This is a genomic window from Peribacillus sp. NPDC101481, from assembly GCF_044767165.1.
Classification (GTDB): Bacteria; Bacillota; Bacilli; order Bacillales; family DSM-1321; genus Peribacillus.
Map to the genome: position 1 here is coordinate 1 of NZ_JBIWNJ010000001.1, position 230686 is coordinate 230686.

Below are 230686 nucleotides of genomic sequence, written 5' to 3' on the forward strand. Positions count from 1 at the left end.
GCCTCCAACGCGATAACGGCAGCTGATATGGCGCTTGCAGGCATTACGAGCCGCATTCCATGTGACGAAGTTATCGATGCCATGTATAAAATAGGCTTGACCATGCCGGTTGCACTTCGTGAAACGGCAGAAGGCGGCCTGGCTGCGACTCCGACCGGACGTAAATTGGCAGAGGATATATTCGGTTCCTTTAAATAAACCTACATCGCTCAAATATGAAATAATTGTCCTCATAAGTTTGCTCTGTATTGCAATAGCAAAACAAAGTCACTTCTAGTTATAAATTTGAACCCGTTCAGGAGATCAGAGATATAAGGCGAACCCACGCTACATTACGGAACTTCTGGTTTCAGAGGAATTAGTTAAGTTATCCATTGTAGGTTTGAATCCCATTGATTATTAATCCTCGATGACAGATGCTGATTTTTTATGAATTTAAGTTTACCATTGATTTTATTAACGTGGCTGCACAGTCACGGTTATTGTTAAAACATCACCCTTTTAATTGATGGGGCGTAAATAATAAAATGCGCTCCATAATATTTCTTATTAAACATAGTATGTTGATAAACGGTATCCAATATATCCAAGACTGTCTTTTCTGCACATTAAGGTAAAAAGGCAAAGTAGCATTTTTGCCGATTTTTAGTTTTTTTGTATATGTAAAGAATGAAGAATGTGAACGTGTCTTATGGGATATCTTTCATTGCCGTATAGTCAGCCTTTGGCTTGAAACTTACTCGTCCTTTAACCGAAATTCACTTTTTTTTGGCCAGCTGTTGGAGAGTCTTGTAGGGACAAAAATCGTTATAATTCCTAAAAAAGAGAGTATGTTCTTTTGGAATCTCGCTACACAAAAAACATCCTATTACTGCTCTAAGGTACGAAGGGGAATTTGCAACAATAAGACTACATTGTCTCCAAGCCCCTTTACAGTTTTGAATATCATCAATATTAAAAAAGATAATTTTCTTCCATATGGCAGGAATCTTGATTGACGATAACCTCAATTTCTCCTCGAATAACGAAAAGAATTTCAATTCATCAAACACCAGCCGAATATAGTGGTCTTCATATAAAAGAATCCTCTATTTACAAAAAGGAAATAATAATAACGAACAATATACTTTGGTGAAATCACCACACATTTTATTATATTTTGCCAAAGCACCGCAGTGTTACGGTGAAAGAACCGAAAGTTTCAGCGGTACATATTAACCTGACGCAAGAATATGTTCTTGTTCGGGCTAAAGTCCCGCGAATGCTTGTTATTGCACAGCTGGAATAGATTATTTTGGATTGATTTTTCTCTAAGTGGGAATGTACTATTATCCGTGTATTTCTTCATATTTTTAGATCAGAACAGGTTTTATAAAGGTAAACTGCGAGCTGTACTTTTAAGTAATTTTCAAAATGGCTAAAGTCCATTTTAAGAATATCTTCAATTTTTTTTATACGGTGATAAAGAGTATTTGCATGGATATGAAGATCTTTTGCCGTGGCAGACATGGAACGATTATTTTGTACATAGGTGATAAGAGTATGCAGAAGTTCACAGTGTTTCTCCTGATCTATCCATAACAAGGAAAACGTCTCAGAGAGGAATAAGTTAATTTCTTCAGGTGGATGGTGTAAAAAAAGGCGGCTGATTCCAATATCCCGGTAATGGACCATACCCTTTTCCTTTTGTTTTTTTAAGTGAAGCAGTGCTTTCTCAGCCTTCGTATGATTTTCTTCTGCTTGGCCAGGATTGTAATGTCCGGTACTAATCCCGGCTCGGGCTATGACTTTAAATCGTTCGTTCCACCATTTTATGCTGCTTTGGATCATTTCTGTAAAATAGACTTCACGGTCAGCATTTTGGGCAGAAGAAAACAAGGTGATTTTATTGTTATAACTAAAAAGAAGACAGTTCTTATCTGGAATTTTCTCCTTAAGGTGCGTGAGTAGAACCAGTGCATCGTTTTCCAGAGAATGTAAATCGGCATTGCCCTCTAATTCGATTAAGGCGGTTATATAATAGTGATGATAAATACCTAAATCCTTTGCAGCCACTTCAGCTTGATGAGGATTTTTTATTTTCAAAAACTGTTGATAGGCTTCATAGATCTTCTTATACATGATTTCAGTCTGTGATCTAAGTTTCATAATTTCAAGCGAGAGAAACGGAGCTCCCTGTTCAATTATTAGGCAATCGAGCTCTGACAAAGGAGAGTTCCCTTCTGCAATCAAACATCCTAAAAAGATCGATCCAGATCTAATCGGATAAATATAACGATCAGTATGGGTGTTATTATAGTGTGATCCGTAAGCTGGCTCTGTTTTATTCATATAGAGAAGAAATAGATCATCAAGATTTCCGACCCAATGCGCTCCGTGTACTGGATAGAGCTTTCCTTCCAGGTAATCTGCATAGACCAGTCTTTTTTCCATCAGTTTGTTCAATTCGTTGATAATGACATCCAGCCCTTTATTCTGTGTCGACAACCGAGTGAGAAGATTGTGGATATCCGTCCTCTTTGCTAACAGTGTATTCGCTTTTTGGAGCTGTTTGGTTAAATGAGTGAATTCATCAAGGTTTTTCTGCACTTCAGTGTGGAGCTGTGCATTATGTATGGCAATAGAGGCCTGAGCTGCAAAGCTTTGTAAAAGAAGGAGATCCGTTTGGCTGAGACCATCTTCTATATCAAAGCAATGAAGGGTCATCACTCCTATTCGTTTCGTTCCAAATGATACGGGCACAGATAATATAGACTGAATATTCCGATTTTTGAATTGAGCCCTTTCGATCGTGTCCATATTTTCAATACTTAAGTCAGCCATGCTGTCATAAATGGCTTTTGTTGTATGAATCAGGCTTACGTTGCCATCTCTGAAAACTTTTCCTGTAATGGACTCGCCTACTTTTACCTTAAAGTTGATTATATAATCTTCAAATCCAATATATTCCTTAATGATCAGTTTATTCGAATGCTCTTCATACAGTTGGATATATCCCGCCTTAGCAGATTTTACAATATTTAAAGCATAATGCATGATTTTCTTCAGCACTTCACCTATTGCAAGAGTCGAGCTAATGGCTTGGAAGCTTTCCATTAAATTCATCATGTCATATTGTGCCTTTTGATTTTCTAACTTCAACTGATGAAGAGAGACATCTTTGCTATTCAAGTTTTCCCACCTCCAATGTTGAAACCAACACGAATATCGTTCAAAAATTGTTTAATGCCACATTGTCCAGTTATCTGATATTTTATAATATTTAGTAAATAATGAAAAGAGATTAAACTCTTTTCTGATGATTGAGAGATTTCAAAATTGAAAGGGGGAAGAAAGTGGTGGAAAGCGTTGCATATATAGAACTGGAAAGTAAGTTTGAAGATCTTGTTAACATTAGACGGGATTTGCATATGTACCCGGAATTGTCATTTAAAGAAGAAAGAACGCCGATGATCATTGCGAACTTTTTAAGTGAGTGTGGTTTGGAAGTAAGAACGGGAGTAGGTGGAAAAGGCGTTACGGCATTGTTAAGGGGAGAAAAGCCTGGAAAAACAGTTGCGCTTCGTGCTGATTTTGATGCACTTCCGATCCAAGATGAAAAGGCTGTTCCCTATAAATCAAAAATTCCAGGCATCATGCATGCATGCGGCCACGATATTCATACGGCCTCTCTACTCGGAACCGCTTATGCGCTAAGTAAAGTAAAGGAGCATCTTCATGGGAATGTGCTGTTTATTCACCAGTTTGCTGAAGAGGTGATTCCAGGAGGCGCAAAAGCGATGATTGCGGATGGATGCCTGAATGATGTTGATGTCATCTATGGTGCTCATGTTTCATCGGCGCTTCCGGTAGGACAGGTTCACTTTAAAGAAAAATTCATGATGGCAGCCGGGGATAAATTTAAAATCCTGATTAAGGGAAAAGGGGGGCACGGATCGATGCCTCATCTTGCAGTGGATCCTGTATTTATAGGGAGCCAGATTGTGATGAATATCCAACAAATCACGTCCAGTCGTATCAATACAACTGATCCAACTGTCATAACAGTCTGTTCGTTTGAGGGAAGCAGCAGCTATAATATCATACCTGATCAAGTGATTTTATCCGGGACAGTTCGAACGTTTTCCGAGGAAGCGAGAGATCTTGCCAAAAAGCATATTAGTAAGATCGCAGAGGCGGTCTGTAGTAGTGCCGAAGCCGTATGCGAGATGACGTATGAATACGGCTATCCTTCTGTATGGAATAATCCGGAGGAGGCAAATCGAGTTAAACGTATAGCTGAAATGGTTGTAGGGAAAGAAAATGTGTCGGAGGGCCCTTTACTGATGGCAATGGAGGATTTTTCCTACTATTTAAAAGAAAAGCCTGGTGCATTTTTTAATGTAGGAGGAATGAATTCTGACATTCAAGCTGTCTACCCTCATCATCATCCGAAATTTGATGTGGATGAGTTGTCCATTCTTCTGACTGGGAAAATGTTCATTTCGCTCGTGTTTAATTACTTTAACAGTCAAGATCCGAAAATTGGAGACTAGTCAATTTATTAACTGTGATTGCAATGTTAATTGAGAAGGGGGAAAAGGCTTATGCAAAGCAGTCCAGTAAAAAATAAAAAGAGACATATGATCCTTGCACTGCTGTTTTTAGGTTGGTGTTTATCTTATCTTGATAGAATGGCCATGAATGTAGGGATTGTTGAAATCGCAAAGGACTACAATCTTAGCCCGTCGGTGATGGGGGTAGTGCTAAGTAGTTTTTTTGCTGGATACGCTTTAATGCAGGTACCTGGGGGATGGCTTGCCGACAAGTTTGGTTCTAGAAAAGTCATCGTTGTTGCTATTTTGTTTTGGTCATTGTTTACCGTTTTTACAGGGATGGCTTGGTCCCTAATGTCCATGATTATCATTCGCTTTATGTTCGGCCTAGGAGAAGGTGGGTATCCGGCAGCAAGTTCCAAGGCGATTGCAGATGTTTTTCCCAAGGAAGAACGACCAAGTGCACAGACGACAATGATGTCATCCAATTCACTTGGAGGCGTAATAGCACCGCTAATTGCCACACCATTACTTGTCTTGATAGGTTGGAAAAATCTTTTTATTGTCATTGGTATAGTGGGTGTGTTAGTGGCAGCGTTGTTATGGTATTACTTAAAGCCGGAAAATATGCAGGGTGACAGTTCGGAAAAGGAGACTTTAGAAAAAACATCTTTTAAAGATTTAATAAAGTTTCCAATTGTATGGCAATTATCTATAATGTGGTTCGGGATGAGTACGCTTATATGGGGACTTACTTCATGGATGCCTCCTTATCTAGTAAGAGAAAGGGGTCTTGACCTCCTGTCCATGGGTATGCTTACCTCCATTCCAGCACTCACTGGCGCGATCGGTATTATAATAGGCGGTAAACTCGTCCAATCCTACTTGAGTGGAAAGGAAAAGTATCTGGCTATTGTAAGTTCTATCTTAGTCATTTTGTTTCTGTATTTAATAATCACCGCACCATCCGTTACTCTTGTCATTACTTTTCAGTCTTTGTGTACAATTTTTCACGGCCTCGTTTTTGCCACTATTTTTGCCTTGCCGCATAAAGTATTTTCAAAGAATAATATTGGATTGGCAATCGGGGTTATTAACCTTGGCGGGATGATCGGCGCATTTCTAGCACCGATGGTAATGGGTTATTTAATTGAAACATTCAACGGATCCTATACATCAGCTTTCGTTTATTTAATCCTTTGCGCTGTTTTGACCATCATTGCAGCAGTGGGACTTAATATGAAAAAAGGTCTTTCCGTCATCAACGATCCAATGATAATGAGCAGCGGAAAATAAACGTGATGTCAAGGACAACATCCACTCGAATCCATATATAATGTGAACTGGCTCAGGTGCACTACTATATATAGAGGTACTTTTCTAAATGAGTATGAGTTGAACTATAACGCAGAACGCACGCGCTTTTTTAATATAACGAAGTCTTAGTTCCATTTTATCTAACCTGACCTTGCCTAAGCTGTAAGCCTTCAGGCAGGGTAAACAGGTTTCTTATATATTGCTGTTATTACGCTAGGCATAGAAACGTACGAAAAGGCCAAGGCTTTTTTGAAAAGCACTTGGCTGCTTGTTTATCTCTTGATTTACTTCCTTGGAGGAAATACTTTGCTGTAAAGAATAGAGATTCTCAAACGAGTGATTGATATTTATTAAAAAAACGAGACAAAACGAGACAGCAATCTCATTTTGTCTCGTTTTGTTTCGACTGAAAATAGATAAAGTCCCAATTTTACCGCCCCACATTTTGGCACGGCAATTGCAATATATTAAATTGACTCATTATTAATGATTGGGGGCTGAAAAATGGAAACGATTCAATCGAATGAAATAAAGTTATCTCAGGACAAGGCTTATTGGATGTACAAAAAAATGCTGGAAATCAGAAAATTTGAAGACCAGGTTCATGAATCTTTTGCAAAGGGGATATTGCCAGGGTTTGTCCATTTGTATGCTGGGGAAGAAGCGGTAGCTGTCGGAGTATGTGCTCACCTATCAGAAAAGGACAGCATTACAAGCACTCACAGGGGGCATGGTCATTGTATAGCAAAAGAATGTGATCTTAACGGGATGATGGCTGAAATCTATGGGAAAGTGACAGGGCTTTGCAAGGGAAAAGGCGGTTCCATGCATATTGCCGATTTGGATAAAGGGATGTTAGGCGCGAACGGGATAGTCGGTGGTGGCTTTCCGCTCGCATGCGGTGCAGCATTAACTGCCAAATATAAAAAGACCGATCATGTTAGTGTTTGTTTTTTTGGTGATGGTGCCAACAATCATGGAACATTCCATGAAGGGATAAATCTGGCGGCAATCTGGAAGCTGCCCGTTATATTCATCGCTGAAAATAATGGATACGGGGAAGCCACGCCTTTCAACTATGCTTCAAGCTGCAAAACGATAGCCGATCGGGCGATAAGCTACAATATCCCGGGTGTCCGGGTGGATGGGAAAGATGTATTGGCTGTGTATAAGGCTGCTGAAGAAGCCGTTCAGAGAGCTCGCAGGGGAGAAGGCCCATCATTGATCGAATGTGTTACTTATCGTAATTATGGCCACTTCGAGGGAGATGCACAGAAGTATAAAAAAGAACAAGACAAAAAAGAGCATAAACAAGAGAAAGATGCGATTGCCCTATTTAGGAATTACTTGCTGAATCAGAATCTGCTGGCGGAAAAAGAACTGATTTCTCTTGAGAATGCCGTTGAGGAATCTATTAAACAAGCTGTCAAGTTCAGTGAAGATAGCCCGTATCCAGAGGCATCCGATTTATTAAAAGATGTTTATGTATCCTATTAAACTATAAAAGGAGGAATTGAGATGAGTAGAAAAATCAGTATGTCACAAGCAATAAATGAAGCAATGGCCATTGCAATGAGAAAAGATGAAAATGTCATCCTTATGGGAGAAGATGTAGCCGGCGGTGCAGAAGTTGATCATTTGCAGGATGACGAAGCATGGGGTGGTGTCTTAGGTGTCACAAAAGGATTGGTTCAAGAGTTTGGCCGGGATAGAATTCTTGATACACCCATTGCGGAAGCAGGATATATGGGAGCGGCAATGGCAGCCGCTTCGACAGGCTTACGACCGATTGCCGAGTTAATGTTCAACGATTTCATTGGCAGCTGTTTGGATGAAGTATTGAATCAAGGTGCAAAGTTCCGCTATATGTTTGGCGGTAAAGCACAGGTTCCCGTGACGATCCGTACGATGCATGGTGCAGGGTTCAGGGCTGCAGCTCAGCATTCACAAAGTCTCTATGCCTTGTTCACTAGCATTCCAGGATTGAAGGTCGTCGTTCCCTCTTCCCCCTATGACGCAAAAGGGCTCTTACTTTCAGCCATTGAAGATAATGACCCTGTCATCTTTTTTGAAGATAAAACGCTATACAACATGGTAGGGGAGGTTCCGGAAGGCTACTATACAATCCCAATCGGCAAAGCTGAAATTAAAAGGAAAGGCTCGGATTTGACGGTCGTTGCCATCGGTAAACAAGTTCACACCGCGATGGAGGCTGCTGAAAAACTCACAGCGAAAGGCATTGAAGTTGAGATTGTTGACCCGAGGAGCTTGTCACCACTGGATGAAGAATCGATTCTCTCCTCTGTGGCAAAAACAAATCGTTTGATCGTGATCGATGAAGCGAACCCAAGATGCAGCGTCGCAACGGATATTGCCGCACTGGTGGCGGATAAGGGATTTGACACGCTCGATGCGCCAATTAAGAGGATTACGGCACCACATACACCTGTACCTTTTTCTCCACCGCTTGAAGATATTTACCTTCCTACATCAGAAAAAGTGATACAAGTCGTTTCAGAATTATTGGGGGAGCCTTCCATCCTAGGGGTGTAAATAAATCCATATGATGCATGCTCCAGCTTTTATAGAACTGAAAAAGTTGGAGCAACAAAACCAATGATGGACAAACAAACCATTCTGAAGGGAGAAATAAGATATGGCTGTCGAAGTGGTAATGCCGAAATTGGGCATGGCAATGAAAGAAGGTACTGTTTCATTATGGAGTAAGGCTGTTGGGGATGCAGTCGAAAAAGGTGAAGCAATAGCCAGCATCAATTCAGAGAAAATAGAAATGGAAATTGAATCTCCAGCTGAAGGTACGATTTTGAATATAGCTGTTCAAGAAGGACAAGGAGTACCTCCAGGAACCGTTATCTGTCATATTGGAAATCCGAATGAAAAAATAAAGATCGATGAACCTGTTGCTGAAGAAACACAGTCGAAAATTGCTGTACAAGAAAAGCCGAAAACAATAGAGTCACCCATTTTGCCAATGGGAGATCGATTGATGATCACCCCGGTTGCACGAAAAATGGCACAGGCAGCGAATCTTGACATCGAGACGATACAAGGTACCGGGCCAGGCGGAAGAATCACAAAAGAAGATGTACAGAAAGTAATCGAGAAAAGGGATTTGATGCCGGTAAATACAGAAAAAAGCATAGTTCCCCCACCCCAACCTACTTTAGAGAGACCGCAGCAGATTCCTGTGACCGGAATGAGGAACATCATCGCTAAACGTATGAAGGAGAGCTTGCAAAGCAGTGCCCAATTAACTATAACGATGAAAGCTGATGTCACTGATCTGGTCATTTTGCAAAAACAGGCTGCTGAAACACTGCAAAAACATGAATCAACTAAATTGACTATAACGGACTTTGTTGCGAAGGCTGTCGTGCTTTCACTTAAAGAGCATCCTAAAATGAATAGTGCTTATATTGAAGATAACATCATTTTTTATGAGCATATCCATCTTGGATTAGCGGTGGCCTTGGAGAATGGACTTGTTGTTCCCGTCATAAAAAATGCCGAAAATTATACCTTAAGACAGTTATCGAATAAGGGGAAGGAATTGGCGCGATGTGCACGTGACTCTCAATTGCCTATTGAAGACATGCAAGGGTCCACTTTTACTATCAGTAACCTCGGGGCATATGGAGTTGAGCACTTCACACCTATTCTCAATACACCGGAAACGGGGATACTCGGAATTGGCTCTGCTTACGATACCCCGCTTTATATTGGCGAAGATTTGGAGAAGAGAACGATCCTGCCACTCAGTTTAACTTTTGATCACCGTGTACTCGACGGGGCACCCGCGGCTGCCTTTTTACAAACACTAAAACGGTATTTAGAAGAGCCGATCACCGTGATTTTATAGAAAAGGAGTGAAACTCTTGAATCGTATAGCAATTATAGGCGGAGGTCCTGCAGGGTATGTAGCGGCAATCACTGCTGCCCAGCAGGATAACGAAGTCATATTGGTAGTGGATGGGCCATTGGGGGGCACCTGTTTAAATGAAGGCTGCATGCCAACGAAGTCATTATTGAAAAGTGCCGATACGTATGACTTGGTGAAAAATGCCGGGCAAATGGGAATTCGCCTTCCCTCCAATTCGATTGAAGTAGATTGGGATACCGTACAGGAACGAAAGAGAGAGGTCATATCTAAACTAGTGAACGGCATTCGATATTTAATGAGTAAGAATAAAATAAAAGTCATTCAGGGAAGGGCTTCCATCCTTTCAAGTAATCGACTGCTGATCGAGAACGGAAATAAAAATGAAGTAATCGAGGCAAGTAAGATCATCATTTCAACGGGGTCAGAACCGATTCCACTACCTTTTGCGCCGTTTGATGGTGAATGGATCATCCACAGCGGCCATGCCATGTCACTTCCTGCCATTCCCGATTCGCTGATAATTGTCGGAGGCGGTGTCATTGGATGTGAATTTGCCAGTATTTATAGCAGGATGGGCACCAAGGTCACCGTTATCGAAATGGGGGAAAAGCTGCTTCCAGGGGAAGATGATGATATCACAAGGATTCTGCATGACGAATTGAAAAACCAAGGCGTTACAGTCCATACCTCCACATCTGTCAAAAACATCAATGCAACCAGTAAGACGGTATATATAGAGAATAGCGATGGCAAATTGGATGAAATGCATGCTGATTACGTACTCGTATCAATAGGGAGAAAACCAAGAGTGAACGGAATGGGCTTAGAGGGAAACGATATTGATTTTTCCCGACTTGGCATCTCGGTGGATGATCGAATGCAAACAAGCAATCCATCGATTTATGCCTGTGGTGATGTGATAGGGGGCATACAACTTGCCCATGTAGCTTTTCATGAAGGACGGGTGGCGGCTCTGAATGCCTGCGGTCAATTTGCACAAGTGAATTACCGGGCAATTCCTCGCTGCATTTATACCTCCCCGGAGATTGCCAGTGTAGGCTTGACCGAAAAAGAAGCGCGTAATAAATATGGAGAGATTAAGGTTGGTGAATTCGCTTTTTCTGCAAACGGGAAAGCGGTCCTTTCCAATAAACCGGTAGGAAAGGTCAAAGTCCTTGTGAACCCACAATATAATGAAATTTTAGGTTTTTCCATTGTTGGTCAGCATGCAACAGAATTGATTGGTCAAGGAACGGTCATGCTGCATGCAGAAATAACGGCAGATATGATAGAAGATTTAGTAGCAGGACATCCAACCTTGTCGGAATCCATACATGAAGCTCTTTTAAATGTTGTAGGTCAAGCTGTGCATTGCTAAAACTGAAGGGGGAATTTGTATGGCTAGCGGTCAACGGGTGGCGATAGTCACTGGTGCAGGTCGTGGTATCGGACGTGCCATTGCAATAAGATTAGCTCAAGATGGGTTGAATGTGGTCATTAATGACGTCAATCTGGATACGGCTGAATCGGTCGTGAATGAGATTAGGGAACTTGGACGTGAAAGCTTTGCCGTTAAAGCGGATGTAAGCAATAGACGGGAAGTATTTGAAATGGTGAAGCAAGTTGTGGAACGTTTTGGACAACTGGATGTTATGGTTTCAAATGCAGGAATTGCACAAATAAAGCCTCTATTGGAAGTAACTCAAGAGGATCTTGAACAGATTTTCAATATAAATGTAAATGGTGTCCTCTTTTGTCTGCAAGCCGCGGCTGAACAAATGAAAAAGCAAGAAGGCGGGAAAATCATAAATGCTGCCAGCATCGCCAGTTATAAAGGATTTAGCTTACTAGGTACATACTCGGCCACGAAATTTGCCGTAAGAGGAATTACACAAGCGGCAGCACAGGAATTAGCCCAGTTTGGCATTACGGTGAATGCATACTGTCCAGGAATTGTCGGGACGCAAATGTGGGATTTAATCGATGAAAAAATGGGTCAATATATGAATCTTGCTAAAGGGGAAACATTTAAAAAGTTTACAGATTCCATAACCTTAGGACGCTCCGAAACCCCAGAAGATGTGGCGAAATTCGTCTCTTATCTTGCATCACCGGATTCGGATTATATGACAGGGCAATCCATCATGATTGATGGAGGAGTTATTTTCTCATAAACTATATTGTTCAATGGAGAAGCATCATGTGAATGATCACATGATGCTTTTTTTGCAAACTCAATCTATATATTGTAAGCGGATACATAATCTACTATAATTAAAAAGACCTCGATTAACATCCTATTTTATACTCCATGGTATTTTTCCTCTAGATAGACTGGTCAAGTGAAGGTTTAAACCAAATGATTAGAGGAGGATTATATGCTATCCACTAGTTGTTATCTACGTACATGGGAACGCTTTGTCAGTGAAGGTGTTCTCGATTCAAATCGTCTGAACAAGCGAATAATGGAATCCTGGCATCGCTGCAAAAAAGATCAAGTCAATCCATACCTTAATAAAGGCAAACATATTTTGACGAATGAATTATTGGACATTCAAAGAGAAAAAAACTCGTTTCTATTAGAAGTGGCATCCCCCCAATTATCCAGGATGAATCAATCGATAAAAGAATCGGGAATGATGGCTTTATTGGTCGATCCGGATGGATATGTCCTTTCACTTTCCGGAAACGAGAAAATACTCGATGAGGCAGGCAAAATAAATTTTGTGGAGGGCGTATGCTGGACGGAGGGTGAAGTCGGAACGAACGCAATTGGAACAGCGTTGAAAACGGGTGAAGCCGTAATGATTCAAGGGACCGAGCATTATTCAATTGCCTCACACAAATGGAGTTGCTCTGCGATGCCTATTTTAAATGATGACGGTAAGATATTGGGAGTTTTGGATATATCATGTCCAGTAGAATATTTCCATCCATCCATGCTGGGTATGGTAGCCAATTTGGCTTATACGATCGAACAGGAAATGGGGGTCCGTTCCTATAAAAAGGAGCTGGCACTGACACAGCGCTCGATAGAACTTGCAGAAACCTATCCAGATCTGCCTTTTATCGTCTGTAATCACAAAGAAATGATTATCTCCGCCAGTAAACAGGTTCGCAAAAAAATTCCTCAATCCATTGGTATGGCATTGGTCGATCTGTTAAATCATGGATATCGAATCGTAAAGGAGAATCCGCTTCTATCCAAAGAGGATAATAGGATTTACGGTAAGTGTTTATTCTTATCAGAGAATTATGGTCATGAAACCAATAGGCTTTTTCCTGCTTCAATGCCTTTAGAAGGGTTTGCCTTCAAAGGGGAAAGAGGGATTAGTGAGTCCTTTCATAACACATTAAATAAAGTGAAGCTTGTTGCACCGACAGAAGCAAATGTGTATATATCCGGTGAAACAGGGGTCGGGAAAGAGCTTATTGCCAAGGCTATTCATGAAAATGGCATGCGCAAAAAAGGACCATTCGTCACGATAAATTGCGGAGCCATACCTAAAGATTTAATGGAAAGTGAATTATTCGGGTATGTTGATGGCGCTTTTACTGGGGCTAAACGGCAAGGGCACAAAGGGAAGTTCGAGCAGGCAAATGGAGGGACCATTTTTCTCGATGAAATCGGTGAAATCCCTTCAGCGATGCAGGTTGCCTTACTGCGTGTTCTTCAGGAAAGAAAAATCGTTCCGATCGGCGGCACAAAAAGCATTTCATTGGATATTCGCATTATCACTGCAACACACCGTAATCTTGAAGAGCTTGTCAATGAAGGGTCCTTTCGTAAGGATTTATACTATCGGCTGAACGTTTACCCCATTCATGTACCTCCCTTAAGGGAAAGGGTTGAAGACATTCCTTATTTAGTCAACTACTTGTGTTCGAAGAATAATTGGAATATTCCATTAACTGAAGAATTATTGAACCGTTTAAAGGAGTACAATTGGCCAGGCAATATTAGAGAGCTGCAGAATGTACTTCAGCGATTGACCATCTTACTTGCAGAAGGACCTCTTGATTATGTTAAAGTGTTGAATTCCATGCATTCCCAGCCCGTTACACGGCATGATGATTTTCCTGCATGGGAAGAACCGGGTAAAAATGGCATCAAGGGAAATGAACTGACGATCCGTGAAAAAATTCAACGTGATCTGATGATAGAGGCATTACAAAAATCAAGAGGGAATGTCACTGCTGCAGCAAAGCTTATGGATATACCAAGAAGTACATTTTACAAGCGGCTCCATAAGTATGGTATTTAGATATGCGTGTGTACATTATGTAAGAAAAGCAGACTTATAGAAATCCTTGAAAAATGAAAGGGGTATGGCAAATGAAAACGAGAATTACTGAATTATTGGGGATTGAATATCCGATTATATGCGGCGGGATGTTTCAAGTTGGCCGAGCCCCGCTCGCAGCCGCTGTTTCAGAAGCGGGGGGACTCGGCATCATCACTTCAAAAACACAGGTGACACCAGAAGGTCTCCGTGATGAAATAAGGAAAGTGAAAACTTTGACCAAGAAACCCTTTGCTGTCAACCTGAACCTGTTCCCAAGTCAAACGGCAACCCCTAATGATGAGTTCATCGATATTTTAATTGACGAAGATGTAAAAATTGTTGAAACGAGTGGCCGAAGCCCAGAAAGTTTAATGCCCAGACTTAAAGAGCACGGCTTTACCGTGATACATAAGGTAGCGAACGTCAAAAACGCAATGTCGGCAGAGAAATTAGGGGTCGATGCCATTATTATTGTAGGGAATGAAACAGGCGGACATCCCGGCATGGGTGATGTAGGAACACTTGTCATGCTCCCTCGAGCGGTTGACTCCGTTACTATACCAGTAATAGCAGGCGGGGGATTTTCGGATGGCAGAGGCCTTATCAGTGCCTTATCACTCGGTGCTGAAGGTATCGTCATGGGTACTCGCTTTATGGCAACGCAAGAAGCGCCGATTCATGATAATGTGAAGCATTGGATGGTATCGGCCAATGAAACGGATACTGTCGTCATCCAACGCAATATAGGCAGTCCGTCGCGTGTAGCATTAAATGCCGTCAGTACAGAAGTGGATAAACTTGAAAATGAAGGTGCCACTATAGAGGAATTGATTCCGCTAATTACGGGACAAAGGAGCAAGAAAGTATACTTTGAAGGAAATTTAGACGGAGGCATCTGGTCATGCGGTCAATCCGTAGGACTGATAAAAGAAATATTGACCGTCAATGAATTAATAAACCAAATCGTCCAAGAAGCAAAAACCTCGTTCGAATTCATCCAAAGCCGTATCGAATCCATTCGAACATAAATAGCCTAACTGGAACATGCGATCAATAGTGATTTCGTGTTCCTTTTTTTATCTATTAGAAATAAAGTTCCATAGGTGGTCAAGAATAGACTTTATCAAAAATGCATGACCGTTATTTATAACAGAAGAATGATTTATAACTCTAACGCGAAAGGCCAATTCAATAGAAAAAAGCTACATAGCCCATCAATTACTTGCTAGCTAACTTTCAGCGACTTCTTAATAAAGACATTCACATGTTAAAAAACAAAGAAAAAGGTAATTAACATTTCGTGAGTGTTTACATAACATTTTTATTCAGCTAAATCAAACAAAACTTGAGATCTTAAAACCATTCAAATTTCTTCTGGAATTTTTGATTCCTGAAACTTTTAAATCATGTAAAAATCGATTTTTACGATCTTATTTCACTCATGATAAACAAGAACTGATTGCTGAAAGTAGGTGTGGCTCTATACAAATTTAATTTGAAGGTTTGCCTTATAACCCTTGGCAGCTTCCTATTGATTCACTGCTTGTTTGCACATATGAAAGCGGTCAATGCTTGTTATTTTACATCAAAACTCAATGGCGGTTTGAGCATCATTAAGTTTAAAACATTTTTTAAAGGTTATTCATGCTAAAGGCTGCTATGAGGTTAATTAAGAAAGCTTATATTGTAATTATGTGGCTAAATGGAGGAGCTATCATCAATTTCAGGTAGAAAGCGGAACTTGCTTGATAAAAAACCTTTTGAATTGTCATTGAGGTAAATTATACTTATATAACTTTTCATAAGTGTTAACCCGTGATTTTTCTCATTTGGCCATTTAATTTATATATAAGAATAATAAAAATGTTAAATAATGTTAAAAAACCGGGATATTTAGATTGCTACAGGTTATTAGATAACTATTCTTTGAATAGGTCTTTAGGAAAGGAAAGGGGAAGCAATATGAAAAAAAAGATTAGTTGTGCACTTACCCTAGCTGCTTTTTTAATAGGAGGGGCAATCATTTATTACTCAATTTCTATTTCTTTATACACAGCTACAGAAGATTTAAATGAATTCCCTGTACCTAAAAATGCTGAATTGGTTCAGTTAAATGAACAAGGGAATAGATATGAATGGTCAAGGGCTTCTGAAGAAGACGGCATTCCCTATGGATATGCAATGGCCCTTAAAGCGAATGGATGGAAAAAGGGGAAAAGTGAGGGAGCTTCCGTTTTATACATGAAGGGAAATAATAAAATAGATTTGATCACCACAACCAAGCAATTAGAGATCCTTAGAGTGAAATGACTAAGGATGATAAATACTAATTGAATAATCCGATCTATAGCATAAAAATGATTGAAAACGAAATATGTTAACAATTAGCAGATAAATTAAAATTCAATATATAAATCAAGAAAATTTTAATGAACGTAACTGATGTGAAATTAGCTTAAATCCAAGAAATCTTATTGCGAATTTAGACCGAATTTTTAATTGAAGATCAATCATTTTAATTGGAACAATATTTATTTAAGTTTTAAAGTATAAGTTAACAATGACGACTAATTAATAAAAAAATTATAGATAAATAATGGCAATGAATTTAAATATAAAAAATCCGTATCACGTCTCACTAAGTTAAGTATTCTTAAGATATGAGACGAAATTAACATTAAAAATATAACTTCCTATAATATATATTATGTAAACTAGAATAAAGAATTATACAAAATGATCACAGCTTCATATTCCTCTTTTGTACACAGACACAAAGTTTAATACATTCATTTGGGTCATTAATTTGAGTACATAGTGTTATTAATCCACTTAAAACCTCACTACTTCACTATATCTGTTTTGATATACAAATTCGAGTACATTATAAACAATACAATCAATTTAACTGTAAACACACATACCACCGTTCATAAATTAATGAACGGTGGTATGTGTGTTGCCCTTTCAACCTATACCTCCTCGCTGGATAAAAATTTCCATTCTAGGTAAACGATATAAAGTTCAGAGGGGCGGTCTTTTCTAGGGTTTTAAACCCTTCCATTGATGATTCATGTTCTATCTTGCTGGATCGAAAAAGCTGGTTGAATGAATTGAGAACAGATCTGTCAGTCCTGATAGTTGTTTGTTGCCTTTACTCCTCTTCATAGAGCGTAAGAAAGGAATCCGGCTCGGCACGTCCCTCTGCGATCGCGTTTACACTGTCGACGAATTCCGGTAGAATCAGATGACGCAGAGGCTGGTCTACTTGATTCAATCGTTTGAATGCCTCCCGAGCCAAATCATCCCATTCCTTGTAGCGATGCAGATAATCATCCGGCATCACTACGGTGCTAGACGTCCCTTCCTCCGGTTCACACTCAAACGGTTCGTCTAACCCGAGTGTAGCATAGTCGCATGTGATTTGCTCTCCGGGGAGAATATCCCTCGACGCTAATTCAATCTCATAGACAGTCGATACCACATTTGGACTGAAGCTGTGATTTAAGTATCTGGCATGATCCCAGCACAGCACGTAGCGATCGTCATCGTTGAGGTAGGCATATTTATAGACGATTTCCCTTCTCATTAGCTCAAGCGATTCAATCTCATCTTCCTCGAGGATGATGTCCAAATCATCCAATGCCCATATGATTGTTCCTTTGGGAATCATTTTTGTGGCAAAAACGCCCACACCAATCTTTTCATTGACAAACCGAATCTCAGTATCTGGATGTATCATTGATTCTATTCACCCTTTCTCAAAACTTACTATTACAATATATAGCAGATTCGTTTAATTGACTGTTCATTCGTGTATTTTCTCCAAGTTCAATCAGCGGAATTTTCTCCTAGAAAAATGAAATTGGGGTCGCTTTATTGGAAAAACTACAGAAATTTAGAAATAAACAGAAAAGAAGATGCATGATAACTTTCATCAAAACTTCACCGGAAAATATTGATCTTCATAGAATAAGTGAAGAGTATAATTATTAATGAAGGTGCTTACGGAAACAAAAGAATTACTAGCTATATTACTTGATAGGTGAAGTTCTATTGAAATTCATCATCATAGATCATCTTTTGAAAAATTCGAGGATAAAAAGTTTGCAGTAAGCATCGACAAAAAAAGATGGTACTTAAATCTTAATAAGGAGAATTCTCTAATTTGGTGACCTTACAGGAGCTTACAAATTAATACCTAAATATGATCCGACGCCAATAACTAGTGAATTAATGATGGGGAAAGTTAATTTAGCAAATCAAACGATTTTAGATCGAGGAAAAAGAGAAAAGAACGCTTCCCTCCCCTTCATCCCATTGTCTTTCCGTTAATTCAAGACTATTAAGCAATTCTTTAGAGCAGCAAAAACATACAGTAATCCGCTTTTATAATTTAAAAAATCCGCTCTCCGTTGTTCTTCAATATCAACAGGATCTACACTTTCTAAAAGTTTAGTCCAGCGTTTATACAAAGCTACAGGCTTAATATCAATGTACAATCAGAAAGTCCCCCACAAATCCCTTTGTCAAAAGCTCGATTACATGATTTTCTGCTGATATAGCCAGATTAACACTAACATAGACATTCATATGATTACTATCCGAATGATGAAGCTAATATTACAAACAGTCCACGCTCCTGAACGATTAGCTGTTCATTAATTAAGTCTTACAGTATCTCGGAATTGGATTCAGAAAGAGTAAAATAAATTTTTCTTTGGTGTACATAATATAGGGAATAACCAATGATAGTAAAAGTGTTATGAAAAGGGTGAACAAATGGAAAGAAATAGCGCGATTGACTTTATTAAATTTTTTGCAATTTTTTCTGTTGTAGTCATTCATGTATTCCCAAGGGATAGCCAAATTGGTCTATTTATTCTCGATAACATCTCAAGGTTTGCGGTGCCATTCTTCTTTACTGCCTCTGGTTATTTGTTCGGTAAAAAGATGATACACACAAGGGATTCCATTGATTATTTTAAAAGGTACATTATAAAAATCTTAAAACTGTATTTGTGCTGGCTCTTCTTTTATATGATGTATGATGTTCTTATTCTTTATAAAGCTGCTGCCGATGTCCCAAAGGAATTTGGGCAATACATTAATCAATTTTCATTTCTTGACCTTATATATTACGGAACTGGGACTAGCGGATACCAATTGTGGTTTTTAACCGCATTAATTTGGAGTGTTATCATTATATTCGGTTTTTTTAAGTTAAATAAAGCAAGGCTACTTTTAACCATTAGCCTAATATTCAACTTGTTAGGTCTTTTCGGACAATCGTACACGGTGATCTATGATCTTCCTCTAAGTACACGGGATGCTTTATTCATTGGTCTTTTTTATACAACTTTGGGATTCTTCTTTGCGTATGATAAATTCTTTGAAAAGTCAAGAGCAATAACAGCCAAAACCAATTTATTATTAATTTTTATCTTCTTTACTATCCAAGTGGTAGAAGGATACTTATTAGAAAAGATATTATCAGGAAGTCATGGGGAATATTTTATTTCTACCATCTTTTTAACTGCATTTCTTTTTTTATTTGCATTAAATAATAAAACATTGGGGAAGGATTTGTTCATTACTAAAGTAGGAGGAAGAGCCCTGGGTATATACATTGTTCATGTAGTCTTCATCGATATTTTTGATTTAATTATATCGGCAGCAAAAATGGATCATATATCCGACAATTTATTGTTAAAACTATTTGAGACACTCCTTATAATTTCTATGTCGTACATATCTTATGACCTACTTCAATATTTCAAAAGGAGTTTAAGCAAATTGATAACAACCAGATAGTGAAAAGTTACAACGATAAAGGAGCATTAGTCCTGAAGTCCCGATGCTTCTTCGTAATATTTACGCTTGAAAAACCATAGGTCCACGCTTTCTTAATACGAGTATACTTACGCGTTGGCTTATAAAAAAAGCACCCTTTTTGACGCTTGTTCTTTGGAAGTATACTAACAACACTGCCGTTTTAGTCCTGGATGAAATTTTACTGAATTAACATACCCGTTTGTTCAAAAAAATGATCCTTTGCAACCCCTATTTTATTATTTGTTTTCCTTCTACTCCACTAAAGACAGATTATCGTAAACGCTAGTATACGATCCATCTAATAGATATTGTTTAGTTGATATGCATAGGATACTATCCCATACATATCAACTATGCGATATTTGCTTGAACCAGTTATATAAACAAAAGTAAATGCCTCTCATGATGAAAAATCCTCCAACAGAATGCTGGAGGATTCTTAAGATTATCATTTAAACTTATCCGGAAACTGCTTTACAACTCCCGCAGAGATAGTATCCGCCATTAGGATTATATGTGTGACCCCTTCGTCAATTGAAACGATTCTTCCGTTCCAATTTTTTGCTAAGCTTGCAGTTAAATCATTTGTCACTAATTTCAAATGCATATAAAGCAAATTTTTTAGATCTTCATTTTTCAAATAGGGGTTGGCACCGCTAAGGAAAGCTGCTATTTCATCAGCATTTCTATACCATTCTTTATTTAGCTGTTTCACCAAGACCTCATTTCCGCTTTTAGCCGCATCTACAATCTTTCCCGCAATAACAATATGCTCCTTAAGCAAATCCGTAAGTTTGTTCCCAGCTTTCTCTCCGTATACTGGCTTTATAGCATTTCCAATATCCTCCTGATTTTTCAGAAGCCTGGCCAATACCTGTTTTTGATCCTCCGCTCCAGCTGTCGTTGCACTTGTAATGTAATTACTTGTCCACAATACATGATCAATCCAAAGTTTCCTGAATTCATTTGCGAACTTTACCTCAGATTGACTAACACTTTGCACCTGCGGTTTAGCGTATGCACTGGTTGTTCCAGACACCATGTTTAGAGGAAATAAAAAAATGAAACCCATCAACAATAATTTTTTCATAACACCATCTCCTTCCAAAGTTTAAAAACACCTTTTTATTATTGATATATGGGATTTTAATATTCATGATAATGATTCTACTTACCCTATTAAACGGTAAATTGGACTTGGATGAGCTCACATCGTCCTATGTAAGCTGTTTTTCTATAAAAGTATTAATACACGGACACTACAACGTCGCAATTTGCACTTAAAATATGATGAATTAATGTTTAAATTAATTGAAACTTCAAGAATAAGGTGCCAAGAAATAGTGGATTTAATATGGGAGCAAGTTAATATAGAAAATCAAACGAATTTTATTTAGAGTAAAAGGGGAATTAGACTCCCCCTTCTTCTCAATATCTTAATGTCTTTTTGATTGATTCTGTCACTTGGAACTTCCTATAAAAGATAATTTTGTTCTAGTACTTCATTAATTTTTTCTTTATTGATATTTGTAATCTGCCTGTTAAAGCTATTTACTACATGCTTGATATAGGAGAGTTTGAACAGAATGGCTCTCTTATTCATTGATGAATTCTAGAATTCATTCATGGTTTTTTGCCCCTCGACATGCCTTCCTGGACAAAATTGCAGCAGCAAAAAAAATCCCAGCTGGAAGCATAGGATCTTTTTTAACTTAAATATAATTAAAGTTTGTTCTCTACCGGATGAACTGGCGCTTCCTCTATACTACTGTCGTCAGCAGACTTTTTAGACCAGTAAGTCGCGAGAATTGGTCCGGATATGTTGTGCCATGCAGCAGCCAGGACACTTGGAAGTGCCGCCAGAGGACCGAAATGTGCAGTAGCAAGCGCAACGCCCAACCCTGAGTTCTGCATGCCTACCTCAATCGAAATTGCTCTTCTATTCACTTCATCAAGTCCAAGCACTTTCGCTGCTAAGTAACCGAACAGCAGCCCAAATCCGTTGTGAAGCATTACGGCAGTGAAAATCAGGAACCCGGATGCAGCAATGCTAGTTGCATTGCCTGAGACTACTGCACTTACAATCGTAATGATAGCTGCTACCGAAATAAGCGGTAAAACGGTTAAGCTTTTTTCAACTATTACAGGGAAAAACCGCTTAATGGCCAAACCTAAAACAATCGGAAGAAGGATGACTTGGATAATGGACTTAAACATATCAAAAAAATCAACAGGCATCCATTGTCCTGCGAGCAAAAGCAGAAGCAGTGGCGTCATGATTGGAGCCAGTAAAGTTGATACCGAAGTCATAGCTATCGACAAAGGTACATTGCCTTTTGCCAGATAAACCATAACGTTAGAGGCTGTTCCGCCTGGTACACAGCCGAGCAAAACCAGTCCTGCAGCTAATTCTGCTGGTAAATTCATGAGTTTCGCAATAAGGAATGCCACAGATGGCATGATGATAAACTGGGCGCAAACCCCAATTATCACGGGCAGTGGTTTAGTAATGATGATTTTAAAATCAACGGCCTTCAATGTAAGCCCCATACCAAACATTACAACGCCAAGCAATATTGTAATATATCCCCCCAATCCCAAAAATGGCCCTGGAAAAATAAAGGCAATGACGGAAATTAAGATAACCCAGACAGCAAAATATTTGCCTGCTAATGCACTGAATGCTTCCAATACTTTCATTTCATCACACTCTTTCTTGCATGAATATTTTACTAGGATTTAATAAATTATCTGGATCAAGGGCTTCTTTAATTTTTTCCATCACAAACAGAGAGTTCCCATGTTCTTTTTCCTGATATTTTTGTTTACCGACCCCAACTCCATGTTCACCAGTGCATGTTCCCTTACGCTCAAGGGCATATAGGACAATTTGTTCATTTAGCTGTTCAGCTCTTTTAAATTCTTCCTGATTTTTGTTATCGATCATTAAGAGCACGTGATAGTTCCCATCGCCTACATGGCCGACGATCCCACCGGTAAGGCCTAGTAAATCAACAGCTTCCCTTGCATGGTGAATTGCACCAGATAGCTCTGAAATCGGAAGGCAGACATCAGTCACCATCAGTTTCTTTCCAGGATTGCCTTGAATATAAGCATAGGCAAGATTATGGCGAGCTTCCCATAGGCGGTTCCTGGCAGCATTATCTGTCTCAAATTCAATATCGAGACAATTATGTTCTGCTACTATTTCTTTAGTGAACTCTACATCTTGCTTCAAACCTGCTTCATTACCATGAAACTCCAAAAATAGTGTAGGCGCTTCGTTATAGCTTGTATCACTATAGAGGTTAACCTGCTTCATTGATGGTTCATCGACAAGCTCCACCCTTGCGATTGGAACACCTGACTGCAAAATGGAAACAACAGCTTCTACCGCATTGGTCAATTCCGGAAATGATGCTCTTGCCGCCATAACGTGTTCAGGAATTCCGTAAACTCTCAACGTCAATTCCGTAAAGCAGCCTAGCGTTCCCTCAGATCCAACAAAAAGACCGTTTAGATGGTAACCAGATGACGATTTAGCGGCCAAATTGCCAGTATGAATAATGGAACCATCTGCAAGAACCACTTCAAGATCGCGGACTTGGTCACGCATCACACCATATTTAACTGATGTCGTTCCACTGGCATTTGTTGCAGCCATTCCGCCAAGAGTTGCATCAGCACCCGGATCCACTGAAAAAAACAAACCGTATTTTTTCAGTTCTTTGTTTAGTTGCGATCGCGTTACGCCAGGCTGAACCTTAACGAGAAAATCGTTTTCACGCACTTCAAGGATTTTATTCATTAGTGAAAAATCAATGGTTATGCCTTGATGGTAAGGTATGACATGCCCCTCGAGGCTTGATCCCAAACCAAAAGGAACCATCGGGATTTTGAACATATTTGCTAATTTCACTATTTCACTTACTTGCTGTGTTGTTTCTGGAAATACAACAATATCAGGAAGACTTACAGCATGATATGACTCATCTCTTCCGTGTAATTCTCTCACAGTCTGGTTTTCTGTCACTTGATTTTCCGAAAGAACTTCCTTTAAAGCTTTTATCAAATTTACACTAGCCGCTTCCATTCAATTCTCCTTCTTTCTGCTATAACCTCTATTTTTGTCCTATCAAAAGTTTTGGTCGCTCCATACCAAGAATTAGTATTGTATTAATAAATGGTTTCCCCCTCCTTACTAACTTAAATTGATATCGCTTCCATTTATGAATGGTTCGACATGGACCATTCTTTATCATTACATAATTGGTCTAACCAATTTTCATTATACTAAATTTTTTGACTTTTTCAACAATTATCCTTTTATTAGAATTCTCCATGCACAAATGCTTATAATGTTAGTGATTATAGATGGTTCCCCACCCGTATTAGCAAAATGAAATCACCTGGAATTGCCAAATGAACGAGAATGACTGAAACTATATCTATTATTGGTCTAACCAATTTTAATGTTTGATTTTTTAAAATAATTATTTGTTTTGTTATAAAATTGCGCTTCCCCTTGATTCATAAAAGAATGCTTGTTAAAATTATTCGACTATTAGTCGTACCAACATGATTTTAGGGTTGATGTTGAAGGATGTGAAGGAAGTAATGGATTCTATACCAGTTAAATCCCCAAAAGTGTACGAAATCATCTTCAATCAAATTAGGGAATCTTTTATTAGCGGTGAATTGAAACCAGGAGATAAATTACCCCCTGAACGGGAGTTGTCCAACCGTTTTAAAGTGAGTCGAACATCAATCAGAGAGGCCCTTCGAGTATTGGAAATTAACGGAGTCATTGAGGTCAGACCAGGTGATGGGACATTCATCAGAAAATCTGATGTTCAGTCACTGATCGAACAGCTATCCACCTCAATCATCAAAGCTGAAGACAACATGGTCTATGAAATGCTTGAAGTCCGTCGAGTAATTGAAACCGAATGTGCTTTTCTTGCTGCACAGAGAGCAAACTCTCTTGATTTACAAAATATCCTTAAAGCTCTAGAAGAAATGGCACGGTCGGAACATGATGAAGAATTAGGTTTGCGAGCAGATTTACATTTCCACTATAGTATCGCACAAGCCACAAACAATTCCATATTTGCTGGATTGGTCCATACCCTTAGTGATCAAATGAAAGATACTATCCGTGCCACCAGGCGACATCGTTTCGCAAAACCGGGTCATTTTCAAGAAACGCTTCAAGAACATAAAGAAATCTACCATTCTATCGCACTAAAAGAAGCGGACAAAGCCAAGCAATTAATGGATGCCCATATCCTTCGCATTAGAGAACAGATGGCCACGGCTACACTTGAAAGCATTGGAGATGACGCCAAAATTGCTGCTTATCAAAATGAAAAAGACCATCAACGTAATGCTGAAGGTGATAAATAAGCGTCCGCTCGCGATATAACTAACCAGAACATGGAGGTATACCTGATCTTTTTAGGTGACCAATTAAATTTGACATTAAAAAAGCGCCTTTCTCAGAGGGCGCTAAGCTGGTTTTATTATAGTTAAAAAATTGATCCCCTATATAAGTAAATGTTGTTTTTATCCTTTTGACATAGTGTAGTAATCAACGTTACATTCTTTTAGTGCATCATCAATCAATATAAGCTGATCATTAATCATTGATAAGTAGGAAATATGATACTCATTAATTTGTTCCTTTAACTCCAACAGCAGCGTTTTGTCCCTAAGTACAAGGTAAATCTCGTCTGGATGTAACATATCACTTCTCCTTTTAGTCAAGATATTACCTTTTACCCAAATTATTACAAACATTAACTTTTAGATGTTTTGTACCATATTTAACAAAGGATATTTAGCTGGAGTTGGGCAATAAGTTTTTTATTGGAAACCTGTCGTATATTAGTCTTTAACGTCGAATATGCCCCCTTCTTACTTTATTGTGTTAGACTTAATAGATAAAACCATATTTTCTTGGGTTTAATTGACTTTTCTTAGTCACACATGTATTAGGAAAGGAGTGCATTAAATGGAGAAAATCAGCGTTTTTCTGGATGACTATCGGAAAGCACCCGATGGCTATGTGTTAGTCGAGACTATTGACGAATGTATAGAGCTATTGCAAAACTTTGAAATTGAACATCTCTCTTTGGACCATGACTTATTAAATAAAACCAGGAATGGTTTTATGCTTGTTCAAAAGATGGTCAAAGAAAAACTATTTGCCAATCGCATTACTATTCACTCTGCCAATTCAGTTGGCGGTAAAGCAATGTACAACTGTTTAAAGCAAGCACAACTGAATTTAACTATGCCCCCTGCCATTATTGTATCCTTACGACCATTGCCCCTCAAATTCTTCCCGTCAAAGGTACTGCAGCATTATATAGATATACGATAAACTCTTCTAAAACTCAATCTCAATGTTTCATATTGATTTTATTAAATCTGTCAGTAGGGGTAGGTAAGCTTTCCAAATAACAATATCTTAGAAGGAATGCCAAGTCCTCCCTAATAAAATAAGACCTTTAATGGCAGCAACTTTATTTTATAAGTTGTTGCTATTTATCATGATGGAGTTCACTCTAGTAGATAGATTACTAGTACATGCATACAACAAGTTTCCTGCAGTTTACGCCTATCGCCGCAAACATTTTTATGTATTTGGGAAAGGGAAAAACATTCACCCTCTCCCCTCGCTTGAAATAATCACAACAAGGGATTCGTTATAATCCGTTCCAACACTAATATTACTTTTGAGCTGGTGAGGTTTTTCACAGTTTGTGACTAGTTTTTTTCATTTCGGATTATGCGGACAGACTGCTCTGCCATATACTCCGCTCCTCTGGAAACATTATATACGACTGCGTATTCAGCACCTAAATATTGTAGAATATTTTGTATCTCATGAAATGGATTCTTTTTTCCGCAAGTATAAATATCAATGGCAGCATAATTCTTCTCTGGCCATGTATGAATGGACATATGTGAGGTGGATAGTATTAGCGTTCCTGTAACACCATATGGTTCAAATTTATGAAAGCTGCGATTCAAGACAATCATTTCCAATCGCTCTGCTGTATGATTCAATTGTTTTTCTAGTTCCTTTGCGTCATCAAGAATACTAGATTTACAGTTAAACGCATCAATAATGACATGGAATCCTTTAGTTTCCAATGTTTGTTCCCCCTTCTCTATCAATCAATGGGCCCAAATCACTTAAATCCATAAGTGTGGCACACTCCATTACTATTTAATAATTACAGTTTATGCATGTATGAGTGATTGCGATTGGACAACCTTTTTAAAAATCCGCAAAATCACAAATAATTAAGTCATTTATTTACTTACGGGAGTATGTATAACATTTGGAGATATCTTTAAAATTATACAAAAATATCGCCAACATAATAAATAAAAGTTGGCGAATCCCTAAAATAGATTTCAATAATCCATTTCCTGCTGATAAAAGCGATGAAGTGTGAGTTGATCAAGTGTATTTACTTCGGCATTGATACGCCCATAAAGGTGATAATTCTTAAATTGAAACAAAGAAGATAAATCTTTTGGAAGAGTTCCATAGGGGACATTAATTGATAGTTTATCCATGCGTTTCGTCCTGAATTCCTTTGCAGCTATATGAAAGCCCCAGTCACCAAAAGATGGAACGATTGTGTGGTAACTCATGACATCGAACCCAACACTCCCGATTGTCTGTCCTATACTCCAATAAACGAGCGGGGCATCATCCGGTGAATTGGATTGACAGACGAGTACGCCTTCATCTGCAAGGAAACTGTATAGATGGCTAAAAAGCTCTTTTGTGTATAATTTGGCTAAGATTTCATTTGCTGGGTCCGGGAAATCCACAATGATCACATTATATTTGCGAGTATTTGACGAAACGTATTTCTGGGCGTCCTGGATATGAACTTTTACACGTTTATCAAGGAATGATCCCTCGTTAAGCTTTACAATCTTGCGAACACTCTTTGCCACTTTAATGATTTCCGAATCGATATCAACAAGATCAACACGTTTGACATCACTGTACTTGAGGACTTCTCGAAGGGCTAGTCCATCTCCTCCCCCTAAAATTAAGACGCGTTTCCGTTTTTTAGACAGAGCCATCGCAGGATGAACGAGTGCCTCATGATAGATGCGTTCATCCAATGATGAGAACTGCAGTTGTTCATTGAGATACATTCTTATATCTTTAGCTTCCACTACATTGATATCCTGATATTTGCTAATCCTTTCATGAAGGACTTTATGCTTGAGTGCCTTAATTTCCCTGAGACCAATTTGGTCCCAGATATCTCCGCCGTTAAACGTTCGGCTTTCGTCTTGCATCCCATTCTTATTATTCATTTTAATCTCCTCTTTATCTTTGATGTAATGTCTCCGTTAAGGCTAGTATATGAAGGCCCTTGCTAGAACGTTTGCACAATTGTCCCATTAATTTTATTGGGAGAAAGTTACTGTTCATGAATCTTAATATAATGACTCACTTGGGATATCAGTAGTGCAGATAGAAGGAATCCTTAATAAAATAGATCACTACCGGTTCAGAATCTAACAGGGAGTGATCTATTTTGGTCCAAAAGCCATAAGTGTTGATTTAAGTCATGATTTCACTTCATTAAAATTTCAGCAGGTCTCCTTTATGCGCTTCGAGCATTTCATCCAGTATTTTTTGGCAATGGTGTCTGATGGTACTATAGGATTTATGGTCATCGCCACTAAAGCTTTATGATAATCTCCTGTGACAGCTTCAGCAGCGATCCTTTCAAAAGAATTAATTTGCTGGACCAATCTTGGACTGCTACTGGCAGATCGCCAATGCTGATTTGTCTTGGCCCTTCTTTGGTGACCAGATTCATTGGCTGATTCATCTGGAATACTCGCTATCGCCCCGTAATTGCGTATATTGACTGGCTGAATACCCGCTTATCATTGTAAATCGAATTGATGAGACTGCAGGCCGCTTCGCTGTAATACGCTCCACCGCGCTTTTCTAGTTGAGCCGGTTTAACATTAAGTTCAGGATCTCTATACAATTCAAATAGGTCCATTTTCAGTTGTTGAATGACCTCAGTCTGCGTCCCATTTATTGCTGAAGATTCCTTTTCTTCGATAACGGCCTTTGAATAGCCAAATGTTGCGTAATACTCGTAAAATACAAAAAAAGCAATTCACATGAAGTGTAATTGCTTTTTTTAGAAATATATGTTCGTGCTTCATCCACTCACACGGTGGATTATTAATTTTTTTCGCTTAGTTTAATCAGATCTGACATTACTTGTTTTTTACGATGGATAAAATCGTAATGGTGCTAATAATGCAAAGCGTGCCAAGCCACTCGGCAAAGCCGAAGGTTACATTCAGCCAGAAAACGGATATTAAGGTTGCGGATAATGGTTCAACCGAAGCAAATAAACTTACCTCAGCAGCCGAGATGAATTTGGTACTTTCCAAATAAAAATAAAAAGCAATGATCGTACCAAAAATGATGATGAATAAAACCGCTGAAAATGAAGGTAACGTCCAATTGCCTTCAAATGCCCATGGGGGATGGATGATGCTAAAGCATATGCCTCCAATCAACATGCCCCATCCCACAACAATCATCGCTCCCCATCTAGAAAGGAGTTTATAAGGCTGCAATGTATAGAATGCCAATGCAAAGGCTGATGTTACTCCCCAAAATACTGCCCACCCGGAAATGGATAATGTACGTATGCTTCCTCCCGTCACAAGCAAAAAGGTGCCTAAAATCGCTATGATCACAGCTACACTCACTGTAATGCTTGGAAAACGTTTGGAGCGAATGGCTAAATAACAAGTGATCAGGGCCGGTGCCAAATATTGAAGGACAGTGGCAGTGGCTGCGTTGCCATGTTCAATCGCTGCAAAATATGTGTATTGAACAGCGAGCATTCCCAGAATAGCAAAAAGGATAATATGAAGCGCCTCTTTTTTGGTTTTCCAAATCTCAAAAACTTTCAGCCTTTCATTCTTATAAGCGACACCCAATAAGATGATTCCAGATAGCAACAAGCGTACAACAGTGAGCCACTCAGGACTGAAACCTTGCTGCTGAAACAGATATTGAGCTGCCGTCCCTGATACTCCCCATAACGCAGCGCCAGTCAGTACTAGTGCAATCCCTTTGTTTCTTGAAGGTGATATAGCAACTAAAGTATCATTACTCATTTTTTTCTACCCCGCTTTTTACACGTTCCGTATGGGCTTGAATTCTTAAATAACTTTCTTTCCAATTCTTTTCTATCACCTTAAGCACCATAGTGAGATTTCCATTCCTTAATGCCTGTATAATCTGATCATGCTCATCAACGGAAAGGTGAACATCACTTACCTGATTGAAATAAAAAAGTTCCATTCGTATAAGTTTTTGTTTAAGTCCCGATAGAATCCGCTTCAATTCATCATTTGTAGAAAGATTGATGTAAATGGAATGAAAGTCATTATCTTTCTGAACGGCGACTATTTGATTTCCTTCGTCGATTGCTTTTTTCACTTCATGATTGATGGCTTCCATTTCTATTAAGTGTTTTTCTTCAATGAAATCAAAAGCCTGTTCCATAGCCAGCTTTTCCAGTGTCCAAACAATGGAGTATATGTCTAATACCCCATCGAATCTAATAGGGGAAACAATAGTTGAACGGCTCGGCTTGGTCTCGACAAATCCCTCATCCTCAAGCCTTAATAGTGCTTCTCTTATTGGGGTTCTGCTTACTCCCAGCTGCTCGGCTAATTCTTTATCGCGTAATTGCTGGCCTGGCGTTAGGATTCCCTGCACAATCCAATCCCGCAAGATCATGTATGCTTCTTCACGTACAGAAGTACGTTTTATTTTTTGAGATGAATTTGTATGCTTCAACGGCTATACCTCCTTAAAATACAGATATATAATATGCAATATATCACATATTGCGTGCCGTAGAAAGAAATTATAAGAAATTTGAATCTTTGATCCTTTCTTAAAACATCAAGCACATTTTCACATGATAAAAGGGAATCCTTCCATAGTAAAAACATTTCTTTTGGAATGATGAAAGTAATCCTTCTACCATGAGCCCTCGAGCTTTAAGATTTACAACGATTCACTGAAAAATAGTTCTATTTTTCTGTATATCCATAATATGTATTTTTAAATTCTTAGAACACTAGACTGAGACTTACGGCATTTTAGTTTAATGCTCCTGGAACTCACAAAGATTAGATAGTTATCGCAAATGAAATGGATACTTCTTCAACTTACTGACCATGTCATGTGAAATTCGGTGTTTCTAAAAAAATGTCTTGAAAATGTCTTGGTGTTGACCGCACTCATTACATGAATATTCTATTTCCAATGCATCTTCAGTTACTGTATGAACTGTCTCTTTTTTACAAGTTTCACAAAATCTCTTTTCGGATATTTCTTTCATTTATCATTCACACTCCGTTTTATCATCAATTTTTGTAGCCTTGTTAATATTATTTTGCGAATATATAACAGAAAAAATACCTTTTTCCTGAAGTACCTCACAAAAGGAGGTAAAGAACTCAGTGAAAAAGGTACTCAAATTGTTAATTTAACCTTGGATTCCAATACATCAAAGCTGCATGAAACGGATATTCGTATTCGAAAACTCCCTCTTTTTCCACCACATATTTATTTAGGACCGTTTTTACTTCATCATAAGAAAAATGATCATCAAGAATTTTTGTTGTATTATCTCGGATCACTTCTTCAAAGGTGGAATAGATTTTTTTACTTTTCAATTTAACGATCTTACAGTCCGCCAGTATTCCAAGTTGATACAAAACATTCAAGATGTGTATGTAATCCCGTTTTCTTAAATTGATCGTATATCCTCGTTGCTTCAATTCCATATAATGAGGTTTTTCTGGTCCGGTTGTCATACCTACTATCACTAATCGAGCTGCAGAATCATTCATTTTTAATAAGGTTTGACCGATTTCTGTCATACGGTAATAACAGTTAAAACCAAATACAACATCATATTTGACCTTTTTGGTCTCACTTTCCCACTTATCATGAATCAACTCCATGTTTTCGAAACCTTTTTCGTTCGCCTGGGATTCCAAAAAATTAATAATGCTTTTGGAACTATCTATACAAGTTAGCGTCCTGACTTCTTTTGCAATTTCAAATGTATAATTACCCCATCCAGATCCGATTTCCAATACATGATCATCCTGTTTTAATAATGCCAATAACTCTTGCTGCACAAGTTTTGCATAAGGGTCCGCTTTATGTTGTTTTTTCGCTGCAACCTTGGAAGCCCAAAAAGCTTCTTCTGCAGCATCATCCTTTAGCCTGTTAGGTATGTTTCCTGTATGATCCGCCATCGCCTGTTTCCAAAGTTCAATATAATCTGTCATCTTTTCTCCCCTGAATTCGTATGATTTATCGGTTTTCAAATTAAAGCAAACAGCCAAATACTTCCTCTTTTAAATATATTAGCATACTATAGCTAAAACTTTGTTTTACACATAAGAAAAAGGAGCAAAAACTTTGCTTCCTTTTTCAATAATTGCTTATTTGTTTATACTTTTATCTTTTCGATAAAGCTGACCACGTATTTTCAAGCCATTTATCAAAGTCAGCTCCTTTTTCACCCTCATATGTATCATATATATCCATTCTCATCTTCTGGAGTTTCTCTTTGAATTCAGTATATGTGTGATTTTCTGGTAAACTCTTCTTGATCCTGACTAAGATTTTGGTCAAACCTTTAACCAACTCGCCTTTTTTCCTTGCTGGCAATTGAACATTTTCACCTAAACTTTTCAATTGACGGTAGGCGGCCTCTTGAACTTTATATACAGAATCATTACTCATGATATTTGTGAGAATGTCGATTACTTGTTTATTTTTTGACTGACCTAATTCTTCGATCGCATCTAAACGTTCTCTCCAATTAGATTTGCGATTGGCAGATTTTTTTAATTCCTCATAGTTGGCAGGTAACTCGATACCCTTTGTTTCTTTGTTGTTCAAATGAATCATTTCTCCTTCTGTCTTAGTAATCCGGATATCAAAAATGTTAATCCGATACTACAATAATCCCATTACCAGGAATGGTTTATTACATTCCTTATTATACCCTTTTCTATATTTTAATATAGTTAAATTTGTTATTCATCTGTTGTAACCTCAATCAGTCGGGTGCCGGGGGTGTGATGCTTTGCTTCTACAAACTTACCTGCACCTATAGCTCAATAAGTAGCTTCAACAGTAAAAGGCATAAATCCTACCTGGATTCATGCCCCTATAGTTGACTATGAAGTATGCAGATATTAAAAGCACAAATCTAGTCCACGTAATGTTTTTTATAATCTGGATGGATAGAAAACTTTTTACGTAAATCGGCGAGGTTTTCACCAAAACTTTCTTCTAATAGTTCTCTATGCTTCTCCATGATTTCCATCAGATACAAATCATGGATCATAACTTCTGTAATGGGCATCACTAATCCTACATGCATGGTCCATGCTGCACGGCTATCTTTGCCAAGCGAAACAATGCCTGCTACTACTTCTGAGTCATCTCCACTGATAACAAGCCATCGTCCGCCATACTCTTCTGTAATTGCATAGCCCATATAATGGAGGTAAACATTAGCAAAATCACAGACGATTTCCCCATAGGCAATAATTGTTACATTGACTCCTTTATTTGCTGCCTGTCTCAGTTCATACTCTAATTCTTCGAATTCATCTTCCCATATCTCTAAAAGTATTCTTTTTTTAGCAGATAATATACAAGCTTTTACCTTATCGAGTATTTCATTGCGTCCCATGATATTCCATATATTTTCACGGTCATTTGCAGAACGTTCAAACTCCGCTAATGATTTTTCTGCCCGTTCAAAATTCTCTTCTGCTTTTATCCGACGGTTTTTTATTAGCTCCTTTGCAGGTACAGGCGTATATTGAGGTGTGTTTCCAGGACTAACCAGAATATCTCCTCTTATTGCAAGACTGTCCAGAATTTCATATATTCTTGAACGTGGTACACCGGAGTTTTTTGCGACTGCATAGCCTGTTAATGGCGATTCTTCCAATAAGGTAAGATATGCTTTCGCTTCATATTCGGTAAAATTTAGATTTTTTAATGTTTCTAAAATGTTTTCTTTCATAATCCCTCCAAAACAACCTTAGTCGCTACCTTTGTAACTAATATTTTAACAAAATCTGTTGACGCTTTCCATTTTCATCTAATATACTTACATAAGTAGTTACTTAAGTAGCAACTAATAAGAAGTAAGGGAGAAATAGTATGGATAGCTTACTTACATACATATCAATTGTTGCAATGATGGTTATTATACCAGGAGCAGATACTATGCTCTTAGTGAAAAACACGCTTAGCCATGGTACCAAAGCGGGACGGTATACGGTTCTCGGAATGGCAACGGGACTTTCTTTTTGGACGCTTATTGCAATTCTTGGACTATCTGTTGTGATTGCAAAGTCTGTGATTCTTTTCAGTGCAATCAAATATTTGGGAGCTGCCTATTTAATTTATTTAGGAATAAAAAGTTTTTTTGCTAAAAGCGTCTTTTCTTTAAAGGAAATTCAAGCACAAGCAAATACACCTGCAAAGCATTCAAATCGACATAATAAAGATTCCTTTATGCAAGCTTTACTTAATAATATTCTTAATCCAAAGACCGTTTTAGTTTATATTACAATCATGCCGCAATTTATCAATTTGAATGGAAATGTAAACCAGCAATTGATTATATTAGCTTTCATATTAACCTTACTCGCTGTATTGTGGTTTCTATTTCTTGTTTATCTAATTGATTATGCAAAAAAATGGATGAACAACTCCAAATTCCAAAAAGCATTCCAAAAATCAACAGGCTTAATATTAATTGGTTTTGGTATAAAAACAGGAATTTAATTTCATTTACCAACACATCTTCTTTGATTCCATCCGTTCAGAAAATTGAACGGTTTTTTTATAAGTATGTAACGTACAGCTAACATACTGTAAACTAACCTGCACCGATAGTTTTAAAGAAAAAGCTTCCTTAAAATCCTCCATCCGTATATATGGCGCTGCAATATTGATCTGCAAAGATATTTTTCGCCTTACATCATCAATGGAGAATGATCAAGTTCCTAACATAAAAACGTCAGTATTTTCTCATAAGAGAAGAAAATACTGACGGGTAATCCCTACTATGAAGTTTAAGCATCCTGTCAATCCAAGCCACAAGCCTTGGCAAGTATTTCAACAAGGTGCATACTTTTCATTTGGTTCGCCGCTCCCTCCCTCTGGATGCCAATGCTCATTTGCATTTGGCATCCAGGATTAACCGTCACTACGGTTGTTGCTTTGGTTTCTTTTAAGTTCTTCATTTTCTCATCAAGAATTTTCATGGATTCATCAAAGTGGAGAAGATTGTAAATACCTCCTGATGCACAGCAGCGGTCAAACCCTTCCATTTCCACATAGGAAACCCTTGGTATGGATTGCAATAATAAACGAGGTTCCTTTTGGACCTTTTGAACATTGCGTAAATGACATGAATCTTGATAAGATACGATGCCTTGCCATTCTTCAGTAAAGGGAAGCGGCCCCAATTGATGAAGAACTTGACTGATATCTTTTGATTTTTCCGAAAAAGCCCTTGCCGCCCCAGCCCATTCGTGATCATCTGACAATAGATGTCCATATTCAAGAAGCGAGGCGCCGCAGCCTCCTGCGTTATTTACAATGACATCCGCATCTGTTTTCATGAAGGCCTGGATATTCCTCTTTGCCAACGCTTTCGCTTGTTTTATTTCACCTTGATGGGAATGCAGGGCTCCGCAGCAATTCTGATTTTCAGGGAGAATGACCTCACAACCCACTAAGGTGAGCAACTCAATGGTAAGGCGGTTTATTCGTGACATCATGGAATCCATGATACACCCATTAAAAAAAGCCACCTTTAATTTCGTTTCCCCTTTTGCTGGCATTATCATACCTGTCCGGATTCGTTTGGAGGACGGCTCGATGGCTGGAAGTGCTTGTTCTAAATGTGCAAGGGCAGGGGAAACCTTTTGCAGTACATTTGTTGAACGGATAAGCTTGGATAAGCCTGTTTTTTGATAGAGATGTACTGCACTTCCAATCCTATTCATTCGTTTTGGATATGGAAAAAGATGAACCAATGCCATTTTTTTGATCTTGGTCATATTATTTTTTTGGTTTGCTGATGGGGAGTTTTCAATGGCTTCTTTTGCCGCTTCCAGTATATGTCCGTATGGCACTCCGACAGGACATGCTGTTTCACAAGCACGACAGCCCAAGCATAGGTCGATCGGTTCAGCTAAATCTTTTTGGAAATCTATTTTTCCTTCGGCTGCCATTTTCACTAGATTGATTCGACCGCGTGGAGAGGCGGATTCAACACCCATTGATTCATATGTAGGACATGCTGGTAAACAGTAACCGCATTTAACGCATTGGTTTGTCCAATCATAGGCATTAGAATATAAATTTTGGAGCGCTGCATTTGTCTCGTTCGCTTTGACAGGTAGATTCATGTAACCAACACGACCCTTGTCTGGCCTTTATCAGGAAAAATCTTACCTGGATTCAGGATATTATTGGGATCCCATGCTTCTTTTATTTTTTTCATCATATTCACCCCTGTTATTCCTAATTCCATTTCCATATATGGTGACTTTAAAGTACCGATGCCATGTTCCCCGGAAAGGGTTCCGCCTAGTTCGATTGCTGCTTCAAAAATTTCACTGACTGCAAGCTCCACTTTTTTCATTTCCGTAATATTTCGTTTATCAGTAATGATGTTAGGATGTAAATTGCCATCCCCTGCATGGCCGAATACAACCAAGTTCAACCCGTATTTCTCCCGGATCTTGTTTAATCTCTCCATCATCGCCGGTATTTGACTGCGTGGAACGGTCGCGTCTTCAGAAATTTTTGTAGGACCCATTTGTGTAATGGCCGGGGAGACCAATTTACGCGCACTCCAAATCGTTTGTCGTTCCTCCTCTGTCTCCGCTATCTTGACATAGGAAGCACCTTCCGCCCTGCATATATTGGCGCATTTATTGATTTCTTCCTCAATCGCCAATGGGTGACCATCTATTTCTATGATCAAAATGGCTTCTGCCTGAAGAGGCAAACCGGAAGGCCGATAGCTTTCAACTGCACGGATGCAAGCATTATCCATCAATTCCAGTGCAGATGGTAGAATTCCTGACGATAAAATGCTGGTAATGGCATGGCCAGAGTCTATCAAATGATTGAAATGGGCGACAAATGTTTGTTTAGATTGAGGTTTTGGTATTAAGCGGATGATTGCCTCAGTAACGATGCCCAAAGTACCTTCCGATCCCACGATCAATCGGGTCAAATCATACCCTGTTACATTTTTTACGGTCTTTCCGCCAGTACGAATGATTTCTCCCGTCGGGGTTACCACCTCCAGGCCTATCACATATTCTTTTGTCGTTCCGTATTTCAATCCCTTTGGCCCGCTGGAGTTTTCTAATAGATTCCCGCCTATAGTGGCTACATTGGAGCTGCTTGGATCCGGCGGGTAGAACAAGCCGGCTTCTTCAGCCTTTTTATGAATATTTGCCGTAATTACACCTGGAGAGACAATGGCAAGCATATTTTCCCGATCAATGATCAATTTATCCCGTAAAAGGGTCATATCAAGAACCATCCCCCCTTTAACAGGTAAAGGGCCGCCACTTAGCGAAGTTCCAGATCCTCTAGGGTAAACAGGTATTTTGTGAGTATTAGCCAATTTAACCACTTTACTGATTTCCTCCGCATTTTTTGGCTGTATAACGATTTCAGGTAAATATTCCCCAAAAGAAGCGTCATAGCTATAACAATACCTTACTGCCAAATCAAGGAACATTCTGTCACCTGGTATTACCTGACTAAGATCGTCCAAGGCTTCTTTCTCCATGCTTTTCACTTCCTTTCTTAATACTAAGTTGGAAAAGAACTATTTATATGTAATATAATGGGATTTTATGATCCTGCTAGATATAATGATGAAAAAAGGAGGTTATTTTTTTGAAAATTGCATTGATTCACGCAACCACAACTGCACTAAAACCAATTGAAGTGGCCTTTCGGACAGTTGCTCCGAACATTGAACTCCTTCATTTCATGGACACGGGTCTTCTCCCCTTGATGGAAAAGAGCGGCAAGTTAACTCCGGAAATCACCCGCCGCTTTTCTTCATTAGTGAATATAGCCTATGGGTCTGACGTTTCATGCATCCAACTTACTTGCTCCGCCTTTAATGACATCACTGCAATTTTACAACCTCTATATCCTGTAAAGTTATTTCGTTCAGATGAAGCCATGCTTGATGAAGCACTTCGCTACACTAGCATCGGCCTGGTTTCAACCGTAAAAGAAACACCGATTGCCCTTCAAAATTACTTATTAAATAAGAATCCGGACTGTATGATCGAGTCATTGGTCGATCCAGGGATCATCCATTTATTATCACAAGGAAAAAGAAAGGAACATGACGATCGGGTTAAAAAGATGGTGGAACAATTGGATGGAAAGACAGAAGTGATTTTGCTTTCACAATATAGTATGGAACATATTGCAAAGCAGGTTAATCCTTCTGTTCCTGTCCTAACGGCCCCTCTATTGGCTGCCAAAAGGTGTTTCGATCATTTGAATGGAACGTACAGTTGAGTTTTCTTCGAAAAAAATCAGAGCTTAGCAAGCATGATCGTTTGTCACATCTTATATATCGTTTTTAACCGTTTGTATGATGGGAACCGCCAAAAACTTTCCCGACACCTTGAATTTTTTCAAGAATTACGATTAGAAGGACTGATATGAAAATAACCACGCTTGACACGGATGCAACGATTGGATTGTAGGCATCCTGCATTTGCGAGAAAATCTCGATCGGCAGCGTTCTCATTTCCGGTGATACCATAAAGAGAGAGACCGTTACATTATCAAATGATGTCAAAAATGCGAATAATCCCCCTGAGATGGCCGCGGATCCAATTAGCGGCAGAGTCACTTTCATGAATACTGTTAATGGATTCGCTCCTAGAATGGCAGCAGCCCGTTCGAGATTGTAATCAAATCCACTTAAACCGGTTAAGACGAGCCGCATAACATAAGGTATGCAAATGACGATATGGGCAATTAAAAATCCCGTAGACGTACCGGCAAGCATCATTGGTGTAAAGTACATTAAAAGTGCAATCCCTAAGACTAATTGCGGCACACTTAATGGTGAAGTTAATAGGGCCGTAATATACGATTTTCCAGGTATATCATACTTTGCGATGCCAAGGGCACCCAAAGTGCCGAATATGACGGAGAAAAGGGCAGCTAATGCTGCGAACTTCGCACTGTTCAAAAATGCTTCCAAAAATTCAGGACGCTCCAAGATCTTGGCATACCATTGAAGTGAGAAGCCTTCAGCCGGAAAACTTGGATAATTGGCACTTGTAAAAGAAGCGGGAATAACGACAATGAGCGGTATCAAGATATAGATAATGGCCAACACGGCAACAGCAATCCGCAGGCCGCCAAACGTTTTCATCATCGGAATACCTCCTTGAATTTCCCTTTTTCAAACGCTCTGGTAAAGACCGCTACTGATATGACAGTGGTTGCTAATAGAATATAAGAAAGTGCAGATCCGAAAGTCCAATGCAGCAGGTTATTTATTTGATCATAGATGACAACAGGCATCACTGGCACATTGGCTCCCCCCATCAGTGCAGGGGTTACATAAGCACTCATTGACAAACTGAATACGAGAATGCAGCCAGATACGATACCAGGGATACTTAGCGGCAATGTAATCGAAAAGAACCTTCTGAATGGGCTTGCCCCAAGTATGGCTCCTGCCTTATCGAGAGAAGGATCGATATTATAAAGACTCGCAACGATGGATAAGATCATGAAAGGAAGATATGCATTGGAAAGCCCGATCACAACTCCGATTTCCGAAAACAATAGTTTCAATGGTGCATCTATTATGCCAAGGGCCATCAAGGTTTGATTAATCGTTCCGTTAGGCAATAGCAGGAGGTACCAGCCAAAATTACGGACAACAATACTTACCAAGAGCGGTGACACGATCAAGAGAGTGATATACCCTCTGACCCGCGCTGAACTTTTGGCCATCGTCAAGGCTACCGGATATCCAAGAAATAAAGCAACCAAGACCGAATATAAACTGATCTTCACTGTCAGCCATAAAGAAGATAAGTAATAGCTATCGGAAAATAATTGTGTATAGTTTTTCAGGCTATAAACTGCCTCCGCTCCTCCCAGATTATCTGTGGATATGAAGCTTAAATATAAAATGTATAACATCGGGATGACAAAGAAACCGAATATGAAAAGTAGAATAGGCGTTAAAAGGAGTAATCCTGGCACCCATACTTTCCTTTTCTTGATTTTAGGTTTCTTTTGCGGCTCAATAGGATTCGTATCCTTTTCTATTTCTTGACTAGCATAACTTCTGATGGGCTCCATCCAATCAACACCTCACTTCCATTTTGCCATGATGAATCGAAAGCGGAAGCTAATACTTGAATACTTTTCCCCTGTAATAGAACATTGATTTCCCATGAGGTACCAAGATAATTAATTTGGCTGATCTTAGCACGATGGAAATCCAAAGGAGATGTAGATTTTTCATCAAGAGAAACAATTTGCAGTTTTTCTGGTCTAATATAAAGCTTCACCTCATCCCCGGTTTTCAAATCACTATCATTTCCCATGATGTTATTTGCATCAACATGAGTGATATCAGGCCCTATCTTGACTGAAACTTTCCGCTTATCCACAGCAGACACATTCCCTTCAAAACAATTCGATTTCCCGATGAATTGAAAGACGAATTCTGTCTTAGGATGATTGTAAATCTCAGTCGGTGTACTGATTTGTTCAATTTTCCCTGCATTCATGACCACGACCCGATCAGACATGGAAAGAGCTTCTTCTTGATCATGAGTCACAAAAATGGTCGTTACGCCAATTTCCTTTTGTAAACGCTTTATCTCGGCCCTGAGTTCATGGCGCAGCTTTGCATCAAGGTTTGAAAGCGGTTCGTCAAGCAAAAGGAGCTCCGGTTCCACTACAAGTGCCCTGGATATCGCAACACGCTGACGCTGCCCTCCAGATAATTCCCGTGGATAACGATTTTCCAATCCTGACATTTTCACTAATTCAAGCGCTTTACTTATTTTCTTTTTTTGTTCAGCTTTACCGACCTTGCGCAGCTTCAAGCCAAAACTAAGATTTTCATAGACAGTCATATGAGGAAAAAGCGAATAAGTTTGAAAAACCATTCCTAAATCTCGCTTATAAGGCGGAACCTTCGTAACATTATTGCCCTTAATATGAACCTCGCCCCGATCTGCATCGAGGAACCCTGCAATGAGGTTCAAGGTTGTTGACTTTCCGCAACCGGAAGGCCCAAGAAGAGTGAGTAACTCTCCTTGTTTCACCTCCAGGTCAATGCCATTTAGGACAACATTCGCTCCAAATTGTTTAAACGCGCCTTTTATCTCTACATCATTTTTATTTGAACCGAACCCCTGAACTGCCTCCAGGTGCTGCCTATTAATTTCCACATCTTTTTTTAATACTTCCATGTGATCAACACGCTCCTTTTATTTGAGTTTTTTCCCTAATTCAGGAGTAACCTCTTTCGCCCATCTGTCTGACACCTCGGCACGGATTTCGGCAAATTTGGCGAAATCAGGTTTGAATGTTTTATCACTTGCTTCAAGACCGATTGACTCTTCATATTTCTCTGGGATTTTCATGCCTTCTACCGTCGGATAAAATCCTTTTTCGGAAATTAATGCTTGAGCTTCTTCACTGATTACATAGTTGATGAATTCAAGGGCTTCTTTGCTATTAGGCGTATTTTTCACTAGACCTGCGCTGAAGGCTTGAAGCGGCACGCCTTCTTTAGGCACGGCCATCTTAATCGGAATGCCTGAAACGGCTAGTTCACCTATGGAATAACTTCCCATGACCGTTACGTCAGCAGCTCCTTGTTGGATTGCTGGCATCATTTGCGTTGAGTTTTTATAAAATGTATTGGAATACGCTGCAAGATCTTTAGCCTTTTCTAGACCTGGCTCCATATCTTCCGTACTGCCGCCGTTTGATATCGCCAGACCATTAAGGGTATTGAAGCCCCAATCATTCGTAATATCTGAAAATGCCGTTTTACCCTCGTACTCAGGAGAGACAAGATCATTCCAGGATTCAATTGATTTTAACCCTTTCTTTTTGAAGGTTTCCGTATTATAAGCTGGTGCAATGACTAAACCGAATGCTGGCGCGGCCGCCTTTTCAACCGGAATGAAACGCGGGTCCACCGATTTCATATTGGGAACATTGGACTCATCAATTGGTACGATCAGTTCCTTCTCCTGAGCGCGAATTACATCAACCGGTACAAAAAGGGCAACATCTATTTGCGGAGCGTTTTTCTGTAATTCCACTTTGGATAGGATTTCACCTGATAAACCGGAAATATAATTAACAGTGATTCCCGTTTCTTCTTTGAACTTTGGTGCAATCACATCTCGGATGGCACTTTCAATGACACCGCCATTACCGGCTATCGTAATTTTCTTCTCTCCTTTTTCCCCTGCACTTGTTTGTACGGATTCCCCCGGTTTTTGAGGAGTGGGGTTACCACAACCCGCAAGAGCGATCAATACTATTATCGATAATAGACTCATCAGTTTTTTCATTGTCATTACCTCCCGTTTTTCATTGATTTTCAATAATTCCTTGTTCGGTAAAATAATTCATGGCTCCAGGATGAAAATCGAGTGGAACTTGTTTGGTTGCTTCCTCTATTGAAATATCAGAAGCAGCCGGATGTGTATGCTGCAGTTCAGGCAGATGTTCATATAATGTTTTCACAAGATTGTATGCATGAGGGTCAGACATTTCCTTGTAGGTTACCAAGACGTTTTTAATTGAAATAGTTTGGACATTTTTCTTCATTCCCCTGTATGTATCTCTAGGAATTTCATCATGAGTATAAACTCCATATTGTTTCTGAAGACGTTCAATGATGTCTCCTGGTATTGGAATGAAAGATAGCTCCATTTGTTTGGATATGAAAGCGATTTCATTATTCGGAATTCCCGAAGAAAAGAAAGCTGCATCAATGGTACCATTTCGTAATGCTTCTGCGGATTGTGAAAAAGAAAGATAAGATAAATTCAATTGATCAGTCGGTAAATCAGATTCTAACAATACCCGCTCTGCAATAAGTCTTGTACCGCTTCCTGCCGTTCCCACACTAATGCGTTTACCAACTAAATCTTCTAAGGAATCCATATCATTTTGTTTAGCAGTAACAATTTGAACATAATTGGAATATAGGGCCGTTAAAGCTCTTAACTTGGATTTATCCGTCTCTGGCAAATCCAGTACATCCACTGTGGTAAAACCAATTTCTGCCCGATGGCGGCTAACCAATTCAGTATTTTCGATGGAAGCATCGGTTACCTGGGTTCCTGACACAGCTCCATTATATTTTTCATACATATTTGATAATCTTTGTCCTAATGAAAAATAAACACCAGTCATATCTCCAGTCCCAATGATTAGCATCCTATTATTTAAATCCTGTCCTTCAGAAGTTAGTTGACTCTGAATCAAGGTAGAAGCAGGTTTAGAAATTTCCTGCTGCTCATTCATAAAAGAACATCCTGTCATGAAACAAAATAACAAAGCGACTTTTATAAAGAGTGCTCCATTCTTCATCTTGGCCCTCCTTTCTTAATGAATTTAGATGCAAATATCATGCCAAGTCGATTTTCTGCTTTAATACGCAAATCCTGCCGATTTTTTGGGTGTTACTCAAGTATAAACCGGCAATTTTTTCCGGTTACACAGAAAAAAATGCCGGTTAACACGATAATCCTGTTATTCTCCTTTTGAAATGAGCTTGATTTTATCACGAAGGCTTCTTTCAGAAATTTTTAAGATTTGAGCTGTTTTTTGTCGATGGTTTTTACAATATTGAAGAGTCGCCGTTATGACCTTTTCTTCTATCTCTTTCATGGAAATGCCAATGGGAATCCTAAAACTGTTAAAATCGTCGTCATTGCCATCCGGCTGGAGAATGAACTTCTGTTCTTGTACATATTGCGGCAAATCGGTTTCTTCCATTCTTTTCGAGTTTGATAGGGCCACAGCATATTCTATAATGTTACCAAGCTCACGGACATTCCCAGGGTAATGATAATCCAGTAAAATTCGACGTGCGGTTGCCGAGAATGTCTTTTCTTCACGTTTCATATCCTTAGCGTGCTTTTTTAAAAAATAATCCATAAGGATCGGTAAATCTTCTTTTCTATCTCTTAAAGGCGGCATCGAGATGGGAATGACATTTAGCCTGAAATACAAATCCTCCCTAAATTCCCCCTCCATCACCATTTGCTCCAGGTTTTTATTGGCTGCACTTATAATCCGGACATCCAATGAGATTTTTGTATTGGATCCCAGTGGCGTCACTTCCCGTTCCTGCAATACCCTTAATAATTTAGCTTGAAGAGGAAGGGGCATTTCACTAATCTCATCCAGAAAAAGGATGCCTCCATTAGCAGCAACGAATTTCCCTTCCTTCCTCTGAGTTGCACCGGAAAATGCTCCCTTCTCGTAACCGAATAATTCAGATTCCAGCAGCATCTCAGGAATTGCTGCACAATTGACAATCTGCATGGGATTGTTTTTCCTTCTTCCCAGCGTATGGATGTTTCGGGCTACAAGCTCCTTACCAGTACCACTCTCACCCGTGATAAGAACACTGGAATCAATATCTTTCACTCTTTCTATCATTGAGAAAATACGTTGCATCGCCTTGCTGTTACCAAGGAAGTTACCAAATCTCTTTTGAATCTCTAATTCTTCATGCAATGTCTCCAATTGATTGGAAATCTGTTTGAATTCGGCTGCCCTCATCAAGAGCAAAGAAAGCTCTTCTATATTAATTGGCTTTTCAATATAGTAGTAGGCTCCTTTTTTTATAGCCTCGATGGAAGTTTCAATGGATGAATAGGCAGTCATCATGATGACTGTCACGTTAGGTGCTATTTGTTTGGTTTTCTGTAGGACATCAAGTCCACTTTTATTCCCTATTCTCAAATCAAGTAACACAATATCAAAGTGCTGATTCTCGATCTTTCGAAGACCCTCATCGGGGTCAGTAGTTGTTACGACTTGATAGGAATCTTCCAATGCAAAGCTAAGAGCGGTGCAAATAGCAGGTTCATCGTCAATCACCAATACATGCATTTTCATATTACTCCTCCTCTTTCCAGGCTTCTATTCGATATATAAAGGTAGTAAAATGGTGAATTTCGTTCCTGAATTAGGATAACTCTTCACATGGATATCTCCGTTATTCTCTTTAATTAGCCTATACGATAACGTAAGTCCCAAACCGACTCCCTTTTCTTTATTTGTGAAAAAAGGTTCGAAAATATGGTACAGTTCCTCCTGTTTCATCCCTTTTCCTGTATCGGATATGGTAATCCGCCCTGTCTTTTCGTTCTCTTTATCAATGGTGATATTAATGGTCTTTTCTTTTGTTTCTTCAACGGCATGAATCGAATTCAACACCAAGTTAAGAAGTACTTGTTGAATTTGTTGTAAATCTATATAAAAAATAAGGTCCTCCTCAATCGTCTGCTCGAAATTTATTTGGTTTTTTTCCATTGTCACCTTATGAAAAGCAAGTAATGATATAAGTTCATGAGCGTGACAATTGGTAATATTTGGAGGTTTCGGACGTGCATATTCAATTAAATCGGTAACAATCGCATTCAAACGATTAACTTCTGTAGGCAAGTGTTCCATTAGAACTTGTCGGAATTGAGGATTATCATATTTACTCGGAAGTAAATCAATGAATGTTTTTATCGATGTCAAAGGATTCCTTATTTCATGTGCGACGCCTGCAACGAGTTGACCAAGAGCGTGCAGCTTTTCTTGTGTGACCAATTTTTTCTCCAATGTTTTCTTTTCCGTCTCATCACTCATGGAAAGCAAATATCCGGTTTGTATATCTTCAGAATTGAACATCTTATGCATCGAATATGAAATCATCTTCTGTTCATTTTCCTCATTAAGTACCAAGGTCCGAAAAGAACCCGTGCGATTATTCTCCCTTTGTTCTTGATGTAAAGCTTCGAAATTCTTCATTAATTGTGAATGATTCATAAGATTCAGAATCATTTCCTTGGAAATGTTGAGAATGTCCGATGCCTTTGCATTGCAGCTGGTAATCACGAAATCGAGATCGAATGTGATGATTCCATTATTGATATTGTTTAAGATTTGATCTTTGAATGCTTCAGCGTTAGCGATGTTTTGCCTTTGTTTCTCTAAATCCTTATTTAATAAATGTAATTTTAACGTCTGGTTATGAACGGATTTTTTTAGCTTTTGATTCCATATGTAAATGAATAGAAGGATAAGGGCTACTGCAGTTAAGCTGATAATCAACCAGAATATGAATTGCTCCAGCCTAGCAATTTTTTGATTGGATTGTGGCATGACCCATTTATCAATTATCCCATTGATATTCCGGTTTGCTTTAAGTTCTGTCAGTGTATTATCCATCATGAAAAGAAGCGATTGATTCCCTTTTTTTACTGCAATCGTATAATCCGCCGGTTCAATGACTTCATCAAGAATGATGTAATTCTTTTCTTGGCGGAATTTTTTCAAATAGAAATCAGCAGTCCATTTGTTTCCGATGAATACATCTGCACGGTTGTTCAATAATGTTAAAATACCCGAGTATTGATTCGAAACGGTCGTTAAATTTGTATTCCTCATATTGAGAAAAGTACTGATTACTGGAGTGTTATGGTCAAGGACAACATGTGAATCACGTAGATCCGTTAACGTATGAATTTCCTGTTTCCTTTTACTAGGAATGATTATTGATTGGGACATTGTAAAATATGATTGAGTGAAATCAAGTCGGTTATCTTTTTCGGTATTATAGGTACTTCCAACAATGGCATCAATTGTTCCGTTACTCAAGGCTTTTTCGGCTTCTTCCATCCTCATCGGAATATATTTGAAATCTACGCCATTATATTTTGCTATTTCCTCCATTAAATCAATATTGATGCCTGTCAGCTCACCAGCTTCATTTTCAAATGAAAATGGAGGAAGAGCACTTTCTCCAGCAATTATAAAAGTCTTTTGTTCAGCAAAAACAGCGAGAGACCAAAGCGTTTGAACATAGACTATCATGCAAAATATACTTAGTTTAAACAGCTGCTTTTTAATTAAGAGCCCTCCTTCTGTGTCAACATCCTTGCAGTCATTGTTTCTCGGCTAAAACTAAAACACCATGATAATATACTTCTCCAATAAGGGCTTGAACCCTTTAAAATGCAAAGAATTCTTGACACAATCTAACAATTTCCTACAAAAAGTTGTGTAATTCTGTCTTAACAAATAAATTTAACCCCAGCAACCTTTGCTGGGGTTTAGGTTAGAGATAGACTTCTTATTTTAAATTAGAAGAAGAGCCAGTTTGCTTTTTTAAAAAATCCAGTTGATTTCAGAATTTCGCTCCCTTTCCGCCGCCTGTCTGCCAAGCCTCCTCGAAGCAAGCGTCTGTTTAGACTCTGCTAGCCAGTTATTCGGGCAGGAGTGTCGCATATTTCTTCAATCTAATGTGGGTTTCATTCTAAAAAAATGAAGGATAAGCATGTCTTTCTTTAAAATCATGGTTGGCATTGAGACACTTCGGAACATATAGATGCATTGGCATTTTTATGTTAAAGTAATTTCAATTTCAAGGCTTATTAACATTTGCCGTAACGCTCCAAGATGATAAGCTGAGTGGGCAGTGGTCGCATTTTCATTTGTCAGCCATTTTCCTAAATCGGAATTTCAAAAAAAGCCCAATTTCCCAGTATTAAATTGAGAAATTGGGCTTTTTTGTTACTCGATAAAAGCACCCTATAATGGAATAACACATTATTTTCATTACTTAGCTTCTTTAAGGATCATTACTTTTTTTCTTATCGAATATACTAATCCTTTAATCCCTTTCCATTGAGAATATTCTGCATGCATTTTTCAACTCTTGACTCTCGAGTTTTAGATTGTTTCGGTTGAGAAAAATGAAGAATGTATGCTCTTTGCCGTCCCGGGGTCAATGCTTCAAAAGCCGTTTTCAAGGCAGGGATTTCATCGAATTTGTTTTGAAGCTCATCAGGAATTATGAATTCTTCGTTCTTTTTAAAATTCACTTGCAAACCGGCTTTTTCAACTTCAATGGCCTCATGAATATAGGCTTTCAGAATGGTTTCCGTTGCAACTATTTCTTGAAGATTGGTGAACCGAATCTGGCGCGCCCCCTGTACATTCTCCGTTTGTTGGATTAGAATCCCATGGGTATCCTTTAACAAGGCACCTTTGTGAAACAGAAGCGCACAATATTCTTTAAATCCATGTATTAAAACGATGTTTTTTTTCTCAAACGTGTAACAAGGATGCATCCACTTAAATTCTTCGGTCAGCCCACAGTCAAGAACGATATTTCTCAGAGTCTCATATTCTTCCTTCCACTTTTTAGCTTTACCTAAAAATTCATCAACCTTAGGATTCATTCTACTATTTGTCATAACGAAACACTCCTCTTTCCGAGCAGTTTGCTTTTCTTATGCGTTAGCTAAAAACTAAAAAACAGGTTCAGAGATTTGATCTTACATTTCCTCTAACAATTTATTAAGATCTTCGCCCATTTTCGCCCAACCATATTTCGCACCATTGAACGCTTGATCTTCTTTTTCGAATCCTGATTGTTCAAGATGTAAATAGGTTGTTCCATCCTCGTGCTTTAATGTCCATGTGACTGTAGTGTTTATCCCACCACCTACCCAAGTGTAAGATAACTTATAAGGCTCCTCCACCTCAAGAACTTCGGAATCGATAACTAAATTCCACTGTTCATTCCGGAACTGAAATTTATGTCCGACGACAGGTCTAATATCATTAGCCATTACCCACTTCGCAAGAGTATTTGCATCCGTTAAGGCGAGCCATACCTTCTCGATTGGGCTCTTAAAATTAAAATCTTGTGATACTGTTAAATTCATCTTTTGTTCCTCCTCTAATATTTGGTTTAAAAGCAGCATTCTTTCACTCCAGAATTTCCTGTAAAACGATACCCAATCCTCAATTTCCCTCAACGGGGCAGCATTCAGCCGATAACGCGTTTCCCTGCCGATCTTTCTGCTGATTACGAGACCAGCCTCTTTAAGGATTGTCAAATGCTTTGAAACCGCAGTACGGCCCATTTCAAAATGTATAGTCAACTCATTGAGTGGCAATTCTTCCACGTCCGCCAACAAACGTAGCAATTTACGTCTTGTTGGGTCAGCGATGGCTGCATAAATATCACGCTCTTGATTTTTCCCGTTCAAAATCACCCCCCCTTTTACACCGATTGGTGTCTTTTATTATATGACACCAATCGGTGTCCTGTCAATTTTAGTATTGACACATGGTATTTGTTTTATTCTCCTATCATCAAGTATATAGGTTCCTTATTTTCTAGTTGTTCAAAAGATTAAGCTTCAACCTTATTAGATCCTTTTACAACTAAATTTCCCTGTTTGATACAGTACATTTGTTAAGAAACTAACACTTATACATAAATAACCAATTGTTAGCCGCTTTTTTTTGCAAAAGATCAGAATCGAATCGGGCATCCTAAAAAACTTCGTAATCTTGGAATTAAGCAGCGATATATCCTCATTGATAAGCAAAGTGGAAAGAATTTAACCGGCCTCAATATCAGGCAATGCTCTTAAACATTCGCGAGGGCGGAGATTTATTATTCCTTGATTCACTAGACAAATTGCAGAGATTATGATCGTATCATTCGAGAAAGGAAGTATATCCCCCGATATCCTAAAGCAGATATGAGACACATTTGATAGGAGGAAATCCAGAGGGTGAGGGTGATACGGGGGAATAATAGTGAACAAATTTTAAATTCTGCTTTCAAGTTGATTGGATCGGGTGTTCGAGACTCCTGCGGGAAAAGCGTGTCCAAGGAGACCCCGTAGGCGCAAGAGCGCCGAGGAGGCTCCCGGACCGCCCGCGGAAAGCGAGTGCCTGAAGAGGAAATCAATTACAAACCCTCGATATAATAAATTATTTGTCTATTTCAAGATTTTTTAACATTTGACGTAATGCTCCAAGATGATAAGCTGAGTGGGCAATGGTCGCATTTACATTTGTCAGCCATTTTCCTAAATCGATTGTATCGATTTCTTTGAAAAGAGTTACATATTCCTTATGTAATCCCTCCCTTATTTCCGCCCATTTCACCTCATCAACTTGAGCAATGGTCCAGCTTGCGTCCCAGTCTTTTTCAAAGTCTGTGCCACTAATCATTGTTCGGATTACCCATAAATAATACCGTGTGTGGTCTGAGTGAGCAGCAATTGTTGATCCATTTATGGAACGTGAAGCGTCTTCTGCGGTTAAACCATCAAGTGTCCCAAAAATCCCTGTATTCGGTCTTGAATCTGTATAATAGCTCCCATCATTTCCCGGTCCTTCAAACGTTTCTTTCAAAAGAATTTTTATCGAACTTTTCAACATCTCGCTCATCTCAAATCCCCCCAATTAATTTAATCGACTTCATTACTTTATAATACACTAAGACAAATCTATAATCGTTTATATTTTGTTAAATTAATCCAGAATTCCAAAAATTAAAGATTCACTCTAGGTATGGATTTTCCTTTTACTTTTAGTGCAGTTATGAACCTTAAATGGAATTTAACTTTGCTCTAAACGTGATAAAAAAAATAAAAAGGAAGGGCCTTCAGTTTATAGACAAAAGGACTTCGGAATTAATAAATTCAAAAAGAAGTCACTGGCAGCCTCAATTTTACGAACTAAATGGTTAGCTGGCATCAGTTGATATAAAGTAATCATTTCCAGTTGACTAGCTGAATGGAAAAATGTTTAGAAAGCATCCTCATTACCTCAAGTATTAGTAATTCCATTTTTAACAATGCAGACTTTAGGCAAAATGGTTCTATCTAAAAGTTTAAAACAAAGTTGATTGGAGCGGGTGTGCGAGACTTCTGCGGGAAAAGCTAGTCCAGGGGAGATCCCTTAGGCGCAAAGGCGCCGAGAAAGCTCCCGGACCGCCCGCGGAAAGCGAGTGCCTGGAGAGGAAATCAGCGTTCAAATTGTAAAAACCGTAAAAAAACTGTCGACAAAATCGATTTTTATCGAGTTTGTCGACAGTTTGAAGGCCATTCCTTAAATAAAAAGGAACGGCCTAAAATATTTATCTGTCTGAAAATGCTAAGTCTAAAGTTTTAGTAGCTTTTCAATCGCTCCTCCAGGGACACAATTCTAAACTTTAACTCTTGATTCGAGTCTAAGCCCCCTATTACAATTTGATTATCTTCCGTAATGGTGACATATCTGAAGGTTTCTTCGCCGTGAATCTTTATTTTTGTCTCCAATGTCGTTTCCATTTTTGCAAAAACTTGATCTGTGTATGTAAGCGGAAGAAGATCATCTAATCCTTCTTCGGGGCTGCCGAGCCACTTAAACATGAAATCTTTCAATGAATATTGTTCAATCATCGATAAATGATTTTTAAAAATTAATTTGTCAATTGTTATCTCTTTCAACTTAACCACTCCTCAATAGTATCTAAAGTTTATATGGATAAACTCATAACATCAAGGGCATTCCAATGACAAACCATTACATTTTGATTACTTGCTGACTAAATAAACCCTTTCCTTTGAAAAAATGGAGTTATGTTACCTTGAAAATAAATTGGAGAATGATTTTTTTAAAAAATACGACTAGGATTAACGTGTAGAGGGATTATTTTCTGAGATTTGCACGTTTTGGTATAGATGATTATCCGTGAAACAAGGATGTTCATTTCAGTCGAAAACAGCCTCCATTTGATTATGAAATGAAGGCTGTTTTTCTTATATGAAAAATGAATAAACTACTTTCAGTTAAAGCCATTAAATTATAATTCTTGTTTTCCTTTAACACCATTTATCGAATAGCTGATTTTAATGTTGGCATTTAATGAGTGATATACTGAACAGTACGTATTTTTGGATAATTGAATTGCACGGACCACTTTATCTTCAGGCAGATCACCCTCTAATAAATAGTGAATATGAAAATCGGTAAACCGTTTAGGATGATTTTCCGATCGTGCCCCTTCTATTTCTATTTGAAAGGCCTTTGTTTCAAATCGCATTTTTTTTAATATCATTACAATATCAATACCTGTGCACCCAGCAAGAGAATGTAAAAGTAACTCCGTGGGTCTGGCTCCGCTATTTTTTCCTCCTGCTTCTTCGGCAGCATCCATCTTAATTTCATGTCCCGACGGAGTTGTGCCAGAAAATGCCAGTTCCCCTGTCCATGTAATCATTGTCTTCATATATTTCAATTCCTCCCTTTCTTATTGTTTTGTTCTGTGAAAAATATTTCCCCAATGGGGTCAGTGCGTAAATATACAGTGCACTGGGCTTCTGGATTTCTTATACTCTAACTTTTGATGACTTTCCATACCTTATATTCTTCCCACAATACCTAATTAGTTAGTCATACTGTAGAATTTGAACATTGCCTTAAGGCACTCGCTTTCCATGGGTGGTCTTGCGCCCAGTGCGCCTCTGGACGCGCCCTTCCCGCAGGAGTCTAGAACACTTGTTCCAATCGACTTTGTATTAAATTTTAGATTGAAACACTCAAAAAAACATTCCAGGTGATTTCAGAAATCCGCTACCTTTCCGCTGACTGCCTGCCAAGCCTTCTCGACGCAAGCGTCTGTGGGGTCTCGGCTAGCCAGCTTTTCGGCAGGAGTGTCGCAAATTTCTTCAATCTATTCAGGGGTTCATCCATATATTTATGTGTAAAAACAAGATGGATAACTAAGTTTACCTATAGAACATGGTTGTGAGAGCTTTTCGAACCGCCATTTTTGGATATAATGGTTTTAAAATTTCGATAGAAACAGTTTAAGCTTGCAAAATGAAAGACATCATTTCTTCAATTACCAAGCAGTTTTATAGTTTCCTTCTCCACTCAAAGGAGTTTTATAACTATTATTTTCCCCATCTTGCCATGTGATATTGCCATTTTCATCTTTTAGGACGAACTTGAATTCATAAAATCGATTTTCGGCTAATAGAAATGTTCCACTCCAGCTGCCTTCTGTGCTTTGAGTGAGTTTATATTCGTAATCCTCAGGATTCCATCTGCCTATTTCTCCTCTATCCCCAATTAAGTAAACTCCATGTGTGGCAGGTACATTTTCAACTGTGAATGTAACTGGAATGGACATGCCTTTCAATTTATCAGCCATCATCCTGAACTCATTTGTTGGATTTCCTTCATCGTCGAATAAATAGGACATCCTTAGCAAGGTAAATCCCTCAAAATCATGGTTAAAAACCATTTCTGCTATATTGTCAAAGCCCGCTTCATTGTTGATCAGCGGGAGTGCATTTTCCCCGTTTAATGAAATTCCTTTTTCATTAGCCAAAGAAGCAATATGGGTCACCAACGTCTTAGGAGCGCTATATGAAGGCGCAGTATGTGCATCTTGATCTCCCATTTCCAAACAGGTGAACGTGAGGGCCATCTTCGATTTTTTAAATTGATTCAATAATTGGGAGTAGTTATAATACCCTGCACTATACTCTGCTGAATGCGGCAGTACTGGATCATTCATTTTCCAATGGACGCCTGAGATTTTAGCTCCAATTGGAACGCCAAAGACTTCATCAAAATGTTTATGGGCAAATTTAGAGATTTTTGCAAGATGCTTTTCGAGTGCACCTTGATACCATTGCATAAAGTCGTATCCAAATTGAGTGTCGATTGCTCCGCCCCTGGTGAAAAATTCATCCCCATTTCCTGGCGGCTGAACCTCTTTCCAGTTTTTATACGTTTTGCCCCAGGCAGCATTTAATTTTTTTATTGTTGAATATTTTTCTCTCATGTTAAGCCTGAAATCACGTTTCGCTCCTTCTGTATAAGCTTGGAGCTGTCCCCTTTCAGGATATTCCCAGCCATCAGCATTTTGATAGGAGGGGTATCTTAGTTCCCCAGCTGGCCCTGCACTTAAATATATTTTAGCTATTAAATCCTTCTTATCAGCAAAGTTCACTGCAAAGGATTTATACAATTCGTTGTACTGATCGGCTGTACCTTCCCACCATGGAGCAAGTACTTCCTTATTCCAGAAACCACTTTCACTTTTGAATGCCATGTTTTCTAGAGTGTCTTTATTCCAGAGCCAACTCGGGATGGGATAGTTGCAATCGTCCCCCACATTACCGCCGCATTGATGTGTAGACAAAATGGGCACCCATTTTAAACCAGAAGCTTTTACGGTATCAGCGTATTTTTTATAATAAGACCAATCAAACTGATTATCTTTTTTACTCTCGACTAATCCCCACCAAATATCTGTCGTTATTGCATATACTCCATTTTCCTTCAACTGGGTTAACTGTGCTTCAAATGCCTCCCAATCTGTTATTTCACCCAATGGGGCCATTACATAAAGCTTGTAATCTGGTTTTACTTCTGCTATTCCAGGTGTATTTGATAAAGGAACAAAATACAGCATAAAGGTAAAAACGCCAACAGATAATTTGTTCATAAAAACGCCAACCTTCCCCTATAACTTTATTCATTCGTTCATCGAAATCGCTTACATTCATTCGTTTTAATAAAGGAATTCCTATACTAGAAAGTATATTGCCTTTGGAAATATTTATCAATTATTCTGCCAGGGAAATTTAGTTCAAAACACAGCAAAGAAAAATGGATAGTCTAAGAGACTATCCAGCAGACTGTAGACAAACTCAATGAAAATCGAGTCTGTCTTTAGTTTTTTATGGTTTGTGCAATGAATGTTGCCTCCAGGCACTCGCTTTCTGTGGGCGGTCCGGGAGCCTCCTCGGCGCCTTTGCGCGGGGTCTCCCCTGGACGTGCTTTTCCCGCAGGAGTCTCGAACACCCGATCCAATCAACTTGTTTTAACTTTTAGATAGAACCCTTTTGTCTACAAGATGGATAGTCTAAGAGACTATCCAGAGCAGCTGGTTATAAAACGATATAAACATTATCATCTTCTATTTCAACATTGAATGTCCTAACGCAACCATTATCAGGTTTTTGGACTTCTCCATTCTTGACACTGATTTTCCAGTCATGCATCGGGCAAAAGACGTGATCACCACTTACAATACCTTCCACTAGAACCCCACCTTTATGTGGGCAACGATTTTCAATGGCCCGGAATTCACCATTTGCCAAATGAAAAAGAGCAATTTCATGAGAGCCTATGGTTACTGTTTTCCCCAGGTTTTTTGGCATCTCATTTACTGTTGAAACCTTTATCTTTTGAAGAGTTTTCCCCATTTAGGCTGCCCCCATATTCATTTATTTGATATAGCTGGAATTTTCACTTTTTGGAATAAACCGGTTTGGATTGCATTGCTCTCAATGATTTCTTTCCACGGTTCTTGCAATACGGATAAGGCCTCATCCAAGCGTTGATTAAGCTCCATCCTTTTTTGCTTATCACCAATAATCGCCTTAATGGTATCGAACCCTACACGCTCAACCCAGACAGATGTTCTTTCTAAATAATTGGCAGTCTCTCGATAATGTTGGATGTATGCACCCGTAATTTCAATTACCTCATCACTTGTTTTCACTTTGCATAATAATTCAGCAGCTCTTAAATGGGTTCCGCCGTTGCCGCCAATATAAATTTCCCATGCACCGTCCACTCCGACAACACCAAGATCTTTGATACCGGATTCAGCACAATTACGAGGACATGCCGACACAGCCATCTTAACCTTATGCGGTGTTCCTACACGTTCAAATTTCTTCTCCAGGGCAACGCCCAGCCCAATTGAATCTTGGGTGCCAAAGCGGCAAAAGTTTTCACCGACGCATGTTTTCACAGTTCGAAGGGTTTTTCCATAAGCATATCCAGAAGGCATATCCAGGTCAGCCCATACTTTTGGAAGGTCTTCTTTTTCAACGCCGAACAAATCTATTCTTTGCCCGCCTGTAACCTTAAGTAACTTAACATTATACTTATCGGCAACATTTGCTATTTTCCGTAATTGATCAGGGTTAGTGACACCTCCATACATTCTTGGCACAACGGAAAATGTACCATCCTTTTGAATATTTGCATGTAGCCTTTCATTGACATAGCGGGATTCTTTTTCATCTTCATATTCAACAGGATGGATCATGCCTAAGTAATAGTTCAGTGCCGGTTTACACTTCGAGCAACCATCACTTGTATTCCAGCCGAGAACATTCATGACTTCCCGAGTATGGGTCAGATTTTTTTCGCGTATTTCAGCAACAACCTCATCTCTGGATAATGTGGTGCACGTGCATATGGATTCCTTCTGGTTTGACTTACTGAATTCAGCGCCTAATGTCAGCTCGAGAATATCGCCGACTAACGGCTTACACCCTCCGCATGATCTCGAAGCACTTGTGCAGCCTTTTACTTCCTCAATACTTGTTAACCCATTAGATTCGATAGCCGTCATAATATCGCCCTTGGTTACTCCATTACAACCACAGATGATTTCCTCATTTGACATCGCAGTGACAAGACTAACACTAGTTTCACTCGTTCCAGCGTTTAAATATTCGGAAACCTCGGCATTTTTATTGATCATGCTCAATAGGTTATTGCTTTCCTTTGTATCCCCGAATAATACCGCACCAGAAATTTTTCCATTTCGAATCATTACTTTTTTGTAAGTGCCATTCCATTCATTAAATTCCTTGATTGATTTAGCTTGTTCATCCTCGAAAATTTCTCCAGCCGAAAATACATCAACACCAGATATTTTTAACTTAGTAGACAGCACTGAACCCTCGTAAGCTTTGTCTTCGAGGCCGCAAATCCTTTTGGCCAATACTTTGCCCTGTTCATATAGGGGAGCGACCAAACCATATACCATTTCACGGTGTTCCGCACATTCACCGACTGCAAAAATATTCGGGATTCTTGTCTCCATATAATCGTTCACGATAATTCCTCGATTGACAGGGATGCCGCAATCTTGGGCCATAGTAACATTTGGCTTAATCCCAACGGCCATGACCACTAAATCGGCGCTGATTTCCTCGCCATCACTAAAGCGCAATCCTTTGACATCAATTTCACCTAAAACCTCCTGAGTCTGTTTCCCAAGATAAAAATTCATCCCCTGGCTTTCAAGTTCCCTTTGCAGCATTTTTCCTGCTGCTGGATCTAACTGTCTATCCATCAAATATTCCGAAAGGTGAATAACATCTACCTGCATACCTAGATTCAAAAGACCCCTGGCTGCTTCAAGACCCAGTAATCCTCCACCAATGACAGCAGCCTTTTTGTTGTTTTTTGAATATTCGATCATTTTTTTACAGTCTTCAATATTTCGAAATGCTGTCACTCCTTTTTTATCAGCTCCGTTTATCGGTAAAATGAATGGGATTGATCCGGTAGCTAAAATTAATCGATCATATGCGACTTCACGATTTGCATCTGAATATATGATTTGCTTAGTGGTGTCGATGTTCGTGACAGTTTCACCTGAAAAAAGTGTAATATTGTTTTCTTTGTACCAGTTCCAATCATTTATTGTTATATCATCTATCGTCGTAGCCCCTTGCAATACATTCGATAGTTGGATTCGATCATAATTCGGATGCGGCTCACTTCCGAAGACAGTCACCTCAAACCTTTCCGGTTGAATTTTCAAAATTTCTTCTATACATCTTACTCCAGCCATACCATTCCCAATGAGTGCCAATTTCTGCTTAGCCATGTTTTGTCCTCCAATAAGATTTTTTTGAAAGGATGATATGATTGATTATAGGTGACGTCACTTTTTATTGCCACAAGTGTGTAATAAAATCTTACATAGTTTTTAAAAATTAATAATTAATGTTAGTTTTTATTACAAATATTCAGAAAATTAGGATATAATATCCTTATTGATCTAGCATAAATCCAAAATGAGGTGATTTTCATCGTCCAGCAAAAAGAAACTTATTTAGACAGAAAAGTAATTTCCATAGGGGTGGTCAGAGAATTAACCGGACTATCTGATAGACAAATCCGTTACTATGAAGAAAGAAAACTCGTTTTCCCCGAAAGATCTAAGGGGGGTAACCGTAAATACTCTTTTTCCGACGTTAAGGCATTAGTGGAAATTGCCGATAAAATAGAGGATGGAGTGCAAACCAATGAAATTAGGCAGGAAAAATTAAAAGAGAACAGAAAAATTGAACAGGAAAAAATGCGAAAAAAAATGCTGCAGGGCCAATTAAATGCACACTTTGGCCTACGCAATTGATTTTCGCTAAGCAACCGCAATTATAAGCCGATTCACTACATACCGTAACTATGCATATTTCAAACTTCGATTAGCCAGGTAACAAATTCACTTTACATCTATAAAAACTGGACATGATGACTTTCATGTCCAGTTTTCATTTTCATTACAGTAAAAGTTTTTTGGCTAATCATTCCTCTTCTAAGCGAACTCCTTATCTTTTGTCTTCTCTGAAAACCATGATAGCTTCTCGGATAATTTCACCACTTCTCCTATTACAATCATTGCGGGATTGGCAACCTGCTCTCTTGTAATAATCCCCACTATTGAGTCGATTGTTCCTGTAAAAGTTCGTTGAAAACCTGTCGTTCCTTGTTCAATGACAGCGATGGCGGTTTCAGGCTTCTTTCCGCAGGATTGTAATTGTTTACAGATATATGGCAGGTTTTTAATACCCATATAAATTGCAATGGTGTCAACACCATGTGCCAAATGATGCCAATTGATGTTATCAGGTTTGCCGGTCACGCAGTGTCCCGTGACAATTGCGAAGGAACTCCCCCATTCCCTGTGAGTCAAGGGAATTCCAGCATAAGCTGGCGCAGCGATTCCAGACGTGATTCCAGGAACTATTTCAAATTGAATTCCGTGCTTTACTAGTACTTCTGCTTCCTCACCGCCTCGTCCAAAGATGAAAGGATCTCCCCCTTTTAGACGAACAATCGTTTTTCCCTCCATTGATTTACTAATTAACAATTGGTGAATGTCCTCTTGAGGGACATAATGTTTACCAGGCGCTTTACCGCAATAAATATATTCAGCTTCAGGTTTACCGTATAAAAGCAATTCACGATTTACCAATCGATCATACAAGATGACATCCGCTTCCGCGATGCATTTGATTGCCTTGACAGTAATTAAGTCCGGATCACCAGGTCCGGCACCAACAATATAGACCTTACCTTTTTGCATCCTTTTTCCCCTTTTGTTGTTTAGTCATGAAAGCCCTGTGTAATTAGGCTCTGCTGTTCAATTATGATAAAACCAAAAATACATTATGATGAACGGGAAGAAAACCTCCCTTAATGAGACGTTAACTCAACTATTGGATGTACTTTTACAGCATTGACTTTAAAGCCAGGCATTTTGCATGTCGGGTCTAAATCCTGTGAAACGAGGCGATTGACATTTTGTGAGTCTGCCCAATGAAAAGGAACGAAAATTGTATCATGGCGAATGGTTGCTGACCATTTGCTTCTTACAACAATACTTCCCCGCCTTGATTCGATTTTCACCAATGTATTGTCTGGAATATGATATTTCTTTGCTGTTTCCGGATGGATTTCCATATATGATTCGAAATTTCTTGCGGCTAATGATGAGCTTTTTCTCGTTTGTACTCCTGTTAAATAATGTGACATGATTCTCCCTGTTGTTAAATAAAGGGGAAAATCCGTACATGGCTGTTCTTTTGGAACAAGAGGCACATTATTAACCACAACCATGGCCGCTTTTCCATCCGGATGGGCAAAGGACTTTTCGAATAACCTTTTTGTCCCTTTATGGTCAATGGTTGGGCATGGCCACAATATGCCTCCTTCTTTTCTTAATCGATCATATGTTATACCATAATAATCAGCGGTCCCCCCGCGGCTTGCCACTCTCAATTCTTCGAAAATCTCTTTCGCAGATTGAAAGGGGAAATACTCCTCTTTTCCAAGAGCTTTTGCTATATCACAAATGATTTGCCAATCATGCTTCACTTCCCCAGGGGAGGAAAAACTGGCTTCCCGCAAGGTCACCCGTCCTTCTAAATTTGTCATCGTTCCTTCATCCTCTAAATAAGACGAAGTAGGTAAAATTAAATCTGCCAATCTAGCAGTTTCAGAAACGAACATGTCTACTGCGACAAGAAACTTTAATTTTTTCAAAGCCTTTTTGACAAAGTTAGCATTGGGATTTGAAACAATTGGATTGGAACACATTAAAAACATACCTGTAATTTCACCTTCATTTATCTTCTCTATCAATTCGTATGCCGATACGCCTTTACGCGGCAAATCGGCTTCATCAATTCCCCATATTCTTGCAATATGTAATCTATGTTCCTCATTTTCAATCATACGATACCCCGGCAGCTGGTCAGCCTTTTGGCCATGTTCTCTTGCTCCCTGCCCATTTCCCTGTCCAGTGATAGCTCCATAACCCGAATTCATTTTTCCTATTTTCCCTGTAGCAATAAGAATATTAAGAAAATTACGAACGGCGGCCGAACCATCTGTTTGCTGTTCAACTCCCCTTGCTGTAAAAATCATTCCTGATTCTTCTTTACCGAACATTGTAGCCGCTTTTTGAATTTGGTCGCTAGGCACCCCTGTCATTTCTGCAATTTCCTCCAACTTTAAAGATGTAACATACTCTTTAACTTCGTTGTAGCCATTTGCACGGTCCCGGATAAATGCTTCATCAGTAAAACCTTCTTCAATGATCACTTTCAATAATCCGTTTGCCAAGGCGGCATCCATCCCTGGTTTTACTTTTAGATGTAAGTCGGCCATTTTCGTTGTTGCTGTTTCTCTTGGATCTACAGCAATGATATATGCCCCATTTTGTTTCGCTTTTTCGAAGTATGGCATGATTGTCGGCTGGCATTCCGCAATATTCGTGCCCGCCAAGATAATGCACTTTGTGAACGGAACCTCTGATAAGCTGTTGGTTAGGCCCCTGTCCATACCAAACGTTTGGCTTGCTGCCGAAGCAGCTGCGGACATGCACAATCGGCCATTATAATCTATATACTTTGTTTTTAAAGCTACTCTTGCAAATTTTCCAAGCAAATATGCTTCTTCATTTGAAATGGATGCACTCCCATATACAGATAAGGCATTTACACCATCTTCCGCTTGAATTCTTGTGAAATTCTCCTTAATGTGATTTAATGCCTCCTCCCAAGATATTCGAATAAATTCACCATTTTTTTTAAGTAATGGGTATTTGATTCGGTCGTTATGCAATGCATGTTGGTGTGCATTCATTCCTTTAATGCATAAGCGCCCCTCTGAGGTTGGATTATCTTTTCCAATCGTCATATACTTTTTTCTTGTCACTATTGTTTGTTCCAACAGCTGCATCTTACATTGCATACTGCAAAATGGACATTGTGTTTCATATCGTTTTTCTGATTGGACCTCTTGTTGCTTCGTGCGGAAATATTTTAATAATAATTCAGTCAAGGCTGCTCACCCTCTACTCTTTGATTTCTTCTGATACAAACATTATCCGTTTATCTAAAGGTATTTCCACTTAGTTCATTCACTCATCTACGCCATTTCCAATCGTTGAGATAGTTGCTGGCTAAGTTCATTATCAAACAAAACTTCTCTAACATGAATTAAACCCACTCGTTCAATCCATTGCCAAGTCCGTTCTAAGTAATTGGCTGTTTCACGATAATATTGAATAAAGCCGATGATGATTTCAATTGCTTCATCATTTGTCCCGGCTATACATAACAGTTCACCGGCACGAATATTACGTCCGCTGCTTCCGCCCACATATATTTCCCAGCCCCTGTCAACGCCCATGACACCTATATCTTTCGTTGTTGATCCTGCACCGTTATGCATACAAGCAGATATGCCCATCTTAATACGATAAGGTGTTGATACATGCTCCAATCTTTTTTCCAAATCTACAGCAAGTAAAAGGGATTGCTGTTTTTCACAAGAGCAAACATTCTCACCGATACATGTTTTGACGTTTTGAACGGTGTTACCATATTTCGAACTTAACGGCATGTCTAAATCAGCCCACACACCTGGAAGGTCTTCTTTTTTCACACCCATTAAATGAATCCTTTGTTCACTTGTTACCGCCACATGAGATATATCATATTTATCTGCAACATTTGCAATTTTTCGCAAGTCTTTCGCATTCGTCATCCCGCCGTACATTTGCGGGATGATAGAGTATCGATTATCACTTTGAACTGTTGCATTCTTTTTTTCATTTATGAATAGGGTTTGCTGCCTGATCTCGTATTCTGGGTGAATCATCCCTAAATAATAGCTAAGGGCCGGCCGGCAAGTTGAACAGCCTCCGTCATTTCCCCATTGAAGAACATCCATTGCTTCTTCGACAGTTTTTAAGTCTTGGAGCTGCATTTTATACACGACTTCATCTTCCGTTAATGTAGTACATGAGCAAAACGCAGTTTGTTTCTCATCCTGAGTAGAGAGATTACTTTGAATATAGGTCAAAAGCTCGGTGACTGCCGGCTTACATCCACCGCAAGAACCGGTAGCCTTTGTGCATTGTTTAACTTGTTCCACTGTTGTTAATCCCTTTTTTTGAACCGCTTCAATGATTGCACCTTTTGAAACAGCATTACAATTGCACATGATTTCATAGTTTGCCATCGAAGCGATTATTCCCTCACCCGTACTTGGTGATTGGAACAGTGCACGCTTTTCCTCTGATGATACTAATTGGCGCTTTAAAATCATATCGAGTAATCGCGAGCTGATGTTTGTATCTCCATACAGCACAGCACCTATTATTTTTTTCCCTTGAAAAACCACCTTTTTATAAACACCATCTAATTCATCAATAGTTGTGATTGATTTCGTTGTTACATCACCAAGGAAATCTCCAACAGAGAATAACTCAACTCCTGATATTTTCAACTGGGTTGACAGGACCGAGCCTTGGTATCCGTTGCATTTCATCTCACAAATATGCTTTGCCAGCACTTCACCCTGTTCATATAGAGGTTTCACCAGTCCATAAACAATGCCTTGATGTTCAGCACATTCACCAACCGCATAAATATTTGGGATGCTGGTTTCTAAATAATCGTTTACAATAATGGCACGATTTGTATCAATTCCGCTTTCTTTGGCCAACTGAATATTCGGTCTGACTCCCACAGCCATAACGACCAAATCTGCTTCCAGCTCCGTTCCGTCTTTAAAACGGACGCGCTCTACACGTTCGTTGCCGATTAACTCCTGTGTTTCCTTTTTCAAAAGAAAATTCATTCCCTGGTTTTCCAACTCTTTTTGCAGCAAAAGTGATGCCTTTGAATCAAGCTGCCTTTCCATTAAATGGTCAGCAATATGAACGACATGCACTTCCATACCAAGGTTTAACAGCCCTCTCGCTGCTTCTAAACCTAATAAACCACCTCCGATAACGACAGCTTTTTTATATTTGCGTGAAGTTTCAATCATCTTTTGGCAATCTTCAATCGTCCGAAATGCTATGACGCCTTCTTTATCAACACCGGTAACAGGAAGAATAAACGGGACAGAACCTGTGGCAATTATCAGCTTATCGTAGTAAACTTCCCGTGCTTTGTCCGTTTTTAACTTCCGAGTCTCTTTATCAATTTTTACAACCGTTTCCCCTGTGAACAATTGGATATTGTTCTTCGTATACCAGTTTCGATCATTTATCGTAATATCTTCAAAAGAAGTGTTGCCTTGGAGCACAGTCGACAATAAGATTCGGTTATAGTTGACGTGTGGTTCACTGCCGAAAACAGTAATCTCAAAAGCAGCCGGATCATTCCTGATAATTGATTCAACACAGCGTAATCCCGCCATTCCGTTGCCTATAAGGACCAGTTTTTGTTTAAACATTTTATCCCCCCAATTAAGTACTGAAACAAGCCGATATAATTTGTAAACAAAATTCTAAATCTTAACTGAATTCTTTCCGAGTACCCACGTTTTTTTCCATGAAAGCTGAGCTAGACCCAGGATAAGCAACGCCGCGATTCCAACTGCGGAAAATACTAAAAATCCTGTAGCATATGTGCCAGTAATCTGTTTTAACGTTCCTAGTATGTTTGGAACCAAGAATCCGCCAACACCTCCGGCAGCTCCTACAATTCCTGTGATAAAACCAATTTCTTTAGAAAACCGCTGTGGAACTAACTGAAAGACAGCCCCGTTGCCCATACCGAGAAATAGCATTCCGATGAACAACAGAATCGTAACGACAGTAAGGGAATAAAGAAAACTAATCCCAAACATACATAATGTGAGTCCAATAAATAAAAACATAAGCAGCTTAACTCCACCTATTTTATCGGCAATATATCCTCCGACGGGACGAAAGAAGCTTCCGGCGATGACACATAATGTAACAAATTCCCCAGCCCTAATTCGTGTTAGCCCATACTCATCAACAAAAAAGATGCTTAAAAAGCTGGTAAACCCGACAAAGCCCCCAAAAGTCACACTGTAAAGAATACAGAAATACCAGGTATCCCTTATTTTAAATACATTGAAATATTCCTTGAGCGGTTTTGCAGGCGGTTGAGATGGTGCGTCTTTTGCGATTAAAATATAAATGACAAACACGATGGTTAAAGGAATCAAAGCTAATCCCATAACATTATGCCAGCCAAGAGACTCTGCAATACGCGGTCCAAACAATGTCGCAAAAAGAGTTCCGCTGTTACCGGCTCCCGCAATGCCCATCGCTAGACCCTGCAAATGCGGAGGGTACCAGCGGCTGGCCATTGGAAGTGCTGCAGCAAAACTTGCACCTGCCACTCCGAGCAAAATCCCAATTATATAAAGCTCGGCTAAACTTTCTCCGAATAACCAACCCCAAAAAAGCGGAATCATCGTAACAAGCATCCCGCCGATCGCTGTTTTCCGCGGGCCGATGCGATCAGTCAAAAAACCTAGGACGATTCGAAAAAACGAGCCTCCCAAAATCGGAATAGCCACAATCAAGCCTTTTTCAGCTGGGGAAAGCCCGAAATCCCTTGTAATATAGACACCAAGTGCACCTAATAATACCCAAATCATAAAACTGATATCAAAATAAAGGAATGAAGCTAATAATGACGGAGCATGACCGCTTTTTTTCAATTCAGATATTTTCACTTTTCATCTCTCCAATACTTTATTAATTGAATATTCGTTTATTTTACTCTTATAAAAGCAAGATTTCTTTGTTTATGTCAGAAAACATTACACACTTTTTTTATGAGTTATAAAATGTGAATACTTTGAAGTCGTTATTGGTTAAAATTTAATAATTTCATTTCGTTTTTCCTATATAAATCGAATGATAATGTGGTTTACTTAGGTGAGGTGTAGTCCCAAGCTTGTTTAACTTTTCAGTTATGGCAGGAGATATACCAAAGGTACCTCCAATAACTTTTCAATTATCTCCATACAAAAAAAGAGAAGCCTAATGCTTAAGCTTCTCTTCCAGACTGTAGATCAACACGACTATTTAATTGAGTTTGTTTACAGTTTTAATATTTGTCCGTTAATTTCCACTCCAGGCACACACTTTTCCCGCAGGGGTCTCGAACACACGCTCCAATCAACTTTGTTATAACTATTATGATAGAACTCCTTTTGCCTACAGTCTTTTTGTTTAAAATAGAAGAAATAAAACTAGAGGTGATATCTATTCAGCGAGATTAGCTTTAAATGATGATTGAATCTTCATTAGAAGGCGGGTTCTTCACACAGCACGAAATAAGGAACTTTTTCATATGATGTATTATGAGCGGCATGAGATTTAATAATCTGATTATATCCGGGGAAAGGTTGGGTGCAATAATATGAAGCAATATCCATTTCATAACATCCCATTTCAAAATCTTCAGAAAAAAGACATGTCATTTGAAGAGGTATTCGTTCATATTGTTGAGTTCATGAAATTGAACCCTTCCGGTAACTATCGATTAATGGTCGGTACAGATTCGCAAGTACATAAAAAACATACTGTTTTCATTACGGGCATCGTAATACGGCAGGTCGGAAAAGGTGTATGGGGTTGTATAAGAAAAGTGATGATTCCTAGAAGGATGCTGCATTTACATGAACGTATTTCCCAAGAATTGTCGTTAACGGAGGAGATCGTGTCACTGTTTACAGAAGAAAGAAAAAACCAATTAATCGATATTGTCCTGCCTGCTGTATACCAAGGGGCAACGTTCACGATGGAGGGGCATATTGATATCGGGATTGGAAAGCGGAACAAAACCAGTGAGTTTGTAAAAGAAATGGTAGCCAGGATGGAATCCATGGGCGTGGAACCGAAAATCAAACCCAATGCTTTCGTCGCTTCAAGTTATGCCAACCGATATACAAAACAAGAGTAAATGTCTTTAGAAAATGTAATATTCCAAATCAACCTACACTGAATTTGTAAAGGGCTGTGAAAATAAATCAAGACAATTCTTATTGTACGGAAACAGCAAAAAACCGGCCTCAGACCGAGACCGGCTTCAACATTTAAAGATATAAGCCGCCATTGCCGTATTCAGTAAGAAAGTTTTAAACCACCACTCCTCAAAGTGGGTGTTTGCAGAAATAATCCTGTTGTCGAAGTCAGTGACGAGGCATAACATTCCTGTTTCAATATAAAACTCCCTATTACAGCTTAAAGGTTAAAACTTTATTATCATTACGAACAGTGCAGCTTGTATTGTTATAATACTTGAATTCCTCATATGTTACAATGTTAATTATCACCATATTAATAACCTATGGCTGACTAAGGGAATGGACGTCGTATTAGCCCTTTATAATAGCATTCGTTACAATCAAACTATTGATCAAAATAACCGATAAAATCCCCTTCGTCTTTATTTTGCAGATATAATACCGTTTCTTTGTCAGAAATAGTAGGCAGTCCAAAATTTTGTTCATACCTCTCAATTCCTTTACCTGTAATTATAATCCAATCCCCTTCCTTTCCAGCTTGTATCGCCTCCTGTATAGCAAGTGTTCTATCAGGAATAACCTTCCCATTTCCAGCAGAGTAATCGCTTTTCAGTTTATTTAGTGACGATTCCATCCCCTCCATTCCCTCCGAATTCAGATCATCCATCGTCAAAATGGAAACATCACTATGTTCCGATGATACTTTAACCATTTCAGCCCTTTTGGTTGTATCTCGTCCACCTCGGAAACCAAAGATATGATAAATTTTTTTGGCCCCGCATTCTTTGGCAGTTTGAAGCATGTGATGTATGGCATCTGCAGTATGTGCATAATCGATGACGATTGTCGGTCCATATTCTTTCTTATACATTTCAAACCTTCCAGGCACACCGGAAAATTGTTTCAATGAAGTGAGAATTTCTTCTTTTGAAATTGGAAACATCTTCGCTACGGAATAGGCGGCAGTCGCGTTATATAAATTATGAAGTCCAGGTAAAGGTAACTCAATTTTCACAAAGTCATGATTCTCATTCAATAAAATAAAGGGATTTGTTGCAGTATTATAATTGGTGATGGTTAAATCGAAGCGATTGGATTTTCCAAAGACAAAGGCACTGACGTTCTTTTTCCGTAAGTATTCTTGTAGTCTTTCTCCCCAGAAATCATCCCCATTGATGATCGCAAGACCATTAGGTTTCAATTTTTCAAATAGAAGTAATTTTGCCAGGAAATAATCCTCCATCGTACCGTGGAAGTCGAGATGGTCATGATACAAATTCGTGAAGACACAGAAATCAAATTCAATTCCTTCTAAACGGTATTGAGCTAATCCATGTGAAGACACTTCCATTATGACAACCATGTCCCTACTTGCAGCCAGTAAGGAATTCAACTCCATGCTACCTGGAGTCGTATTATGGGAATCGACTTTGTTTCCATTGATAATATGCTGTATCGTACCAATGACGGAACAGGTTACCCCATTTTCTTTCAATATTTGCTGAAGCATATAACTCGTTGTGGTTTTTCCGTTGGTACCTGTAATTCCTATCATTATTTTTTGCTTGCTTGGATCTCCATAAAACCTTTTGGCGATTAGCCCTAATGCTTTACGGCTGTTCTCCACTCGTAAATAAGGAATTTCCAAACCCTTAATATCGCGATCGCCAATCACAGCTGATGCCCCTAAACGAATTGCATCTTTAATGTAATTATGGCCATCTGACTTATATCCGGTTACGGCAACAAAAAGGTATCCCTTTTTTATTTCTTTAGAGTTATCGGTTACACCTGCGATGGATATATGTTCAACGTCCTTTGGCAAATCCCAGTTGATCGCATCTTTCAATATGTCTTTAAGGATCATTAACTTTTCTCCTTTTTCATTTAAGCTATTCACCTAACTTTTTTTGAAAATGAAATGCATAGGTTCCAACATGCCATTTTTAGTATTTACCAGTACTCTAAAAATAATTGTTAAACCAGAATTTGTTAGTTGAACAGTAAAAAGAAAAGCAGCCGATAAGGCTGCTTTTCTTGGCTATTACTGTATAGAGGTGTGGGCACACCGTAGGATACTTACGATTGGATTTCCAGTGGTTTGGATTCGGCCTTTTGATTGTACAATGGCAAAATGAAAAACATTCCTATAATAAAAAAGAAAGAGGCGGTTTCAAATATGGCGACGAGTGAAAATTGCTCTTTCAGCACGCCTGCCGCACTCATGGTCAAAACCATCGATCCAGTGAATAATGGGCTTAAAATTCCATTGACCCTTCCGATGAACTCGCCTTCGGTCCTCTGCAATATCAATGTATTGATACCGATTTGGATACAAGGCAGCATTAGTCCATTAAAGAACTCGGCAGTAAGTGTAATCCAAAGATTTGTCGAAAGTCCCATTACCGCTAATCCAATGGCATTCACAAGCATTCCGAATGCTAATAATCTCTGAGGTGCCACTTTTTTGGCAAAAATCATCACCCCAGCTCCGCCTAAAATCATACCAAACCCATTCACCATAAATAACCATTGCAAATTTTCCTTAGGAAGTTCCAGTTGTTCGGTAACGAGAAATATAGAAAGTGGCTGAATGAAGCCCAGTCCAAGCCCGGCTGCCAGAAAACATAATCCAAGCAAACTTAGTTCTTTTTTTCGCAACACATAGCTCACTCCGCTTTTCATTTCTTGCCATAACGTTGTTTTTGCTGTCTCTTCATTCAGTTTACGATCTTTTGGAAGAAAGGCGAGTGCTCCTGCTGAAAGTAAAAACGCCAGGCCAGTAATCGCAATCGAGATGTTTATCCCGAATGATTGGAAGGCAAATGTACCGAGAATCGGACCTAAAACCATAAATACTGCGAAGACGGTCTGATAAACGGACATCCCTGTCTGAATTTGACTTTCAGGCAAATGCATCTTAAATAGCTTCATGCCTGATGGCTGAGAAAATTGAGAAAGTATCGCCGAAATCAAAGTTGCGAAGAATACCATTTTCCAACTGCCAAAGATAAGCGAGATTAGCACAGCAAATACAGATATTGCACTTAATATATCACACCAAACCATCGTTTTTTTCGGACTCCAGCGGTCCGCAAACGTCCCTCCAATGAATGAAAAAATAAAGATGGGAGCAAATTCCGCTACTGATATCATGGAAATGGCAAAAGCATCCCCGTTTGTCTTTTCCATGACGAATAACAAAACTGCAAAATTCCGTACCCATATCCCTATTTGTAAAAACAGGCCAGAAAAGATAATGGCCCGGAATACACGATTTTTAAAAATGTTAGGTTCCTTATTACTTAATGTTACGGATGTGTTTTTTTCCATATAAAAACCTCCTGTGAGATTTCTGGACAAGAGGCAGTACAATACAAAATTAACAAACTAAAAGATCCCTAATGGACGGAACACAATGATCTTTGTTTGTATTTTAGTACAGACTAATCCTATCCAGAAAAAAAGTTCGTATTTAGCACGCATTTTTTCTCTTAAAGAATAGGATTAAATGATCATTGTTTAAAGGTCACCCTTCCATTTTATGCTAATTCGATAATAATCTATTTAATCTGATAAATCAAGGTGAAATTTATAAATAAAATTTTTTTCAGAAAAGTTTGTGCAATTCCCCGCATAAAAAAAGGCTCCCTTTAAAAGAAAGCCACAGATCGGAGACAACTCGAAAAAAGCAAGATTGCCTTCAGATTTTTTATTTAAAAACGTTCCAGTTTATTGATCGGGAGTTCGAGACTCCTGTGGGGAAAGCGGTGCAAAGGAGACCTCACAGGCGCAAAGGGCGGACCGCCCGCGGAAAGCGATTGCTATACGGTCCAATCAACGTTCGAATACTTTCTTTATAAGAAGGCGTTTAATATCCTTAAGTTCCCGGGTACTGTCACTAATTTCGGTCCTTTCTTACACTCACCATCATTAGTTCATGATAATTCCCGGAATACCTCAGGCAATTGTGTTTCTTCTTTTAGTTCTCCAGTATACGTTCTTGTTTAGGACTTCCCTGTACAAGTAAATGGGAAGATGGCATTAGAATTTTATGCTCATGAAGAGCAGTCATCATTTCAAACCTCACCCTCCTTGATGTTTCAAAGTAATCATCAGGTTTCACAAGTCCCACAATGCATAGTTCATATCCAACATATTTAAGATTCGGATTTAAATCCGTAATGCCGATGTATCTAAAATCCTCTTCAGGTGTACCATCCTCTAGCCTTAGAAGGGTTTCACCATACTTCTCATTACAGATAAGGCATATATCCTCCAACAGCCGTTTTACCTTTTCTGGACTTTCTTGGTAGCTTACAGTGATACGCTCAATGATTCGCATTCTCCCTTTATTAAAATTTTGAATTGTCCTGATTTCACTGTGAGGGATTGTCAGCAATTTTCCTGACCATTCCCTGATCTGCATGAACCGGATACCTATTTCTTCAATTGTCCCTGAACTTGTCCCATTGAATGTAACGAAATTCCCCACCCGGAATTCATTATCTGAAAGCCTTACAAATCCCAATAAGATATCCTTAAGCATTTGCTGAGCCGCAAATCCGATAACGACCCCTACAATTCCAGCTCCAGCCATGATTCCCTTTATGTCTATAAACTGTCCAATCAGATAAATGAGGAAAAGTCCTGCTATGCCGTATCTAAGAGCAGACCGGGTAACTCCCTGTATCGTTCTTTCCACTTCTTCCACAAAAAAATTAGATCTTTTAAAGAACCATTCAACCATTTTATTCAAAATATAATAAACGGCCAATAAAAGTAAAGCCAATATAAAAAGCCTCAATAACAAAAATTCTTGCAAATAATCCATAGCCCGCTCTGTAAATTTCAAGACATTCATGTTCCCAACTCCAATTTCACTTTTATTCAGAATCAATTAAAATCCAGTCATCATCCTTGCCTATTATCCCTTTATCAAGGATAAGTCTTGATTTAAGACGGTAGGAAACCCCTCGTTTATATGGCTCCTTCAATATAGGAAGACAAAAGTTAAAAGGAATTTCATTGCTTTCCCCTGAATTTATCTCCCTTGAAGACAAAATGGTGCTCGTTTTAAGGATCTCTTCCAATCCTGTAGAATGAGTATCCATGATCAAATCACATTCGATCCTCCTTATTCTTTGCGCAAGGGTACCACCCTTAATCAAGAAATATCCATTTATGCATTCACCAGATTTATACGTATTTTTCGGAAGGATTAAATCTATTTGTGCAGAACCTATCCCTAAAAGTAACAAAGATTTTCTCAGTATCAACTAATACACTCCATTTATATTTATTTGTTTTTCTACTAAACCCTCATGTTTATACATTTCCGTAAGGACAGCCTGATCTGGACTACAAAAAAACCTTTACCATTTTGGTAAAGGTTTACTAAAAGAAAATAGACCTTTACCAATAGGTAAGGTCTGGCTAACAACAATATGCTGCCAACAACACCGAGAGCAAAGAGCCCCGTAATGACGACGTTGTTGTAAAAGCTACTCCCCTTTGGAGAATGTATTCAAGTATATAATTTATAATACGGTAGGATTAGAAAGTTTGTCAAACCTTTATATTTTATTTTTTTTAGGCGCTTCCCGGGAAATTCGAATTATTTGTACATATCTTGATATTAATGAAAATATAATGAATCAACTTGTCCCGTTATTGAAAAAGAATGAACTTCTGGGTTTTAAATAGGCCAGTTCGTGGAATATGAAGTATGTAACAGCAGTGACCTTCTATTTAAAACGCCGCTTTCAAAAAGAATAAAATGAACAAACTATGTATATTTAATGGAAAACTAAAATTATATTTAAAAATTAACAAGATTTCTCTTTTACTTGCGCCAATCATGTTGTAATATAAATGTAACAATTGTAATATTTATTAAACTTTCGTTACATAAGTATCCTATTAGGGATTGGGGAGATTAATTATGAAAAAATTTTTAGGTATGCTATTATCCATTATTTTATTTTTCACTCTAAGTGGTCAGGTTACCGCAAAAACGACATCACAGAATTTGTCTGATGCAAATGCATTAAAGATAGCCGATAATGCCAGCAAACATTTTTGGAATGCTTTACATGGATATAAAACCCGTTCATGTTCACAAAAAACTTTCAATTATAAAGGGACAGAGTATTCATACCTTTGCCAAGAGTTTAATACAAAAGATAAATTGACTACCTACTTAGCAGAGACATTTACTAACAATGCAGTTGAAAAGGGTCTGACCAAATATAATTACATTACCCATAAAGGGAAATTAGCCCGTCCAATCGGAGACGGCTTCAGCATGTTGGAGTGGAGAAAAGCAAAAATTAAATTGGTTTATCAAAAACTGAACGTTAGGTCCTACAACTTAACTGTACCTACAGTCGACGGTGAGTCAGTAAAAAGAACGGTTACCTTTTATAAATCCGGATCCACTTGGAAAGTCAATCAGTTCGATGCAGTTCAATAAAAAGTTGGTTTAAATGTAACGCCTCATATGCTGTATAGTTGGTTAAAAACTATATTTCATATGAGGCGTTTTTCTGTTTTCCCTTTTATCTTGAGAAATCTTTTCACATCATGGAACTTTAAAAACAAAAAAACACAGCTAGGTTGCTGTGCCTTAACGGATTTTTGCCTTTCGAAAGCCTTGATAGGAATCATAGGCGGCAAAAAAGATTGTGATGAGTATGAGACCCCAGTAAATCGAGGTTTTCCAATCATCGATTGAGAATAGTGTTTTTTGGTATGCAATGAATTCGGGGTTCAATAAATTAGGATTACTAATGATGATGATGAAGGTCAGAGTGGACAACAGCTGGTATATAGCATGGAATAAAGCTAATTTCAGGGTCCATTGTCTTAAAAATAATTTATAAATCGCCAAGAGAACCCCAATGATAACGACGCAAGATACCGGCAGCCAATAGGTATTCAATACCTCTTGATTAAAAGAAGGTGTTACGAAAATGAGACTGTCATTTCTTTTTTCATAGACGCCTAACAGGTTTGCTGCATTGAAATAAAGGGCCGCGAATACAGAAAGACCTAACAAACTTGCAAATATTTCGATCATGGAAATCGCTTTTTGCTTTGAAATGTTCGGAATATCTTTTAGGTTTTCCGGTATCCATGGTTTCAAGTCTTTGGTTAAAGGGGACTGATCTTTTGAAGTATCCATGCGTTCTAAAATGACAAATGAGAGCGTCAGCCAGAAAAACACTTGGATACCTGTACTGATGATACCTGATATCGCTTTCCCGATTATGGTGAAAACCGCATCCATAACCGTATTATCACCCATTACCCGAAACGGATTATCCCCTACTAATCCAAAAAGTGAAATGACTGCAGCAATTGGTAAAATCATTTTCAACAGACTGATATAAAAATCATAATAACGCGGTCCAATCAGATGCATCGGCCGATCGCGATAACCACTTGCCAGTGTAACCGGATCTCCTAATTTTAATAGAACCGCTTTCACGTCTTGCTCCGTGTGATCCTCCGGAAGCATATCTGCGATTGTAGATTGAAGCTCAAGCCCAATATCCTCCCGGTTTTTTTCAGGCAGCCTGCGGGTCACTTCCTGAATATAAAGTTCAATCAGCTCCATCTTCTCCCTCTCCTTTTAATAATATATAAAGCTCTTGAGAAGTTTTTTCCCATTCTTCCTTTAACTGAGTGAAGATTTCTCCCCCATAATCACTTAAAGAATAGTACTTGCGCGGTCTACTTTCAGAAGTATCCCAGCTGCTGGTCACCAATTCTTGTTTTTCCAGGCGTCGAAGTAAAGGATATAAAGTACTTTGATCAATGGTAATTCCCGACTTCTCTAAACGCTGGACAAGCGAGTACCCATACTGAGGGGTTTTGAGCTGACTCAGAACAGCTAACGTCAAAGTGCCTCTGCGCAGCTCAGTGGTTAATGAATTCAGTAAAGTGCTCATCCAATCACCTCTTCCCTATACTATGTGACGTACACCATACCTTATACTATGCATCATACACTATTTTAGTTCTTACAACACCATAAAAATTAAAATATATTTAATTTAAAGCATAAAAAAGAGAAGCGTTTCACGCCTCTCCTTTTTCATTATAAATATCACACAAGAATGACCCTTAATATCATGTGATAAATTGGATACAGTGTAAGAACCCTGGGCTGTTTTCAATAAATTAGTCCCTTTGTTAAAAAGACGGAAAAATTTTGCAAGGCTTGATTCATCGTTAAGTAATTTCAGTATTCAGACGGATCCGTGCAACGGGAAGGTAACACTTTGACACAAACATACCGAGTTTGTTTTGGTAGGATGGGATTATCTCCAAAAGTAAATTCCGTTCCAAGGATATGATGGAAAACTTAAGAAGAAGTTGTCAAAACCCTACTCGGACAATAGATCACTAGTCCGTATCCAAGCTAATACGTTCTATCATTTACTAAATGCTACTGTGCAAATTTTAATGTTAACCTTTTTATGTGATAGCGCTATAAGACATCCATGTAAAGCTAAAGCTTTTCCCGGCTTGATCTTATTGCTTTATTAAATATTCTATTATCGCTTGAAAAGCATCTATTCCCTCTGAATCAGGAGAATGATAGGAAGATAATTTTACAATCACCGTATCAGCTTTTGGTGCAATGTGTATTCGCTGGTCAAACTTCCCTCTAGCTGAATATCCGCCGTATGGATCATGGCTAACCCACCATTTATTATGATAGGAGAATCCTGTAAGATAATGATGAGTACTTTCCGCAAAATATTTTTGATTCCCTCCTTTTTGAATTCCCCTTATCAAATGTTCCGGAATAATTTGTTGGCCATTGTAGTAACCATTGTTGCGCATCATTTCGCCAAATCGTGCCAAATCACGCAATGTTGCCCGCATACCGCCGCTGGCTATATCCGTACCGATTTTATCCAAGTGCATGAGCGCGTTTTCTTCTACCCCCAATTTGGACCAGATGAATTCTTGAATTAATTCTGCTAAGTTTTTCCCTGTCAAGCGTTTGACAATCCATCCCAATGTTTCTGATTGTCCGTTTTCATACTTAAATACAGTACCAGGCAATTTATCTTTTTTGCTCGATAACATAAATTCGTATAGGTTTTCAGGCCCATTATAGTTATCAGGTTTTGGTATTGAACCGGATGCAATGAAAATCGGTGTCCCACGGCCTATTCCCATTGGCGTGTCAACTTCCATATATTTCACAGGAACTTGCATATCAAGCAATTGCTGAACAGTTCCCTCACCAAGTCCTGTTCCTTCTAACTCAGGAATGTAGAAGGAAGCTTTTTTATTTAAATCCAATAATCCTTCATTAGCAAGCAAACTAACAATCAGGCCGACAAATGATTTTGTAACCGAGTTCAAAGCATGCGGCAGAAACGATTTATAGCCGTAAAAATAGTTCTCGTACAAAACTTTTCCTTTATGCATCACTAAAAAAGCATCAGTATTCGTTCTCTCGAGATACGCTAAAACACTTTCAGCATTAGTAACGTTTATTTTTGCTAAATCTAATGAATCTTTGGCATATGATAAAGGGGTGGGCCTATGGTTACCTCTCCAGATGATACGGCTGGGACTCAGTTCACCGATCTGACAATACCCTCGCAAATTTTTTTTTGAAGTAAACCAATTATCCTTAGTCACGATATCGTCTGAATTTGTCGGAAAAACCTTCATTTCATTCGTTGTAATGGACTTCATGACAATCCCTCCTGTTTTTTATTTCTTTAAAAAGATTGCTCTATAAGCACATCTTCTTTTGTTTCTTTAACTTTATTTTTAATCGTTAATGATGCAATTGCCCCTGCCAATGCAGCAGTGATTAAAAACCAGGAAGCGGCATTATATGAACCGTTGAAAAGAGTAAGGATAAACCCAATGACGACGGGCGAAATTCCTCCGGCAATTTGTCCGCCAAAACTGACAAGACCTGTTATAGACCCAGTTAATTCCTTTGATGAGTATTTAATGACAATCGTGTAAAGGGAGGTTCCGATAAACGCAATGGAAATTGCATTAAAGGTCATATAAACAATCCCTAGGGAAACAGACGTTGCATTAAACATCATAAAAAGAAAGAAACCAGAAGATATGGATCCTGCTATGGCCAAATATTTTTCTTTTCCCACCATATATTTATCTAATATCAATCCGCTGACATTAAACATAAGAAAGGAAGCAATATAAGGGATTGACATTAAAGCACTTGCTGACAACAAATCTAACCCTTTACTAACCCAATAGGACGGCATCCAGGAGATCATTCCCCAATTCACGATATTGGAAAAGAATTTTGCAATGAAGATTTGCCAAAAGTTATTGGTTTTAAATACCTTTTTATAAGAAGGTGCCTTCTTTGGAATCTGATCCTCGTTACAGATTTGTACCTCTACAGGAGTTTTTAGATGGACCCAAAGTGCCCATGCGATTAAAACGCCAATACACCCAATACTGACAAACATCGATCTCCATCCAATGGAAGCTATTAAAATTCCTATCATTACAGAACCGATCGCTCCGCCGAACGTTTGTCCAGAAAGAAAAAATGAACTTACTCTTCCTCTTTCATTTTCGGGGAAGTAATCAGAAATCGAACGCATACTGGCTGGAAATACACTTCCTTCCCCCATACCAAATAGGAAACGTAAAAAAAGTAGTGAGGCAAATGACCAAGCAAGACTCGTAAGTGCCGTAAAAAGCGAAAATGCTAAAACGGAAAAGACCAACACTTTTCGTGAACCGTACTTATCGGTAAGCCACCCTCCTATTGGATGCATCAAAGCGTAACTGAAAAAGAAGATACTTAAAACCAATCCTGATTCAAAAGAGTTAAGGTGCAGGGCTTTCTGAATGGGAATGATTGCTACATTTATCGACGCTTTATCAATATAACTTATTGCCATTCCGACAAATAGGAGAGTGATAATAATAGATTTACTCTTTTTATTGGTCGTATATGCTTGCATTCCATTCGCTCCTTTTTAAGGTATGGCTATGATTTGGACCTTTTGAGGTAATCATCACCACTGTTCGCCGTTATCATACCTATACTTATTCAATAATAAAACTTGAAATGGAAGGGCTTTCATTTTTTCTTGCAAAATATCTTATAAATAATAGACCAACCAAAGTTGGTAAAAGACATAATCGGTATGTCTACTGCATTTTATATTTACTAATTTACTAGACGTGCCGTTCCTTCCCAGAATACTCAAACAAAGTGAATTCACCTTCATTTCTTATTTTTTTAGCAATTCTATTGCAATCACCTTTTTTGGACTTCCGTTGTCCCCATTAAAATTCTAAACATTCTTATGTCTCTGTACATTTTCTCGACAGGATGTCCTTTCATTAGTCCATGCCCCCAAAAGATTTGTACAGCTTTGTCGGCAACTCGATTTGCGACCTCTGAGGAAAAAACTTTAACCATGGATGTAGCTCCTCTTACCTCTTCACCGTTATCAATCTTTTCTAACACATCGTAGAGCATGCAGCGCGCGGCGTATATTTCCGTTGCCATTTCCGGGCAGCATATGTTGAATCGCTTGAAATTCTCCAATCGGATGTCCGAACTGAATTTAATGTTCCGCCTATTTCCACTAATACGTGCCCCCATAAAGCCACACTTGATTTTGCCAATTCCTCTAAGACACATAGCCCTTTCAGTCTAAGTGCTTGCCCGCCTGACTCTTTCGGAAGGCTACTGCCGTAAAACCCCAGTTCCTACGACCGTTTTCTGACCCATTTAATTTGTTCCATTGAAATTTCTTTCTCTGCATCAATTTCGTGTTCCTTTTCAAACGGTAACAACTCATTGTGAATAAATTGAAGCAGACTTTTCCTTAATTCTTCGACATTTTCTATTTGTACTGCATCCTGCATCCTGTACTCCTTTCCAACTGGTACAAAAGAAGAAAATTCACTTTTTTAACGCAGTTTTAATATTTTCAATATTCTAAATTTTATTTTAAATATGATTGTAAATAAAGTAAAATAGCTATATATCATATATACTTGAATGGAATTCATATTAAGGAGGGATAATTGTGCATCTAGAACAATTAAAATATATTGTAGAAGTGGCTAAAACTCGTTCTATTTCCATCGCTGCACAAAATCTTCATGTTTCCCAATCCACCATTAGCAAGGCGATTACCCATTTGGAGCGAGAATTAAGCATAAATTTGTTTACACGTTCACGGTTAGGCGCCCTCCCGACAGCAGAAGGGAAAAACATCATTAAAAAAGCGTATGAGATTGTCATAAAGCTTGAAGAAATACAGGAAGAAGCACAAACGCAAACCTCCTTAATAAACGGAGAATTTAATTTATCGGCAAGCCCCAGCTTATTTATGCCGATTTTACTCAAAACGTTAGCAATCTTTAAAAAAGACTATCCTAATTTCAAGGTTATCATGACCGAAAAAAAATCACCCAATATTATGGAAGATCTTATTCAAGGGAAAATTGATATTGGATTAGCGATGATCGATGAAGTAGATTGGAATGCTCATGAAGAGCTGGTTTATGAAACCTTATTAGAAGGGAGGGTTATGGTATGTGTCAGCCAACATTCACCATTTGCGTTCAGTGATCATATCACTCCTGAGGAGCTAATCGATGAAACCATCGTGATGTATGATGAGGGAATATGGAAGGATTCCATTTCAGCATATATGAATAGATACGGACCGATGAATATTTTATTTGCTTCTAACAATACCGAAGTCATAAAAAAAGCCGTTTCAGAAGGATTGGCGATCAGCTTTTTGATGGATATCGCACTAAAGGATGATCATTATGTAAAAAGTGGAGAAATTATTCCAATCCCTTTAATCAATATTGAACCGAGCCTCAGATCCTTCGGATGGGTCCGGTCAAAGAATAAACACTTTTCTTTAGCAGCAAGAGAGTTTTTAAAATATCTCAAATTACATATCTCTAAATTAGAATGAGGTATTACTATTACTCGCAATCCTCTGTAGAAATTCAAAAAGTTTTAAGAATAACATGCTACTAAGTACTATTTTTCAAATGCGAATTAATCCATTTCTATAAAAATTAGGAAAAAGAGGATTCACGATTACAGTGTCCATGACCATTTGCTTTTAGAAGAATTATCCATGGTCAGAATGTTGGAACAATATGGCAGTGTACCTTTAATTCAGGTATGTAACATAATAAATCGGCATGCAGTTAAGGGGTGAGTCCGTTTATCCTTCAATTGAGGCTACTGTTCCACCAGTCGTAATCAACATTAATTTTTTCAATGATAATGATTCCCCTATCTATTTACTACAATATGTTTTCAAAGAAAGTATTCAATTCGCATACATTCCATGTTTTATATTAATAAATATAATAATTCAAGATTAAAATGCTTAATTTTTGTACATCATTCAATTTTTGAATCACAGAATGGTTTTTGCTTCCTGAATCTAAGCTGAGTTATGAATTTTTTCATTGAGATACTTAATTACAACATTGATGTTTAAGCGTAAAAACCCGTATTCATCAACGTATTTATATGTTTTTAAAGAGAATATTATAGTTTTGCTAATGTTTTTATATACGTGAATCATTTCGTGAAATAAAGTAGAATAATATTCTTCTGCAATTTTAAAATCTTTAATTGAAACAATTGATTTTATGCCATGTCGGAAAATATAACGCCTGTCCGGAATAAAAACATACAAAATCCTTAAAATTTATCAGGCAAAAAAAGCGATCCATCCAATCTAAGAACCGCATTATTCCATTTAACTTTTTCTTATTCAACTAAACTGTCCCTCAATAAAAAAACTGTCTTAAAGACAGTTCCGATCTCATGATACTAAAAAAATTTTCCATAACATCGTTATCGTAACAACTCCCTCTATAAGACACACTCTGTGTAATGCCATGCTCCTAGAGGATTTGTTCAATAGCAAGGCATCGTCACCAATTTTATAAAATGCCCACCGTTAACTAAATAGGAATTCTTATAAACCTTGAGGACTAATTTCTTAAGCTAATTATTTATTACGAATCCATTCAAAAATTATCCAATTGTTTCAAGCTCTCTTCATTTAGATCCCTTTCTTTATATCTTTAAGTTCTTTTAGATAACAATTAATTACCCCCTATTTTTGACTGCCCCAAAAAAGCCCGCATTACTTGTTCGGCTGAAACTTCCAACAATTCAGCACCTCTTTCCATGGCTTCCTCTAAAGTCATAGGAGCGTTCACCAAACTGTGAACACTAGTTATTCCATGGTCATATAAAACTTCAATACCTGTTCCTATCGATCCAGCCAAAACAAATACGGGAATACCATGCTTTTTAGCTTCTTGTGCAACTCCCATTGGTGTTTTGCCCGAAACAGTCTGGTAATCGATTTGACCCTCACCCGTAAAAACACAATCGGCATCGAACATTCTTTCACCCATTTTCGTGTACTCCATAACAATATCGATGCCCCTTTTTGTTTCTGCACGGAAAAAGGCTTGAAATGCACCACCAATTCCACCTGCAGCACCAGCACCAGCTTTATCATGCAAGTGTATGCCTGTCTTGATTTCCACCAAATCAGCCCAAGATGATAAAGCTTTATCAAGCAATTCAACCATGTCAGGAGTCGCCCCTTTTTGGGGTCCGAATACAATTGATGCCCCATCGGGACCGACTAATGGATTTTGGACATCCGAGGCAATCAAAAACTCGGAATCTGCTATTCTGGAATCAAATTCATCCGTATTAATTTCTGATATCCGCGATAATTCGGCACCCCCGAATCCCAGCGATTTACCATCTTCATCAAACACCTTGATTCCCAAAGCCTGGAGCATACCGACACCGCCATCATTGGTAGCGCTTCCACCTACTGCTAAAATAAACTTTCGACAGCCATCATTCAATGCCTTTTGAATAAGCTCCCCTGTTCCGTATGTAGTAGTGATCAATGGGTTCAACTCATCTGGATCGATTAGGCACAGACCTGATGCACTGGCCATTTCAATCACGCATGTTTCCTGATCGCCCAATATTCCATACGCTGCCTGAACGTCTTCAAGTAAAGGCCCCTTAACTGTCACTTCAACTTTTCGCCCATTCGTAGCTGCCACAAGACTATCCAGCGTACCTTCCCCGCCATCCGCTGCAGGAATCAATTCTGTCTTCGCATCCGGCAGTGCCTTCCTGACCCCTCGCTCGATTGCTTTGGAGGCTTCTAACGCTGACAAACTTCCTTTATAGGAATCTGGTGCAATTACAATTTTCATGCTCAATCCCCCTTGAATATATTTCAATTTAATTATAATCCTCGGAAATATTTTAATCATATACAAAAAATGATTTTATGGAAAGTTTTCTGTTATATTCCCAACTTCCAAAGTATAATGCTTAGGGCTTAAACTACCGCCCCCCTTTTCATGATAACTCATAGCAAGGACTGAAAACGGGAAAGCCTTTAGTCATTCACGAAAATGATCGTCATCAATGGGTGGGTGTCCTGCCAGGAATACGAATCGATTCGGGCATTGAAGAAAAGGTGTCATACATATTCCACTCTTTCCGGGAAGCTGAATCAGCTTTTACGATATAACTGAGGTGGAAAACAAAGACTCTGTTGGAAAGGATAGATGGGCGGACTAAACCGAAATTTCCAAGAAAGATTTGTAGGCAGTTTATCTGAAAAGTTGTTCAGGACACTGCAAAAATTAACTTAAATATCGGGAGTATATATCCAATAAAAATCAACTAATCCACGGTTGCTGCATGATCCCATAACGTTGCAGTTAGCCAGTTGGGTAAGCCAATCGAAAAGGAGAAGTTGAAAGAAATTGTGAGAACAATATTGCCTATTTAAATTATTTTCGTGCCATCCCTTTAAAAACCTTGCGTTGGAATTCTGTATAATTGATCGAATTACCGAGTAGATTAAAAATACATGATTTTTTTTGCATATCAGGAGGGATTGAATGAGTGGCATCGCAAATCTTTTAATTATCCTTGGATTTACCGTAGTTTTCATCATTATCATCGTTTTGGTCTTACTATTACTTTATATGATTTTCTTTGATCGCACGCAGAAGCATCATGCAATTTTAAGGAATTACCCCGTGCTTGGGAGAATGCGATACTTTCTGGAAAAAATCGGACCTGAGATGCGGCAATATTGGTTTAACAGTGATAACGAAGGAAAACCCTTTTCCCGCGATGACTATGAACATATGGTGAAAAGTTCAAAATATTTACGGGATGTCATAGGTTTTGGCTCAAAACGGGATTTTGATGAAGAAGGCTTCTTTGTTAAAAATAGCATGTTTCCAAAATTGGCCGAAGAAGAAAAATATGATCGTGAAACTAAAGTGACGACGAAAAGATACATTCTATTGAAAGACCCGCTTTTCTCACAACGGGAAGAAAAATGGGAAGATGAAGTATCCTCTGCATTCTTATTGGATGATGAGGACGCCGTGATCATCGGCCCAAACACTAAGAATCCCTTTCGACTAAAAGGTATTATCGGCATGTCCGCTATGAGTTATGGCTCTTTGGGTAAGAACGCAATCACTGCACTTTCTGAGGGATTGGCTGCAGCAAAAGGCACCTGGATGAATACAGGTGAAGGCGGACTATCTCCTTATCATCTAATCGGCGGTGTCGATATAATCATGCAAATCGGTCCAGCCATGTTTGGAGTTCGTGATAGTACCGGAGAAATGGATTGGGATGAGTTAAAAAGAAAAAGTGAAATACCCCAAATCAAAGCATTTGAAATCAAATTGGCTCAAGGTGCCAAAACTCGCGGAGGGCATATCGATGCTGAAAAAGTGAATCCGGAAATCGCTGAAATCCGTAAGGTCATTCCGTATAAAGCAATTGATAGTCCGAATCGGTTTCATCAATACCATGACGTAAAATCCATGTGCGATTTTATCGAAAAAATCAGGGAACATACAGGAATCCCGGTCGGCATCAAAATGGTCATCGGCGGCACTGACAGTGTTGAAGAGCTTGCTAGCTACATGAAAGAAACCGGGAAAGGTCCGGATTTCATTTCATTGGATGGCGGTGAAGGCGGCACGGGTGCATCTTATCAGGAATTGATCGATAGCGTAGGCTTGCCGATAAAATCCGCTTTGCCGATTTTAGTATCGACATTGGAAAAATACGGTGTACGCAATCGCGTTAAAATCATCGCCTCCGGTAAATTGTTCACGCCTGATAGAATTGCGATAGCCCTGGCCATGGGAGCAGACCTTGTAAACATAGCTCGAGGTTTCATGATTGCGATAGGATGTATACAGACGATGAAATGCCATTCCAATGCTTGTCCTGTCGGAGTAGCCACCACTGATCCGGAATTACAAAAAGCACTTGTCATCGATGAAAAGAAATACCGCGTTGTTAACTTTCTTGTAACCCTTAGAAAAGGACTATTTCGAATCTCAGCCGCTGCTGGTTTAGATTCGCCGATCCGTTTTCAACCTAAGCACATTAGCTATAAGGACGATAAAGGAATTGTCACATCCCTTGAAGATATTATGAATGAAGTTAAGGGACAAATAGGTGTCAGGCAATGAAAAATCCACCGCTCATGTTGATGGGCGGTGGATTTTTCTTGAAAACAATTCAATGAAGCCCATTATAGGCTGCAAAAATGTATCAGGCATGTAATGGGAATATCTCCACTTTTCCCTTCCCCATTAGCTCCCCATGGCGATAATAAACATCAGCTGCAGCAATTTAAGCAGTTTTAGATGACATGAGCTAAAATCAGTTTCGATACGTTATCATCTAAAATATCAAATGGATTGATAATACCATTTGCCATCACGTTTAAACTTTCTGCATTGGTCATTTAAAAGAAGGTATTCTAGGTGTGCCAATGTTTCACCAACAGCAAACCTGGTCTCGTGAATGGACAGATTTCTAAATAAGATCTGGCAAGCACTATTTACTGAAATCGGCTCTTTCATGTTTTCATGAATAACATGCAAACGGTCCTGATGGTGTTCCAACAATTCAAAAATTCTTTTATTGGCATTTTGAAACGGTTTCCCATGTGAAGGGATGACATATTCAACGTCCAGCTTTTGTATTTTTTTCAAAGAATTAAAAAACTCTTCCAATGGGTTGCTGAAACCTTTAAACCAATAAGAAATATTTGGAGATATCCTGGGCAATATATGATCTGTCGAAAAAAGGACACTTTTTTCCTTATTGTATAAGGATATCAAGCCATCAGAATGTCCCGGCGTGAAAATCACTTCATACTCATATTTGCCAAAGTGCAGTTTCATTCCTTCTTCAAGATGATGATTTACGGTAGGATAGGGTTTTACTTGTGGCATGAATCCTCTTTCGTCACTGGATAAGGCCACGGATAAATCGTCTTCCATACCACATGCTTTATAATTTTCTTTAAGCAGATTCAGCGAATCCGCTTCCCAATACGTAGTTCCCGCATGTTCATCCACTTGTGTCATCCAAACATCCGCACCGGTCAATTGTTGTAATGTCCCTGCATACCCGAAATGATCAGGGTGATAATGGGTGATTATAATATCGGTAATATCGTGTTTTTCGATAATCGGGTTCCATAAATCTCTTGTCGTTTTGTTATTTAATCCCGAATCAATGATTGTCCACCCTTTTTCACCTTCCGCTAGGAAACAATGGACATGATCCAACCTAAAAGGCAATGGAATGGTAACTTGAGTTACTTTCAGTTCATTCAGCAAGTATAACTTCCCCTTCCGATGTAACTTCATTTACATAAAACAAAAAATCGAAATTGCTAAAAACAAAACATTTAAGTTTATTAAATAAATGTATATCATTAATCAATTCGACGAATTTTTTCGATTTCCTGTTATCAATATCCAGAGCCAGCGATTAAAATCCAGAAGCAAAGCCTAGGGGCATTGGTTAAATCAAGAAATAAAAAAAACCGCCATTAAAATTTATGGCGGCACCTCGTTTTACATATTTTCCTCGATTGTTTGAACAAGGATAAAAAGAAAATGATAGATTAAATTAAAAGCTTCCTCTAATGTCATGTCTTCTCGGAATCCTTTTATGTTATCCAAGGCTAAATTCACATCCCATAGCCCGTCGCCCTGGTTAAACATTAAACTGAACGAACCTATTTCTGCTTGAAGTTCCTTAGTTAAATACGTTTTTAAAACTTCTCCCATTTTTTTCTGGAATTTCAATCCGAACATCGCGTTATACGTACCAAAAACATCATCGACTTCTAAAGAAAGTGCCTCAACACCGATTAATTCGAACCATTGTGATTCAAAGTAAAGGAACTCATCTTTGTTATTTTTCAAATACTCGATCGGTTGTGATAAAAATGCAGAGTTCTCTTCAGAGATTAACTCTTCGCTCTCTTTATTACTTCGCTCCATATAAGCATCTGTAAAACGGGATGCATTTTCTTTTTCCACTAAAATGATATCATCGGCGATTAATTTATGCTTTTCGACATAATCCTTTTCTTCTTTAAATAACTCAACCTTGTTTTCGATTACGGATTTTGATATGTATGATTCCATTTGTTTTTTTAGCATGATATGTCCTCCTAGTATCTTTTCAAGCTTTAGCAATATCAATCATAGCATATTCACTATAGATAAAATAACTTTGTGAAAGAAATTACAATATCAGTTGTGGCAATCATTTCGTGTCTTCGATATAGTAGTGGTAAGCGTTTATACATATGAGAGAAATGAGATGTTGAATCATGCAAAAAATCATTGTAGTTGGTGCAGGAATTTTGGGAGCTTCCACTGCCTATCAGTTGGCTAAAAATGGGGTTGAAGTGATCATTATTGACCGACAAGATATCGGTCAGGCAACATCTGCAGCTGCAGGAATCGTTTGCCCTTGGGTTTCGCAAAGACGCAACCAAGCTTGGTATCTCCTTGCCAAAAATGGTGCGGCTTTTTATCCGGGTTTAATTGAAGAACTTGAACGGGACGGGGAAACCGAGACTGGGTATGCCCAGGTCGGAGCTATAAGTTTACATACCGATGAAGATAAACTGAATGCCATGAAGAACCGGGCTGCAAAACGGAAAGAAGATGCACCGGAGATCGGGACGATCACAATACTTTCTGCAGAGGAAACACGTGCCTTATTTCCGCCTCTTTCCAGTGAATATGCAGCCGTTCACGTGAGTGGTGCCGCCCGGGTGGATGGACGCGCACTACGTGATTCCTTATTGCGGGCATCACAAAAAAATGGTGCAAAACTTATGTATGGTGAGGCCATACTTACATATAACGATGCACAAGTGACAGGTGTAACACTGGGAGATGAATTCATATCTGCCGATAAAGTGATTGTTTGTGCTGGCGCTTGGGCACCGCAAATACTGAAGCCACTCGGCGTGAATTTTCAAGTCACCTTCCAAAAGGCTCAAATCATTCATCTGGAAACGCCAAATGACAATACTAATGACTGGCCTGTAGTCATGCCTCCCAGTGATCAATATCTTTTGGCTTTCGATAATAATAAAATCGTTGCTGGGGCGACTCACGAAAATACGGAAGTTTTCGATACTCGAATGACCGCAGGAGGACTCCAGGAGGTTTTCGATAAAGCCTTGCAAACCGCTCCCGGTTTGACAGATAGTACGTTTGTTGAAGCAAGGGTCGGATTTCGTCCATTCACGCCGGGATTCCTTCCGGTCATTGGTCCTTTGCCTGACTGGGAAGGAATAATCGTAGCCAATGGTCTTGGAGCATCAGGTTTAACAATGGGCCCATATATAGGCTCACTATTGGCAAATCTCGCACTTGATAGAAAAATTGAAATCGATATAGAAAATTATGATGTCAGAGGTGCTCTATAAATTTAGCTTCCCATTACCTAACTTGCTGTATGAACTTCGACTGATCTGAAAATTACTAGATCAGTTTTTTTCAAATGGTCCTTTTCATAAGAAAAATCAAGGACCTTTAATGGGTCCTTGATTCAGACTGTAGACAAACTCGAGGAAAATCGAGTTTGTCTATTTTTTTATGGCTTGTACAATTTGGACGTTAATTTACACTCCAGGCACTCGCTTTCCGCGGGCGGTTGGGGAGCCTCCTCGGCTTTCGCCTGCGGTGTCTCCCCTAGACGCGCTTTTCCCGCAGGAGTCTCGTACCTTCCGTTCCAATCAACTTTGCTTTAACTCTTAGATAGAACACTTTTGCCTAGGGTCATTTTTTGTTTTAAAATAGAAGTATTAAAACTTGAGGTGATGAAGATGCGTTCTAAACATGATTCTATTCAGCGAGATCAACTTGAAATGATTACTTTAGATCGACTGGTGCCGGCGAACCATTTGGTTCGTAAAATGGAGGCTTCCATTGACTTCACTTTCATTTATGACTTGGTGAAAGATATGTATTCAAAGTTAGGACGCCCAAGTATTAATCCAGTATTTTAGTTGAATTGCCATTTATTCAATGTACATTCGGTATTCGTTCCCTGGGTAAACGATTAATATGGCTTACCGCTGGTTCTTAGGCTATGGTTTTCATGATAAAGTACCTCCTACTCCACGTTCGGAAAAAATCATGCTGTTCTTTGAAATGAAAAAATAAGAATCTTCAATTTCAATTTATTTCATTTATTTATTAATATCTGATTCACTTACTTCTTCATAAATAACTTTTAACTCTTCAATAGTAAGTGATTTTAAAAATTCCTCTAGTTCATCCATGTTAATGCCTCCTATAATAAAGAACATTTGTTCTTATTATAATCCCCAAAATATCACTAGTAAATAGTTAATTTTACCATTGAGCATACAGCCCCCTATTTAACCAACGGTCATTCCCTTTGAAAAATAGTGCTGTAACATCATTTTCATTTGCTCTTTATTTGCTGCAAATTGCTTATGACGATGACCATTTCCTCCAGATGGATGAGGAAATCCTAGAAGCATGTTGTTAGCATCAAAATAATTCTGACCTGCTAAATAATTTAAGACCTTGGAAACATTAACGCCTAAAGGAATAATAAGCGGGCTTTCAATCGTACCTATTTCGGCAGCAAAGCCCTCCATTATATTTTTTTTAAGCAACTCGGTCTTTAATATGTTCGGAGTTGTTCCACTGTAGTTTTTACCGTTATAAAAAACTGGATAGGTTAAAACAGAGGTAGTATGAACGAGGTGATTTGCTTCGTTAAAAAGATCTAGTGCGGACGATATGTTTAAGTATGTGTGTAATCCAAGCTCATCTAACATTTGAATCAAATTTTTTCTCATCGTTCCTTCAAAACTGGAATTCTTTTTTACTTCGTTCAGGATCTCTTCATCACTATGTATGTGCCCTTTTGCATTAATTACTGTAGAATAAGATTTTTTCATTTGATGTAATCCAGGAGTGATTCCGACAATCACCACTTTGGCCCGTTCATTTACATATTCAAAAGGTGCGTAATAGATTTCGAGCTTCTTCTTTTCATCTCTTTCAAGCAAAAATTGCTCGCTCAGTATCATTTCATCTGTATAGGCAACAGGTAAAGCATTAATTAAGTTTTTAAATTGCGTAAAATTAGAAAAATTAGCGATCCCCATAAAGTACTATCCCCTCTTTCTATATATTTTGGCCATATCAGTATATCAGAAATTCAGTTTCGCACCGAACATTGGAGCATTATGAATCTTTTTGAATCCGTATATTCCTTAACGGAAATTGAAAATACTAGTCGTTTATAAAGTGTTGTTTGATCTCTCCATCATGATAATAACGTAATGTAGTATACCTGATGGTACCGTACTTAAAAAGTTTTACTCAGACGAGATAAAGTTAAAAGAATGAACCTTTTCAAAAAAAAAAAGATAAATTGCTTCCAACCCTTGGGTTGAAAAGAATTTATCTTAAAAATGGTATTTGGGGATAAAAAAATTTGGGTTTACAAAATGAAACTATTGATTGAATCTTCCGCGCTGGCGAAGCAATTCACGATTCAGGTTCGGATCTTTTTCAAATGCAGCGCGGCCGTGAAGCCAAAATATATTGTTAACGACAACTAAATCTCCAACTGGCAGTTCCAGTTCAAGTACACTTTCATCGTTTTCTAATGAATTGGATAAATCGCGTAAGTATTTGGCTTGTTCAATCGAATCAGGATAAACAAATTGATCGATAAAACATATACCAGGTTTGTTATTATGATTGAAGAAGGTCAATCTTTCAATTTCCTGATCAATGTTCTTGCTTTTCGGTGCCTTATACGTGAATTTCTGGCTTGATAATGGATGATTTACATACATATCAAGCTCTTTCCAATCGTCTAGGTGCAATAAGCGTGATTCGCCACCGCGGGCATTTTGTTCGATCATCTTCATCATCAGTAACCAGTCCGTTGGTTCATCAACAAAGGTTCCGTCCGTATGAAGTGTAAATAAACGATAGGCCTGACGCAAATATGAATCACTGCTATCCGTGTCTTGAACACTAAAACGGGCATAATATTTTCCTGACATGGCATCATGGTTTGGAGTTCCGAGCAAGTATGAAATAGCCGTTGCAAAAATGACATATTCATCTGTATTCTCCGTGACACCCTCCAAGCCAAGGGTGAAGCCGCCGGATTCCCGATCATGAACGATGTTACGAAGCAATTCACCAAAGTCTTCCCCCACTTGATCCAAAAGATATGAAGCAATGATGAGTCGTGCATATGGCGTATATTCCAGATGTTGAACAGACTGATTATCCTTGGATACCGTTTCTAAAAAAGCAGCAATCGCCTCTTTTGAAATTTCAATATGATATAAACGGCTGGATTGAGGGTGAACTTTCACCTCGTATTTTTCTGTTTTCCTTTCAAACTTCGCTCTCTTTTTTTCTGCAATGTTCATGAATGATTCCTCCTGTTATTTGTAATATAGGTGACAAAGTTAACAGGAAATACAAAAAGCCAGTCGCACATGATCCCCAAATAAAATGGGAATCCAACTGTACAACTGGCTTATATTCACTTCACTGCTCTATGCAAATAGAGTCACAGCGAATATGCAGTTTATGTATGATTTATTTTTCCTGTTTCCAATCATTAAAATCTTTACACGATTCTGAAAAGGTATTTTCCAAAAGGTGTTAATGTCATAATATTGGCTTAATTACATTAAAACGTTTTTCCGTAAAAATGTCAACATCTTTTACAAATTATTCTGATAAATCATTTTACTAACTTGGTAGTTTCGTTTTTTCTGCCGCTTTAATTTGCTGAAAATGGAGATCCAGGTCCTTCAAGGCAGCAATCAATGCATTAGCCGCTTTCCCCCGATAATAAGATTTAATCGATTCTATCGCTTCATCAACACCATCATTTAAACTGATCCCTTTTAATAAACGCCCAATAAATTCCCGTCCATGCTCTGTTGCCAGTGTACAAGAAGCCTCCAGGACAACACCATATTTAGCATCGACTTCCGCGGTGATGGTCAATGTTTCAAAGACACTTTTCGCCGCCATCCCTTGAGGTAAACGTGCGTGACCTGCAATAAAAATTGTTTTACCATTGAACATGAGGCCTCTTCCTCTCTTTAACGAATATTATTTTGTCAATACAGCTTCCAATAAGTGTGATTGTTCCGGAATGCGGGTAACAACCTCTTTTCCAATTTCAATGGAGGCTGTTGCTGCAGGTGACGGTGCATTACAAACATGAATGGTCCGTTTCCCCATTATAATATGAAAATCATCCACCATATTACCATCATCCTGTAACGCCTGTGCCCGGACTCCGGCAGGTGCAGGGATTAAATCATCTTCTTGAATTTCCGGAATCAATTCCTGCAGGCTTTTCGTAAATTGCTTTTTACTAAAAGAACGGACATATTCATCCATCCCTTCCTTCATGAATTTACTGGCCAGTTTCCAAAAACCTTTATAGCTTAAAACTTCAGTTAAATCCTTCGCATTGAAGTCAGTTTTTTTATAACCTTCACGTTTGAAACTTAGTACAGCATTTGGGCCAGCATCTACTTCGCCGCTAATCATCCGTGTGAAATGAACTCCTAGAAATGGAAACTTAGGGTTAGGTACCGGATAAATTAAATGATTGACAAGAAAGCGCTTTTCGGGCTTCAATTTAAAATATTCACCGCGAAACGGGACAATTTTCATATCAGTTTTATACCCCGCGGCTGCTGCGATACGGTCACTGTGCAATCCAGCGCAATTAATGACTATCCTTGCTTTTATTGTCCCGTTGTTCGTAGCGATGATGACTTCATCAGAATCCTCGTCAATCTTCTCCACCTTTGTATTCAGCTTGATTTCACCGCCGTTGCCTCGGATGATATCCGCCATCTTTTCACTTACCTGACGATAATTGACGATGCCGGCTTGCGGGACGCGAATGGCACCAAGTCCATTAACATGTGGTTCAATTTCCTTTAACTCATCCACACCGATTCTTTGGATAGCTAGCTCATTTTGCAAACCGCGTGAAAATAAATCATCTAGAAGGGGCAACTCTTCTGGCTTTGTTGCAACAATGACCTTTCCGCAAATATCATGTTCAATTCCATGCATCCGGCAGAATTCCGTCATTGATTTGCTTCCTTGACGGGCAAACCGTGCCTTGAAACTGCCTGGTTTATAATAAATACCTGAATGGATGACACCGCTGTTATGCCCCGTTTGATGATCTGCAACAACAGCCTCTTTTTCAATGACTACCACTTTAGCATTAGGAAAACGCTGATAAAGTGCCATTCCCGTCGATAAACCTACAATTCCCCCGCCAACAATTGCGAAATCATACACAATTAACACTCCTTTTATTGATGATTTTTAGTATTCAGCAACTCCATATACGTAATTAAATTGTTCTTAGTCCGTAAGATGTGAAATTCTACTGCTGCCCTTAGTTCTGCAGGATCCCCTCTTAGTGCCGCTTCATAAATCATCCGGTGTTCCCGTTGCGTTTCTGGGTAATAATCAATCAGCAAATTCGGCGCAATGGGTGAGATACCCAACGTTTCTACCATTTTTTGAACTCTTGGCCACGGGCACCCTTTTCGGAGGGTTTCATGAAAAGCCGCATTCAAAAGGATATAATGTTCATTGGTTTCATCAGATAACTGAATCCCTTCCATTTCAATCAAAATTCCCTTTAATTTTTCTTTATCCTCCTTTGTTAAATAAGGAAGCGACTTTTCTACAGCAAGGCCTTCAAGCAGAGATCTGGTATGATAAATTTCTTCAATATCATCCCGGGTAATCGGTGTGACGATTGCTCCTTTATGAGGAACCATTTCCACCAACCCCTCCATTTGAAGTTGTGTAAGGGCTTCACGAATGGGCATTCTGCTTACTTCCAGGCGATCTGCCCACTCCTCTTGAATGAGTCGCTCCCCCTTTTTCAACGTCCCATTCAAAATCGCCTTCCTAAGACTTTTCGTTACATTTTTTACGATTGTAGATTTATCTCTTTTAGAATTAGCATTATCCAATTCAGCGTCCACCTTTCGATATTGGATACAATTTAAACTATATCAACTATATAAAGCGATTGCAATACTAAATTTTTAATATATTGTATCCAATCTAAATAACACTGGATACAATACACAGGGTAAAATAACTAATTTCCATCTGAATATAAATTGGTTCCTCCATTTATATTTAACTTCAATTCACAAAATCCAAACCAGGAACTAACGCCAAAACTTTCCAAAAAATCTCATCATTATGATATCATTATTGTGGTATTCAAATTTATTTAAATAAGGGGTTGCTAGTTAATGAGTAAAGAAGTCTACATGATTGGCGAAATAAGGACTAATAATTTCACCGATAAAAATCTTTTCGAGAAAATCGGATCCCTTTGGAGCAAAACAAATGATTATAATATTGAAAATGATATGAAATATGGGATATACCATCAGTACGAAAGTAACTATCGTGGAGATTATACATTAGCTATAGCCACCGAAACCCCCGTATCGAATGAAAATTTTGTCATTCCAGATCAAGAATACGCGGTGTTTGAGTGTTTACAAGATGAACATTCCATAGGTGAAACCTGGAAAAAGATATGGCAGCTGGAGGAAGAGAAAAAAATGAACAGGAAATATAGCCTGGATTTTGAAAAATATTACCCTGATGGAAAAGTGGAAATACATATTGCGGTTTTATAAAAAGAAGCTACTATGTGAAATAAACCCACAATAGCTATACAATTTAGCTAGCCTTAAGGGCATGAATCGGTCCCCCACCGAGACTCATGCCTTTTTATTTCAGCTTGTGCCCTAGGGATTAATCACGTTATATTGTTCAGTTCATTATAGAGTAGTTTTTTCGGGAAGAACTTCCCTTTAAATCAAGTTTTTTGTATCAGGATGCATTAATATCTTATCTGAAGGCTTCAACCGTGATAAAATCAAACAAATATAGTTATCATAATTCATATATAAAATAGGAAATTGGCAAAATGTCATTAGAATAAAGGGGAAAATATGAATGTCAGAATTAATCGATTGGAAAAATAGTGCTCGCGGTCATAAGTTCATAGCATCTTTTAGCGGAGGAAAGGATAGTGTCTTAGCCCTTTATAAAGCAATGAAGATTGGAGAAGCTGTAGGACTTATCGTCATGCTGGAGGAAGAAGGAAAACGTTCCAGATCCCATGGAATGCCTCCGGAACTCATACATGCCCAAGCTGAATCAATAGGATTGCCTGTATATACTGCAGCTGCCAGTTGGACTGATTATGAAAAAGTATTTATGCACCTTTTAGAAAATGCTAAAAATCAAGGAGCAGAAGTTTTAGTAACAGGAGACTTGGATATGCCTGCCCATGGCTGTTGGCATGATAAGGTTACGAAGAATGCCGGGTTGAAGCTTGGAATGCCTTTATGGGAAATGAATCATCGTGAAGCTGTCGAAGAGTTCATGAATCTAGGATTTGTAACGATCATCGTAACCGTTAATTTATCATTGGGAATGACAGAGGATGATTTAGGGCGAACGTTAACCCATGAATACGTGAAGGACCTTGAAGCTCGCGGTATTGACCCCTGCGGAGAAGGCGGAGAGTTCCATACGACCGTAATAGACGGCCCCATTTTTAAACAGCCAATTACCGTTCGTAAATGTGAGATAATCAAGGACGGAGAATATGCTTTTTTGCCTTTGGAGCTAGATAAGATGACGAATATGAGTACCTTATAACCGAACTAATTACCTATTTTAGTGGTAACCACTCCATACTGCACACCAATTATGAGATTTTCTATAACGATTGAGGTGCAGTTCGAGTCCTTTGACAGTAGGAGAATATCGAGTTTTAGTTAACATAATATTATTATAGTGACTCCATTATGCAGCAACCATTCATTTCTGATAACTTTCTGTTTCATTATTTTTTAAACAGGAAAATAACAGAATTTCAGAAAAGTAAATGTTTTTAATATACTAAATCGAGTGACTCTTTATAAAAATCAGTACGGTGGTATCAAGAAAAAAAGACTATGTATTCTAGTCTTTTTTGAGAAGTCATTCGGTTGATTTAAAACTCTGTCCATTACCTGGCCAAAACTCTTATAATTTTCAAAATCCTCGGTGAAGTAGATTTTCCTAGCAAAAGGCGCGTATCCCATTCCGAGTGCCCTTTCACCTCTCCACACCAATGATTCTAGTTTTATCTACCCATTCAGATATATCGAAATAATGTTTACTTTGAAATAACTCCCCATTGAAGGAATGTGATATCCATATAAAAATAATGAGTACTACAGGAGTTGTACTTCGTCCTTTTCAGTTAATAATAGAAATCCATTAATGTTTCGTCCATTAAATCCTGTGTGAGTCCTATGTAAATCATCGTATCTTTTGGATTGGAATGATTAAGGATTTGCTGCAGTAAAGCGATATCCTTGAATTTTTGGTAATGTAAGTAGCCGAAGGTTTTTCGAAGGGTATGTGTACCGACATCCGGAATGTCTGCCATTTCAGCCGCTTTGTTCAGAACCCGATAGGCCTGTACCCTGGTGATTGGACCATTACCCTTTCGACTTGGAAATAAATACTGATCATTTTTCAGGTTCGATTTCCGGACATACTTCCTAACTTCTTTACGAAGTTGAGGATTGACAAGGAACCGCTTAATTTTATCTGTTTTTTGCTCCACAATGACAATATGCGTACCGTCAAGAATGTCTTTCACTCTCAATTGTAAAAGATCCCCTATACGTAACCCGATGTTTATCCCGATTGAAAACATCATATAATCCCTGTAGCTGCAATATTTTAATAGTGACTTTTTCATTTTTTCAATGTGATCCAACCGGCGTATAGGCTGGACATTTTTAATTCTTTGAGAGGCTGATTGCATGAATGGTTCATTCTCCTTTCCCCTTCTTTCATTGTACGTGAACAGGTGAAAAAAAGGCAAGTTTTATAAATTTTGATTAGCTTATAAACCTTGATTTAATGCGTTTTTGAATGTATCAATAGAGGTCCTTTGTTACATTCAGAATATTCTTATAAAAACAAACCAGAAAGCACCTATAATCTACCAACCGCCATTAACCGGCTATATAGATTCATAGAGCCTTTTTAACTCCTTCTTGATTTATGACTCCAATAAAGTAAAACAACAGCTTTAAAAGCTAAATATGAAGCTCGTTTTTTATGACTTTTATTATATTTTTGTACATGCACTATTAAAAATAACTATTTTTCTAATTTTTAACATAGTCTGCAAAAAATTTCGATTTCACCATGCTATGGAATATTCGGCCTTGATTTCAATATATTCCTGTAAAAACAAATGAACCTTGGAGAGAGGCAGCGATTTCTTCCAAAGGAAAATGAAAGCTGCTCAAACAGACAACAGAACAACTATCGTATCCTCAATTATAAAAAAAATAGCCACTGCCCCCCTGCTAACCAGATTGTTAATGAAGAAGTTTTGCAATAACTTTTATGACTTTTTACCCCCTCGCTCTTTCTAAACAATTTTTCATTGATAACGGAATTCGAATACAGGATTAGCGACCAATCTATTAACGATAATAATGTTATGTAAACACTCAATATTTGATAAAGAGAATCTTATTTACTTCCCTTTGTCATATATTCCCCCAATCAATTAATGAATATAAAAACTGGCATTATCAATAATCTCTACGTCTTTGTGACTTTTCAGCTCATCCATCAACTGGAAAAGTGCTCCATCCTTCTGTTTTGCTTCAATCATGCAATCCAGCTGTGGTAAGCTTCCCTTTATTTGTTGCAAAAATTCCATGAACATTCCAGTATCCACAAAATCAGCATGTGCTCGAAATTCTTTATCGGACCTTGGACTTGAAATATGCATTTTAGGGGGTAGCTTGGAATTACTCCATGTATTCAATATTCGGTCCCAATGATCTTTCCAATCTTCATTTGGTAACTGATGTGCGAGGTAATGGTGATAATCAAAAACCATTGGTATGCCTAATTTTTCACATAAATAAAGTGTTTCCGACAAAGTATAGGTAGTATCATCATTCTCAAGAATGACCATTCTTTGAATCGATTCCGGAATCAAACCCCAATTATGGATAAACTGCTCTAATGCCTGTACATGCTCGCCATAACCGCCGCCAACATGCAAAACACAGCGGTGCTCGGGATCCACTCCCATTTTTTTTAATAAAGTAAAGTGCATCCTTAATGTTTTTAAGGATGTCTTCAGTATATCGATATTTGAGCTATTCAAGATGACAAAATGATCTGGGTGAAAATCTATCCTCATTTTTGGGTGATTCTTTATGAATGTTTTTAATTTAGCCAGTTCTTCTGAAATAGGATCTATGTAATCCCATTCTGGAATTTCTGGATGATTGGCTAAAGGGATAAGTTTTGAAGAAAGCCTGAAGAACTGAATATTATTAGCTTCGTTATGAATCAGTAAACGCCAGCAATTATGAAGATTGGATATTGAAATGCGTTCGAGCTTCCTTATCGCTGCATCTCTGTCCTTAATTTTAGAAAACTGAGCAAAAGTCATCGTTTGGGATGGTGAACAGTTTGGCACATGATTACTCATGGCTACATAACCAAGACGGATTAATGTCAAAGTGATAGCTCCTTTCACGTTGAATGTTTAATGGAAGTATTCCCCTATGAGACCAATATTATAAATGTGAAAGCATCCATGACTCCGAGAAATTAAAAAAACGGCCTTTTTCCGAATGAATATCGGGCAAAAGCCGTATTTTCCAAACACTCATTTTCGCTTGAATTTTTCATACTTTTTTTGTTGTACTTACACTTCAGGAGTAGGAGTTGGTTTGGCATATCCGCTTTTATATTTTTCATCGACTTTATTCCGGATCTCTTTGACGCTCATACCGTCATTCAAGTCCAATATGGATTGCGCAGCAATTTCTAAGCAAACTCCGCATCTTGTCCCGTGGTCATCCCAAACCACTTCACCATTTTTTTTATTCTCATGGATAAAACAATCGTAATTATTTTTATGGTTAGCTGACTCTCCGCAACCGCAGTAACAAGGTATTTTTTCTAGTAAATCTTTATTTTGTGCAACAGCTAAATAGATTGTCTTCATATCCTCCGGTTTTTCAGCTAAGAAATCCGGTGCTATTTCCTTACTGCTGGTCTCCTCCTGAAGGTCTCCAGATACCGTATGCTCTGAATGTCCTTCATGACTGCTTTCTTTTTTCACAACATTTCCCTCTTCACTTGAACAGCCTGAAAGTATTAATGAAGAACAGATTCCCAAAGTGACGGTCATTAATTTTAGCTTCATTTATACACTCCTTGGTCATTTTCATACTCCCATTTTATGGCACACAAAGGCTTATTACAAGCATAAGGTTCCTAAACATAAGGATTTAAAATGACACGACTTCGTGCATATTTTTAAAGTATTAACCACACACTTTAAGAAAAAAGAATGAGGTGATATTGTTGTGAGAGCGCCACTACCATCATTGTTAATTTTATTAGGCACATATTTCCTTATTATCCTCCTTGATAACCTACAGGGCTTGAATATATTGCACTCTTTCTATAGCATCAAACAATATTTGATAGTAGGTCGTGGAGAAGATTACTTTCTGCTCTTGTTATTCACCATAATCTTTTTATATTTGATCATAATCTCAGCCATCAAAAACCGGCAGCCTCCCTCTTCATGAAGCAGCTGGTTTAATTTTTTGTTTTATATATGCGGTTATCAATAATAAAATGGGGATTCCAATGAGTAAAGGTAGATGTAAAAGGGAAGGGACGACTTTTAACCCTTCATTTATATGAGCCTGATAGCTAGGAGCAATCATTATCGAAGAGATGAAAATAACACCGCCAACCAGATAAATGAATATAGGTGATGGTTTCATTTGAAATAAGTCCCCTGCGCCAATAATGGCACAAAAGAAAAAGATCGAAATTTTAATGAAGCCTAAAATGATCATTAAAACAAGAATAAAGGTATCCAGTCTCTCAATAAAATCAGCGATATTAATATAACTCACGGCTGTAAGAGCTGGGAAATTAGACCTTAATACCGCCTCGGGACCTAATACGGACAAGAGAATGAACGAATTAAGAGTTAAAGAAACCCCACCTATTATTATCGCAAAAAGGCCCACTTTAACGGCAGAACTCTTTTTATTCAAATACGGAAGGATCATCGTAAATGTAATCAATTCTCCAAAAGGCACGGTTATACCTGTAGGAATCAACTCTTTCCATACCATTCCCCATCCGTTGCCTAATACAGGCTGAAGGTTTTCCAATTTTGTATATCCTCCTAATATAAACATAAAGTTTAAAATCAAAAGGGTCACGATAATAATGGTAAAGCATAAGCATGCAACACGTGCAAATGCTTCCAATCCTAGATGAACTCCATAAATTAAAACAAGTATCATGCATATCCCCAGCGTTATAATGGAAGTGCGTCTATAAGTGGAGCTAATTAATAATTCTTCAAAATCGCGTAATACTCTTGAAGCAAGATAAACAAAATAGATGATATAGGAAAAACTCAATACGCTGCCGATATATTTACCCCAAATTTTCCGGACATAGCCGGTCATCGGTATGTCAGGATATTTTTTGAATAATGAAATATACACGAAATACAGTAAACATCCGAAAAGGGTTGATAAAAGGTTAACAATCCAGACATCCTGCTTGGCACCCTTTCCTATAATAAGCAGTAGATTACTGCCAAACATAAAAATGATCATCATACAAAATAACTGAAATCCATCAATTTTTATTTTAGGCAATGCATCCTCACCTCCCCATTCATTTATTTCGGCTCATAAGGTTCCATTAGCAATCCGGAATTGATAATCTCTACATGAACCTTCAATGATATCTGCGCATCTGAATATAGGTTATCCCAATTTTTTTTGTTTTGGCGCCAATAAACGGGATTTGTTCGGGACAGGGCATCACCAAAACCAAAAATATCTGACTTTTCTTTTTGAGTGATGCTAATCGTCTTTTTAATTTGCCTTTTTAATTCATTTTCCATTTTTTTTTCGAATTTTTTTAACACTCTCGGATCACTTAAATTAAGCTCACATGATGTTTCCAACAGTTCTCCCATCACGTTGATATCAGTATGAATGACAGGTTTTTCATGATGGATCTCAGTTAACATTTTACTTTTCACACCGATTGTGTTGATTGTTACATTTCCTCTTTCACAAGGTAACACAACGGAAGTATTTTTCACTTTAGATGTAACGAATTGAGCGGCTCGGGCCGTTTCTCCATCCAACCATCTCACCAATTTGCCTTTTCTGAAAACGGCTAATCCTTTAACCTTAATAGTAGTCGGGTTCGTCGTCTCTAAATTTCCTGTTTGCTTCCCCTTCTGGGAAGCATTGCTTATACTGATTCCCGGAAGTGATACATCTTTGCCTTCACTCAACAGTGAAGCAATGATTTCATAAGCTAACACCTCACTAGATGATCCATACGACTTTTGATTATTTTGTGTTGTACTGATGATATTTTTACCAGGAGTAATCTCAAGAGGTTCAATTACTCCAAGTACATCCTTCGCAGTCTTCCCGCGCGCAATAAAGATCGGGATACTTACCCGCGAATATTTACCTCTATCTAGACCATCGAATATTAAATCCAAATCATTTCGAGCTAACTTCTCGCCAATAATAATGAGCGAGAGATGTGTTGTGTTATTTTCCCTCGGAATAACGGAAGCTGACTTACCTAAAGCCTCCAAAAGCGTTTTTCCTGTTATCGTATAGTTGATGACAGCGAGACTTTGACCTCCTGATGTGTTGGTTTGGGATAGGCCGCTAGGATTTATGACTTGATATGTTACTCGGTATGGTTGTTTTGGATCGTCATTTTGGTCAACTCCCATAGCTATTATGACCCCAAGTTCGTTTAATTCCCGATAATTTGAACACCCTGAAAACAATAAGCAAATGGCTGCCATCCATAAAAGTGAAATATTAATTTTCATTTTTCGTTCCCCCGTATTTAGCCGAGTTTTATTTTCTTGATGGTTTTTTCAAAAGTGATGGTAGCGGGAAACGAAAAAAAACATCTTTTTGCTCCTTGAAACGAAATGGAGCAAATGGGGCAAAATAGGGTACACCAAAAGACCTCAGGCTGCTCATATGAAGCCAGATACATAAAGTGAAAAGCAATATGCCATATAAGCCTATAAATGCCGAGATCAAAATCAATATAAATCGAATTCCACGAGTTACATTGACTAGACTGGTATTTGGCAGTGTAAAACTGCTGATTGCAGAGATGGCTACAATGATGACAACTGCCGCTCCCACAAATCCCGCTTCAACAGCTGCCTGCCCTAAAATAAGTGCACCTACAATTGATACGGCTGGTCCGATCGCCCTTGGCATTCGAATTCCTGCCTCCCGTAATATCTCGAAGGCCATTTCCATTACCAGTATCTCGACAATCGCTGGAAAAGGAACATTTTCTCTTTGAGCCATTAAACTGACGAGTAAAGTAGTAGGAATAAGCCCCTGGTGATGAGTAATTAGTGCCAAATAAATAGAGGATGCATACATCGACAGAAAAAAGGCTCCAAATCTTAACATCCTTAAAAAAGAGCTGATATATTGATTTTGATAATAGTCCTCCGGAGATTGAAAAAATTGAGAAAAAATCGCCGGGACGATTAAAACAAATGGAGTTCCTTGAATAATGATGGCAATTCGCCCTTCCAACATATTTCCAACTACCGCATCTGGACGTTCTGTATTCAAAAGAAGGGGAAAAATCGTCGCTGAATCATCCCGGATTAATTCCTCAATGTAATTCGATTCAAGAACCCCATCAATATCAATGCCCTTTACTCGTTCTTTGACTTCCTTCACAATGCTCTCATCCGCAATTCCCTGAATGTACATGATTCCAATATCCGTTTGAGTGACACTTCCGACTTTCAAGCTTTCTAAGCGTACATCAGGATTTTGAACCCTAGCACGAATTAATGACGTATTGGTTCTTAAATTCTCAGTAAAACTATCTTTTGGTCCTCTAATGACAGTTTGGCTTGTCGGCTCGGTTATCGCACGGGATGGTTGACTTTTAGTACTGGCGATGAATGCTTTTGCACTGCCATTCAACAATACAACCGTATCTCCTGTCAAAACCGCTGATATGAATTCCTGCCAACTTTCTTTAACGGTTAATTGGGATACCGTTAGAATATGGCTTGCTCGTTCTTCTATCTCTGTAAATATTTGTTTATTTTCTTTAAACCAATCTATTAATGGTTCAATTATATTTTCATTAATGATGGTAGCATCAGCCAAACCGTCAAGGTGGATTACAGCTGCCTGTATCGATTTATCGTGTGGAGATTCAATCATTCGAACAGACAAATCTGAACTGTCCCCAAGCACGTTCTTCAATCTCTTTACATTTTCATTTACCTCGCAGGATAAGGTGCCATTGGTTGTAGATTTTTCTTTAGCTCTTTTAAGAGAACGTCCTATCCTCACTTTTCCGCCCCTTACTGATTAAGAGTGTGTATATGTTCGTTTCACTGATGATTGACTTTATTATTTGTATCTAATATAAATATATGTAATAAAAGGATGGTGAGAAAAATTTTGATATCACTTTCCATCGAAAAAAGCCGATTTTTCCTTATAAGGGAATCATCGGCTTTAATATTTTGGTGGGAATTATTCACCATCTCTCAAGTCAAAGTAAATTCGATTTTACGTCCGTTTCAATAATATTAACGAGCTACTTTATTTCTTACTTTTAGATAAGGCTAGCGGAATGGTTACCAGCGAAACCCCTGCTGCGACCCAAAGCCAGCTGGTGATTCGTTTTTTTTCGCTTCCGCTTTTACTGGGTATACTCGATCCGTATGATTTTCTGGAGGTCGGCCGTTCTATGTCCGCTGTTTCATTCGCTTTATGCAAATGCTGATTCTCTGGTAATTGGGTTGTTCTTTCCAAATCGCTTGTATCTTCTCCCATTCCTTTAAGAAAGGTCATCAGAAAAGTCATAGCTTGTTTGACTTCTTGGTCATTCAAGGAACGCAGCAATGATAGGTAGCTTGGCTTTTCCGGCATTTTATCAGACTCTGCCATACGGGCAATCCCTGAATTGATCTTGAGGATAAGCGGTTCAAGCTGCTGAACATTAAGTGTTCCTAACGTGCCAAGTATGAGAAGCAGATTTTTTAGCGTATTTGCCGTTTCTGGGGTGTCTGCTGTCTTGACAAGAATGTTCAGCACTTTGTCCCCTTCCTTCAACAAGCTGTTAACCATTGATAAAATCCCTCGATCCTGCATGCCCTTCATGACTTCAAACGTTTCTTTAATCACTTCTTTATTTTCCAAAAGGGTACGCTCGATATCCTCGAGTTCAATTCTTCTTCTTTCTTCATCGCTAATGGAGATTCGATTGATCACTTTTGTCGCTTTAGCCACGGTTCCTCTCCTCCTTTTTGATCTTCAAGAGGTCACCTGGGAATATATAATCTTCACGAGCCCATTTTTTTTGTACTTGTACACCTATCTGCGGTTGTGGATTACCATTACGATGGTTGATACTCGGCAATGGATTGTCTCCTTTAACCCTGAGCACTTCCATTTTTGCTTGAACTTCCTTATAGGCAGGAGTATCAGTATCTTTATCTGAATGGCTGCTTGTCAATTGGTTGATTGCCCCGTCACCTGAATCGTTCATTGGCAGATAAACTTCTTTACCTTTTACACGATCCGTAATCAGGCATTGCACTTTTGCATTTCCATATGGTGAAGTAAGCCGAACAAGAGTGCCATCCTCAAGCCCTCTATCTTTTGCCAATTCCCGGGATACCTCAAGGAAGACTTTTGGCGTTTTGGAAGTGATGCCTTTTGATTTATAGGTCATGTTTCCTTCATGGAAATGTTCCAATAAACGGCCATTATTCACATGGATATCGAACTCATCCCCAAAGTCAATCGGTTTGGTCCATTCGACTGGAAATAACCTTGCTTTTCCATCAGGGAAAGGAAAAGCTTCCGTGAATAACAGTGGCGTATCTTTACCATCTGGCGTCACTGGCCATTGAAGACTGTTATAACCCTCCAAGCGTTCATACCTTACTCCTGCATATAACGGTGATAGTTTAGCGGCTTCTTCCATAATTTCACTTGGATGCTCATAATTCCAGCCGGCTCCTAACGAATTAGCGACATTCATAATGATTTGCCAATCAGGCTTTGAGTCGCCAAGCGGTTCAAAGACTTGATAAAGACGTTGAATACGGCGTTCCGTATTCGTGAAAGTACCTTCTTTTTCAAAGCTTGGGCTTGCGGGAAGGACGACATCCGCGAATTCAGCCGTTCTTGATAAGAAGATATCTTGTACCACAAAGAAGTCCAGTTTTTCAAATGCTTTATGGACATGATTGATATTCGAATCGACCAGACCCATATCTTCACCCTTTAAGTACATTGCTTTGATGGTACCGGCATGTATCCCTTCGACCATTTCATGATTATTCAGGCCAGGGTTTTCTGGTATTTTTGCACCCCAGGTGTTTTCATATTTCAAGCGGACCTTTTCATCTGTTACTTTTTCATAACCTGGCAGGCGATCCGGCATACTGCCAAAATCGCTGGCTCCTTGAACATTATTATGGCCGCGTAATGGGTAAGTACCTGTTCCAGGTTTTCCGTAGTTGCCTGTTATTAGCATTAGATTGGAAATTGCAGTACTTGTATCGCTTCCTCCTCCATGCTGGGTAACTCCCATGGCCCAAAGCGTTGCAACACTTTCCGCATCATGAATGGCCTCTGCCAACGTAATTAAATCTTCCTTAGCTACACCTGTTACTTTTTCTGCATATTCCATTGTGTAAGGTTCCAAAGTCTTGATGTATTCTTCCATTCCATTTACACGATTTTTGATGAAGTCTGTATCTGCCCATCCTTTGTCGACGATATATTTAGACACGGCCGACAGCCAAATGATATCCGTTCCCGGAGCAGGCTGGATGAAGAGGTCGGAGCGTTCAGCCATTTCATGCTTTCTGATGTCCGCCACTATCAGCTTCTGTTTACCTAGTTTATGGGAACGTTTGATTCTTGTAGCCAACACGGGGTGTGATTCGGATGTATTGGAGCCTATGATCAATACAAGTTCGGACTTTTCGATATCCTTTATGCCCCCTGTATCTCCGCCATATCCAACCGTTCTGAATAGTCCTAAAGTAGCCGGCGTCTGACAATACCGGGAACAGTTATCCACATTATTGGTGCCAATGATTCCCCTAGCCAGCTTTTGCATTAAATAGGACTCTTCATTGGTGCATTTGGAAGACGTTATGAAAGCCATCGAATCCGGACCGTGAGAATCTTTGATTTCAGTGAATTTACGGGAAATCAATTCAAGGGCTTCTTCCCATTCAGCTTCCCTGAACGCATCCCCTTCCCTAATTAATGGTTTTGTGAGTCTTTCTTCACTATTCACGAAATCCCATCCGAATTTCCCTTTTACACAAGTCGAAATTCCATTTGCAGGTGCCTCCACTTGCGGTTCGATCTTAAGGATTTTACGATCTTTGGTCCAAACGTCAAAGCTGCATCCTACCCCACAGTATGTACAAACCGTTTTTGTCTTCTTGATCCTTGCATCCCTCATGGCGGATTCCATATCTGAAATCGCTAAAATCGAACCATAACCCGTTTCAACATTTTTCGTGATTTCTATCATTGGTCGAAGTGTTTGTTTGGCAATGCCGGTTAAAAATCCGGCTTCCCCTTCCATTCCCTTTTCCATCATTGCATTACACGGACATACAGTTGAACAGTGTCCACATGACACACATGAAGATTCATTGATCGGAACATTATCATCCCAAATGACACGCGGGCGTTTTGCTTCCCAATCAATGGTCAATGTTTCGGTGACCTGTACATCTTGACACGCTTCAACACAACGGCCGCAAAGGATGCATTGATCAGGATCATATCGATAGAATGGATTCGACCGATCCACATCATATGGTTTTTGATCAAAAGGAACACTTTGATGATTTACCTTCATTTCCTTAACCGTATTGTGTATTTCACAGCCGCCATTATTATAATCGCAAACCGTACAATAAAGCTCATGGTTATACAATATCTTGTCCATAGCCATGACCTGTGCTTCTTTTACATCAGGTGCAACTGTATCAATTACATCACCATCGTTGATCTTGGTTGAACAAGACCTTACAAGTTCTCCATTAACGCTCACTAAACATGTATCACATGTTTCGATAGGACCTAGGCTAGGATGGTAACAAACATTCGGGACTTCAATGGAGCTATCCGTCAGCATTTGTAATATTGTTTGATTACCTTCCAGACTGGTCTCTGCACCATTGATTTTTATATGCACTTTCTCTGGCAAACTAATCGCTCCCCTCTTACACAACGAAAAAATTCATCATTTTATATTTTCTACCCCCGCACATTTTTTCTCAAACTTGCGAAAGTAAAAAATGGAAGACTCCTTTTAACCAATTTCATATCAGAAATGAACAAAGTCGAAGTGAGACATAGTATTCACTCACTTCGACTTTATCGTCATTGGTTAGATTTTGCTTTCAATACAAAAGAACTTAAAGGGGCAACGGTTATCAGACTCCCTTTAATCCTTTCTATTTCTTCCAGGCCAGCCCGCTGTCCATCCACTAAAACGGTCCAATTATCTTCGTGGGGAAGAGAAATCGTAATCGCGTCCCAATTTGCATTATGAATCACTGCAATTGTTGAATCTTCAGTTATTAAAGAGAATGCAACCACATTTGGCGGAGCATCAAAGAATTGTAAATGCTTTTCTATTTCTTCGGGTGTGCTTAACCGAAAAACAGAATGATTTTTCCTGAGCGAAATTAGCCCTTTCATATACTCCACTTCCCGATTGAACTCCGCTCTTCTTTTCCAATCCAATCGGTTAATCCAATCAGAAGATTGATAGCTATTTTCATCTCCATCCTTCGTGCGCATGAACTCTTGTCCAGCATGTATCATTGGAATTCCCTGTGACAGTAAGACAATTGCCGAAGCTAATTTATGCATCTGTTTCCTTTTCTCTTCCGTCGCATCTGGATTAGTGATGAGAAGCTTATCCCATAGAGTATAATTATCATGTGCTTCAACATAATTGATCACTTGATCTGGTCTTTGATATGTTGCGATATCATCATCATATTTCAAACCACCAGCAATTCCTTTTTTGATAATATCTTCCATTCCTGGTTTTCCATTCACGAATCCTTTATCATGTTCATTCATTACAAACCCTTTTAAACCATCACGGATCGCATCATTAAAATGAGCGATTCCAGGCATTTTAAAAGCATTCTTTTGATTTGCTTTCAGCTCTTGGGCCAAGCGGGTATCCATATCCCAGCCTTCACCCAAAACAATGAGGGTCGGATCAATTTCTGCCAATGCCTTTTTCACTTCATTCATCGTTTCCACATCATGAATCCCCATTAAATCGAAACGGAAACCATCAAGGTTAAATTCCTTCGCCCAATAGGTTACGGATTCAACAATGAATTTGCGCATCATTTTACGTTCAGACGCGGTGTCATTTCCTACACCAGTTCCATTAGATAAGGAGCCGTCAGCGTTATAGCGAAAAAAGTAAGTGGGAACGAGTTTATGGAAGTTTGAGTGCTCCACAGAATAAACGTGATTATAGACAACATCCATGATCACTCGTAAACCGTGATCATGTAAACCTTGAATCATTTCCTTTAACTCACGAATCCTGACTTTTGGTTGATACGGATCAGACGAATAAGAGCCCTCGGGAGCGTTATAATTCTGTGGATCATATCCCCAGTTATATTGTGGTTCATTCAATTTCATTTCATTGACTGTGGCAAAGTCGAATATCGGGATAAACTGAACATGGGTAACGCCTAGATCTTTAATATGATCAAGACCCGTTTTCACTCCTTCTGGACCTTTGGTTCCGGCTTCAATCACTCCTAAGAATTTACCTTTATGATGGATTCCGCTTTCAGGATGAATAGATAAATCCCGTGTATGCAATTCATAAATGACTATGTCCTCAGCTTTTTCGAGAGGTGGTTTATCTCGTGTCCACCTTTCAGGGTTCGTATCTGTTATATCTATCACGACTCCTTTAATACCATTAACAGTAACTGCACGAACATATGGATCGACGGCTTCACTCCAGTTTTCTCCCACTCTCACTTTATATGTATAAATCAATCCATCCTGATCACCGTTCAACTCAATCGTCCAGGTACCTTTTTCCGAACGCACCATCGGAATCTCTATTCCATCTGAATCTTCCCAATGTTTATAAGTAACTAGCTTAGCTTCAGATGCAAGTGGTGCCCATAACCGGAATGCCGTTTTATCTTTAAGATAGGAATTTCCTAAATCTTTGCCTTCATAGAAATATAGTTCATCCAATTCCGACGGCTTTACTGGATTAATATTTGCAATCGGCAGGGATTCCAACTGATTTTCCGTTTCATTACCCGTAGGTTTTCGATTATTTTTATTTTCCTCTTCAAAATAAGAAAGTGAATCTTTAATAGGTCATTCCTCCATTGAAATTCCCATTTTAGAACAGGAATTATTAATTTTTATAATCATGAGCGAATTTTCCCTTATGTTATGATTCCACAGGCTTTACCCATCAAAACATTCGATCGGCAAATTATGTCGAAAATTCAGAAATCTATATTTTGAGCGAAAGCTGTAGGTCATTTTGCTGAACCTTACCTATCCTTTTATGAAAATGAAGCCAAAAAAGATAAAAAAATGCCTCCATAACAGTTTTACGGTCTTGGAGGCATTTCTAGTACTCTTTATGGTGTTTTAATAATTTTCACAGAGTTATCTTCAACAATTGCAGTGAAGTTCTTAATTTCAGGTTGCTCAAATATAAAGTCAGTGATGCCGTCTTCAAGCTGTTCTTGTAGAACACGGCGAAGCGGTCTCGCTCCGAAAGTTGGGTGATATCCGAGTTCAATTAGCCTTTGTTTCGCTTCATTAGTTACATCTAACGATAAACCATTTGCAGCAAGTGTTTCGTCAAGCTCGTGAATCATGATATCAACGATTTGCAGAAGATCTTCTTTCTTCAAAGCCGAGAATTCAATGATGCTATCGAATCGGTTCAGGAATTCCGGTTTGAAGAAGCTGCCTAAAGATTGTAGGATTGATGCTTCCTCCACAGCTGAACTTGTACCGAATCCCATTACTTTTTGTTTCTCACCGACTCCAGCATTACTCGTCATGATGATCACGGTATCTTTAAAAGTAACGGTCCGTCCTTGACTGTCGGTTAAGCGGCCATCTTCCATGATTTGCAGGAACATATGCATTACATCCGGATGTGCCTTTTCGATTTCATCCAATAAGATGATGCTGTAAGGCTTGCGGCGAACTTTTTCCGTCAATTGTCCAGCTTCCTCATGTCCTACATATCCAGGAGGAGAACCAATTAATTTAGAAACACTGTGTTTCTCCATGAATTCACTCATGTCAAGACGAATCATCGCTTCCTTGTCCCCGAATAACTCCTCAGCAAGAGTTTTTGCCAATTCGGTTTTACCTACTCCTGTCGGACCAACGAAAAGGAAAGAACCGGTAGGACGGTTTTTTGATTTTAACCCGGCACGACTTCTTCGAACGGCCTTGGAAACCTTTTTGACAGCCTCCTCCTGCCCGATTACTTTTTTCATAAGCTCCGCTTGGAGGTGAACCATCCTTTCTTGCTCATCTTCTTGGAGCTTACCTACAGGTATACCAGTCTTTTGTTCGATGATGTTTTGAATGTCTTCAACGGTAACGGTTGGCTTAATTGCATCTTCCCCAGCCTGCAATGACTTTTCCAGTTTTTCTTCTTCATCACGAAGAATAGCAGCTTTTTCATATGCTTCTTCTTTTAAGGCCATTTCTTTTTCTCTATAGATTTGAGCCAAACGTTCTTTCATGTTTTCTACTTGGCCGTCTTCGATGGTCAAGTTCAATTTTGAACCAGCTTCATCCATTAAGTCTATTGCCTTATCAGGCAGGAAGCGGTCTTGAATGTAGCGGTTAGAAAGTTCAACAGCAGCTTTAAGGGCTTCCTCACTATATGTCACACCATGATAAGATTCGTAACTATCCTTTAATCCCCTTAAGATGACAAGTGCCTCAGCCGTTGTCGGCTCATTAACGTGTACAGGCTGGAAGCGCCTTTCAAGGGCACCATCTTTTTCAATTTTCCTATATTCTGATAAAGTGGTTGCTCCGACAAGCTGAAGTTCGCCGCGTGCAAGTGCAGGCTTCAGGATATTTCCTGCATCCATTGATCCTTCTGCCGAACCAGCTCCCACAAGTTGATGAATTTCATCGATGAATAGTATGACATTTTTTCTTTCCTGTAATTCGCTGATCAATTGCTTCATACGTTCTTCGAATTGCCCTCTAATTCCAGTATTCGACACAAGGGACGCTACATCAAGCATATATACAAGCTTATTACGTAATTTAACTGGCACTGAACCTTCAACAATCGCTAAAGCAAGACCTTCAGCAATGGCTGTTTTACCGACACCAGGTTCACCGATTAAAACTGGATTATTTTTATTGCGTCTATTTAAAACTTCAATGACGCGTTTAATTTCTTCACTTCGTCCGATAACCGGATCTATAAGTCCTGCTTTAGCAGCATCGGTTAAATTTCGGCCATACTCCTCAAGCAATCCTCCGTCATCGCCATGTTCAGCTGAATCCGGTTTTGGTACACCATTATAATTAAATGGATTGAATGAATTTGGAGTTCCGTTAAATTGGAATTTCCCTATATCCATCCCGCCCATAGCTGCTCCAAGTTTGTTTCGCTCTTCTTTATAACAAGTGGAGCACAGTTTCACATCATGCTCCTGACCATTCATATTTAGGTGAACTTGAATATTAGCTTGGTTTACATGGCATTTTTCACAAAGCATGTAGTACTCCTCCTTTAAAAAATGAATTTAAAAAACTTTGACCTTCTTTGACTTTCTGACTTTATTATACATTGACCTTCTTTGACTTTCAATAATTTTGTTTGGGAATTTTTTTGATAAAAAAGAAATTGCCTTGAATTGGTTTGCTAAGCATATTAAACTATCGATTTCCAGTCAAATAAAAAGATTCTATGTATGCCCCTTAGAATATTCAATTAGTATTGATTACCCACTTCAGGACTCACCATAACCTTAAACTATTAACAAAACGCCAATTCTCTTGTCCATGTGCCTCATTCACTCTTATTTTTTAAAACAAAAAAAGACTTTATTAAGTCTCTTTAAGGTTTGTACAATTTTTAAACGTTGGATTTCCACTCCAGGTACTCGCTTTCCGCGGGCGGTCGTGGAGCCTCCTCGGCGTCTTCGCACCTGTAGGGTCTCCCCTTGACGCGCTTTTCCCGCAGGAGTCTCGCACCTTCCGTTCCAATCATCTTTGTTTTAATTTTAAGATAGAACACTTTTGCCTACAGTCTTTTTTGTTTTTAAGTAGTATTAATACTTGAGGTGATATCGATGCTTTCTTAAAAGTCCCCTCGTTGTTCAACCCATGGCATGCTTTCCTTTCCGCTATAGCTGCTTCAATTCCAATAAAAAATCAAAAAGGTTTCGGAATGAAACCTTCCGAAACCTTTTTGTCTACAAATTGAAAGAGACTTCATTAAGTCTCTTAGCTTTTTTATATTAAGATTGATTTTCTTCTATTATATACGTTTCGCACCAATATACTTTGGCTTCCAATAGGTATTATTGGTTTTAGCGTATGACACTCCTTTAGATGATGAAGAGTGAATGAATTCATTGTTTCCTATGTATATAGCCACATGTGTAGGTTTTTTCGCTTTATTTGGTGCAAAAAACATTAAGTCACCTTTTTGCAGGCTTTTAACTTTCTTACCTTTTTTATATATGTCAGCAGCAGTTCTTGGTAAATTCTTACCAGCTTTTTGATATGAATACTTCACTAAACCGGAACAATCAAAACCTGAAGAAGAAATGCCACCCATTTTATATTTAGTACCTAATTCACTTTTAGCCACTTTAATCGCTTTTGTATGATATGAAGCAGCTTCCACTTGGTCTCCAGCAAAGGATGCGGTTACAAGCGTAATAGCCAATGACAATCCGACGACAATTTTCTTAAACAAATTATTTTACCCCCTGATGTATTTGCTAAACCTAATATACTAGAAAAGGTATATCACTCGCATCACAGGATCTTTACAAATATGTTACATTTAGTAGATTCAGGAAGAATGACCATATAAAACATAAAAATTAGTCGAATGATGTGTCCATTTAGCTTCTCATAGAAAAAACAGTAGTTAGATAACCACTGTGCATTTATCGATAAAGGAAGATTAGGAATGCACTCACCCCGAACCATGATTTAAAAGAGAATATTAATATCATTCATGTTTTTTGTTTATACGAATGGATCCCGCTCTAGAATGAAGAAATTTGCGGCACTCCTGCAGCAAAACTGGCTAGCCGAGAACCCACAGCCGCTTGCTTTGATGGGCTTGGCAAATGGTCGTGGAAACGGAGTGGATTTCTGGTATCAACTAACTGCAGGCAAACTGGCCCTTCTCCAATTTGTCTACAGTCTGAACAGCGATAAAAAAAACACTGTTAAAATTCTTTTGAGAAAAATGGAAGAAATAATTTCACCCCACGTTTATTAAAAGGTAAACATTTCAAATCTGCAATTAAATGACTTATGTATCCTAATGAACAAGTGGCGAAAATTCCGTCAATCCCCATAAAGGCTTCGAATTGAAAGGCAATGATACCAAAGAAAGCGATACCGGCAATCGAATGGGTATAACTTCTATGTGGTGTAAAGGATGCCAGGATAATATAGACGCCTAACAGCCACAACCAGCTTTCCTGCAAAGATAAACCGCCACCTAAAACCGCTAATCCAGACAGGGTCAGCATATGCCTTTGTCTAATGAATGATGAAATAATGATGATTCCGATTCCTGCTCCTACACCGATCCACTTTTCCGTATTTGTGCCTTCCAATAGACTATAAATGATCATTAATATCCCAATCGTTTGTGCTATCGTTCGGATAAACTTATGTGAAAAAGTAATCCTATTACTTAACTTCCCATCAATATCCATATCGGGCATAAGGCCAGAAACACCCCCAATGCCAACCAAGAATAAAGTGGTGGTCGGATCTGTTTGAAGTGTGTTTGCCGTCAAGAATCCAACTGTGGCCCCTATAGCCATGTGTGCTGTACCGTTCACTGTCTCTCTCCTGTCCCTCAAAGAAGTAATTTGTTCCGAAGAAACGAATGTTTGTTCGAATCCCTACATTCTAACTATACAATATTTTGGGGGAAATTTCTTTAATTCTTGTAAAAAAGCCAGGATAACCAATAGTTATACATTAAAAACAATTCTTCTAAATTTCTATAATTGCTTTGTTTAGGTAATTTCCACACTTTAAATCCGCAAAATATTTTTCTCTAAATTGAGGTTTTTCATGAAATTTTATCCATCATATGAATATACTAATCTATAAGGGGAGTGATTCAGATAGCTTTTTTAAATGCCTTCAATAATTTTAAAAAAGGGAAAAAGTCTAAGAAAATAAAGAACATGGATTTTCGGGAACAGCATGTAAATAAATCGTCTGAGCTCATTGGGAACAATGAAATTGTCCAGAATATAATTAACAATCACCTTTCCAAAAAAAATAACCACTTGTAGGGTGGTTTTTTTAATTATTATGGGAAATGGTTTCATTCTTTTCCAACTTCTCGCTCGCTTCGTAAATATAGTTATATTGTAAATAGTAATCGTAAATGACGTTTTGCAGGATTTTAAGCAGGGATTTATCGAATGTATCGAATTCAGTTTGATAACTATTTAAGACAGTGACGAATTTCCCTTCCATGTTTTCGAAATAAAAGAGAAGGAAATTCTTGTAATATTCACTATCGCTGTTGCTTTTATTCGTAATGCACGGATCGCCGGTTTGAATGGACTTATCAAGCATCGCTTTGATGGATTTAGGCAGCTTTGCTTTTTTGAACTGGTTCAGGGTATAGATATCATAGGTAAAGGAAAGTCCTAATTGATTGGAATAAAAATCCACGGCACAGTCCAATGTATAGATTAATGGTGTTTTAAAGTCCTTGCTGTTGGCAATTTCCTCTGATATCTCCAATTGAAATTCCTCGGATGTTAAATAAGCAGCAAATTTCATCTTTGAACTGCTCATGCTGAATACTTCATAAACGGCTGCATCTTGTTTTTCAATTTCAATTTCGATATTAAAAAATTTAAAGTGTTTTAAACGGTAAAAAGCAATCGGTGCCAATAGGAAAAGCAATATCCAAACTAGGTAAAGAAATAACGTGTTAAAGATGATTTGATAAAATTCAGACGTTACGATCGGTTCGATGATTAACGATATCAATGTATGTTCAAAGCCCTGAGAAACAGGTGGCGCAGGTACAACGGTTTCCTCTGGCTTTTTCAAAGTTTGGATACCTAAATGAGCCATCGCAACTAGTGTATAAACAAAAATTAAAATTGTTCCAATCACATAAAATTTTGGCATGAATCCAATAATCCTGTCGAAAACAGAAACCCGTTTATCTTTCTGCTCCTCTATAGCCAATGTGGTTGCTCCTTTTAAGATTATTAATATCAGGAAAAGTCTACAGGGACTTAAAACTTCCTGGAGACTGCCTATTAAATTTATATGTTTGCTATTATGTTAAAATACGTAAAATTCGTTTAATCATTGACATATTCCAATTTACTTTCGACGTTTTCATTAAAATTAATAATATTTCGCCGTTAAAAATGCCCAACCTCTTCATTGAAAATGAAAAGTTGAGCAAATGTTTAGGGTTTTATTTAGGACGGCCCTTTATCGCAAATTCTTCGACCTTCCTTAAAAACAACTCCATGGCTTTTGATGCTTCGAAGTCCAACTTTTTCACGATCGAAAAAGGTCTTATAATGGGTTCATTTTTCAAATGAAAGGTTTTCAATTCATTGGACTTCAATTCTTTTTGTACAGTCAATCGGGATAGAAGGGCAATGCCAAGCCCAGCCATCACCGCTTCTTTCACTCCTTGAATACTGGTGAAAATAAAGGTTTTCTTTATGTTTAACTCCAGACTGCTTAGAAGTTTATCGGAATATGTACGGGTCCCCGATCCTTGCTCCCTAAGTACCCATGTTTGGTTTTGGAGCATATTGCCCTCGATGAGATCCATTTGTGAAAGTGGATGATCCGGGGGAACGACAACGATCATCTCGTCATTCATGAATGGCCTGACATCTATATCTTTATAATCCGTTTCACCTTCAATCAAGCCTATATCAAGCTTATTCGATCGTATTCCTTGAATGACATCATTTGAATTCGAGATGATGATTTGTATGTCCACCATCGGATATTGAGCCGCAAATTCTGCTAATACTTTTGGAAGGTAATATTCCCCTATCGTGAAGCTTGCTCCTATTTTCATCGTTCCGCTAACCACGTTATTAAATTCATTTATTTCTCTTTTTGCTGTCTCATAATGATTAAGCATTTGCTTTGCATGTCTATACAAAATTTTTCCCGGCTCTGTTATTTGAACTTGTTTGGGAGAACGATAAATTAATTTTGTTCCTAACTCATTTTCCAGATTCCTTATGTGAAGACTGACTCCTGGCTGCGACAGGTTCAGAATGTCCCCAGCCCTTGAAAAGTTTTTCTGTTCGATTACGGTTACGAATACTTTTAATGGATCCATGGTTACCTCCCTATATACCTATGCCTTTCATTTTATCATAAGTAGAAGTAATCATTGAAATAGCAAAAATATATTTCACTTATTTTTAATTTAGCTTTAAAGTTAAGCCATCAACATAGATGGAGTGATCACACTGGAACAAACAAACGTTGAAACTAAAAAACTCGGTTTTACAAAAGGGATAGCATTGACTTTGCTAATTGCCATTGCAGCAAAATACTTAGCGGAGCTTCCATTCCTTCATATAATGGGACAGTTAGTCATTGCGATACTGATTGGTGTTGTTTGGAAATCACTGATTGGCGTCCCAGCCTACGCCATTGCAGGAACAAATTATTCAAGTAAAGTCCTTTTGAGAGTGGGCATTATCTTATTGGGCATGCGCTTGAACCTAAAGGATATTTTTAATGCCGGTCCGAAAACATTTGCAGTTGGTGCCATTAGTCTGGTATTTGCTATATTAGTAGTTTATGGAATGACCCGCATATTTAAAGTCGAGAAAAAGCTAGGCATATTGACAGCTTGCGGTACGGGTATTTGCGGAGCTGCTGCCATCCTGGCAATTTCCTCCCAAATAAAAGCAAAGGAAAGAGATACAGCAATAGCTGTAGCGACGGTTGCTGTTTTAGGCACAACCTTCACTTTCGGATATACGATCCTATATCCATTATTGGAGTTATCCGATCAAGGATATGGTATTTTTTCAGGTGCGACACTTCATGAAATTGCTCATGTCATCGCTGCTGCAGCACCAGGGGGAAATGAGGCAGTCGACTTGGCAGTGGTGGTCAAATTGACAAGGGTGGCCCTGCTCATTCCCGTCGCCATTTTGATTGGGTTCATCATGAATTGGAAAGACCTATCAACTGTTACCGGAAAGAAATTTTCCTGGAAGTCCATTCAGATACCGTGGTTCATTTTTGGATTTTTATTAATGAGTGCCATTTACTCTACTGGTGCAGTTCCCGAACCTTTAGCTGATAAACTTGTTATGCTTTCCTATATCCTCATGGCTATGGCCATGGCAGGACTAGGATTGAATATTGACCTTGTAACTTTTAGAAAATATGGCGGTAAACCTTTTTTAGCTGGACTGATCGGCTCTATCTTATTGACATGCCTCGGGTATGTATTGGTGCAGGCATTCCATTTAAATTAACTTTTCAAAAAAACAAGCATCCCTTAATCGGCATGCTTGTTTTTTACTATTGGATGCGGAACATTGGCACCATAAAAAATTTCATCCATCTCCGTTTGAAGTCTTTCTATAATTTCTTGCCTTTCCTCTTTATTCAGCTTTTCCTCTGTATAACCGAATAAGTAATTATTAATATCGAACCTTTTCAGCTTACATTTTGTATGGAATATATTTTCCTGGTATACATTCACATCAATCATGTCATATAAACCCTTTACTTCATCAGGAATATAGTTTTGAATGGAATTAATATCATGGTCAATGAACAATTTTTGCCCATCTTTATCTCGCGTAAAGCCCCTCACTCGGTAATCGATCGTGATAATGTCGGTATCGAAGGAATGAATGAGATAATTAAGGGCTTTAAGTGGTGATATTTCCCCACAAGTAGAGACATCGATATCGGCTCTGAATGTGCTAATGCCTTCATTCGGATGGTATTCAGGGTATGTATGTACGGTAATATGGCTTTTATCCAGTTGCATGACCACATTATCAGGTAAAGGCCCTGGTGATTCCTCATAAGTCCCCATAGGTACCTCGACGACAGGACCTTCTGAAACAAGAATGGTTACACTGGCGCCTTGAGGGACATAATCCTGTTTGGCCGTATTTAAAACATGTGCCCCTATTAAATCAGAAACGTTGTGCAAGATCTTCGAAAGCCGCTCTGCATTATATTGTTCATCGATATAATCCAGGTAGGCCTCCCTCTCTTCCCTGGTTTTTGTGTAACAAATATCATACATATTAAAGCTTAAAGATTTCGTAAGATTATTAAATCCATGAAGTTCAATACGCTGCTCTGGTGTAAGTTTCATGATTGATTCCCCTTATATTTTTTTAGGACTATCCTTATAGTTACCCTTTTTCTGAAATAAAAAACTAAGTCTGCGAGCCTAAGCTTCTGCCTTTTTATCGATAAGCCAAGAAAAAGCCATTGCATTAACATGCAACGGCTTTTTTATTATCCTGAATTGTTCTATGCAGTATGAATTTTTTTCTTTTTTATCGGTGAAAGAATTCGTTCCAGCCATCCGAGTACAAGATCTGAGAGAATGGCCATCAATGCCGTCGGGATTGCTCCAGCAAGTATGATTGCCGTTCCATTTGAGGCATTCGTTCCCCTGACAATGATATCCCCCAGTCCGCCTGCCCCTACGAATGTACCGACAGCAGTTACTCCAATTGCAACGACAAGCGCTGTACGTAAGCCAGCCATGATGACAGACAGAGATAATGGCAGTTCGACCATTCTAAGTAACTGCAGCTTCGTCATCCCCATTGCCTTTCCAGATTCCAAATAAGCATGATCTATACTTGTAATACCGACATAAGTGTTCCTCAGGATCGGGAGTAAGGAATATAGAAACAATGATAAGATTACTGTATTTGTTCCTAACCCCATTACTAGCATCAAGAGTGCGAGCATAGCCAATGCTGGTGTGGTTTGTATGACATTCGTTATCGAAAATACCCAATTACTCAATTTCTTATGTTTTGCAATGAAAATGCCTATCGGGATGGCTACAATTGCTGCAAATAAAACCCCATAAGCTGACATTAAAAAATGGCGATAAAATTCAGTAAGTACATACATCCAATTCTGTGAATAATAAGTTCCCAGTTGTTGCAAGGTTTCCATAAGTTTGCACCTCCCATTTATTCAAAATATTTATGTGCTTTAAGGAATTCTGAAGCTACGACCGATGGCTCCTTCAAGTTCCCATCAACTTCATAGTTCAGTTCCTGCATGGTTTCAGTAGTGATTTCGCCAATTAACTTATTAACTTCATCTTCAATTTCAGGATATCGCTCCAATAATTCTTCGGTAACGACCGGTGAACAGTCATATGGCGGAAAATATTTTTTATCATCTTCTAAAAGCTTCAGATCATTAACCTTAATCCGTCCATCTGATGAGTATGCAAGAACAATATCCATCTGTCCATTTTTGACTGCATCGTATACCAGGCCAATCTGCATCGGATAAGTTTCTCCAAATTCCAATCCATATGTATCGACGAACCCTCTATAACCATCCCCTTTCCTTTTCAGCCAAGCACTATCTACACCTAACCTTAAATTATCTGCATCCTTTTCTAGGTCAGATATTTTCTGATACCCTTTTTCCTCAGCCAATTCATTTGAAATCGTAAAGGCATACGTGTTATCGAACCCATAGGAATCAAAAAATTTGAACCCATATTGTTCTTTGAATTCCCTTTGAACAATTTCCAACGCCTTTACTGGATCCTTTTCGATTTCCTGTCCCAGGACACTCGTTAAATCCGTCCCTGTATATCGAGTTGCTGCTATGTCTATATCACCGGTCTCCATCGCTTTTTGCTGAACGAAATTGGAACCTAGATTTTTGATGATTTTCGTATCAAGTTCCGTATTCCTTTCAAGGAGTTGAGCAATCATGTTCGCAAGAATTTCGGATTCGGTCATGCTTTGGGCACCGATCTTTACAGTAGTTTCTGAAGATGACCCTAAACCAGGCAAAGAACAGCCGGTGATCATTAATGAACAAACTAAAAGGGCCATTAAAATTGTACGTCTCATTTTTTTATACATGGTAATCCTCCTCAAGCAACTTCCTTCATACCTTTCAATCCTTTTGGAACGACTTTTCGTTCAATGATCGAGAATACATAATCCACAAGGATAGCCATGATGATTACCGGAACTGCACCTGCGATGATATATTCTGTTTGGTATAAATTCAAACCGATAAAAATGTAATCTCCAAGTCCTCCGCCTCCAATAAAGGAAGCCAAGGTGGCCCACCCGATCAAATAGACGGAAGCCGTACGGATACCAGCCATAATGACTGAAAGTGCCAGCGGGAATTCTACCAGACGAATCCTCTCCCAGCTTGTCATCCCGATGCCGCGGCCGGATTCAAGCAGATTTTCATTCACGCCTTTAATGCCTGTATATGTATTCCTGAGTATGGGTAAAACAGAGTAGAAAAATAACGCAATGATTGCGGGAGTTTTCCCAACGCCGAGGAAAGGAATGAAAAAGGCCAGGACTGCTAGGCTCGGCAGTGTCTGCATTATGTTTGCAATTCCGATTATTATCGAAGCGCTCCTTTTCATTCGGGTCAACATAATCCCTAGTGGCACGGCAACTATTATTCCAAGGAAAACAGCGATCATGGATATATATAAGTGCTCCCATGCCTTATAAATCAATTCTTGCCAGTTCGTTTGTAAAAAATTGAGCAAAGCTTCCATCTGATTCACCTCCTAAAACATTTCTGCCATTTCTGCCATTTCTGCCATTTGATTTTCTTCCTCTCCCCAGATGCTGTCATATACGATGTCGACCAATGTTGCCCTAGTGACAATTCCGACCAAATGTTTATTCTGGTCGACCACCGGCACATATTTGAACCCTCGCTTTAAAATCTTCTGAACGGAATCACGGATTAAAGTATCCTGTTTGACTGAGTAAACTTCAGTATTGATGACTTCACTGATAAATTTAGCTTTTTTTCGATATTCACTGATCGTTTCAACATCAACGAACCCTTTCAAAATATTTTGCTCATTAACCACAAGTAAAGAATCGACCCTTTTATCTCGCATTATTGTAATTGCATCGGTAAGGGATTTTTCTTCTGTAATGGATATTGGATTTCGACTCATGATTTGTTCGACCAACTCAACATTCGGTCTTGTTTGAAGCAAACGATCTTTTCCGATAAATTCTTCCACGAACTCATTGGCTGGGTTTCTGAGGATTTCATCCGGTGTTCCCACTTGGACGATTTCACCAGCCTTTAAGATGACGATCCGGTCGGCTAGCTTAATGGCTTCATCCATATCATGGGTAACAAAAACAATCGTTTTATCAAGTGTGCGCTGCAAATTTTTAAATTCCTCCTGAAGAGCATCGCGGGTGATTGGATCTAATGCGCCAAAAGGTTCATCCATTAATATGAGTGGAGGATTGGAAGCAAGTGCTCTGAGAACGCCTATCCTTTGTTGCTGCCCGCCGCTCAATTCGTAAGGATACCTTTCCAGGTATTCAGGCCCCATATCGACAAGCTTAAGCAATTCCAGTGCGCGTTCCTTTTTCTTCTGTTCATTCCATTTTAGAAGTTTTGGAACGAGGGTGATATTTTCAAGAATCGTCATGTGAGGGAAAAGTCCGATTTGCTGGATAACGTACCCAATCTGTCTTCTTAGCTCGACTGGATCTTTATCCATGATATTTTCACCATTAATAAGTATTTTGCCTTCCGATGGTTCGATAAGGCGGTTAATCATTTTCATTGTCGTTGTCTTACCACATCCACTCGGACCAATGAAGCAAATGAACTCCCCTTTTTTAATATCCAAAGATATATTCTTTACAGCTTTCTTTCCTCCCTTATAGATTTTCGATACATTTTCAATTTTTAACATAACAAGCACCTCCATCATTCGCATACAATTACAAATTTTACAAATATATTAATTTTTCATATGCACAGTCTTTTGTACCCATTAGATAAGCTGAATAAACCTTTTTATTTAAAAGACTAGTCATATGTAATTATATTGAAAAAATGTCATAAAAAAACTACCTCATATTAATTGAGGCAGTTGATTGATTTAAAGTATTAATAATGAATTAAAACCCGATATTTTTAGCAATCAGAATTTTTACGGTTTCATCTGTCCCTGTAAAGAATTTTGAAAAAGGATTGTCCCGGTGACGCCGGGTAATATTATCGTCTTCCATATGTCCGTATCCATCATGTAACTGCATGCACTTTTCAGATATTCGCTTAGACATCTCTGTTATCCAATATTTAGCCATCGATACTTCAGTTATGATATTCTCCCCAGTCATATGTTTACAGATCAACCCATCAACAAACGTCCTTCCCAGTTGAATATCGGTCGCTATTTCAGCAATGGTAAACTGTGCATTTTTAAATTTACTTATTTTCTTTTCAAATGCTTTTTGTCCTTTTATAAAATTCATCGTTAAGTGAAGCATGTCCTTCGCTGCTATTAAAGACCCAATCGCACACATTAGTTTTTCCTGTTGCAGTTTTTGCATGATATATGAAAGACCCTTCCCTTCCTCACCAAGGAGGTTGCCAACAGGTACTAAAGCATCATCGAAAAATAGCTCGGCTATGCCTGAACTTCCCTGTCCAGCATTACCAAGCTTTCTTCCTCGCGAAAATCCTGGCGTATCTTTATCAATGAGCAGCAAACTGATTCCGTCCTGAGAAGGAACAGCATTAAGATCAGTTTTGCATGCTACTATCATGAAATCAGCTGTAAAGCCATTTATGACAAACGTTTTAGCTCCATTAACATTATAATATCCATCTTTCTTGATGGCAGTGGTTTGAATATCCGCTATTTCCGAACCCATTCCCGGCTCTGTGAACGCAAAGGCGGAAATCATTTCTCCTGTAAAGAACTTTGGTAAATACCTTTGTTGTTGATCTATTGTTCCGAATGTAGCTATATAAGGGGCTACAACATCCGAATGAATGGATATTCCACCTAAAGCTGAACCAACCATTTCCAATTCCTCTGCCAGCACAACTGAATATCCAAAGTCCGCTCCTATTCCACCGAATTCCACATCAAGCCAGGGACATAAAAATCCATTATCTCCAATCTTTTTCCAAAAGGAGCGAGGTATTCCCCCCTCTTTTTCCCACTGATCATAAAAGGGGACAGCCTCCTTTGCGAGAAATTCACGAATTGATTGTTTAAATAATAAATGTTCTTCCGTTAGGAAGGAACGGGAATCATCTTTATTGATTGCCAGCGTGCTAACCATAGGTTAACCTCCATTCGCTAATGGTTTTATTAAATACATCAATGTCAAAATAACTTATAATCCCTTCCATGAAAATATGTTAAACGCCTTGATGTAAGCGATTACAATAACAAACATCAAACAGTAAAAATGTTCCTCAATATTCATGTTCAACAAAAGTATTGAATTCCCTTTAACAAATCTTTTTTTTACCATTTTAATTATGTATTACTTAACTGCTTTGAATATGGGTTTTCTATATATTCTACCGAGGTTATTTTTGGAATATTAATGGGATTACAATAACATCGACTTCTTTTGTAAAAATCAATTTCCCTTTTTTTCGACAAAATGTTCGTTTTAATTGACTCAATATGGAGGTTAGCAGAATAAGAAACAGTTATATAACAACGTTTATGGTATAATTAACAGAGAAAACGTTTACAAAGAAAGAGATACTAATTGTTCGGAAAATTCATTCTTCTAGGAGTCGATGAAAGTTGACAGTTAAAGAACAAACCATCTTTAATCATATTGGAAATAAAATTATAACAGAAGATCGAGAAATTAACGTAATTGCTAGATTAGAAGAACCTTTAATTGTAGTTTTAGGAAATGTTTTAAGTGACGATGAATGTGACGAACTTATTAGATTGTCAAAAGACAAAATGCACCGTTCCAAAATTGGAGTTACACACGAGGTAAATGAAATAAGAACAAGCAGTAGCATGTTTTTTCAAGAAAAAGAATATGACGTCATAACTAAAATTGAAAAAAGAATATCATCCATCATGAGTATCCCCATTGAACATGGAGATGGTATTCAAATTCTTAAATATACTCCTGGTCAAGAATATAAAGCTCATTTTGATTTTTTCACATCTACAAGTCTGGCAGCAAAAAATAATAGAATTAGCACAATCATCATGTATTTAAATGATGTGGAGCATGGAGGGGAAACTTTTTTTCCTAAGCTGAATTTTTCAGTGTCACCGCGAAAAGGAATGGCTGTATATTTCGAATATTTCTATAACGATAAAAACCTAAACGAACTAACTTTACACAGTGGAGCGCCAGTTATCACTGGTGAAAAATGGGTTGCAACACAATGGATGAGGCGACAAAAAAATAGTCTGCAGCTTGATAATGTAAACGCTGGACTATAAATACCTCAATTTTAGGTGCCAAATGATCTAAGGCACCTATTTGTTCATTTGGAAACTGTTTACTTAAAATGACCAAACGAATGGAATCAAAAAAATAATGTTCCCTTGAACTTCATAGCTTTCTTGATCCTAAACAATTGATTCGTTTCAAAACATACTTTTGCCCTGGAATTCTCGTTAAGTTTGATTTGATTATACTTTTTTTAAAAACGCTCTCATTTACCTTTGTTGCTCTTTCTAAAATTATCGTAATCAGTCTTAATGTAATGAAATACCTTCGCGTTGCCATTATGGTCAGGGTGAGTTATTTTTAATAACCCTTTATATTCTGCTAATACTTCTTTATTGCTCGCCATTTTAGAAAGCCCTAATTTTTTACTATAATCATTTGATTGAGCAGTGGAATCAATATTGTAATTATTTCTGATGTTTTCTTTTAATTTTATCAATTCATTACGTAATTCAATATTTTCTTTTAATAAATCCTTTGTTTCATTTTGTAATTCACTTTTCTCATTCTTTAGAATGGCAACTTCCTTTTTGAACATATCCCTTTGCTGAATCAATATTCTTTTTGCAGTTTCATGAAGTTCTTCGATTCCTTCTATATGCTTATCTTGAGTTTGTATTTTCAATTTTAATCGATGTATGATTTCGTCCTTATTTTGATCTATGAAATCATTTATGGCCAGCTTTGAAGCAGTTTCATCGCTTATGTATCCAGTGTTCCTCTTTCCGTTTCCCGCATTTTTAATTTTACCTTCACGAAGCCAGCGCCTAACAGTTTGTATGCTATTACTTTCTTTTATTCCTGCATCTTTTAACATTTCAAATGCTTGATCTGTGTCATCCAATATGTATCCAGTTTCTCTAATCCCGTTTCCTCCCTCATATTTAATCTTACCTTCACGGAGCCAGCGTCTAACAGTTTGTATACTGCTGCTTTCTGTTACTCCTGCGTCCTTTAACAGGTCGAAAGCTTGATCTGTGTTCACGTTGTTCCCCCTTCCCCCTTATTACGCAACGTAATATTACTTCGATTGCTATTAGCCTATTAAAAGGAATATATTTTGCAAACAATGCGGCTAATTTATATGCCAATGTTTTAAATGATAGCATAGCCATTTTCTAAACAAAGAACAAACAGATGAAGAATATATGACGAATATCACAGAGAGATAACGATAAGGTATCAAACTTAAAAGTGGGACCAGAACATGGCCCGTAAAATTGTAGATAAAGGGAAAATGACAGCAAGACCCCGTATGGCAGTGAAGAAAGCACGTGAATTGACCCGGAGGAAAAGTGTTTTATTTTTGAATCTTTCTGAAGGGGCGGAATGAACTTAGACAAAAGCGATAGGTATCATACCTATAATTCCATAAGGAGTACCGCAAGCAACACGTGGATTTACAATGTTAAGGATATGCCAATATTAAAAAGCCCAATCTCTCAGTGATATATAATTGAGAAATTGGGTTTGCAACTAAGTCACCAAAGCAGCTGCTATTAGTTAACTAGAGATTATTGTTTACCCTCTGTATACACTTGAAAGGTTACACCGAATTTGTCTGTTACAATTCCATATGCAGGGCTGAAAAAAGCTTCCTGCAGCGGCATTGTCACTTCTCCGCCTTGAGACAATGTTTCAAAGATTCTTTTTGATTTTTCAATATCGTTTATTGAAATACAGATCGTGACTTGATCTCCAGAGTGACTAGGTTGACCTGGAAACGTATCGGAAAACATGAGATCCGTTTCCCCAACCCTTAACATTGCGTGTGCCACAAGATTTTTTGCTTCTTCTGGCAGAGGAAATTCCGGGTTTTCAGGCATTTCTCCAAAAGTTTGATTAAAAAGGACTTTCGCATCAAGTGCTTTTTCGTAAAATTGAATCGCTTCTTTTGCATTTCCGTTCATCATTAAATAGGGGGACAGTCGCATGGTCATAAATAGCTCCTTTTGTTCTAATTTTTGTTAGAAAGCATGAGTAACTTCCAAGCCTCTTTTTGAAGTTGTGGACAATAACCATTATTACCCATGACTGTATTTTATAACAAAGAACGTGTGTTCGTCAACGAAAATCACTTGAATACTAACAATTTTTCAGGTGACAGACTGGTTTAAATAAAATATTAAATGATCATCCCACTATCTTAAAGTGTTTGTTTTGTTCATGACCACATTGTTACAAAAACTGAACCATTCACTTTGGAATTTTCTTCGATTAAACACCAACAGAAGCTTTTGCATTAAATTAATCTATTTTTTGTTTGTTATTCATAAAAGCTATAGAAGCAGGAGAAACCACGGTCCTTATCAAGCCTAATGATCATGACACCCAATTACGTTTAATATGGAAGTTCTTGAATCTCATTGCTGGACTAATAGAAAAATCCTTCAGTGTTTCTCTTTTAGCCTTACTTAACTAAAAAAGGAACCTGATGGATTGCATAGACCAATCAATTCTTTTTCTTCCGCAGCCGATTCGTCTTAAAATTCCCCGCCCGGTACATGGTAGATTTTCTCTCCTGCACTTTGCCTACCATATGCAGAGTACCAATAAAAAAATGTAGCGAACAAAAAGTAGCCCCGAAATACACCACTTATGTAGTATATTTTGGGGCTACTTGACGTTTACTTAAATACTGAGTAGCCAGTCATATATTCGGACTATCAGTTCTTTTCATTCCCAAATTTGAAAGTTTGTCTAGTCTTTTATCTTTTGTAGCTTAGAATCATGCTAATTTGCCTCTGGTTGATTAATGGCTCTCAGACTAAATTTGTATCCCACTATTATATAAGTTACCCATCTCGTTTAAATTCTCACGTTCTAAAAAAGATGGAAAATAGCTATAGAATGTTGATATAAGAGGTAATTAATCTTGAAAAAATAAGATATTTATTGTTTGTAGTACAGATTTAACTATATAACCGAAAAAAATTAACGTTTTTCTTCTAAAAATAATAGAAGAATTATAACCAATTTCACTTCCCAATAAACTATAAGTATTAAATTATTTCATGTACAATTCCTAAACTCAAACCTTCGTCATTTGCAAACATGTACCATTCTTCATCTTCCTTTTCAGCATACAATTCTTCTGAAATGTTGGTATTTTCCACAACAAACTTCTTAATACGATTATCTAAACGGTCATAGAAATTCATTGTATTTTTAGCCTTCTTAGAAGTTGATTGAACAGACATACTTCCATCATGAATAAGAATTATTGTATTGGGATATGCTTTTCTATAATGTCCACTAATCAACAGTAACGCACCCATAGAAACACAAGATCCTACACCAATGGTTTCAACTTTCGTTTTACTTGATTTAATTGCATCAATGGCAGAAAAACCAGCCACTACATCTCCACCATCAGATGTTATATAAATTTGTATTGTCTTTCTTTTATCTATTGGAATATTTAACTCTTCATCTTCTCGATTCCATTCTTGAATCCAATAAACAATTTTATTTACAATGGTTGTATCCACATCATAATTATAATAAATTTTCCGTTCTTTCAGTCCAAGGTAAAACTGATACTCCTCAAGAGAATCAGGTAAATTTCCTATTATTTCTAAATATTCATTATTGAATTCAACTTTTTTCATTATAAATCCTCCTTAATAATATGCTGTGTTATAGGAAGAAAAAGTGTAATACACAATCATATCTATTTATTAATTTATTCAGCAAGTACAATCTTCGCAACAGCATTCATCATCATTTTAAAGTCCATTATTTTTTAGAACATAGAAAAGTGAAATGAGAATGTAGAACCTTTTACAAAGGAAAAAACACAATAGCCCAATTTTGAAATTCCAAACCATTAAACCCTGACTCGATTTTCTTTATCGATTATTTGCATACAATAGTAGAAAAAATCAAAGGTTCTGGTGCATTTCAACAGAATATCGCTCCATCAAAAAAAAGGACCTAATCGATTAGGTCCTTTTTGACTTTAGTCTATTCGTTTCAATTTGGTGAGCTATAAACTTAACACTGTGATATTGTTTATTTTTATTAACTTGCTTTCATTTCTGAATCTTGTCCTCTTTTAAGATTAGGTAACTTAGAATCTATCGATAGGAATCGACTTCCATTTAAAACTAGATGAAGTGCAATAATCATAAGAACGAGATCCAGTTCGTACCCTGAAGCTTCTCCATTCCCCATAAAACCTGCAGGGAATTTCACATAAACAATTGCACCAGCCATGATGAATACAAGGAGGGCAGATATTATTCTTGTTCCAAGACCTAATATTAAAGCAATTCCTCCAAACAATTCAATAACACCGACTACATAGGCCATAAATCCCGGTATGCCTATACTTTGAAACCATCCTGATGTGTTCTCCAACCCACCTTGGAATTTTGACAATCCATGTAGCAAAAATGAAATTCCCAACATAACTCTTAATAAAAAGGTACCGATCTCTTGTTTATTCATGTCACATCTCCTTTTTTTATTTTACACTACAAAGTGTAGTGCAATGTGGTAAAAAAATCAAGTGAAAGTCATCAGACAATCACTATAGTCATTCCCAAAAGTATAAGCAAAACATAAATAGAAACAAAAATCGTAGTAGTTTCAGCCCTCAAAGGAATTTTTTTATGGGGATCGATTAATTGCTGAAGTCTATAGTTAACTGATTCATTGGAGAAGTGGACAAGGACGGGCGAGGATTTATCAGTGTAACCATGTTTAATTAACTTCAACAAAGCAGTACTTATGCCTAATTCAGTCCCCATTTTATTTATCGCATTTTCATCGGCTGATAATTCACATATTATTTTGTAATTTTTATGACACCATTTTGTAAGTGGGACAAACCATAAAGCATCTGATATCAACTGTAAAATAAATATTACCAGCGGATGATATTTTTTTTGGTGAAAGGCTTCATGCTCTACTACCGCTTCTAGCTCATCCTGGTCCAATAATTTAATTAAACCAGAACTAAACACAATGAATGGCCGACAAAAACCAAGCGTAAACGCAAGAGGCTGATCAGCATTCACAACTAAGATATCATTGTTTACCCGGTTGAATGTTTCATTTATAAACCTTGTCTTTTCAAAATTTTCGGAAAGAAAAAGCTTTTGTTTAAACCTTCTGGATAAGAAATATTGCTCTGCAATTTTGAAAAGGGTGCTCAATATGCTATAGGATATTATTATACTGAGCAGGGTGACGACTACAAAATAGTATACTGAATCTTCCTTGAATAGACTAAAGCAAAATTTAAAAAAGTTGGCTTTAATATTCACACCAAAAAAGATATGTACCAAAAACGCTCCCATTTGGCACCATACTACACAGGCAATTAAAAGACTCAGGCTTATCACAAAATAAGACTTACTCTTCCACATTATAATTTATCCTTTTTTAACGATTGAATTTTTTGTTCCAATTTTTCAATTAAACCTTGGTCAGCATCTTTCATGGCATCCAGCATATGGCTTATGACCGCTCCACCAAATTCATCGAGCAAATTCTCAGTCAGTTTCTTTGACTGCTCTTCTAAAAACTCCGCTTTGGATTGAACTGGGCGAAATAATGAGAGCCTTCCTTCAGACCTCTTTTCAAGAATGCCTTTTTCGACTAAACGATTCATGACGGTCATTACCGTGTTGAAATTGATAGGTTTGTCAAGTTCCAATGATTGCTGAACCGCTTTGATGCTCTGTTCATCTTTATCCCATAAATATTCCATGATATTTGCTTCCAATGGACCAAAGAAACGATTCAGTCCAACTTCATCATATTTAAAATTTTTAATATTCATCCTTTACCACCTCCCACTACAAATTGTAGTGGATATCACTGTTACAATCAAGTTTCATCTGGAAGATTTGAACGTTTATAAATAAAAACAGTAGGCAAACTGGTGTTTCTTCGAGTTTGACTACAGTCTGAAACGAGCCTTTTACAGGCACGTTTCAATAATTAATAGTAATCCTTTGTCCTCCATTTCCTCAAATTTTTTGACCTTGCTGTTTCTTCTGGTTAACCACCTCTATTACTCTCCACTACCTTTTTTCTGTAGCAATGTTCATCCGTTCGTTTTTCCTTTTAAGCGTTTTAGATTAAAAAACGAGCCTTTTGCAGGCTCGTTTCACTAGTTAACCCTTTGTGCAAGTTTCTCTATTTCATGAGAATCATAAAAATGATATCCTTTAGCCATCGTTTGGGCTGCAGCGTACATTGCAGCAGCTACTTTGTTTGCTTCTATTGCACGATATGGACGTAAAGGGCCAACAAAGACAAATTTCACAAAAGTACTTAGCAGCCCCGAAATCTTTTCACCTGCCCTGAATTCCTCGCGTTCTCCTAGAAGTAAGGAAGGGCGGAATATATGTACAGTATTCATTTCCAAGCGTTGTAGTGTTCCTTCCAGATCTCCCTTGACACGACTGTAAAAAAACTTTGATTTGGAATTGGCTCCCATGGCCGTAATGACGAGTAATTTTTCAACATTCGATGTCTTCGCCATTTTAGCTGCTTCGATTATATAGTCATAATCAACTTTACGAAAAGCTTCTTTCGATTTAGCCTTTTTGATCGTTGTACCCAAACAAATGAAAACATCGGTGACGTTGAATAAATAGGCATACTGGGACAAATTATCGAAATCCACAACATGTCCTGTGCACTTGGGCTCCGTGAATTTCATTTCCCTTCTTGTCAGCAAATGGATTTCACTATAGATTTTGCTGTTGCTTAGCTGTTTAACCAACTGGGTGCCTACCACACCTGTAGCGCCTAAAATCAATGCCGTCTTATTAATCATGATTTCCCACTTTCCGTCATTAGCTGCTGAATAATATAGGACTAAGATAAATGATGCACTTGATTGAAATCATCAATTATCCAAGAATCGACTTCAAATCTTATCGTACTCAAACACGCATTGAACAAGCGCATTTCATTTGATACGATTGACTCGTTTGACATCAAGCGTAAAATAAAATGAATGACTGCACCATGTGCAACAAGTATAACTTTTTTCTCAGGATACTCCTTCTGAATTCCCTGAAGCCCATTCATCAGCCTGTTTCGTAAAGATTCCTGATTTTCCTGACCAGGATATTCTTTATCAATGAATGCTGACGCCCTTTCAGCTGCTGTCATTCCTTCGGCAACGCCAAAGCTTTTTTCAATGAATTCCTTTTTTTCAATGACCGGGACTTCAATATAATGCGAAATGATATCTGCCGTTTCCCTTGCCCTTTTTAGAGGGCTCGAAATAATCACATCCCAAGAAGCTTCTTTTGACAAGAATTCACCACATTGCCGTGCCTGTATCTTTCCTAGTTCATTTAAAGGAATATCAGTCTGCCCCTGCAGTTTCCCTAGTGCATTCCAATCTGTTTGACCATGCCGCACTAAACAGATAGTAGTAATTGTCCTCAAACCCTTCTATGTAGAATGTTAATTTTTCACTTCTTCAATGATGGAGTGTCCTTCAGTCTGATCTAGATCTGACCATTTCCATTTTTCATGCAAGCGTATCCTGCCATCTGGCAATAATTCAGGAGTGGAAAGACAGCTGCCTCCTCTAATTTCACCTTTTTCATTGATATGATTATACCTGAATTCCAAGGAACCATCCATATTGACAAGCCCTATTAAAGTTCCTTTAACAATCTCACCACCATGATAACTTGCTGAAAGAATTGAGCCTTCTTGTGAATAGTGGAAGGAAGTATTTCCCGATACTTCTCCATTTTCAGAATTGACTAGAGCTTTGAAAATCCTACCATCATAATTAAACATCATCATTCCTCCATATGAATTAATAAGGATAATGATACCAAATTAATCAAAAAATGAATATTCAAAAATCTTATAGGATTGTTAATTCTGTGTCCAGAAAATGACAAAAAAAATACATAATATTCCCCATTGAATTCCCCTATTATGATGTGGTTAGATTATGGAAGATGTTACTTATGGAATGAACAATTCCCAAGGTGAAACGTCTAATCAAACTGGAAGATGTTGGTGAGGTGCTCAAGTGAAAGAAATACTTCTGATTCTACTATTACAACTTATTTATGTTCCGATTTATACGTTGCGAACCATTTTCTTAGTAAAAAATATTACCATACTTGCCTCGATACTGGGTATCGCAGAAATGTTAATATACGTTTTTGGATTATCCTTAGTATTTGGCGGTGACCAAAGCATACTCGCCATGGTTGTATATGCAGTCGGTTTTGGAATCGGAATAATTTTTGGTACGAAAATTGAGCAAAAACTTGCCATCGGTTTTATTAATGTAACCGTTAATACTCAAACCAAAAATGAACTTTTGGTAGATACATTGAGGAATAACGGATTTGGTGTAACTCTTTATACGGGCGAGGGCAGGGATAGCAACCGTTATCGGATGGAAATCTTGACAAAACGCAATCGGGAACAAGAATTGATAGCAACCGTTGAAAAGTTTGAACCTAAGGCTTTCATCATTTCATATGAACCACGTTATTTTAAAGGTGGTTTTTTATTGGACCGGTTGAAAAATAAAGCAAGCTGAACCGAAATGCAAAAGCCCATCTTGTTATGATGGGCTTTTGCATTATTTCGTTTTTGATTTTCTAATTCTCACTGCCCTCGTTACCGGCTGTTTTTTGATCCACTTTAAGTATTTTTTTAGTGCTTCATCATCTTTTAACAAAGGCACGGTATATAGTCGGATGGCCAGCTCTCGGTTTGAATACAGTGCGTGAATCTGTTTGTGACAAGATTTACAGAGATAGGCAATGGGTAAATGGCTGCCACCTAATTCTCTAGGTGTTAAATGATGGATGGTCAGTTCTATCTCACCCCTGTCACAAAGCTCACAAGTACCTTTCATCTCATTGATCGGCCGTTAAGGCTTAACGGATTTTCCTTCTTCAACAATATGAAACATCAAATGGGCAAGATGATGGATTGGTCCATACTCTTCATTGGCATCATCTTCTTCATCTTCCACTTCGACTTCATCCATGCCTTGTAAATAAAGTGCCATGAACTCATAAAAATCATTTTTAGTAAAAGAGTAACAATCACTTGGATCCTGATTATCTTCTTCATACTGTAAAACTAGATGAGATAAATCACCCTCATCATCTTCAGCATCAAAAAATACAAAATATCCGATATTTGTATCCAGTTCAAATAGTCTGCGAAAACCGCGTGATGTTGCTTTTTCAAACTCAGCCGCCGACAATTTTTGCACTTGCATGCTGTCTACATTATCTTCTTGATGAAAGCCCACGATAAATGTGTTCATAATCAAACCTCCTGTTGAATATGGATAACCATTAGTATCCCCATTTAACCGAATTTATTCCATTTATAGATTTGTTTCCAAGACGACCGGGCAATGATCGCTGCCCATGACATCGCAGTGAATATTAGCATCTATTAAAGATTCCGCCAGACGTTTTGAAACAATGAAATAATCGATTCTCCACCCTATATTCCGCTCCCTAACTTTTGCCATATATGACCACCAAGAGTAGGCCCCTTCCTGGTCTGGATAAAAATGGCGAAATGTATCGATAAACCCTGCATCAAGTAATTCAGTCATCTTTCCACGCTCTTCATTAGTGAAACCGGAATTTCCAATATTGGATTTTGGGTTTTTTAAGTCGATTTCCCGATGAGCAACATTGAGGTCCCCACAAAAGATAACCGGCTTCACCAAGTCCAGTTCACTAAGATAATCTATCATCCCATTTTCCCATTCGAGACGGTAATCAAGCCTTGATAAATCCCTTTTAGCATTTGGGGTATAAACGTTCACCATATAGAAATTTTCGAATTCAAGTGTTATGACCCTGCCTTCCGGCTCCTCGTCCAGCTCCCCAACACCATATTTCACGGAAAGCGGTTTTTCCTTCGTGAAAATGGCTGTACCTGAATACCCTTTTTTCAGTGCATAATTCCAATATTGATGGTACCCTTCCAACTCAAGTGTAATCTGTCCTTCTTGAAGCTTAGTTTCTTGCAGGCAAAAAATATCTGCATCCACATCTTTAAAGTAATCTAAAAATCCTTTTTTAACACAAGCTCTAATTCCATTCACATTCCAGGAAACCAATTTCATATTCTCTTAAATTCTCCTTATGGCCAATTAATTTCTTTACATTTCAACTATACTATTTATCTGCTATTTTTCCCATTAGAGTACATTCGAAAACAATCTGGCAAATGATTCTTTTGAACGTTCCAGCAACCCCCGATTGTTATACCTAATAGGATCTAGTTTGTCACTATCCATCATATCCTCTTTGTAGTGAGTGATGAGATCTTCAATGGAACGGCTGCCCATTAGAAAGACATTCACTTCAAAATTCAGATGAAAACTCCTCATATCCATGTTTGCCGTGCCTATGGAAGCCATATCACCATCTACGATAATAAGTTTTTGATGTAGAAATCCTTTTTTATAAGTGTATACCTCTACACCGAATTGAAGCAGCTCCCCGAAATAGGAGCGACTGCCGTATTGGGTTAAAAACCCATCATTTACTGCCGGAACCATAAGCCTAACTTGTATCCCCTTAATTGCGGCATGTTTAATTGCTGCTTTAATCGCTTGATTTGGTACGAAGTATGGACTTGCAATCCAGATTGATTTTGTGGCGCTAGTAATAAGTGAATAGTAAAAATCACTCATGATTCCCTGTTGTGTATCAGGTCCGCTTGCCACCACCTGGACAGCTCCATCCCCTTGTTCCACTGTATTGTTTAATTCTGGACGCTCTTCTAATACATCTTCCCCACTGACATATTCCCAATCCAAAAGGAAAACAGTATGAAGCATATATACCGCTTCACCTTTAAGGACCATATGTGTATCTCTCCAAAATCCGATCGTTTTATTTCGCCCTAAGTATTCCTCTCCTACGTTTAAACCTCCAACAAAACCAACTTCCCCATCAATGATGATTATTTTCCGGTGATTCCTAAAATTAAACTTTTGATTAAAAAAACCATGTTTCAATGGTGAAAAGGGATAAGCCTTTATCCCTGCATTTTTCATCCGTTTAACTTCATTATTTGAAAGGCTTAAACTACCGGCAGCATCAAAAATGAATAAAACTTCAACACCATTTTTTGCTTTTTCAATAAGGATATCTATAATTTCAGTACCAAGCCTGTCGGAACGAAAAATATAATATTCTATATGAATGAACTTTTCAGCTTTTTTTAATTGTTTAATGATTTCGGTGAACGTTTCGTTACCATTTTTCAACACTTCCGTTTGCGATGATGTACTAATGGTGGTCTCAGATGCATTTTTGGCAAAAGCTGCGAATGATTGCTGATGGTTATTCAAGAACGATAGATTTGGCGATGATACATGTGTAACAAGACTCTTCCATTCTTCGCGATCTTTTTTCCTTTTACTTCGAAATAAATACCCTTTTAAATAGAGCTGACCTGAAAATAGATAAAACACATATCCAAATACCGGGAAAAACAAAAGTACATACATCCATAAAAGGGTCTCGTGTGCAAATCTATTTTCCAGCATGAGTGAAAACATGGTAATAAACATGACAAAAATATACAATCCAATAAAAAATAGCTTCACGTCGAAGCTAACATGAGTGAACAGGATCATATAAACTGCAGCAATCAAAATAAATAAAAATACAAATTCCATTCTTCTTCTTTTCATCGTTTCATTCTCCTACACAGCAATATTTTATATATCTAAACATATACCCATATTTGATGGTAAAAGAAACAAAACACTTACGAAAACAATATTCGTAAGTGTTTTTTGTGTATTACCTATCCAATTATCACTTCATGACAGGAATCAAACTTTCATATAGCTCAATATACTTTCTGGAAGATGATGTCCAACTGAAGTCTAACTTCATTGCACTTTCGGCCATTTTCCTCCATCTTTTCGGCTGGAATTTGTACAGGCCAACAGATTGCTCAATTGTATGAAGCATATCGTGTGCATTATAATTCGTAAAACTGAAGCCATTGCCTTCACCAGTAAATTGATTATACGGGATGACCGTATCACGAAGTCCGCCAGTTTCCCTCACTAAAGGCAGGGTACCATAACGGAGTGCCAATAGCTGGCCGATGCCACATGGTTCGAATTGGGACGGCATCAGGAATATATCAGAACCTGCATATATCTGTCTTGCTAACCCCTCATCAAAATATGTATTGACTGATACCTGATTTGGATATTGGTCAGCTAAATGGCGAAATGCCGATTCATATTGCTCTTCACCCGTACCTAAAAGGATGAATTGAACTCCTTGATTCATTATTTCATGAAAAACATGGAGAATAAGATCTATTCCTTTTTGATCAACAAGCCTGGTCACCATGGATAGAACCGGGACCCCATCATTGACAGGAAGATCCAGTGTTTCCTGTAGCTGACGTTTATTCTCCATTTTATCGTCATAGGAATCGAACGGAACTGCAAGATGTTCATCTGCCGCAGGATTATATTCCTCATAATCGATTCCGTTTATGATCCCTTTAAGGTCACCATTTCTTTTGCGTAAAAACCCATCAAGGTTTTCCCCAAAATAAGGACTCTGAATTTCTTCCGCATAACTTGGGCTTACAGTTGTGACTATGTTAGAGAATGCAAGGCCGGCTTTCAAATAACTGACATTCCCATGGAATTCAAGACCATCGATATTAAAATATAACTCACTCAAATCGAGTAATTCAGCTAAAACAGCTTTAGGATAAACTCCTTGATAGCGTAAATTATGTATGGTAAATATCGTTTTAATATCCTGATAGAATGGATGGTTATGATAATGAGCTTTCAGCAAAACGCTGACAAGGCCCGTTTGCCAATCATGACAGTGTATGACATCCGGTTTTACTTCTAAATAAGGTAAAGCCTCTAAAACTGCACGGGAAAAGAAGGCGAACCTTTCGCCATCATCAAAGAAACCATAACTGCCATGTCTTTTGAAATAATATTCATTATCCAGAAAATAATATGTAATTCCGTTAGCAACAAGTTTTTCGATGCCACAAAATTGCTGGCGCCAACCGACAGGAACTTCAATACTCGTCATATGTTCCAATTCCTGTTTGAATCGGTTAGGTAGATCCCCGTATTTAGGAAGGATGACACTTACATGGACTCCCTGTTTTTTCAGCGCTTTCGGGAGCGCGCCTATAACGTCTCCGAGCCCTCCCGTTTTTATAAAAGGGGCGCATTCTGAAGCAGCAAATACAACATTCATTGCCGCACCTCCTCTATTAAATTACTTCCGCTTTTTTTATTACAGTAGGCTGTTTTAAACCAATAACTGATTTTTCACTAGTAATTCTCACTTCTTTATCAGTTATGGTATTTTCAACGATAGCTCCTTCTTCAATCACGCCTTTTTGCATGATGATGCTATTTCTTATAATGGCACCCTTTTTCACCTTTACCCCACGGAAAAGTATACTGTTTTCCACAGTCCCTTCAATATCACACCCGTTGGCTATCAATGAATTGGTAACCTTCGAAGAACTTGAATATTTGGTTGGTGCCTCATGTTTGATTTTTGTATAAACATCCCAAGTATCCCCGAAGAAAGAACGGATTACCGAAGGATTCAGGAAATTCATATTACTGGAATGAAAGCTTTCAATGGAATGGATGAATGGCATATCTCCAGTAAAATTGTAGCCTTTGACGGTAAAACGATGAAGATTGGCTTTCACTGCGTCTTTCAAAAAGTCATATTCTCCACTGGCAACACAGCTTTTGATCAAGTTCACCAATAGAGTTTTACTTATGATGAATGTTTCCAGGCAAACATGGTCACCAGGTCTAGGGATGGTATAAAAGCTAATGTCAGTAATGTCTTCATCCGAATCTACCGAGCAGGTGTGATAGATTGGTTTCTCAATCAATTCCCCTACATAATCCTTATATACGACCGTGATATCCGCTTTATGTTTTTTGTGATAATCAAGCACTTCATTAAAATCCAATTTGCATACATGGCTTCCAGGGGAGATGATGACAGTATCTGCCTGTGCACGTTCGAAAAAGCTGAGATGATCATAAAATTGCTTCATATCGCCCGTTACCGTTTCATCCGGATGGATAGGGGGCAAGATATATAAGCCTCCTGACCGCCGATCCAAGTTCCATTCTTTACCTGAGCCAAGATGATCCATAACTGAAAGATACTTTTCTTTTGGAAAAACGGCTACTTTTGATACATCTGCATTAATGAGATTCGACATCGTAAAGTCAATCAAACGGTAGCGTCCGCCAAATGGCACAGATGCTACATTACGGTGAGCAGTCAGATCTTTTAAATGTTGTCTTTCATTGATTAAATTAATAATACCCAACACATTTTCCATAGCCATCTTCCCCTTTTTCTAGTTAAGAGTAATCTTTTTTTTGTTTGGATTGATAATGGTCTGATTTTCACCAATTAAGGTAATATCTGATGTAACCGCTGAATTGCCAACTACGGCACCATCTTCAATAACACAATTGCTGGCTATGATGCTTCTTTCTATATGAACATTTTCACCAATCGTAACATTAGGCATGATGACTGAATCTTTTATGGTTGACCCATAGCCCACCTGTACATTATAGGATAAAACCGAATGTTCAATGTTCCCATGAATCATGCACCCTTCATTGATGAGCGACTGACTGACCTTGGCATCCGGTGATATATATTGCGGCGGGTGATTTGCATTTCGGGCAAAAATTTTCCATTGCTGATCATCCAACTGGAAATTTGGCGTATCCTCCAATAAGTCCATATGGGCCTGCCAAAGGCTTTCGACCGTTCCAACATCTTTCCAATAATCATTAAAACGATAGGCATATAGCTTTTTTCGGTCTTCAAGCATCTTTGGAATGATGTTGCTGCCGAAATCGTTGGAAGAATTTTTATCTTTTTCATCATTTATTAAATACCGTCTTAAGGTTTTCCAATTGAAAAGGTAAACTCCCATGGAAGCAAGATTACTCTTTGGATACTTTGGTTTTTCATCGAATTGAGTGACTTTATCATCATCATTGGTATTCATGATTCCGAAACGACTTGCTTCCTGCCACGGTACTTGAATGACAGCTATGGTCGCCTCGGCATTTTTTTCGATGTGATAATCCAGCATCTTACTGTAATCCATCTTGTAAATATGGTCACCAGAAAGAATCAATACATGTTCCGGATCATAGTTATCAATGTATTGGATATTTTGATAAACAGCATTTGCCGTCCCTTTATACCATTCACCGCCTTCTTTCCCTTGATAAGGAGGAAGTACGGAAACTCCGCCAACATCAAGATCAAGGTCCCAAACTTTCCCATTACCAACATAATCATTTAGAATCAATGGCTGGTATTGGGTTAGTACCCCAACCGTATCAATACCAGAATGAGTGCAGTTACTTAATGGAAAATCGATGATTCTATATTTACCGCCAAAGGGAACAGCTGGTTTTGCCAAACCGATTGTCAATTCACCTAACCTTGAACCCTGGCCTCCTGCCAATAACATTGCTATCCATTTTTTTGCTCCCATTATTCGTTCACTCTCCCCCGTCTTTTTTTTGTTTGCTTCATAAAAATAGAAATGCCTAATGGAGGTACAGTTATTTCCATGCTGTATGGTTGATTATGGTATGGTTCCTTTTTGACATTAATGGGTTCTTCATTGATTTGACCCGATCCTCCGAAAGCGGCTGAATCACTGCTGAAAACCTCTATATATTTGCCTTGGGATGGTACACCTATTAGATATTGAGCATGAGCCTGCGCAGAAAAATTACAGACAACGATGCAATAATCGCCTTTCCGTTTACCTTTTCTCATAAAGGTAATGACACTCTGATTACTATTGTTCGGATCTATCCATTCAAAACCCTCCGGGACATGATCCAATCTCCATAGTGAGGAAGTTTGCCGATAAAAATCCTGGAGAGTTCGGAAATAATGGGCCAGCTTGTCGTGTGATTCATATTCCAAAAGCAGCCAATCCAATTGTTCCTCATCTTTCCATTCTATGAATTGGCCAAATTCACTGCCCATAAATAGAAGCTTCTTGCCAGGATGCGTCATGAAATACCCAAAGAGTAACCGTAAATTTGCGAATTTCTGCCAGTAGTCACCTGGCATCTTATTCAGTAATGACTTCTTGCCATGAACCACTTCATCATGTGAAAAGGGCAAGACGAAATTTTCTGAAAAAGCATAGAAAAATGAAAATGTTAAGAGGTTATGATGATATGGCCTTTCATGTGTTTCAAGTTTCATATAACGAAGGATATCATTAGTCCATCCCATATTCCATTTGTAATTAAAGCCCAGTCCGCCTATATCGGTAGGAGAAGTTATGAGCGGCCGGTCTGTTGCTTCTTCAGCCATCATTAATGCATTTGGATATTTTTTGAAAACCACTTCGTTAAGTTTTTGTAAAAATTGTATGGCTTCCAGGTTTTCCTCACCGCCAAACTGGTTTTTCAGCTTGACCGGCAATGGATTATCATGATTTAAATAAACCATTGACGAAACCGCATCGACACGAACCCCATCAATATGGTATACATCCATCCAAAACATTACATTTGATATAAGGAAACTGACTACTTCCGGTTTGGTAAAGTCAAAATTGTATGTCCCCCATAACGGGCGATCTGCTCTAGTATGATCAATTGGTTCATAGAGAGGCGTACCATCGAAACGGGAAAGTCCATGCGCATCTTTACAAAAATGGGCGGGAACCCAGTCAAGGATTACTCCTATGCCCTTTTGGTGACAAAGGTTAATTAGATATTTAAAATCTTCCGGTGAACCGTAACGGCTGGTTACGGAATAATAGCCCGTGACCTGATATCCCCACGATTTATCAAATGGGTGTTCCATTATGGCCATGATTTCAATATGTGTAAAACTATTATCAATCACATAATCAACTAATCTATCAGCCAATTCACGGTACGAATAAAATTCGCCATCTTCTTTTTGTTTCCATGTTCCGGGGTGCACTTCATAAATGGACATGGGCTTATGATAAATATTTTCCTTTTTCCTATCGGCTATCCACTTCGAATCTTGCCATTCAAAATTATCCAGCCTTTTAATGACCGAGGCTGTATTTGGTCTGACTTCCGAATAAAAGGCATATGGATCGGCTTTTAGGATACGTTTATTTCCAGGTGTATGTATTTCGTATTTATAGAGTTCCCCTTCTTGTAGTCCTGGTACGAACAACACCCAGATACCTGAACGCTCGATCCGTTTCATCGCATGGTCTTTTCCGTCCCAATTATTAAAATTACCGACAACTGAAACTTGCTTGGCATGGGGGGCCCAAACGGTGAAGCGTACTCCTTCAATACCTAATGATGTTACAATGTGTGCCCCAAGCATTTTATAGCTTTCATAAAGGGTGCCTTCATGAAACAAATATAAATCGAAATCGCTTGGATAATTCTCTTGCAGCTGGTCCATAATTGTACTCAATAAAACCCCTCCATCAGTATTAACTCGATAGTATTTTACCCATCCTTCCCCAGTTATTATATATATTCGGTAAAAATGGTATTAATCCTTCAAATGGAGGTGAATATATTGTAATAAATGCCCGTTTTTTTAATAAATAAAACATCTTTTCGCGAAAAATAGCCATTTATTGTAAAAATATTATTATTTCAATAAAAGCTCTCCCCATTTTTGGGAAGAGCTTTATGTTATCATGTATGAATTCTTCATTTTATTTGTTCAGTTCGAATCATCTGAGTCTTCGTCAAGAATAAATAGGATAATGAGACTGACCATGCCAAAGGAGTATTCCTGTTTGGTATATTACTGCCTCCTATATATAACTCAGGAACTTCCCAATTTTCTGGAATGATCATTTTCGTTTTATCTATATATTCCTTAACTTTGTTCATCATGCCAAGTTCAAGGTAGCATAATCCCAGCCACGGAAGCCCGAAACACCATTCCGCTTCTTGACCGTCATTGTAATAAAGGTCATTCTCATATCTAATGCAACCTTTTGTTCTTTCTAGGCGCCCTGTGACATTCTTCAATATTTTAAGTGCTATTTCACGGTCTACCAGACGATAAGGATAAATTAAGGATAAAAGGGCTAAATCCGTCTCTTTTGAATAACTTTCCCTTGGAAGCAGGAAACGAAGAGCTTCTTCTCCCTTTTTAATGAGTCCTTCCTTGACGTTGACCAGCATTTTGACTGAATTCAAACCGGCAACACATGCCCCTATGCTTGAAGCATGGATTTCGATATTCTCTTCCCACATCCCGTTATCTTCCGCTTGCCAATATTGCAGGCATTCCAAGTAACTGACCAACTTTTGAACGATCTTTAAATCACGTTGATTTCTTATCACCTTTTTCCCATGCCTATATCCTTCACCGACACCCCATAAAAAGGCACCTATCGCATCATTTTGGGCATGGCCCCACTCATCTGGCAGTTCTTTAAGCTCAGTGGAATACCGTGCATGGATATGTTCAAATAGAAATTGGGGTTTCTGTTCCGTATGAATATCTATCTTCCACTCATAGGATTGAAATAAGTCGAATAAAGCATGATATGCTTTCTCGTACCGATTGGACGGATCATTTATAAAAGGTATTACTGTATAAACGACATCCCTTATCCAGACATAATTATAATCATCGGAAACACTTGCAGTATATGCGCCATTAGGAAGCCGCATGCGATCAAGAACCTCTAGGGCACCATTTACATTCATTAATTGAACACCTCCATAGTTATTTGCTTATTCCCATTGTTGACAGACTCCCATTTTCTAAACGTTGGTTGTTTCATTTTTCAATTAAAAGCGCTTTCAATTCAGCTAGCCATAACGACTTTTTCAGAAGTTCATTCACCACAGTTTATGTAATCACTGCCGTTTTTGATAATCAAGCTTCCAATGTTCAATAAAAAAGCGTCATTTGCCTACCCGTAATGAAGTTGCCGTTATGAAATATGTTCTTTGGAAAATAAAAAACCAGTAATGGCAATCCATTACTGGTTATATCGGCCTATCATTCAAATGTTTAGTAGTTATTAAAAGAATAATCGTATCATCAATGAAAGCATGCCAATCATTACCTTACTCCATAGACTTCTCGTAAACATGGCAACCAGGAAAGCTGGTAAAAGCTGAAGCCAATTTTAAAGCATTACCCTTAATTTAAAAAACCTGTTCCGATAATAGAAGTTCTTGAACCAATGACGCCTCCATTACGGCCACCGTACATGCTTTAGCCAATCTATGCCCTTGGAATCTGCATATTACTAATCAGCATCAAATGAACGATTCTAGGTATGAAAGTCACAATTGAAGCCCCAAGGATATACCTGCTTATTTCCATCTGTCAATCACCATCCCCTATCGCTGAAGCTATAACCGTTGCAACTATGACGCCAGTACTGCCAGGAAAGAAGAAACCCTAATGCAACAACGATTAATATGCTGCCAAAAAACGACTGCAAGATCTATAAAAAAGTCTTTTTTCACTCAATATTCAAAACTAAGAAGACCGGTAAACATGGCTGTCAGGGCAGAAACCGCTTTTGCTAGTGACCAATTTATATAGGCTTCAAGATTGTGACCAAGCATAATAAAATCAAACCGTTTCCTCTTCTGTGCCGTTGTGGCCGCCAACTCCAAATGTTTCATCCGTTAGTAAGGCTCCAGTTATCAGTTTTTGTTTTCCAACCTTGCTGCCTGAATTAAGGAGCTAATGCAGCAATAGATGACGACTGTTAACAAAAATATACGTAAAAATCATGGCCGAGACCGGATGACTTGAGGCCATAATCCATGCCGCCATGAATTGTCCAGACCCTGCATAGAGTAAAAGCGACATTAGTGCCACTTCAATCATACTTAATCATGACTTTCTTTCGCGACCCCTTCAGCAAAACCGATACTTAGGTATACAATCCTTTACTCCTTGCCAAAAGCCTTCCCCATCATCGGAAAAGTCATCGTTTTTCCAATCCACCCTTATATTAATAAGTGCCTTTAATTGCTTTTCAGCTTGCCAAGCAGAATTGGCAACTCACTATATATTTCGATGATCTCATCTATCGGCATTCTAACTAAGCCGCTGGAAGAAGGGGCAACGAATTCCATGGATTGATTCGATGAAGGTTCTTCTTGCAGCCCCCAAGAGATTTTTCGTAATTGACGGTATTCCTGATAAACACCCTTGCCTACAAAACAGACAAGTCTAGGTTCATACCTTTCAATTTTCCTTTTTAATTGCTGCCTTCCTATTATGTACTCTTCTTTAGTGATATCTTCCGCTCCTTTTGTAGGCCTGGAAACGATATTGGTAAAACCATAACCTAAATCCAGTAATGACGAGTCTTCGGTTGGAGCATATTTCCTTGGTGTCAGCCCGGACTCGAAGAGGATTTTCCAAAAGCGGTTGTTTGGATTCGCATAATGATGGCCAGTCTCGCCTGAACGGATGCTTGGATTGAAACCTACGAACAAAACATCCAAATTTTCCCTTAAATGATCAGAGATGCCTTCCATTTTAAAACTCCTTTTCAAATTCATATTTAATCATTGTACAAAACTGAAAAATAATTAACTACCTTTTCCGACATTTTCACAACATATATCCAAAATTTAAACACGTTTCTTGTAGAATGTGGGATGATTGTTTCAAATTAATAACTCTAATATTGATGACATATGATTCCGCTTTTAAATTACAAGCATTTTACACGTTCAAAAAGAAACAGCCACCTTATAGATGGCTGCTTCTTCATATATCTTATTGTGCGTGACTAACGCGAACAAAGCTTATTTCACTTAGTGGAATGGTTATGATATCAAGATTGCCTTCATAACCTGGAGAGGTTTCTGTTAATTGACAAATATCATCTGTTACTTCAAATAACACTCCCTCGAATAAATCACTGCTCGTTGCCACTTCGACCGTGTTCCCAATGTAATGTTTTAATTGTACATAAAAAATACTAGCTAACAATGCATTCTCCTCCTTATATAGGCTCTCTAACAGAATTGATGGAATTGAACGGAACAAATACTACAGTTCCCGCAGCTTCAGTAATTACGATATAATTAGTTTGAATTGAACTCAATATTCCCGTTACCGGGGCAAAATCAGTTGAAGCCGTTACCGTTCTTCCTAGTAATGCTGCTAAAGCACCTCTTAAATCAATGAATGGATCTCCTGAAGTGCCAGGTGTTCCTGGTCTTGGTTTACCATTTTCAACAAGCCATTTATAGTAGAGATAGTCGTAACTATTCTTTTTACATGGCTTCTCACTTTGCTTCTCACTTTGATTCTCACTTTGCTTCTCACTTTGCTTCTCAGTGCTCATTATTTTACCACCTTTATATTGTCTATTTTATTACCTTCGTCATGGTTCTCTTCTTTTTTCCTTCATCCCCATGCTCTCATTTCTTTACCTTCGCCTTTTTGAAACGGTCCCCCCTTCTTATCTTTCATGCAGCACTGAACTCGTTGTCGATCGATAATGTGAATCCTGGTATGGTTCAAACCGAAAATGAATTTTCGACCTTGCTAATATTTTTGCCTTGATTCGATTTCCCCTGAATTCATTGATCCACCAGATACATTTGATTCCTTTGAGGATCTTGACAATTTGCTGCTGCTTCTATATCGCTTCAAAAGTAGTATATTGATGACTGATGTTTTCGGCTTGGACTAATCAACCTTTTTTTAAATTACTTTACTTTTTTTTGAAGGTTTTACGAAATCATGTCCATTTCTCTAATGAATGAATATGATACGGTTGAGGTGATAACTATGACGAACAAACAAAAAAAGGATTACATAGGCATTGTAATCCCTTCATGTCACAAAAAGTCTGCATTAAAAGCAGAACGTATGGAACAAGCAAAATCCCCTTTTTTCAATTGTTCACTTCCTATTAATAAAGGTTTTTCTGAAGCGGACGATACTAATTGTTGTGCATCAATAAATGAGCCAGGTTCCCATATTAAATTGTTACTTTCACCATTAAATTCAAATAAAATTCATCATCATACAGTTACTGGATCTGATGAATTTTCCCAAAGAGGTAAGGCAGCATGAAATCAATAAGAGTCCTGATGGTGTTAGATACAATGGATGTAAGCGGAACGGAAACGCATGTATTGAGTCTTGTGAAGGAATTACAATCTAAAGGAATATATACAGCAGTTGTTACTGGAAAAGGCAGCATGATTAGCCGGTTACGAGAAACGGGATGTAAAGTTCACCAAATGAATTTCCCTAAAACATTAACGATTAACTCGAATGAGGAATCTCCATTATTGAATAGCTTGGTAGAATTGTTACGAAAAGAACAGATTACACTAGTGCACGGGCACCAAATTATATCCGGCTACCTCTCTGCAAAGGCAGCTAAGCTCTACAATATTCCCTTCGTCTTCACCCTGCATGGGACATACTTCCAGAAATCGGATATAAAAAGTGTGTTACAGTTTACAGATGCTGCGGTTGCAGTTAGTGAACCGGTAAAAGAACATATTCAGCCATTTTTCCCTAAGAATATTTCAGTCATTGCAAATGGAATTGATACAGCCGATTTTTCCCCTTCCCTTTCATTGGAATTAAGAAAAAAAATGAATATTCCCCTTGATGCAAAAGTAATTCTATACTGCAGCAGGATAACACGGCATAAAGCAAAAATCTGCATGCTTTTAATCAAAGCTTGCAGGGATTTAAAATTAAAGGATATCCCCAACCTTCATGTAATCATCATCGGTAACGGCAGCCAGCTCAAGGACATTAAGAATGTTGCTGCGAGCATCCAATCTTTATATAAAGAAGAGTTCATTCATTTCACTGGGGAACAAAAGAATGTGAGAGACTATTATGCACTTGCAGACTATGTTGTAGGTACAGGCAGGGTTGCTTTGGAGGCTATGGCATGTGAAAGACCCGTTATTTCATGTGGAAATCTAGGGTATTTTGGGGAAGTGAATAAGAAAAACTTTCAACAAGCCTGGGAATGCTACTTTGGGGATCACGCTGCAAAACAGACTTGCAGCCAAGCCATTCTTTATCGGGACTTACGCAACCTTCATCAATCAAACGCCGGGGTTCAAACAGGCAGGGATTTAAGGAAATTGGTATTGAAACAATTCGATAGTAAAAAAAATATATTACCGCTAATTGAATTATATGAAAGTACAATTCAATCATTTGAACAGCAGCAGGCCATAAATTAATGGTTCTGCTGCTATTCAATCTCTCACGATGGCCATCAAGGGTTCTATTAATTCTTTATTAGGGGAATAAACTACATAGAAATTGGAGGCATAGATCTCTCGATTAATAACAGCCAATAAATGATTCTAGAAAATGAATGAATCTATTAAATAGAGTTTAGAACCTTATAAAAATTTAAAGGCGCTCCCATTTAACAAATGGCTTAACTCGTAGGTATTTATGTACCTACGAGTTTTTATGTTACGTATCGCAAATTCGATTCTATCAAACTCGGGGTTCAGGAAACATTCTGCCGTTGTTCGATATGATCATGTTTTCTCGCATTGGACATCTTATTGATGGTAAGAAGTATTCCAGAAAGCCATATAATCACGATGCCGGTATAAATATATATGTGTGCTTCAATCGGAATCCATGTAGCTAATAATGTTCGTACATTAATCAAGATAATGAAACCACCGACTAAAACACCCATTAATTGAGCAGGAAGCATCCGGACTAACCAGGCTGCAATTGGTGCAGCAACCACCCCGCCAATTATCAACGCTACGACCCAAAGCCAATTGACTGCTTCCCATCCAAGCGAAATGATAAAACCAAGACTTCCGAAGAAAGCAATGGCAAATTCACTCGTATCAACTGTCCCTACGGCTTTTCTCGCTGTCATTCCTTTTTTTGACAATAAAACAGGCGTTGCAATAGGTCCCCAACCGCCTCCGCCTGTTGCATCACAAAAGCCTGCAAAAAGGCCTAACGGAATGGATTGTTTTGCGGTCAATGGCCTTACGGTTTCAGTGTCCTTTGACGGTTTAAAAATGAATAAAAAGCGGAATAAAACGTACACACCAAGGCCAAATAAAAATATGGCAATATACGGTTTAGCTAATTCGGCTGGCAGGTTGCTCAGGAAACATGCACCTACAAATGCACCAACTGAACCTGGAATGATCAAGCGATAGACCATATTTTTATCCACGTTCCCAAACTTTATATGTGAAGCTCCGGAAACTGCTGTGGTCACTACTTCCGATAAATGTACGGATGCTGATGCTACTGCAGGGGCAATTCCGAATGTCAACAATAAGGAGGTGGAACTCACTCCATACCCCATTCCAAGCGAACCATCGATTAATTGGGCTAAAAACCCGATAAAGGCTAAAACGATTAACTTTTTCATGACATTCCCCTTTTTCAACTAAAATAGAACCTAGATAACATCGACCACCGTTTGCCTGTATAGATCAGTTTGATCTTTAAGACACAAAGAGGCACCTAACCAAAATGAAATAACATGTTGGTTAGGTGCCTTCAGTTTTTCTGATCAGCCCATGATTTTTTTATTCAGCTTCTACTGGCATAAGCCTAGCTAAGAAACGATATCTTTCTTTTAGGGAATATTTATAAATATCCTCTATTGAATCTTTCAATAACTTAGATTTTTCTTCTTTTGAAAAGGAACCACTTTTAATGATCATCCTTGCTTCGAAAAGGAATTCAAGATAATCTTCATAAGATTCATCATATACTTTACCTAGGTCATTCCGAATTTTTTTAGCGAGAGTTGGACTTGCTCCATTGGTAGAAACACTAATGGAAAGCATGCCTCTTTTCAATGTGGCCGGTATATGAAAGTTACCCAGCTCATGATTGCTGATTACGTTCACCAGCTGACTTTGGGATGCATTCTCGTACACTCGTTCATTAACTTCCGTAGAATTCGTTGCAACAATGATTAAAAACGCATCTTTATAGTCAGTTTCTTCCACTTCTTTAAGTAAGACTCGAATCTTACCTTCTTTCTCCAACAGTCGAAAATCCGTGCATATCTCGGGGCTTACGACGGTCACTTCGGCACCAGCTTCCAATAAGGGGCCCGCTTTAAAGTAACCTATTTTACCACCGCCGATGATGACACACTTTCTGTTCTCAATATTAAGCGTAATTGGATACATAGGCTCCCTCCCCACTCACTTCTTGAATTCGTTCAGATATTGCTTGTTCGATCTTTGGATGATAACCTAGATATCGGCAAAGAATGATTTTTTGCTTCCCCTTTTTTTGGAGCTTTTTTATACTATTTTCAATCGACTGCATTAAGAGACCGGTAAACAATAGGTAAGGAATGATAAATACTTGGTTTGATCGAGATTCCCCTGCTAATTCCAATGCTTCTCCAAAGCTTGGAGTGGCAGCTGTCAAATAACATTCTTGCACTCGGATTTTAGGAAACCTGTTCCTTAGCAAATCGGCCAATCGAGACAAATCCCTTTTCACGTCGGGATCACTGCTGCCCCTTCCAACCAATAAAACCAAGGAATCCTCCGTAACACTTACATTTGTTTCCTCCAACCGTTCCACTAAAATGTCAACCATTTTATCACTGACACCAATCGGTCTTCCATATTTCAATTCAACGGCAGGGTACCGTTCTTTCATTATGTTCAGGATGACCGGAATATCATGTTTTGCATGTACAGCCGTTAGCAATAGAACTGGAATGGCAATGATTCTCGTCGCACCTTTTTGTACGCATCGGTCGTAGGCCTCTTCTATCGTAGGAGTTTCCAATTCCAGGAAGCAATACTCCTGAATGGAATTCGGCTGTGCTTGCATACAAACTTTAATAAAATCAATGGCTTGGGCTGAAGCTTCTTTAACGCGGCTTCCATGGCAAATATATAAAATGGCTTCCATTAAAAGGCCTCATTCGCCAACAAATTTTCGGTTTGTTTTCCTTCAAACCATTTGATTTTTTCCCGTAAATTAACGACATCGCCCACGACTATCATGCAAGGATTGGAAATCTGTTCGTTATTGGCGGTTTCCACTACATTAGCCAACGTACTGACAGCTGTTCTTTGTGTTTTTAATGTCCCCCAATGGATAAGGGCTACCGGAGTCTCTGGATTTTTTCCATGCTCCAAAAGTTTCCCTTGAATATAGGGCAGGTTTTTAACACCCATGTAAATGGCTAATGTATCGATTCCTTTTGCAAGGGATTCCCATTTGATATTATCCTCTTCATCCTTTTTCCGATGGCCGGTAACAATTGCAAAAGATGAAGCGTGGTCCCTGTGTGTAACTGGGATTCCCGCATAAGCTGTAGCGGCGATTCCAGCAGTAATTCCTGGAACGATTTCAAAGCTCACGCCACTTTTGGCAAGGGCTTCCGCTTCCTCCCCGCCTCTCCCAAAGACGAATGGATCTCCGCCTTTCAAACGGGTGACCACTTTTCCCTTTTTTGCATATTTGACCAGGAACCGATTGATGGTATCCTGCTGCAATAAATGATAATCCGGCAGTTTACCGCAATTAATCAGCTCTACACCATCTTTTGCATGATTCAAAAGTTCTTTATTGACAAGTCGATCATATAAAATGACATCAGCTTCTTGAATGCATTTTAATCCTTTTAATGTAATTAAATCTGGATCTCCGGGACCGGCTCCTACTAGATATACTTTCCCCATTTATGCAACCTGCCTTCCCTTAGAGAATCGTTTCGAATTCCGATAAAACGAAACCTGCTCCATTTTTAATTTTCCTTTTTTCATATAATGAGATGTCATCCACTTCAGGCATTTTCAAAAAATGTTTTTCCAGCTCGATATCAACAAGGTCAAACGCCTTTTCATCCGAATCGGCAACAATGATGACATGGATTGGTTTTTCCTTGATAGTGACTTCGAAACGGTATAGATTCATGGATTGCTTACCTTCCCCTATTAAACGGCCACTTCCGTTAATATATCATCTAGCTTACTTTGTAACTGGGATATCCCTACCCTTTCCACAAAATCAAGAAAGGTTTCGGATAGAAGTTTTGTTTGTTTGAAAAATAGGATCAGTTCTTTCAGAACATGATAGAGCTGTTCAGCTTCCACTTTCCCTTTAAGTTTTTCATTGAACTTACCGCCTTCATTCAGCGTTCCCCCGACGTATATCTCAAAAGCTTCGACCATCTTTTTATCCTGGTTTTTCATTTTTATGCCTTGCAGTCCAATTTCGGCGATGGCTCTTTGACCACAATTATTCGGACAACCCACCATATGCATCCTTACAGGAACATCGAGATCTATTTCCTTGTCCAATGATTCAGAAATGGTCCTCATTCGTTCTTTTGTTTCAACGAGTGCCAGGTTGCAATACTCGATGCCTGTACAAGAAACGGAATAACCAATGAATTTTTTTGGGTGGTATGGAAATCTTTCAAAGATGGATTCCTGTTTTATTTCCTCAAGTTTTGCATCCGGCACATTTGGAATGATAAGATTTTGAGAATTACAGTTGCGGATTTCACCATTTCCATATTTCTTCGCAAGTTCGGCAAACTCAATCACTTCGTCTGGATTTAGTCGACCAACTGGTATATTGACTCCAACATAGTTCAGACCATCTTGTTTTTGTTTATGGATGCCGTAGAAATAACCTGCATTCCATTCCTTCACCGCACTTTCACCCTTTTCAGGAAGCGGACCGGTGTACTCCAGCAATTTTTCCTTGAATTGTTCAGGACCCCAATCAGCTACAAGGAATTTCAAACGCGAGCGATGACGTTTTTCACGGTACCCAAAGTCACGGAATATCGTCGTGATGGCGGCCGCTACTTCGACTGTTTTTTCAGGTAAAATGAATAAGTCAAGTTCTTCTGCCAGCATCGGAACGGAGGATAGTCCACCGCCTACTTTTACGTGAAAACCAACTTCCGTTACTCCATCAATTACTTTAGTAGCCGGATTGAATGAAACACAGTTGATTTCAGCATTTGAAGCATTATGGATATTAGCACTTATGGACATTTTATATTTCCTCGGAAGGTTTGAATAGTCTTCGTTAAGACGGAAATACTCAAATACATCATAAAGTACCTCGCGTGTATCAAAAAGTTCGTCAGGATCGATGCCTGCCAATGCATTACCGATGATATTACGTGTGATATCACCACATGCACCGGCCGTAGTCATTCCGACCTTTTCCAAACGGTTTAATATATCCGGGACTTGTTCGATGGTCAGCCAGTGGAATTGAACGGCTTGACGGGTTGTAATGTCATATACACCCCTCCCATAATCTTTAGCGATGTTAGCAAGAGTTATCTGTTGATCATAGGTCAGGATACCTCCGGGAATAACGACACGCATCATCCAGTAACCTGCTTCTTTTGGCCGTTGCAGGTATAGACCTGCCCACTTGAACATATCCCAATTCTCTTTAGGGATGGAATCAAAACCATTTACAGCGTAATGTGGAATGTCATCGAATATCTTCAATCCATCTTTTTCCAATTTCCAGATTTCCGTTTTATTTTTAGCGATTAGTGGATTTTCCGACCAAAATTTCTCGTAAACCATTACATTTCCTCCTTGATTAGATCGCTTTCTTTGCTGTCAAATAGCCGATTACCTGTTCAACGCACTCTTCAATGCTGTATTGGTCGGATTCTAAAGTGATTTCCGGTTGTTCAGGTTCTTCGTATGGAGAGTCGATTCCGGTAAAATCTTTAATGATTCCTTTACGCGCCTTGTCATAAAGACCTTTTGGATCACGCACTTCGCACTCTTCGATCGGACACTTTATGTATACTTCAATAAACTCCCCTTCATCGAGTAAATCACGTACAATCTGCCGATCTGCCCTGAAAGGTGATATGAAGGCGGTCAATACGAACTGCCCACTATCCACGAATAACTTGGAAACCTCACCGATTCGTCTAATATTCTCGGTTCGATCTTCTTCAGAAAAACCTAAATCTTTATTTAATCCGTGGCGGATATTATCACCATCCAAAACATAACTTCGAATATTCCGATTATATAACTCTTTAGCGACCGCGTTCGCAATCGTTGATTTTCCGGAGCCCGAGAGACCAGTGAACCATAGAACTGTGCTTTCATGGCCGTTTTGCTTCCGGCGGAGCTCCTTGGTCAATGACGTTTCATGCCAAGTGACATTCGTACTTTTACTCATTAATAATCCCCCTCTTCATGTGGTCCTTCAATTTATGTCCGATCAGTTATAAACTTCATTCTTTTTTAGACCTTCGATCAATACCTCGATGACTTCTTTACGGCTAAAGGTAGCTGGAGGAATTTCTCCGTTACGCAGCATTTCCCTTACTTTCGTTCCAGACAGGATGACATGGTCTTCCTTGCCATGAGGACAAGTTTTAGCGGAAGCCATATTGCCACATTCTTTACAATAAAAACTATGTTCAAAGAATAATAGCGTGATCCCTAACTCATCTGCGTTGAAATTCCCAAAGATTTTTTGAGCATCATATGTGCCATAATAATCGCCCACACCCGCATGATCACGTCCGACGATAAAATGGGTGCAACCATAATTTTTACGGACCATGGCATGGAAAATGGCTTCTCTAGGTCCTGCATAACGCATGGCAGCAGGGAAAACTGCAAGGGAGACGCGATCCTTAGGATAATATTTTTCAAGCAGCACTTTATAGCTTTCCATTCTTACATCTGCCGGAATGTCATCTGATTTAGTGGCACCTACGAGAGGATTTAAGAATAAGCCGTCGACAATCTCCAATGCTGTCTTTTGAATGTATTCATGTGCACGGTGAACAGGGTTCCTGGTTTGGAAGCCGACAACCGTTTCCCAGCCCTTTTCAGCAAAAGCTTTCCTTGTCTCGACCGGGTCCAAATAATTAGCTTGAAACTGCGGACGCTCTATTCTCTTGATCAACTTTATTTCCCCGCCGGCATATACATCACCGCGGTTATATAAATTTTTCACTCCTGGATGCTTCTCATCATCCGTTTGATAAACTAATGTCGCTTCCAATTGCTTATCTGGTGTGTATATATCGGAAACGGAGAGAACCCCGTATGTTTCACCTTCATGAGTCAACGTTACTTCTTCACCTATAGTAAGGGTTTCGGCAGTTTCTTCGGTCAAAGGCAGCGTAATCGGGATGCTCCATACATGACCGCTGCTAAGCCTCATATCCTTGACCACTGTCTCATAGTCACTTTTTGTAAAGAATCCTTTAATTGGACTGTAGGCACCAGTGCCTATCAATTCAAGATCACTTAAAGCAATTTCATCGATTTCGATCGACTTTGTTATTTTACTAATATCATAATTTGGTTCCCAAAGATCGATTAGTGTTCCTCCGTGCGGTAAACTGATTGTCATGCTAATTTCCCCCTATGGTTTCTATTTATTTAAGATAAATGCAATCCGCATTCCGTTTTTTGAGCTCCTTGCCAACGGCCAGAGCGTAAATCATCTGCATTGAAGGCTGGTGCTGTACATGTTTTACATCCAATGCTCGGATATCCATTATCATGCAGGATATTATATGGAAGTCCGTTTTTATGGGCATAGCGCCAAACATCTTTCCATGTCCAATGTATGAGTGGACATATTTTAACTGACTTGAACTTATTATCCTTATTGATATACTCGGTCGAAGCCCTTGTCTCGGATTGCTCCCTCCGCAGTCCCGAAAGCCATGCTGTTGCCGTTGAAAGCACATCGGTAAGCGGAATGATTTTACGGATGTTACAGCACTTATTTGAATCTCTAACCCATAATTCATCCCCATATTCCGCTGCTTGTTCCTCAAGCGTCAAGGCAGGTTTCTTCATTTCTATCGAAAGCTTTGGATATCGCTTTTTCACTTGCTCGATCAATTGATAAGTTTCCTCAAAATGAACATCTGTATCAAGGAAAACTATTTTGGCAGAAGGATTGACCTTCGCCAATAAATCCGTAAGCACGATGCCTTCAATGCCAAAACTGCAAGCATAAATCAGTTCGTTTCCATAATGGTCATTCGCCCATTGCAGAACTTCCAAAGCACCTTTTGTCTCACTGTCTTCGGGAAATACAGGGAAATCCCCAGTGTTGAAATTTTCATAGTTTATTAATGCAGCCAACTTTGTAGCCCCCTCTAAAACTTGCTGTATCAGGTTAGAGTAACTGTTGATCAATACCCGTTGTAATCTTCTCCAGTTTATTTGACTCTAGGAAAAAAGAGACGAATCTAACCAATACTCTCTTTATATCAGTTAAACCCGCCTCTAGTTTTTCTAGTCAGCAGATACCTTATTTAATTCTTAATTTTTCATTTCTTTCCATTTGAATGATTTTACCATCCTGGACAATAAGTGTAATGGACCCATATTTCATAGAATTAAGCATTTCTTGAAGTCGTTCAAATATTTCTTCAAGCTGATTCTCTTTATCCAAGCCTGTTCCTCCTTTAAGAAAATCCGCGAATTTCTTATTTTCACCGCTGATCAAATGAATTTCTTAGATTTATATAATTCCAAACAACCTTACATTGTTATGGTTTGCCTACAACTTTCCAAAAAGCAAAAATCTTTCCATGATGGAAAGATCCCAAGGTAAATATCTTTACCTTATCTTCCAAAATGATCAACATTTTGTTGGAGGTAGCACCTTGCATCGACCATGCAGGTTGCTGGACTTCAAAGGGCCAATTCCCTCCGTCGCTCTGGATAAGTTTTATTATTTTAAATATTAACATATATTTAATCCTTGTCAATGGAGTTTTCTTATAAAATAACTTGGTTTAATATTATGGATGAACTGTTATTTTTATACACACTATTCCGATTATGATTTTATGTTCATGTAAATATGAAAATAGACTCGTCTTTTTAGATAAAGCCTCCAAAAAAATGAGTCTATTTTCATTAACAAGCCTATAATTGGCGCCTGTCATCTATCCGAAAAAATAATTTCTCGAATTCCAGTCCTTTTAAACGAAGGGATTACTCGAATTCATTAATTTCTTAACTGTATCGCTTCTACAAATTCTTGAACTTGACTCTGGACCCGATCAATTAAATGCAAATCATTTATCGGTTTTTCTGAATTCTGTTTATCTATTTCCTTATCAACAAAATAAATGCCCTGCAGCGGCTCGCCTTTTAATATTGAAATTAATGGTTTAAGTGCATAGTCAATCGCCAATAGATGCCTGTTACTTCCGCCAATCATGATTGGCAGTACTGGCTTACCCTTAAAAGCACCTTCTGGCAGCAAATCAATCAAGGCCTTCAATACACCTGTATAAGAAGCCTTATAAACCGGTGAACCAATAATGACACCTCTAGCTGCTTGAATTTTCTCTGAAAGCTTTAAGATATCTTCGCTATTATATTTGCCTTTGAATAAATCATCTGCTGAGAAATCCGTGATTGAGAAATAAGCTGTAGTAAATCCTTCGTTTTCGACTAATGATTGAATATGTTTTAGTGAAATGTCCGTTCTGGACGGAATAGCCGGACTTCCTGATAAAATTACGATATCGCTCATTTAATATACCCCTCCAATATTACATGATTGCCAGATAAAATCTTCGTAAAGCATTTCGTACAGTATGCATTTATCGTAATAGTCTGAAAAATATAAGTCAAATCTTACACTCTGGACATCTACTCTGAAGGAAAATAAAACGGTCATATTTGCGGCTTGATGCTAAAGCCCTTCAATATGACCGTTTCATTATGTATGTTTTTGTTTTCCATGAATACCATATACCAAAAGTTGAGCAATGCTCTTAATTCGTTCAGAAGTAAAATATGGCTCCTTTTTCTGCTGGTGGATCTCATAATGTGTAGATAATGCCAATGTGAATGAAATGATCCCTACATTAAATAGGATAATATCAGAGATATATTGTATCTCACCACTATCTATTCTCTTCTGTATTTCAATATGCCTGGCATTCGGCTTGAAAATCTGATCTACATATTGCTTCGAAATATCTTGATCGAATTGTGTTTCCCTGAATAGTATCGAAAATTGTTCTTTATTATCAAGAATTTTATTTATCATGGTGCAAACATGATTCTCCACTAGATCATCCGTGGATAGATGGCTAGTCCCATCTTCAGTTTCCTCTTTCTCATCAGGGGTAATTGTAGCTAATAGCAAATCTTTTTTGCTGTCAAAGTATTTGTAAATAGTAGCTTCGGAAACATTGCATGCAGAGGCAATTTCATTCGTTCTTGTCATGTCAAAACCTTTAGTGGCAAAAAGAGTCCGGGCTACATTTATGATTCGTTCTTTCGTTTGCTGCCCTTTTTTCAAAAATATCAACCTTCTTTTATGATGATAAGACCGGTGTCACCAATCTATTTAACATGATATCCCGATGGTATCAATCGGTCAATATTACCTTTGATTCATTAGAATTCAATATTCCCATATATCATAAATAGAAAACATCGTCTAAATTGGGACGAAGTTTTCTTTTACAGAAAATCACTTAAAGGATGCATAGCCATCATCGACCATGACTACACTTCCATTGATCGCATTGCTTCCTCTAACGATAATAGATAGACGGCATTTGCAACGGCTTCTGGCTTAATTAATTTACCGCGCATTTGACTTGCATTCAATTTATCGATGATTCCCATATCTTTATAGCCTTGAATGATAGGAGTGTCAACCCCGCCTGGCGCAATGCCCACTACCCGTATGCCATAAGCACCCAATTCCAAAGCGGCGGTCTGTGTCATAATTCTTACAGCTCCTTTAGTCGCCTGATAGGCAAAGGTTCCGTGGGAAGCTAAGTAGCCAAACACAGAAGCGGTATTAATAATGACCCCCTTGTTACCTAGCTCCTTCATTTTCCGTCCTGCTGCCATGATTCCAAAGGCAACTCCGTGCTGATTCACTCCAATCGTTTTGAAGTAACCCTCCATATCTTGATTGGGGATCATACCGCCTGCACCGATGCCGGCATTATTAAACATGATATCGATCCTTCCGAATCTTTCCGCTGCTTTTTTGATTAAGGATTCAACATCCTCCTGCTTAGAAACATCCGTTTTTACAAAAATGGCCTCTCCGCCATCCGCTGTTATCTGTTCAACGGTTTCCTGTCCCATTTCTTCATTAAAATCCGCAACAACGACCTTGTCCCCTTTTGCTGCGAATTTCAAACATGTGGCTCGGCCAATACCGCTTGCTCCTCCTGTACTCCAACTCTTGCTGTCATATACATTCCCCTTTCAACACCGAAATTTAGTGAGTGTTTACTTACCTTTTTTAATTACAAAAGTAAAGAATATTTAATTCAAGCAATATGTATTTATATAGGGTTTTGAGCTTTCAAAAGTAAAGCTGTCCTATTAATAGGACAGCTTCATTTTTTAACAGGTTTTCAATTCGGCCTTACTTATGGATGTCTTCACCATTTCAATGAAAAGCTGCATAAAACGATCATCACCTGTTAATTCTGGATGAAACGCACTAACGAGGACATGGTCTTGTCTCGCAGCCACTACATTCTCTTCATAAACAGCCAATACTTCTACACCTTCTCCAATTCCATCAGCAAATGGCGCCCGGATGAAAACTGCCTTATAAGGAGTTTCCATTCCTTTGATTGATAGTTCAGCCTCGAAACTATCCTTTTGACGTCCAAATCCGTTCCTTTTCACGGAAATGTCCATTAGTCCAAGATAGGCCTTCTCATCGCCAGTCAATTCATTGGCCGCCAATACCATCCCAGCACATGTACCGAAAATTGGCTTTTTATCTTCGAAGAAAGTTTTGACCGGTTCCATAAATCCATAACGATCCATTAGCTTCCTCATCGTCGTGCTTTCTCCGCCCGGAATGATCAAACCATCGATTTCAAGTAACTGCTCCGGCTTTTTTACTATAACTGCTTGTTCGCCGGCAGCTTTGATTTGATTCAAGTGTTCTTCAACCGCTCCCTGTAATCCCAAAACACCGATAGTTATCATATTACCATCCACGTTCCTGCATCCGTTCTGCCGGAGCTAGTTTGGAAATATCAATTCCTTTCATTGCACTTCCTAACTCTTTGGACAACCGGCCAATCAATTCATAATCCGTGAAATATGTAGTCGCTTGAACGATTGCGGAGGCGAATTTTTCTGGAGTTTCAGATTTAAAAATACCAGACCCAACGAAAACGCCATCTGCTCCCAATTCCATCATCAATGCAGCATCTGCTGGAGTGGCAATTCCGCCGGCTGCAAAGTTAACTACAGGCAATTTACCTGTGCGTTTGATTTCTCTTAAAATTTCATAAGGGGCTCCAAGATTTTTTGCCTCTGTCATTAATTCATCATCACTCATGATGCTCACTTTGCGAATTTGTGACTGTACCTTTCTCATATGACGCACAGCTTCCACAATATTACCTGTTCCTGGTTCTCCTTTTGTACGAAGCATTGATGCTCCTTCACCAATACGGCGCGCAGCTTCGCCTAAATCACGGCAGCCACAAACGAAAGGTACTGTGAAATCACTTTTTAGAATATGGTATTCTTCATCCGCAGGAGTCAGCACTTCACTTTCATCTATATAATCCACTCCCATTGATTCCAGGACCCTTGATTCAACGATATGGCCAATCCTTGCTTTAGCCATGACCGGGATGGACACTGCATTCATTACTTCCTCGACAATTCGCGGATCTGCCATTCTTGCTACGCCGCCAGCCGCACGGATGTCGGAAGGAACCCTTTCCAATGCCATGACAGCGACAGCACCAGATGCTTCTGCGATTTTTGCTTGTTCTGCGTTAATGACGTCCATGATCACGCCACCCTTTTGCATTTGTGCCATTCCTCTTTTTACTGTGTCAGTTCCTAATAATTTTTCCATTTTTTTCTTCCCCCTAATATTTGCATTTTTTAGATTTGTTAGGCTTAGTATAAAAAAGAGTTGACCGCATTGAAAGTGTCAGTTTTAATAAATTTAATGGGGTCAGTAAAAATTTATCAAAAAGGTGGCAACAAAATGAATATGCTTTCTTGCGATTTAAATCGGTTAAGTGAAGTACCTTTGTACGAACAATTATATTCATATATTAAAAAAGAAATCATTGAAGGCCGTCTTCTTTACGGCACAAAACTGCCTTCCAAACGGAAATTGGCAGAGTTCCTGCAAATAAGTCAAAATACTGTGGAGACTGCATATGAACAATTGACTGCTGAAGGATACGTTGAAGTCATACCAAGAAAAGGGTACTATATTCAAACATTCGAGGATTTAGAGTATACACAAACTAACGAAGTATCAGTGGAACAAATCAATCATAAAGAAGGGGAATTACTATATCATTTTCATCCCAGCCAAATTGACACGGAACATTTCCCATTTGAAAAATGGAGAAAATACATGAAAAGCAAAATCGATGAATCACATCAAGATCTTCTATTACTTGGGGATTCTCAAGGGGAATATGAATTACGATGTGAAATTGCCCATTATTTGTATCATGCACGTGGTGTACAATGTGTTCCAGAACAGATCATCATTGGTGCAGGAATGGAAATTTTATTACAGCAGCTTGTCCTGCTATTCGATAAAAATGCCATCTATGGTGTTGAAGATCCCGGGTATCACTTGATTCATCGGATTTTACGCAGCTACCCAAATGAAGTCCATCCACTGCAAATTGATGAAGAAGGCGTAAAGGTGAACCAAATTGAAGATTCAAACATCGACGTTGTATATGTCACTCCCTCACATCACTTCCCCAATGGGACAATCCTATCCGTTAACAGACGGACGCGATTGTTGAACTGGGCTCAAGGGGCAGCAAACCGCTATATTATCGAAGACGATTATGATAGTGAATTTCGTTATAGTGGAAAAACAATTCCTTCCTTACAAAGTATGGATGCTGGTGATAAGGTGATTTATTTAGGGTCATTTTCAAAATCATTGATGCCATCAATTCGGATCAGTTATATGGTTCTTCCCGCTCCATTGTTACAAATGCATCAACAGGAATTATCTTTTTACCATTCAACCGTTTCACGGATTGATCAGCATGTGTTGACACAGTTCATGAAGGAAGGGGATTTTGAAAAGCATTTAAATCGGATGAGGAAAGTGTACCGTCGGAAGTTGGAAAAAGTCATTGATCTATTTAAACCCCATCAACAAATAAAAATCATTGGAGAGCGGTCAGGATTGCATATAGTCCTCATCGTTAAGAACGGCATGGATGAACAGACACTTATTCAAAAGGCAAACGAAGACCATATTAAAATTTATGGATTATCAACATATTCAATCGAGAAAATTGACGAACATCCTCCAAAAATTATATTGGGCTTTGCAGGGATTCCTGAATCCGAATTGGAAAAAGCCATTCACCTTTTATTGAACTCATGGGGTTTATAAAGAAAAAAGAAGCTCACTTTCGTGAGCTTCTTTAAGCTTGTCGATAAAATGGGATTCGGAAAGGTCTCATTCTGGTTCCTTTCATGATTTTAAACAAGACTTTTATTTGGAATGAAACCATAATGGATTGAACACACTCTTGCCGAATGACTGGTTAGCCGCGAGGAGGCTGGGCAGGAAGGCTCGGGGACCGAAAAATGCGTTGACGGTCGAATAATGTGTAGTGTAGGTCGAATATATTGCGTGTAGGTCGAATAAAGCACGGTGTAGGTCGAATAATGCACGGTGTAGGTCGAATAAACTGCTTTGGCTAAAAAAACTGCAGGCAAACTCGCTTTTCTTCGTGTTTGTCTACAGTCTGATTAATTAACTCTAGTGAATCTTTAACTTTTAGATAAATACTGTTCCATCATATCCTTTGGTACCATGCTCCCGCCGGTCGCCCAGATGATATGTGTGGACTGGTTCATTTTATCCACCAGTTTTTGGTCCATGAGATATTTCTTTCCTTCTGCAGCTTTAAAAAGTTGTATCGGACCGAATGCTCCTGCGAGGGCAGATGGCTCTAAATAATGACCTTCCGTCTCTGCCATTCCCCTGAGCAGATCGAATAACCTTTTATCTTCTATGGTATAGCTACCGCTTAACATGGTCGTCATCATACGGGAAACCAATGCTGAAGGCCTTCCGACAGCAAGACCATCCGCTTCCGTCTTATTATCGATGCCAAAGTCCTGCACCGAGATTTTGTCATGAAGGCCTGTCATCAATCCGAGCGTCATGCTTGGTGAATGTGTCGGCTCTGCAAAAAAACAATGTACATTATCTTCAAAGGCTAGCTTGAGCCCATATGTAATACCACCGGGCCCGCCGCCGACTCCGCATGGCAAGTACACAAACAAAGGGTGATCTTCGTCTACTGGTATGGACATATCTTTCAGTTGTTTCTTCAGGCGCGTTGCAGCTGTTGCATAACCTAGCAGTAGATCCATTGAATTTTCATCATCAATAAAATGGCAATCGGGATCAAGTAATGCTTCATTACGGCCTTCTTCTACAGCTTTACTATAATCATCATCATATTCCTTTACAATGACTCCAAGACTTGTTAATTTATCCTTTTTCCACTGTTTGGCATCTGCCGACATATGGACCGTTACTTTGAATCCCAGCTTAGCGCTTATTATTCCAATACTCATTCCTAAATTGCCGGTTGAGCCGACTGCAATCGAATATTTTGAAAAAAGCTCTTTGTATTCATCACTTGCAAGTACCCCATAATTATCAGTCCGTTTTAATCCACCATGCTTCATTGCTATTTCCTCAGCACGTTTTAAGACCTCATAAATACCTCCGCGAGCCTTGATGGAACCTGATATTGGTAAATGACTGTCACATTTTAGCAAAAGATTCCCAGCCATTTTAGTTCCATAGGATTTTTCCAAGTTTTTTTGCATGGAAGGAATCTCGACTAGTGGTGATTCAATGATCCCCTCCAGTGGTTCGGTTTCTGGAAAGGCTTTAATTATATAATCGGCAAATCTATTTAATCTTTCTTCAGCAGATTTAACTTGTTCAGCTTGGACGATTGGGTTTTCTTGCTTGTTACCGTAATCTGGATTCGTCCAGAAGACTTCGTTCATCTTTATCACATTATTAAGTATAGGATCCTTCGCTTTCCAATCCATGATCGATAAGCCTGCGATTTTATGCATCTCCACAGCAGTCCCTCCCGGAAATGTAGTTTTCATCATCTACTATAACTCAACAAACAGCAATAAAGATTACAATTTTCACTTTTTTACGAATAATCAGCTTAGAAAGTCAAATTCACTTTTAATTTCCCACGCACACTATTAATAAACCAAATTTCCTCAGCGTTATTAAGGTCAGCTTTTGAAATGGGTTTTTCCTTGATCTCCTTCTTCCTGATCAGGTCTTGACGAAATGTTCCAGCAAGCAGACCTGCTTCCACCGGAGGGGTATAGAGGTCACCATTTATCTTCACCACTACATTTCCGTTCGTGAATTCCGTTATGAATCCTTCTTCATTCCAAAGCAAAACATCATGGAAGTCAGGATTATTCATTTGAAATCCTTCATATACATCACGATTGGTGGTCTTATGAAATAGAAATGGATTTGCGCTTGATATTGGAGTTTCAGCCAAGATTGCCGTAAATTCTGAATCAAGGGGCTTGATTGCTTGTCCAGAGACTTCAATTTCACCATTTTCATGAAGTAATACCCTCACCTTTTGTAACGTCCCTTGATTCATATCCGCATACTTTTGGAGTTGATCTCTAAGATTCAATTCAGGGAACCGGTAATCGAAGTAATCAGCGGATTGTTTCATCCGATCGATATGATCAGTCAACAAATAATATTCGCCATCGCTGAGCTTCATTGATTCCAATAGTTTGTAAGCTGGCCTTTCCACCGTCAATAATTTGGCTTTTAAAAAAGCTTCGTCATATTCTTCCGATAGCTCGGAATCCCAAGTGATTCCCCCGCCTACCCCATACTCGGCTTTCCCAGTTTCGTTATCGATCACGACCGTACGAATCGGCACATTAAAGATTGCTTCGGATTCAGGTGTGATGAACCCGATTGCACCGCAATAAACATCACGTGGTGAATTCTCGATATCAGCGATGATTTCCATCGTTTTAATTTTAGGTGCCCCTGTTATCGATCCACAAGGGAAAAGGGCCTTGAATATATCGATGATTGTTGTTCCTGGATTCGTATCGGCCGTAATCGTGGATGTCATTTGCCAAACAGTCGGATATTTTTCAATTGCCTTTAGCTGTGGAACCTTGACGCTTCCTGGTTCTGCAATCATTCCCAAATCATTTCTGAGCAGGTCAACAATCATGTAGTTTTCAGCTTGATTCTTTTCCGAGGCTGCTAACCAGTCTGCATTAAGCTGATCCATTTTCAGTGTCGTTCCCCGCTTTACCGTTCCCTTCATTGGCCGAGTAATCAGCTGACCATCTTCCCAACGGAAAAACAATTCGGGTGAAGCCGATAGGATTCGATGTGTCCCCACATTCAAATATGCACTATAGTTTGAGCGTTGAGCTCTCTTCAAACGATCAAAAAAAGCGAAGTCATCTCCTTCGAACCTGGATTGTAAACGCATCGTGTAATTGACTTGATATGTATTGCCTTTCTCGATTTCCGATTTTATCCTTTGAAACCCGGAATGATAGTTATGTGAGTCCGTTTCTGATTGCCATTCAGCTAAATTAAAAGCCCCTGTCATTTTTTCAGGTAATTCTTCTTCAGGTTTATCGAAAATCCCGAACCATAATAATGGCATTTTGGCTCCATCTTTTACTTTAAAAGATTTTTCAAAAGCAGGTGCCGCTTCATAGGAAACGTATCCCGCTGCATAATGCCCCTGTTCTATCGCTTCCTGGACTTTTTGGAATTGGGGAATGACATCCTCAATTGTATGGGCGGTGAACACTTTTTTCGGGTTCATAAAATATAGAGGCCTGCTGTCACCTTGTTTATCTGTGAAGTGAAATATTAAGGATAAAGGATCTTCTCGTTTCATTCTTCTCTCCTGACTTTGTTTATGAAGTAAATCGGTATGTATTTTATAAAAAAGCTTGCAGACACGGAATCTGCAAGCTCATTCTTTGACACTTATTTCATTCCAGTAACTTCTGCAATGATTTCATAAGAACGAAGGCGTGCATCCTGATCATAAATGGCAGAGTTTATAATCATTTCGTCCGCCTGTGTTTCATTTAAAAATGCCTGCAACTGCTCTTTTACCTCTTTTGGATTTCCTATGATGGAAGCGTTCAGCTGCTTCATGACAATGGCCTTTTCATATTCTGTCCAAAGGCCTTCCATTGTATCAACTGGAGGAGCAAGTTGACCGGGCGTGTTACGTATTAAATTCAAGAACTGCTGTTGATAAGAAGTAGCAATCCTTTGCGCTTCTTCTGTAGTATCAGCTGCAAATACATTGACACCAACCATGACATAAGGTTTATCAAGAACGTCGGATGGCTGGAAATTATTGCGGTAACGGGCTAAAGCCGGTTGAGTATTTTCAGGGGAAAAATGGCTTGCAAATGAAAATGGCAATCCCAGCTGTGCTGATAATGCTGCACTGAAGCCGCTTGAACCAAGCAGCCAAATCGGAATATCCTGTCCTTCGCCAGGGATGGCGCGAACACGGTTATGTTTGGAATCCGCATCTAAATAACTACGGAGCTGCGCCAATTGTTCAGGAAAATCCTGACCGTTATTACGTACATCACCCCTGAGTGCCATGGCTGTATATTGGTCGCTTCCCGGTGCACGGCCCAGTCCTAAATCTATTCTACCAGGATACATTGCTTCCAATGTACCAAATTGTTCTGCGATAACGAGCGGTGCATGATTCGGCAGCATAATGCCTCCAGAACCGACACGAATTCTTTCCGTCTTTCCTGCCACATAGCCTATAAGCACTGACGTTGCAGAGCTTGCGATTCCTGGCATGCTATGGTGTTCTGCAACCCAGAAGCGATTATAATTCCATTGCTCCACATGCTTGGCTAATTCTACTGTATTTTTAAAAGCTCCCGAAACTGTACCACCTTCAACAATAGAAGCTAGGTCCAGAACGGAAAAAGAAATGTCGCTAAGTTTTTTTGCATGTTGATCAGCATTCATATCTTCATCTTCTTTCTTTCAATTATGATAAATTGGACGCAAAGCCATCATATAGAAAATGCACACAAAATGCACACAAAATGCTCGAAGGAGTTAACTGTTAAGAATTTCCTTGGCAATCAAACGAAACGAATTAAGCCTATCCTCCAACTTATGAGTGATGGTTATCAGCATGATTTCATCTGCTTGGTATTTCTCCTGAATCTCCAAAAGACGATACCTTACTTGTGAAGGGGTACCAAAAATCAGTTTTTCATGCATGGTTTTCATCAATGCTTTTTCTTTTTCAGTCCAATCATGGTTCCTTACCTCTTCTATGCTTGGAACCTGCTTTCTTTCACCATGTCCACTTTGAATTTTCCATAGTATGTTGCTAAGGGCGATTTCTTTCGCATGTTCCTCCGTTTCTGCGCAAATGGCCGAAACTGTAACAATAGTTTTAGGTTCTTTAACAAACCCTTTTGTTTGAAAGTGTTCACGGTACTGATGAAAGCTTTGAACTCCATCATTTTCACTCATGAACTCACCAAATGCGTATGCAGTTCCATTTTCAGCCGCAAGTTTTGCACTTTTCCCGCTTGTTCCCAAAATCCATGGTTCAGGCGGCACCTTTGGGATAGGAGCAGCAGAGACATTTGAAAATGGATGTTCATTCGGAAATTCATCTTTTAGAAAATTCAACAGTTCTTGAACTAGTTCAGGCATTTTGTAAACATTCTGCAGAAAATTATCGGATAATGCCATCGTTGCTTCGGCAGATCCACCAGGAGCACGCCCGATTCCCATATCAATCCGGCCAGGAAAAAGAGTAGCTAGCATATTATAAGTCTCTGCTATACGGTATGGCTTATAATGTGGAAGCAGCACTGCCCCTGAACCAATCCGGATATTTTTTGTTTGTGCACCAATATAGCTTATCAAAACCTCTGGAACGGAACATGCCAATCCCGGGAGATCATGATGTTCAGTTAACCAGATTCTGCTATAACCAAGTCTATCTCCTTCTTGTGCGAGTTGCAGTGAAGCTTGCAAGGCTTCTTGTGCTGATTGTCCTGATGCAATTGGTGATTGATCCAAAATGCTAAGTTTCATTTTGTTACCTACTTTCTTGTCTTTCGTAGCTTAATGGTAAATCATAACTATTCGAAAGTCCCCTGAAATGCTTGCTTTGTTATTTTAGTTTGCAGCCTTTAGCAAAAAATATAAGGAGTTGATTTCAAATTGGGGAGTATGGAGCTATCAATATATTCTAACGAGGTGTTTGCTTTAATATATTATTGGCGGCAGGTAGATCAAGGACTTATCACTTTATTCTATCGAGGTATTTTTAAGTATATATATGTAAATGAAGAAAAGCCCTTATTAAGGGCCTTTCCCGAGCTATTCACTTTTTTTGAATTGAGATAGTAATTCATCTGCCATGATTTTTGAATCCAAACGAGCCGCTATATATGGAGGCTGGACCCGATTATTGGACTCTACGGGCAGCCCTAGCCAGACAACTCGTTTATCCAAGATGATAAACGAAAAGGAAACAGGTGAACAAATAAATTGATCAGAGTGGATATCAGGGTTTCTTTTTGCTGAAATGATCGTCAATTTCACTGTAGGGTTTCGTTTCATTAAATATTGCTGCCATTCTTCTGACAAACTGTTCAAATCCGGAACAGCAAAAACCATCTCTAGTTTTGTTGATTCAATATCTTCCTGAAAGTCCCCCAATTTACGGGCATGCATCCATTGTAATTTCGGATGCTGATGTTTAATCCATTTTCCAATGTCTTTCTTTGATACAATCTGATCATTTTGAATTTGATGATCGACAAGCTGACGAAGTGTTTTGCTGCGATAAACGTGTTTGTTAACAAATGAAGTGTCACATACATGTACGAACTTACCCTTAGTCCTTGTTATGGCCACGTTAATGAGCCTTTCACTTTCTCTCCCTGTCAATAACATTCCAGCCCTGTTTTGCGGATAACTATCAACTGTGTCAAAAATCATCATCTCCCGTTCACTTCCCTGGAAACGGTGTACAGTTGCAGCGATGATATCCGCCGTTTGCCGTTCTTTGACATATAAGTCATCCAATAGTTTTTCCATCAAATCTGCCTGGGCACGATATGGGGCGACATAACCGATTGACCTTGCCCCGCCCTCATAAGCTTCATGAATCAGTTGAAAAGATAAAAGCAATTGCCATATATTCATTCTCGAGTGGGATGTCCGTTCAGTGATGCAATATTCCCCTGCTAAGCTAGTATCAAGCAGTGCCGCTGCCTTATTGGCAAATGGTTCCGCCAGCATTATTCCCTCCCTGCTGGTCGCAACACTTTTATGATCGCCAACAAAATTGTTATAGACGACACGATTAGTGAATGCTGAAATATCCGGATGCATGCGGCGCTGTTCCTTTAATAGGAATAAATGGGGATGAAGTTCTCCTTCTTCAACAGACTGGGCCACACCAGCGCGATGAAAAATGTCTTCCTTCAGCCAAAGTTTCACTAGGGAATCACGAGCCGAAGCAATAGGTGGCAATTGTTTGAAATCACCACAAACGATAATATGCTTGGCTAACGCTGCAGCAAAAGCCACCTGAGGTACGTATGCCATACTCGCTTCGTCCAAAATGACCAGATCATACTCCTTTTGATAAACCGTTTCATCATTTGCGGCTTTAGCCAAGGTCGTTCCGATGACTTTTGCTTCTTTTACGAATTGAACCTCTTTTTGGCGGATTTTCTCCAAGACTTTGGCCAGCTTTTTCTCTATCTCAATTAATTGATCTGTATCCCTTTTACTGAAGGACCCTGCCAAGTCATGCTTTAACAGACGTTTCTCTTCGCCAAGCTCTTCTTTTTCTTTAACTAATGTCGGTTCATGTTTACCTAATAATTGCCCTGTAACAATATCATCATGGATGGCTAGTGATTCACCGATTTGAGATCCATAGCGAAGCACATCGCCTTCTTTGAAACGATCTTTCTTTTTAATGAATGACGAAATTTCAGCCATCAAAACATCGACAGCCTGGTTGCTATGGGACAAAACCAGAACTTTTTTATCCTGTAAATAATGATTGGCTACTGTACGAGCCAATGTATAGGTTTTTCCTGTTCCAGGGGGTCCCCAAACAAAAGTGACAGGGTTGAATTTCGAGCGGGCATATAATTCTTTTACGCTGCTTTGTTTTTCAATTAAAGGATGTTTTTGCGGCATGGACGGATCCATCAGGCGCTTGATCCGAAGCCTTTTCCTTTTGCTTCTCTTGATTTCATCCAGGCGGATGATCAATTGCTCAAGCAATTCCCAAGGATCGTGGTATAAAAAGGCTTCATCGATCATATCGCCTAGCGAGCGATCAAAAACAATGATTATACTTTTTCCTTCCGATGAGAGGATTCTCCCCTCTTGCTTAATCCCTCCCCATTCCAGTCGAACGAGGGAACCGACAGGGATTTTTATCGATGAACCTGTTTCGAAATAATAGTTGAAAGAATCGCCACCTGTAAGCAGATGGCCGTTCGAAATCAGGTATTTTGTGCTGCCATATTTTTTCAAATGCAGGATTTCAAGTTGAAGCGCCTGCTGCCATTCTTTTATATAATTAACTGTCGAATTCATTTTTCACTTTCCTCACAAAATATGCCATTGAAGTACAAAGAAACTGGCCCATTGGCTAGGCTCCGAAGTAGGAAATAACGCTGTTACCAAGACTTTTTGCGCGATACCTGTTTCTTAAGCATATAAAATAAGGCCCAATCAATAGATTGGGCCTCTCCTACGCCAATGTTTTAACTATAGCATTTTTTATAAAATCATACCATGGGCTCTTTTGGAAGAAATGGTTTAGATTAGCCTTCTGTCAACTCAGTGAATTGGTCGACAAGATCGCTGAAAATCTTCATTGCGTTTTCGATTGGATCAGGTTTAGTTAAATCTACGCCTGTTTTCTTAAGCAGCTCCAATGGGAAATCGGAACTCCCGCTTTTCAAGAAGGTCAAATAACTTTCAAGTGTTTTTTGGTCCCCTGAGAGGATTTTATCAGCGATGGTGATGGCTGAAACGTAACCAGTAGCATATTTGTAGACATAAAATGGACGATAAAAGTGTGGGATACGTGACCAGCCATACTTCACTTCTTCATCGAAAATTATTTCATCTCCATTATAAGCACGAAATATTGATTCATAGGCTGTATTAAAAACCTCGGCATTTAGAGGTTCATCATTTTCAGCTTTTTCATGTACGACCTTTTCGAACTCCGCAAACATCACCTGTGTGAAGAATGTTCCTTTAAAACTATCTATGAAATGGTTAAGTAAGTGTTTTTTCTTCTGCACGTCTTTTGTAGTCTTAATCAAATGGCGAATCAAAAGGATTTCATTCACAGTGGAAGCAACTTCAGCGACAAAAATGGAATACCCAGCACTTATTTGCGGTTGATATTTTGAACTATAGAATGAATGCATTCCATGTCCAGATTCATGTGCAAGTGTAAACACACTGTCTAAATCATCACGGTGATTTAATAAAATGAAAGGATGAACACCATAAAGTCCTAAATTGTAAGCACCTGACCGTTTTCCAGGTGTTTCCCTTACGTCGATATATCTTTTTTCCTTAAAGGTTTTCAGGATTGTGATATATTCTTCGCCAAGAGGTTTCAGTGCTTCAACCATCAAAGAAAAACCATCATCGTAAGAAATCTCCTCTTTAGCGCCTTCGACTAATGGCACACTTAAATCATAGGCACGCAATTCCTCTACACCAAGCAATTTTTTTCTTAAATGAATATATTTATGCATGGGCCCGATATTTTGTTTAGTAGACATAATCAAATTATCATAAACCTCTTTTGGAACTTGATCTCCAAATAGAGATTTTTCCAAGGCTGATGGATAATTTCTTAGTTTTGAAAGATTCACATTATTCTTGATTGCAGTGGAAAGTGTGGAAGCGATTGTATTCTTCAATTGTACATATGGCTGATAATAGGCGAAATAAGCCTCTTTTCTTTTATCGCGATCATCGTCTTCAATCAATTTGGAATACATTCCCCTTGTCAGCTCTACCCTCTCGCCGTCTTCATTCGTAACCTCCCCAAATTTTATATCAGCATTGTTTATCATCCCGAACGTTTTTTGAGGTGCTGAAAAGGCTTCGCCTATTTGGGAAAGCACCTCTTCTTGTTCTTTCGTTAACACATGGGCTTTATAGCGGAAGGAATCAAGTAAATCCTCCTCAAAATATTTCAAACCCTCGATTTCATTTATGTACCCTTTTAATGTGTGTTCTTCCAGGCTCAAAAGAAACGGCATGAAAAATGCAGAAGCATTACTGATTTTCTGCCCTAACTTACCAGCCCGATCCAATAATGCTTGTGATGAGGTTACCCGAGTATCTAAATCAGCTTGCAGCATGGCAAATACATATAGCTTGTTATAAATGTACCCAAGTTCTTCACTTAATCGTAAATAATCGAACAAATCTTGAGCTGACTGAATCCGACCATCATAAGTTTTTAATTTTTCTGCCATCTTCAGGACTTCTTGATAATCCTTTTCCCAGATAGTTTGATCATCGTAAATATCCTCTAAGTTCCATGTTTCTTCTATTTTTATTTCGTCACGTGATTTAAACGTTTGCATATTATCTGCACTTCCTTTCATCCTTTATAGCTTACCCTTTATTATAATCGACTTTCAGAAAAATCTGCATAGAAAAACCAGTATGCTAAAAATACATACTGGTTTTTCTGTTTACAATTAGAATTTTGCTGCAGTTTCAGCAACTTTCGCCAATCCTTCTGCAACGATATCCTGTGAGCGATCTGGATATTGATTATGTCCCTCGATTACAACTGTTTCTGGGTTTGTTATGCCCCATAAGTTTAAATTCATCGTTACGTATTTCTCTGCCATTTCGGCAGCATCCATTCCAGGCAATGCATAATCTGATCCGCGTGCATTAAGTAAAGCCACTTTTTTACCACCAGCTAAACCGACTGGGCCTTCAGCTGTATATTTGAATGTTGTTCCCGCTTGAGCAAGATAAGAGATATAAGTTACCAATGGTGCCGGAACCGTTGCGTTCCATAGCGGGAAGGCAAATACCACTTTGTCGGCAGCAAGGAATTGATTCAAGTATTGTTGCACGATATCGGCAATCTCCACTTCTTCTTCAGTCAATTCCATGCCTTGGTTGCGTTTATATAGGGCAGTGATCGCTGTATTTCCGTAGTAAGGTAAGTTCAGTTTAAATAAATCCAATTCAGTTATTTCATCGTTACTATTTGCTTCCTTATATGTGTTCAAAAACGTTTCATACATTTTGACACTGATTGCTTGATCCGCTGGACGGTCATTTGATTTAACAAATAATACTTTAGACATTTTTGTTCCCCCAATTGTTATTATTGTATGTTTTTTTAAAAATAGCATTTAATCCATATATCTCGAATTAACTGCAATTGCTACTTTCACATTATAAATCTGAAAATCTTATAAGGCAAGAAATATGTTTTTTATTTTGCGCGCCTTTATTTTTTTATCCCGAGGCTTTATAAGCAGGACGCGAAAAAAACCGAGGAGCAATTTGCCCTCGGTTAAGTTAACTCTTTATGATGGAAGGGGCACTTACCTTTTATCGGTTCTATATCATCCCCTATGAAAAATTGTTTCCATTCATTATGATTTACATCTCCAAAGTGACTGATATCCGGATGTTTAGGAAGGTTATCCCATTTCTCCACTCGTTCACGAACCTTTTCACGTGACATTATTCCGCCTTTTTCCGTTCCCTCCAAGCCCTCAAAGATCATCCGGGGTTGGAATCCAAGTACAAGGCTATTTCCTAAATCACGCGTTTTACGCTGTTTATAAGCAGGTGCATTACCAAAGACAAAGATTGGTTCCCCTGCAAAATGATAGTCCCATAAATAATGCTCGGGATCTTTCGGCTTATCAATTGGCCAAGGCTTTTCATCCGCTTTATGTAAGTATTGCAGGATATCCCAAAACCTTTTACGGTAAAATTCTATATCACCCTCTATTGATTCAGGCTCCATAAAGACGAAAAGACCGTGCCTGATATATGGGGGTTCCTGAAATAAATCAAGAAAACTTTCCACTGCTTTTGGGAGATTGGACCAATCTTTCTGTGTGATATAAGCATAGCGAAGTTCCCCTTTATTTTCAGCTTTCATACCAAAATAACAAGGAAAGGTTTTATCGGTCACTGTATTATGGAATGTTTGATATTCCTTAATTAGCCATTGCGGCACTCGATCGGGATTTGTCATATCTTCTTTTGTTAACAAACTTGAATTAGCAGTCAGCATCATTTTTCTCCTTAAATCGTTTTATTATATGTTACCCGCTTTAAATAAACTAAAACTTCTACGGACCGGTGCACCCTATATAATTACTTCTTTATTAAAGGGATTATGACTTCCTCCAGTTCATCGGAATTCAATTAAAAAACATTCGATCTGCATGTTAATCATTTTCTCTACAATTGGATAACCTAAGAAAAAAATAGGAGTGGTGCTTAATGGCAAGGAGAAGGAAAATTCTAGTATCTGAAGCGAGAAAAGGACTCGATGATTTAAAAGCAAAAGTTGCTGGTACAAAGAATCCCGAAGAAGCAAAGTTTGAAGTGGCAAAGGAAATTGGCGTACCACTGAAAAAAGACTATAACGGTGAACTGACATCCAAGCAGAATGGAAAAATAGGCGGAAAATTAGGCGGAGGCATGGTCAAGGAACTTGTCAAGATGGCACAGGAAAACTTAGGGAAAAAACATTAACAAGATTCGATCCCGTTTGGTAGTGCTCCCCTTTAAAAGCTCATATATAGAAACTGGACTTAACACGTTGGATGGCATTAAACCATAAAAAAGCCAACCTTAACGGGCTGGCTTTTTTAAAATCAACTAATTCTCACGGGTGAAACTCTTGAAACTACTGACATTATTAATTCCTCCGACATCGGGTAATTAGTGGCAGCTGGATCCGTCCTTACTGCTTTAAGAATTCTTTCCATATCGGATTGGTTAATTTCATAGGCGCTGAAGTCAGAGGGCAGCCCAAGATCGGATAGGAAAACACGGAGCTTTTCCACCACTTTCGCTAAGGTTCTTTTTGAATCTTCATCATGGATTTTCACACTAAAGGCTTCGGCTATCAAATGGGCCTTTGGAAGATATAAATCCGGGGTTGATTCCATTACGACCGGTAATAACACAGCATTGGCCAATCCATGAGGAATACGGAATAACGCCCCATATGCGTGGGCAAAGTTATGAACCGGGATCGCATTCAATGCACTACAAAATGCAGTGATTCCCATCATGCTTCCATGAAGCATTTCCATTCTGGCCTCAATATTAGTTCCGTCCTTTACGGCCCCCTGTAAATTTCTATCAATAACTCGGATGGCCTGAAATGCATAAGCATCGGTTATTGATGTAGCCGCAGGTGAAACGATCGCTTCCATTGCATGTGTCAATGCATCTGCACCAGTAAACGCCGTAATATCACTCGGCAGTCCGACTGTTAACTCAGGATCTAGAATGGCAACATCCGAACTTAAAAAAACATTGTATATATTCATTTTTACTTTTTTATGTTCATTATATATGACTGCTATCGGAGATACTTCAGAACCGGTTCCTGCTGTTGTGGCTACGGAAATATGCGGGATATTCATGGATTGGGCTTTTGGAAAACCCTCATACAGATAGCCGCTTGGAATTGCATCTTTAATATCCGTAATTCCTTTGTATAATCCGAATTTCAATGCCTTTGCGGTATCAATGACACTCCCTCCACCGATGGCAAGTATGGCATCGGCATTCACTTCGCGTGCATATTTCAATGCTTCATTTACACATTCACTCGCTGCGTCTTGTGTAACACCCAGAAACTGTCCAACTATTTCAGCTCTGGCACCTAAATTCTCCTGATCAAAAGTTTCGGCAACTTTATTAACGACACCTGCATTTTCCAAGCCCGCATCACTTACGAGTAGAATCCTTTTGGCCCCGAGACCATTGAAAAGGTTTGGAATGAGTGAACGAGTGTTAGTGCCACTGTAAACCGAAGTCCTTAGCCAAAAATTCGATTGAGCGTTTACGTTCATACAGATCACCTCAGATATATTAGTCTATATTCTTAGATAAGGATTGTTTATACCCTGTCTCAAAGTTCCTGATGGCCATTCATTAACAAACATACTAAATAGTAAGCTTTTATCTTTTACCGGCTTTACAAAACCCCATATTCCTTTTCGTTACTTTGATAGATTTCTTCAATCCCCTTCCCTTTTGCCCTGGCTAAAATCTCCATCCGCACCGTTAATTGTTTCATCGTAAAATTCAATATAGCTTGTTGGTCATTGCCAAATGGATTTCCTAACCGATCATACCCCTCCGTATTTAACGCGATGGCCAGAGGAGAAAGTTGCTCCATTCTCTTTTCAACCTGTTTAAAGATATGTGGATGTTCACTGATGATTCGTTGTAGCAGGAAGGTCCCATAAGCAATATGGCGCGATTCATCCTTCTTCAAAAGACCCACGCCTTTTAATAAACCAGGCATCATTTTATTAGCTTCAAGCGTCTGATAAAAACCGAAATATCCAGTTTCTGCAAGAACTCCCTCGGTAAACATATTATAAACAGTGGCTGCTTCTGCCAATGCTTCAGGGGATTGGTCGGATAAAAGTTTCTCCATCGCTTCAGGCAATATTTCGTAAAAAATCGATTTATAAGTGTCTGAATGATAAACTGTCAAATCACCCGTTTCACCAACCTGATCTAATGTATAACGAAAGAACTCCATATGCTTCGCTTCCTCGAACAGAAATGTCGTTAAGTACATTTCTTCTTCAATCCTGCCTTCTTTGGCTATCGTCATAATGAGAGGCAGCAAATCCAAAGTCACTGCTTCTTCCCCGCCCTGAAAAAGTGAAATGATCCGTAATAACACTTGCCTTTCAATATCAGTAAATGACTTCCAATCTTCTTTATCCTGGCTGAAATCAATGTCACGAGGATTCCATATACCGAATCTTTTGGCCTTTTGATAGAGTTTAAATGGCAGGGTATCTTCTCTAAAACTCCGGCTGGTGGTCGTTAAATTCTTTCTTTTCATGGTAATGCCTCCTTAAAATTAAGAACTTTAAACTTTTGTATCCAAGGATTTATTAAATTTGTAAGAGTTTTCATTATATTGTAAGATATTAGTAGCATTTATCCTAGCACTGAAAATGTAGGGAGGAATAAAGTCGAATGCTTGAGGAAACTATGATGAATCATGTAAAAAAGATTTCCCATCAAAAAGATATGGCAAATAAAGCACAAATGATCTTAAAGGGCTGTGTGGATTTTTTTTCATTTCAACGCGCTTCTTTATTCAGTTACTCATGTTTAACAGGAATGGGTGAAGGAATATGTGCATGTACGAGTGAAGAGACCTTTTCATTACATAATGTTAAAGAAAATATTCATGATATATATCCCATCCACCAAGCAGTCATCCATAACAAACCCATATACTTAACCATCCAACATGCGAAATCCTCCATCCCTGCAAAATACGTTAAAAGGTTTTCCATCTCTTCATTGGCTATCATTCCGGTAATTGTGAATGACATGGCCATCGGTTTAGTGTTGGTTGATCCCATTCACGCTAACGAGCCTGTTACCAAGAATGATTTAATGAAGCTTTCCCATTATTTAAAATTGGCCGTCGGTTCGACATTGGATTCCGCCCCTCCCACTTACCTTCTAAGCAAACGTGAAGTGGAGGTCCTTCAATATTTAGCCAATGGATTGGGATTAAAGCAAATGGCACCAAAGATGAGCGTTAGTGAATTCACAGTCAGAGATCATATTTCTTCTGCTATCAGGAAATTGGGAGTGAATCACCGGACCGAGGCCGTCGCTGTTGCCATAAGGCACAAAATGATTATGTGAAACAAAAAAAACCTTCAAAGAAGGTTTCAGACTGTAAACAAACTCTAAAAAAATCGAATTTTTTACGGTTTGTACAATTTGAACGTTGATTTCCTCTCCAGGCACTCACTTTTCCCGCTGGCGTCTCGTACCCTCCGTTCCAATCAACTTTGTTTTAACTTTTAAATAGAACCCTTTTGCCTAAAGTCTTCATTTGAGGTGATGAGGATGCTTTCTAAAACATGATTCTATTCAGCGAAAACACGGAGGTCTCGTTGAGCCTCAATACTTAATTTCAGGCCAAAATTCAAAGGGAATTTCAAAAGGGGTTCGGAATTTTTAAATTCCGAACCCCTTTTGTTTAAGTCTCATTGAGTCACTTTTTCTTCTACTTTCGTAGTCCAATTCAACTCGTCTGCGACTTTACCTGTTTGGACACCTGTCAGTGTATCATAAAGCTTTCTGGAAAGTTCGCCAGTTTCCCCGCTTTGAACAATCATTTCCTCACCATTCCACAAAAATTCACCAATTGGCGATATGACCGCGGCTGTTCCCGTTCCAAAGGCCTCTTCCAAGTGACCTAATTTATGGGCTTCATGGACTTCCTCCATCGAAATGCGTCTTTCCGACACGGGAAGACCCCAATGTTTCAGCAATTCTATAATGGAATCACGAGTAATACCCGGAAGGATGCTTCCATTTAAAGCAGGGGTGATGATTTCACCATTAATTTTGAAGAAAACATTCATGCTTCCAACTTCTTCGATATACTTTTTCTCCACTCCGTCTAACCAAAGAACTTGGGCATAACCCATCTTTTCGGATACTTCCTGGGCTTTTAGGCTCGATGCATAATTACCGCCCGTTTTGGCTTCACCTGTACCTCCATTAACTGCACGTGTAAAAGCTGACTCCACTGCAATTTTAACTGGATGGATGCCTTCTTTATAATACGAACCTACTGGTGACATGATGATGATGAACTGATACTTATTCGATGGAGATACTCCAAGATAAGGCTCAGTAGCTATAATGAATGGCCTGATATATAAAGATGTCCCTTCTACCTGGGGAACCCAATCCTTATCAACGCTAATTAAAGTCTTTAAGGCCTTCAACGCGAAATCAACGTCGACATCCGGTATGCATAATCGGCTATTCGAACTATTTAAGCGTTGGAAATTCTTTTCCGGACGGAATAAGATAATTTCATCCTCAGGTGTTGCATATGCCTTCAATCCTTCAAAAACGGATTGACCATAGTGAAAAATCATAGCTGACGGCTCCAATGAGAGCGGTTGATAAGGAACAATTCTTGGATCATGCCACCCTTGCCCTTGTGTGTAATCCATAATAAACATATGATCGGTAAACTGCTTACCGAACTCAAGCTGGTCCGCTTGTGGTTTTTCTTTCTTTGTTGTACTAAGCGTGATTTGCATGTCATGTTCCTTCATTACCAAAACCCCTTGTTGATTAAATTTACAAGATTTCACTTCCATAAAATCTATCTTTAATTAGTTTACTCCTATAAGGAATCATAGTTCAAGCCTTTAAGACGAAATTTTCGGAATTTTTTAAAATAAATGGGTTTTTCTTTGATTTCCAGACTATGATTCCTGAAAAAAGAATCAATTATTCCTGAAACCCCTAAAAATATCAATTCCGAGTGGTACGCTAAGATGTCTTGAATATTAGATTAATTTTATCAAAATAATCACTATAAAGCCAATGAGAATAATTCTGGTTCATCACACCTTAAGAGTAAATTCAATCGTTTCCCTTTTTGTAACCAGGAAAATCGATAAATGAAAAGACTTTTGGCAGATTCGTGAATAAAACACCTAAGCTAATAACTGCAAACCTTATATGTATATTAAAATCCTTAGAATATATAACATTTTTAATCCGAATCCATAAAGTGTTTTTTCCCAACTCTAAGCACAGAGGAAAATTTTACATGAAATTCAATTTAGTAGTTTACTACTAAATAATATTCTTATATACTTATCCCACAAGATAGATAAAACGCATGCAAAACGATATATTATAGATAAAACGCATGCAACTTTCTTATTTTTTAACGAAAAGGGGTAACAACATGACAAAAAACAGATGGTTAATCGCTTTATCCGCTATCGCCATTCACCTTTCCATTGGTGGTGCATACGCATATAGCGTTTACAAAAAACCATTAGTCGAGACTATGGGGTGGTCAGAAACTGAAGTAACTTTAGCATTCACAATAATGATGGCGCTTGCAGGAACTTCTGCTGCCTTCTTTGGCAAATTCGTAGAAAAAAATGGTCCAAGGAAGTCAGCTATGGTCGCTGCCGTATTATTCGGTTTAGGTCAAGCTGGTTCCGGTTTAGCAGTAATGGTCGATTCACTGCCGCTTTACCTAATGACATATGGGGTTTTAAGTGGACTTGGTATGGGGATTGGGTACATTTCACCAGTATCCACTTTAGTCAAATGGTTCCCAGATCGCAGGGGATTGGCAACAGGAATGGCAGTATTAGGTTTCGGTGCCGGAGCACTCATTACAGCCCCAGTAGCTGCAAGCCTTATGGAATCCGTTGGCATTTATACTACATATTATATTTTAGGCGCAGGCTATTTCATATTGATGTTCCTAGGAGCATCCTATATTGCACCGCCAAAGGCCAACTGGCTACCTGAAGGAATGAAGAAAGATATTGAGTCCGGTAAGAAAGAACTGAAGAAAGACCTAAGGCAATTAACTGCAAAAGAAGCGGTTAAAACTAAACACTTCTGGATGTTATGGTCCATGAAACTGATAAATACAAGTGCAGGGATCATGATGATTTCGGTAGCTTCACCTATGGCTCAAGACGTTGTTGGTCTGTCCGTAGCAGGTGCAGCAACATTAGTCGGAATTATGGGAATCTTTAATGGCGGAGGAAGACTTGGCTGGGCAGCAGCATCGGATTATATTGGACGTCCAAATGTTTTCGTCATTTTCTTCATCATTCAAATCGGAGCGTTCCTTTTACTTCCTACCACTACAAATACACTATTGTTCCAAGGACTCATCTTGCTGGTCGTTAGTTGTTACGGAGGAGGATTTTCAAATCTCCCTGCATTTGCCGGGGATTTATTTGGAACTAAGGAAATTGGGGCCATCCACGGTTACCTTTTAACTACATGGTCTCTAGGCGGGGTTTGCGGACCTATGTTAGTTACCGCAATCAGGGAAAGTACGAACAGTTACATCCCCGTATTCTATGTTTTCGCAGCATTAATTGCGATAGCATTTGCCATCTCCATCTGGTTGCGTCTGGACATTAAAAAAATGCAAACAGAACAGAAACAAGGGGTAACGAACCCATTCAGTAAAATATCCTAATTTAAAACCTTGTAAAAAGGCATTATCAAGTAAAGTTCCATAACCGGAATTCACCTTTGATGATGCCTTTTTTGTTTTGGCCTAACCGGCGGCTGCCCTTAAAAAAATTTCGGATATCTTCCGGATCGATGTCTTTTTGGAACTTTTTACGATTTATCATCCCAGCAGGATTTCTTGCTGGTGCAGTTTTGGCGCATTGCTTAAACTTAACCGCAGTAGTCTAGGGAAATGCATTCATTGGGCATATCGACTTATGAAGGTGAGGACAGGTAAAAGTCAAAGTGACCAAATATTTTTTAAAAGTTGACTTTCATATTTCAGTGAAAGTCTGTTTTTGTTTGCTTGCCGCTATATTAACAGACTGTATTCCCATCTCCTTCTGGTCAGCTATATCGAAAAAAGTTGAATGATCATTTTACACCAAACAATTAGAACAAGTTATTTAGTTTAACATTAAGCTAAATCAGGGAATCAAGTAAGAGATGGAATTAGGGGGGATTGTCTTGTGGATCAATAAACCGTTTTTCAAATATGCATGCGCGATCATTTTGATCATTTTAATTATTTTTTTACTAGGTAAGATTGATTATATTCTGCAGCCGCTACAAAAAATAATTGCTGCGATGTTTTTCCCTATTATTGTGGCTGGGCTTTTATACTATATATTACGTCCGGTCGTTAACTTTTTAACTGAATTTATCCCGAGGTCAGCTAGCATCTTTACCGTTTTTTTAATTATATTTAGTATGATTGGGATGGTAGGTTACTTTGGCAGTCCTGTAATCGTTGACCAATTTCAAAAATTATCTGAAAACCTCCCCAGCAAAGTCAAGGCATTATCTAAAGAATCTGAAGTCATGATTGAAAAAAATGATTTTGGCATGGTCAATATGGAAGAATTGAAAGAAAAAGCGGTCACACATTTGAAAGATTACTCCGAAAAACTCATAGTGAATGTCAATACCATTTTTTCCACGATCACTAGTGTTTTAACAGTATTGGTCATTACACCATTCATTTTATTCTATTTCTTGAAGGATGGAGATAAATTAAGACCATTTCTATTAAAATATATTCCGACCGATGTAGAATCAGAGGGAAACACGATTTTAAAAGACGTCGATAAAACCCTTTCAACTTATATTATCGGTCAATTCATCATATCAATCGTCATTGGAACTTTGATGTATATTGGCTACCTTATTATCGGTCTCGATTATGCACTTGTACTAGCCCTATTCGCCATGATTTTTACCGTTGTACCATTCCTTGGTCCATTAATAAGCATCATCCCTGCCCTCTTCATTGCCTTACAGCAAGACATTGGGCTGGCAGTGAAAGTACTCATTGTCCTTACCGTTGTTCAACAGGTCGAAGGGCACTTGGTTACACCGAATGTTATGGGAAAACGTCTTAACATTCACCCACTTACCATTATCTTATTGCTGCTTGCTGCAGGATCAATATACGGTTTCATTGGCATTTTAATCGCTATCCCCACGTATTCCGTAGTAAAAACAATCATAGGGAATTTCAGGAAGTTTTATAGCTTACGGAAAAGGGTTGCATAATCAGGAATGGTTGTCTAAACATTTAATTAAAGACGCTTGAAAAATAAAACAAAAATCATTCATCAACTTTTCAAACTGTAGACAAACTTTAGGATAAGCGAGTTTGCCTGCAGTTAATTGTTTTTCAAAACGTTCCAGTTCATCCACATATAACAGTAAAAAACAAGAAGGATAACCTATTCTTGATTTTAAATCTCTTTCGTGCCTCTTTTTATAGACAAACTAAAAACGTTGATAATTCTATCAACGTTTGTTTAATAATTTTTTAACAAAGCGCTTGAAAAACGATTTGAAGCTTTTCTTTTTGATAACTTGCTGGGCATGAAATTTCTTCTCGATATGAATTTCCTCTTTGTTTATGGCATTATTTTCTGCCAATACCAGACCCAAATCGGAGTTGTGATCTTTGTTTAGGACAATTTTATAAGGAATATTATGACTCATTGCCAATTTAATATATTTCCCTAAATATTGATAGTCCATCTGACCATTTAAAAACAAATTTGAACTGGGATACTGCTTCATCATCTGCTCTATCTCCGGATATACATTCGTTTCAAAGACTTGGCTTTTTTTTAGTACGATGACGACGCGTTCCCGTAATGTGCCCAGAAATTCCCTTCGTTCACTAGGCTTTATTTCTTTTGGACCATGGATTCCTTGTTCTAGATAGTCCTCCACATTTAGGCGTGACAATTCTTTTCCACCTCCGCTTTCACTTCAATAATGTATGTAATATGGCCAAAAATAGTGCCCATCATTCTTTAGGTATGCAAACAATCAGAAAGTACTCTGGGTTTAAAATACCCATTGTTAGTTTACCCCCACTTTAAAAAATTGTCACTTTAGCCCCACTTCATGCATAGGATAGTATATGTGTAAAAGTAGGTTGCTTAAATGAGGGACGGGGAAAAACATGAGGAAATTAATTGTATTTATATTGATATTCGCCTTTACTTTTGTTGGGTTCAGTAATACTTCAGGTGCTGCAGCAAGGCAACTGATTATCATCAATAAAGCCAATAATCAGCTTGCCTATTACGAAAATGATAAGTTGGTGAGGGTATTCATTGTGGCGACAGGAAAGAAAGCCTCCTACACTCCTGAAGGAAAGTTCAAGGTAGTGACAAAGATTGTGAATCGTCCCTATTATAAAGGCAACATTAGAGGCGGAGACCCAAAAAACCCTCTAGGTAAAAGATGGCTGGGGATCAATGCAAGGAACACACCAGGAAATACGTACGCAATACATGGCAATAATGATTCTACAACCATTGGGAAATATATAAGTGCCGGTTGTATTCGGATGTATAACAATGAAGTTCAGTGGCTGTACGATAGGGTGAGAATGAACACTGTAGTCTTGATTGCCAGTTCGAATAGATCATTTGCCACCATAGCTGCCACGAATGGATATAAAGTGAGCGGATCTGTGAGCCTACCTGTAAATACCAACTCCACCCTAAAAAAAGGAAGCAGTGGCCCCCAAGTAATTGAACTGCAAAAAAGATTAACTAAACTTGGATTCAGCACTAAAGGAGTGGATGGGTCATTTGGAAAAAACACCGAAACAGCTGTGAAAAAATTCCAAAGCTCTAAAAAGCTTACTTCTGATGGGATCGTCGGACCAAAAACGAAAAAAGCGCTTGGACTTAAATAATTTTCATTGCCGATATCCACTTTTAGAGGATATCTTTTTTTGTGTTTTAACTTTCCAACCTATACATTATTACCCATATCGTCTTTAATTTCCCACCACCGGTTATTGACTTTATGTTATAATTTATACATCAACAGCTAATCATAATCGCACTGTCATTACATAAAAGGAGGTAATACAAATGTACGATGAAATTCTCGTAAATTCCATTAAAGCAATTTTTGTTATTGGCACCATCTCGATGTTTGTGATATTAGGATTCGTAAAAGGACGCCGGTTTTAACTTTATCCAATTCTTTAAAATATCCTCACTTGCCTGATTACTTGTATTTTTTTCATACCGGTACTCAGGTTATTTTTAGTCAGAAAAAAAGCATATCCTCTATGGGCATGCTTTTCCTTACCAATTATCCGTTTTATCTAAAAGTTGATCGATGTCAAATGTATCAAGATGGAATGGAACTGACTCTTCTGCTATCGCTTCAGTGGCTAACAATAATTGGTCGATATCAATAATGGCCAAAACAGTCCTCTCCCTTTTTTAATGGTCTTTACCCTCATTTTTAATACTTTAAACAATTCGTTCAAAAGAAATTTTATTAGAGGGTATCTTTAAAATTTTACATTTGACATTTATTTAAGATGCAGTGAATCTTGTTCAGATCCTTCCGGAGAAAGCGTATGTATCAATTTAACCAGCTTATAAAAGGTCCCGCTGCAGATTGTTACCTCGGGCAGATTATGAAATATTGATTTTTTATTAATATGATAATTGTCTTTCTCAGGCGAATACACAATTATTTTCTTATTTAAAGATAAAGCATAGCCAAGCTCATATAGATTACCTTTTCCTGCGGTTAGGAAGATCAGCATGAAATCGGCTTCCTCAATCCCCTTTTTCTCATATTCTCCAATGCCGTCCGTTATTTGGTTTTTCTCATCATTCGTAATTAAATTCAAGTCATTCACACATGTAAACCCTTTTGAAGTCAATTTCTTGATCAATGATTTGACTTGCTTCAAATTTTTTTCGTCTGATGCTATATAATATTTCACACATACACCTCCAAAATATATAACTATTGATACTTTTTACCTACGTTACCTATACTATACATATTCGTTATAAAGAACGCAATATCCTTTCCCAAAAATTAAAAAATAATTAAATCGAAGTTTCAAGCGAAACAAAAAACCATCATTCCTCCACAGGTCATGATGGTTACAGACTGAAGACATCCCCTATGAAAATCGAGTTTGCCTACTGTTTTTTTAGGGGTTTGTGCAATTTAAACGTTAATTTCCTCTCCACCAGGCTCTCGCTTTTCCCGCAGGGGTCTCGCACACCCGCTCCAATCAACTTTGTTTAACTTTTAGATAGAACCCTTTTGCCCAAAAGTCTTCATTGTTTTAAATAGAATGATTAAAACTTGAGGTGATGGTGACGCTTTCTACTGGAAAAATACTTGGGCGTCCTACTCTGATAACATATTTTTTACCAAATCATAAATGAAAGTGAAGCCAATCAGGAGTATTTTATACAATGGTCACTGTCGAGTTCACCTTATACAAAAAATAATATTCTATGTACGTATTAAGTGCCTGACAATCCGGGTTACAAAATTTTCATTGAATCTCAAGATATGCAAAATAAAAACCTTGTCCTTTAACCGGCAAGGTTTTTTATTTTGCATATGTGATATTTTCTATTTCAATCCTAAAGGGTGCAGCCTCACAAATATTGATTCCCCTATCCAGATTTACCTTTTCCATTTCACTTGCATCCGGGATTCTTTTTTTATCGTGAATAAAATGTTCGACCATGGATTCCAGCAGTTCTTGAGCACAAGCTAAGGCATCTACCCGATTCCTACCGCTAACGGAAGAAATAATTCCTTCTCGCCTAAAATCCGGGAAACAAACCTGAACGGAAAAAGAGTCGATAATCAACGGGTGTTTTTCATAATAGAATACGGCTGGGTACTCAAAGATTTGAATGGTCAAAATATCATCCCTTCATACAAAATTTAGGTTTTTATATTAATTATAACATGAATTTCCATTTTATATAGGTTTAATTTACTTTTCTTTGTTTGTCAAGTTAATTTTTGCACTCAATAGGTTGTTATGTCCGTATTTACTGCGAAATAAAAAAACACCAGGAAAATCAGAATCACGAGAACATTCAAGATTATTCCAACAATGCTGCACACTTTTCCAGCTGTCACTAATCCATCTCCAGATTCACCAGTAAGCTTAATTTCTTGTTTGCCCTTCGATGCAAATATTAAACCGAGAATACCTAATATGATGCCTATGAATGGAATAAACAAAGATAATACACCCATGATCAATGATACAATCGCTTTGCTATTGCTTCTTTTAATTTCCGACATATATTCCACCTTCTTTCTTCCTTTATATATACGGTTATTAAAAGCAAAAGATTCATTTTTTGTGTATTCATTCATCACTATTATTCCAGTCCATACCAGAAATCCACGCCTTTTCCGCCGACTGTATGCCAAGCCTCATCAAAGCACGTGCCTGTGGGGTCTCGGCTAGCCAGTTATTCGGCAGGAGTGTCGCAAATTTCTTCAATCTATTGGGGTTCACAAGGAAATTACATGAAGGATAACCAAGTATAGTTTTATAATCATAGTTAGGGGTGAGACACTTCCGAACCTCGTAAAAAACGACTCATTTCTGAGCCGTTTTTTTAGGTTCGTTTCAATTCAAGTCTCTGGGCTACCAAAGAAAGGCTATAATTCACAATGAAGTACATGAGAGCCACCAGGATCAAAATCGGTATTAAATACTTTTGACTTTGTCCATATATGATTTGACCATGATGGGTCAGCTCCGGCAAAGAGATGACAACCGCTAAAGAGGTATCCTTTAATAAAGAAATGAATTGGCTGACAATGGGAGGAACCATGCGGCGCAGCGCTTGGGGCAGAATAATATGTATCAATGCCTGTGTATAGCTCAAACCTGATGAACGGGCAGCTTCCATTTGGCCTTTATCAATGGATTTTAGCCCACTTCGAATGACTTCAGAAAGCATGGCTGACTCAAAAATTGTCAAGGCAACTATGGCTGCTGGAATGATTTCCAGTTTAATCCGTATCTCCGGCAAAGCAAAATAGGTAAAAAATATTATTAATAACAGAGGCAAATTACGCACCGTTTCTACAATCAAAGCTAATATTTGTGATAACACCGGCACTTTTGCGTATCGGATTATACCTACAAGACCGCCAATAATGAAACTTAGAATAATGGATATAAAAGCTACCTGGAGCGTTACCCAAAATCCTTCTAATAAAAACTTAAGATTATCTGGTGTATAGGCACCTGCAAAATCCATATCTTATACCTCCCTCAATTACTCTTAGCCAGACGTTTTTCCAAATAACCGACGCCAAAACTTAAAGGAATGGTAAGAATTAAGTAAAACGCTGCAACGAAAATGTACACATCGAACACGACAAAAGTCCTTGAAGAAATCAAATCCCCGTGGTACATAAGATCGAGTCCTGCAACAACGGCTAAAATGGAAGAATTCTTTACTAGATTGATAAATTGGTTTCCTAAAGGAGGAATGACTATTTTAACGGCCTGCGGCAGAATGACGAGCCTCATTGCCTGTCCATAAGTCAGACCTGATGAACGGGCAGCTTCCATTTGACCCTTTGGCACAGAAAGTATGCCTGCTCGAATTGCCTCAGCTATGAAAGATGAAGTGTAAATGGTCAAGGCTAATGTCCCGGCGTATAGTCCGCTTAGTTTAAGACCGAGAAAGAAGAAAAAGGTAATGATCAATAACGGTATGTTCCGAATGAACTCGACATAGGCGGTACCCAGCCAGTTTAGTGGCTTTAATGGTGCAATCCGCATGATGGCAATTAGCACACCAAGAATCAAACTCGCTATCAACGCGACCAAACTCGACATGATCGTATTTTTAAAGCCTAATAAATACATATCCAGATTCTCTGTTAAAATGGAGAAATCAAGCACGGCATACACTCCTTTAACTAGTAAGGATGAGCAAAACGCTCATCCTCATAGACAAATGTTCAAATGTTATTTAAGGTCAGCTTCCCTTATCCATTTGCTAAAATGTTTAATGTTTAATCCATTTATCATGGATTTCATCGTACTTGCCTGAATCTTTAAGAGACTTAAGGGCTTTATTCAACTCTTCAACAAATTCAGCATTTCCTTTTTTCACGGCAATACCATAAGGTTCTTCCGTAAATGTACCGCCAACAAGCTCATAACTTGGATCTTCATCTGCCATTCCATAAAGGATGGAATCATCCGTGGTCAATGCATCCCCTTGTCCGGATTTAAGTGCAGCGAACGCTTCGGAATAGTTTTCAAATTCAAGCACTTGTGCTTCAGGAGCTTTTTCACGGATATTTATGGAAGAAGTAGAGCCCTTGACAGCCAATACCTTTTTCCCTTTTAAACTATCAATACCCTTGATATCGCTGCCCTTTTTGACTAATAAAGATTGTCCTGCGTCGAAATAAACATCAGTGAAGTCTACTTCTTTTTTACGATCTTCCGTGATTGTCATGGTCGCTACAATCGCATCGATATCACCATTATTCAATAATGCCATCCTGGTTTTAGAAGTCACTTCTTTAAATTCAACTTTATTCTCATCACCAAGGATTTCTGCTGCAAGAGCTTTGGCAATATCAATATCAAAGCCTTCAACCTCTCCAGTACTAGGATTCTTCAATCCGAATAGTCTTGTATCATTTTTCACCCCAAAAACGATCTTATCCTTTTCCTTCACTTGTGCGAGAACATCTTTTTCTTTGTCTTTGCCTCCACCCTCTTCAGCTTTGTCTGAATCGTTCCCCCCGCCGCATCCAGATAATAAAATGACAGCCAGTAAGGATAGCAAAGATAATTTTAACCATTTCTTTTTCTTCAACATGTAATTCACCCCTGTTTTTTTTTTAATGATTTAATATACGGCTAAGGAATAAACGAGCCCTCTCTTCACGAGGATTGGCGTAAAACTCAGCCGGTGATGCCTCTTCTAAAACCCTGCCTTCGTCCATGAATACGATTCGATCCGCTACTTCACGGGCAAATCCCATTTCGTGCGTGACCACCACCATCGTCATACCTTCATGGGCAAGTGCTTTCATTACATCCAGTACCTCGCCAATCATTTCTGGATCCAAGGCTGAGGTAGGTTCATCAAATAGCATGATTTCAGGTCCCATTGCCAAACCTCTGGCAATCGCTACCCGTTGCTGCTGTCCACCTGAAAGCTGAGAAGGAAATGAATTCGCTTTATCTCCAATCCCCACTTTGTCCAGATACTTCAGTGCAATCTTTTTCGCTTCCTCTTCGGATTGCCCTAGAACTTTCCTGGGAGCAAGCATGATATTCTCGAGCACTGTTTTATGAGGATATAAGTGAAAATGCTGGAAAACCATACCGATATTCCGACGAAGTTTGTTTATGTCCGTCTTTTTATCCGCTACATTTAGACCATTTATTGAAAGGGAACCTTGCGAAATGGTCTCTAGACGATTAATGCATCGAAGCAGTGTACTTTTCCCTGAACCCGAAGGTCCGATGACCACTACCACCTCCCCCTTCTTAATTGTAAGATTAATTTCTTTCAATACATGGAAATCGCCATAATACTTATTCACTCGGTCAAAAACTATCATAATTAGCCCCCTGCCCAAAACTGAAAATTTATAATAATCAGAATTCTAAAAGCGTAATATATCACTCTCTTAACTCGAAACAAATCTTATGTATAATCCTTTCTTCAAAAATTATTTCCCAATATTTCATAATTCATCGTGAAAAGACCATTTTTATTGTTATTTTAAACTAGTAATTCAAATAATATATTCAATATTCACATTTTTTATTATATATAATATTTCTTAAAATTACCATATAAACTTTAAATTGTTAAAAACGATATTATATTTCATGATATTATTGCTATATTTCATAAAACTGATAAATTTAAATTGATATCCCATAAAAAAAATTCCCTCTTTTTGTAAAAATGCATTTATTTCCCGAAGGCTTAATACGCTCTTAAAAATACAAAAAGACAGCTATCGCTGTCTTTTTCATCATTCCTTTATCGCGTCTTCAAATGGCGCTGAATATAAACCCCTTGGCGCCAGCATATCCGTATCCGATTCACGGATTTCCCCTCCGTGAGTATATGGTCCTGCCGGAAAAAAATCAAACAAATCACTTTCCTTATGTATGATCAAGAAATAATCGTATAAATCATCCATAAGTTCCTGATGTTCATCTATTTTCACGATTTCGCCATATTCATCAATTTCAAAGTTTTCATTTATCGCATCCTGAAGTTCCTCATTATTTGAATACGCGATATAAAAATCGACATCACCGCACTCCATGCATAGCAAGAGTTTTTCTTCCAGTGACTCTTCATAGGTTTTCAGAACGATTCCCTTTAAAATGGCATCAATCTTTCCAGTATTAGTCAGTTCAATTTTAGTCTGGAACATAAAACCCCTCCAATCAAATACAGGCATTAAAAAAAGTAAACACCAGTTTAACAAGCTTGCCCTTTAATTTTAAATGAAAATGATTTGGACACCTAAATCAAGTCCACAAGTCGTTCACTAACCGCGAGGTCAAAGGTAATTCATATAATCTTTCCGGATCCCTCTTTTAATTAGCCAGGATTCTTCCGCTTCTTGTATATAATAAGTTTGCCCACATAATTAGAATGATAATCTCCTATAATACAAAGAAAAAGATGATTGGAAGCGTAATCAGGCTTAATGATGTACTTATGAACGTAGCACTTGATACGAATTCAGGCTCCGTATTGAATTGGAGCGCATACATCGTAGTGTTGGCAGCCGTTGGCATTGCAGCTACGATGATCATGATATGCCTGACCATATCACCCACTGGCAAGGCAAGAGATAGCAGGAAGGCAATGGCCGGTGACACGGCAAGTTTAAGGAGCAGCGAAACTGATAGCTTCCGATAGGCTATTTTTTTCAGCGAAATGTTGGCCAGCTGCATTCCCAGTGTAATCATTATTGTGGGAATCGCTGCATTTGCAACAAGGTTAATAGCTTCCATAACCGAATTGCTTAAAGGTACGTTAACGAACTGAAATACTGTACCGGCAATGGCTCCATAAACAATTGGCATTCGACATACTGCTTTAATCGCCGTTTGAACTCCGTTACCTTCCGGGCTGCCCTTCGCTGCGAAATAAATGCCGATCGTGCACATCACTAACTGCTGTCCCACCATAAGGATGATTGCATAATCGAGTCCTGCGGCTCCGAATAACAGGAAAATGACGGGTGTTCCGTAATTTCCGTTATTCATGAATGCAGATGCCAATATCATGCCGCTTGTCTCAGTGACTGTATAATTGCGAAAATAAGATATGATGTAGACTACCAGTATAAGAGAAAGACAAAGTACTATCGTGAATAAGAACAGGTAGAAATAATTAATCGTAAATTCTGCGGAATAAAAAGTCCGGAACACAAGAAAAGGTGACATTAAATATAATGCCATCGTGGAAATCGATTTTGTATCAAGTTTGAACTTTTTCTGACCGATGAACCCTAAAACAAAAATACCGAATATCGGTAAAAGAACTCCCAAAAACCCCATGCACTTCACCTTCATAATCTTAATGATTTTCTTTTAACAATATCAGTTTTATTATTATTTGTAAAAATTCTTTTAAACCATTTTGATTGCACATCATATATTCTAACACAAACTGACTTTTCTCTATTTTCAGAAAACAATATTCCATTTCCCCATGCATATGGTATATTGTTTATTATATTTACGTTAATAAACGTAACATCAGTACTTTAGGTTATAAATATATATGAAGGGGTGTTTTTAGTGGATGTAAAATTCATGGAGATGGCTGTTCAGCTTGCATATGAAAATGTATTGGCGAAGAACGGAGGACCTTTCGGTGCTATAATCGTAAAAGATGGCAAAGTCGTAGGCAGAGGATGTAATAATGTGACAACAGCCAACGATCCTACTGCTCACGCCGAAGTACAAGCGATTCGTGATGCATGCAGGAATCTCGACAGCTTCCAGCTTACAGATTGTGAAATATACACTAGCTGCGAACCTTGCCCCATGTGCATCGGTGCTATTTATTGGGCACGTCCAAAAGCCATTTATTACGCATGCACTAAAGAAGACGCTGCAATTATCGGCTTTGATGATCACTTTATATACAAAGAACTTGCCCTGCCAATGGAAAATCGCACGATTGAAATGAAACAATTGTCTTTTAATGACCATGATTTACCATTCCGCACATGGGAAACCAATACGGAAAAAGTGAAATATTAATCGGATATATTTTGCCAAAGGGGTTACGAATATGAAAAAAAAATTACTTAAAAGGAGAATTGACGTTGCAGCAGGAAGAACACCAGCAGATTGCGTCATTAAAAACGGGCAAATCATAGATGTTTTCAATGGGGATATCTATACAGGCGACATTGCGATCGTCGATGGTTACTTTGCTGGAATTGGGCATTATGATGGTATTTCACAAATCGATGCTGCAGGAAAATTCGTATGCCCTTCCTTCATTGATGGCCATGTTCATATAGAATCATCGATGGTCAGGCCATATGAACTTGCAAAAATCCTCCTTTTACATGGTGTGACCTGCATCGTTGCAGACCCTCATGAAATTGCCAATGTTTCTGGCAAAAAGGGCATGGAATATATGATTGAACAATCCGCTCAACTTCCTTTTGACTTTTACTTCATGATGCCCTCTTGTGTACCTGCTACGGAGTTTGAACATTCTGGTGCTGTCTTAAGAAGTGAAGATTTAATTTCCTTTTATCAAAACCCGAGAGTGCTTGGTTTAGCCGAAGTCATGAATTTCCCTGCCGTTTCACATACGGAGGAGGATATGCTGCAAAAAATATATGATGCAAATAGACTAGGCAAAAGCATCGATGGCCATGCAGCCGGATTATCCGGACAACAGCTCGATGTTTATATGAGTGCAGGCATAAAAACGGATCATGAATGCACTACTGCGGAAGAGGCAAAAGAAAGACTGCGTAAAGGTATGTATCTTATGATCAGGGAAGGCACCGTTGCCAAAGACTTAATAAACCTGATTCCAGTTATTAACGAGAAGAACTCCCGCCGTTGTTTATTCGTCACCGATGACCGGCACCTAGATGATATTGTATATGAGGGAAGTATCGATCACAACGTTCGACTTTCCATAGATACAGGTGTCCCGCCAATTACCGCCATACAAATGGCGACCATTAATGCAGCAGAATGCTTTGGTTTAAAGGAACATGGTGCAATTGCACCTGGATACAAGGCAGACTTCCTTCTATTGGATGATCTTGATTCCATCAACATCCACTCGGTTTTTAAAGATGGAAAGCTTATCGTTCAAAATAATCATTTACTTAACTTTCCAGATGATAGGAAACAGGTTATTGATGACGGGTTGAAGCACTCCGTTCATTTTCATGAAATAACCGAAGATGATTTGGCGATACCTTTTAAAAATGAGTTCGCTAATATTATTGAGATAACTCCAAACAGCTTGATTACAAAGCATTCGATTGAACCGGTCACACTTAATCATGATGGACTATTCCATTTCTCCGAACATGTTGATCATTTAAAACTTGCTGTTATTGAAAGGCATCATCTGACCAAACAATTAGGTCTTGGAATCGTCAAAGGGCTCGGGTTGAAATCAGGTGCAATTGCCACTACAGTAGCCCATGATTCACATAATTTGATCATTGCCGGAACGAATGATCAGGATATGCTGCTGGCAGCAAAGGAAATCAAAAAAATGCAGGGTGGATTGACCGTAATCCAAAATGGGGAAATACTCGCTTCCCTTCCCCTGCCAATAGCTGGATTGATGAGTGAATGTGATTATATGGATGTGGTCCATTCATTGAATAAAATCGATGAGGCCCTATTGAAACTCGGTGCTAACAGACATTTCAACCCTTTTCTTACACTTGCCTTCTTGGCGTTACCTGTCATCCCTGAAATCAAACTGACGGATCAGGGTTTATTTTCCGTTTCTGAGTTTAGGCATATTCCTATCGAAGCCTCAAAGCCAGTCGATTAAATTTGACCCCCTAGTCGGGGTTTTTTTCTTCGCACCCAAAAACTCCCAAAATAAAAAGGTTCCAAATCAACAGAATACGGGAAAAGGATATAAGGTATCATCTATGTTAAAATAAAAATAAACACAAATCTTTCTTGGAGGAGATAAATATGGTAAAACATGATCAACAGAACATTATTGGATACATAGGCACTTACACAAAAGGAAACAGCAAAGGTGTTTACCGATTTACTTTAGATACAGCTGAAGGAAAACTCAGCACACCGGTTCTTGCAGCAGAATTGACCGATCCGACTTATGTCGCCATCAGCCAGGACAAAAAGAATCTCTACGCCATTTTAAAAGAATCGGGCAGTGGAGGTGTTTCAGCCTATTCGATTAATGAAGATTCAGGTGAGCTTACCTTCTTGGGGAAACAACTGACACCAAACGGTTCTTCCTGCCATATTAGTGTAGACAGCAAGAAACAGGTCTTGGTCACTTCCAGTTATGGTGAAGGCGTGATTGAATCATATCCGCTTCATGACGACGCGACCCCTTTGCCTGTATCATCAACTGTTCAACATAAAGGTCAAGGACCGAATGAAGAACGTCAGGAAAAAGCACACACTCACTTTGCTGGTTTCACACCAGATGAAAGGTTCATTGCTGTAGTCGACCTCGGGATAGATAAAGTGATAACCTATAAAATACATAGTGGGATTTTGGAAGAAGTAAACAGCTTATCTGTTGCTCCCGGCAGCGGACCACGGCATCTGACCTTCCACCCAAACGGAAAATTTGCGTATGTTATGGCAGAATTGGTACCAGAAGTCATTGTTTTGAGCTTCGATAGTCAAACTGGAAGTTTTTCTGAATTACAAACGGTTCGGACCGTCCCGGAAGATTTCAAGGAAAATAACCAAGGAAGTGCCATTCATATTTCTGATGACGGGCAATTCATATATGCTGCAAACCGCGGACATGACAGTATTGCCGTTTTCCAAATCAATCAAGAAACAGGGAAACTGGCATTCGTGGAACTGGTTTCTACCGAAGGTCACTGGCCACGTGATTTTTCATTGGATCCTAGCGGAAAATTCCTGATCGCTTCTAATGAACAATCAGGAAACCTGACACTATATGCACGGAATGAGCATGACGGAAAATTAACATTATTGCAAAAGGATGTTCAAGTTCCCTTCCCTGTTTGCGTAAAATTCTTATAATCTTAAAAAAAGGATTGAAGCTTGTACTACAGCTTCAATCCTCTTTTTTATATTCTTCTTTAATTCCATTTCTCCGCCATTTCGGGAAAATCTATATATGGGTTACGATTACCCTGCATTTCATGTATAGCCTGGTTTCTATGTTTTTCATAAGTGCTGACGGGAAAAAGCTGATGCCATTCCAAAAGCAGTGCCAGGTCGATTTTGCTGCTATCGATGATTCCCTCATATCTGAGTAAAAAATACAAAGTTGCCCTCGCCACGATCCCTTTTCCGTATTCAGGCTCGAATTTACTTTCGTCTGATTTTCCGCAACCCGCTTTTATACCGGCAGCCGATCTCTCAGGGATATAATCCTCAAAATCATGGTATGGATAGTTACTCCGGCTGCTATTACACGTTGGTTCACAAGCGAACAGATGATGCAAATCCCCCCTCATCGGTTCTTTTTTATCGAACCATGATTGAGGTACTACATGTTCACAATTAACGAGAATGTTCTCCGAATTTATTGATTCAATACCTCTTGACAACACTTCCAGTATACGGATATCTTCCTCAATCACTTGTACAGGATCCATCCCTTTACCGGAATACAGACTTTTCAGCTGGCCATTTTCCTGTAAGTCCACCCATGGGTAAACATGACGATGTGGTGAGTAGTTCAGCTGGTTTTTATGGGTTGCCACAAGTAGGTCCTTCAATCCTTCCCGGTCCAAGGAACCATCTTTGTAGTATGCTAGCTTAAGTTCCTGATCTTTGGTTTCATCATAGTATTCGCGGTTTTCATTGAAGTTGACTAGTGCAGCCATTGCCATTTCCCGTTCTTTTTCAAGTACTTCAAAACTATACTTCATCCACTCATCCCCCCGCTTCTATTAAAAACCTAGCATTTACCATAATTAAAGCTTAATAGAAAAAGACTGAAAAAAAAAGGTGCTTTAGAAGTGTCTAACGAAGAATTTCAATAAAATGGGTAAGGATTTTCGCCGTCATTCCCCAGATTACCCGACCATTATATAAGTAAAAATATTCTTCCATCCGTTTCGGCTGCCATTTATAATTCTCCCCTCCAACGACTAAATCGTGGGGGAAGTTTTCATGCGGTTCCACTTTATATTCCACATGGTAAATTTCTGGCGGTTTTTCCATGAAAAAGGATAGCGGGACCGTAAAAATGGTTTCTACCTCAGCTGGATTAGGTATTATCCGTTGATGGTTACGAACAAACCCTGCATAAGGATAGACGATCATCCCAAATGGAGATACCAAATAATCGATAGGAAAGACATTATCGATATCTTCTTTTCTCAAATTAAGTTCCTCATATGTTTCCCTTAGGGCCGCCGCCTGTTCATCATGGTCCAGCTTGTCTATTTTTCCGCCGGGAAAACATATATCCCCCGGCTGCCTCCTCAGTTTGTGTGAACGTTCTTCGAAAAGAACATGAATTCCATCTTCTTTCTCTAGAAGCGGTACCAATACAGCATACTTTGAAAAATTCCCACTCCCTAAAATTTCAGGGATATGTAATGTTAGTTTTTTTGTTATATCTTCATTATTCATGTCCCTCACCTCTTCTGACGGTTAATATTGAGTTTCTACCACTCCTTATCATTCCATTTTCGAACATCTGCTATAACTAAGCAAGGAAAACGATTCAAAATATTGCCTATAATTTCTACTAGATTCCTTTTCCTCTTATTCTTCCTTGATCATAGACAAAAGCACCGTTCAAAGTTCTAAAACGGTGCTAAAACTAAACGCATCAGTCTCATATAAAAAGCATGTTTGCGTATCAACAGTACACGCGTAAACTTAATTGAATATTCGGGTTTTTCTACTTATTTTCATAGTTCAGCTAGCGTTCGCTTTACCGTCGTTATGATGAATGAAAAATCCTCTTCAGTTATACTAAGTGGGGGAGCAAGAGTCAGGACATTATTGAAACCCGCTACAGTATCACCATTTTTACCTATGATCAGCCCCTTTTCTTTACATGATGCAATCACTTTATTGATTTTGGAAAGTTCGATCGGTTGTTTTGTCAGTTTATCTTCCACTAGTTCAATCCCTACCAACAAACCTTTCCCTCGCACATCCCCAACATTGGGATGAGTTTTAATTTCTTCAAACTCTTGCAGAAAACGTAACCCTAACTCCATAGACCGTTCTATAAGTTTTTCATTTTCATATATTTCAATATTCTTCAAAGCGACGGCACATGCAGCCGGATTGCCGCCAAATGTATTTACATGCCGAAAGCGGTCATATACATCTGAGCCAATATACGCTTCATAAATTTCACGTTTGACGGCTGTAGCGGATAATGGCAGATAAGCGCTCGTAATTCCTTTAGCCATTGTTACGATGTCTGGTTTTACATCATAGTTCATAAATCCGAATCTCTTACCAGTACGGCCAAACCCGCAAATGACCTCATCCGAAATGAGAAGGACACCATTTTTCTCACAAATTTCTTTGACACGTTTCATATAACCATCAGGTGGCATTAAAATTCCGCCCCCAGTGATGATTGGTTCCATGATGACCGCAGCAACCGTTTCGCTCAGCTCCCATGTAATGGTACGTTCAATTTCCGCTGCACTTTTTTCACCGCTTTCATCCTCTGGATTTCTGTAAGAATCCGGCGGTGATACATGAAGAAAACCTGGGGCCAGCGGTTCATATTTGTATTTTCGCTGCGCCTGCCCGGTCGCTGACAGGGCACCCATTGAATTGCCATGATAGCCGCGATAACGCGAAATGAATTTATAGCGTCCATGTTCACCTTTTTGCTGATGATACTGCCGCGCAATTTTAAAGGCAGTCTCATTTGCTTCTGAACCGCTGTTAGAGAAGAAAATCACATAATCCCCACCAAGCCATTCATTTAATTTCTCTGCTAGCTTAATAGCCGGAATATGGCTATTCGTTAAAGGGGCATAAGGAAGTTCCTTCAGTTGCTCGTAAGCTGCTTCAGCCAGTTCCGTGCGGCCATAACCAACGTTGACACACCATAAACCTGACATCCCATCCAGGAATCGATTCCCATCAACATCCGTAATCCATGCTCCTTGCCCTTTTTTTATCACCATTGCCCCAGGGGTGGGTTCAGCCCCTTTCATATGATGCCACACATATTTACCATCCATCGCTTTAAGATCCTGACCCTGCTTTTCAACCTGCATAAGCTACACTCCTCCTAAAAAGATGTATAAAGGAAGGCCGACCACAATTTGAGCCGACCCCCTTTTTCCTATCAGTATCTTGCCGTTAACATTTTCTTTCTAGTGTAAAATTCCACTCCGTCTTTCCCATTGGCATGAAGGTCTCCATAAAAGGAACTTTTATAGCCGGAAAATGGAAAGAATGCCATTGGCGCGGGTACCCCAAGATTAATGCCAAGCATCCCTGCATCAATTTCTTCGCGAAATTCCCTGATGGCTTTTGCACTATCCGTATAGAGGCACGCACCATTGGCAAATTCTGATTGATTGGTCAATTCGATTGCTTCTTCAAGGGTATTGACCCGTACTATGGATAAGACAGGAGCAAAAATTTCATCACTCCATATTTTCATGTTTGTTTTTACATGATCAAATAATGTCGGTCCAACGTAATAGCCATTTTCCTGATCGCCTTCATTCCTGCCATCACGAAGGAGGACAGCTCCTTCTTTCTCCCCGATTTCAATATATTGTTCTGTTCTCTTTTTATGAGTATCACGAATCACAGGCCCCAAGAAAACGTCCTTATCCATTCCATTTCCTATCTTGATGTCATCCGCTGCAGCCTTTAATCTCTCAACGAGCGAATCTCCCACTTCTCCCACCGCAACAACCACTGACGCAGCCATGCAGCGCTCGCCTGCAGATCCGAAAGCGGCATTCGTAATGTTCGTTACCGCATTATCCAAATCCGCATCAGGCATGACGATTGAATGATTTTTCGCTCCTGATAAAGCCTGGACACGTTTTTTATTGGCAGCTGCCGTTTTGTATACATACTCTGCGACAGGCTGGGATCCAACAAATGATACCGCTTTAATGTCTTCATGTTCCAATATCCCATTCACGACATCGTGGGCACCATGGACAATATTGACAACTCCATCCGGAACACCGGCTTCTGTCAATAATTCCACAAGACGGTTGGCCAATAGCGGTGTCCGTTCTGAAGGTTTTAAGATAAACGTATTTCCACAAGCTATTGCCAGCGGGAACATCCAACATGGTACCATCATCGGGAAATTAAACGGCGTAATCCCTGCAACGACACCCATTGGATAACGATACATGCCAGATTCAATACCTGGAGAAATATCAGGAAGCTGGCTGCCCATCATCAAGGTAGGCGCACCTGCTGCGAATTCCACGCATTCAATCCCCCGCTGAACCTCACCATATGCTTCTGTATAGCTTTTTCCATTTTCGATTGTGACCAGCTTTGCAAGCTCATCCCAGTGTTCTATCAATAATTGCTGATAACGGAATAAGAAGCGGGCTCTTTTTGGAACGGCGACCTTTTTCCATTCTTTATACGCCTTTTTAGCAACCTGCACTGCTTGGTTTACATCTTCCTTTGTTGAAAGGGGAACGATCGCCAAAGCTTCTCCTGTTGCCGGATTAGGCACTTGTTCATGTTTCGATGTTGTGGAATCCACCCATTTGCCACCGATATAATTTTTCAACGTTTTTACTTCATTTATTACTGCCATTAAAGAAACCCTCCATTTCAACACGATTTTATAGTTTCATTATATTTTTCAAACGGACTTTTTACATTAGACGTTTTGTATAGTTTTTGATTCAATATTTGCACATATTGTTTGTTTTTGATTTTCCAATATTTATAATTTCAAAACCGATGTATTTTTCCTTATTTCTTCTTTAATCAGCAGACTCCAAAGCCATCATTTTATAATGGAATATAGCTTTAAGTCTTGATGCTTTCCCTTTACAAACATTCCTTTTCTAATGATTCCCTCAATAGACATACCAGCCTTTTGCATGACGCGTTCTGAACCCATATTTTCAACGAAGCACCTTGCTTGTATACGAACTAGGTTCATATTTTCAAAGCCAAAGGCGATTATCTTTTGCGCTGCCTCCGTCATCAAGCCACTCCCCCAATATTCGGGTGCAAGCACATACCCGATTTCTGCACTATGATGATCAACCTGCCATGAAACAAAATCAATAGTACCAATCAACTTACCACTTTCCTTGTGTTCTATGCCCCATGGAGCGATTTTCTTATCCTCATAATTTTGCAGGATAAACCTGATAAAATCTTTTGTATCACATAGGGAACGATGAGCTTCCCATGTGACGTAACGGGAAACTTCACTGTTGGATGCATAAGCGAACATGTCTTCGGCATCATTCATGGTGACTTTCCTCATGACCAAACGTTTTGATTCTATAATAGGCAGCTGTCCATATATGTCTTTCACGTTCATGAATACACCCCATTCCATTGATTATTAGTATTATAGCAAGATTGTTAAGCAATCGCTTTCCCGATTGAAAGATTTTCAAAACTTACGTATAATTCAGAAAAAAAGATACAGGAGGTTAGTTATGCCAAAAAGAAAACTAATAATAAGCCAAAATTTGAATGAGCTCTTACTACAGAAAATTAAAGAATTGGTTCCCGATTGGACGGTTATCACCGGAAGATCTCCGGAAATATGGAGAAATCATATAGCCGATGCTGAAGTGATCGCAGGCTGGAAAGCGGAAATGTCTGTATCGATTGATGCAAGCGAAGTAAAATGGATCCAGACATGGAGCGCCGGAGTGAATGCTTTACCCCTGGAAAATTTAGAACAAATGAATGTTCAGATTACAACTGCAAACGGTGTTCATGCGTATCCCATTTCAGAGACTATTTTCGCGTTAATGCTTGCCTTAACAAGAAAAGTAGATACATATATTAAACAACAGCAGACAAAGACTTGGCATCACGCACATATGAAGCAGGAAATTCATGAAAAGACCATCGGAATCATCGGTGTCGGAAAAATCGGAAAGGAAACCGCAAAAATTGCCAAGGCTTTTGGCATGACAGTGTTAGGAATGCGCCATTCGGATAAATCAGAAGAATTTGTCGATGAGATGTTCACACAAAAACAATTGAATGATCTTCTTCCAAGATGTGATTATATTGTCGTGACATTACCTTTGACCCCAGAAACAAGGTATATGTTCGGGAAAAAGGAATTCATGTTAATGAAGCGCTCCGCTTTTTTCATTAATATAGGAAGGGGAAATCTCGTCATTCAAAACGATTTGGTTCAAGCACTTATGGACAAAGAAATTGCGGGTGCCGGACTTGATGTGTTTGAAACGGAGCCACTTCCTGAGAATAGCCCACTATGGGAGTTGGACAATGTAATCATCACGCCGCACACATCCGGAAATACGGAATTTTACGACCAAAGGCTCATTCATGATATTTTCATGCCGAATTTAAAGAACTATCTAAATGGTAAAAAACCTTCAACAAATTTACTTGATTACAAAAAAGGGTATTAAAAATTGTTCATCGAATGTGTACATAAATAATCTTCCCATGTTAGCTTGCAGATTCCGACATTATCTGTTATATTTAAAAAGAATTATTTTTGTTCGGGAAGATTGATAAGTGAAAAACTTTTCGTCTAATGATTGAGCAAGGGTAGTAACACAATGTGTGGATTCACACTAGGAGGCAACAACAATGGAACAAGGTAAAGTAAAATGGTTTAACGCAGAAAAAGGATTTGGCTTCATCGAACGCGAAAACGGAGACGATGTATTCGTACATTTCTCAGCTATCCAAAGCGAAGGATTCAAATCATTAGACGAAGGTCAAGAAGTTACTTTTGAAGTTGAGCAAGGTCAACGTGGACCCCAAGCTACTAACGTTCAAAAAGCATAATCTTAAATACAATATATAACGGACCCTACTTGTAGGGTCTGTTTTTTTTGATTAAAAAAGCAATCATAAAAAAACCCTATTCACGGGGAATAGGGAACATGAAACAAGTTTAGTAAATGGTAAACCCAGTATAACACACTAAGAATAGAAACCCTAATTTATCCGAAAAGTAAAAATTATCACGCACTTCCCCTGGTTTCCCTGGGCCATTCCATTCAATCATTTCTTATCCACTTCATATGTTCGATCCGTTCCCCAAGGATAAAACGGAGGCATATCACTACTGCTTTTCATCTTGAAATCAGCTTTCCTTTTTTCGAGGAAAGCTTCGATCCCTTCTAGTGCATCCGCTTGTTTTCCGGTCCAATGAATCATTTTCGATTCTATTTTGTGTGATTCAACAGGATGGTTTGCACCGAGCATGGTCCACATTAATTGCCGGGATAACGTCACAGAAACGGAAGATGTATTTTCCGCAATGTCTGTTGCAATTTCCATAGCAGCAGACATCAATTCTTCTGGCTCGACGATCTTGTTTACCAACCTTCCCTCATATGCTTCACTGGCCGAAATCATCCTGCCGGTAAAAATCCATTCGGAAGCTTTTCCCATTCCGACAAGCCTGGGTAAGAACCAGCCGCTGCATGCCTCCATCGTTATCCCCCGCCTCGCAAATACAAAACCCATATTTGCATCTGTTGAAGCGATTCTAATGTCCATGGGCAAAGTCATTGTTATCCCAATCCCGACTGCCGCTCCATTAATGGCAGCAATCATAGGTTTCTTCATCTCGAAAATCCGTAATGACAACATTCCCCCTGCATCGCGGTATTCAACCAAAGGAGTGTGATCCATAAACGTTTCTGCACCTTTTTCCAAATCCATTCCAGCACAAAAAGTATCCCCAGCGCCAGTTAATATGACGGCTCTTACGTCATCATTTTCATCCGCTTCATTAAAAGCGCGAATCATCTCCTCACACATCTTTTCATTGAAAGCATTCATTCTCTCTGGACGATTAAGAGTAACAATCATGACACGATCGACGATCTCACTAGTTATCGTGGAATACAATAACAGCCCCTCCTTCTCTCACAAATTGATACATTCAACAGAATTTTATATTTACATATAATTACATTTTATATGTTTTATTTTCAGATTCCTAGTTTTTTATTTTGACATGCTGATTAATAATTTGATAATCGTTTCTATTCTAAAAATATTTTACATAAATGTGTAAAAAAAGACCAGTCGCAAATGCAACTGGTTTTTTTGTTTACCAATATAAATGACAAGCAACGAAATGCCCTGGTTTTTGTTCTTTCCATTCAGGTACAGCACTGGAGCATATCTCCATCGCCTTAGGGCAGCGCGTCCGAAATACACAGCCGCTCGGCGGATTGATCGGACTTGGTACATCGCCTTTAAGGACGATCCTTTCCCGTTTAATAGTCGGGTCTGGTATCGGCACTGCGGATAGCAAGGCCTGTGTGTATGGGTGTAGCGGATCTTTCGTTAAAGAATCACTATCCGAAAGTTCCATCATTCTTCCAAGGTACATGACTAAAATGCGATCTGAAATATACTTGACCATCGATAAATCATGCGCGATGAATAAATAAGTCAATCCCATTTCTTTTTGCAGTTCTTTTAATAAGTTGACTACTTGGGCCTGTATCGAAACATCCAAGGCAGAGATTGGTTCATCACAAACGATGAATTTAGGATTTAAAGCCAATGCCCTTGCAATTCCAATACGCTGGCGTTGTCCACCACTGAATTCATGCGGAAAACGAGTGATATGTTCCGGACTTAAACCAACTAGCTTTAGCAGGTCTTCCACCCGTTTTCTTCGCTCTTTACCTTTTGAAATTCCATGAATGGCAAGTGGTTCCCCTATCAATTCCTCCACCTTCATCCTTGGGTTCAAGGATGCGTACGGATCTTGGAAAATCATTTGTATTTCACGGCGGATATGTGACATTTCCCCGGGTTTGTAATCGAAAATATTTTTCCCCTGAAAAAGAACTTCTCCATCAGTCGGTTCATATAATCGAGTGATTGTACGACCTGCAGTCGACTTACCGCAACCGCTTTCCCCAACAAGACCGACAGTTTCCCCTGGATAGATTTTGAGATCCAAACCGTCTACCGCTTTAAGCGATTGAGAACCGATAGGAAAATGCTTCTTCAGATTCTTTATTTCAACAAGAGGAGAATTTTCGTTGTATGTCTTTTCTTTTACGGCCTTATTTTTCAGTGAAACCATTAGTTCTCCTCCTTTATACATTAGTCGGTGCTTGTACCTGTGCTGCCTTGGCCATCGGGTGGTGCAGCCAGCATGCGGCTGTCTGACCTTCTTCCACTACTTCAAGCTCCGGATCATGTTCTTTGCACACTTTCATAGCTGATTCACATCTTGGGTAAAATGGGCATCCTTTTGGCGGATCCAATAAATCCGGTGGTGATCCGATAATCGGAACCAACGGAGCCGTTTTTTCCATATCCAGCCTTGGCACCGTTTTAAGCAGACCTCTTGTATAAGGATGCTGCGGGTTTGAAAATATAGCCTCTACCGTACCCGTCTCAACAACCTTGCCTGCATACATGACGACTACCCGTTCACAAGTTTCTGCAACCACGCCTAAATCATGAGTGATTAATATGATGGAAGTATCCATTCTTCGTTGGATATCTTTCATCAGTTCCAAAATTTGCGCTTGTATCGTTACATCCAATGCAGTTGTTGGTTCATCGGCAATCAGTAATTTCGGTTCGCAAGCAAGGGCCATCGCTATCATCGCCCTTTGGCGCATACCACCTGAAAACTCATGCGGATATTGCTGCATCCTTTTTTCCGGCTGTGGAATACCTACTAGTTTCAGTGTTTCCAACGCCCGTTCGTATGCATCATTTCGGGACATATTTTTATTATGCTTTAAAATGCCTTCCATGATCTGGCTACCGATTTTTGTCGTTGGATTGAGCGAAGTCATCGGATCCTGGAAAATCATGCTGATTTCATTTCCGCGAATCCTCTGCATTTCCTTTTCACTCATTTTAAGAAGGTCTTTACCGCCAAAGTTTATCGACCCTTTTCCATACTCTGCCGGGGGTGTTTCCAATAATCTCATGATAGATTTCGCTGTAACACTTTTGCCGCATCCGGACTCCCCAACAATCGCAACGGCTTCCCCCTTTTTCACGCCAAAGTTCACACCGCGAACCGCTTGCACTTTACCTGCATAAGTATGGAAGGTGATTTGTAAATCGTTGACTTCTAATAGGTTCTCCATCATCGTCCCTCCTATTCTAGTAATATCAAATCATTATGTTAGGACTCATTTATTTCCGTAGTTTTGGATCTAAGGCATCCTGCAACCCGTCACCAGCCACATTGAACGCGAACATCGTTAAGGAAATCAATATTGCCGGGATTAACAGTTGATAGAAATTCCCTACCAGAATGCTTCCCAGTGCATCACTTGTCAATGTTCCCCAGCTTGCCTGAGGTGCCGGAACTCCCAGTCCCAAAAAGCTAAGTGTAGCTTCGGCAAAAATGGCAGTAGGTACAGTCAACGTTAAATTGACAAGGATCGGTCCCATTGTATTAGGAATCATGTGTTTTCTTAAAGTCCAGCTCGTATTGGCTCCAGAGATTGTTGCAGCATGGATATATTCATTCTCTTTCAGTTGTAAAACCTGTCCCCGTACCAGTCGCGCCATCGGAATCCACCCCGTAATCGACATCGCAATGATGATCGGCAGAATACCAGGTTTTAATACGACCATCATTAAGATAACCATCAATAGGTATGGAATCGCATAGATAACCTCGGCAAACCGCATCATGATATTATCCGTGCGTCCACCGCGAATTGCAGAAATCCCGCCATAAAGGACACCAATTAAAAAGTCGATCAGCGCTGCCATCAATCCAATGAACAAAGATATCCTTGCACCGTACCAAGCTCGCGTAAATAGATCCCTTCCTGATGAATCCGTTCCAAACCAATGCTCGCTATTTGGGCTAAGATTCTTATTCTCGAAATCTTGTCCATAATAAGTATATCCGTTAATGTACGGACCAAAAATCGCCATCAAGACCAAGAGGATTATAAGAACAAATCCAGTCATCGCCAGCTTATTTTCTTTAAATCGACGCCAGACGTCAGACCAATATGAAACTGTAGGTCTTGCTATTTTTTCAGCTTCCTTAAAGTTGCCTTCGGCGGGTTGGAACATATCTTCGGTTAAATGCACTTTATCTGCCATTATTTCTTCTCCCCCGTCACTTTAATTCTAGGATCAATCAACGTATAGGCTATGTCAACGATGAATATCAATAGAATAAGCACCGCACTATACACAATTGTGGAACCAAGAATCACCGGGTAGTCCCTGTTGGATATTCCCTTTACGAACATATCTCCCATGCCCGGAATACCAAAAATACGTTCAATGATGAAGCTTCCTGTCACGATATTAGCCGTAAGGATGCCCAGAATCGTGATAATCGGCAATAACGCATTCCGAATCGCATGTTTGATTATGACACCGCTCCGTTTCAATCCTTTGGCTTTTGCTGTCAAAATGTAATCCTGCCCCATTACTTCAAGCATGCTTGTCCGCATCAGTCTCGCGATGAAAGCAAGCGGCATCATAGAAAGGGCAATGGATGGTAAAATGGTATGCTGCCATGTCGCCCATGTAGCAACAGGGAATATATTCCATTTAATTGCAAAATAATTGATTAAAATAGTCGCCAGGATAAAGTTAGGAACGGAAATCCCTACGATGGCAATGATCATTGATAAATAGTCGGGCCATTTATTTCTTTTCAGTGATGCCACGACACCCAAAATGAGGCCAAAAAAGATGGCAATCACCAAAGCTTGTGCCCCTAAGTGCAAGGACACCGGAAACCCCTTCAAAATGTAATCATTCACGGAAATGGATGAAGATTTCAATGAAGGACCAAAATCAAATTGAACGACTTCCAATAAATAATTCCCATATTGGGTCAACAACGGCTTGTCCAATCCATAGTGGACTTGAAGGTTTTCATAAACAGCAGGAGGCATGGCTCCTTCTTTTGCAAATGGATTTCCCGGAATCGTATGCATTATGATGAACGTTAATGTAATAACAGCCCATAAAGTAATAATCGCCCATTTAAAACGGTTTAATGTATATCTCAACATGGTAATCACCCCAATCATCGATTTTCTAAGAAGTTGAAAACGGAAATGAATGCATGAAATATTCAAATTCGCAATTGAAAAATGGGGTATGTCCTTAATCGGACATACCTCCCATTTCACTATTATCCTTCTATTATTTTTTATCCGCGTAAATAAAGTTCGGATAAGCGTTAATCGGAGCAAAAACTCCAGTAACATTCGATTTAACCATATATGGTTTTGTATAGAAGTAAACCGGAAGGATCGGCATTTCGTCAATCATGACTTTCTCTGCTTTATGCAAAGCATCCATGCGTTCTTTTGGATCCATTGTAGATTTTGCTTCTTTTAATAAATTATCATATTCTTTGTTTGACCAACCTGCATCATTATAGGCTCCGTCCGTTTCCCAAAGCATGAATGTCATCGGGTCAACATAGTCACCAACCCATCCTGCACGGGAAATTTCAAAGTCACCAGCTTTTTCACGGTCAAGCTTAACTTGGAATTCTGCATTTTCAAGTGTCACTTCAACACCCAGGTTATCACGCCACATTCCTTGAACCGCTTCAGCAATTTTCTTGTGTGAATCTAAAGTGTTATACAAAATTGAAAACTCAGGTAATTCTTTCATGCCTTCTTCAGCAAGTCCTTCTTTTAACAATTTCTTAGCTTCGGTAACATCTTCCTTAAATAGGTTACCTGTATTTTCCTGGAAATCTCCAGATGCATCAGGAATACCCGGAGGGACTACGCCGAAAGCAGGCTTTTGTCCGCCTTGAGCAACATTTTCGGTGATTTTTTGACGCTCGATAGCCATTGAAAGCGCTTTCCTTACTTTAGCATTATTGAAAGGTTTCACTTCTGTATTAAAGTTGTAATAGTAAACGGCAAGTTCTTTGCCCATTTTGAATTCTTTATCATCAGAATTGACCATTTGACCTTGAATATCCACTGGCAGTGGATAAGCGAGGTCCAATTCGCCACTCTGATACATTTGCCATGCTGTATTTTCATCTTCAATTAGAGCAAAGTTAACCGCATCCAATTTGATTTTATCTTTATCGTAGTAATTTTCATTCTTTTCGATTTTCAGGCTTTCTTTATGTTTCCATTCCGTTAATTTGAACGGCCCGTTTGAAACGTGAGTTTTTGCATCCAAAGCCCATTTCGGATTTTCTTCCTGTACCTTTTTATTGATTGGATAGAAAGTATAGAAAGAAGTCAAGTCAAGGAAATACGGTGTAGGCTGTTCCAAAGTAACGACTAATGTATGTTCGTCTGTCGCTTTAACCCCTACGTCCTCTTCCTTCCCTTTCTTACTGTTGTAAGCTTCCCCGCCTTTAAGATAATAAAGTTGGTAAGCATAGTCAGCAGCCGTTTCCGGTTTCAAAGCATATTTCCAAGCATATTCGAAGTCATTGGCTGTAAGCGGATCTCCATTTGACCATTTCAAACCATCTTTCAATTTGAATGTCCAAGTTAATCCATCTTCACTGGTTTCCCATGATTCTGCAGAACCAGGTACGATTTTGCCTTCTTCCGTTTTCTTTGTCAGTCCCTCAAACGTATGTTCAAGGATCCATGATTCATGAGTGCCTTGTGCATTTGCAGGGTGAAGCGAACCAGGTTCACTCGAATTGTTTACATTTAATACCTTTGATCCGGATGAGTCACCCGAGCCACCTTCTTTTTCATTCGAAGTTTCCTTCGAACCGCCATTGCATGCCGCAAGCATAAGCATGATGGCCATAAGAAGAGCAAGCACTGAAAATTTAGACTTTTTCAAAAAATATTCCCCCTCATCTTTAATCTTTCTTAGAATAATCACATTTAAGAGATTATCCTTCTAACACCTATAAATCTTTCGTATAGTACAAATAATGTCAGCGAGGAAAGTTAGAAGCATTCATTGCAGGAATTCACCAAAAAACAACTAGCGAACCGTTTGCATAAATCTGTATTTCTACCTATAAAAGCAATTAATGCAGTTTACTAGTTAAAAATCACCCTCTTTTCAACCTCGCTAAGGATACTATACCTCGAATTAAAGATGTTGAATTTTAAGTATATTACGAATAAATCAAAAAATCAATAAACCAGTGAGTACTTTTTCACAATATAGTAATTAATTGCTAATCAATTCGATCTAGATACTAGGTAAATAGAAATGATCACCTGAAAGGACTTCCGACTTCCAGGTGTTTTTCCAAACACCTCTAAATCAGTATTCATATAGGTTCTCTTGTCTATTTATTTCTAAATATTCTAATAATTAATGCTAGGTTGGTTACTAAGACCACCTTCCTAGCAAACCATCCACTCTCAAATAATATATTTTAGTAGGATAATGCATTACTTCATTAAAATATTTAGTTCTTTTTAATCGATATCCAAATAATAGTTAATAACTATAGTAGAATAGAAATACCCCTTCATTCTCCCCTATATGTACCCGTCGTTTCAATGAAAAATGACCCTTCTTCATTTATGATTAAATAAATATAATGACACGAAAAGTAAACATATGCCTGCCACCTTTTTCGCGTCCAATGGGATGCGTACCCCTCCAAATAAACCGAAATGGTCAATGACAGCCCCGATTAGTATCTGGCCTGCGATAACCCCGACCAATGCAGGTGCCACTCCAATCTGAGGGACAACCAATATAATAACAATGACATAAATAGCCCCTAACAGTCCGCCTATCAATTGCCATTTTGGTACAGAAGCTACCGCAGAAATATTTCCATTTCCTGCAAACAAAACAATAAATAATAAAGCGAGTGTCCCGATTCCAAACGAAATGAAAGAAGCCTCAATGACCCCCACTTTTTTCCCTAATCCACCATTGATTTGTCCTTGTATGGCAATGGTGATGCCGCCTAGGACCGCAAGCAACGGAAATAGTATCTTCACAATGATTTTGCTCCTTTTTATGTCCACCCGGACTGATTAAATGAATTCGCATTCCATTTTAACATGAAAAATATGTATATTGTCCATTACTGATATAAAATCATCTGCAAATAAAAAACTGGCACTTGGGCCAGCTGCAATCTTCTATATTAAACTAAAATCTATTTGATCCCTGAAAACTTTGTTGCCGTAACTGGCAATACTCTGTGCTTAACAAGGAAAACACAAGGGCATCATGCGATTGTTCACGAAGAAATAGATAACTTCGGAGGCTGCCTTCCTCTTTGAATCCAAATTTCTTCAATAAGTTTCTGGATGCAATATTATCCTTGAAAGTTAAAGCGGCGATTCTTTGTAGTTTCAATTCTTCAAAGCAATAGCGCAATACTTCGTTGACAGCTTCAGACGCAAGGTGTTTCCTCCAATATTCAGGATGGATTTCATATCCTATTTCGGCGCGTTTGTTGGCTAGGCTCAATTGATTCAGGCCAACGGTACCGATGAATTTGCCTGAATCCTTTAAAATGACTCCCCATCGCATCCCACGTTTGTTTAAATAGGCACTTTTAAACGAGTCGATTAAGCGACGGGCATCTTCTAATAGAGTTAAACTTTCTATCCCATCATATTTAGTCACTTCATCTTTAGAGAGGATTTCAAATAGACTCTCAGCATGATGGTGACCTATTTCGATTAAACGCAGCCTTTCTGTTTCCAATTCCTTAAACCACATCGAAGAATCCCTCCGTATATTCAGCTGTCTACTTATTTCTATTCATGAATAAGAGATACCTGTTTTAATGGACAATACTTTTTGAAAAATTCCTTTCCTTAACGTACAATGCCGAGTCCTCATGTCCACCCTTTGTAATCAAATCCCTGATGATTTGGGAAAGGATGACACTGTAAACCGTTCCATTCCCGCCATACCCCAATAAGAAGTAGCAATTAGGATGGTCAGGATACATTCCTATTGTCGGTAAACCATCATGGGTCTCACCAAAAAAAGCTCCCCAATAATAATCAGCCGAAATCCGATTCTCTAATTCTGGAAACAAATTGACAAGCTGCTTTAATAATTTATCTCTTTTGTTCAAAATCATTGAATCCCTTTTATCCAGATAACCGGTCGATTCATCAAGACCACCAATGATAATTCGATTGTCAGGAGTTTTTCTTGCATATAAATAAGGCCGTGCCGTTTCCCATATCATCATATTATCATGCCATTTAGCTTGATCTGCTATTTGATTGGTTGCGATGGCATACGAACTGAGAATCACTGCATTTTTATCCTTCACCTCTTCTTGGGCTTCATACCCAGTCGCGAAGATGACCGTCTGTGCATGTATCGTATGTCCGGTTTGGGTAAATAACTGGGTTTGATTCTCTTTTAATATCTTCCCATTGATTTTTGTTTTTGAATAGACACGTACGCCTTTCGAAACTGCCTTTTCAATCAATAAATGTGCATGTTTATAAGGGTTGATTTCAGCATCATTATCTGTAACCAGCGCTCCTGCTTTCGGAAACGAAAATTTTCGGTAAATCTCTTTTTCAGTATAATATTCAACAGGGAAATTGCGGGATTTTAGATTATTATATTCTTCTTTAAGCATAGAAACATCCTTGGGATTGGATGCATAGTATAAGCCTTTTCTAATTTTAAAATCCGGGTTTTCCTTTAAACTTGGAACAACCTCTTTTTCAAGTATCCTAATGGCGTCCAAACAAAGCAGAACATGCCGCGTCCCAGCTTCTTCTCCAAAACTATGAATGAGGGATGTTAATGTTTTATCATTTGAATACTGTAAGAGTCCAGTATTCGCAACCGTACTCCCTTCACTTATATCCCGTTTATCGATCAGAACCACATTCAGACCCGTCTCTGCCAAAAAATAGGCACAGTGCGCCCCAGATGAACCACTCCCCACTATACAAACATCACATGAAAGATCCTCTTCCAGCATTGGGTATTCTTTTGCTTCAAATGTATCTTTCCAAAACAATTTGCCTGCCTTTAAATCCATACAAGTTCCACCCTTAGGATAATTTATTAGTTCAATCATATTTAGTTACATATAACTATATCGTTTTGATGTTCTTATTGTTTACCCTGACAAACACGGCCTGCAAACGTAAAATGATTCTTTATCTACATGAAATGATCCTACCAATTTATCAAAAAGCCCTATGATTTTGATTTACCATATACTCTCCCAAGTTATATGGACCCGTATTTTGTATGTTCTTATTCGATACCTTTTTCCCATTCCAATAAAGAATGTTAATGAGCTAATTTTACACAAAACTATTTTTATAGCATACTATACTTCCAATCCAGATATTCTACTAGGAGGAATCAAAATGAAGAAAATCATCATTTTATCAGCACTGTCTCTATCCCTACTATCTCCAAAAGTTGCAATGGGAGCCAATACATACGAGGTGGCAAAAGGAGATACCTTAACGAAAATTGCTTCTGAATATGATGTCAGCATTGACGAATTACTCAAAACGAACTCTGCAATAAAGGATGCAAATCAAATTCGAATCGGACAAATCATAAATCTTCCGGCATCCAACACAACAGTAAATCAAAAAGAAAGTCAATCAGTTGAACAGCGGGTTCTTAGTTTGGTTAACGAAGAACGTTCAAAAGCTGGCCTCTCTCCCCTTGAAATGGATACAGACGTTTCCAACGTAGCAATTCTGAAATCTGAGGATATGCGTGATAATAATTATTTCAATCATACAAGCCCGAGTTATGGATCTCCTTTCGATATGATGAAATCCTTTGGTATCAGTTACGAGTACGCAGGGGAAAATATCGCAGCAGGTCAACCTAGTGCGGATGCTGTCATGAAATCATGGATGAACAGCCCCGGACATAAGGCCAATATCCTGAACAAGAACTATACACATATTGGAATTGGGCATGTGACAGGAGGGAAATACGCCCACTATTGGACCCAGCAATTCATTGGAAATTAATAACGTTAGAGGCGGCAGGTTGCCGCCTCTTTTTTTATCCTTATATTTTAAATTTAATGCTTACTATTATCCGTGATTATATACTTTTCTCAATTTATAATGAAAAGACGTCATATTAGTTTGCTCACTTCAATAATAAAACGCAATTCATAATTTTTGTTGTAGGGATACCTTGGAAAACACGTAAAGTAGTTATTTCGAACCATCTTTCATTATCTTACTGATAAAAATTAAATTATGTTAAAATAGAATTCTAGACATAGGTACAAAGGGGCAATTGTAATGAAAATAGAGGTTGGCTCTGTTATCAACGAATTACGTATAAAACAAAATCTTACAAGGGAAGAACTGGCTAAGGATATATGTGAACCTAATGCCCTGTCAGATTATGAAAGAAGCATCACTTCTCCAACCATTGATGAATTGGCACTTTTTGCGGATAAACTTAAAGTTGACCTGCCGTATTTCTTCACTACCAAAAATGAACCGATTTATAATTACATAGAAACGATAAAACTTTTGATTAACAAATACAAACGGACTCGTAATTATGAAGCAATCTATGAAATCGTCCAAAAAGAAATGGCAACTGCATCGGAAAAATCGATATCATTTTATCAATTCTTAATATGGCATGAAGGTATCTCTTATTTTTATTTATACAATGACAAACAAAAGGCTATAGAATTATTGAATGAGGCCATTCAGATTACCATGGGTAAACGGGTCATTCTTCATCAACAGGAAATAGAAGTTTTAAATAGTATCGGGATCATCCATTTTAAAACGAAGAATTATGAAGAGGCCATCACCATCTTCAATGAAGCACTGGAATTTATCGAGAATATTCCCCATGTGAATCAAGAAGGTACCATTATAGTGAAGATCATTCATGGATTAGCACAAACATTGACTGAACTTCATTATTATCAGGAATCATTAAATTATACTCTTAAAGGGATCAACATTTGCAATTCGATAGAATCATTATATTTATATGCGGAACTCCATCTTTTAACTGGTAAAAATCTGGTTCATCTTCAACAACCTGAAGAAGGACTGCACTATATAAAGCAATCCAAGAACATTTTCAGCCTTCAAAAAAACGAAGAATTCGTACAAATTGCCGAACATGAATTGGAAAGCATTTTGCAATGCTTATGAACTTCAATGGATAAAAAAAGATAGAGATTGCTTAAAATCTCTATCTCAGACTGTAGACAAACTCGATGAAAATCGAGTTTGTCTACAGTTTTTTTTGGCTTTACAAATTTGGACGTTGATTTCCACTTCAGGCACTCGCTTTCCGCGGGCGGTCCGGGAGCCTCCTCGGCGCACTTGCGCCTGTGGGGTCTCCCTTGGACTCGCTATTCCCGCAGGAGTCTCGCACACCCGCTCCAATCAACTATGTTTAAAATTTTAGATGGAACTCCTTTTGCCTATAATCTTTTTTGTTTTAAAATAGAACTATTAATACTTGAGGTGATGAGGATGCTTTCGAAACATAATTCTATTCAGCGAGACCAACTTGAAATGATTACTTTAGATCAACTGGTGCCGGCGAATCATTTGGTTCGTATAATTGAGGCTTCCATTGACTTCACTTTCATTTATGACTTGGTGAAAGATATGTATTCAGAGGAAGGACGCCCAAGTATTGATTCAGTTATTTTAGTTAAACTGACATTCATTCAATATACCTTTGGTATTCGTTCCATGCGTAAAACGATCATTACACTTTCAATAGCTATTCTATGTCAGCTATAATAGAAGAATGTAACCAAACTGGAGGAAAAAAAATTGACTAATAGATTAGGTTTAGTACTCGACGTAGAAACAACTGGTTTACGTCCCTCTTCAGATGAAATTATCGAGCTTGCCCTTATACTCTTTACATACAGCAGTGAAACAGGGGAAATCATTAATCTTGTTGATCAAGAATCATTTTTGAGGGAGCCTCTCTCCCATGGAGCAAGAAGGAATTATGATCAAGCATACAGAATTCATGGGATTCCATACAGCTCCGTCGAAGGAAAAAGTTTTCACGATGAAAAAATTAAATCCTTCATTGCCCGTACCGATTCGATATTCGCACATAATGCTTCTTTCGATAGAAGTTTTCTCTACCAAATGTATCCGGAAATCAATGATCAAAAATGGTTCTGTACGATGCGGAATGTACCTTGGAAGCAATATGGATTTGAGAATAGTAAACTCTTAACATTACTGCAGGCACATAATATCACCAATTTTCAAACACATAGGGCTATGGACGATATTGCTTATCTAATGGAACTTATGAGAAAACCAGGTCCTTCTGGCCATCCTTATTTAAAGGATGTCATTGCAAAAAATCCGATGAAGAAATATGCACCTGCACCTCAAAAGACAAGGGTATAGCCGTTTCAATAATTACTTCATTGTTCAGGCTGCACCAATGCTTAGTCACAAACAAACCGTTGCCAATTCCGTTAGAAAATGAATGCATATCTTTACGATTGGTGTTATTTTAGGGGCACTTTTATTTTCCTGCATTTCACTTATTACCTGATATTTATCAAAAAACAGCGACCCATGACGGGTCGCTGTTTTTTGATCATTGTACAGTTGCTTCTTCCTGTTGTTCATTTAATGCGCCGTTCAATTTCTTATGCCGATACATAAAGTAAAGAAGTGATAATATTAATGCCGCAACGAGGAATATGGCCAATATGCCAAGATTATGCCACATGAAGCTATAATCTCCTGTTGAAATCACTGCCCGAAATGCATTAATAGAGTAAGTCATCGGTAAAAACGGTGTGAATCCTTGCAGGAAGCCTGGAACCAATTCATTTGGGAATGTTCCGCCACTGCTTGTCAGTTGAAGAATCAAAATCAATAATGCTATGAACCGGCCAGGATTGTCAAAGGCCGAACCAAGGAACTGAATGATTGCCATGAATGTGCAGCTAGCAAGAATGCTTACTGCAAAAAATAGCGGCAGGCTCGTAACATTGATTCCAAGGCCTAAAATTAAAATCGAGTCCACCAATATGGCTTGACAGATTCCTATGAGAGCCATGACGCTGTATTTACTAATAAACCAGCTAAATCCACTCGCCGGTTTAACAGCAGGGTCTCTTAACGGGAAAATGATTGTCAGAACGATAGCCCCGATAAATAAACTTAATGAAATTAAATATGGTGCAAAACTTGTTCCATAGTTCGGTACATTATTAATTGGTAATTTATCCACTTTAACTGGGCTTGCAAACATGTCATATACTTCTTCATTGGATTTTATCTTACCTGCTTCGTTTGCCCCGTCATTCAATTCCTCATGTAATTCTACAGATCCATCTGAAAGTTTGGCGATTCCATCTTGTAACTTTATGGCACCATTCGCCAGTTCTCCCATACCGCTAGTAAGGCTGGATGAACCCTCCTTCAACTTATCCGTTCCCGTAACCAGACCTTTGGAACCTTCGGAAAGCTGTGAGGTTCCACTTGATAATTGCTTGGAGCCATCTTCAAGCTGATCAAGCCCGCTTACCAAGTTATTGCTGCCTTCGGTTAACTGTCCTAGCCCACTCTGAGCGGAATCTATACTATCGCCAAATGTTGTCAAACCAGACACCAATTGACCTTGACCATTTTTCAGTTCATTCGCCCCATTGGCGAGTTTATCCTGAGCTTGCTTTAATTGAGTGAAACCTCCGCTTAATGCACTTGTACCTTCACCTAACTGATTTGCACCATCACTAAGGCTATTTGAGCCTTTAGCAATTTCAGTTGCACTGGCTGATAGTTTCCCTACTCCTGCAGAAACTCCTTTACTACCTTCACTGATGCGGGTTAGAGAAGAAATCACTTCCTCCAAACGCGCTTTTTCTGCAGGATCATCCGCAGCTTCAGATTGTTGTTTCAATCCGGAAATAACCTCATCCAATCCTGCCGACACTTCAGATGCCCCCGCTTTTGCTTCGTTCGATGCTGCGCTCCAATCAGACAATGAACCTGAAAGCTGGGCAGCACCAGCCGCTACACCATTTGCTCCCTCTGTCAACGCGGGCAGCTTTTCTTCTATTTGATTGAAGCCCTCTAATGACTGCTGCAGTCCAGAGGCCAATTCACCAGTTCCCGCTTCAGATTTCTTGGCTCCTTTCAAAAGCTCGGATTGCCCATCTTTCATTTGTCCAACACCAGAGCTGAACTGTTGTAACCCTTGATTGAGTTCTTTCGATCCCGCAGCTGCCGAACCGACCCCATTCGAAAAGGTCAATGATTTTTCAGCTAATTTTTCCAAGTTTTCATGGATTTCGACAGAACCTGAATGAAGGGAATCAATTCCTTCATCCACTTTTTTGGAGCCTTCTTTGGCTGAGTTAATCCCTTCACCAAGTTCACTGGATCCGCTCTTCACTGTATCTGTCCCATCTTTCAATTCCCCAGCTCCATCACTGGCACTTTTGAGTCCATCAGCCACTTCGTTCAAATTATCGAACATTGACTCTGCATAGGTTTTCGTAACGGCTGACGATACCTCCCCTTTAATTCTCTCAGAAGCTGCGTCACCTATTTTAGTCGATATATAGTTGAACCCTTCATTGGACGTATAAATCAAATCAAGTTTTTCCGGATTATCCTCCTGTAAGGTCGTTGCATTCTTCGAAAAGTTTTTCGGGATTTCTATTTTCATGTAATAATCTTGATTTTCAAGGCCTTCATTGGCTTCTTTTTGACTAACGAAATGCCAATCGAAATCCTTCTTTTCCTTTAATTCCTTGACTAAATCTTTTCCTATTGTAAGTTCCGATTCATTGAACTCCGCACCCTCATCCATATTGACAATGGCAACAGGCAATTGGTCGACCTTACCATATGGATCCCAAAATGCCCACAGGAACGTGCCGCTATATAATAAAGGAATCAGTATGATCCCTATTACGGAAATGAGTATCATAGGATGTTTTATTATGGCTAAAAATTCACCCTTTAAAGATTTAAACACGCCTACCAAGCCCTCCTATACGACGAATATGCCGTTTATTAATCTATCTAGGTGAAAACTGATTGAAGAATGCATAATTAAGTCATTTGCTTCTGCAATATAAATTTAAATTCTTCTTCACCTTGATATATATAATTTTTAAACAATCAATAATTACTGACCATATTGTTCATTTGGTCAGTATCACAAAAATAATATAACATTTATCCTTCTTTTTATCAATATTTTTTCACAATCTTACCTCGTATATTTACTGCTTTTCTCTTTATATCCTATTTTGATTGCCTTTTTAGCTGATTGAGACCTTATCATGAATTATGTCTGACATTATATGAAAAAAAGGGATATCCATAATGGATACCCTTTTTGTTAGCTATATTAGCATAATTAATAAAGCGCTTTCATATCATTTTGATATAATTCCTTTTAATTTTTCGGCCTGCCCGGTCAATTTCTTCAAGGACTCCTGATACTCTTTTTCCAATTGTTTAATGATGCCGGCAGCGGTATCTATTTTTTTAATTGCCCCTACACCATGACCCGCTGACCAAATATCACGCCACGCTTTAGATTCAGATGGTTTGGACATGCTGTCAAAATCGACTTTTTCTTTTTTGGCTAATTGTTCCGGGTCCATGCCTTCCTTTCTGATGCTCGGTTTCAGCATATTACAATTAACGCCTGAAAATGCATCAGTCAAGATGATGTCATCATGATCACAATCGACAAGCATTTCACGATATTCATCATTTGCCCTGCTCTCTTTCGCCACGATAAAACGTGTACCCATATATGCAAGATCCGCTCCAGCTGCCTGAGCTGCCAAAATACTGTGACCAGTACTGATGGATCCGGCAAGCAAAATGATTCCGTCCCAGAAAGTCCTTACGCTGTCCACGAAAGCAAAGCTATTTATCTCACCCGCATGACCACCGGCTCCCGCGGCAACCAAGATCAATCCGTCCACACCTGACTCCGCAGCTTTTTTTGCAAAATCCACAGAACTGACATCCGAAAAGACCAAGCCGCCATAGCTATGTACGACATCCACCACATGTTTGGGTGAACCTAATGATGTAATGACGACGGGAGGCTGATGCTTTTTGACCAATTCCAACTCTTCTTCAAGCCGGCTATATGTACGGTGGACAACCATATTCATTGCCCATGGAGCAATCTTTGAGCCTGGTTCTTTATCCTTTGCTGCAATCAATGTGTCGTTTATGTCACCCATCCATTGATCCAGTACCTCTATCGGACGCGCATTCGGTGCTGGAAAAGAGCCGATCACCCCATTCAAACAGCATTCTTTCACTAACTCAGGACCGGATATTAAAAACATAGGTGCTGAGATAACTGGTAAAGATAATTGATTCCACCACTGTTCAGGCAAACTTCTAGTCATCCATTAAACCTCCCATTATTAATATATTACCAAAATATAACACTACAAGATTATCATACTTCTAAAATACACAATTTTCAAGAAATTTAATTTAGCAGCAAAAATTTCATTTTCGGCAGCGCCATTTCAATAAAAAAACTGTATATGGATACGTCCCATATACAGTTTCGGTTCAATTTGAAAGCGCCCATTTACGAATTGCCTTAGCCACACCATCTTCTTCGTTTGTCGCTGTAATCCAATCTGCTTTTTCTTTCACAATTTCTTGGGCGTTTCCCATTGCCACACCCACTTTTGCTTCAGAAATCATTGCAAGGTCATTAAGGCTGTCACCCACTGCCATAACATTATCCATAGTAATATCGAGCAATGAACATACGAGCTTTATCGCTTTCGCTTTATTTACGCCCATGGCATTCACTTCAATATTCGTCGGGCTTGAATTGCTTATTTCAAAGTTTCCTTTTGACACCAGTTCATCCATGATGATTTTGCGGATGCTTTCATCATCTGTATCAAATCCGAATTTAAGCCATTGCGAATCATGGATTTTCTCAGGCATTTCAGCCCTGTAAATATTATCGCAGCTTATTGCCCAGAAATGTGTACCATGTTTTTGGCTTAATTCCCACATCCATTGTATGGAATCACTATCGACTATATTCCTTTCCACCAGTTTTCCTTGATTATCGTAAATTTCGCTTCCGTTTACCGTAATGAGAAATGATTGAAGTTCCATTGACTTTGCAAAATCACTGCATGTAGCATAGGATCTTCCTGTGCTCAATACCACAAAAACCCCTTGATTTTCGGCTTCTTTTATCGCTCTGCGATTTTCTTCAGATATCTCTCCTGTCTTATTGAGAAGCGTGCCATCCATATCAAGTGCAACTAGCTTAATATCATGTTTCCCCAATCTTATTCACCCTTTCATAATCCTTCTTTATGTAACTAAGTCCATGATAGCTTATAATGCATACGCAAGGAAAGTACGTGAATAATTGAACAGGCATTATAAGTAGTGTCGTGATATTTATAATCAAACAAATTTCTTATCATGACACTTTGTATTCTGCCATTCTTTCTACTCCCTGTCTTTTTTAATTTCATTCAATTCTTTTTTTATTTGACCTTCCCATTTTGGGACACCATCATTTTCATCGAATTCTATAATGACATCCGTTACCCCTCTTTCCTTGAATATCTCATTAAATAGCCGATCTTTAATGTCATCCGCTTGGGCAATTGAAATATGGGGATCAAGTTCGACTTCAAGTTCTACATGGAAGTCTTCCCCTTCTTTTAATACCGCCAGTTTCTGTATATCCCTTACGTCTGGATCATCCATGACCATCGTCCCGATTTTTTGTCGCATTTCAATATCGGCTTCCCCAAGAGCCCCTGCAGCATTATCAAGAAAAACCCTTCCAACCACATAGAACATACCGAGACCGATCATGACGGAAGCAACTCCTTCCGCTTGAATGAAAGGCGTGAAGTTTGCTAATAAAATGGCAATTATCGCAAGCACCCCGCCACCGGTCGCTACCATATCTTCCATGAATACTAATTTCGTCGCTGGTTTTGCTCTTTTTAAACCAGTGAAGCTCTTAAATATGACGGCTGCTCCTTTAGCTTCGATTCCAGTCTCATGCACCACTTCTTTCATCGCTTTAAATAATACATATGATTCCAACACAACCGCTAAGAAAAGGACGGACAAGTTAATAAGGATACCAGTTGATTCTGCAGGGTGCAAAATGTGATGAAACCCTTCTTTAATCGTTTCATAAGACATGATTCCGACAATCAATACTGCCCCTAATAATACTAGGTTAACCAAACGTCCAAAACCATCAGGGAATCGATCAGTTGGTGCCTTTTTACTTAGTGCGGAACCAATGAAGACGAAAAACTGATTCGCAGCATCGCCCAAAGTATGTAAAGTTTCAGCAAACATAGCGACATTCCCTGTCATGAAGTAAGCAATCCCCTTTAGCACAGCGATGATACTATTCACACAGGCAGCAATGAAAGCCGATTTATTACCTTGTTTCAATAACTGAAATAATTCTTTCATTTAAAAATCCCCCCTAATCTTTTTATAAATCCATTTTCATAATGTATTATCCCCAACACTGGAATATATGAAACCACAAAAGCGAAACCCTTAACTATACGATTTGCGAATAATTTGCATCACTTTGGTTTTTAAGTTGTATCTCCCACAAACGAATATATTCCAGAATCGGACTCATCTATTCTAATAAGTTCACAATAAACGCATCCACTTCTTTTGAAGGATGATTAATGCATCAAAAAAAGGAGTAAGCGGCGGCTTACTCCATATCAAGAACTTCAAGCGTTTATCCTTCCTTTTTCACTAACTTAGATGGATTATTTACTTTATAGCGTATTTCTTTATTATATTTTTTGTCGACCACTTTTCCATCAAATTCGATTTCGTCACCTTCTTCGAGTTCAGCTTTTTTCAATGTCTTGCTATATCCACACCAAGCATCGCCGATGGTCAATTCAGGTTCCGTTGTCACTTTGACATTCTCCAAGAGTATGACTTCATCTTCTTCACCAGTAAAATGGTTCATTTTCGCCGTGAACTCCTTGACGGTCGCGGTGAAATGCACTTTTTCCCCAGGGAAGTCCAACTTAGGTTTTGCTGTCGTTTTTTTAGTTTTGGTTTTTGCTTGTTTTGGTTCTTCACTTAGCTGATCGGAGTTTTCCGTAATTGGCGCTTCCATCACCTGCTCAGTTTCACTTGGAACTGCGGCTGTTTCGGAAACCGGGCCACTCAACAATTCTTTTCCGAAACTGGAGCTTTGCATTTCCTTTAAATAGGAAGGGTTAATGCAACTAAGCTTACCATTTTCAAATTGAACGACTACAGTGTCAAGTCCGTTGCCGTATTGTTCATAACCTGCTAATTTGACCTTTGCTTGAAAACTTCCGCTTTTATATACTAGTTCTCTTTTTACCGAACGGGCAGTGAATAATTTCCATTCCAATCCTTTAGCGATATAGTCCGTATCATCTAAAAAAGGGATAAATTCTCCTTTTGGTGCGATATAATGAATCAAATCTTCAGCTGGAGTTTCAGCCACAGTAACCACTCCTAATCTTTTCTATAGATTATATTCTAGCAAAGGATTTCAAAGTTGCAAATGAATGAGTATCGTAATGGGTTGATTGCAGTCAGAATCCCGAACTCGCTTAAATCTTTACCATGAAATGAATGCGATCATTTTTGTAACCAGAAAAAAAGCTGCCCACTAAGAGCAGCCCAGACTGTGACAAATTCAAAAGAGCCTTTGCCTGCAGTTTTTTATTTGAAAAACGTTCCAGTATCTCAGAAATCCGCTCCATTTTCCGCCGACTGTCTGCCATGTCACATCAAACCGTAAAAACCATAAAGAAAAACTAGTCTTTAATATGGTTCGGGATGAGACCAGCCTACAGTTTTTTTTCTTAAAATACAATTCAGTTGATTGGAGCGGGTGTTCGAGACTCCCGCTTAGAAAAGCACGTCCAAGGGAGACCCCCACAGGCGCAAAGAGCGCCGAGGAGGCTCCCGGACTGCCCGCGGAAAGCGAGTGCCTGGAGTGAAAATCAACGTTCAAAGTGTACCCCCAAAAAAGTAAAAACCATGAAGGATAATCAAGTTTTCTTTCTTTAATTGAAAAAACTACTGTATCCATTACCCTTCCTTAACGTGAATGTTTTTTAGTTTTGCATCTTGTTCAGGAGTAATTACCTTTTTCTTATGATAAAACAGAAAGTATGACCCAATTACTAGAATAGTGAGAAGGGTTGTAAGAAAGAATTGCAATCTCATGGAATCAATGAACGCCTGAGCAACGAATATAATAAATAATACGGCAATGGTCACGTAGGTTAAATAAGGGAATAGCCACATTTTCACTTTGAGTGTCCCGGGATTTTCTTTTTCCGTCTTTTTCCGTAAATATAGATGAGAAAAGGCGATAAAGATATACATGATCATAGTGACTCCTCCAGAGCTGTTTGCGAGGAAAGCAAACAATTTATCAGGAGAAACAAATTTAAATGTCGTGAACACGTAAGAAAAGAAAACACTTGCCATTAACGCCCAAATCGGGATTCCCCGCTTATTCACTCGGGAAAGTATTTTCGGTGCATCACCTTTTTTTGATAAAGAATATAACATACGAGAGCTTGTATAAAGGCCTGAATTCAATACAGAAAGCAATGAAGTGAAGATTACGATATTCATGATTTGACCCGCTGCCGGCAGGCCTGCCATGTCAAATACGCTGGCATAGGGGGTTTTCAGTAAATCTTCAGCCCCTTGGGGGATTACGAGAACCAACACGGTCACTGAACCAACAAAGAAAAGAAGGAGACGCCATACAACACTGTTTATGGCTCTAATAATATTTTTTTCAGGGTTTTCAGACTCTCCTGCAGCAATGGCAGCTACCTCACTTCCCGATAAAGAGAAAGTAATGAAAATTACACTAAGAAGGACAGGCAGAAACCCTTTTGGTAAAAATCCTCCATCTCCAGTAATGTTTGAAAGGCCTGGAGAGTCAAATCCCGGAACAAATCCGAAAATCATGGCGGCACCCAGGAAGAGGAATATTACAATGGCAGCCACTTTCATGAAAGCTAACCAGTATTCAAATTCCCCATAAGCTTTGACTGAATAGATATTCGTAATCGTCATTAATATAGGGAAGGATAGACTAGCAGCCCACATGGGTATACCAGGAAACCAATCATGAATCATAGTACCCAATAACGTAGTTTCTATAGCAATGATGATAACCCAGTTGAACCAGTATAACCAGCCGATCGTGTATCCGGCCCAGGGACCAAATGCTTGATGCGCATATGTTGAAAAGGATCCGCTATCAGGATTTACCACAGCCATTTCACCCAGCATACGCATTATAAGCACGATCATCAATCCAGCGATTATATAGGATAAAATAGCACCAGGCCCAGCTGAATCTATTATTGTTCCGCTTCCGATAAATAGTCCTGCCCCAATTACCCCGCCAATAGAAATCATTGTGACATGCCTGGTCTTAAGACCATGTTTCAATTCATTTGTTTGAAGTGCCACTATTGTCACCATCCTTTAAAACTGTCTAATTTCCGTTTTGTACAGTAAACCATTGCTCATGGGTACCTTAGTAGAAATCTTTCATTCAAAACGATGTTTACAGTGCAGTCCTATTCCCGTTTCATCATTAGTTTTAATGAGGCCAAATTCACGATCGTTATATGTATATTGCACAGCATATACTCTATTAACCGTAACCGCTTTTCGATTTATATTCCCTCTTTACTAACATCAGCACCTCAACTGAAAGTACAAAGAACCTTGCTGTTTTTGCACTTTTTGTTGAGTGAAGTCCTTTTATGTAAAAATATAGATATCCCGCTCTACCCTTTCTTTCCTTACACTTCCTTTTTAATAAAAGCACCCTCTCTCACTAAAATTTTATACATATATAATAAAAGCAATATCCATGCCAAAAAAAGGATAGTTATTTTATTAGGGTTTAACGCTTTTATGTATTTAAAACGATTCAATATTGAATTATTTTTTCAATTTTCGATTCATACATTAATTATCGACCCTTTTCGATTCATAAACGAATCAAAAAATGACAATTTATTTGTTTTCTTTTATTATTTCGACACATATATACTGAAAAATACAGGGATAAAAAAGAAGATGCTAAAATCCTAATTATGATTTCTTGGCATCTTCCAAATAAATTTATTTTCACTGAGAATGATTATATGTAAAACACCGGCAGAACCGGTATGCCCCTCCTTATAATAATTAAAACTCTATGTTTACAAGCTTCGAAAAAATTCGATATGTATATAATGCTGTATGTAAATTACCCTACTGATATGTATGAAACCCTTATGATTCAGTACTGAACTTCGGGGAAATGGATGCTGAATGTGGTTAAATTTTCATTGGAGACACAATTCATATATCCATCATTACTTTCAATGATCTTTTTACATACGTATAATCCAATTCCCGTTCCTAATTCTTTCGTTGTGACAAAGGGCTCAAAAATAGATTCGATCAATTCACTGGCAATGGCCGGTCCATTATTTGAAATTCGAATTATTCTTTCATTCGCCTCAATTAAAGAGTTTATCCTCAAAATTCTAGGATGTTCCTTATCCTTTAAGGCATCAATGGAATTAATAAAAAGATTCAAGAACACTTGTTTTAACCCATCCTTGCTCGCTGTCATGACGAAGTTTGGATAAATATCTATTTCCACATTAACGCTGGCATCCACAATATTTGCATATGTCAATTCTTGTATTTCTTCAATTAACTTTAATACGGCAATTTCCTCTCTTTGTTCCTCATTAAAATCAGATTTAGAGGTATGGAGGAATTGGGTTATCCTGAAATTCAACTGGTTTAACTCATAATCTATGATATCCAAATATTTCAAGTCAGGATTCTCCCGCTTCAATAATTTATTGAACCCCATTATAGCTGTAAGAGGGTTACGGAACTCATGTACAAAGCTTGATGATATTTGACCCAGTACCGCTAATTTATCTTTGTGGTTTTCACTAATATAAGACTTTTTTTCCTCAATCACTTCATTTGTAAGATTCGTATATCTAGTTACTGCATGGTAGCTGAACGTATCAAAGTGCAGGTTAATGTCATTAATGAATCTCTGCATATATTTAATTGGGATATTGGCGCCAAAAACATTTCTGATTATGATATTTCTTCCCAAATTGATATTATATAGAAAATCCCCAATGTTGATATTTGCTTCAAGACGTTCTTTTGCAACTTGGTAAGCCAATTTTATCAGCACATCATCAGACAATACCTCCTTGAACGTTTGGATGACCAGTGAGTACATCCCATAACCATTTTCCTTAATTCTATCTTTGTAAGGGTCTATTTCATTGATCTTAATAGTCTCGTTCCATTCATTTAAAAACACAGATTCATTTTCTTCCAAATATTGAATCAATATATGTTTATACTTCTTATGTTCAGATGACAACTCCATACTATTGACCACACATCCCCTTGCGGAATTTAGTTACTACATCAATAACATCATTCTATATGAGATTTTGATATCCTGCACTTCATTATTTATTGTTTTTTAGGTGAAATGTAGCTTATAAGGAGACAGGTATGCTAGTCCGCATATAGTTACTTGCGATAACAAAGAACCGACCAAATCAGGTCGGGAATCTGAAATTGTCATAAAAAGATCCTTCATATTTTTTTATATACTGTGAGTCTCTTACTTTTGAAAGTTGATTCCATACTTTTTCATTTTTCTATATAGCGTATTACGGCCGATGTCGAGTTGTTTCGCCGCGTTACTGATATTCCCATTTGTTCGTTCCAATGCATTCCTGATAAGTAGGGTTTCTTGTTCTTGAAAGTTTCTTGGTTCTCGATCGGCATTTGCCCCTTCCTCATGCGTCATGGAAGAAACAGGACAAAGTGCCGCAACCAATTCCCTTGTAATCGGGCCATTATCAGCTAGGAATGCAGCCTGTCCCAGCACATTTTGCAATTCACGGAAATTACCTGGCCACGAATATTCCAAAATGAATGTTTTAGCTTCGTCAGTTAGTTCGGTATGTTCGCTCTTATAAGGTAAATCCATTAAAATATATTCTGCTAACAGCAATAAATCTTTACGACTCCTTAGATTTGGAAGTTTTAAAGACAATCCACAAAGACGGAAAAATAGATCTGCACGGAATTCCCCAGCTTCAATTCCTTTTTGTAAGTCTTTGTTGGTGGCGGCAATGACCCTTACATCGATTGGAATGGAAGCATGTCCTCCGACGCGCGTCACACATCGTTCCTGAAGCACACGGAGCAGAGTCGCTTGAGCTTTAAGCGGCATGTCCCCGATTTCATCCAAAAACAGGGTACCGCCATCTGCAGCTTCGAATTTCCCCTTATGCCCCCCGCTTTTTGCGCCAGTAAAGGCACCCTTTTCATATCCAAATAACTCACTTTCCAATAAGTTTTCGGGAATTGCGCTGCAATTGATGGCGATGAATGGTTCATCACTTCTTAAGCTAACCCCATGAATGGATTGAGCGAACAGTTCTTTTCCCGTTCCGCTCTCCCCAGTGATTAGCAGGCTGATATCAAGCGCTGCAGCTCTTTTAGCAATGGATATGGTTTGATTCATTTGCGGATCATTACTTATTATATCGGTAAATTGATAACGATTAGTTTTTAAACCATCAATCAATTTTTGTTTTTTTAACCTTACGATCACGGAGGATTGATGTTCTATATTTTTACCAAGGGTTTGAACCAGGAATTCCTGGTCCTTAATTGAAACCTTCTGTTCTAAAACAAGTGGGTCTGTACCTGATATTATATTCGATACTGGTTTTTCCATTGTGCCGATTACATGTGACGCCGCTATATTGAGATCTGTAACTTTTCCCTCTTTATCAAGGGTAATTAACGGATCAGGGTATGAATCATATATAAAATAAAGGTTTTTCTCCCTTTTTTGTGTATGTGACAATAAGAGTGCTTGTTTGATGCTATCAGCCACCCTCTGAACTAAACTAATGGAAAAAGGATGATAATTCTGTTGATGACTGCTTAAATTCAGAACACCAAGCAGATGCCCCTCAGGGTGATAAATGGGCGATGCGGCACAAGTAAGGAAATGGTTATCCTGATGAAAGTGTTGACTGCCATGAATTAGTACAGGGTTTTTCTCTACTATGGCTGTTCCTATCGCATTTGTTCCTTTTGATTCCTCTAGCCAATTAGCCCCTTTTCTTAGGGAAACATTATCTGCATGCCGAATGAAAGCTGGATCCCCAACTGTTTCAATGATATATCCTTCAGGAGCAGCAAGTAATAAAATGGACTCCAAACCATTAATCGAGCGATAAACTTCTTCTAAAATGGGAGAAGAATGGTACAGGAGTTCCGCATATCGATCGTGGTATTCGGCCAACTCGAATGCACCAAGCATATCTTCCCTATCCATCATGCTTGGCTGAAGTCCCTTCGAAATGCACCGCTGCCATGATTCTTGAATAAATGCCGGTACGGTTCCTTTATCCGAGCTTATATTAACAGACATTGAATAATCCTCCCGTATGTATAATCCAGTAAATCGGCCACTGTTTTTTATTCAATTTCATTAATGAAACTCTATGTAATCCAAAGTTTCAGAGCATTTAGGGTTCGTTCATTCAATTTAATTATAACAGAAAATTCAGATACCCACCAAAATGAAAACGCATTATGCCAACTTCTAATCTTTTTTGTTCCATATTGGTACAACTTCCTGTTCCAATATGGAACAGTTTACCACCTTCCCATGTCCCTCCAGCATCTTCTTTAGCTGGTTTCATTGGTTTTTTGTTATGGCATAAGTCTTGCATAATTACATGTCGAGAAATTGATTCCTTATGATAAGGGGGGAAAGAATTCAAGTAATCCAGTTTTAAAGATATTCAGACTTGCTGCAAGTCAGTCAATGAGAATAGTATCAAAAACATAAGATTATGCCTGATCCTTTTACTTAGAGGAACGCAATTGTCCGAACAAAACAAATATCGAACTTAAAATCCAAATGAAAAGGGGTATTATACATGGAACAAACTATTAAACTTAATCCGAGAGTGCAGGAATTCTTGAAGGGCACTAAAAAGCTTTTGATTAATGGGGAATTGGTGGAAGCTGCTTCAGGAAAAACCTTTGAGACCCTCGATCCTTCAAACGGCAAGGTTTTAGCGGTTGTGAGTGAAGCAGGTCCGGAAGATGTAGATAAAGCAGTCAAAGCAGCCCGTAAGGCTTTCGACAACGGTCCATGGAAAAAAATGAGTGCATCGGAACGCAGTCGCCTCATTTATAAATTAGCGGACCTCATGGAGGAACATAAAGAAGCGTTAGCACAATTGGATACCCTGGATAATGGCAAGCCGATTGGCGAAACCACCAATGCCGATGTCCCCCTTGCAATTGATCACTTCCGTTATTATGCTGGATGGACCACTAAGATAGTGGGACAAACAATACCTGTTGCTGGGAATTACTTCAATTATACCCGTCATGAAGCAGTCGGGGTGGTAGGGCAGATCATCCCTTGGAATTTCCCTTTACTTATGGCCGCATGGAAATTAGGCGCAGCCCTTGCAACCGGATGTACGATCGTTTTAAAACCAGCGGAGCAAACGCCGCTTTCAGCATTATATTTAGGTCAATTGGCGCTTGAAGCTGGTTTTCCTCCTGGCGTTCTCAATGTTATACCTGGATTTGGTGAAACAGCAGGGTCACCGCTTGTAGATCATCCTGATGTCGATAAAATTGCCTTTACTGGTTCAACCTCAGTAGGGAAAATGATCATGCGCCAAGCTTCGGGAACCGTGAAAAAAATCTCGTTGGAATTAGGCGGGAAATCACCTAATATCATTTTACCGGATGCAGATATGAGTAAAGCCATTCCTGGAGCTTTAATGGGCATCATGTTTAATCAAGGACAAGTTTGCTGTGCCGGTTCCCGCCTGTACATTCAAAAGAAATCCTATGATAACGTGGTAGCTGACTTAGTGTCCCATGCAAAAAACATTAAACAAGGGGCCGGTCTTGATCCATCTACCCAGATAGGTCCTTTGGTATCCAGTGAACAAATGGAAAGAGTCGGCGGTTATATTGAAAAAGGAAAGTCTGAAGGAGCTGAAGTGGTTACCGGGGGTAATTACGGACAAGGAGAGGGTTATTTTGTAACTCCTACAATATTTGCAGGCGTTGAAGACGAAATGACAATCGCTAAAGAGGAAATCTTCGGTCCTGTTGTAGCTGCGATGCCTTTTGACGATTTGGATGATGTGATAAACCGTGCAAATAACTCAGAATATGGATTGGCTGCAGGTTTATGGACACAGGATGTAAAAAAAGCCCATTATGTGGCTAATGAATTAAAAGCAGGTACAGTTTGGGTAAACTGCTATAACGCATTTGATGCAGCTTCCCCATTTGGCGGTTATAAACAAAGTGGAATCGGTCGGGAAATGGGCAGTTATGCTTTGGATAATTATACGGAAGTCAAAAGTGTATGGATTAACTTAAACTAATAAATAGGGTGAATGCTCCATATGCTCATTTGGCTAAGATA

199 protein-coding genes, 1 other RNA gene, 8 pseudogenes and 1 riboswitch are annotated in these 230686 nt (G+C 38.7%); of the genes and pseudogenes, 48 read left to right on the forward strand and 160 right to left on the reverse strand.

Features of this window, described 5'->3' with window-relative positions:
- The coding region (locus ACIROD_RS00005; RefSeq protein ID WP_402936998.1) for an L-serine ammonia-lyase, iron-sulfur-dependent, subunit alpha at positions 1 to 198 on the forward strand (198 nt) is incomplete at its 5' end.
- A gap of 1146 nt (positions 199 to 1344) precedes the next feature.
- On the opposite strand, the gene ACIROD_RS00010 is transcribed toward ACIROD_RS00005, so the two are convergent.
- Positions 1345 to 3171 (reverse strand): helix-turn-helix domain-containing protein, encoded by a 1827-nt coding sequence (locus tag ACIROD_RS00010; RefSeq protein WP_402937000.1) that lies wholly within the window; start codon positions 3169 to 3171, stop codon positions 1345 to 1347.
- 167 nt (positions 3172 to 3338) lie between these two features.
- Between ACIROD_RS00010 and ACIROD_RS00015 the strand changes: the two genes are divergently transcribed.
- Both ACIROD_RS00015 and ACIROD_RS00020 read left to right on the forward strand, forming a co-directional pair.
- On the forward strand, positions 3339 to 4535 hold the full coding sequence (locus ACIROD_RS00015; RefSeq protein ID WP_402937002.1) for an amidohydrolase: 1197 nt from the start codon (positions 3339 to 3341) through the stop codon (positions 4533 to 4535).
- A 51-nt stretch (positions 4536 to 4586) separates the two neighbouring features.
- A complete protein-coding gene (locus ACIROD_RS00020; RefSeq protein WP_402937004.1) occupies positions 4587 to 5831 on the forward strand; it encodes an MFS transporter in 1245 nt (414 codons plus the stop codon).
- 197 nt (positions 5832 to 6028) lie between these two features.
- Here ACIROD_RS00020 and ACIROD_RS00025 read toward each other — a convergent pair.
- A pseudogene (locus ACIROD_RS00025) lies at positions 6029 to 6141 on the reverse strand (IS6 family transposase); the annotation flags it as partial.
- A 215-nt stretch (positions 6142 to 6356) separates the two neighbouring features.
- Between ACIROD_RS00025 and ACIROD_RS00030 the strand changes: the two are divergent.
- The 8 genes from ACIROD_RS00030 (at position 6357) to ACIROD_RS00065 (ending at position 16349) form a co-directional block, all read left to right on the forward strand.
- On the forward strand, positions 6357 to 7349 hold the full coding sequence (locus ACIROD_RS00030) for a thiamine pyrophosphate-dependent dehydrogenase E1 component subunit alpha (protein ID WP_402937006.1): 993 nt from the start codon (positions 6357 to 6359) through the stop codon (positions 7347 to 7349).
- Between the two features lie 21 nt (positions 7350 to 7370).
- Positions 7371 to 8405 carry an alpha-ketoacid dehydrogenase subunit beta gene (locus ACIROD_RS00035; protein WP_402937008.1) on the forward strand — a complete coding sequence of 345 codons (1035 nt, stop codon included), beginning with the start codon at positions 7371 to 7373 and terminating at the stop codon, positions 8403 to 8405.
- Between the two features lie 103 nt (positions 8406 to 8508).
- Positions 8509 to 9732 carry a dihydrolipoamide acetyltransferase family protein gene (locus ACIROD_RS00040; RefSeq protein ID WP_260357634.1) on the forward strand — a complete coding sequence of 408 codons (1224 nt, stop codon included), beginning with the start codon at positions 8509 to 8511 and terminating at the stop codon, positions 9730 to 9732.
- Between the two features lie 16 nt (positions 9733 to 9748).
- The gene (gene lpdA, locus ACIROD_RS00045; protein ID WP_402937010.1) at positions 9749 to 11131 is read left to right on the forward strand and encodes a dihydrolipoyl dehydrogenase; all 1383 of its coding nucleotides are present in this window, start codon (positions 9749 to 9751) and stop codon (positions 11129 to 11131) included.
- A 19-nt stretch (positions 11132 to 11150) separates the two neighbouring features.
- Complete coding sequence (locus tag ACIROD_RS00050) at positions 11151 to 11927, forward strand: acetoin reductase (RefSeq protein ID WP_402937012.1); 777 nt, start codon at positions 11151 to 11153, stop codon at positions 11925 to 11927.
- Between the two features lie 204 nt (positions 11928 to 12131).
- Positions 12132 to 14018, forward strand: a complete 1887-nt coding sequence (locus ACIROD_RS00055) for a sigma-54-dependent Fis family transcriptional regulator (RefSeq protein WP_402937014.1) — start codon at positions 12132 to 12134, stop codon at positions 14016 to 14018.
- Positions 14019 to 14089: 71 nt separating this feature from the next.
- Complete coding sequence (locus ACIROD_RS00060) at positions 14090 to 15067, forward strand: NAD(P)H-dependent flavin oxidoreductase (protein WP_402937016.1); 978 nt, start codon at positions 14090 to 14092, stop codon at positions 15065 to 15067.
- Between the two features lie 934 nt (positions 15068 to 16001).
- A complete protein-coding gene (locus ACIROD_RS00065; RefSeq protein ID WP_034311933.1) occupies positions 16002 to 16349 on the forward strand; it encodes a hypothetical protein in 348 nt (115 codons plus the stop codon).
- An 844-nt stretch (positions 16350 to 17193) separates the two neighbouring features.
- On the opposite strand, the gene ACIROD_RS00070 is transcribed toward ACIROD_RS00065, so the two are convergent.
- Positions 17194 to 17781: an SET domain-containing protein gene (locus tag ACIROD_RS00070; protein ID WP_260357674.1), complete on the reverse strand. Its 588-nt coding sequence runs from the start codon at positions 17779 to 17781 to the stop codon at positions 17194 to 17196.
- Positions 17782 to 18370: 589 nt separating this feature from the next.
- Positions 18371 to 18541, reverse strand: coding sequence for a hypothetical protein (locus ACIROD_RS00075; RefSeq protein WP_402937019.1), 171 nt, complete (start codon positions 18539 to 18541; stop codon positions 18371 to 18373).
- A 280-nt stretch (positions 18542 to 18821) separates the two neighbouring features.
- Here ACIROD_RS00075 and ACIROD_RS00080 point away from each other — a divergent pair, with 280 nt between their 5' ends.
- Entirely contained in the window at positions 18822 to 19853 is a 1032-nt protein-coding gene (locus tag ACIROD_RS00080; RefSeq protein ID WP_402937021.1) for an acyltransferase, read from the forward strand.
- A 469-nt stretch (positions 19854 to 20322) separates the two neighbouring features.
- On the opposite strand, the gene ACIROD_RS00085 is transcribed toward ACIROD_RS00080, so the two are convergent.
- The 3 genes from ACIROD_RS00085 to ACIROD_RS00095 form a co-directional block, all read right to left on the reverse strand.
- Complete coding sequence (locus tag ACIROD_RS00085) at positions 20323 to 20964, reverse strand: glycosyltransferase (RefSeq protein ID WP_402937023.1); 642 nt, start codon at positions 20962 to 20964, stop codon at positions 20323 to 20325.
- Between the two features lie 632 nt (positions 20965 to 21596).
- Positions 21597 to 22574 (reverse strand): bile acid:sodium symporter family protein, encoded by a 978-nt coding sequence (locus ACIROD_RS00090; RefSeq protein ID WP_402937025.1) that lies wholly within the window; start codon positions 22572 to 22574, stop codon positions 21597 to 21599.
- A gap of 4 nt (positions 22575 to 22578) precedes the next feature.
- Complete coding sequence (locus ACIROD_RS00095; RefSeq protein ID WP_402937027.1) at positions 22579 to 23967, reverse strand: FAD-binding oxidoreductase; 1389 nt, start codon at positions 23965 to 23967, stop codon at positions 22579 to 22581.
- Positions 23968 to 24491: 524 nt separating this feature from the next.
- Here ACIROD_RS00095 and ACIROD_RS00100 point away from each other — a divergent pair.
- Positions 24492 to 25280: a FadR/GntR family transcriptional regulator gene (locus ACIROD_RS00100; protein WP_230175957.1), complete on the forward strand. Its 789-nt coding sequence runs from the start codon at positions 24492 to 24494 to the stop codon at positions 25278 to 25280.
- Between the two features lie 159 nt (positions 25281 to 25439).
- Here the strand turns inward: ACIROD_RS00100 and ACIROD_RS00105 are convergent, their stop codons facing one another.
- The gene (locus ACIROD_RS00105) at positions 25440 to 25619 is read right to left on the reverse strand and encodes a hypothetical protein (RefSeq protein WP_260357679.1); all 180 of its coding nucleotides are present in this window, start codon (positions 25617 to 25619) and stop codon (positions 25440 to 25442) included.
- Between the two features lie 268 nt (positions 25620 to 25887).
- On the opposite strand from ACIROD_RS00105, the gene ACIROD_RS00110 reads away from it, so the two are divergent.
- Positions 25888 to 26259 carry a cyclic-phosphate processing receiver domain-containing protein gene (locus ACIROD_RS00110; RefSeq protein WP_260357680.1) on the forward strand — a complete coding sequence of 124 codons (372 nt, stop codon included), beginning with the start codon at positions 25888 to 25890 and terminating at the stop codon, positions 26257 to 26259.
- 386 nt (positions 26260 to 26645) lie between these two features.
- Here the strand turns inward: ACIROD_RS00110 and speD (ACIROD_RS00115) are convergent, their stop codons facing one another.
- From speD (ACIROD_RS00115) to ACIROD_RS00150, 9 genes are all read right to left on the reverse strand, one after another.
- On the reverse strand, positions 26646 to 27035 hold the full coding sequence (gene speD, locus ACIROD_RS00115; protein ID WP_157830986.1) for an adenosylmethionine decarboxylase: 390 nt from the start codon (positions 27033 to 27035) through the stop codon (positions 26646 to 26648).
- Between the two features lie 267 nt (positions 27036 to 27302).
- Positions 27303 to 28229, reverse strand: a complete 927-nt coding sequence (locus tag ACIROD_RS00120) for a spermine/spermidine synthase domain-containing protein (RefSeq protein WP_402937031.1) — start codon at positions 28227 to 28229, stop codon at positions 27303 to 27305.
- 279 nt (positions 28230 to 28508) lie between these two features.
- Positions 28509 to 28802 carry a family 4 glycosyl hydrolase gene (locus ACIROD_RS26180; protein WP_483878374.1) on the reverse strand — a complete coding sequence of 98 codons (294 nt, stop codon included), beginning with the start codon at positions 28800 to 28802 and terminating at the stop codon, positions 28509 to 28511.
- Positions 28766 to 29053: a family 4 glycosyl hydrolase gene (locus ACIROD_RS26185; protein ID WP_483878375.1), complete on the reverse strand. Its 288-nt coding sequence runs from the start codon at positions 29051 to 29053 to the stop codon at positions 28766 to 28768. The genes ACIROD_RS26180 and ACIROD_RS26185 overlap by 37 nt, the downstream gene beginning before the upstream one ends.
- Positions 29054 to 29156: 103 nt before the next feature.
- The gene (locus ACIROD_RS00130; RefSeq protein WP_402937033.1) at positions 29157 to 30074 is read right to left on the reverse strand and encodes a DMT family transporter; all 918 of its coding nucleotides are present in this window, start codon (positions 30072 to 30074) and stop codon (positions 29157 to 29159) included.
- On the reverse strand, positions 30067 to 30762 hold the full coding sequence (locus tag ACIROD_RS00135; RefSeq protein ID WP_260357683.1) for a GntR family transcriptional regulator: 696 nt from the start codon (positions 30760 to 30762) through the stop codon (positions 30067 to 30069). Before ACIROD_RS00135 ends, ACIROD_RS00130 begins: the two co-directional genes overlap by 8 nt.
- 692 nt (positions 30763 to 31454) lie before the next feature.
- Positions 31455 to 32273, reverse strand: coding sequence for a class I SAM-dependent methyltransferase (locus ACIROD_RS00140; protein ID WP_260357684.1), 819 nt, complete (start codon positions 32271 to 32273; stop codon positions 31455 to 31457).
- Positions 32274 to 32445: 172 nt separating this feature from the next.
- Positions 32446 to 32901: a HEAT repeat domain-containing protein gene (locus ACIROD_RS00145; protein ID WP_101222175.1), complete on the reverse strand. Its 456-nt coding sequence runs from the start codon at positions 32899 to 32901 to the stop codon at positions 32446 to 32448.
- A gap of 304 nt (positions 32902 to 33205) precedes the next feature.
- Complete coding sequence (locus ACIROD_RS00150) at positions 33206 to 34033, reverse strand: TrmB family transcriptional regulator (RefSeq protein WP_101222176.1); 828 nt, start codon at positions 34031 to 34033, stop codon at positions 33206 to 33208.
- Between the two features lie 140 nt (positions 34034 to 34173).
- Between ACIROD_RS00150 and ACIROD_RS00155 the strand changes: the two genes are divergently transcribed.
- A complete protein-coding gene (locus ACIROD_RS00155) occupies positions 34174 to 34803 on the forward strand; it encodes a homoserine/threonine efflux transporter (protein WP_101222177.1) in 630 nt (209 codons plus the stop codon).
- 302 nt (positions 34804 to 35105) lie between these two features.
- Here the strand turns inward: ACIROD_RS00155 and ACIROD_RS00160 are convergent, their stop codons facing one another.
- Together ACIROD_RS00160 and ACIROD_RS00165 are read right to left on the reverse strand one after the other, a co-directional pair.
- The gene (locus ACIROD_RS00160) at positions 35106 to 36437 is read right to left on the reverse strand and encodes a (Fe-S)-binding protein (RefSeq protein ID WP_402937037.1); all 1332 of its coding nucleotides are present in this window, start codon (positions 36435 to 36437) and stop codon (positions 35106 to 35108) included.
- Positions 36434 to 37840: an FAD-binding oxidoreductase gene (locus tag ACIROD_RS00165; protein WP_402937039.1), complete on the reverse strand. Its 1407-nt coding sequence runs from the start codon at positions 37838 to 37840 to the stop codon at positions 36434 to 36436. The genes ACIROD_RS00160 and ACIROD_RS00165 overlap by 4 nt, the downstream gene beginning before the upstream one ends.
- Before the next feature lie 110 nt (positions 37841 to 37950).
- Between ACIROD_RS00165 and ACIROD_RS00170 the strand changes: the two genes are divergently transcribed.
- The gene (locus tag ACIROD_RS00170) at positions 37951 to 38592 is read left to right on the forward strand and encodes a hypothetical protein (RefSeq protein ID WP_101222180.1); all 642 of its coding nucleotides are present in this window, start codon (positions 37951 to 37953) and stop codon (positions 38590 to 38592) included.
- Between the two features lie 64 nt (positions 38593 to 38656).
- On the opposite strand, the gene ACIROD_RS00175 is transcribed toward ACIROD_RS00170, so the two are convergent.
- The 16 genes and pseudogenes from ACIROD_RS00175 to nirB (ACIROD_RS00250) form a co-directional block, all read right to left on the reverse strand.
- Entirely contained in the window at positions 38657 to 39463 is an 807-nt protein-coding gene (locus ACIROD_RS00175) for an ABC transporter permease (RefSeq protein WP_094246734.1), read from the reverse strand.
- Entirely contained in the window at positions 39463 to 40407 is a 945-nt protein-coding gene (locus tag ACIROD_RS00180; protein WP_260357687.1) for an ABC transporter permease, read from the reverse strand. The genes ACIROD_RS00175 and ACIROD_RS00180 overlap by 1 nt, the downstream gene beginning before the upstream one ends.
- Positions 40371 to 41531: an ABC transporter ATP-binding protein gene (locus ACIROD_RS00185; RefSeq protein WP_402937042.1), complete on the reverse strand. Its 1161-nt coding sequence runs from the start codon at positions 41529 to 41531 to the stop codon at positions 40371 to 40373. Before ACIROD_RS00185 ends, ACIROD_RS00180 begins: the two co-directional genes overlap by 37 nt.
- 18 nt (positions 41532 to 41549) lie before the next feature.
- Complete coding sequence (locus ACIROD_RS00190) at positions 41550 to 42650, reverse strand: ABC transporter substrate-binding protein (RefSeq protein WP_101222183.1); 1101 nt, start codon at positions 42648 to 42650, stop codon at positions 41550 to 41552.
- A gap of 19 nt (positions 42651 to 42669) precedes the next feature.
- A complete protein-coding gene (locus ACIROD_RS00195) occupies positions 42670 to 43677 on the reverse strand; it encodes a TAXI family TRAP transporter solute-binding subunit (protein ID WP_260357689.1) in 1008 nt (335 codons plus the stop codon).
- A 162-nt stretch (positions 43678 to 43839) separates the two neighbouring features.
- Complete coding sequence (locus tag ACIROD_RS00200) at positions 43840 to 45216, reverse strand: sigma-54-dependent transcriptional regulator (RefSeq protein ID WP_260357690.1); 1377 nt, start codon at positions 45214 to 45216, stop codon at positions 43840 to 43842.
- 24 nt (positions 45217 to 45240) lie between these two features.
- The gene (locus tag ACIROD_RS00205) at positions 45241 to 47184 is read right to left on the reverse strand and encodes a transporter substrate-binding domain-containing protein (protein ID WP_402937045.1); all 1944 of its coding nucleotides are present in this window, start codon (positions 47182 to 47184) and stop codon (positions 45241 to 45243) included.
- A 791-nt stretch (positions 47185 to 47975) separates the two neighbouring features.
- Entirely contained in the window at positions 47976 to 48569 is a 594-nt protein-coding gene (locus ACIROD_RS00210) for a YdeI/OmpD-associated family protein (protein ID WP_402937047.1), read from the reverse strand.
- Positions 48570 to 48650: 81 nt separating this feature from the next.
- Complete coding sequence (locus ACIROD_RS00215) at positions 48651 to 49043, reverse strand: SRPBCC family protein (protein ID WP_402940038.1); 393 nt, start codon at positions 49041 to 49043, stop codon at positions 48651 to 48653.
- A 93-nt stretch (positions 49044 to 49136) separates the two neighbouring features.
- Positions 49137 to 49376 (reverse strand): annotated as a pseudogene (locus ACIROD_RS00220) (ArsR/SmtB family transcription factor); the annotation flags it as partial.
- Positions 49377 to 50106: 730 nt separating this feature from the next.
- Positions 50107 to 50568 (reverse strand): hypothetical protein, encoded by a 462-nt coding sequence (locus ACIROD_RS00225; protein ID WP_402937049.1) that lies wholly within the window; start codon positions 50566 to 50568, stop codon positions 50107 to 50109.
- Between the two features lie 722 nt (positions 50569 to 51290).
- Positions 51291 to 51611: a hypothetical protein gene (locus ACIROD_RS00230; RefSeq protein WP_063593579.1), complete on the reverse strand. Its 321-nt coding sequence runs from the start codon at positions 51609 to 51611 to the stop codon at positions 51291 to 51293.
- Positions 51612 to 51967: 356 nt separating this feature from the next.
- Positions 51968 to 52393: an OsmC family protein gene (locus ACIROD_RS00235; RefSeq protein WP_101222189.1), complete on the reverse strand. Its 426-nt coding sequence runs from the start codon at positions 52391 to 52393 to the stop codon at positions 51968 to 51970.
- 615 nt (positions 52394 to 53008) lie between these two features.
- A complete protein-coding gene (locus ACIROD_RS00240) occupies positions 53009 to 54625 on the reverse strand; it encodes a family 14 glycosylhydrolase (protein ID WP_402937052.1) in 1617 nt (538 codons plus the stop codon).
- Between the two features lie 445 nt (positions 54626 to 55070).
- A complete protein-coding gene (nirD, locus tag ACIROD_RS00245) occupies positions 55071 to 55388 on the reverse strand; it encodes a nitrite reductase small subunit NirD (protein WP_101222192.1) in 318 nt (105 codons plus the stop codon).
- Between the two features lie 17 nt (positions 55389 to 55405).
- Positions 55406 to 57820 (reverse strand): nitrite reductase large subunit NirB, encoded by a 2415-nt coding sequence (gene nirB / locus ACIROD_RS00250; RefSeq protein WP_402937054.1) that lies wholly within the window; start codon positions 57818 to 57820, stop codon positions 55406 to 55408.
- 204 nt (positions 57821 to 58024) lie between these two features.
- Here nirB (ACIROD_RS00250) and ACIROD_RS00255 point away from each other — a divergent pair, with 204 nt between their 5' ends.
- Positions 58025 to 58351, forward strand: a complete 327-nt coding sequence (locus tag ACIROD_RS00255; RefSeq protein ID WP_101222264.1) for a MerR family transcriptional regulator — start codon at positions 58025 to 58027, stop codon at positions 58349 to 58351.
- A 180-nt stretch (positions 58352 to 58531) separates the two neighbouring features.
- Here ACIROD_RS00255 and cobA (ACIROD_RS00260) read toward each other — a convergent pair whose 3' ends face one another.
- From cobA (ACIROD_RS00260) to ACIROD_RS00275, 4 genes are all read right to left on the reverse strand, one after another.
- A complete protein-coding gene (gene cobA / locus ACIROD_RS00260; protein WP_402937056.1) occupies positions 58532 to 59302 on the reverse strand; it encodes a uroporphyrinogen-III C-methyltransferase in 771 nt (256 codons plus the stop codon).
- 110 nt (positions 59303 to 59412) lie between these two features.
- Positions 59413 to 61563: an assimilatory nitrate reductase catalytic subunit NasC gene (gene nasC, locus ACIROD_RS00265; RefSeq protein WP_402937058.1), complete on the reverse strand. Its 2151-nt coding sequence runs from the start codon at positions 61561 to 61563 to the stop codon at positions 59413 to 59415.
- Positions 61564 to 61650: 87 nt separating this feature from the next.
- The gene (gene nirB / locus ACIROD_RS00270) at positions 61651 to 63972 is read right to left on the reverse strand and encodes a nitrite reductase large subunit NirB (protein ID WP_402937060.1); all 2322 of its coding nucleotides are present in this window, start codon (positions 63970 to 63972) and stop codon (positions 61651 to 61653) included.
- A gap of 54 nt (positions 63973 to 64026) precedes the next feature.
- Positions 64027 to 65232 carry a nitrate/nitrite transporter gene (locus ACIROD_RS00275; RefSeq protein WP_101222197.1) on the reverse strand — a complete coding sequence of 402 codons (1206 nt, stop codon included), beginning with the start codon at positions 65230 to 65232 and terminating at the stop codon, positions 64027 to 64029.
- A gap of 692 nt (positions 65233 to 65924) precedes the next feature.
- Between ACIROD_RS00275 and ACIROD_RS00280 the strand changes: the two genes are divergently transcribed.
- Complete coding sequence (locus ACIROD_RS00280; protein ID WP_230175939.1) at positions 65925 to 66467, forward strand: ribonuclease H-like YkuK family protein; 543 nt, start codon at positions 65925 to 65927, stop codon at positions 66465 to 66467.
- A 139-nt stretch (positions 66468 to 66606) separates the two neighbouring features.
- Here ACIROD_RS00280 and ssrS read toward each other — a convergent pair.
- The 5 genes from ssrS to ACIROD_RS00305 all read right to left on the reverse strand — a co-directional run bounded on the left by ssrS (position 66607) and on the right by ACIROD_RS00305 (position 71810).
- Positions 66607 to 66793: non-coding RNA, 6S RNA (gene ssrS / locus ACIROD_RS00285), on the reverse strand.
- A gap of 123 nt (positions 66794 to 66916) precedes the next feature.
- Positions 66917 to 68398: a UDP-N-acetylmuramoyl-L-alanyl-D-glutamate--2,6-diaminopimelate ligase gene (locus tag ACIROD_RS00290; RefSeq protein WP_402937062.1), complete on the reverse strand. Its 1482-nt coding sequence runs from the start codon at positions 68396 to 68398 to the stop codon at positions 66917 to 66919.
- Positions 68399 to 68610: 212 nt separating this feature from the next.
- Complete coding sequence (locus ACIROD_RS00295; protein WP_402937064.1) at positions 68611 to 69864, reverse strand: MFS transporter; 1254 nt, start codon at positions 69862 to 69864, stop codon at positions 68611 to 68613.
- Between the two features lie 649 nt (positions 69865 to 70513).
- Positions 70514 to 71395 (reverse strand): mechanosensitive ion channel family protein, encoded by an 882-nt coding sequence (locus tag ACIROD_RS00300; RefSeq protein WP_402937066.1) that lies wholly within the window; start codon positions 71393 to 71395, stop codon positions 70514 to 70516.
- Positions 71396 to 71417: 22 nt separating this feature from the next.
- Entirely contained in the window at positions 71418 to 71810 is a 393-nt protein-coding gene (locus ACIROD_RS00305; protein ID WP_402937068.1) for a sporulation protein, read from the reverse strand.
- A gap of 665 nt (positions 71811 to 72475) precedes the next feature.
- Between ACIROD_RS00305 and ACIROD_RS00310 the strand changes: the two genes are divergently transcribed.
- A complete protein-coding gene (locus tag ACIROD_RS00310) occupies positions 72476 to 73006 on the forward strand; it encodes an IseA DL-endopeptidase inhibitor family protein (protein WP_230175935.1) in 531 nt (176 codons plus the stop codon).
- A 153-nt stretch (positions 73007 to 73159) separates the two neighbouring features.
- On the opposite strand, the gene ACIROD_RS00315 is transcribed toward ACIROD_RS00310, so the two are convergent.
- From ACIROD_RS00315 to ACIROD_RS00340, 6 genes are all read right to left on the reverse strand, one after another.
- Entirely contained in the window at positions 73160 to 74152 is a 993-nt protein-coding gene (locus tag ACIROD_RS00315) for an HAAS signaling domain-containing protein (protein WP_402937071.1), read from the reverse strand.
- Entirely contained in the window at positions 74139 to 74486 is a 348-nt protein-coding gene (locus tag ACIROD_RS00320; protein ID WP_034306796.1) for a PadR family transcriptional regulator, read from the reverse strand. Before ACIROD_RS00320 ends, ACIROD_RS00315 begins: the two co-directional genes overlap by 14 nt.
- Before the next feature lie 586 nt (positions 74487 to 75072).
- Positions 75073 to 76257 carry a serine hydrolase domain-containing protein gene (locus ACIROD_RS00325; RefSeq protein WP_402937073.1) on the reverse strand — a complete coding sequence of 395 codons (1185 nt, stop codon included), beginning with the start codon at positions 76255 to 76257 and terminating at the stop codon, positions 75073 to 75075.
- A 26-nt stretch (positions 76258 to 76283) separates the two neighbouring features.
- The gene (locus ACIROD_RS00330) at positions 76284 to 77522 is read right to left on the reverse strand and encodes an MFS transporter (protein ID WP_402937075.1); all 1239 of its coding nucleotides are present in this window, start codon (positions 77520 to 77522) and stop codon (positions 76284 to 76286) included.
- A gap of 299 nt (positions 77523 to 77821) precedes the next feature.
- Complete coding sequence (locus ACIROD_RS00335) at positions 77822 to 78172, reverse strand: acyl-CoA dehydrogenase family protein (RefSeq protein ID WP_402937077.1); 351 nt, start codon at positions 78170 to 78172, stop codon at positions 77822 to 77824.
- A gap of 107 nt (positions 78173 to 78279) precedes the next feature.
- Positions 78280 to 78438: a hypothetical protein gene (locus tag ACIROD_RS00340; RefSeq protein WP_402937079.1), complete on the reverse strand. Its 159-nt coding sequence runs from the start codon at positions 78436 to 78438 to the stop codon at positions 78280 to 78282.
- 164 nt (positions 78439 to 78602) lie between these two features.
- Here ACIROD_RS00340 and ACIROD_RS00345 point away from each other — a divergent pair, with 164 nt between their 5' ends.
- Positions 78603 to 79511: a LysR family transcriptional regulator gene (locus ACIROD_RS00345; protein WP_402937081.1), complete on the forward strand. Its 909-nt coding sequence runs from the start codon at positions 78603 to 78605 to the stop codon at positions 79509 to 79511.
- A gap of 1156 nt (positions 79512 to 80667) precedes the next feature.
- On the opposite strand, the gene ACIROD_RS00350 is transcribed toward ACIROD_RS00345, so the two are convergent.
- The gene (locus tag ACIROD_RS00350) at positions 80668 to 81816 is read right to left on the reverse strand and encodes a glycerate kinase (RefSeq protein WP_402937083.1); all 1149 of its coding nucleotides are present in this window, start codon (positions 81814 to 81816) and stop codon (positions 80668 to 80670) included.
- Positions 81817 to 82515: 699 nt separating this feature from the next.
- Here ACIROD_RS00350 and ACIROD_RS00355 point away from each other — a divergent pair.
- Positions 82516 to 84123, forward strand: a complete 1608-nt coding sequence (locus ACIROD_RS00355; protein WP_402937085.1) for an FMN-binding glutamate synthase family protein — start codon at positions 82516 to 82518, stop codon at positions 84121 to 84123.
- Positions 84124 to 84345: 222 nt separating this feature from the next.
- Here the strand turns inward: ACIROD_RS00355 and ACIROD_RS00360 are convergent, their stop codons facing one another.
- Entirely contained in the window at positions 84346 to 85284 is a 939-nt protein-coding gene (locus ACIROD_RS00360; protein WP_402937087.1) for an MBL fold metallo-hydrolase, read from the reverse strand.
- Positions 85285 to 85524: 240 nt separating this feature from the next.
- Entirely contained in the window at positions 85525 to 86118 is a 594-nt protein-coding gene (locus ACIROD_RS00365) for a branched-chain amino acid aminotransferase (RefSeq protein ID WP_101222207.1), read from the reverse strand.
- Between the two features lie 173 nt (positions 86119 to 86291).
- Between ACIROD_RS00365 and ACIROD_RS00370 the strand changes: the two genes are divergently transcribed.
- Both ACIROD_RS00370 and ACIROD_RS00375 read left to right on the forward strand, forming a co-directional pair.
- Positions 86292 to 87404 carry an NAD(P)/FAD-dependent oxidoreductase gene (locus ACIROD_RS00370; RefSeq protein WP_402937090.1) on the forward strand — a complete coding sequence of 371 codons (1113 nt, stop codon included), beginning with the start codon at positions 86292 to 86294 and terminating at the stop codon, positions 87402 to 87404.
- Positions 87405 to 87803: 399 nt separating this feature from the next.
- A pseudogene (locus tag ACIROD_RS00375) lies at positions 87804 to 88118 on the forward strand (transposase); the annotation flags it as partial.
- A 243-nt stretch (positions 88119 to 88361) separates the two neighbouring features.
- On the opposite strand, the gene ACIROD_RS00380 reads toward ACIROD_RS00375, so the two are convergent.
- From ACIROD_RS00380 to ACIROD_RS00400, 5 genes are all read right to left on the reverse strand, one after another.
- Positions 88362 to 89123 (reverse strand): uracil-DNA glycosylase family protein, encoded by a 762-nt coding sequence (locus tag ACIROD_RS00380; protein WP_402937092.1) that lies wholly within the window; start codon positions 89121 to 89123, stop codon positions 88362 to 88364.
- Between the two features lie 351 nt (positions 89124 to 89474).
- Positions 89475 to 90413 carry a glutarate dioxygenase GlaH gene (gene glaH / locus ACIROD_RS00385; protein ID WP_101225337.1) on the reverse strand — a complete coding sequence of 313 codons (939 nt, stop codon included), beginning with the start codon at positions 90411 to 90413 and terminating at the stop codon, positions 89475 to 89477.
- A 328-nt stretch (positions 90414 to 90741) separates the two neighbouring features.
- On the reverse strand, positions 90742 to 91083 hold the full coding sequence (locus ACIROD_RS00390; protein ID WP_402937094.1) for a DUF3870 domain-containing protein: 342 nt from the start codon (positions 91081 to 91083) through the stop codon (positions 90742 to 90744).
- A 27-nt stretch (positions 91084 to 91110) separates the two neighbouring features.
- Complete coding sequence (gene lhgO, locus ACIROD_RS00395) at positions 91111 to 92328, reverse strand: L-2-hydroxyglutarate oxidase (protein WP_101225338.1); 1218 nt, start codon at positions 92326 to 92328, stop codon at positions 91111 to 91113.
- Positions 92329 to 92342: 14 nt separating this feature from the next.
- Positions 92343 to 93017 carry a GntR family transcriptional regulator gene (locus ACIROD_RS00400; RefSeq protein WP_063233736.1) on the reverse strand — a complete coding sequence of 225 codons (675 nt, stop codon included), beginning with the start codon at positions 93015 to 93017 and terminating at the stop codon, positions 92343 to 92345.
- Positions 93018 to 93308: 291 nt separating this feature from the next.
- Here ACIROD_RS00400 and ACIROD_RS00405 point away from each other — a divergent pair, with 291 nt between their 5' ends.
- Both ACIROD_RS00405 and ACIROD_RS00410 read left to right on the forward strand, forming a co-directional pair.
- Positions 93309 to 93704, forward strand: coding sequence for a GyrI-like domain-containing protein (locus ACIROD_RS00405; RefSeq protein ID WP_260357710.1), 396 nt, complete (start codon positions 93309 to 93311; stop codon positions 93702 to 93704).
- A 322-nt stretch (positions 93705 to 94026) separates the two neighbouring features.
- Positions 94027 to 94737 carry a Dph6-related ATP pyrophosphatase gene (locus ACIROD_RS00410; protein WP_230175924.1) on the forward strand — a complete coding sequence of 237 codons (711 nt, stop codon included), beginning with the start codon at positions 94027 to 94029 and terminating at the stop codon, positions 94735 to 94737.
- A gap of 589 nt (positions 94738 to 95326) precedes the next feature.
- Here ACIROD_RS00410 and ACIROD_RS00415 read toward each other — a convergent pair.
- The 3 genes from ACIROD_RS00415 to ACIROD_RS00425 form a co-directional block, all read right to left on the reverse strand.
- Positions 95327 to 95899, reverse strand: a complete 573-nt coding sequence (locus ACIROD_RS00415) for a tyrosine-type recombinase/integrase (RefSeq protein ID WP_402937098.1) — start codon at positions 95897 to 95899, stop codon at positions 95327 to 95329.
- Between the two features lie 759 nt (positions 95900 to 96658).
- Positions 96659 to 97630, reverse strand: coding sequence for a UV DNA damage repair endonuclease UvsE (uvsE, locus tag ACIROD_RS00420; RefSeq protein ID WP_260357711.1), 972 nt, complete (start codon positions 97628 to 97630; stop codon positions 96659 to 96661).
- A gap of 189 nt (positions 97631 to 97819) precedes the next feature.
- Positions 97820 to 98323, reverse strand: coding sequence for a PCYCGC motif-containing (lipo)protein (locus ACIROD_RS00425; RefSeq protein ID WP_402937101.1), 504 nt, complete (start codon positions 98321 to 98323; stop codon positions 97820 to 97822).
- Positions 98324 to 98486: 163 nt separating this feature from the next.
- Between ACIROD_RS00425 and ACIROD_RS26190 the strand changes: the two genes are divergently transcribed.
- Entirely contained in the window at positions 98487 to 98714 is a 228-nt protein-coding gene (locus tag ACIROD_RS26190; protein WP_483878370.1) for a YczF family membrane protein, read from the forward strand.
- Here the strand turns inward: ACIROD_RS26190 and ACIROD_RS00430 are convergent.
- From ACIROD_RS00430 to ACIROD_RS00480, 11 genes and pseudogenes are all read right to left on the reverse strand, one after another.
- The gene (locus ACIROD_RS00430) at positions 98709 to 99812 is read right to left on the reverse strand and encodes a GerAB/ArcD/ProY family transporter (protein WP_402937103.1); all 1104 of its coding nucleotides are present in this window, start codon (positions 99810 to 99812) and stop codon (positions 98709 to 98711) included. The two genes, ACIROD_RS26190 and ACIROD_RS00430, sit on opposite strands and share 6 nt — an antisense overlap.
- Before the next feature lie 23 nt (positions 99813 to 99835).
- Positions 99836 to 101026, reverse strand: a complete 1191-nt coding sequence (locus tag ACIROD_RS00435) for a Ger(x)C family spore germination protein (protein ID WP_402937105.1) — start codon at positions 101024 to 101026, stop codon at positions 99836 to 99838.
- Positions 101027 to 101054: 28 nt separating this feature from the next.
- On the reverse strand, positions 101055 to 102542 hold the full coding sequence (locus ACIROD_RS00440) for a spore germination protein (RefSeq protein ID WP_260357715.1): 1488 nt from the start codon (positions 102540 to 102542) through the stop codon (positions 101055 to 101057).
- Between the two features lie 423 nt (positions 102543 to 102965).
- Positions 102966 to 103487 (reverse strand): annotated as a pseudogene (locus ACIROD_RS00445) (helical membrane plugin domain-containing protein); the annotation flags it as partial.
- On the reverse strand, positions 103480 to 106443 hold the full coding sequence (gene fdhF / locus ACIROD_RS00450) for a formate dehydrogenase subunit alpha (protein WP_402937108.1): 2964 nt from the start codon (positions 106441 to 106443) through the stop codon (positions 103480 to 103482). The gene fdhF and the pseudogene ACIROD_RS00445, both read right to left, overlap by 8 nt.
- A gap of 176 nt (positions 106444 to 106619) precedes the next feature.
- Positions 106620 to 108506 (reverse strand): annotated as a pseudogene (pulA, locus tag ACIROD_RS00455) (type I pullulanase); the annotation flags it as partial.
- 386 nt (positions 108507 to 108892) lie between these two features.
- A complete protein-coding gene (locus tag ACIROD_RS00460; protein WP_101225346.1) occupies positions 108893 to 111022 on the reverse strand; it encodes an ATP-dependent Clp protease ATP-binding subunit in 2130 nt (709 codons plus the stop codon).
- Positions 111023 to 111786: 764 nt separating this feature from the next.
- Complete coding sequence (locus tag ACIROD_RS00465; RefSeq protein WP_230175920.1) at positions 111787 to 112230, reverse strand: C40 family peptidase; 444 nt, start codon at positions 112228 to 112230, stop codon at positions 111787 to 111789.
- Positions 112231 to 112714: 484 nt separating this feature from the next.
- On the reverse strand, positions 112715 to 113341 hold the full coding sequence (locus ACIROD_RS00470; protein WP_101225347.1) for a metal-dependent hydrolase: 627 nt from the start codon (positions 113339 to 113341) through the stop codon (positions 112715 to 112717).
- Positions 113342 to 113816: 475 nt separating this feature from the next.
- Positions 113817 to 114722, reverse strand: a complete 906-nt coding sequence (locus ACIROD_RS00475; RefSeq protein WP_402937112.1) for a hypothetical protein — start codon at positions 114720 to 114722, stop codon at positions 113817 to 113819.
- Between the two features lie 238 nt (positions 114723 to 114960).
- Entirely contained in the window at positions 114961 to 115854 is an 894-nt protein-coding gene (locus ACIROD_RS00480) for a selenium metabolism-associated LysR family transcriptional regulator (RefSeq protein WP_260357720.1), read from the reverse strand.
- Positions 115855 to 115987: 133 nt separating this feature from the next.
- On the opposite strand from ACIROD_RS00480, the gene ACIROD_RS00485 reads away from it, so the two are divergent.
- A complete protein-coding gene (locus tag ACIROD_RS00485) occupies positions 115988 to 117013 on the forward strand; it encodes a YeiH family protein (protein WP_402940041.1) in 1026 nt (341 codons plus the stop codon).
- A gap of 23 nt (positions 117014 to 117036) precedes the next feature.
- On the opposite strand, the gene speD (ACIROD_RS00490) is transcribed toward ACIROD_RS00485, so the two are convergent.
- The 6 genes from speD (ACIROD_RS00490) to ACIROD_RS00515 form a co-directional block, all read right to left on the reverse strand.
- On the reverse strand, positions 117037 to 117873 hold the full coding sequence (gene speD, locus ACIROD_RS00490) for an adenosylmethionine decarboxylase (protein WP_260357721.1): 837 nt from the start codon (positions 117871 to 117873) through the stop codon (positions 117037 to 117039).
- A gap of 161 nt (positions 117874 to 118034) precedes the next feature.
- Positions 118035 to 118697, reverse strand: coding sequence for an ABC transporter permease (locus ACIROD_RS00495; RefSeq protein ID WP_230175916.1), 663 nt, complete (start codon positions 118695 to 118697; stop codon positions 118035 to 118037).
- A 17-nt stretch (positions 118698 to 118714) separates the two neighbouring features.
- The gene (locus tag ACIROD_RS00500; RefSeq protein ID WP_311735941.1) at positions 118715 to 119632 is read right to left on the reverse strand and encodes an osmoprotectant ABC transporter substrate-binding protein; all 918 of its coding nucleotides are present in this window, start codon (positions 119630 to 119632) and stop codon (positions 118715 to 118717) included.
- Positions 119633 to 119643: 11 nt separating this feature from the next.
- Complete coding sequence (locus ACIROD_RS00505; RefSeq protein ID WP_133346510.1) at positions 119644 to 120297, reverse strand: ABC transporter permease; 654 nt, start codon at positions 120295 to 120297, stop codon at positions 119644 to 119646.
- Positions 120298 to 120309: 12 nt separating this feature from the next.
- Positions 120310 to 121473 carry a betaine/proline/choline family ABC transporter ATP-binding protein gene (locus tag ACIROD_RS00510; RefSeq protein ID WP_101225354.1) on the reverse strand — a complete coding sequence of 388 codons (1164 nt, stop codon included), beginning with the start codon at positions 121471 to 121473 and terminating at the stop codon, positions 120310 to 120312.
- A 208-nt stretch (positions 121474 to 121681) separates the two neighbouring features.
- Entirely contained in the window at positions 121682 to 122857 is a 1176-nt protein-coding gene (locus ACIROD_RS00515) for an acyl-CoA dehydrogenase family protein (RefSeq protein WP_402937116.1), read from the reverse strand.
- A gap of 479 nt (positions 122858 to 123336) precedes the next feature.
- Here ACIROD_RS00515 and ACIROD_RS00520 point away from each other — a divergent pair, with 479 nt between their 5' ends.
- The gene (locus ACIROD_RS00520) at positions 123337 to 124002 is read left to right on the forward strand and encodes a 2OG-Fe(II) oxygenase (RefSeq protein ID WP_402937118.1); all 666 of its coding nucleotides are present in this window, start codon (positions 123337 to 123339) and stop codon (positions 124000 to 124002) included.
- Between the two features lie 215 nt (positions 124003 to 124217).
- Here the strand turns inward: ACIROD_RS00520 and ACIROD_RS00525 are convergent, their stop codons facing one another.
- The gene (locus ACIROD_RS00525) at positions 124218 to 124997 is read right to left on the reverse strand and encodes a hypothetical protein (protein ID WP_230175915.1); all 780 of its coding nucleotides are present in this window, start codon (positions 124995 to 124997) and stop codon (positions 124218 to 124220) included.
- Positions 124998 to 125222: 225 nt separating this feature from the next.
- Between ACIROD_RS00525 and ACIROD_RS00530 the strand changes: the two are divergent.
- Positions 125223 to 125315 (forward strand): annotated as a pseudogene (locus ACIROD_RS00530) (hypothetical protein); the annotation flags it as partial.
- A gap of 211 nt (positions 125316 to 125526) precedes the next feature.
- Here ACIROD_RS00530 and ACIROD_RS00535 read toward each other — a convergent pair.
- The 8 genes from ACIROD_RS00535 to ACIROD_RS00570 all read right to left on the reverse strand — a co-directional run bounded on the left by ACIROD_RS00535 (position 125527) and on the right by ACIROD_RS00570 (position 131794).
- Positions 125527 to 125952, reverse strand: coding sequence for a VOC family protein (locus tag ACIROD_RS00535; protein ID WP_260357723.1), 426 nt, complete (start codon positions 125950 to 125952; stop codon positions 125527 to 125529).
- A gap of 1062 nt (positions 125953 to 127014) precedes the next feature.
- Positions 127015 to 127623 carry a ClpP family protease gene (locus tag ACIROD_RS00540; RefSeq protein WP_402937121.1) on the reverse strand — a complete coding sequence of 203 codons (609 nt, stop codon included), beginning with the start codon at positions 127621 to 127623 and terminating at the stop codon, positions 127015 to 127017.
- Between the two features lie 412 nt (positions 127624 to 128035).
- A complete protein-coding gene (locus ACIROD_RS00545; RefSeq protein ID WP_101225360.1) occupies positions 128036 to 128464 on the reverse strand; it encodes a DoxX family protein in 429 nt (142 codons plus the stop codon).
- Between the two features lie 71 nt (positions 128465 to 128535).
- On the reverse strand, positions 128536 to 129387 hold the full coding sequence (locus tag ACIROD_RS00550) for a M56 family metallopeptidase (RefSeq protein ID WP_402937123.1): 852 nt from the start codon (positions 129385 to 129387) through the stop codon (positions 128536 to 128538).
- A complete protein-coding gene (locus tag ACIROD_RS00555) occupies positions 129387 to 129803 on the reverse strand; it encodes a BlaI/MecI/CopY family transcriptional regulator (protein ID WP_101225362.1) in 417 nt (138 codons plus the stop codon). The genes ACIROD_RS00550 and ACIROD_RS00555 overlap by 1 nt, the downstream gene beginning before the upstream one ends.
- Positions 129804 to 130136: 333 nt before the next feature.
- On the reverse strand, positions 130137 to 130808 hold the full coding sequence (locus ACIROD_RS00560) for an NAD(P)H-binding protein (protein ID WP_260357725.1): 672 nt from the start codon (positions 130806 to 130808) through the stop codon (positions 130137 to 130139).
- Between the two features lie 41 nt (positions 130809 to 130849).
- Positions 130850 to 131422 (reverse strand): histidine phosphatase family protein, encoded by a 573-nt coding sequence (locus ACIROD_RS00565; protein ID WP_402940044.1) that lies wholly within the window; start codon positions 131420 to 131422, stop codon positions 130850 to 130852.
- A gap of 27 nt (positions 131423 to 131449) precedes the next feature.
- Positions 131450 to 131794 carry an avidin-fold protein gene (locus tag ACIROD_RS00570; protein WP_260357726.1) on the reverse strand — a complete coding sequence of 115 codons (345 nt, stop codon included), beginning with the start codon at positions 131792 to 131794 and terminating at the stop codon, positions 131450 to 131452.
- A 241-nt stretch (positions 131795 to 132035) separates the two neighbouring features.
- Here ACIROD_RS00570 and ACIROD_RS00575 point away from each other — a divergent pair, with 241 nt between their 5' ends.
- Entirely contained in the window at positions 132036 to 132557 is a 522-nt protein-coding gene (locus tag ACIROD_RS00575) for a DUF2179 domain-containing protein (protein WP_101225365.1), read from the forward strand.
- Between the two features lie 42 nt (positions 132558 to 132599).
- Here the strand turns inward: ACIROD_RS00575 and ACIROD_RS00580 are convergent, their stop codons facing one another.
- From ACIROD_RS00580 to ACIROD_RS00645, 14 genes are all read right to left on the reverse strand, one after another.
- Positions 132600 to 132878, reverse strand: a complete 279-nt coding sequence (locus ACIROD_RS00580) for an HNH endonuclease (RefSeq protein ID WP_101225366.1) — start codon at positions 132876 to 132878, stop codon at positions 132600 to 132602.
- Positions 132879 to 132893: 15 nt separating this feature from the next.
- Positions 132894 to 133298 carry a cytosolic protein gene (locus ACIROD_RS00585; RefSeq protein ID WP_230175911.1) on the reverse strand — a complete coding sequence of 135 codons (405 nt, stop codon included), beginning with the start codon at positions 133296 to 133298 and terminating at the stop codon, positions 132894 to 132896.
- 63 nt (positions 133299 to 133361) lie between these two features.
- Positions 133362 to 134117, reverse strand: coding sequence for an exodeoxyribonuclease III (locus ACIROD_RS00590; protein WP_260357727.1), 756 nt, complete (start codon positions 134115 to 134117; stop codon positions 133362 to 133364).
- 75 nt (positions 134118 to 134192) lie between these two features.
- Complete coding sequence (gene cls, locus ACIROD_RS00595) at positions 134193 to 135698, reverse strand: cardiolipin synthase (RefSeq protein ID WP_402937128.1); 1506 nt, start codon at positions 135696 to 135698, stop codon at positions 134193 to 134195.
- 127 nt (positions 135699 to 135825) lie between these two features.
- Positions 135826 to 137262, reverse strand: coding sequence for a glycogen synthase GlgA (glgA, locus tag ACIROD_RS00600; RefSeq protein ID WP_402937130.1), 1437 nt, complete (start codon positions 137260 to 137262; stop codon positions 135826 to 135828).
- 16 nt (positions 137263 to 137278) lie between these two features.
- Positions 137279 to 138385, reverse strand: a complete 1107-nt coding sequence (glgD, locus tag ACIROD_RS00605; protein ID WP_260357730.1) for a glucose-1-phosphate adenylyltransferase subunit GlgD — start codon at positions 138383 to 138385, stop codon at positions 137279 to 137281.
- Positions 138386 to 138403: 18 nt separating this feature from the next.
- Positions 138404 to 139570, reverse strand: a complete 1167-nt coding sequence (locus ACIROD_RS00610; RefSeq protein ID WP_311735942.1) for a glucose-1-phosphate adenylyltransferase — start codon at positions 139568 to 139570, stop codon at positions 138404 to 138406.
- Positions 139570 to 141498: a 1,4-alpha-glucan branching protein GlgB gene (gene glgB, locus ACIROD_RS00615; RefSeq protein WP_260357990.1), complete on the reverse strand. Its 1929-nt coding sequence runs from the start codon at positions 141496 to 141498 to the stop codon at positions 139570 to 139572. The genes ACIROD_RS00610 and glgB overlap by 1 nt, the downstream gene beginning before the upstream one ends.
- A 257-nt stretch (positions 141499 to 141755) precedes the next feature.
- Entirely contained in the window at positions 141756 to 142769 is a 1014-nt protein-coding gene (locus ACIROD_RS00620; RefSeq protein ID WP_260357731.1) for a glycoside hydrolase family 15 protein, read from the reverse strand.
- A gap of 774 nt (positions 142770 to 143543) precedes the next feature.
- A complete protein-coding gene (locus ACIROD_RS00625; protein WP_402937134.1) occupies positions 143544 to 143705 on the reverse strand; it encodes a hypothetical protein in 162 nt (53 codons plus the stop codon).
- A gap of 61 nt (positions 143706 to 143766) precedes the next feature.
- Positions 143767 to 143913, reverse strand: a complete 147-nt coding sequence (locus ACIROD_RS00630) for an AzlC family ABC transporter permease (RefSeq protein WP_101225376.1) — start codon at positions 143911 to 143913, stop codon at positions 143767 to 143769.
- Positions 143914 to 144053: 140 nt separating this feature from the next.
- Positions 144054 to 144572: a mismatch-specific DNA-glycosylase gene (locus tag ACIROD_RS00635; protein WP_402937136.1), complete on the reverse strand. Its 519-nt coding sequence runs from the start codon at positions 144570 to 144572 to the stop codon at positions 144054 to 144056.
- Between the two features lie 244 nt (positions 144573 to 144816).
- The gene (locus ACIROD_RS00640) at positions 144817 to 145032 is read right to left on the reverse strand and encodes an LSm family protein (RefSeq protein WP_101225378.1); all 216 of its coding nucleotides are present in this window, start codon (positions 145030 to 145032) and stop codon (positions 144817 to 144819) included.
- Positions 145033 to 145045: 13 nt separating this feature from the next.
- Positions 145046 to 145390, reverse strand: coding sequence for a hypothetical protein (locus ACIROD_RS00645; protein ID WP_402937139.1), 345 nt, complete (start codon positions 145388 to 145390; stop codon positions 145046 to 145048).
- A gap of 449 nt (positions 145391 to 145839) precedes the next feature.
- Between ACIROD_RS00645 and ACIROD_RS00650 the strand changes: the two genes are divergently transcribed.
- Entirely contained in the window at positions 145840 to 146127 is a 288-nt protein-coding gene (locus ACIROD_RS00650; RefSeq protein ID WP_402937141.1) for a hypothetical protein, read from the forward strand.
- Positions 146124 to 147269 (forward strand): glycosyltransferase, encoded by a 1146-nt coding sequence (locus ACIROD_RS00655; protein ID WP_402937143.1) that lies wholly within the window; start codon positions 146124 to 146126, stop codon positions 147267 to 147269. The genes ACIROD_RS00650 and ACIROD_RS00655 overlap by 4 nt, the downstream gene beginning before the upstream one ends.
- Positions 147270 to 147547: 278 nt before the next feature.
- Here the strand turns inward: ACIROD_RS00655 and ACIROD_RS00660 are convergent, their stop codons facing one another.
- From ACIROD_RS00660 to pdxS, 15 genes and pseudogenes are all read right to left on the reverse strand, one after another.
- Positions 147548 to 148447 (reverse strand): sulfite exporter TauE/SafE family protein, encoded by a 900-nt coding sequence (locus ACIROD_RS00660; protein WP_260357738.1) that lies wholly within the window; start codon positions 148445 to 148447, stop codon positions 147548 to 147550.
- Between the two features lie 160 nt (positions 148448 to 148607).
- Positions 148608 to 149222 carry an NAD(P)-binding protein gene (locus tag ACIROD_RS00665; protein WP_260357739.1) on the reverse strand — a complete coding sequence of 205 codons (615 nt, stop codon included), beginning with the start codon at positions 149220 to 149222 and terminating at the stop codon, positions 148608 to 148610.
- Positions 149203 to 149964 (reverse strand): sirohydrochlorin chelatase, encoded by a 762-nt coding sequence (locus ACIROD_RS00670; protein ID WP_260357740.1) that lies wholly within the window; start codon positions 149962 to 149964, stop codon positions 149203 to 149205. The genes ACIROD_RS00665 and ACIROD_RS00670 overlap by 20 nt, the downstream gene beginning before the upstream one ends.
- On the reverse strand, positions 149964 to 150740 hold the full coding sequence (gene cobA, locus ACIROD_RS00675) for a uroporphyrinogen-III C-methyltransferase (protein WP_402937146.1): 777 nt from the start codon (positions 150738 to 150740) through the stop codon (positions 149964 to 149966). Before cobA (ACIROD_RS00675) ends, ACIROD_RS00670 begins: the two co-directional genes overlap by 1 nt.
- Positions 150741 to 150759: 19 nt before the next feature.
- Positions 150760 to 150975: a DUF3906 family protein gene (locus tag ACIROD_RS00680; protein WP_101225386.1), complete on the reverse strand. Its 216-nt coding sequence runs from the start codon at positions 150973 to 150975 to the stop codon at positions 150760 to 150762.
- Between the two features lie 20 nt (positions 150976 to 150995).
- Positions 150996 to 152621 (reverse strand): nitrite/sulfite reductase, encoded by a 1626-nt coding sequence (locus ACIROD_RS00685; RefSeq protein ID WP_402937149.1) that lies wholly within the window; start codon positions 152619 to 152621, stop codon positions 150996 to 150998.
- Between the two features lie 16 nt (positions 152622 to 152637).
- Positions 152638 to 153237, reverse strand: a complete 600-nt coding sequence (cysC, locus tag ACIROD_RS00690; protein WP_230175904.1) for an adenylyl-sulfate kinase — start codon at positions 153235 to 153237, stop codon at positions 152638 to 152640.
- Positions 153238 to 153279: 42 nt separating this feature from the next.
- Positions 153280 to 154428 (reverse strand): sulfate adenylyltransferase, encoded by a 1149-nt coding sequence (gene sat, locus ACIROD_RS00695; RefSeq protein ID WP_101225389.1) that lies wholly within the window; start codon positions 154426 to 154428, stop codon positions 153280 to 153282.
- 29 nt (positions 154429 to 154457) lie between these two features.
- Positions 154458 to 155162 carry a phosphoadenylyl-sulfate reductase gene (locus ACIROD_RS00700; RefSeq protein ID WP_397315072.1) on the reverse strand — a complete coding sequence of 235 codons (705 nt, stop codon included), beginning with the start codon at positions 155160 to 155162 and terminating at the stop codon, positions 154458 to 154460.
- 181 nt (positions 155163 to 155343) lie between these two features.
- Positions 155344 to 155487 carry a YezD family protein gene (locus ACIROD_RS00705; protein WP_072273036.1) on the reverse strand — a complete coding sequence of 48 codons (144 nt, stop codon included), beginning with the start codon at positions 155485 to 155487 and terminating at the stop codon, positions 155344 to 155346.
- Positions 155488 to 155657: 170 nt separating this feature from the next.
- Positions 155658 to 155766, reverse strand: a riboswitch (SAM riboswitch).
- Between the two features lie 282 nt (positions 155767 to 156048).
- Positions 156049 to 156582, reverse strand: a complete 534-nt coding sequence (gene ssuE, locus ACIROD_RS00710) for an NADPH-dependent FMN reductase (protein WP_402937152.1) — start codon at positions 156580 to 156582, stop codon at positions 156049 to 156051.
- A gap of 189 nt (positions 156583 to 156771) precedes the next feature.
- Entirely contained in the window at positions 156772 to 157359 is a 588-nt protein-coding gene (locus ACIROD_RS00715; RefSeq protein ID WP_101225392.1) for a TetR/AcrR family transcriptional regulator, read from the reverse strand.
- 174 nt (positions 157360 to 157533) lie between these two features.
- Positions 157534 to 158219: pseudogene (locus tag ACIROD_RS00720) on the reverse strand (SDR family NAD(P)-dependent oxidoreductase).
- 210 nt (positions 158220 to 158429) lie between these two features.
- Positions 158430 to 159029 carry a pyridoxal 5'-phosphate synthase glutaminase subunit PdxT gene (gene pdxT / locus ACIROD_RS00725; RefSeq protein WP_260357991.1) on the reverse strand — a complete coding sequence of 200 codons (600 nt, stop codon included), beginning with the start codon at positions 159027 to 159029 and terminating at the stop codon, positions 158430 to 158432.
- 1 nt (position 159030) lies between these two features.
- Positions 159031 to 159918, reverse strand: a complete 888-nt coding sequence (gene pdxS / locus ACIROD_RS00730) for a pyridoxal 5'-phosphate synthase lyase subunit PdxS (protein WP_101225395.1) — start codon at positions 159916 to 159918, stop codon at positions 159031 to 159033.
- Positions 159919 to 160053: 135 nt separating this feature from the next.
- Between pdxS and pdxR the strand changes: the two genes are divergently transcribed.
- Positions 160054 to 161448 carry a MocR-like pyridoxine biosynthesis transcription factor PdxR gene (gene pdxR / locus ACIROD_RS00735; protein WP_402937156.1) on the forward strand — a complete coding sequence of 465 codons (1395 nt, stop codon included), beginning with the start codon at positions 160054 to 160056 and terminating at the stop codon, positions 161446 to 161448.
- Between the two features lie 383 nt (positions 161449 to 161831).
- Here the strand turns inward: pdxR and ACIROD_RS00740 are convergent, their stop codons facing one another.
- The 8 genes from ACIROD_RS00740 to ACIROD_RS00775 all read right to left on the reverse strand — a co-directional run bounded on the left by ACIROD_RS00740 (position 161832) and on the right by ACIROD_RS00775 (position 173473).
- Positions 161832 to 163163, reverse strand: coding sequence for a D-serine ammonia-lyase (locus tag ACIROD_RS00740; protein WP_402940048.1), 1332 nt, complete (start codon positions 163161 to 163163; stop codon positions 161832 to 161834).
- 101 nt (positions 163164 to 163264) lie between these two features.
- Positions 163265 to 165013, reverse strand: coding sequence for an aminodeoxychorismate synthase component I (gene pabB / locus ACIROD_RS00745; protein ID WP_402937158.1), 1749 nt, complete (start codon positions 165011 to 165013; stop codon positions 163265 to 163267).
- A 92-nt stretch (positions 165014 to 165105) separates the two neighbouring features.
- Positions 165106 to 166128: an LLM class flavin-dependent oxidoreductase gene (locus ACIROD_RS00750; RefSeq protein ID WP_230175897.1), complete on the reverse strand. Its 1023-nt coding sequence runs from the start codon at positions 166126 to 166128 to the stop codon at positions 165106 to 165108.
- Positions 166129 to 166221: 93 nt separating this feature from the next.
- Complete coding sequence (locus ACIROD_RS00755) at positions 166222 to 167220, reverse strand: LLM class flavin-dependent oxidoreductase (protein ID WP_402937161.1); 999 nt, start codon at positions 167218 to 167220, stop codon at positions 166222 to 166224.
- A gap of 288 nt (positions 167221 to 167508) precedes the next feature.
- The gene (locus ACIROD_RS00760) at positions 167509 to 169755 is read right to left on the reverse strand and encodes an AAA domain-containing protein (protein ID WP_402937163.1); all 2247 of its coding nucleotides are present in this window, start codon (positions 169753 to 169755) and stop codon (positions 167509 to 167511) included.
- 230 nt (positions 169756 to 169985) lie between these two features.
- On the reverse strand, positions 169986 to 171782 hold the full coding sequence (gene pepF / locus ACIROD_RS00765) for an oligoendopeptidase F (RefSeq protein ID WP_402937165.1): 1797 nt from the start codon (positions 171780 to 171782) through the stop codon (positions 169986 to 169988).
- A gap of 117 nt (positions 171783 to 171899) precedes the next feature.
- Positions 171900 to 172574: an FMN-dependent NADH-azoreductase gene (locus ACIROD_RS00770; RefSeq protein ID WP_286141462.1), complete on the reverse strand. Its 675-nt coding sequence runs from the start codon at positions 172572 to 172574 to the stop codon at positions 171900 to 171902.
- A gap of 164 nt (positions 172575 to 172738) precedes the next feature.
- Positions 172739 to 173473: a YqcI/YcgG family protein gene (locus tag ACIROD_RS00775; RefSeq protein WP_402937168.1), complete on the reverse strand. Its 735-nt coding sequence runs from the start codon at positions 173471 to 173473 to the stop codon at positions 172739 to 172741.
- Positions 173474 to 173685: 212 nt separating this feature from the next.
- On the opposite strand from ACIROD_RS00775, the gene ACIROD_RS00780 reads away from it, so the two are divergent.
- Positions 173686 to 173940 carry an alpha/beta-type small acid-soluble spore protein gene (locus tag ACIROD_RS00780; protein ID WP_101225403.1) on the forward strand — a complete coding sequence of 85 codons (255 nt, stop codon included), beginning with the start codon at positions 173686 to 173688 and terminating at the stop codon, positions 173938 to 173940.
- A 122-nt stretch (positions 173941 to 174062) separates the two neighbouring features.
- Here ACIROD_RS00780 and ACIROD_RS00785 read toward each other — a convergent pair whose 3' ends face one another.
- Both ACIROD_RS00785 and ACIROD_RS00790 read right to left on the reverse strand, forming a co-directional pair.
- Positions 174063 to 175274, reverse strand: coding sequence for an iron-containing alcohol dehydrogenase (locus ACIROD_RS00785; RefSeq protein WP_230175893.1), 1212 nt, complete (start codon positions 175272 to 175274; stop codon positions 174063 to 174065).
- Between the two features lie 125 nt (positions 175275 to 175399).
- Positions 175400 to 176287, reverse strand: coding sequence for a R2-like ligand-binding oxidase (locus tag ACIROD_RS00790; protein ID WP_101225405.1), 888 nt, complete (start codon positions 176285 to 176287; stop codon positions 175400 to 175402).
- 137 nt (positions 176288 to 176424) lie between these two features.
- Here ACIROD_RS00790 and ACIROD_RS00795 point away from each other — a divergent pair, with 137 nt between their 5' ends.
- On the forward strand, positions 176425 to 177111 hold the full coding sequence (locus ACIROD_RS00795; RefSeq protein ID WP_402937171.1) for a response regulator transcription factor: 687 nt from the start codon (positions 176425 to 176427) through the stop codon (positions 177109 to 177111).
- A 347-nt stretch (positions 177112 to 177458) separates the two neighbouring features.
- Here ACIROD_RS00795 and ACIROD_RS00800 read toward each other — a convergent pair whose 3' ends face one another.
- Positions 177459 to 178547, reverse strand: a complete 1089-nt coding sequence (locus ACIROD_RS00800; protein ID WP_101225407.1) for a branched-chain amino acid aminotransferase — start codon at positions 178545 to 178547, stop codon at positions 177459 to 177461.
- A 644-nt stretch (positions 178548 to 179191) separates the two neighbouring features.
- On the opposite strand from ACIROD_RS00800, the gene ACIROD_RS00805 reads away from it, so the two are divergent.
- Together ACIROD_RS00805 and ACIROD_RS00810 are read left to right on the forward strand one after the other, a co-directional pair.
- Complete coding sequence (locus tag ACIROD_RS00805) at positions 179192 to 180460, forward strand: L-lactate MFS transporter (protein ID WP_402937174.1); 1269 nt, start codon at positions 179192 to 179194, stop codon at positions 180458 to 180460.
- 503 nt (positions 180461 to 180963) lie between these two features.
- A complete protein-coding gene (locus tag ACIROD_RS00810) occupies positions 180964 to 182031 on the forward strand; it encodes an AI-2E family transporter (protein WP_402937176.1) in 1068 nt (355 codons plus the stop codon).
- Between the two features lie 243 nt (positions 182032 to 182274).
- Here the strand turns inward: ACIROD_RS00810 and ACIROD_RS00815 are convergent, their stop codons facing one another.
- Positions 182275 to 182727, reverse strand: a complete 453-nt coding sequence (locus ACIROD_RS00815; RefSeq protein WP_402937178.1) for a YueI family protein — start codon at positions 182725 to 182727, stop codon at positions 182275 to 182277.
- Positions 182728 to 182947: 220 nt separating this feature from the next.
- Between ACIROD_RS00815 and ACIROD_RS00820 the strand changes: the two genes are divergently transcribed.
- Entirely contained in the window at positions 182948 to 183691 is a 744-nt protein-coding gene (locus ACIROD_RS00820) for a L,D-transpeptidase family protein (protein WP_101225410.1), read from the forward strand.
- A gap of 400 nt (positions 183692 to 184091) precedes the next feature.
- Here the strand turns inward: ACIROD_RS00820 and ACIROD_RS00825 are convergent, their stop codons facing one another.
- The 10 genes from ACIROD_RS00825 to ACIROD_RS00870 all read right to left on the reverse strand — a co-directional run bounded on the left by ACIROD_RS00825 (position 184092) and on the right by ACIROD_RS00870 (position 191371).
- On the reverse strand, positions 184092 to 184214 hold the full coding sequence (locus ACIROD_RS00825; protein ID WP_272492815.1) for a hypothetical protein: 123 nt from the start codon (positions 184212 to 184214) through the stop codon (positions 184092 to 184094).
- Positions 184215 to 184324: 110 nt separating this feature from the next.
- A complete protein-coding gene (locus ACIROD_RS00830; protein ID WP_157831145.1) occupies positions 184325 to 184747 on the reverse strand; it encodes a nucleoside 2-deoxyribosyltransferase in 423 nt (140 codons plus the stop codon).
- A 627-nt stretch (positions 184748 to 185374) separates the two neighbouring features.
- Positions 185375 to 185695 carry a type II toxin-antitoxin system HicB family antitoxin gene (locus ACIROD_RS00835; RefSeq protein ID WP_101225412.1) on the reverse strand — a complete coding sequence of 107 codons (321 nt, stop codon included), beginning with the start codon at positions 185693 to 185695 and terminating at the stop codon, positions 185375 to 185377.
- A 110-nt stretch (positions 185696 to 185805) separates the two neighbouring features.
- Positions 185806 to 186087, reverse strand: coding sequence for a DUF4190 domain-containing protein (locus ACIROD_RS00840; protein WP_402937182.1), 282 nt, complete (start codon positions 186085 to 186087; stop codon positions 185806 to 185808).
- A 323-nt stretch (positions 186088 to 186410) separates the two neighbouring features.
- A complete protein-coding gene (locus ACIROD_RS00845) occupies positions 186411 to 187061 on the reverse strand; it encodes an amino acid ABC transporter permease (protein ID WP_034307000.1) in 651 nt (216 codons plus the stop codon).
- 14 nt (positions 187062 to 187075) lie between these two features.
- Entirely contained in the window at positions 187076 to 187714 is a 639-nt protein-coding gene (locus ACIROD_RS00850) for an amino acid ABC transporter permease (RefSeq protein WP_048687123.1), read from the reverse strand.
- Positions 187715 to 187820: 106 nt separating this feature from the next.
- Positions 187821 to 188648 carry a transporter substrate-binding domain-containing protein gene (locus tag ACIROD_RS00855; RefSeq protein WP_402937185.1) on the reverse strand — a complete coding sequence of 276 codons (828 nt, stop codon included), beginning with the start codon at positions 188646 to 188648 and terminating at the stop codon, positions 187821 to 187823.
- A gap of 22 nt (positions 188649 to 188670) precedes the next feature.
- The gene (locus ACIROD_RS00860) at positions 188671 to 189399 is read right to left on the reverse strand and encodes an amino acid ABC transporter ATP-binding protein (protein WP_048687119.1); all 729 of its coding nucleotides are present in this window, start codon (positions 189397 to 189399) and stop codon (positions 188671 to 188673) included.
- Between the two features lie 423 nt (positions 189400 to 189822).
- Positions 189823 to 190233, reverse strand: coding sequence for a hypothetical protein (locus ACIROD_RS00865; RefSeq protein ID WP_402937188.1), 411 nt, complete (start codon positions 190231 to 190233; stop codon positions 189823 to 189825).
- Positions 190234 to 190468: 235 nt separating this feature from the next.
- Positions 190469 to 191371 carry an AEC family transporter gene (locus ACIROD_RS00870; protein WP_101225417.1) on the reverse strand — a complete coding sequence of 301 codons (903 nt, stop codon included), beginning with the start codon at positions 191369 to 191371 and terminating at the stop codon, positions 190469 to 190471.
- 258 nt (positions 191372 to 191629) lie between these two features.
- Between ACIROD_RS00870 and ACIROD_RS00875 the strand changes: the two genes are divergently transcribed.
- The 3 genes from ACIROD_RS00875 to ACIROD_RS00885 all read left to right on the forward strand — a co-directional run bounded on the left by ACIROD_RS00875 (position 191630) and on the right by ACIROD_RS00885 (position 195073).
- Complete coding sequence (locus tag ACIROD_RS00875; protein ID WP_101225484.1) at positions 191630 to 192082, forward strand: nucleoside deaminase; 453 nt, start codon at positions 191630 to 191632, stop codon at positions 192080 to 192082.
- Positions 192083 to 192113: 31 nt separating this feature from the next.
- Positions 192114 to 193865: an adenine deaminase gene (gene ade, locus ACIROD_RS00880; RefSeq protein WP_402937190.1), complete on the forward strand. Its 1752-nt coding sequence runs from the start codon at positions 192114 to 192116 to the stop codon at positions 193863 to 193865.
- A 149-nt stretch (positions 193866 to 194014) separates the two neighbouring features.
- A complete protein-coding gene (locus tag ACIROD_RS00885) occupies positions 194015 to 195073 on the forward strand; it encodes a lactonase family protein (protein WP_402937192.1) in 1059 nt (352 codons plus the stop codon).
- A gap of 59 nt (positions 195074 to 195132) precedes the next feature.
- Here the strand turns inward: ACIROD_RS00885 and ACIROD_RS00890 are convergent, their stop codons facing one another.
- The 5 genes from ACIROD_RS00890 to ACIROD_RS00910 form a co-directional block, all read right to left on the reverse strand.
- The gene (locus ACIROD_RS00890) at positions 195133 to 195930 is read right to left on the reverse strand and encodes an endonuclease I family protein (RefSeq protein WP_260357759.1); all 798 of its coding nucleotides are present in this window, start codon (positions 195928 to 195930) and stop codon (positions 195133 to 195135) included.
- A 94-nt stretch (positions 195931 to 196024) separates the two neighbouring features.
- Positions 196025 to 196639: an NUDIX hydrolase gene (locus ACIROD_RS00895; RefSeq protein ID WP_260357760.1), complete on the reverse strand. Its 615-nt coding sequence runs from the start codon at positions 196637 to 196639 to the stop codon at positions 196025 to 196027.
- Positions 196640 to 196923: 284 nt separating this feature from the next.
- The gene (locus ACIROD_RS00900; RefSeq protein WP_402937195.1) at positions 196924 to 198264 is read right to left on the reverse strand and encodes an aspartate aminotransferase family protein; all 1341 of its coding nucleotides are present in this window, start codon (positions 198262 to 198264) and stop codon (positions 196924 to 196926) included.
- Between the two features lie 71 nt (positions 198265 to 198335).
- Positions 198336 to 199793, reverse strand: a complete 1458-nt coding sequence (locus ACIROD_RS00905; protein WP_311735943.1) for a CoA-acylating methylmalonate-semialdehyde dehydrogenase — start codon at positions 199791 to 199793, stop codon at positions 198336 to 198338.
- A 195-nt stretch (positions 199794 to 199988) separates the two neighbouring features.
- Complete coding sequence (locus ACIROD_RS00910) at positions 199989 to 200537, reverse strand: GNAT family N-acetyltransferase (protein WP_260357762.1); 549 nt, start codon at positions 200535 to 200537, stop codon at positions 199989 to 199991.
- Between the two features lie 121 nt (positions 200538 to 200658).
- Here ACIROD_RS00910 and ACIROD_RS00915 point away from each other — a divergent pair, with 121 nt between their 5' ends.
- Together ACIROD_RS00915 and ACIROD_RS00920 are read left to right on the forward strand one after the other, a co-directional pair.
- Entirely contained in the window at positions 200659 to 201615 is a 957-nt protein-coding gene (locus ACIROD_RS00915) for a D-2-hydroxyacid dehydrogenase (protein ID WP_402937198.1), read from the forward strand.
- Between the two features lie 184 nt (positions 201616 to 201799).
- Positions 201800 to 202000 (forward strand): cold-shock protein, encoded by a 201-nt coding sequence (locus ACIROD_RS00920; protein ID WP_029714163.1) that lies wholly within the window; start codon positions 201800 to 201802, stop codon positions 201998 to 202000.
- Positions 202001 to 202219: 219 nt separating this feature from the next.
- Here the strand turns inward: ACIROD_RS00920 and ACIROD_RS00925 are convergent, their stop codons facing one another.
- The 9 genes from ACIROD_RS00925 to ACIROD_RS00965 form a co-directional block, all read right to left on the reverse strand.
- Complete coding sequence (locus ACIROD_RS00925) at positions 202220 to 203074, reverse strand: crotonase/enoyl-CoA hydratase family protein (protein WP_230175883.1); 855 nt, start codon at positions 203072 to 203074, stop codon at positions 202220 to 202222.
- Positions 203075 to 203279: 205 nt separating this feature from the next.
- Entirely contained in the window at positions 203280 to 204272 is a 993-nt protein-coding gene (locus ACIROD_RS00930; RefSeq protein WP_048679436.1) for an ABC transporter ATP-binding protein, read from the reverse strand.
- A 13-nt stretch (positions 204273 to 204285) separates the two neighbouring features.
- The gene (locus tag ACIROD_RS00935) at positions 204286 to 205299 is read right to left on the reverse strand and encodes an ABC transporter ATP-binding protein (protein ID WP_402937200.1); all 1014 of its coding nucleotides are present in this window, start codon (positions 205297 to 205299) and stop codon (positions 204286 to 204288) included.
- Positions 205300 to 205348: 49 nt separating this feature from the next.
- Positions 205349 to 206278 (reverse strand): ABC transporter permease, encoded by a 930-nt coding sequence (locus ACIROD_RS00940; RefSeq protein WP_101225426.1) that lies wholly within the window; start codon positions 206276 to 206278, stop codon positions 205349 to 205351.
- Positions 206278 to 207207, reverse strand: a complete 930-nt coding sequence (locus ACIROD_RS00945; protein ID WP_063235007.1) for an ABC transporter permease — start codon at positions 207205 to 207207, stop codon at positions 206278 to 206280. Before ACIROD_RS00945 ends, ACIROD_RS00940 begins: the two co-directional genes overlap by 1 nt.
- 133 nt (positions 207208 to 207340) lie before the next feature.
- The gene (locus ACIROD_RS00950) at positions 207341 to 208975 is read right to left on the reverse strand and encodes a peptide ABC transporter substrate-binding protein (protein ID WP_402937203.1); all 1635 of its coding nucleotides are present in this window, start codon (positions 208973 to 208975) and stop codon (positions 207341 to 207343) included.
- 695 nt (positions 208976 to 209670) lie between these two features.
- A complete protein-coding gene (locus ACIROD_RS00955; RefSeq protein ID WP_137017639.1) occupies positions 209671 to 210105 on the reverse strand; it encodes a DMT family transporter in 435 nt (144 codons plus the stop codon).
- Between the two features lie 154 nt (positions 210106 to 210259).
- Positions 210260 to 210838 (reverse strand): GNAT family N-acetyltransferase, encoded by a 579-nt coding sequence (locus tag ACIROD_RS00960; protein WP_402937205.1) that lies wholly within the window; start codon positions 210836 to 210838, stop codon positions 210260 to 210262.
- 64 nt (positions 210839 to 210902) lie between these two features.
- Positions 210903 to 212135 carry an NAD(P)/FAD-dependent oxidoreductase gene (locus tag ACIROD_RS00965; RefSeq protein ID WP_402937207.1) on the reverse strand — a complete coding sequence of 411 codons (1233 nt, stop codon included), beginning with the start codon at positions 212133 to 212135 and terminating at the stop codon, positions 210903 to 210905.
- 337 nt (positions 212136 to 212472) lie between these two features.
- Between ACIROD_RS00965 and ACIROD_RS00970 the strand changes: the two genes are divergently transcribed.
- The 4 genes and pseudogenes from ACIROD_RS00970 (at position 212473) to ACIROD_RS00985 (ending at position 215499) form a co-directional block, all read left to right on the forward strand.
- Complete coding sequence (locus tag ACIROD_RS00970) at positions 212473 to 213099, forward strand: CAP domain-containing protein (RefSeq protein ID WP_101225430.1); 627 nt, start codon at positions 212473 to 212475, stop codon at positions 213097 to 213099.
- A 282-nt stretch (positions 213100 to 213381) separates the two neighbouring features.
- Positions 213382 to 214263: a helix-turn-helix domain-containing protein gene (locus tag ACIROD_RS00975; protein WP_402937210.1), complete on the forward strand. Its 882-nt coding sequence runs from the start codon at positions 213382 to 213384 to the stop codon at positions 214261 to 214263.
- A gap of 327 nt (positions 214264 to 214590) precedes the next feature.
- Positions 214591 to 214830, forward strand: a pseudogene (locus ACIROD_RS00980) (transposase); the annotation flags it as partial.
- 69 nt (positions 214831 to 214899) lie between these two features.
- The gene (locus ACIROD_RS00985; protein ID WP_101225432.1) at positions 214900 to 215499 is read left to right on the forward strand and encodes an exonuclease domain-containing protein; all 600 of its coding nucleotides are present in this window, start codon (positions 214900 to 214902) and stop codon (positions 215497 to 215499) included.
- A 196-nt stretch (positions 215500 to 215695) separates the two neighbouring features.
- Here the strand turns inward: ACIROD_RS00985 and ACIROD_RS00990 are convergent, their stop codons facing one another.
- From ACIROD_RS00990 to ACIROD_RS01025, 8 genes are all read right to left on the reverse strand, one after another.
- The gene (locus ACIROD_RS00990; protein WP_402937212.1) at positions 215696 to 218092 is read right to left on the reverse strand and encodes a YhgE/Pip family protein; all 2397 of its coding nucleotides are present in this window, start codon (positions 218090 to 218092) and stop codon (positions 215696 to 215698) included.
- Positions 218093 to 218498: 406 nt separating this feature from the next.
- Positions 218499 to 219497, reverse strand: a complete 999-nt coding sequence (locus ACIROD_RS00995) for an NAD(P)H-dependent flavin oxidoreductase (RefSeq protein ID WP_402937214.1) — start codon at positions 219495 to 219497, stop codon at positions 218499 to 218501.
- A 172-nt stretch (positions 219498 to 219669) separates the two neighbouring features.
- Positions 219670 to 220413 carry a Cof-type HAD-IIB family hydrolase gene (locus tag ACIROD_RS01000; protein ID WP_402937216.1) on the reverse strand — a complete coding sequence of 248 codons (744 nt, stop codon included), beginning with the start codon at positions 220411 to 220413 and terminating at the stop codon, positions 219670 to 219672.
- Between the two features lie 168 nt (positions 220414 to 220581).
- Positions 220582 to 221577 (reverse strand): cation diffusion facilitator family transporter, encoded by a 996-nt coding sequence (locus tag ACIROD_RS01005; protein WP_101225435.1) that lies wholly within the window; start codon positions 221575 to 221577, stop codon positions 220582 to 220584.
- Positions 221578 to 221863: 286 nt separating this feature from the next.
- Positions 221864 to 222616 carry a hypothetical protein gene (locus tag ACIROD_RS01010; RefSeq protein ID WP_402937218.1) on the reverse strand — a complete coding sequence of 251 codons (753 nt, stop codon included), beginning with the start codon at positions 222614 to 222616 and terminating at the stop codon, positions 221864 to 221866.
- A gap of 593 nt (positions 222617 to 223209) precedes the next feature.
- Positions 223210 to 224628, reverse strand: coding sequence for an amino acid permease (locus tag ACIROD_RS01015; protein ID WP_402940051.1), 1419 nt, complete (start codon positions 224626 to 224628; stop codon positions 223210 to 223212).
- A gap of 814 nt (positions 224629 to 225442) precedes the next feature.
- Entirely contained in the window at positions 225443 to 226573 is a 1131-nt protein-coding gene (locus tag ACIROD_RS01020; protein ID WP_101225438.1) for a histidine kinase N-terminal domain-containing protein, read from the reverse strand.
- A 243-nt stretch (positions 226574 to 226816) separates the two neighbouring features.
- Positions 226817 to 228649 carry a sigma-54-dependent Fis family transcriptional regulator gene (locus ACIROD_RS01025; protein WP_402937221.1) on the reverse strand — a complete coding sequence of 611 codons (1833 nt, stop codon included), beginning with the start codon at positions 228647 to 228649 and terminating at the stop codon, positions 226817 to 226819.
- A 514-nt stretch (positions 228650 to 229163) separates the two neighbouring features.
- On the opposite strand from ACIROD_RS01025, the gene ACIROD_RS01030 reads away from it, so the two are divergent.
- On the forward strand, positions 229164 to 230645 hold the full coding sequence (locus ACIROD_RS01030) for an aldehyde dehydrogenase family protein (protein WP_241590872.1): 1482 nt from the start codon (positions 229164 to 229166) through the stop codon (positions 230643 to 230645).
- The last annotated feature ends 41 nt before the right edge of the window (positions 230646 to 230686 follow it).

Coding starts and splice junctions, on each gene's coding strand:
- ACIROD_RS00020 (WP_402937004.1), top strand. CDS start 4,587: ATGCAAAGCAGTCCAGTAAAAAATAAAAAGAGACATATGATCCTTGCA.
- ACIROD_RS00030 (WP_402937006.1), top strand. CDS start 6,357: ATGGAAACGATTCAATCGAATGAAATAAAGTTATCTCAGGACAAGGCT.
- ACIROD_RS00035 (WP_402937008.1), top strand. CDS start 7,371: ATGAGTAGAAAAATCAGTATGTCACAAGCAATAAATGAAGCAATGGCC.
- ACIROD_RS00040 (WP_260357634.1), top strand. CDS start 8,509: ATGGCTGTCGAAGTGGTAATGCCGAAATTGGGCATGGCAATGAAAGAA.
- ACIROD_RS00050 (WP_402937012.1), top strand. CDS start 11,151: ATGGCTAGCGGTCAACGGGTGGCGATAGTCACTGGTGCAGGTCGTGGT.
- ACIROD_RS00055 (WP_402937014.1), top strand. CDS start 12,132: ATGCTATCCACTAGTTGTTATCTACGTACATGGGAACGCTTTGTCAGT.
- ACIROD_RS00060 (WP_402937016.1), top strand. CDS start 14,090: ATGAAAACGAGAATTACTGAATTATTGGGGATTGAATATCCGATTATA.
- ACIROD_RS00065 (WP_034311933.1), top strand. CDS start 16,002: ATGAAAAAAAAGATTAGTTGTGCACTTACCCTAGCTGCTTTTTTAATA.
- ACIROD_RS00070 (WP_260357674.1), bottom strand. CDS start 17,781: ATGATACATCCAGATACTGAGATTCGGTTTGTCAATGAAAAGATTGGT.
- ACIROD_RS00080 (WP_402937021.1), top strand. CDS start 18,822: ATGGAAAGAAATAGCGCGATTGACTTTATTAAATTTTTTGCAATTTTT.
- ACIROD_RS00085 (WP_402937023.1), bottom strand. CDS start 20,964: ATGAAAAAATTATTGTTGATGGGTTTCATTTTTTTATTTCCTCTAAAC.
- ACIROD_RS00090 (WP_402937025.1), bottom strand. CDS start 22,574: ATGAAAGTATTGGAAGCATTCAGTGCATTAGCAGGCAAATATTTTGCT.
- ACIROD_RS00095 (WP_402937027.1), bottom strand. CDS start 23,967: ATGGAAGCGGCTAGTGTAAATTTGATAAAAGCTTTAAAGGAAGTTCTT.
- ACIROD_RS00100 (WP_230175957.1), top strand. CDS start 24,492: ATGGATTCTATACCAGTTAAATCCCCAAAAGTGTACGAAATCATCTTC.
- ACIROD_RS00105 (WP_260357679.1), bottom strand. CDS start 25,619: ATGTTACATCCAGACGAGATTTACCTTGTACTTAGGGACAAAACGCTG.
- ACIROD_RS00110 (WP_260357680.1), top strand. CDS start 25,888: ATGGAGAAAATCAGCGTTTTTCTGGATGACTATCGGAAAGCACCCGAT.
- ACIROD_RS00120 (WP_402937031.1), bottom strand. CDS start 28,229: ATGAATAATAAGAATGGGATGCAAGACGAAAGCCGAACGTTTAACGGC.
- ACIROD_RS00130 (WP_402937033.1), bottom strand. CDS start 30,074: ATGAGTAATGATACTTTAGTTGCTATATCACCTTCAAGAAACAAAGGG.
- ACIROD_RS00140 (WP_260357684.1), bottom strand. CDS start 32,273: ATGACAGATTATATTGAACTTTGGAAACAGGCGATGGCGGATCATACA.
- ACIROD_RS00145 (WP_101222175.1), bottom strand. CDS start 32,901: ATGATTCATTTGAACAACAAAGAAACAAAGGGTATCGAGTTACCTGCC.
- ACIROD_RS00150 (WP_101222176.1), bottom strand. CDS start 34,033: ATGAAAGAAAACATTTTAGAAACATTAAAAAATCTAAATTTTACCGAA.
- ACIROD_RS00155 (WP_101222177.1), top strand. CDS start 34,174: ATGGATAGCTTACTTACATACATATCAATTGTTGCAATGATGGTTATT.
- ACIROD_RS00160 (WP_402937037.1), bottom strand. CDS start 36,437: ATGAATCTACCTGTCAAAGCGAACGAGACAAATGCAGCGCTCCAAAAT.
- ACIROD_RS00165 (WP_402937039.1), bottom strand. CDS start 37,840: ATGGAGAAAGAAGCCTTGGACGATCTTAGTCAGGTAATACCAGGTGAC.
- ACIROD_RS00175 (WP_094246734.1), bottom strand. CDS start 39,463: ATGAAAACGTTTGGCGGCCTGCGGATTGCTGTTGCCGTGTTGGCCATT.
- ACIROD_RS00180 (WP_260357687.1), bottom strand. CDS start 40,407: ATGGAGCCCATCAGAAGTTATGCTAGTCAAGAAATAGAAAAGGATACG.
- ACIROD_RS00185 (WP_402937042.1), bottom strand. CDS start 41,531: ATGGAAGTATTAAAAAAAGATGTGGAAATTAATAGGCAGCACCTGGAG.
- ACIROD_RS00190 (WP_101222183.1), bottom strand. CDS start 42,650: ATGAAAAAACTGATGAGTCTATTATCGATAATAGTATTGATCGCTCTT.
- ACIROD_RS00195 (WP_260357689.1), bottom strand. CDS start 43,677: ATGAAGAATGGAGCACTCTTTATAAAAGTCGCTTTGTTATTTTGTTTC.
- ACIROD_RS00200 (WP_260357690.1), bottom strand. CDS start 45,216: ATGAAAATGCATGTATTGGTGATTGACGATGAACCTGCTATTTGCACC.
- ACIROD_RS00205 (WP_402937045.1), bottom strand. CDS start 47,184: ATGATAGTCTATGTTCAAACGCTTTGGTCTCTCGCTGTTTTTGCTGAA.
- ACIROD_RS00210 (WP_402937047.1), bottom strand. CDS start 48,569: ATGACAAATAGTAGAATGAATCCTAAGGTTGATGAATTTTTAGGTAAA.
- ACIROD_RS00215 (WP_402940038.1), bottom strand. CDS start 49,043: ATGAATTTAACAGTATCACAAGATTTTAATTTTAAGAGCCCAATCGAG.
- ACIROD_RS00225 (WP_402937049.1), bottom strand. CDS start 50,568: ATGAGCGAGATGTTGAAAAGTTCGATAAAAATTCTTTTGAAAGAAACG.
- ACIROD_RS00235 (WP_101222189.1), bottom strand. CDS start 52,393: ATGAAGACAATGATTACATGGACAGGGGAACTGGCATTTTCTGGCACA.
- ACIROD_RS00240 (WP_402937052.1), bottom strand. CDS start 54,625: ATGAACAAATTATCTGTTGGCGTTTTTACCTTTATGCTGTATTTTGTT.
- nirD (WP_101222192.1), bottom strand. CDS start 55,388: ATGGGGAAAACTCTTCAAAAGATAAAGGTTTCAACAGTAAATGAGATG.
- nirB (WP_402937054.1), bottom strand. CDS start 57,820: ATGGCTAAGCAGAAATTGGCACTCATTGGGAATGGTATGGCTGGAGTA.
- cobA (WP_402937056.1), bottom strand. CDS start 59,302: ATGCAAAAAGGTAAGGTCTATATTGTTGGTGCCGGACCTGGTGATCCG.
- nirB (WP_402937060.1), bottom strand. CDS start 63,972: ATGTTTAAACAAAAACTGGTCCTTATAGGCAACGGAATGGCGGGATTA.
- ACIROD_RS00280 (WP_230175939.1), top strand. CDS start 65,925: ATGAAGCAATATCCATTTCATAACATCCCATTTCAAAATCTTCAGAAA.
- ACIROD_RS00290 (WP_402937062.1), bottom strand. CDS start 68,398: ATGATCCTTAAAGACATATTGAAAGATGCGATCAACTGGGATTTGCCA.
- ACIROD_RS00295 (WP_402937064.1), bottom strand. CDS start 69,864: ATGGAAAAAAACACATCCGTAACATTAAGTAATAAGGAACCTAACATT.
- ACIROD_RS00300 (WP_402937066.1), bottom strand. CDS start 71,395: ATGAATGTCTTGAAATTTACAGAGCGGGCTATGGATTATTTGCAAGAA.
- ACIROD_RS00310 (WP_230175935.1), top strand. CDS start 72,476: ATGAAAAAATTTTTAGGTATGCTATTATCCATTATTTTATTTTTCACT.
- ACIROD_RS00315 (WP_402937071.1), bottom strand. CDS start 74,152: ATGGAGCTGATTGAACTTTATATTCAGGAAGTGACCCGCAGGCTGCCT.
- ACIROD_RS00320 (WP_034306796.1), bottom strand. CDS start 74,486: ATGAGCACTTTACTGAATTCATTAACCACTGAGCTGCGCAGAGGCACT.
- ACIROD_RS00325 (WP_402937073.1), bottom strand. CDS start 76,257: ATGAAGTCCATTACAACGAATGAAATGAAGGTTTTTCCGACAAATTCA.
- ACIROD_RS00330 (WP_402937075.1), bottom strand. CDS start 77,522: ATGCAAGCATATACGACCAATAAAAAGAGTAAATCTATTATTATCACT.
- ACIROD_RS00335 (WP_402937077.1), bottom strand. CDS start 78,172: ATGGGGGCACGTATTAGTGGAAATAGGCGGAACATTAAATTCAGTTCG.
- ACIROD_RS00340 (WP_402937079.1), bottom strand. CDS start 78,438: ATGCAGGATGCAGTACAAATAGAAAATGTCGAAGAATTAAGGAAAAGT.
- ACIROD_RS00350 (WP_402937083.1), bottom strand. CDS start 81,816: ATGAAAATTGTAATTGCACCAGATTCCTATAAAGGAAGTTTGTCAGCG.
- ACIROD_RS00355 (WP_402937085.1), top strand. CDS start 82,516: ATGAGTGGCATCGCAAATCTTTTAATTATCCTTGGATTTACCGTAGTT.
- ACIROD_RS00365 (WP_101222207.1), bottom strand. CDS start 86,118: ATGCTAAAAAAACAAATGGAATCATACATATCAAAATCCGTAATCGAA.
- ACIROD_RS00370 (WP_402937090.1), top strand. CDS start 86,292: ATGCAAAAAATCATTGTAGTTGGTGCAGGAATTTTGGGAGCTTCCACT.
- ACIROD_RS00380 (WP_402937092.1), bottom strand. CDS start 89,123: ATGGGGATCGCTAATTTTTCTAATTTTACGCAATTTAAAAACTTAATT.
- glaH (WP_101225337.1), bottom strand. CDS start 90,413: ATGAACATTGCAGAAAAAAAGAGAGCGAAGTTTGAAAGGAAAACAGAA.
- ACIROD_RS00390 (WP_402937094.1), bottom strand. CDS start 91,083: ATGTTCAATGGTAAAACAATTTTTATTGCAGGTCACGCACGTTTACCT.
- ACIROD_RS00405 (WP_260357710.1), top strand. CDS start 93,309: ATGAGTAAAGAAGTCTACATGATTGGCGAAATAAGGACTAATAATTTC.
- ACIROD_RS00410 (WP_230175924.1), top strand. CDS start 94,027: ATGTCAGAATTAATCGATTGGAAAAATAGTGCTCGCGGTCATAAGTTC.
- ACIROD_RS00415 (WP_402937098.1), bottom strand. CDS start 95,899: ATGCAATCAGCCTCTCAAAGAATTAAAAATGTCCAGCCTATACGCCGG.
- ACIROD_RS00425 (WP_402937101.1), bottom strand. CDS start 98,323: ATGAAGCTAAAATTAATGACCGTCACTTTGGGAATCTGTTCTTCATTA.
- ACIROD_RS00435 (WP_402937105.1), bottom strand. CDS start 101,026: ATGAAAATTAATATTTCACTTTTATGGATGGCAGCCATTTGCTTATTG.
- ACIROD_RS00460 (WP_101225346.1), bottom strand. CDS start 111,022: ATGCTTTGTGAAAAATGCCATGTAAACCAAGCTAATATTCAAGTTCAC.
- ACIROD_RS00480 (WP_260357720.1), bottom strand. CDS start 115,854: ATGGATCCATTAAAAGTATTCGTAACCGTAATCGAACAGAAAAACTTT.
- speD (WP_260357721.1), bottom strand. CDS start 117,873: ATGAAACTTACACCAGAGCAGCGTATTGAACTTCATGGATTTAATAAT.
- ACIROD_RS00495 (WP_230175916.1), bottom strand. CDS start 118,697: ATGGAAACCTTGCAACAACTGGGAACTTATTATTCACAGAATTGGATG.
- ACIROD_RS00500 (WP_311735941.1), bottom strand. CDS start 119,632: ATGTATAAAAAAATGAGACGTACAATTTTAATGGCCCTTTTAGTTTGT.
- ACIROD_RS00505 (WP_133346510.1), bottom strand. CDS start 120,297: ATGGAAGCTTTGCTCAATTTTTTACAAACGAACTGGCAAGAATTGATT.
- ACIROD_RS00510 (WP_101225354.1), bottom strand. CDS start 121,473: ATGTTAAAAATTGAAAATGTATCGAAAATCTATAAGGGAGGAAAGAAA.
- ACIROD_RS00515 (WP_402937116.1), bottom strand. CDS start 122,857: ATGGTTAGCACGCTGGCAATCAATAAAGATGATTCCCGTTCCTTCCTA.
- ACIROD_RS00535 (WP_260357723.1), bottom strand. CDS start 125,952: ATGACCATGCGACTGTCCCCCTATTTAATGATGAACGGAAATGCAAAA.
- ACIROD_RS00540 (WP_402937121.1), bottom strand. CDS start 127,623: ATGAAAAAAGTTGAATTCAATAATGAATATTTAGAAATAATAGGAAAT.
- ACIROD_RS00545 (WP_101225360.1), bottom strand. CDS start 128,464: ATGAATAAACAAGAGATCGGTACCTTTTTATTAAGAGTTATGTTGGGA.
- ACIROD_RS00550 (WP_402937123.1), bottom strand. CDS start 129,387: ATGTGGAAGAGTAAGTCTTATTTTGTGATAAGCCTGAGTCTTTTAATT.
- ACIROD_RS00555 (WP_101225362.1), bottom strand. CDS start 129,803: ATGAATATTAAAAATTTTAAATATGATGAAGTTGGACTGAATCGTTTC.
- ACIROD_RS00560 (WP_260357725.1), bottom strand. CDS start 130,808: ATGATTAATAAGACGGCATTGATTTTAGGCGCTACAGGTGTGGTAGGC.
- ACIROD_RS00570 (WP_260357726.1), bottom strand. CDS start 131,794: ATGTTTAATTATGATGGTAGGATTTTCAAAGCTCTAGTCAATTCTGAA.
- ACIROD_RS00580 (WP_101225366.1), bottom strand. CDS start 132,878: ATGAAAGGTACTTGTGAGCTTTGTGACAGGGGTGAGATAGAACTGACC.
- ACIROD_RS00585 (WP_230175911.1), bottom strand. CDS start 133,298: ATGAACACATTTATCGTGGGCTTTCATCAAGAAGATAATGTAGACAGC.
- ACIROD_RS00590 (WP_260357727.1), bottom strand. CDS start 134,117: ATGAAATTGGTTTCCTGGAATGTGAATGGAATTAGAGCTTGTGTTAAA.
- cls (WP_402937128.1), bottom strand. CDS start 135,698: ATGAAAAGAAGAAGAATGGAATTTGTATTTTTATTTATTTTGATTGCT.
- glgA (WP_402937130.1), bottom strand. CDS start 137,262: ATGAATGTTGTATTTGCTGCTTCAGAATGCGCCCCTTTTATAAAAACG.
- glgD (WP_260357730.1), bottom strand. CDS start 138,385: ATGGAAAATGTGTTGGGTATTATTAATTTAATCAATGAAAGACAACAT.
- ACIROD_RS00610 (WP_311735942.1), bottom strand. CDS start 139,570: ATGGGAGCAAAAAAATGGATAGCAATGTTATTGGCAGGAGGCCAGGGT.
- glgB (WP_260357990.1), bottom strand. CDS start 141,498: ATGGACCAGCTGCAAGAGAATTATCCAAGCGATTTCGATTTATATTTG.
- ACIROD_RS00620 (WP_260357731.1), bottom strand. CDS start 142,769: ATGAATGTAAATGGTGCCCTAGAGGTTCTTGATCGCATGCGGCTTCCT.
- ACIROD_RS00625 (WP_402937134.1), bottom strand. CDS start 143,705: ATGAAACATTTGGAGTTGGCGGCCACAACGGCACAGAAGAGGAAACGG.
- ACIROD_RS00630 (WP_101225376.1), bottom strand. CDS start 143,913: ATGATTGAAGTGGCACTAATGTCGCTTTTACTCTATGCAGGGTCTGGA.
- ACIROD_RS00635 (WP_402937136.1), bottom strand. CDS start 144,572: ATGGAAGGCATCTCTGATCATTTAAGGGAAAATTTGGATGTTTTGTTC.
- ACIROD_RS00645 (WP_402937139.1), bottom strand. CDS start 145,390: ATGAGCACTGAGAAGCAAAGTGAGAAGCAAAGTGAGAATCAAAGTGAG.
- ACIROD_RS00650 (WP_402937141.1), top strand. CDS start 145,840: ATGACGAACAAACAAAAAAAGGATTACATAGGCATTGTAATCCCTTCA.
- ACIROD_RS00655 (WP_402937143.1), top strand. CDS start 146,124: ATGAAATCAATAAGAGTCCTGATGGTGTTAGATACAATGGATGTAAGC.
- ACIROD_RS00660 (WP_260357738.1), bottom strand. CDS start 148,447: ATGAAAAAGTTAATCGTTTTAGCCTTTATCGGGTTTTTAGCCCAATTA.
- ACIROD_RS00665 (WP_260357739.1), bottom strand. CDS start 149,222: ATGTATCCAATTACGCTTAATATTGAGAACAGAAAGTGTGTCATCATC.
- ACIROD_RS00670 (WP_260357740.1), bottom strand. CDS start 149,964: ATGGAAGCCATTTTATATATTTGCCATGGAAGCCGCGTTAAAGAAGCT.
- cobA (WP_402937146.1), bottom strand. CDS start 150,740: ATGGGGAAAGTATATCTAGTAGGAGCCGGTCCCGGAGATCCAGATTTA.
- ACIROD_RS00680 (WP_101225386.1), bottom strand. CDS start 150,975: ATGAATCTATACCGTTTCGAAGTCACTATCAAGGAAAAACCAATCCAT.
- ACIROD_RS00685 (WP_402937149.1), bottom strand. CDS start 152,621: ATGGTTTACGAGAAATTTTGGTCGGAAAATCCACTAATCGCTAAAAAT.
- cysC (WP_230175904.1), bottom strand. CDS start 153,237: ATGAGTAAAAGTACGAATGTCACTTGGCATGAAACGTCATTGACCAAG.
- sat (WP_101225389.1), bottom strand. CDS start 154,428: ATGACAATCAGTTTACCGCACGGAGGAACACTAATCGATCTTTGGGAA.
- ssuE (WP_402937152.1), bottom strand. CDS start 156,582: ATGAGCGATATCGTAATTTTATCAGGAAGTCCGGCTATTCCGTCCAGA.
- pdxT (WP_260357991.1), bottom strand. CDS start 159,029: ATGATAACTATCGGTGTTTTGGGATTACAGGGAGCGGTTGAAGAACAC.
- pdxS (WP_101225395.1), bottom strand. CDS start 159,918: ATGGAAAAATTATTAGGAACTGACACAGTAAAAAGAGGAATGGCACAA.
- pdxR (WP_402937156.1), top strand. CDS start 160,054: ATGAATATGCTTTCTTGCGATTTAAATCGGTTAAGTGAAGTACCTTTG.
- ACIROD_RS00740 (WP_402940048.1), bottom strand. CDS start 163,163: ATGCATAAAATCGCAGGCTTATCGATCATGGATTGGAAAGCGAAGGAT.
- pabB (WP_402937158.1), bottom strand. CDS start 165,013: ATGAAACGAGAAGATCCTTTATCCTTAATATTTCACTTCACAGATAAA.
- ACIROD_RS00750 (WP_230175897.1), bottom strand. CDS start 166,128: ATGAATGCTGATCAACATGCAAAAAAACTTAGCGACATTTCTTTTTCC.
- ACIROD_RS00755 (WP_402937161.1), bottom strand. CDS start 167,220: ATGAAACTTAGCATTTTGGATCAATCACCAATTGCATCAGGACAATCA.
- ACIROD_RS00760 (WP_402937163.1), bottom strand. CDS start 169,755: ATGAATTCGACAGTTAATTATATAAAAGAATGGCAGCAGGCGCTTCAA.
- pepF (WP_402937165.1), bottom strand. CDS start 171,782: ATGCAAACGTTTAAATCACGTGACGAAATAAAAATAGAAGAAACATGG.
- ACIROD_RS00770 (WP_286141462.1), bottom strand. CDS start 172,574: ATGCTATTTTTAAAAAAACATACAATAATAACAATTGGGGGAACAAAA.
- ACIROD_RS00775 (WP_402937168.1), bottom strand. CDS start 173,473: ATGCTGACTGCTAATTCAAGTTTGTTAACAAAAGAAGATATGACAAAT.
- ACIROD_RS00780 (WP_101225403.1), top strand. CDS start 173,686: ATGGCAAGGAGAAGGAAAATTCTAGTATCTGAAGCGAGAAAAGGACTC.
- ACIROD_RS00785 (WP_230175893.1), bottom strand. CDS start 175,274: ATGAACGTAAACGCTCAATCGAATTTTTGGCTAAGGACTTCGGTTTAC.
- ACIROD_RS00790 (WP_101225405.1), bottom strand. CDS start 176,287: ATGAAAAGAAAGAATTTAACGACCACCAGCCGGAGTTTTAGAGAAGAT.
- ACIROD_RS00795 (WP_402937171.1), top strand. CDS start 176,425: ATGCTTGAGGAAACTATGATGAATCATGTAAAAAAGATTTCCCATCAA.
- ACIROD_RS00800 (WP_101225407.1), bottom strand. CDS start 178,547: ATGAAGGAACATGACATGCAAATCACGCTTAGTACAACAAAGAAAGAA.
- ACIROD_RS00805 (WP_402937174.1), top strand. CDS start 179,192: ATGACAAAAAACAGATGGTTAATCGCTTTATCCGCTATCGCCATTCAC.
- ACIROD_RS00820 (WP_101225410.1), top strand. CDS start 182,948: ATGAGGAAATTAATTGTATTTATATTGATATTCGCCTTTACTTTTGTT.
- ACIROD_RS00840 (WP_402937182.1), bottom strand. CDS start 186,087: ATGTCGGAAATTAAAAGAAGCAATAGCAAAGCGATTGTATCATTGATC.
- ACIROD_RS00845 (WP_034307000.1), bottom strand. CDS start 187,061: ATGGATTTTGCAGGTGCCTATACACCAGATAATCTTAAGTTTTTATTA.
- ACIROD_RS00855 (WP_402937185.1), bottom strand. CDS start 188,648: ATGTTGAAGAAAAAGAAATGGTTAAAATTATCTTTGCTATCCTTACTG.
- ACIROD_RS00860 (WP_048687119.1), bottom strand. CDS start 189,399: ATGATAGTTTTTGACCGAGTGAATAAGTATTATGGCGATTTCCATGTA.
- ACIROD_RS00865 (WP_402937188.1), bottom strand. CDS start 190,233: ATGTTCCAGACTAAAATTGAACTGACTAATACTGGAAAGATTGATGCC.
- ACIROD_RS00870 (WP_101225417.1), bottom strand. CDS start 191,371: ATGGGGTTTTTGGGAGTTCTTTTACCGATATTCGGTATTTTTGTTTTA.
- ACIROD_RS00875 (WP_101225484.1), top strand. CDS start 191,630: ATGGAGATGGCTGTTCAGCTTGCATATGAAAATGTATTGGCGAAGAAC.
- ade (WP_402937190.1), top strand. CDS start 192,114: ATGAAAAAAAAATTACTTAAAAGGAGAATTGACGTTGCAGCAGGAAGA.
- ACIROD_RS00885 (WP_402937192.1), top strand. CDS start 194,015: ATGGTAAAACATGATCAACAGAACATTATTGGATACATAGGCACTTAC.
- ACIROD_RS00890 (WP_260357759.1), bottom strand. CDS start 195,930: ATGAAGTATAGTTTTGAAGTACTTGAAAAAGAACGGGAAATGGCAATG.
- ACIROD_RS00895 (WP_260357760.1), bottom strand. CDS start 196,639: ATGAATAATGAAGATATAACAAAAAAACTAACATTACATATCCCTGAA.
- ACIROD_RS00900 (WP_402937195.1), bottom strand. CDS start 198,264: ATGCAGGTTGAAAAGCAGGGTCAGGATCTTAAAGCGATGGATGGTAAA.
- ACIROD_RS00905 (WP_311735943.1), bottom strand. CDS start 199,793: ATGGCAGTAATAAATGAAGTAAAAACGTTGAAAAATTATATCGGTGGC.
- ACIROD_RS00910 (WP_260357762.1), bottom strand. CDS start 200,537: ATGAACGTGAAAGACATATATGGACAGCTGCCTATTATAGAATCAAAA.
- ACIROD_RS00915 (WP_402937198.1), top strand. CDS start 200,659: ATGCCAAAAAGAAAACTAATAATAAGCCAAAATTTGAATGAGCTCTTA.
- ACIROD_RS00920 (WP_029714163.1), top strand. CDS start 201,800: ATGGAACAAGGTAAAGTAAAATGGTTTAACGCAGAAAAAGGATTTGGC.
- ACIROD_RS00930 (WP_048679436.1), bottom strand. CDS start 204,272: ATGGTTTCACTGAAAAATAAGGCCGTAAAAGAAAAGACATACAACGAA.
- ACIROD_RS00935 (WP_402937200.1), bottom strand. CDS start 205,299: ATGGAGAACCTATTAGAAGTCAACGATTTACAAATCACCTTCCATACT.
- ACIROD_RS00940 (WP_101225426.1), bottom strand. CDS start 206,278: ATGGCAGATAAAGTGCATTTAACCGAAGATATGTTCCAACCCGCCGAA.
- ACIROD_RS00945 (WP_063235007.1), bottom strand. CDS start 207,207: ATGTTGAGATATACATTAAACCGTTTTAAATGGGCGATTATTACTTTA.
- ACIROD_RS00960 (WP_402937205.1), bottom strand. CDS start 210,838: ATGTGGTTTAAGGAATTGGAAACAGAAAGGCTGCGTTTAATCGAAATA.
- ACIROD_RS00965 (WP_402937207.1), bottom strand. CDS start 212,135: ATGGATTTAAAGGCAGGCAAATTGTTTTGGAAAGATACATTTGAAGCA.
- ACIROD_RS00970 (WP_101225430.1), top strand. CDS start 212,473: ATGAAGAAAATCATCATTTTATCAGCACTGTCTCTATCCCTACTATCT.
- ACIROD_RS00975 (WP_402937210.1), top strand. CDS start 213,382: ATGAAAATAGAGGTTGGCTCTGTTATCAACGAATTACGTATAAAACAA.
- ACIROD_RS00995 (WP_402937214.1), bottom strand. CDS start 219,497: ATGACTAGAAGTTTGCCTGAACAGTGGTGGAATCAATTATCTTTACCA.
- ACIROD_RS01005 (WP_101225435.1), bottom strand. CDS start 221,577: ATGAAAGAATTATTTCAGTTATTGAAACAAGGTAATAAATCGGCTTTC.
- ACIROD_RS01020 (WP_101225438.1), bottom strand. CDS start 226,573: ATGGAGTTGTCATCTGAACATAAGAAGTATAAACATATATTGATTCAA.
- ACIROD_RS01025 (WP_402937221.1), bottom strand. CDS start 228,649: ATGTCTGTTAATATAAGCTCGGATAAAGGAACCGTACCGGCATTTATT.
- ACIROD_RS01030 (WP_241590872.1), top strand. CDS start 229,164: ATGGAACAAACTATTAAACTTAATCCGAGAGTGCAGGAATTCTTGAAG.